The following is a 197,840-nucleotide window of genomic DNA, read 5'->3' as shown; positions in this document are numbered from 1 at the left end:
CCGGGCGGGGGGGGGGGGTGGGCGGCGGCGCGCGGCGGGCGGCCGGGGGGGGCGCGGGGGGCGCCGGGGGGGGGGGGGGGCGGGCGGGGGGGGTGGGGGGCCCGGCCGGCGCCGCACCGCCGGGGCCGATGCCGACGCCGCGGCGTTGATCGAGCGGGAACCGGGACAAGACGTCCGAAAGGAGACGCACGATGAGACGAATGCAGCCAATCGCGGTGCTGGTCCTGGAACTCGCAAGCGAGCAAGCCGTGACCGTGCACGTCGACGTGTCACGCCGGGCTCGCGTGACCAGCGATCTACCCGGGGCGACACGGCATTCGGCGCGCCGCTGGTCGATCAACGGTGGCGGGCCCGAATTGAAGATCGCGGCGGATCGGGGTCATGTCCGGCTCCGCTCGAACTGAGCAGCACTCAGGGCTCGACCCGTTGGAAGCCGTTACCCTTGCTTGCCGAGAGGACGGAGGAGAGTCATGCCTTTCGAGCGATGGTTCTACGCTTGGCGGGTCCGTTTGCGCATGTTCATCGACCGGGACCGCGTCGACCGCGATCTGGACGACGAGCTGCGGCACCACGTCGCCCTCGAGACCGAAGCGCGAACCGCGCAGGGGACCCCGCCGGACGAGGCGCGCCGGCAGGCGCTCGCGACCCTCGGCGGGCTCGAGTCCGCCCGGAACGGGGTGCACGAGGCGCGGTTCGGGGCGGCGCTCGAGCAGATCCTGCAGGACGTGAAGTACGCGTTGCGCAGTCTCTCGAAAGCGCGGGGATTCGCGCTGGTGGGCGTCGTGACCGTGGCCCTTGGCATCGGCGCGTCGACGGCGGTGTTCAGCGTGGTGGATGCCGTGCTGTTGAATCCGTTGCCGTTCCCGCGTGCCGAACGGATCGTGACGGTCTGGCAATTCGACGCCGCTGCAGCCGTGGAGCGCGAGGTCTCGCCCGGCAACTTCCTCGAGTGGCGTGACCGCAGTACCGCATTCGACGGCATCGCCGCGGTCGAACCGTCCGGGGTGGATCTCGTTTCCGAGGGCGAGCCGCAGAACCTTCGCATCTGGCGTGTCTCCGAAGGGTTCTTCGACATCCTCGGCGTGCCCGCGCAGCATGGGCGAACGTTCACCGCCGACGAGCATCAGCCCGGTGCGGACGGCGCCGTCGTCTTGAGCCAGAGGTTCTGGCAGCAGCGTTTCGGCGGCGACCCCGGCGTGGTGGGCCGGACGTTGACCCTCAGCGAAAGACCGTATGTGGTGGTCGGGGTCATGCCGCAGCAATTCGACTATCCGCCGGGACGCGACTTGTGGATGTCGCGTACGTTCACCGAGGACGATCGGCAGAACCGCGGCGGTCTGTTCCTGAACGTAACCGCTCGACTCGCGCCCGGGGTGTCGGTGGAGGTGGCCCGCGCCGAGATGGGGCGGGTGGCCGAGCAGCTCGGCCGCGAATACCCGGCCACCAATCAACGCTTCGGCGCCTCGATCATCCCCTTGCGCGATCGTGTGGTGGGCGATGCGCGGCCCTACCTTTTCCTGTTGTCCGGCGCCGTCGCGTTCGTGCTGTTGATTACGTGTGTGAATACCGCCAATCTGCTGTTGGCCCGGGGCACTGCCCGCACCCCGGAGTTCGCGGTGCGGGCGGCGCTTGGCGCGGGGCGCCGGCGGTTGTGCGCCCAACTGCTCGTCGAGAGCCTCGTCCTGGCCGTCCTGGGAGGCGCGTTGGGCGTGGTCGCGGCGCGTTGGGGTCTGCTGGCGCTCGTCTCGTTGGCCCCCGGCGATATCCCGGGACTCGAGGAGGCCGGGGTCGACCCGACGGTCCTGGCGTTTGCGGCGACGCTCTCCTGTATGACGGCGTTCCTGGTCGGGATTCTCCCCGCGCGACAGTTCTCCAGGGTCAACGGCGGCGCGGCGCTGGCGAGGGCGTCGCGAGAGGGGCGGGCGATCGTGAACGACCGCACGCGCAGGCTGCTCGTCATCGGCGAGGTGGCGCTCGCCCTGATGCTCTTGACCGGCGCCTCGCTGCTCGCCCGCGGCTTCGTCAATCTCCTGCGGGTGGACCCCGGTTTCTCTCAGGAACGTGTCGTGGCGTTGCCGGTGTTCGTGTGGAGGGCGTATCCGGAGGCGCCACGGCGCGCAGCGTTCTTCGAGGAGACGCTCCGCCGGGTGCGCGCGGCTCCGGGGGTCACGTCGGCCGCCGCCGCGACGGTCATTCCGTTCGGTGAGATCATGACCGACACGCGCACGCGTCTGACGATCGAGGGACGCCCGACCGAAGACGACGCGCGGCCTACGATCGGCTTGAACGTCGTGACGCCCAACTACTTTCGGACGCTGGGCATCGCGGTCGTCGAGGGCCGGGGATTCAGTCCGCTGGACCTGGCCGACACCGCGCCGGTCGCGGTCATCAACGAGACCATGGCTCGTCGGTTCTGGCCCGACGACCGCCCTCTCGCCGCTCGCATCAGACTGACGGACGGGCCCGACGTGGTCAGAGAGATCATCGGGATCGTTCGGGACACGAGAAACACCGCTTTGGACGACACGCCGGTGCCCACGGTGTTTCTGCCGCATCAGCAACACCCGACCGGTGCGATGACCTATGTCGTGAAGGCCGGCGGGGATCCGGGAGCCATCGTCAGCGCCGTCCAGGCCGCGGTGTGGACGGTCAACCCCGAATTGCCGTTTCGACCGGTCATAACGCTTCAAGGGCTCGTCGATTCGTCGATTGCCCCGCGCCGATTCGTGCTCGTCCTCATGAGCGTCTTCGGCGTGGTCGGCCTGTTTCTCGCGTCCATCGGGATGTTCGGGCTCATCAAGTATCTCGTCGAGCGGCGAACCCGGGAGCTCGGATTGAGAATGGCCCTCGGCGCGGCGCCGCAACGGCTGGTCCGGGACCTGATCGGCGAAGGCCTTCGACTCGCGGCGACCGGGGTGCTGATCGGCGTGGTGGGGGCACTGGGCTTGACGCGTCTGCTCTCCACCCTGCTGTTCGGTATCCCGCCGACCGATCCGGCCTCGTTCGTGGGCGCCATCGTGGTCGTGCTCATCGTCGCCGGTCTGGCGAGCTACCTGCCCGCGCGCAAGGTCGTGGCCGCAAGTCCGATGGTGGCGTTGCAGAGCCAGTAGGGTGCGGCCGCGCCGGCGGGATGCTCGTTATGCCCTTGTCGTTGTTGCGGTTCGGATTGCATGGCGGTGTTCGCCTGCAACGAAGCTGGCCTCTTCGACCCATGTGTTCTTCAGAACCCGCGGCGCCTTCGGCCGCGCCGCGTACAGGCCGTCCCAGAACGCCTTCACCGCATCCAGCATCGTGACGCCGGCCGCGATGAACGCCTCGTCCTCGAACGACGGCGAGTCGTAGCACGCCCGCAGCTCGTGCCAGACGTGGTCGCGGTGGTTCGCCTCGAGCTTGTCGTGCCACGTGAAGAAGGCGAGCGGCAGGGCGGGGACCTGCTCGGCCTTCACGCGCTCGAGTCCGGCGATCAGCTCCTTCCAGAAGCCGGCCGCGGCCCAGTTCTCGACGGCGAACGACGCTCCCATCGCCTCGTTGTAGTCGTCGCTGCCGTAGAGTCGGAACAGCTCGTCGCAGAAGAACAGCGTGCTCGGGTCGCCGTGGCGGCGCTTGCCCATGTCGCCGAAGCGCAGGCCGAGGGTGGCGCCGAAGCGCAGCAGCCACTCGAAGTGCGCCGCCTGAAAGCGGAACGTGCCGCCCTCGACGGTTCCCGTGGTCGATACCAGGGCCGGATCTCCCTCGCGGTCGGCGTCGACGGTCCGCGCGTCGGGGCACCTGCGTTCCCGGTCGACGTGGATGCGGTCGGCGTTGCCGGGTCGCACGTCGGGGCGAGCGCGCTCCGGGTCGACATAGATGACGCCGAGCTCGTTCATCAGGATCTCCTTGCTCTCGCGCGCCGCCTCGAGCGTGCCGGCGTTGATCGCGCGGTTGAGCGCGGCGAGCAGGAACTGGTTGGAGAACACCGAGAACTGGACGGTGAAGTGCCGGAGGTGGTCGAGAGGAACGTGACCTTCCGCGAACCAGGCGGTGTAGGCGTTGTCCACCACCACGGGGTGGTGCATGAGCTTGCGGTCGACCGTCTCCTTGAACGTCTCGAAGTCCTTGCCCGTCATGGTCGTCCTCCCTCGATGCCACGCGGCGTATCCCCGCGGGCTCCTAGATGCTGCGCAACGTCACCGGCGACCAGCTTCCGGCGTAGCTCTCGTCCTCGAGGGCCGTTGCCTCGGCCGTCAGGCGCAAGGGCCGGAACGTGTCGACCATCACGGCCAGCTCGTCGGTGCGTTGCTTGCCGATGGACGCTTCGTAGGCGCCGGGATGCGGGCCGTGGGGGATCCCGTTGGGGTGCACGGTGAGGGCGGCCGGCTCGATTCCCCGCCGGGACATGAAGTTGCCCTCGACGTAGTAGATGACCTCGTCCGAGTCGACGTTCGAATGGTTGTAGGGGGACGGGATCGCCAGCGGGTGGTAGTCGGCCAGCCGCGGGACGAAGGAGCAGACCACGAATCCCGGTCCCTCGAACGTCTGGTGCACGGGCGGCGGCTGGTGCACGCGGCCGGTGATCGGCTCGAAGTCGTCGACGTTGAACGCGTAGGGCCACAGGTGGCCGTCCCAACCGACGACGTCGAGCGGATGGTGGCCGTAGAAGTAGCGGGTCACCCGGCCGCGCGCCTTGACGCGGACCTCGAACGCGCCCCGCTCGTCGTGCGTCTCCAGCACGTCCGGCGGCCGGATGTCGCGTTCGCCGTAGGGCGCGCTCTCGACGAACTGGCCGTGACGGTTGCGGTAGCGGGCCGGCGGCTCCAGGTGCCCGCCGGCGGACTCCACGACGAGCATCCGCTGGTCGCTCCCGCTATCCGGGAGGATGCGCCAGAGGACGCCGGTGGGGATGACCAGGTAGTCGTGGGGGCGGTAGCGCAGCGATCCGAACTGGCTCTCCAGGACCCCCTCGCCGTAGTGAACGAAGATCAGCTCGTCGCCGTGCGCATAGCGGTACCAGTAGTCCATCGGCTCCACCGGCCGCACGACCGAGACGCGCAGGTCCGCGTTGGCCATCAGCGGCACCCGGCCCCCGACGGCGTCGCCGGACGGCCCGACGCCCGCCGTCCGTATCAGCCGGTGCCGCAGCGCGCCCTGTGGCTCGTAGCGCAGCTCGTCCCCGTCGGAGGAGAGGACGCCTTCGATCTCGGTCGGCGGCCGGACGTGATAGAGCAGCGACTGGATGCCGGCGAAGCCATGGATGCCCATGACCTCCTCGTGGTACAGGGAGCCGTCGGGTTGCCGGAACTGCGTGTGACGCTTGTGCGGCACCTCGCCCCGCCGGACGTAGTAGCTCATGACGCCGCTGCCTCCACGAGGTTGCCGCGGCGCGACTGCTCGCGCTCGATCGCTTCGAAGAGCGACTTGAAGTTTCCCTGGCCGAAGCCCTTGGACCCGCGGCGCTCGATCACCTCGAAGAACACCGTCGGCCGGTCCTGGACGGGTTCGGTGAAGATCTGCAGCAGGTAGCCGTCCTCGTCGCGGTCGGCCAGGATGCCGAGGCCGGCGAGCACGCCGGTATACGGGCCGATCGCCGGGACGCGCGCCGGCAGGTCGTCGTAGTACGCGGCGGGCACGGAGAGAAACGTCATGCCCCGCGCCCGCATGCGCGAGACGGTCTCCACGATGTCGTCGGTGGCGAAAGCGATGTGCTGCACGCCCGGTCCGCCGAAGTAGTCGAGGTACTCCGCCACCTGGGACTTGCGGCGGCCGGTCGCCGGCTCGTTGATCGGGAACTTGATGCGGCCGGTACCGTCCTGCATGACCTTCGACATCAGCGCCGAGTACTCGGTGGAGATCGCTTCGTCGTCGAAGTGCAGCAGCTCGGAGAACCCCATGGTTTCCGTGAAGAACTGCACCCAGCGGTCCATCTGGCCCCGCTCGACGTTGGCCACGACGTGGTCGATGGCGGTGAGTCCCGCGTCCGCGCCGGTCGGCTCGGGGCCCGTGCGCGGCTCGAACCCCGGGGCGAACACGCCGTCGTAGCCGTGCCGCTCCACGAAGCGGATCACGGTGTCGCCGTAGGCGTGGATCGCCGCGGACCGGAAAAGACCCTGCCCGTCGCGTTCCTCGGCCGGCTCGGCGGCGCCGACGGCGCCGTGCCGCTGCGCTTCCGCGAAAGCGTGCGCCGCGTCGGGTACCTCGAGGGCGACCACCGCCACGCCGTCGCCGTGCGCGTGGGCGAAGCGGGCTGCCGCGTTGCCGGGAGCGAGGCCGCTCGTGAGCACGAATCGAATCGTCTCGCACTCGAGGACGTACGACGTCGTCTCGCGGCACCCGGTCTCGAGGCCGCGGTAGGCCGTGACGTGCAAGCCGAAAGCGTGCTGGTAAAACGCGGCCGCCTGCCGCGCGTTGCCGACGTGGAACTCGATGTGGTCGATGCGCCGGATGGGGAAACGATTAGCCATGAGCCAGTCTCCGTTCGAGCAGTCGTCCGAGGCGCGCGACGGCGGTCCGGATCTCGTTCGGGGCGCAGCTTGCGAAGCTCAGCCGCAGGCGGTTCGTCGGCGCCGGTGCGTTCGCCGCGAACGCGGACCCCGGGATGACGGCCACACGGGCCTCGGCGAGCGCCTCCTCGCACAGGCGGTCCCCGTCGATTCGCCGGGGCAGCTCCACCCAGGCGAAGAACCCGCCCGGAGGATGGGTCCACCGGACGTTCCCGGGGAAGTGGTCGCCGAGCGCCGCGAGCAGCGCGTCCCGCCGGCGCCGGTAGCCGGCGCGGATGCGCTCGAGGTGGTCCGCGAATCCCTCCTGCAGCAGGCGGGCCACGGCGCGTTGGGTGAGCGCGGAGCACTCCAGGTCGGCGGCCTCCTTCAGCACGCCGGCCGCGGCGACGAGGCGCGTCGGCAGCACCAGCCAGCCCAGACGCAACGCCGGCGCGATGATCTTCGAGAAGGTCCCGACGTAGATCACCCACTCCGGGTCGAGCGCACGCAGGGCGGGCAGACGGTCCTGGTCGTAGTGCAGGAGCCCGTAGGAATCGTCCTCGACGATCGGGACGCCGAAGCGCCGCGCGAGCGCCGCGAGCCCCGAGCGCTGCTCGCGGCCGAGACGAACCCCGCAGGGATTGTGGGTGTCGGCGATCGCGTAGACGAACGCCGGCCGCGCCCCGCCGGCCAGCAGCGTCCGGGCGCGATCGACGTCCATGCCGGTGTCGAGGTCGGTGGGAACTGTCAGGATGGCAGGCCGGTGCGGCAGGACGGCCTGCCGCATGCCCGTGTACACGTGCTCTTCCATGAGCACCTGGCGGCCCGGCGCCAGCAGCAACTGCGCGACGAGGCTCAGCGCCTGCTGGGCCCCCGAGGTCAGCAGCACCTGCCGGGGCTCGCAACCGACGCCCCGCTCGCGCATCAGCTCGACGATGCGCTCCCGGAGCGGCTCGCTCGGTTGGCCGTACTGCAGGGCGCCGTCGTCGCCGGCCAGGACCTCCCCCAAAGCCGCGGCGTAGGCGCCGCGGGGGATCAGCTCGGGAGCGGGGAGGCCCCCGGCGAGCGACAGCAGCCCGGGTCGCGCCGGAAGCAGCGCCAGCTCCCGCAGGCGGGAGCGGGTGCATCCGGAACGGGCCGCCGCGGCATCCGCCGCGCGTTCCGGTCGTTCCAGCGTGGTCGTGGACATGTACTTTATGATAGTAACACTTCATGCCGTATGGGCACAGAGTATCTCTATTTTTAGTGATGTATAGTGCGTTTTATTAACCATACCGTGCATATTTGCTAAAATATGACTGAAATGGATGAATCGACGACCAGCGGCGCCGAATCGGCGAGGAAACAACGCGCGGCACGGACGCGCAGCGGCGAATGGCCGCCGCGGCTCGACGAGCTGGATCGCCGGCTGCTCGCGCTGCTGCAGCAGGACGGGCGGGCCACGAGCGTGGAGCTGGCCAGGCGGCTCGACCTGTCGCCGCCCGGTCTCCAGCGGCGGTTGCGCCGGTTGGAGGCGGCGGGCGTCATTCGCGGCTACACGACGCTCGTCAACCGCGAGGCGGTGGGCCTGGACCTGCTGTGCTTCGTCGAGGTCAAGCTTGCGCACCATCGCCCCGACTGCGTGGCGCGCTTTCGCGACGAGGTGCAGGCGATTCCCGAGGTCCTCGAATGTCACTACCTGACCGGGGAGTCCGACTACCTCATCAAGATCGTGGTGCCCAACCACAAGGCGCTCGAGACCGTGCTCTTCGAGGGCCTGATGCGCATCGACGGCGTCGACCGCATTCACACGAGCATCGTGGTCAACGAGGTGAAGCTGTCGACCGTCCTGCCGCTCGGGGCGTCCCGCTCGCGGTCGCGCGGCGGGGGCGAACGGTGAACGGCGGCGCACCGGCGGCACATCCGATCGACGAGACGCACGACCCCGCGCTGCGCAGTTGGGTACCCGGCGCCGACGACCCCGCCGGCGACTTCCCCATCCAGAACCTTCCGTTGGGCGTCTTCCATCGCCGCGGGCGTCCCGGGACGCCGCGTATCGGCGTCGCCATCGGCGATCGGGTGCTGGACCTGCGGCGCTGCCGCGAGCTTCGCCTGCTCGACGGCGCGCCGGACATCGCGGCCGTCGCCGGCGAGGCGATCTCGCTCAACCCCCTGCTCGCCCTGGGGCCCGAGGCGCTGCGGAGCCTGCGGCGCGCGGTGAGCGGCATCCTGCGCGCCGACGGATCCCGCGCGGAGCCGGGCGCCCTCGTCCCGTTGTCCGAGGCCGAGCTGCTGCTGCCGGTCGACGTCGGCGACTACACGGACTTCTACGCCTCGATCGTCCATGCGAGGAACGTCGGCCGGCTGTTTCGTCCCGACGATCCGCTGCCGCGCAACTACCGGCATCTGCCGCTGGCCTATCACGGCCGCAGCTCGTCGCTGGTGGTCGGCGGCACGCCGGTGAGGCGCCCGTGCGGCCAAGTCCTTCAGGGAGGCGGAAGCCCGTCGTTCGAGCCGACGCGGCGGCTGGACTACGAGGTGGAGCTGGGAGCCTACGTGGGCGTCGGCAATGAGTCGGGCCGTCCGATCCCGATCGACGATGCCGAGGGCCACCTGGCCGGGCTCAGCCTGGTGAATGACTGGTCGGCCCGGGACCTGCAGGCCTGGGAAGCGCAGCCGCTGGGGCCCTTCCTGTCGAAGAGCTTCGCGACCAGCGTCGCGCCCTGGGTGGTGACGCTGGACGCCCTGGCCCCGTACCGTTGCCGGGCCGCCCGTCCGTCCGCCGATCCGCCGCCGCCGCCCCATCTGGCGTCGGCCGGGAACGACGCCCGCGGCGGCATCGACGTGACGGTGGAGGCCTGGTTGCGCAGCGCCGAGATGCGCCGCCGGGATCTGGAGCCGGTGCGGGTGAGCCGCGCCGCGTTTCGGGACATGTACTGGACCCTTGCGCAGATGCTCGCCCACCACGCGAGCAACGGGTGCCGGCTGCGCACCGGCGACCTGCTCGCCAGCGGCACCATCTCGGGTCCGGGGGACGGCGCGGCGGGTTGCCTGCTGGAACGGGCCGCGACCGCTTCGGGGCCGCTGACGCTGCCGACCGGCGAGCGGCGCGACTTCCTGGCCGACGGCGACGAGGTCACCCTGCGCGCGTACTGCACTCGCGACGGCTTCGCCCGCGTCGGGTTCGGCACCTGCTCGGCCAGGGCGGTGCAGGCTGCGGCCGGCACCGGCGAGTGCGCCTACCGGCGGTGAGGCTCTGGGCGGCGCCTCGATTCGCACCGCCCGGAGCGGCGCTGCCGCGGGGCCCCCGGGCCGGGAGCCCCGCCGATCCGGTCAGCGCGCCGCTTCGGCCGCCTGCCGCTCGAGGTTGCGGTAGACCTCCTGGATGTGCCGGATGTCGTGGTTGCCCTCGTGGCAGGCGTACTCGAACATCGGACCCTCGGTGGTCGTCAGCGGGACCTCGGCGCTCCACGGCTGATCCCAGGTGGCCGGGTCCTCAACCGTGAACGTGAAGTGGATCCGGTCGTCCGCCACGCGGGTGAAGCGTTCCTCCACCTTCAGGCCGCTGCTCGATCCCTGCCACGCGTTCTTGTCGTTGAAGTGGCTGCTCTCGATGATCAGGGTGTCGCCCTCCCAGCGCGCGCGCGAGTCGCCCGGCCACTGGCGGATCTTCTCCGACATGGGCGGCCGTCCGTCGATCGGGATGATCCGCGGCCCGTTGGTGCTCTGCTCGGTGAAGATCACGATGTGCGTCGGCGTCTGGAAGATCTGGTGGATGTCGTTGTACGAGGGCGGCTGCATCGGCGGCGCGTTGTAGCGGTAGTTCAGGCAGCGCTCGCCGTGCGGTCGCAGCTCGTAGCCGTCGAAGGCCCCCCGGTCGCCGCGCGCCGCACGCCGCGCTTCGGCCCGCGCCTCGGCTTGTGCGTTGCGCGGGGGGATCCGGCCGTTCGGCGGATCGATGATCAGCGAGGTGCGCCGGGTCGACAACCCCTTCGGCACCGGGGTGGCGAGCCAGATGGCATTGTCGTAGTGCACGTAGCTCTCGTCGCGGTGCGTCTGGTCGAGCGCCCGCGCACGCTCCTCCGGGTCCTCGATCTCGATGGCGAAGCGCGCCAGCGGGTCGGCTCCGTCGACCGTCAGTTGCGACTGCAGCAGCGCGAACTCCTCCTCGGTGTAGAACGCCTGGTCGCCCAGGTACTCGGGGCGTTCCATCGGCGTGAAGGTCTGGGTGGTCCAGTACCCCTGCAGGTCGGGCTGGCCGTCCGCCAGGCGGGGCATCTCCCAGACCGGATCCGCGGCCGGGGCGCTCCCCGACTGGCTCTGGGCGAACGCCGGCCCGTAGGCCAGCAGAGCGACCGCGAGCACCGTGGCGAACACTCGAAGACAGTTGTTCATCTCAAAACCCCTCCTGGGAGGTTGACGTCGTATTGTCCCGAAGCGCCCATGATGGCGCAGGCCGCCTCCGTTCGCAAGCCCCTTGGACTTCGTCGTCCCGACGCCGGACGGGACCCGGTGCCGGGAGTCGGCGCCGAGAACCGGTGCGGACTCCCGGGCAGGCCGGGTTGGGCGGCGATCGGAGCCACGGTGCGACGGTTTTCGGGCTAGCATGGCAACCATGCAGCGACAGGGAGGATCAATGACGATAGAACGCCCCGTTTCACGCGCGCGTGTCGCGCTGTTGCTCGTCGCCGTGCTGGCCCTCGTCCCGGGCGCGGTCTCTGCGCAGTCTCATCATCCGCCGCCCGAGCCGCCCGCCGAGTGGGGGCCGATCTCGATCAACCTGGAAGGCTTCGAGTATCCGCATCCGGTCGAGTTCATGAACTTCCGGGTCTTCGGCCAGGATGTGCGGATCGCCTACATGGACGTCGCGCCCGCGGGTCCGGCGAACGGCCGCGCCGTCGTCTTCCACCACGGGGGCAGCTACTACGGCTGGTACTGGAAGAGCCAGATCGAGGCGCTCACCGAGGCGGGCTACCGGGTCGTCGTCAAGGACCGGCTCGGCTGGGGCAAGTCGTCCAAGCCGATCCTGCCGTACAGCATGAGCCTGCACGCCTCGAACACGGCCCGCCTCATGGAGCACCTTGGCATCGAGCAGGCGGCCATCGTCGGGCACTCGATCGGCGGGCAGATGGCGACGCGCTTCGCCTTCCTCTACCCGGAGAAGACGACGCACCTGGTCACCATCAACCAGGTCGGCCTGACCGACAGGCGCCCCGGCCGCGGATTCAATCCGTTCGACGGCGGAATCGACGCCGATCCGGATCTGCAGGCCGCCTACGAGGCGGACGTGCGGACCGACACGCGGCGCTACGTGGAGTGGAAACCGGCGTTCCTGGACCACCTCCGGATCCGGCACGGCCAGCGGCTCAGCGGCGACTGGCCGCGGCTCGCCTACGTGCGCCGTCTCGGCGGCAACCTGCGCTCCATGGATACGGTCGTCGACGACTGGCCGCATATCGAGGCGAAGACTCTCATCCTCGGCGGCGAGATCGACGGGCCGGAGTTCCCCGACAACGCGCGGCGGGCCGCCGGGATCCTCCCCAACGGGGAGGTGTTTCTCATCCCGAACGTCGGCCACAACCCCCACGAGGAGGTCCCGGACATCGTCAACGCCGAGCTGATCCGCTTTTTCGCCACCGCGGCGATCGAGGCGGGAGGGGAGGGACGCCAGCAGTAGCCCGACAATCGTCCCCTGCGGCTCCGTTTGCCGCCCAAACGGGGCTTGACCCCCCTGGGGGGCTGCGCCGTTCCCGCGGCGCAGACTCACGGGGCGGAGCAGACGCTCGACCGGCGGCCGGCGGCGAACTGGATCTTCGAGTGCTTGGGAGGAGGACCCGATGCCAGGCGAGCAGACACGAGCCGGATTGGCGCACAGCCGGCGCGGCTTCCTGAAGGCGGCCGCGCTCGGCTCGGCCGCGGCGGTAGTCGCACCGGGGACCGCGGCGGGACAGGGATCGTCCGGCCGGCGGCTCGGGGCCGGCGTGAGCGGCTACGGCGAGCGGTCGAGATTCGAGACGGCGCTGCGCCGCGTGCGCGGGTCGCGCTACGAGCAGGCCGCGGGCAGCCTGACGCCGCTCCAGGATCTCGACGGCGCCATCACCCCGTCGGCGCTGCACTTCGAGCGGCATCACGCCGGGATTCCCGACATCGATCCGTCCGGTCACCGACTGCTGGTCGACGGGCTCGTCGAACGGCCGCTGGTCTTCTCGATGGACGACCTCCGGCGCATGCCGGCGGTCACCCGCGTCCGCTTCGTCGAGTGCTCCGGGAACGGCCGCATCAAGTGGTCGCCGGCCGCGCCGGACACCGACGCGCAGGCGGCGTTCGGCATGACGAGCTGCGGCGAGTGGACGGGGGTGCCGGTGTCGGTGCTGCTCGCCGAGGCGGGGGTGCGGGGCGACGCCGCGTGGCTCGTGGCCGAGGGAGCCGACGCCTGCCGGATGACCCGGAGCGTGCCTCTGGACAAGGCGCTCGACGACACGCTGGTGGCCTACGGGCAGAACGGCGAGGCGTTGCGGCCGGCCCAGGGTTATCCGCTGCGGCTGCTGATCCCGGGCTGGGAGGGCAACATCTCGATCAAGTGGCTGCGCCGGCTGCGAGTCGTCGACCGGTCGTACCTGACCCGCGAAGAGACCGCGAAGTACACCGACCTGATGCCGAACGGCGCGGCGCGGCAGTACACGTTCGTCATGGACGCCAAGTCGGTCATCACCCGGCCCTCCGGCGGGCAGCGGCTCGCCGGTCCCGGCTTCCATCAGATCAGCGGGTTGGCCTGGTCCGGCCGCGGCCGCGTCGCCCGGGTCGAGGTGTCGACCGACGGCGGCCGGTCGTGGGCCGCGGCGCGGCTGCAGGATCCGGTGCTGCCGCTCGCGCATACGCGGTTCCGCTTCGACTGGCGCTGGGACGGCGCGGAGACCGTCCTGGCGTCGCGCTGCATCGACGAGACGGGCGACGTCCAGCCGACCCGCGCGGCGTTGATCGCGGTACGCGGCACGCGGTCCAGTTACCACAACAACGCCATCCAGGGCTGGCGCGTCGCCCGCGACGGCGCCGTGGAGAACGTCGATGTGTAGGGGGGGCGAACCGGGCGCCGCATTCCCCGGACCGACCCGCGCGGCAGTCGGGCTGTTTCTGTGCGCGGTGTTGTGCGTCGCTGGAGCCGGGGCGCAGACACTCGGGCTGGGACGCCCGGCGACGGCGGCGGACATCGCCGGCTGGGGGGCCATCGTGGGACCCGCAGGCGTCGAGCTGCCGCCCGGCGGGGCCACCGCGGCCGCCGGAAGGGCGGTGTACGAGCGCCGTTGCGCCGCGTGTCACGGCCCGACCGGCACGGAGGGGCCGGACGACCGGCTGGCCGGCGGACGGGACTCGCTGGCGACCAACGAGGCGCGCAAGACCGTGGGCAGCTACTGGCCGGCGGCCACGACGCTGTGGGACTACGTGTACCGCGCCATGCCGTTCAACCAGCCCGGATCGCTGACGGCGGACGAAGTGTACGGCGCCGTCGCCTACGTGCTGTTCCTCAACGATCTCGTCGGCGAGGACGATCGGATCGATGCCGCCGCGCTGCCGCGCATCGAGATGCCGAACCGGGACGGGTTCGTGCCCGACCCGCGCCCGGACATCGCCGCCCGGTAGCCGTTGCAGAACACGCCGGGCCCGGCACGCGGCCGGACGGCGAGGAGAGACGTCATGCGTTCGATACAGCGACTATCCCACGGTCTCGCGGTCCTCGCGCCGGCGACGATCGTCCTGCTTGCCGCAGCGCCTCAGCCGGCCGCGGCGCAGACCATCCGCATCGAGCGCCTGCTCGATCGTCCCATCATCGCTCCCGACATGGACGGACGGATGGGGAGCAACATCGCCGGGCCGTCGCTGATTCGCGTGCCCGACTGGGTGGAGAATCCCCTCGGCCGCTACTACCTGTACTTCGCCGATCACCGCGGCATCTACATCCGGCTCGCCTACGCGGACGACCTCGCCGGACCGTGGACGATGCACGAGCCGGGAACGCTGCAGATCGAGCAGTCGCACTTCCCCGCCACCTGCCCGCCCTGCGGCGCCGACTCGCCGAACCCGGCAGGGGCGTACGCGCACATCGCGTCGCCGGACGTGCACGTCGTCGATGAGCGGCAGGAGATCGTGATGTACGTCCACGGGCGGGAGCGCGGCCCCCAGGTCACCCGCGCGGCGGTTTCGAAGGACGGGCTGCACTTCGAAGCGCGTCCGGAGATCCTCGGCCGGCCGTACTTCCGCGCCTTCCCGCACGACGGCTACTGGTATGCGCTGGCCATGCCGGGCGTGATGTACCGCTCGCACGACGGCCTGACCGGCTTCGAGGAGGGACCGAGCCTGTTCAACCCGAACATGCGGCATTCGGCCCTGCTGCAGCGGGGCGACCGGCTGTACGTCTTCTGGACCGAGCGGGGCGACGCGCCGGAGCGGGTGTGGCTGGCGAGCATCGACCTGTCCGGCGACTGGCGGGACTGGAGGGCGACCGGGCGGGTGGAGGTCCTGCGCCCGGAGCGGCCCTGGGAGGGCGCGGACCTGCCGGTGGAGCCGTCCCGCGGCGGCGCCATCAACGTCCCGGTGAACCAGTTGCGCGACCCGGCGATCTTCGAGGAGGACGGCCGCGTCTACTTCCTGTACGCGGTCGCCGGCGAGCGGGGGATCGCGCTCGCCGAAGTGCACCTGGAGCCGTAACCCCTTGCCTGCGGAAGGTCGCCGGCCCCGATGCTCCTGGCCTGGGCCTTCCGCAACGCCGGCTCGATCACCGGATGGCTGTCGGCAATCGTAGCCGATTCGAGGATTGTGGGACGGGCCGCCGACCCCGCTTGACACGCTATGCCTGCCTTTATATAGTTGCTATGTCTGCATTGATATAGCCGCATGAGCCTCGACCACATCCTCCTCGGCCTGCTCCGCGAGCCGGCCACCGGCTACGACCTCAAGAACGCGTTCAGCGAGAGCGTGCGGCACTTCTGGTCCGCCGAGCTGAGCCAGATCTACCCCACCCTCAAGCGCCTGGAGCAGCGGCGGATGCTCCGCAGCCGGCTCGAGCCGTCGCCGAAGGGGCCGAACCGCAAGGTCTACACGCTGACGGAGGAGGGCCGCGCGGAGCTGCTGCGCTGGCTGCGCGGCGGTCCCGCCGTCGGCACGGAGCGGTTCGCCTACCTCGCCCAGCTCTACTTCATGGACGCGGTCGGCGACCTCCACGAGACCCGCGCGTTCATGACGGCGCTCCGCGACCACCTCTCGCGCTGGCTTGCCCAACTGTGGGCGGTGGAGCGGGACGTGATTGCCGCCTACGGCGATGCGCCGGAGCGCTACAGCGACGCGGGGTTCCACCAGTTCGCGGCGCTCCGGATGGGCATTCACTCCATCGGGTCGAAGGTGGCCTGGTGCGACGAGACGCTGGAGGCGATCGACCGCCGCCTGGCAGGTACGCGCGGTGCGGCTTCGGCACCGCACGACGAATCGCTAGAACAGCAGGAGGATCCGGCATGACGACCATCGCGGCCCTGGTGATGAACGCTCTCGTCCTGGCGCACGTCGCCACCGGGTTCGTCGGCCTGGCGGCGTTCTGGATCCCGGTGTTGGCCCGCAAGGGCGGCCGGCTGCACGTGTACGCCGGCAGCGTCTTCACCTACTGCGCCTACGTCGTGACGGTTTCGGCGGTCACCGTGTCGGTGGGGCGGGTCGTCTCCTATCAGGCGCAGGGCATCGCTTTCGCAGACCGGCCCGACCTCTACGGCTTCGCGGTCTTTCTCGGCTATCTCGGGGTGGTGACCTTCGCCACGGTGCGGCACGCGATTCGCGTGGTAGCGACAAGAAAGTCGCCCGAGACGCTCCGAACGCCCTTCCACGAAGCGCTCGCCTGGGCGTCCATCGGCGGCAGCGTCGCCGTCATCGCGTTCGCGCTGGGGGTGTGGTCCGACAGCTCGCCCATCTTGCTGGGGCTGAGCCCCATCGGTCTCTTCACGGGATCGAGCATGCTGCGGCTGATGCGCAACCCGGGGGCGGAGCACATGAGTTGGTTCTACAGCCACCTCGGGTCGATGCTCGGGGGCGGCATTGCCTTCCACACCGCGTTCATCGTCTTCGGGGCGCAGCGCGTGTGGGCTTACGAGCTCGCGGGGCCGCTGGCCATCGTGCCGTGGATCCTGCCGACGGCCGTTGGCATTCCGGCCATAGTCGTCTGGACCCGGTACTACCGGCGGAAGTTCGGGCGTGCGGCGCCGGCCGCGGCCTGACTCTCGAATTTGTCGAGTTCGGCCAAAACTAAAGTTGCCGAACAACCTTTGCGCGGCATCGACGGCACCGGCATGATCGATGGCCGTGCCGGGTGATCTCCGCCGCGCGTTGCGTTCGCTGGCCGGCCGCCGCGCGTTTGCGGCAACCGTCGTGCTGACGCTGGCGCTCGCGTTCAGCATCCCCGCCGTCGTGCTGTCGACGGTGGATCGGCACTTCTGGCGACCGCTCGACCTGGCCGACTCGGAGCGGCTCTTCACGCTGCAGCTGCGGTTCGACGACGGTCGTTTCTCCCCGCTGAGCCATCCCGAGTACCTGCAGTTGCGCGCCGCGGGGGCGCAGGCGTTCTCGCTCGCGACCTTCGGACCGTTCGACTTCACGCTCGTTGCCGGAGGCGCCCCGACCCGGGTGAACGTCGCACTCGTGTCCGGCAACTTCTTCACGGTGCTGGGGGCGGCGCCGGCGCACGGCCGGCTGCTGGCTCCACCCGACGACGACCCGGCCGCCGCCGCGGCCGTGGCCGTCGTGTCCCACCGCGCCTGGACGTCGCAATTCGGCCGGGACCCCGAGCTCGTCGGGCGCACCGTGCGCCTGGGGCCGCAAGCGTTCACGGTCGTCGGCATCGCCGCCAACCCGCTTCCCGGTCCGGCCCACGAGCCGGACTTCTGGGTTCCCGTGTCGGCGTTGTCCCAACTCCTGCCCGACAGCGCCGGCATTCTCCTCGGCCCGGCGGCGCGCTGGCTGCACACGGTGGGAAGGCTGTTCCCGTCCACGTCCCGCGGCGACGCCGCGGTCCTGGCGGCGCTCGCCAAGGCTCGCTTGCCCGCCGACGTGGCCGCCGCCCGGACCGAGGACTGGCGGTTCGTCGCCCGGCCGCTCAATCACGCCCGGCTCGGTCCCGAGTATCACCGGGAGGCCACCCGGTTCCTGACTCTCTTGGTGCTGATCACGGGGATCTTTCTCCTTGCCGCCTGCAGCAACCTGGTCCTGCTGCTGCTGACGCGTGGCGCCGAGCAGGCGCACGAGCTGGCGGTGCGGCGGGCGCTGGGGGCGTCGCGCCTCGCCCTCGTTCGTCCGTTCGCCGCCGAGATGCTGGTACTGGTAGGCGCCGGCGTGCTCGCCGCGTCGATGGCATTGCGATGGGTGGGGCCGGTCGTCTCGACGTTGCCGCAACTGGCGCCGCTGGGGCCGGCCGTATCCCTGGACACGGGCGTTGTGCTCTGGATGCTGGCCGTCGCCGGCGCGGCCTGGGTGATCGTCTGCCTCGGCGTGCTGCTGATGACGGCGGGGCGGCCACCGGCGCTCCCGGCGGCGCCGAATCCCAGGGTGACGGGCCGCGGCGGACGCCAGGCCGCGCTGGTCGCCATGCAGGTCGCGGTGTCCGGTGTCCTGGTGGTCGCCGCGGGGCTTCTGCTGCGCAGCGCCCACGGCGTCGCGTCGACGCCGCCCGGATTCGTCCCGCGGGACATCCTGGTCGCGCAGCTTCACACCGCCGGCTACGCGGCAGCCGAGGGGCATGTCCTCTATCGACGACTCCTCGACGAGTTGCGGACCGGCGGGCTGGTCACCTCGGCGGCGCTCGGGTGGCACACCCCGCTCAGCGTCTTTCAGTTGTCCGTCGCGGTGGAGACCCCGGGGACCTCGATGGAAGTCTCGGGGAACGTGGTCTCCGGGGACTATTTCCGCACGTTGGGCATCGCCGTGCTGGAGGGCCGGGAGTTCACCTCGGAGGATCGTGCCGAGTCCGCGCCCGTCGCGGTGGTCAATCGCACCCTGGCGGAGCGTCTCTGGCCCGGCCGCACGGCAGTCGGGCGCGTGCTCGCGTTTCCGCGGAGCGGCGGGGATCGGACCGTGATCGGCGTGGTGGACGACGTGCGTTACGGCGCGCTGGCGGAACCCGCCCGGCCACTGGCTTACCTCCCGCTCGCGCAGCGGTTCTTCCCGCGCGTGTTCATTCACGCCCGCGCGCCGGCGAATCCGGGCGTCATGCTGCAGCACGTTCGGCGGGTGCTGGCCGACCTCGACCCGGCTGCGCCGTTGAGCGATGTGAGCACCCTGAGCGAGCGCGTCGAGGAATCGCTGGATCGCTGGCGGGCGCCGGCGCTGCTCTCCGGTCTTCTCGCGCTGGTCACGCTGATCCTGGCGATGGCAGGGCTGTACGGCGTCCTGATGTTGGCCGTCGGGCAACGAACCCGCGAGCTGGCGATCCGGGTGGCGCTCGGCGCACGCGAGACCTCCGTACGGCGGATGGTGCTCGGACAGGGGATGCGGCTCGTGGCTGCCGGGGCGCTGGTGGGGCTGGCTGCCGCCGTGCCGCTGATGAGGCTCTTGGCAAGCCAGTTGTACGGGGTCGCACCGCACGACGCCGCGACGCTGGGTGTGAGCCTGGTTGTTCTGCTGGCAGCCGGGGGTCTGGCCTGCGACCTGCCGGCGCGACGAGCGGTGCGTCTCGACACCGCCGCCGCGCTGCGAAACGAGTGACCTGCCGGCGGCCTCCGGACTGGGCACCCGCGGGTCTACAGCTCGTGCCGGCCTGTGCCGCGGGTGCGGTCCGGATCACACGCCGGCGTGTCCGCCGCCGGGCGCGTGCCGCCGCGTGTGGGACACGGGCGCGGCTCTCGCCGGGGACTGCCGCCGCCGCACGCCGTCGATACCGGCGCACCACGGCCGGTCGATCTTCTCCACCGCGACGCGTCGCGTCCAGAACCCGGATGGCGCCCGCCAGTAGACGTAGCACCGCGCCGGTGCGGCCGGCGGATCGGCTGAGGTCAGTATCTTGGACATCGGTAACCTCCCCACGTCCTTCACGGTAGTCCCGGCCGCCAAGTGGTGGGAACTAGGGAAATCCCTAGCAGACCGGGCGGCGTTTGACCGCCGACGGTGCGGGCCGGGATCATTCCGCGGGTGAAGTCCTGGTTCCGGCACACGCCGCGCGCGGCGGCGGTCGCGCTTCTGCTCGCTTCGGCCGTGGCCGGGCCTCGACCTGCGACGGCCGCGGACGAGTTCAGCATCCCGGCCCGGCGCGCCGCACAGCCGCCCGACATCGACGGCCACGTCACCGAGCGCGAATGGCAGGGCGCGGCGCGGGCCGAGCACTTCCTGCAGTTCCAGCCGCAGAGGGGCGCGCCCGCCGAGCTGCCTACGGTGGTCCACGTCCTCTACGACGACGAGTTCCTCTACGCGGGATTTCAGGCCTGGGATCCCGAGCCCCCGCTGTCCCAGATGATCGAACGCGACGACCCGATCTGGAACGACGACTCGGTGCAGATCTTCCTGGATACCTTTCACGACCGGCGGACCGGCTACTACTTCATGGTGAACGGGCTCGGGACGCAGGCCGACGGCCGCATCGCCGAGGACGGCGGCAGCAGCGACGGCGCCTGGGACGCGCCGTGGCGCTCGCGGGCGCAGCGCACCGACTACGGCTGGTCGGCCGAGATCGCGATCCCCCTGACGTCGATCCAGTACCGGGCGGGCGACGACGTGACCTGGGGCATCAACTTCGGCCGCAGCCGGCGCCGATCCCTGGAGCGCACCTTCTGGGCCGGGCCGGTCGACTACTGGGCGCGGCTGTCGATGGCGGGCACGCTGGTCGGACTCGACGTCCCGCGGCAGTCGCGCCGCCACCAGGTGATTCCGTACGCCCTCTCCCGCGCCCAGGAGCGCGAGTCCCCGCTCGGGGCCGTCGGACTGCACGTGCGCTACGCCGTCACGCCGCACCTGTCCGCCTACGGCACGGTCAACCCCGACTTCGCGACGATCGAGGCGGACCAGGAGCTGGTCAACCTGACGCGGTTCGAGGTCTCGCTCGCCGAGAAACGGCAGTTCTTTCTCGAGGGCGGCGAGCTCTTCAACCAGCGCATCCGGACCTTCTACTCGCGCCGCATCGCGGATATAGAGGGCGGCGGCAAGCTCCTCGGCAAGCAGGGTCCGTGGGCCATGCACGTGCTGGCGACGCGGGCCGACCCGTTGGCCGCCGGCAGCAGCGCCGGCTACGCGGTGGCGCGGGTGCAGCGGGACGTGGCGGCGCGATCGAACATCGGCGTCCTGCTATCCAACCGGACGCTGGAGGGCCTGAACCAGGGCTCGGTCGGCGGCGACGCCAGCCTGTACTTCACGGAGAACTGGGGCTTGACCGGCCAGTTCGTCCACAGCTACGGGCAGTACTCCCAGGGGTCCGGCGCGTTCTTCGTCCGCCCTTCCTACGATTCCGCGACCGCCCATTTCCACGTCGGCTACACGCACCTGGGCGACCGCCTCGCCGACAACGTCAACGCGATCGGCTTCATCGTCGACGACGACCGGCGGGAGGTGGACGCGGCCCTCAACAAGACCCTGTGGCTGCCCGCAGGACGGGTCGAACGCATCCAGTACGACTCCGCCTACGACGTCTACTGGGGACAGACGGGAATCCTCCGGAGCTGGCAGATGGACGAGTCGATCTCCGTGGATTTCCGCAACCGCTGGACGACGACGGCGCGGCACACCGAAGAGTTCAAGCGCTTCGAGCGGGACTTCCGCAACCGGCAGGCCGGCGTCGAGATCGGCTACAACACGCGGTCCTACCAGTCCTTCCGCGGCGGCGTGTCGACCGGACGCAACTTCGACGCGGACTTCGTGCTCGCCAGCGCCGTCGCGCAGTACAAGCTCACCGACCGGACCTCGACCGAGTACGAGCTCCAGCGGCTGACGCTCGATCCGGACCCCGGCGGCGGCACCTGGATCCACGTGGTCCGCGCCAGCCGGTTCTTCACGCCCGACCTGTTCCTGCGCGTGTTCCTGCAGACCAACTCGGTCATCGACCGCCGCAACGTGCAGGCGGTCTTCGTCTACCGTTATCGCCCGCCGTTCGGGACCATCCAGGTCGCCTACCAGCGCGGCACGGCGGCGTTCGGCCAGCGCTCCGACCAGGGCCACACGCTGTTCCTGAAGGTCACGACCGTACTCTGATTGGAGGAAGCCATGACCCGAAGCATCCCATCGACCGCATTCTCGACGACGGCGACGAGGTGACGCTAGCGGCCGCGCGTCTTCAACTGGTACCAGACGCGCAGGCCCTGGTCGCGCAGCCGGCCGAACACCTGCTCGCGATCCGCCCACACGCGGCGGCGGGTGACGTCGACGCCGACCCGGTCGACGAAGATCAGGGCGAAGGCGGCGGCGTATTGCGCCGGCAGCATCGGTCCGGCGATGTGCGGCGCCATCTCCGCGTAATCGGCGTCGCCATCGACGATCCAGACGGCGGCCTGTTCCATCACCGGCGTGCGCGGCGGGTAGAGCAAGGGCGAGTTCGAGACGGTGTACGTTCCCGCCTGGATCTCCAGCAGGAGATCCTCGATGACCGGCGCGGTCGACGGCGGCCGGACGGCGAGCCGGTCGCCGGTCCCCGGCGGTTCCAGGCCGCGCTGCCGGCCGACCGCGCGGAGCGTCCACTCGCGCCAGCCGTCGTCGTCGAGCACCACCCAGCCGTCGCGGCGGGCAATCATGTCGCGTGCGTCCTCGGCATCGAAGTAGGTGGCTGCCGGCGACGTGATGACGATGGGATCGTTGCCGGTGCGGCGAATGCGCAGGGTCACGGCTTCCACGCCGGCGCCGCGGGCCTCGACCTCCACGAGACCGGAATCGATGGCGTCGACCAGGTCGTGGTCGGCGAGCACCGCCCCGCCGCCTGCATCGCTTCCGGCAGCGGCACCCGCCGCCGCCCTTCCCGCGGCGGCGACGCCTGCTGCCCCGTTGTCGGCCGCGCGGAAGAAGAACAGGTGCTGGCTCGGCAGGAAGTCGTGCAACGCGACCAGCTCGAAACCGGCCGCTTTCCATTCCAGCAGCACCTGCCGCACCGACATCGCGTGGTCCGCCTTGATCTGGTCGCCGGTCCCGTCCTCCACGCGGTACTCGATCAGCGCGACCCGGCCGCGGGGCGCGAGCGCACGCCGGATACCGGCCAGCATCGGCTCGGGATCGGACATCTCGTGGTAGACGTCGGCGATGATGATCCAGTCGAACGCGCCGGCCGGCAGCCTCAGGTCGGTCGGCGTGCCGAGAACCGCCTCGATGCCGGTCACCCCCTCGTCCGCCGCCCGCTGCCGCATGATGTCGAGCATCTCGGGCTGGATGTCCTGGCAATACACCCTGCCGCCCGGCTGCACCCGCCGTGCCATGCGCCGCGCGTAGTAGCCCGAGCCGCACCCGACATCGGCGACGACATCGCCCGGGGCCAGGCCCATCGTGTCGAGGACGCGCTCGGGCTGCTCCTGCTCGACGCGCTCGGGCCGCTCGAGCCAGTCGGCGCCGAGGTAGCTCATGAACTCGGCCGGCACGCGGTGCCGTGCCGCTCGCTCGTCCTGGGCGAGGGCCGGAGCGGCGAGCCAGCCGGCGGCCAGATACGCAATCACGACGCCGACACGGGCTGTCCACCACGGGGTGCGTCTCGTCAAAATCGGCCTCCAGGTCGCATGGTATCCTGCCTTGCTCATCCGTCGACGGGATTCCACAGCAGGAAAGCTCAAGATGCCAATCCGCCTGCTCGCGGTCGTCGCGTTGCTCTTCGTCCTTCCCGCCACGGCCGGTGCACAGGCCGTGCCGACGCCCGCGCAGTACTTCGGGTTCGAGATCGGCGCCGACAGCGAGCTGGCCCGGTACCCGAAGGTGCTCGAGTACCTGCAGCTCCTGGCGGATCGCACGGACCGGGTGGAGTACGAGCACCGCGGGACGACTACCGACGGCAATCCGTACGTGCTGGCGAGGTTCAGCTCACGCGAGAACCTCGATCGCCTCGACCGGCTGATCGAGATCAACCACCGGCTGGCCGACCCGCGGGGGCTGTCGGAAGGTCGGGCGCGGGCGCTGGCGCGGGAGGGCGTTCCGTTCTATTTCCTGTACGCCATGATTCATTCGACCGAGGTCGGCACCGGGCAGACCGTCATCAACATCGCCCATCGGCTGGCGACCGAGGAGTCGCCGGAGATTCGCGAGATTCTCGACAACACCGTCGTGCTGCTGGTGCCGTCGCAGAACCCGGACGGCCAGATCCTCGTGGAGGACCACTGGTACGCCACCGAGAACACCCGTCTCAACCGGGTCTATCCCGACCTCTACCAGCGCTATACCGGCCACGACGACAACCGCGACTGGTTCATGTTCACGCAGAAGGAGACGCGGCTCGCCATCGACATCCACCGGGACTACAGGCCGCAGATCACGCACGACATGCACCAGATGGGTCCGCGCGGCGCGCGGATGTTCGTTCCGCCGTACAAGGATCCCCACGACCCGAACATCCATCCCCTCCTGCTGGAGGGGCAGGCGCAGATCGGCCGGGCGATGGCGTCGGCGCTGATCGCCGAGGGCAAGAAGGGGATCATCTCCAGCGACCAGTACGACCTGTGGACGCCGGCGCGCCAGTACATGGTCTATCACGGCCAGCCGCGCATTCTGACCGAGATCGCCAGCGCCAACCTCGCCGATCCCTACGTCAACCCGCGGGGCCCCGGCCGGCCGTTGGGCCCGCAGGAGGTGCGGACCAACTTCCCCGTGCCGTACGACTCGCCCGTATGGCGCCTGCGCGACATCGTCGAATACGGCGAGATTGCGACCTTCGCCGCGCTCGAGAACATGGCGACGTACCGCACGCGCTGGATGGAGAACTTCCACCGCGTGCACCGCGACTGGGTCGACCGCGACGAGGCGCCCTACGCGTTCGTCGTGCCGGCGGTCCAGCGGGACCCGTTCGCCGCCTACGAGTTGCTGGACATCCTCCACTTCGGCGAGGTCGAAATCCACCGGGCGCGGTCGGCGTTCAGCGCCGGCGGCAAGGACTACCCGGCCGGGTCGTGGGTGATCCGGCTCGCGCAGCCGTACGGCGCCTTCGCCAAGACGATGCTCGAGAAGCAGGTCTATCCCGATCTGCGCCACTACCCGGGCGGACCGCCCATCCCGCCCTACGACGTCACGGGGCACACGCTCGGCATGCTGATGGGCGTCGACGTCGACCAGGTCGACGAGCCGGTCGCTGCCGACCTGACGTTGCTGGAGACCATCGAGCCGCGGCGGACCCCGCTGCCCGCGCGGCCGGACTGGGGCTATGCCGTCCCGCCCTCGTCGAACGCCGGCTTTCTGGCCGCGGCGCGGCTGCAGGCGGCGGGGATTCCCGTGTACCGGGCTGCCGGCCGGTTCGAGTCGAACGCCCGCGAGCACGCGCCGGGCACGTGGCTGGTACCACCCGCGGACGATGCCGAGCGGATCCTCGAGCAGGTGGCGGAAGAGACCGGCCTCGTCGTGACGGCGGTCGACCGTGCACCCCGCGTGGACGGCCATCGCCTGCGCGAGCCGACGCGCGTCGGACTCTGGCGGGTCGCCAACAACATGCCGGGCGGCTGGATGATGTGGCTGTTCGAGCAGTACGAGCTCGATCACGCGGTGGTCTCGTCCCTGGACTTCGAGGGCGATCTCGCGGACCGGTACGACGTCATCGTGCTTCCCTCCGGCACCAGCCGCACGCGGATCATCCGGGGGTTGAGCCCGGACCGGCACGACGAGTCCTGGCGCTGGGCGTACGGGGTGGGTCAAGCGGGCTGGCGCAAGCTGCGCCGGTGGGTGGAGGAGGACGGCGGAACGCTGATCGCCCTCGGCTCGGCCGTCGCCGCCGCCCGGCGACTGCTGGACCTGCCGATCGAGCCGGTGTTGCCGGCCCGCGGCCTGCCCGCCCGCTACGGCAACCGCGGGGGCCCGACTCGCATTACGCTCGGCGAGGTCGAACGGCGGTTGCGGGATGTCTTCCGCAGTTCCGCGGAGCTCTCCCGGACCCTGCGCAGCCGGGTCGTCGATCCGACGTCGCTCTTCTTCTCGCCCGGCACCCTGCTCAAGCAGGAGTACAACCCGCGGCATCCGGTCGGCTACGGCATGCCGGAAACCTGGCCGGTCTTCTTCCGGTTCGATCAGGCCTACCAGCTCCTGCCCGGCTTCGACATCCCGGCCGAGGTGGTCTCGCGCTATCCCGACGACGACGACATGGTGGCGAGCGGCTGGCTGCTGGGCGACGAGTTCCTGCGCGAGCGGGCGAATGTCGTCGCCTTCGAGGTGGGCCGCGGCACGGCCGTCACGATGGGCAGCCAGATCGCCTTCCGCACCCAGACCCGGGCGACGTTCAAGCTCCTATTCAATGCCATCTTCCATGGCCCTTCCGAGCCGGTGACGGCCGTGGAGCTCGCGACGCTGCAATAGCGCGACCTTGCGGCCGCGGTGCGGCCCTGCGGGTCGCATCGGGAGTCTCGCGGGCACCAAGCCGCCACCGCTCCACGGTCTTGCGCTATAGTGGAATGAGCGGCGGTTCCGTCGCCCCGCTCCCGGAAACCCCCATGCCGCGCACCGGGCGCGCCCTGGCCTCGTTTGTGCCGACGCCGCGCCGTGCGTGAGGTGGAGGGCTGACGATGAACCTGGAAATCCTGTCGGTCGTGTTGACTGGTGCCGCCGTGCTGCTCGGTGTCTGGCGCATCCACGCGAGCTACGAGAGGCGGAACGATGCCGCGCATGCGGAGCTGGGGAAGCGCATCGACACCACGCATGCGGAGTTGGGAAAGCGCATCGACACCACGCGGGCGGAGTTGGGAAAGCGCATCGACACCACGCATGCGGAGCTGGGGAAGCGCATCGACGACACGCGGGAAGAGCTCAATCAGCGTATCGACGCCACGCGGGCGGAGCTCGGCGGCCGCATGGACATGCTGAACCAGCGCATGGACACGTTGCTGCAGTTGCTTGCACGTCCCGGCGCATCCCCGGCCGACCCGTGAGAGTGGTCGCCTGCCGTCACGAGATTGGAGTACGTGCCGCGGCGAGTAGCGCCTCCGTGTCGAGCATCGTGGAGAGATCGGTTGCGATGTCGTCGAGCGCGCGGTCTATCGTGACGTCGTAGCGCCAGGACGTGTCGGTCCCGCTCCCCGCGCGGGCGAGCCATGACCGGCGCCAGGCGTCGTTGGCGAACAGGCCGTGCAGACAGGTTCCCTCCACGCGACCGCTCTCGTCGCGCGCTCCCTCGGCGCCGGTGTCGAGATGCAGCATCGGCCGCGCGAGATCCGGCCCCTCGGCGCGGCCCATGTGGATCTCGTACCCGGACACCGGCTCGCCGCCGAGCGCACAGCGTCCCCGCACCCGGCGTACAATCTTGTCGCCTGCCATCGTGCTCTCGACATCCAGCAGACCGAGGCCGTCGGCCGTGCCGGCCGGACCGTCCACGCCCTCCGGATCCCGAACGCGGCGGCCCAGCATCTGATAGCCGCCGCACACGCCGAGGAGGCGCCCGCCACTGCGGGCATGCGCGATGGTGTCGTGATCCCACCCTTGGGCGCGCAGGAATGCGAGCTCGCCGACCGTCGACTTCGTGCCGAACAACACCACGACGTCCGCGTCGCGTGGTAGGGGAAGGCCGGGCGGCACGAAACGGAAGTCGACGCCGGGGTCGAGACGCAACGGGTCGGCGTCGTCGAAGTTGGCCATGCGCGACAGCTTCGGCGCGACGATGCGCAGGAGCCCGGCGGACGCGTCGCGAGGAACACCCTCGCCAGCACGGGGCGCGCCACGCCGCCGCATGCCGGTTCCTCGACCGTCGGCGGTCTCGCGTAAGGCGTCCAGCGGAACGGACGCGGAATCCTCGGCCGGCAGACTTCCGGCGGCGGGCAGCCAGTGGACCAAGCCGAAGCATCGCCATCCGGTGCGGCGCTCGATGAACGCCAAGCCGTCGGCGAACAGGGCCGGGTCGCCCCGGAACCGGTTCACCACGAATCCCACGATCAGGTCGGCGTCCTCCGGATCCAGCACGGCCTGCGTGCCGACGAGGGAAGCGATCACCCCGCCGCGATCGATGTCGCCAACCAGACAGACCGGCACCCCGGCGGCGCGCGCGAAGCCCATGTTGGCGATATCGTTCGGCCGCAGGTTCACCTCCGCGGGACTGCCTGCCCCTTCGACCAGGATGAGCTCGTAGTCGGCGGTCAGGCGTTGGAAGCTCTCCAGGACGGATGCCCGGAGCCGGGCGCGCACCGCCGGGTATTCCTTCGCGTCCCAGGTGCCCAGGACACGCCCCTGCAACACGACCTGCGCGCCGCGGTCGGTCTGCGGCTTCAGGAGCACGGGGTTGAAGTCGCGCCGCGGTTCCAGTCCGGCGGCTCGGGCCTGGAGGGCCTGCGCGCGCCCGATCTCGCCGCCGTCGACGCAGACCGCCGCGTTGTTGGACATGTTCTGCGGCTTGAACGGCGCGACGCGGATGCCGCGCCGGCGGGCGAGCCGGCACAGTCCCGCGACGAGGAGGGACTTGCCGACGCTGGAGCCGGTGCCCTGGATCATCAGGGCGCGCGCGGTCATGGAGAGAGACTCCCGGCGAGAGCGGATGGGCGTATCCGGAACGCAAGAAGGGCCGGCGCCCCCGAGGAGCACCGGCCCTGGATGTCGCGTCGGACGGGCCTGACTGGAAGTCTACGCCGTTCTGCGGCGCAGACTCCTAGAGGGCGGCGAGCGGGTCGAGCCGCAGCTTGCCGGTGGCGTGGCCGAGCGACTCGACCGGTACGCCCAGCTTGTCGAGCAGCGTGACGTGCAGGTTGGCCAGCGGCGTGTCCGGCGAGTACTTGATGTGACGGCCGCCGGTTCCCGCGCCGCGTCCCGCGAGCAGGATCGGCAGGTTCTGCGAGCCGTGCGTGTTGCTGTCGGCCATGCCGGCGCCGTAGACGATCATCGAGTGGTCGAGCAGCGTCCCGTCGCCGTCCGGAGTCGACTTCAGCCGCTCCAGGAACTGCGAGAAGAGCTGCACGTGGTACTGGTTGATCTTGGTCAGCTTCGCCAGCTTGGCAGGGTCGCGCTGGTGGTGCGAGATCGGGTGGTGCGCGTCGGGCACCCCGATCTCGGCGTACGTCCGGCCGGTGATCTCGCGGCCCATCATGAAAGTGGTCACGCGGGTCAGGTCGGTTTCGAAGGCCAGCGCCTGCAGGTCGAACATCAGCCTGGCGTGCTCGCCCAGGGTCCCCGGGACGCCGGCCGGCTGATCGACCACCGGCAGCTCGCGGTCGCTCTGCGACTCGGCCATCTGGATTCGCCGCTCGACGTCGCGGACGGCGTCGAGATACTGCCCCAGCTTGGCGCGGTCGCCCGGTCCGATCTGCCGCGCGAGATCGCCGGCCCGCTCGGTCACCGAATCGAGGAGGCTGGCGTCCTTGCGGAGCCGCGCCCGGCGGACGGCCGGGTCGGTGCTGCCGGTGTCGCCGAAGAGCCGCTCGAAGATGACTCGCGGGTTGTTCTCCATCGGCAGCGGCGTCGTATCGTTGGCCCACGCGATCGTGTTCGTGTAGGCGCAACTGAAGCCGTCGTCGCAGGATCCGGCGAAGTCGCGGCCGTCGATGGCCAGCTCCAGGGTGGCGAGCTGCGTCTCGCGCCCGAGGACGCGCCCGGCGATCTGGTCCGCCGAGACCGCCGCCAGCAGGTCCGAGCCGTTGTCCGGCTTCGAGGGCACGCCGGTCAGGAACCGCGTCGAGGAGCGGGCGTGGGGGCCCTCGCTGTCGACGCCGTGCATGCCCGACAGGACCTGGACGTAGGAGCGGAACGGCTCCAGCGGCTTCATGACCGTCGGGAACTCGAAACCAAGACCCTCGGTCTTCGGCGTCCAGTGGTTCATCATCATCCCGTTCGGGACGTAGACGACGCCGTAGCGCTTGATCGGGGCCGCCGCGGTGTTGCGCATCGCCGCGGCCGCCGGGACCATGCCGTCGAGCAACGGCAGCGCGAGCGAGGCGCCCAGACCGCGCAGCACGGTACGGCGGGGAATCGCCTTCCTGGTGATGATCATGATTCTGACCTCCGCATGCGGAACGGCGTGCTCTGCACGATTCCGGTGATGATTGACGACCAGCTGTAGTTCTCAGAGGCGGCCGAACGGGTGATGGCGCGTACGGTGGGCCGGTCGTAGTACTCCGGCCCCCGCCCGAGCGCATACGCGAGGAGCTTCTCCGTGAAGGTGCCCATGAACTGCTCGCGCCGCTCGAGGAGCAGCGAGCGCAGGCCGGTCGGGCCCTCGAACGCGGTGCCGTCGGGCAGGTTGCCGGACGCATCGATCGGCAGGTTCGCCTCGCCGGTCTCGCGCCACTTGCCCACCGCGTCGTAGTTCTCCAGGGCCAGCCCGAGCGGGTCCATCGGCGCGTGGCAGACCGAGCAGGCGGGGCTTTCGCGGTGCCGCTGCAAGCGGTCCCGAACGGTGGCGGCGCGGCCGTCCTCGCCCCGGTCGGGCAGATCCGGCACGTCGGCGGGCGGCGCTGGCGGCGGCGTCCCGAGAATGTTCGCCAGCACCCACTTGCCGCGCAGCACCGGCGACGTCCGGTTGGGATACGACGTCACGGTCAGCAGGCTGCCGTGGCCGAAGATGCCGCCGCGGCGCTCGGCCACGTCGGGCGGCAACGTCACGCGCCGGAACTGGCTGCCGTACACGCTCGGGATGCCGTAGTGCTCGGCGAGCCGCTCGTTGACGTAGGTGTAGTCGGCGCCCAGCAGGTCGAGGACGCTGCGGTCCTCGCGGATGAGGCTCTCGAAGAACAGCTCCGTCTCCTGCAGGAAGGCGTCGCGCAGGTTCTCGTCGAACTCGGGGAACACCACCGCGTCCGGCACCACGCCGCGCAGGTTGCGCAGGTAGAGCCACTGCCCGGCGAAGTTGCGAACCAGCTCCTTCGAGCGCGGGTCGGCGAGCATCCGCCGCGCCTGCTGCGCCAGGACCTCCGGGTCGCTGAGCCGGCCCTGCTCGGCGAGGTCGAGCAGCTCGTCGTCCGGTCCGCTGGACCAGAGGAAGTACGACAGCCGCGACGCCAGCGCGGTGTCGTTCAGCGCGTAGGAGGCGCCCGGCCGGATGTCGATCGGATCGCGCTCGACCCGGAAGAGGAAGTCCGGCGAGATGAGCACGCGCTCGAGGGCGAGCTGGATGCCCGAGTCGAAGCTGCCGCCGTCGCGCCCCGCCCGGTAGAAGTCCATCAGGGTCGCGACATCTTCCGCCTCCAGCGTCCGCCGGTAGGCGCGGCGCGCCAGCGACGACAGGATTTCCTGGGCGCAGGCTTCCTCGTCCGCCGTCGCGTCACTGACCGGCCGGCAGGTGAACAGCGCCTGCCGCGCCGGGGTCTCGCCCGGTCCCGTGCTGACGTACGGCCCGCCGACCGCGACGTGCTCGACCGCGGCGTTGCCGTCGCGCATCTCGTTGACGGCGACCGCGAAGATGCTCTGGCGCGGCTGCAGCACCCCTTCCGGCTCCGTGAACCGGCGGACGAACGCCACGCTGACCACGTGCGGCCCCGCCGTCGCCTGGAACCGCGCGCGCATGTTGGCGTCGGCGTAGAGCATGTACTCTTCCCACGCCGGGTCGCCGAACTGGTTCCCGCCGTAGCTGGCCGGCGCCTGGATACCCTCGGGCTCCTCGCCGCCGAACACGAACGAGCGCACGAGCTGGCCGTCCAGCCGGACCTCCAGCTCGTGGCGCGAGCCCATGCCGCGCACGTAGTTCACGTAGTTGCGGTGCAGCCGGATCTCGACGTCGTACTCGCCGTCGACCGGAAAGTAGTGGCGGATGCCGATGCCGCCCCGCGAGCCGAACGGCACGTCGTCGCCCATCCGATCGTCCTGCATCAGGAGAATCGGCACGTCGTAGGTATCGGTGGCCGGTCCGAGCGGCGTCTCACCCACTGCCAGGCGGCCAATCTTGCGCGCCGCCGAGAGATAACGCTCCATCAGCGCGGGCGACACGGTCAGGATGTCCGCCATGTTGTCGAAGCCGTACTCGTCGAAGTCGTCGGCCGGCAGCAGCTCGGCCACGTCGACGTCGAGCGCCAGCAGATCGCGGATGGCGTTGCCGTACTCGGCGCGGTTCAGGCGGTGGAACGCCTCGGTGCGTCCCGGATTCGGCCCCGCGGCGGCCAACCGGTCGATCTCGGTCTCGAGCCAGCCGGCCAGCGTGTCGTAGGTCTCCGCGGCGGGACGCGGCCGGCCGACAGGCGGCATCGTCCGCGTCCGGAGCTTGGTGATGACCTTTTCCCACGTCTCGGCGTGGGCGCCGACCTCCGAGAGGTCGAGGCCGGTCAGGACGAGTCCGGCGGTCTGCAGCCGGTCGTTGTGGCACGTGGCGCAGTACCGGCCGATGGTCTGCTGCAGCAGCGCCTCGCCCTCACCGGCGGGTCCCGCTTGCGCGCCGGCCCCTTCGGCGGACGCCGACAGGGGAAACAGCGCGGCAAACGCGGCCGCGACTACGAACGCAGACAACGACGGCACGCGAGCGTGAGACATCGTCCGTCGGCTCCCTCCGACCGCTGATTGACGTGTACGTCCGTATAGCTTGTCCGATGCCGGATCGCGTGTCAATCTACCTCTACATGACAGGGAATGCGATCCATCGGTTCGTCGCTGCAGCCGCGATGGTGCTGCTGCCGTCGCTGTCGTCCGGACAGTCCGCCGGTGCAATCGACGGCACGGTGGCCGACGCGGCGGGCGGCGCCCTGCCCGGCGTCGTGGTGACGGCAACGGGCGACGCGGGGCAGCGTGAGAGCGTGACCGACGCGACGGGTGGCTTCGTCTTCGCCGCGCTGCCAGCGGGTGAGTACATCGTCACGGCCGCGCTGCCCGGTTTCGCCGCGGCCGAGATCGCGGTCACCGTGCAGGCCGACGCCACCGAGACGGTCTCTCTCGTGCTGGAGATCGAGCGGTTGCTCGAGACGGTCAGCGTCGTCGCCGAGGAGCCCCGCATCTTCGCACGCAACGTCGTCGCCGAGCCGATGATGATGCAACAGTCGAACATCACCGCGGTGACGTCGGTGGTGGACAACCTCCCCGGGGTGTCCGTCCAGGAGGGGGACGCGTACGGGTTCGACGACTGGTCGAGCAACGTCGCCATGCGCGGCTTCCAGGTAACCCTCACCGAAGTGCAGATCGGGACAACCATCGACGGTTTCCCGAACGGCACGTCGGACTACTGGGGCGGCGCCAAGGCGAACCGCTTCATCGACCCGATGAACCTCGGCGGCGTCGAGGTGTCGCAGGGCACGGCCGACATCGCCTCCCGGTCGGTCGAGGCGCTGGGCGGCACGTTCGAGTACCTGACGGACGATCCGGCGGCGGAGCGAAGCTACACCGCGTCGACCACGCTCGGCGAGAACGAGGGGCAGCGATTCGCGATGCGGGTCGACACCGGACCGCTGTTCGGCCGCGACACGCGGGCGTGGATCGCCGCCGTCCGTCAGGAGGCGACCGACTGGGTCGAAGGTTCCGCGCGGAACGAGCGGGAGCACGTCGCGGCGAAGCTCGTGTCGTCGCACGGACGCCTCGACCTCACCAGCTACGTCTCGTACGACAGCATTCACGAGGACGTCTACCAGCGGCTCTACAGCGAGGCCGACTTCCGGGCCAACCCGCGCTGGGACCGCCTGGTCGGCGAGTGGCCCGGCGTGCCGTACCTGAACCAGTTCTACCGGCCGGGCTGGCAGACGCGGCGGAACAACACGTTCGGCTACCTGAAGGCGGACTGGTCGTTCAGCGACGTGACCTCGCTGAGCCTGGGGGGCTATTTTCACCGCAACCGAGGCCGCGGCGACTGGCTGCCTCCCTTCATCGCCGATGTCACCGACGACCACGGCGGCCCGGAATCGGAGTTGATGGGCGGGGCGCCCGTCCAGGGCGGCTCGCAACTCGGGTTGATCCGCTTCGTGAGCCCCGACGGCGCCGCCGTCGGACCGATGGCCGGGTGTACGTCGTCCTACATTTTCAACTACTACGGCTCGGGCGGCCCTGCCGTCGACCCGGCTTGCCACCCGGGCGCCACCGCGGTGCAGTCGTACCGCCACAGCCACTATGGGAAGGACCGCGTCGGGGTGACGCTCGACGAGGAGTGGTTCGCCACCGTCGGGGCCGCGGGCAGCGCCTTGCGCGCAGGCATCTGGTACGAGAACACCCGGCGGGATCTGGGCCGGGACTGGCACCAGATTCTGGACCCGACGCTCAGCTTCAACTGGAACGAGCAGCCCTACTGGCAGCAGTACGACTGGCAGTTCCCGCAGCACGTCTTCAAGTGGTACGTGGAGGAGACGATCTTCGCCGGGCCGTTCGCCCTGAGCGGCGGCGTCAAGCAGTACCTGGTCGGCGTGTCGCGCGAGGATCTGTTCAACGTGGATCCGAGGCTGGAGGTCGATTCGGATTCCGACCTGCTCTTCTCCGGCGGCGTGACGTACGAGACGCCGGTCGAGGGTCTGGACCTGTTCGCGGGCTATGCCGAGAATTTCAAGGCAATCAGCGCCACGCTGCTTGAAGTGCCGGGCCGGAGCCTGGATATGCTCGAGCCCGAGACGGCCTCGAATATCGATGTCGGGCTGCAGTATGCCGCGGATCGGCTCGCACTGGGAGCCACGTGGTACACGATTGATTTCGAGAACCGGATCTTCTACCTCGGCCCGCAGACGGCGGCCGGTCCCAACTACCTCATCCCGGGCGGCGGCGCCTATTTCAACGCGGGTGGCATCGACACGAGCGGGGTCGAGCTGTCGGCGACGGTGCAGATGCCGCGCGGCACCTCGTTCTACACGGCCTACACGTTCAACGACTCGGAGTACCTCGGCAGCGGCGATCCGCTCGTCGACGCGAACCAGGGCATCGTGGCGGGGGCCGACGTCACCGGCGTGCCGGATCGGATGTGGGTCGTCTCGCTCGACCGCAGCGGTCCGCTCGGGGCGGGCCTGACCGCCAAGTACACGTCGCCGCGGCGCGTCAGCCTGCTGGCGGACTGGTACGCGGATGCCTATTGGCTGGTGGATGCCTACATCAGCTTCTCGGGCGAGGCGGTGAGCGATCTGCTCCGGTCGGCGGAGTTCTCGATCGTGGCGAACAACCTGTTCGACAAGGCGTACCTGTCGGCCATCACCGAGAACGCCGCCTGGCTCGGCGCGCCGCGGACGATCTCGATGACCGCGACCGTCTCGTTCTGACGATCCGGCGCCGTGCGCCGCTCCACGGCCGGGCGTCGCACCGCGGTTGGAGGGGACAAGTCCGTCACGCAGTTCGGGAATGCAATGAGGCCCCGACTGCGGTAGCATTCCCCGCATGGCTCACAGATCCTCGACGCAAGGCTTCGTGTCAGCGGTCGCGGCCGCTCTCCTGCTGGCGACAGCGACGTTCGCGCACGCGCTCGCCGAGCCGGACCTGATTGCGGCGGTCCGGACGGGCGACCTCGCCGCCGCGCGCGGTCTGATCGCGGCGGATGCCGACCCCGACGATTCGCAGGGCGACGGGGCGACCGCGCTCCACTGGGCCGCGCACCGCGGCGATGTCGAGGCGGCGGCACTGCTGATAGAGGCGGGCGCGGACGTCAACGCCGCCAACGCGCTCGGCGCCACGCCGCTGTGGCTGGCCGCGGGGCACGGCAGCGCCCCTGTCGTCGGGATACTCCTCGAGGCCGGCGCCAACCCGAACGTCACCTTGCGGATGGGCGAGACCCCGCTGATGAGCGCCGCCCGGAGCGGCAACGTGCGGGTCGTGGAACTGCTCGTCGACCGTGGCGCCGCCGTGAACGCGGTGGAGTACGAACGCCACCAGACGGCGCTGATGTGGGCGGCAGCCCAGCAGCACGCCGATGTCGTGCGCCTGCTGGCCGCGCGGGGTGCGAACGTGCACGCCCGCACGCGGGTCTGGGAGCAGCTCGAGAACACCGCCGGCAACACCAACACGAGCGGCAACTTCCGCAAGAACCACGGCGGCTCGACCGCGCTGCTCTTCGCGGCGCGCAACGGCGACGTCGAGACGGCGCGCGCGCTGGTCGCGGCCGGCGCCGACGTCGACGACGTCGCGGCGGCGGGCACCAGCGCCCTGGTCATCGCCGCTCACAGCGGCCACGGTCCACTCGGCGTCTACCTGCTCGAGCAGGGCGCCGACCCGAACGCGGCGGACGCCGGCTACACGGCGCTGCACGCCGCCACGCTGCGCAGCCAGGCCGAGCTGGCCGCGGCGCTTCTCGAGCACGGCGCGGACGTGGACGCCGTCGTCGAGCGGGGTACCCCGGGCCGCCGGTTCAGCGCCGACTTCAGCATCCGGCACCAGGCCGTCGGCGCCAACGCGTTCTGGCTGGCCGCGCGCTACGGCGAGCTGGAGATCCTCCGCATGCTGGCCGCACGGGGCGCCGATCCGCGGGTGTCGCCGTCCAGCCGCTGGTCCGCGCTGAAGGCGGCCATGGGCGTGCCGCAGATCTCCCAGGAGGACCGGCGCAACCGCGTGGACGCGCCCGACGACCACATGGACCGCATCGACCAGGAGCGGTTGACCCTGGATCTCGCCCGCACCATCCTGGACCTCGGGGTCGACGTGAACCAGGCCGACGATCGGGGCAACACGGCGCTCCACGACGCCGTTCGGACCGGCTTTGCATCGGTCGTCGATCTGCTCGCGGCGCAAGGCGCGGACCTCGACGCGTTCAACGACCGCGGCCAGACGCCGCTGGTCCTGGCCGAGACCAGCCTGCCGGTCATCGGCAGCAACGGCCTGCGGTCGACGCAACCGGAGATCGCGGCGCGGTTGCGCGAGCTCGGCGCCGACGAGTGACGTGACGGCGCCGTCGCCGGCCGCTCGCCCATCGACGCGACCCCGCTCGCTCGCGACGGTGATCGTCCTGCTCGCGAGCGCAACCGCCCTCTTCGCCGCCGGCATGTCCGGCCTGAGCCTGCCTTCCCTCGACGACGCCTTCTACGCCCGCAAGGGTGTCGAGATGGCTCGCGGCGGCGGCTCGTTCACGGTGACGTGGGCGGGGCAGCCCGCGTTTCAGAACCCGCCGCTGCACTTCTGGCTGCTGGCGGTCTCGTTTCGCGTGCTGGGCGAGGGCGACCTCGCGGCGCGCCTGCCGTCGCTGCTCATGGCCGTCGCCACGTTGCTGCTGACCTTCCGGATCGGCCAACGGCTGGTCGACCGGCGGACCGCGCTCTCGGCCGCCGCGCTCCTCGTCATCAGTCCGATCTTCGTGAACGGCGCGCGCGGCTGCATGCTGGACCTGCCCCTGGCGTTCTGGACCTCGTCGGCGCTGTTGTTGTTCATCGAGGGCCGCCGGCGGCCGTGGCTCCATCTGGCGATCGCCCTGCCGCTGGCCGGCGCCATCCTGACCAAGAGCGTGCTGGGACTGCTGGCCGTGCCCATCATGGCCCTGGCATGCCTCCATCCGGAGTGGCGTCCGCGCCGCGCCGGATGGCTCTGCGCCGGCATCGCCCTCGGGATGGGGCTCGGCGCGTCCTGGACGATTCACCAGGGTCTGACCATCGGCCCGCAGGCGGTCTGGGCGCACTACTGGGGCGAGATCGGGTCGCGCGCGGGCGCGGGGTTCGATCCGCTGTCGGCGGTGCTGGGCTATCCGCTGATCCTGCTCCAGCACTACCAGCCGATCGTCATCCCGGGGCTGCTCGGTTGCATCGTCCTCGTCCGGAATCGTCGCCGGTGGACGGCGGAGGAGGCCCTGCTCGTCGCGTGGGCGCTGTTGCCGATCCTGCTGTACAGCCTGTCGGCTGCGAGGTCGCCACGCTACCTTTACCCGATTCTGCCCCCGCTGGCCCTGTGCGCCAGCCTCTGGCTGCAACGCGCGCTCCCGGCTGTCGAGCGCCATCTCGCTACCCGGGTCGTCCCCGCCGTGGCGCTGGCGGCGGCCGCGACGTTCGTCGTGTCGCCGGCGGCCCTCACGCGCGACCTGAACGGGCCGTTCAAGCGGCACGCGGAGCTGATCCAGGAGCGGGTGGCGACCGAGGAACCGCTGCCCTACCTCGGCCGGCGCTTCTGGGAGCATGCCAACCCGCTGCTGTATTACGCGGAGCGCAGGCTGGCAACCCCGGCGCCGGATGCGGACGCGGCGGTAGCGGCCGCGCTGAATCATCCGTCGCGCCTGCTGCTGTGCGACCGGGATCTCCTCGCGGATCTCGCCGCGGCCGGACGATCGGGTCGGACCGTGGTCGAGGGCGCCCGCTGGGTACTGCTGGACTTCTCGCCCCTGTCGGAGGAGCAGTCCACGTGACCGGCGTCACCGCAACGCGGGCCCGCGGCAAGAGCGCTCCGGAACGGAACCGGCTGCGCCCCGAGGACCGCGCCGTTCACGACTGGTACCGCTTCGTCCTCTCTTTCCCGTCGCACCTGGTGCGCGACTACCTCGACACCTTCGGGGTGGATTCCTCGCAACGGGTTCTCGATCCCTTCTGCGGCACCGGCACGACGCTGGTCGAGTGCAAGAAGCTCGGCATCCCGAGCGTCGGCATCGAGCGCAATCCGATGGCCGGTTTCGCGAGCCGGACCAAGGTGGACTGGAGCGTCGACCCAGAGGCGCTTCTCTCGCACGCCGGGGAAGTCGCCGACCGGGCGCTGACGAGGCTCCACGAGGACGGCATCGACGACCTCGGCGTGGCGCCGCTGTTCCAGACGGAAGGGCGGCGGACCGCCGAGCTCCGGACACTGTCCCCCGAACTGCTGAGTCTTCTGCTGAAGAACTCGATCAGCCCGCTGCCGCTCCACAAGACGCTCGTGCTGCTCGACACGCTGGAGCAGCATCGCGACGAGGCTGTCCGCGAGCATGAGAGGCTCGCTCTGGCGACGGCGCTCGTCTCGGGCATCGGCAACCTGTATTTCGGACCGGAGGTGGGCGTCGGAAAGGTGCGGGAGGACGCCCCGGTCACCGGGCCGTGGCTCGAGCGAGTCCGCAAGATGGGCGATGACCTCGCGGCGCTGAAGGCACGGGCGGGGACCGAGGCCACGGTGCACCTGGCGGACTCGCGTGCGGCGGAAGAGCTGCTGGAGCCGTCGTCCATCGACGCGGTGATCACGTCTCCGCCGTATCCCAACGAGAAGGACTACACGCGGACGACCCGGCTGGAGAGCGTGCTGCTTGGTCTAGTCCGGAGCAGGCAGGAGCTGCGCGGCCTGAAGCAGGGCCTCGTGCGGTCGAACACGCGCAGCGTCTACAAGGCGGACACCGACGACGCCCTCGTCGCCGAGCACGAGGGCATACAGCGCATCGCCCGGCGCATCGAGGAGCGCCGGGTCGAGCTGGGCAAGACGTCCGGCTTCGAGCGCCAGTACGCGCGGGTCACGAAGCTGTACTTCGGCGGCATGGTCCGGCACCTGTCCGGCCTGCGGAGTCGTCTGCGTCCCGGCGCGAGACTTGCGTACGTCGTCGGCGACCAGGCCTCGTACCTGCGAGTGATGATTCGGACCGGCCGGATCCTCGGCGAGCTCGCCCAGCGCCTCGGCTACGAGCTGACTGCAATCGACCTGTTCCGGACGCGGATTGCCACGGCCAGCCGTCAGCAACTGCGTGAGGAAGTCGTCCGGCTCCGTTGGCCCGGCTGATGCGCCGTGTCCTGAGTGGCTTTTCCCGCCATGTCCAAATCGAGCGCCTACGCCGCCATCATCGAGGAGATCTTCCTTTCCAAGTTCGAGAAGGGAATGGCGCGGGTCGATTTCGAGAGACCCGATATCGCGGCAGCCGCCGAGCGGCGCGGTGTCCCGGCCCCGAGCAACGTCGGCGACGTCGTCTACAGCGCGCGGTATCGAAGGACGTTGCCCGAGTCCATCCAGGCTACTGCCACCGAGGGCCACGAGTGGATCATCCGAGGTGCAGGACGGGGTCGATACTGCTTCGTCCTGACGCGACCGATTCGGCTCGCCCCGAACGAGCAGATGGCGTTCACGAAGGTGCCGGATGCCACGCCCGGCGTCGTCGCGATGTACGCCCTTGGAGACGAGCAGGCCCTGCTGGCCAGAGTGCGGTACAACCGGCTCATCGACATCTTCCTGGGCATCACGTGCTACTCGCTCCAGAACCATCTGCGGACAACCGTGCCCGACATCGGCCAAGTAGAGACGGACGAGCTGTACGTCGGGGTCGACGCGAGGGGCTGCCATTACGTCATTCCGGTCCAGGCCAAGGGCGGAAGCGACACGCTGAACATCGTGCAGATCGAGCAGGACACGGCGCTTTGTGAATCCAGATTCCCTGCGCTCGTGTGTCGTCCCGTGGCCGCGCAGTTCATGCGCGCCAACGTGATTGCGCTCTTCGCCTTCGAGAAGATCGGGGACGAGGTGAAGATCCTTCGGGAAAGCCACTACAAGCTGGTAGACCCAAGCGAGTTGACGGACGAGGATCTGGCTGCGTACCGGCGGCGCACATGATGTGGACCGCGCTGATCGCAAATGCCGGAATCGGCTGTCTATGGGCCGCCATCGCGTTGCTTAACATCCACGCTGATCGTTACGATGTGGCGTGATGCCCCAGCTCACGTTCATCGTCGCCGTCTTGGTGGTCGACACGCGGCTCCTCGCGATTGGGGACCACCTGGATCAACGCAGCACCGGTCCCCGGAGGCGACGCCGCTGGGGGATTCCGTGCCGGCGAGTGCCGGCGGCGTTTCTGATCGCCGTCTGGCTGGTGTGCAGCTGACGGAGGGGATGAAGGAATTGCAGAGCATGGATACACTGTTCTTGTTCGCAACAGCAGTCGCGACGAGTATTTCGGCATGTATTGCATGGACTAATATCGCGACGAGTATCAACGTCAACATCAGGCAGCGAGATAATGGAGACTATAGTCTGGGGCTCTACCTGGAACAGCATAGCGGTCGGCCAGCTCGCGACGTTGTCGTCCACATTTGGGTGGATGGTAAGGTGTTGCCGCCGTTTGGACATCCATCAATGAAGACTGGTCAGTCAATCCAAATAGGCGTCATACCTACAGCAGGCGGTATCCGATGGTATGACGCTGTTCGGCACGAGGAAATACCGCTAAGAACACTACGTGTTGAGGCCGAGTTTAGTTCATGGTGGCGGCGGAATGGCTACGCCGGTCGGGGTAAGGCGCTATTGGATATGCGGGATGGCGATGCACTGCAGCGATCGCTACGATTGCATTTGTGGGATCCTGAATCACGAAGAGATAGAGCAATCCGTGAGGCGTGCGAGGAACACAGAAAGTGGGCGAGGTATAGGAACGAAGCTGAACGGCGTCGGCTATTCCGATCCATGCAGCAGCAGGAAGAAAATAGCGGTGACTGATGGTGGACGCGGTGTCGCTCGGGCAGGTGCTGGCAGGAACGGGAACGTCGAGGACGCGTTGCAGTCGTACGAACGAGACCGGAGGACCGCGCGCCAGCCTCATGACCGGGCTCGGAGAGCCTACCGGCTGACGTCGGTGGTGTCTCTCTCGTCCGCCGCGGCAACGACTGGTTCCGGGTTCACCGGAGGTAGTATCTCCGCGCTCGAGTTTTGCCGGCGGCCCGTGCCAGTCCGACGCGCACGAGCTCGTTCAGCATCCCGCGGGCGAAAGCGGGTGCCTCGTCCAGCACAGTGGCTGCCTCGGTCGTGGAGAGGCTTCCCCGTCGGCGGATTTCGTCGAGCAGCGATTGCCGCTTCCGGTTCTGCTTCGCCATTCCGGGACTGCCCACCAGACGGACCATCGCGTCCGACAGCACGTAGCGGCTTCCGCCGCGGCGACCGACACGCGTCAACAGTCCTTTCGCAACCGACTGTGCGAGCACCGTATCGACATCGGTTTCCGGCAGCATGCCGCGCAGTTCGCGCGGCGTGACGGCGCCCTCGCGCCGGGCGGCGACCAGCGCGCGGCGCTCGCCGGCTGTCACGTCGTCTCGTCCGAGCTGGTTCAGCCAGACTTGGTCTTCGACATCGACCAGCATGCGGTTCCGCAGCGTCACGGTCACCGAACTCGCGGTGGCCTCGAAGGCCGGGGGCTCCAGCAGTCGAGCCTCCATCTCCCGGTACATGCGATCGATGCCGTCGCCGTACTCTTCCACGAGTCCCAGCGTCTTCAATACCCGCATGATGCGCGGGTTCCGGCTGTAGTGCTCCGCGCGCATGTTGCCGAGGGTGATGTGTCCGGGCAGCGATCCCGGACTGCGCACTTCGATGCGATCGTCCCAGACGGTGATGTCCACCGTCGCGCCGGTCAGGCCGTAGTCGCGATGCGCCAGCGCGTTGACGATCGCCTCGCGCAGCACCGGTTCGGGATACTCGGGCAGCGCTTCGCGCCGCGAGCCGGTAACGGTCTCGAACTGCCGAGTGTGAGCGGCCAGGAAGCCCAGACAACAGTCGACGGTTTCGGCCAGCGGACCGGAGCACTCCTCGCGCGCGGAGGAAGGACCGGGACCGGGTCCGACCCCCGTGCGGCGCACGAGCTGCACCGCCGCTCCGCGGACCTGCGGCTGCGGCTCGGACGCGAAGAGCACCAGTGCGGCCCGCAGGACACGCGATTCCAGCGGCGGTGACGAGGCGACGGCGACGCCGAGGTCGGTCAGCGCCCGCTCGATGCCATCCCGCTTCACTGCCGGCCGTCCATCCGCCGTGAGCGCCTGATTGACGGCTGCGATGTCGAAGGCCGACAGATCGACGACCGCGAGAGGTTCGTCCTCGCCCGCTCGATGTTCGCGCTCGCGAACGAACCGGGCCATCGCGTCCCCGCGCAAGGGTTGCGAGTCGCCGCCCACGCGCCGGAGCAGCCGGCCGTCGGGAGTAGTGACAATCCGGCCGCGCACTTCCGGCACCGCGCAGAGGGTCAGCTCCAAGTCGTCGACGGCAAGCGCCAGGAGCTGTACGTCCACCCCGCACTCGGCCGCGATGCGCGTGATTCGATCCTGGGTGTTCTGCGAGAGCGGACAGCCGACGAGCAGACGCCGATCATCGACCCCGTGAACGATCAATCCACCATGGGTCATGGCCATGGCCGCGATCGTGTCGCGAATATCGGCCGGCACGCCGCGTTTGAAGTCGAGCCCGGCGTGCTCGAGATGCCCGAACAGGTCCCAGAATTCCTTCGGTGAGAGCTGCTGTGGGATGTCTCCAATCCTCGGAACGGAGGCCATGACCGCAAGATTATCAAATCTTTATAGAGAAAGCCCCCTTGTGCGGTCTATTGGATGAAGATTGCAAAATGTTTCCCGACAATCGGCCGCGGCGGATCGTCCGACCTGCCCGCACGTGAAACGCCCGTCAGCCCCCGAAGCGCCAGCTCAGCGCCATCTTGACCCGGCGGCCCTTCGGGTCGTGCGTGAACCCGTCGTAGGACTGCTCGATGTTGGCCCAGGGCGGAATCTGCCCGGTCAGGTTCATCGCGTAGAGGGTCAGGTTCATCCCGCTGCCCGGGAAGCGCCACAGGAAGCTCACGTCCCAGGTGAGGAACGGGTCGATGATCGGCGCGGTCGTGTTGTCCCCCCGGTCCTCGTAGGAGGAGATGTAGCTCAGATAGCTCGCGAGCGTGTAGTTGCTCCAGGCGTAGGAGCCCGACCAGCGGCTCTTCCAGCGCGGCAGCGGCACCGCGATGGGATGGGCGAAGTTCAGGTAGCCGGCGGATTCCCGTTCCGCGTAGAGGACCAGGTCCGCGCCCTCCAGCAGCAGCTCCTTGGTGTTGTAGCCGAGCGTGTAGGTGGAGTCCCAGGTCGCCGAGAACTGCCCCGGCCCCGCGTCGGTCCGGGCCGCGAAGTGGGTGTCGACGCCCGAGGTGGTGAGCCCCGGCCAGTTCACCAGGTCGATCTGGATGCGCTGCAGGTTCTGGGCGATGCACCGATCCGCGGGGGCCAGGTCCGAGGCGCGCCCGCCGGGACAGATGATGAACGGCGACACCGCCGCGCGGGTGGCCGGGTCGTCGCTGGCGTAGAGGCTGGTGATGGCGTCGTAGGGCATCGAGCCGATCACGTTGTCGAAGTCGTAGTGCCAGTAGTCGACGGTGGCCTCGACACCCCCCTCGAGGAACAGCACCGTCCCTGCGTTGTAGGTGAAGGCGCGCTCGGGGAGCAGGTCCGTGCGTCCGAAGCGGTCGACGGCCTGGTAGGCGCCGGTTTCGTTGATCCACTCCAGCGTCGTCAGCGGGCTGGTGTTCAGGTCGTCGAGCGAGGGCGTCCGGAAGGTGGTCTGCACCGAGCCGCGGAACGCCAGCGAGTAGTGCAGGTTTTCCGCCGCCTGGATGCGCCAGCCGACCTTGGGGTCGAAGCTGTTCACGCGGCTCCCGGCCACGTTGTAGAACTCGTAGTTGGCCGCGAGCTGGGTGTCGACGCGGGGGCCGAGGCCCAGGGCCAGCTCGCCGAACAGCCGCTGCACCTGCTGGTCCGCGGCGTAGGGCCGGTGGACGTTGGTGAAAAGGTAGGGCCCGAACCGGACGCCCGCCGGGCAGTCCATGTCGCCCGCCACCGGACACGGGTTCCGGGTGACGTCCCCGGGATCGTTCGGATCGCCGTCCGCGTGCGTCCCGCGGTACTGGTACCCGACGGCGAAGTCCGCCACGTTCTCGACGAGGTTGCCGCTCAGCGTGGCGTCGGCCACGAACAGGTCGGTGGTGCTGACCAGGTCCACTTCCTCGTTGAGCCACAGCCGCAGCGCCTCGGGGTTCGCCAGGGCGGGGACGTAGTCCGGATTGTCCGTGTTCCGGAACGGGGCGCCCGGTTGGTCGGAGCGCTGGATGGCGTTGCTGAACGGGTTGTAGTACATGCAGGGCCCCTGGCCCGCCACCGCGCCGCCGAGCGGCCCCAGCGTCATGCCCGCCGGGGAACTGCGGTCCGCCATCACCCCGACGCCGCAGTCGGGTCCGCCGAAGCCGCGGAACGAGCGGTAGATCCGGTCGGTGTAGACCGCCGGCAGGTTCAGGTTGCCCTGCGCCCGCGAGTAGCTCATGCCGACGTCCCAGTTGGCGTTCCGCCCGCCCATCAGAAAGTCGCCGTCGACCGAGGCGGCGATCCGCGCGGTGCGGGACTCGCGCCGCAGCCGGCGCCCGGGGCCGGAGTTGCCGAACGGGCGGCCGTTCAGGTACCACGGGGCATCGCCCAGGCAGGCGCCCATCGGATCGGCCTTTCCGTCACCCGCGTAGCTCGAGCAGAACTGCTGCCGTCCCGGGTGGTCGGCCGCCACCTCCATGATCGTGGTGCTCGTCAGCGGGAAGGGCGGGTACGACGGCGTCGTGTACCAGTTCGGGATGACGGCGTCGGACCAGAGCCCCTCGATGTGGTAGTTCGTCCGGTCGTTCAGGGGACCGTTGATCTCGGCGAACGCGCGCGTCTGCTCCTGCTCGTCGATCAGGTTGTCGTAGGGCGCGTAGCGGAAGCGGCAGGTCCAGCCCTCGTCCTGGCCGCCGAAGTCCGTGCAGCGGGGATCGAAGACGTCGGCGGTCCACGGCGTCGGCGCCCCGACCGCGAACGTGCCGGGGTTCCCCAGGCTCGACCAGCCGGCGCGGTTGCCGCCGACGTGCGTGCTCAGGCGGTCGAGCGTCCACGGACGGTCCTCCATCTGCAACTCCTGCCGGCCGACCCGTTCCGCGGAGAAGACGGCGCTGGAGTTGCCGATCCGGCCGCCCCAGATGCCGGCGACCGTGGTATCGCCGCCGCTGTCGAAGTAGTCGTGCGCGACGTTGAACTCGAAGCCCCGGAAGTCGCTGCGCGTCACGAAGTTGGCGACGCCGCCGACCGCGTCGGACCCGTACGTCGCCGAGGCTCCCTCTTTCATCACCTCGAGCCGGCCGACGGCGATGGCCGGGATCGTGTTGACGTCGACGAAGCGTCCGCCGATCAGGCGCGCGGGCACCGGCACGTGGCGCCGCCCGTTGATCAGCACGAGCGTTCGCGAGGCGCCCAGGCCGCGCAGGTTGACGTTGGCCACGTTCTCGGTGAGGGTCGACGGCTGATTGGAGTTGTACCAACTGTTCCGCTCGCCGACCACGCCGTGGCTGACGTTCAGGTTGCGGAAGAGATCGACGAGCTGCGTCGCTCCCTGCTGCTCCAGCGTCTCGCGGCTGACCACGGTCACCGCGTGGGGCATGTTGATGGCCGGCGCCTCGATGGCGGTGCCGGTGACCGAGACGGTGACCTCCTCGAAGAGCCCGCCGAGGGCCAGGTCGACGTCTATCGTGGCGGTGACCCCCGCGGCCAGTTCCACCTCCCGCTCCGCCCGCTCGAAGCCGGGCAGGGTGAACGTGACGACGTAGCCGCCGGGGGGCAGCGCCGTGAGGCTGTAGACCCCGTCACCGTCGGTGAAGGCCACACGAGGGCCCGGCAGCGCGGCGCTCGACGCCTCGACGGTCACGCCGGGCAACACGCCGCCGGTGTCGTCGGTCACCGCACCGGAGATGCCGCCGTCCTGCGCCGCGGAGGCGAGCGGCGCCGCCAACAGGGATGCCACCATCAGTGTGATTTTCATCATTCGCTCCCACGTGGGCGGGGCCCCGGACACGTGCCCCGGCTCGGAGATGCCGCGCCGGCGAGGACGAGCATCGGGTGCATTGTACGCGCGTTTCGCTCTCTTGTATTTCGTGCAGGCACGAAATACCGTCCCCGTGTCTCCGCCCTTGCCCGTGCCGGCGGAGCATGCCGGAAACGCGACGCGTGCGTAGAACGGGAATCGTCGTATCAGGACGTCTCCTCCCGAATCGCCCGCCGCGCGTCGAGGATGTCCCGGACGAGCTGCTCGACGTCCTGCTCATCGATGAACGGGGACAGGATGAAGCTCTTCAGGCCGACCATCGGCTCGCCGTAGTCGGTCTCCCGATAGCAGTCGGTCATCGAGATGTGCACGCCCTCGCCGCGCATCGCGCGGTCGTAGAGATACCGGAACAGCCGCCGGTTGTAGTCGTTGTGCCGCAGCAGCTCCTCGCGCGCGCCGGGGTCCGTTCGCTCGCGGTCCTTTACGGTCCACGTGTCCACGCCGTCGGGATAGACCCGGAAGACGGTCACCGTGCCGACGCCGTCGTCGTTGAGCACGGTGGTCGAGTCGTGCCCTTCGAGGTGCTCGCGCAACGCTTCGGCCATCTCGACCAGATGGCCGAGGAGGACGCGGAGGCCGACCTGCCCGAAGAGCTGCAGGTTGGCGTACGCGGCGAGCACGCCGGAAGCGCCCCGCGACGTCTCCAGCGTGAACACCCCGGGGTGGCGCTCGCCGCTCTGGAACAGGTAGGGCATCTGCTCCCGGCCACGGACGAGGAGCTGCATGTCGGCCCGGTCGCGGGCGAGAAACAGGCTGGAGACGTACGGCGTGAAGCCGGTCTTGTGGAAGTCGATGCCGATCGAGTCGGCGCGGTGCAGCTTCGAGATGCGCCTCCGCGCCGCGGCGAGCGCCCGCACCGTGCGGGGGCGGAAGCCGAGCGGATTCTGCTCGAAGTCGTAGTCGTTGAACACGGACCACGCCCAGCCGATGACCGCGTCGGCATGCACGTGCGGCGTGTAGCCGAGACCGTAGTCCTCGACCAGCCGGTCGCGCAGGTCGGCGATGGCCTCGAGGTCGTCGATGCCGAACGCATCGGTCGTGCCCATCGTCGCCACCAGGGCGACGATGCGCCGGCCCTGGTCGAGCGCCTCGCGGGCGGCGGCCTCCAGCCGGTCGATGCGGATGTCGTTCTGCAGGTGGGTCGGCACCTCGACGACGCTCTTCTCGCCGAGACCGAGCCAGCCGGCGACGTTCAGCCGGCAGTAGTGGCTCTGGGACGAAGCGAGGATCACGCCGCCGGCGGGAACGCCGTTGTCCATCGCGTCGGGAAACGCCTTCTCGATGCCCAGCTTCGCGCCGTAGAGCACCGTCCCGGTACCGCCGAAGGTGAAGACGCCGGCGGCCCGCGCCGCGTCGTAGCCGACGAGCCGGGACACCATCGCGGTAGCCGCCGCCTCGGTCAGCATGAGGCCGTACGACGTGTCGTCGGAGACCAGGTTCGGGTTGTAGATGGCCGGCAGCAGCGATCCGATCACGCTCGGGATCGACGGCGGGGGAACGACGTTGATCTGCGTTCGCGGATGCCCCCAGATGGGCATGCCCTCGAGCTGGTCGACCAGCAGGTGCGCCACCTCTTCGACGCTGCGCCCCTCCTCGCCGAGGACGGCCTGCTCCGCCGCCGCGTAGTCCAGCGCGCGCGGCCGGCCGAGGAGCGGGACCTCGGACTTGAGGTCGTCGACCGCATCGAGCGCCCGGAGGATGGAGAAGACGAAGTAGGCGTCGTGCATCCGGTCCGATACGGGCGCCGGGAAGGCGTCCCGCATCCGGGCCAGTCGCGCGTGGTAGGGTCGTTCGGTCACGCCGTATCGTTGAATCGGCCTTCCTTCATTCTACGAGCTTGCGCCGCAGAACGCAGCGCAGCGGAGTTCTGCGGCGCAGGGTCATGGAGCGGAGGGGATGGGCCGAGACGCCGAGCCAGCGAGGCGTTCGGGGCGCTAGCGCCGTAGCGGCACGGCTGCACCACGGGCTCCCCAGCCGCTACAATGCCGGTGGTCTCATGTCCCGCCCGCGCGTCGGTCGATTCGGGTCGCCGGAGGACGTTGCGTCGAGGCGACGGAAGTAGTGGTCGCTCCGACCGTCATCTCCCGCGCCAACCACGCGATCTCGCGGCAGCGGATCGATCCCGACGCGCTGAAGGTCCTGTACCGCCTGCGAAAGTTCAACCACACCGCCTACCTGGTGGGCGGCGGGGTACGCGACCTGCTGCTCGACCGGCGCCCGAAGGACTTCGACATCGGCACGTCGGCCCATCCGCACGAGGTCAAGCGCATCTTCCGGAACTGCTGGATCATCGGCCGGCGCTTCCGGCTGGCGCACGTCAAGTTCGGGAACAAGACGATCGAGGTCGCGACGTTCCGCCGCCAGGTTCCGCCGGACGCGGCGCCCGCCCGCGCTGCCGCGGGCCGCGAGCCGGAGCCGGACGCGCCGTCCTCCGTCACGCGCGGCGGCCGACGCGCGCGACCGCCGATACGGCGCGACAACACCTTCGGGACCCCCGAGGAGGATGCCTTCCGCCGCGACTTCACGATCAACGGGCTCTTCTACGACATCGATACCTTCGCGGTCATCGACTACGTCGGCGGGATGGCGGATCTCCGCCGCCGGCTCATCCGCTGCATCGGCGATCCGGACGAGCGCTTCGTCGAGGATCCGGTCCGGATGCTGCGGGCCGTCGCGTTCGCCGCACGGCTCGATTTCCGGCTCCACGGGCCGGTCCGGGAAGGCATCGCCCGGCAGCGCGCGGAGATAAGGAACGCGTCCCCCGCGCGGCTGGTCGAGGAGATGTACAAGCTGCTGCGGAGCGGCGTCGCGGCCCGCATCTTCAAGCGGCTGTCGCGGACCGGGCTGCTGCGCCACATCGCCCCGGAGGTCAACCGCCCGCGGTCGGCCGCGTTGTGGCGTTCGCTGGAGGCGCTCGACGCCTACCGGGCGCGGTTCGACGCGGCGCCCGATGCGCTCTCGAACGCGATTCTCCTGGGCAGTCTGGTGGCGCCCGTCCAGGAGATCGACCTGACGCCGCCCCGGCGCGATCCGCGCGGCGCCTCGTTGCGCGTTTCGCTGGGCGACCTGCCGGTCGCGCGGCGCGACGTCGAGCACCTGCGACAGGTGCTGTCGCTGCAGCCGCTGCTCAGGGATCCCGGTCTGCCGCCGCGCCGGATACGGGGCATCCTCGCACGGGCCAGCCTGCCCGACGCGCTGACCTGGCTGGAGATCCACGGAGAGGATTCCGAGGCGCTCGCGCGCTGGCGGGATCTCGTCTCCCACGGCGTGCGGGCGCCGCGCCGCCGGCGGCGACGGGGGCGCCGCCGTTCCCGCCGCGCGCCGGTGGCGGAATGAGTGCCGCTTCTCTTACTCGGCGAGCAGAATGCCCGTCACGTTGTAGAACGACAGCGCGATTCCTACCGCGGTGACGGCAATCAGGGCGAGCGCCGCCACCAGGACCCGCGTGCTCTCCCGGTGCTCGTCGCTGAAACCCATCAGGTGCGCCGCGATCCAGCCGCCGGCGAAGCCGCCGCCGTGCGCCCAGTTGTTCACGCTCGGCACGATGAAGCCGAAGATGCCGAGGATGATTGCCCACTGCCAGAGCTGTTGCGTCATCACCGAGCTGCCCCGCTTGCGGCCGTAGACGATCAGCGCCGCGAGCAGCCCGAAGATGGCTCCCGAGGCGCCTATCGTCGGCGCGCCGGACATTTCGTTCGACAGCAGGAACCCCGAGGCGGCGGCGACGTTGAACAGCACGAACGTCCGGGCGGGGCCGTAGACCTCGGCCGCCGCCGGCCCGAGGTTGCGGATCCACATCACGTTGAAGGCGATGTGCAGCAGGCCGCCGTGCAGGTAGGTGGCGGTCAGCAGCGTCCACCACCAGCCGAGCTCCCACGCGACGCCGCCGGTCATGCCGAGCTGGTAGAGGGCGCGGCCCCCGGGCGAGAGAATCGAGAGAAAGCCCGTTGACGCGAAGATCGCTTCCGGCTGCAGCAGAAGCGCGAGGGCGTAGAGCGTCAGGCAGGCGCCGGTGATGAGGACGATCAGATCGAGCCGGGCGCCGACCAGCGAGCGCAGGAACGGGGCCCACCCGAAGAGGCCGGGGCGCCACGCGCCGCAGTACGGGCAGCGTTCCTCGTTGATGCCGACGAGCCGGCCGCACTCGGCGCAGACGATGGAGCCTTCGACCTGCCGCACGGACTAAGCGTACCAGGAACCGCGGGGCATGGTGACCTGAACTGCGTCCATCGCCTGCGCCGGCAACCCTGCTCGCCGTCCCATGCGCGAGCCGGGTCGCCGAGGGCAACGGCGCGGGATCAGTCTACCGCCACCCCCGGTACCTTGTTGCCCGCGATCCAGACCGACTCGATCGTGCGGCTGTTGCGGATGTCCTCGGCCGGGTTCGCGGTGTAGACGACGAAGTCGGCGAAGTTGCCGGCCTCGAGCGTCCCGACCCGTTCCAGGTCGAGGCAGGCAGCGGCGTCGCGGGTCGAGGCGATGATCGCCTGCATCGGCGTCAGCCCGGATTCGACCATCAGGTCGAGCTCCCCGTGCTCGAAGTAGCCCTGGAAGCGGGCGGCCGGACCCGTGTCGGTGCCCATCGCAATCCGCACCCCGGCGTCGTGGAGCGCCTTGACGTTGCGCATCGCGGTCGGGAGCTGCGCCTTGTAGGTCTGTGCGCTGCGGCTGTTGCGGGTTCTCTCCTGCCGCTCCGGGTCCTCGAGCGCCGCAATCACCTGCGGGTCGACATCCCTCAGGAAGAACTCTTCGTCGAACCAGTCCGGCCGCTCCTCGTAGACGTAGGTCGAGACCTCGCGCATCAGCGTCGGGCAATAGCACACGCCGCTGGCGGTCAGCAGGTCGATCAGCTCCTGGTCGACGTCGACGTCGCGGACGCTGTGGGCGAGGAAGTCCGCCCCGGCCTTCATCAGTCCCTTGGCGTCGTCGAGGTAGTACATGTGCGCGGTGAGCATGAGGTCGCGCTCGTGCGCCGTGTCGATGACCGCCTGATAGACCTCGGGGGTCATCTTCCGCGTGGCGCCGAGGTTGTCATCGACGCGGATCTTGATGAAATCGACGTTCATGTCGGCCGCCGCGTTTACCTGCTCGGCCGCCTGCTCCGGCGTGTCGGCGACGACGATCGGACCGGCGACGCGGATGCGCGCGTGCTTCAGGTCGGGTCCCTCGCGGTCGCGCACGGTGATGGCTTCCGGTCCGTCGCCGCCGAGGCTGGCGACCGTGGTGACGCCGTAGCGCGCATAGAGCGCGAGCTGGTTCACGACGTGTTCCTCGGTGTAGAACGACGGGTCGGCTTCGAGGCCGACGACGTCGTTGACGTGCCCGTGGGCGTTGACCAGCCCCGGCGTCACCGTCCTGCCGCTCAGATCCACCGCGGAGGCGCCCTCGGGCACCGAGATCGCGTCGCTTGCCCCGATCGCTTCGATGACGCCGTCCCGGGCCACGATCGTGCCGCTCTCGATGGTCTCGCCGTCGCCGATGATCAGCCGCGCGCCGGTGAAGGCGGTCAGCCCGGGCGTCGGCTCGACCTGTTCCGGCTCGCCGCCGCACGCCGCCGGAACGGCGAGGGCGCCGACGGCCAGAATGATTGGCATGGTGCGATGCAGGCTCTTCATGTCGTGTTTCCCCCCTGCGAATGCGCCTCCGAACGGATAGCAACAGTAGATGCGGACGGACCCGTCCCGCCGTCATTCTGCGGCACGGGTGGGACTCTCGCTCAGTTCTCGCTCTCGGCCCGCAGCTCCTCGAGCACCTCGCCGAGCTGCTCGAGCTCGCGGCCGTACAGCGCCCAGTCGCCGCTGCGCTGGGCCCGGATCGCGCGCGTGTAGTGATCCTGCGCCTGGCTGGCCAGCGATCCGTTCCGGGGTGCTGCCGGAGCCGCCGTCGATCCCGACACGTCCGCGACCAGCGTCGTCGGAGGCGCCGCGGCCGGCAGCCCCGGCTCGCCGAACAGCCGCGCCAGCGCGGCGTCCAGCGTTTCCTCCATGACGATCTGGTTCTGGTAGGCGACGACCACACGCGTCAGCTCGGGGATGCGGCCGCCCGACGCCCGCAGGTACAGCGGCCGGATGTAGAGCAGCGCCTCCTCGATCGGAATGACGAGCAGCGTACCCTGGATCACCTCCGAGCCCTGCTGGTTCCAGAGCGTGATCTGCGGCGAGATCTCCTGGTCCTGGTTGATGCGCGCGACGATCTGCGACGGCCCGAACACCAGCTTCTGCTTGGGGAACTGGAAGACGAGCATCTTGCCGTAGTTCTCGCCGTCGCTGCGCGCCACCATCCAGGCGGCCAGGTTGTTCCTGCCGCGCGGCGTGAACGGCAGCATCTGGATGAACTCGGCCCGCTCCTCGCCCGGCAGCCGCATGATGGTGTAGTAGGGCTCCATCTGCTCGTTGTCGATGACCGGCACCTCCCACTGGTCCTCGCGGTTGTAGAAGACCGAGGGGTTGGTCATGTGGAACGTGGAGTACATCGACGTCTGCAGCGAGAAGATCCCTTCCGGATAGCGGATGTGGCTCCGCAACGCCTCCGGCATCTCGTCGAGCGGCTGCAGCAGGTCCGGGAAGATCTTCCCGAGCGTGACGCCGAGCGGATCGTCCGGTTCGGCCAGATAGAAGATCGTGTCGCCGTTGTAGGCGTCGATGACGATCTTCACCGAGTTGCGGATGTAGTTGATGCCGTTGCCGACCGGCGTCGAGTACGGATAGTTGCCGGAGACCGTGTAGGCGTCGCGCATCCAGTAGAGCCGCCCGTCCGCGATCACCAGGTACGGGTCGGCGTCGTAGCGCAGGAACGGCGCGATGGTGGCCACCCGGTCCGAGATGTTGCGGTGGAAGATGACGCGGCTGTCGGGGTTGAGCTGGCCGCTGACGAGGATCTCGTAGGACTGGAAGCGGAGGCTGAGCAGCAGCCGGCGCAGCACACCGCCGATCTCCACCCCGCCGGCGCCGTCGTAACGGGTGGAGACGTTGTCGTCGCCCTGCGGGTAGTGGAACTCGTCGGTGTTCGTGTTGACGAGCACGTAGTCGTTGGACAGCTCGCCGAAGTAGATGCTCGGTTGATCGACGGCGAGGTCGGTCTGCGAGGTGGGCGGCAGGTCCTGGATGAACAGGACCGGCAGGCCCTCCTCCGTAACCTGGTTGACGGGGCCGAGCGCGACGCCGAAACCGTGCGTGTACTGCAGGCGCTCGTTCACCCACGACCGGTTCGGCAGGCTGTCCGAGTTGATCTCGCGGCTCGACAGCATGGTCTGGCGGTACTCGCCGTCGACGACGTAGCGGTCGTTGTCGACCGACGCGAACTCGTAGTACGTGCGGATCTCCTGGATCTGCCCGAACGTGTCGAGCAGCGGCTGGTGATCCCAGAGCCGGACGTTGTTGATCGTCTCGGCGTTGTTCTCGATGTCGTTCATGGTCAGGAGAGCGTCGCCCGACACCTGCCGCTCCTCGACCACGTCGAGGTCGAAAGCGGTGCGCGTCGCCGCGATGTTGTGGGCGATGTACGGCGCCTCCTTCTGCTGTTCGTCCGGCGTGACCACGAGACGCTGCAGCGCCGTCGCGGTTCCGCCGCCGCCGATCCACACGAACAGATACACACCGGTCACGGCAGCCACCGGCCAGGTGCTGCCCGCGAACGCCCCGTAGACGCAGGCGCCCGCCGCGAACACCGACACCGCCATGAGGATGCGCAATACCGGCAGGCGCACCGCCACGTCGACGTACGACGCGCCATGCACGATGCCGGCCGGCGTCGTCAGCAGACGCGGCATGTCCAGGTACGCGGCCCAGGCGAACAGCAGGAAGACGGCCGCGCCGAGCATCAGCAGATGCCGCCGTGCCTGCTCGCCCACCTGGATTCCGTCCGGCTGGACGGCAATCTCTCCGGAGACCACGTAGGCCGCAGCCCCGCCGACCGCCGCCAACACGACGACCGCGAACAGGCCGAGCCGGACGAAGTCGAGGAACGGCAGCGTGAAGATGTAGAACGCGGCGTCGCGTCCGATCAGCGGATCGGCCTGGCCGAACGGCGTCGCCTCCAGGTACTGCAGCACCAGCAGCCACTGGCTGGAAGCCACTCCGCCGATGAAGAGCGCGGCCAGTCCCGAGGCGCCCAGGGCCAGCCAGGCCAGATGCCGGCGCTCGAGCACGATCGGCTGCAGGTCCCCGCCGCCGGCGAACACCACGTAGGGGCGCCGGGCGCGCTTCACGGCCAGGCGCAGGTTCCCGTACAGCACGAGGAACGCCAGCACGAAGGCGGCCGCCCCGAGCAGCCACCGCATCGCCAGGCTCTTGAGGAAGACGCTCTGGTACTCGACCTCGCCGAACCAGAGCCATTCGGTGTACAGCTCGGCCAGCGCCGGCAGCGCGACGAAGAGAACCAGCGCCGCCAGCGCGACCGCGAGTCTCGTCGGCATGAGTGGATCGTCCTTCCGGGATATCAGGTGCGGCAGCCCGTTCGGCCGCTACGGGTACGTCTACCCGAAGATTAAGTGACCGGCCCGTTCCTTGCAACCCCGCGGGCCTGCAGCGACCTCGTGGTCATGCTGGGAGGAGTCTACGCCGTCTCTACGGCGCAGACGCCTAGCGGTGCAGGAACCCGTACGCGAGAGCGGCGTGCAGGCGAGCCTGGCCGAGAGGCGCGAACGTCCGCACGCGGCGGAAGTCCACGCCGAGACGCAGCAGGAGCCGGCGCGAGTAGGTCGACGTCAGGGGGATGTCGCCGCCGCCCCCGATCTGCCAGGCCCAGCGGGTCTCGTCGAACACGCCGAGGGTGTCGAAGGGGTAGCTCGCGGACGCCGCGTAGTCGATGCGCGACCCGCCGAAGAGCGCCTGCGCGAACGGCCGCAGGCGTCCGCCGCCGAAGGTGAAGCGTGCGCCCGCCATGAGCTGGTGGAAGTCGGCGGTGAGGTGCAGCAGGTCCGTGTCTCCCCGGAGGCGGTTGCTGCCCGCTTCCATGACCATCGCCAGCCGCGCCGTCGCGCGCCAGCCGGCGCCGAACATCCAGCCCGCGCCGTGGCCGTCGACGACCGCATCCCCGTCGATGGAGCTGAGACCGCCGGAAATCTCGAGCCGGGGCCGAGGCTCCACGGCGGTCTGCGCCATGCCCGCGGGCGGCAGCGCCAGGCTGCACGCCGCCACGAGCAACCCGCGCCGGAGGGCTTCTACGCGCCGCCCCGTCGGGCCGCTCCGCGTCGACCGGGCGGCGAAGATCCGAGGCGGAAGCGACGTGGCGTCCGGGGCGCCGCCGGCGCCCCGGGAGATCATGCGCCGGCCTGCAGAACCTGCGCCACGAGGTCGGCCTCGGGCACGGCGCCCATGATCTCCGCCCCGTCGCCGACGATCGTCTTCGGAACGCCGGTCACCAGGTAGCGTTGGGCGAGATCCGGGAACGACGTCGCATCGATCACCGAGGCCGTCACGTGCGGGCTCGCCGCCGCAAGACGCCAGGCCAGGCTGACCGCCTGGGGACAGAACCGTCAGGTCGGCGTGACGAAGACCCGCAGATGCACGTCCCGGTCGAGGGCGTCGAGCGCGTCGAGGGTCTCGTCGCTCAGGGGGGGACCGCCGCCGCCGGCGATCTCGATGGCGTCCACCAGCGACACGATCTCGTAGCCGTCGGGTACGCCGTAGTAGCGTATGCCCACGTCCTGCGTTCCGGCGATCGCCAGCGCCGGCGCCCACTCGACGCCGTACTCCGCGACCTGCTCGCGGTCGAGCACGAGGTTGTGCTCCTCGACCGTGACCCGCTCCGAGAGCGCGGCAATCCGGTCGGCCGCCTGCCGTGCGGGCAGGCACGTGTCGCACCCGAAGGTCTGCGTGAAGAAGACCAGCCTCACCGGCGAGGACAAGGCTTCGAGACGCCGCTGAAGGTCGGTGGCTGCGCCGGGGGAGTACATCTTCGGTATGCGGGCCGGATTCGGCCGGGTGGCGGCAGGTCTACTTGAACAGGTCGTCGAACGCCTGCCGCGCGCTCGCCGCGGCGGGGCTGGGCGGTCGTCTTGCCGCCGGCGCGGCCGACGGCGGCGCCGCCACGCTCGAATGGGTCTCGCGCTCCACCGTCACCCGCGCCTCGAAGAAGGTGCAACTGTTGCGGGCGTCCTTCGGGGAAACCCGCTTCGGAATCGGCTGCGCGCATTCCCGCGTCCGACTCGTGTCGAACCAGGTGCACTGCGCGCAGCTATGGAGATCGGCCGCGCACTTGGCGCACTGCGTGTCGAAGCGAATCGACGAGGACAGCGACGCGCCGCAACGGGCGCACTTCAGCACCTCCCGAAAGGCCGGCATGTTCACCACCCGCGGCTCGCGCGGACCGTATCCGCGCCGCGGGCGTCCGTCACCCTTCGGCTTGCGCTCGCCAGTGCGCTCCGGGCGCTGGCGCTCGTCGTCCTGGTACCCTTGCTGACGGTATTTCCTCGACATGGAGTCGGAGGGGATTACCGATGATCTACCCTACCCGGCCGTGGTTTGTCCAGGGTTCTTGTCGACCGGCAGGGTAATCTACACCAGACGGGAGTCTCGATGCACGTGCGGTCCGCTGCGGAAGGACCGCCGCGGGGAACCTGACGGCCTCCCCGCCCGTCGAAACGACCGCGGGCGTCCGGCGGCGCCACGCTTGTCATCGAGGGCGCTTCCGGCGCGTATCATCAGGGCAGAGCCACTACAGATCGCGAGCATCCATGGCAGCGTCACTCGACGAACTGAAGATCGACCGGTCGCGGGGCGGCCGATCCTGGGTGGGCCGAATCGTCTCGCTGGTGCTGCTTCTCGTCGTCATGGGGGCCGGCGCCGCCGCGGGCTGGCGCTGGTGGGAAGAGGCCCGGATTCCCGTCGTGAGCACGGCGGCGGTGCGCCGGACCGTGGCCGCCGACGGCCAGCCGACGGTGCTGAACGCTTCCGGCTACGTGACCGCGCGCCTGCAGTCGACCGTCTCGTCCAAGGTCACCGGGCGCATCGTCGAAGTACTCGTCGAGGAGGGGATGGCCGTCGCCGAGGGGCAGGTCCTGGCCCGGCTCGACGACACCACGGAGCGGTCCTACCTCGCGCTGGCCGAGGCGCAGCTCGGCGCGGCGCGGGGTGCGCTGGCCGAGCTGGAGGTGCGGTACGAAGAGGCGCGGCTCGACCTCGACCGCCAGCGCCGTCTTCTGGAACAGCGCCTGATCGGGCAGGCCGACCTCGACGCGGCGCAGGCCGAGGTCGACTTTCTCCGGGCGCGCATCGGCAACCAGCGCGAGCAGGTCGTGGTCGCCGAGCGCGAGATCGACGTGCGGCGGACGGCGCTGGAGGACACCGTCATCCGGGCGCCCTTCAGCGGCGTCGCCATCTCCAAGGACGCCCAGCCGGGCGAGATGATCTCGCCGGTGAGCGCAGGCGGCGGCTTCACGCGCACCGGCGTCTGCACCATCGTCGACATGTCGTCTCTGGAGATCGAGGTCGACGTCAACGAGAGCTACATCAACCGCGTCTCTCCGGAACAGCGCGTGGTGGCCACCCTCGACGCCTACCCCGATTGGGAGATCCCGGCCAGTGTCATCACGACGATTCCCGCCGCCGACCGCCAGCGCGCGACGGTCCTGGTGCGGATCGCGTTCGACGAGCTGGGCGATCCCCGGATCCTGCCGGACATGGGCATCAACGTGGCGTTTCTCGAGGCCGGGCCGCCGCCGGAGGTGGCCGTCACCGATGCCCCGCCGCGATTGTGGGTACCGGCGGAGGCGCTGCGCAACGACGGGGGGACGCAGGTGGTCTTCGTCACCCGCGGGGACACGGTCGAGCGGCGCGCCGTCGCCACCGGCCTCGAGGACGGCGGCGACGTCGAGGTGCTGGCCGGGGTCGCGGCCGGCGAGCGGGTGGTGACCGAGGGGCCGGCGGAGCTCGCCGACGGCGACCGCGTGGCCGCCGACTGACCGTCGGACCCGGCGACCCGTCGCCCGGGGACGGAGCACGGGCCTGTAACGAATCGCACGCTCGACGCGTATTGCAGATTGAAGCCGCGACCGACACCCTCGACGCCGGAGGCGCACGGCATGCGTGAGAACCATGAGTGAGAACGGAGCGTTGGTACAGGTCCGGAACCTCCACAAGGTGTTCCGGCGCGGGTCGGAGCGGATCGACGTCCTGCAGGGCGTCACCCTCGACCTGCCGGCGGGAGACTTCCTGGCCCTGATGGGACCCTCCGGGTCCGGCAAGACGACCCTGCTGAATCTGCTCGGCGGGCTCGACACCCCGTCCGAGGGCGAGGTCGTGGTCGGCGGCGACCGGATCGACCGCATGGCGGGCGGGAAGCTGGCCGGCTGGCGGGCCCGGCACGTCGGGTTCGTGTTCCAGTTCTACAACCTGCTGCCGGTCCTGACGGCCGAGAAGAACGTGGAGCTGCCGCTGTTGCTGACGCCGCTGTCCCGCAGCGAGCGGCGCCGGCACGTGGCCACGGCGCTGGAGGTGGTCGGGCTCTCGGATCGCGCCAGGCACTATCCGCGTCAGCTCTCCGGCGGTCAGGAGCAGCGGGTCGGCATTGCCCGGGCCATCGTCACCGACCCGACGCTGCTGCTGTGCGACGAGCCGACCGGCGACCTCGACCGCAAGTCGGGCGACGAGATCCTCGACCTGCTGCAGGCGCTCAACGCCGAGCACGGCAAGACCATCGTCATGGTCACGCACGACGCGCACGCCGCCGCCCGCGCCCGGCGGACGCTGCATCTCAACAAGGGCGTGCTCGCCACGGAGCCGGAGTCATGAAGTTCCTGCCGCTCGTCTGGAAGAACCTGTTCCGCCGCAGGGCGCGGACGCTGTTCACGGTGCTGTCGATCGTCGTGGCGTTCGTCCTGTTCGCCTACCTGGCCGCCATCCGCCTGGCGTTCGGCACCGGCGTCTCGGTGGCCGGCGCGGACCGCATGCTGGTGATCCACAAGGTGTCGCTCATCCAGCCGCTGCCGGAGAGCTACCTGGGCCGCATCACCGCCGTCGACGGGGTGGCCGACATCAGCCACATGTCCTGGTTCGGCGGCATCTACCAGGACCCGCGCAACTTCTTCGCACAGTTCGCGGTCGACGCCGAGAGCTACCTGCGCCTGTATCCCGAGATCGTGCTGAGCGACGCGGAGCGCGATGCGTGGCTGCGCAACCGCACCGGCGCCATCGTGGGGCGGGTGACGGCGGACCGCTTCGGCTGGGAGGTGGGCGACCGGATCCCGATCGAGGGAACGATCTTCCGCACGCGGAGCGGACCGACCTGGGAGTTCACCATCGACGGCATCTACGAGGCGGGCACGGAGGGCTACGACACGTCGACGATGCTCTTCCACCACGAGTACCTGATGGAGGCGAACGACCAGGGCGCGCGGTTCGTGGGCCAGTACGTGATCCGCGTCGACGATCCCGCGCGGTCCGCGGAGGTGGCCGCAGCCATCGACACCCGCTTCGCCAATTCCCCGGCCGAGACGAGGACCTCCACCGAGCAGGCGTTCCTGCAGGGCTTCGCCGATCAGATCGGCAACATCGGCGCCATCGTGACCGCGATCCTGGCCGCCGTCTTCTTCACGATCCTGGTCATCACCGCCAACACCATGGCGCAGTCGATCCGCGAGCGGACGAACGAGCTGGCGGTCCTGAAGACGCTCGGCTTCACCGACCGGCGCGTGCTGATGCTGGTGCTGATCGAGTCGCTTGCGCTGGCCGTCGCCGGCGGGACGGTAGGACTGGGGGTCGGTTGGCTGCTGATCGGTCTGGGCGACCCGACGGGCGGCTTCCTGGCGGTGTTCCTGTTTCCCACCCGCGATCTGGTGATCGGCGGCGTGATGGTCGTTCTGCTCGGGTTCGCGGCCGGCGCGGTGCCGGCGCTGCTGGCGACGCGGCTGCGCATCGTCGACGCGCTGCGGAAGGTGTAACGATGCGGTTCTTCTCCCAGGTGTTCACGGTCACCGCGCTCACCCTGCGCACCCTGCCCCAGCGGGCCGGCTCGTCGGTCGTCGCCGTCATCGGCGTGACGGGGGTGGTCATCGTCTTCGTGGCGGTGCTCTCCATCGCCGAGGGGTTCCGGGCCGCGCTCACCGGCGCCGGCTCGCCCGACACGGCGATCGTCATGCGTGGCGGGAGCGACTCCGAGCTGAGCAGCGGCATCACGCTCGCCACCACCCGCATCGTCAAGGACGCGCCCGGCGTGCAGCGGGGCGACGGCGGTCCGGTCGCCTCGGCCGAGCTGTTCGTGGTGGTGGACGTGCCCAAGCGGAGCACCGGGTCCCCGGCCAACGTGCCGCTGCGCGGCGTGGAGCCGGCCGCGTTCCGGGTCCGCGACGAGATCCGCATCGTCGAGGGCCGCATCTTCCGGCCCGGCACCAACGAGATCATCGTCGGCCGCAGCGCGGCCAACCAGTTCGCGGGCATCGATCTCGGCTCGACCCAGCGCTGGGGCGAGAGCACGTGGGAGGTGGTCGGCATCTTCGAGGCGGACGGCACCATCGCCGAGTCGGAGATCTGGTGCGACGCCCGCGTGCTGCAGCCCGCCTACCGCCGCGGCGACACGTTCCAGTCGGTCTACGCGAAGCTCGACTCGGCCGGCGACTTCGACGCGTTCAAGGACGCGCTGACGACCGACCCGCGGCTGGATGTGATGGTCGAGCGCGAGGACGACTACTACTCGGGACAGTCCGAGGCCATCACCGGCATCATCACCGGCATCGGCACGGTGATCGCGCTCCTGATGGGCATCGGCGCGGTGTTCGGCGGCATCAACACGATGTACACGGCCGTCGCGGCGCGGACGCGCGAGATCGCGACGCTTCGCGCGCTCGGCTTCGGCGGCCTGCCGGTGGTCATCTCGGTGATGGTCGAGTCGGTGGCGCTGTGCGTGACCGGCGGCGTCATCGGCGGGGTGCTCGCCTACGCCGGCTTCAACGGCTACCAGACCGCCACCATCAACTGGCAGACCTTCAGCCAGGTGGCGTTCGCCTTCGCGGTCACTCCCGCGCTGCTCGTCCAGGGCATCGCGTGGGCCGTCGTGATGGGCTTCTTCGGGGGCCTCTTCCCCGCCATCCGGGCGGCGCGGCTGCCCGTGGCGACGGCTCTGCGGGAGCTGTGAGGCGCTCCCGCCACGACCGCCCGGTCCTTCCGCTGCTATCCTGACCGGAGAGGCGATGGCAATCGAGACACGGGATCCGGTGTGCGGCATGACCGTAAATCCGGACAAGGCGCGGTTCACGCACGAACACGGGGGCACGACCTACCTGTTCTGCTGCGGCGGGTGTCAGGCGGCGTTTCAGACCGATCCCGAAGCGTTCCTGCGTACACGCGACGAGTCCGCGGATAACCCCGCCGCCCGCCATGGGCACGCGCCGGACGGCCGCGACGGTTCGCGCCCCGGCTGCGGAGCAGACGGCGAGGGCGCGGCCTGCGGACATGCCGGACACGGCCATGGGCCGGCCGGCCACGAAGCCGGGCATGCAGGCGCCCGGACACGACCGCCCGCCGCAGGAGCGCCGGGGACGACGGTTGCGGCGTACGTCTGCCCGATGTGCCCGGGGGTACGGGAGACCGAGCCGGTCCCCTGCCCGCACTGCGGCATGGCGCTCGAGCCGGAGTTCGTCGCGGCGCCGCCGGCGGCGGTCGAGTACGTCTGCCCGATGTGCCCGGGGGTACGGGAGACCGAGCCGGTCCCCTGTCCGAACTGCGGCATGGCGCTCGAGCCGCGGGCGGTGACGCAGGAGGAAGCGCCGAACCCGGAGCTGGCCGACATGACGCGCCGGTTCCGGATCGCCGCGGCGATCGGGCTGCCGGTGTTCGGCATAGCAATGACCGAGATGGTGGCCGGCGCGTCGGCGCTGCCCTTGAGCCGGACCGTCTCGAACTGGATCCAGCTCGCCTGCGCCGCGCCGGTCGTGCTGTGGGCCGGGCGCCCCTTCTTCGAGCGGGGCTGGGCGTCGATCGTCAATCGCAGCCCGAACATGTTCACGCTGATCGCGCTCGGCGTCGGCGCGGCATTTCTCTACAGCGCGGCGGCGACGGTAGCCCCCGGCAGCTTTCCGGCCGGTTTCCGGATGGAGGGCGGGGTCGAGCCGTACTTCGACACGGCGGTGGTCATCATCGTGCTGGTGCTCCTCGGGCAGGTGCTGGAGCTGCGGGCGCGGCATCGAACCGGCGCCGCGCTCCGGTCGCTGCTCGGTCTGGCGCCGGCGGTCGCGCATCGGATCGAAGGCGGCGACACCGGGGCAGGGACGCCGGACAAGGCGGGTGCCGGCGGTGCGCCCGACCGGGACGTGCCGCTGGCCGAGGTTCGCGTCGGAGAGCTGCTGCGCGTGCGTCCGGGCGAGCGCGTCCCGGTGGACGGGGTGGTCGTCGACGGGCGCAGTGCGGTCGACGAGTCGATGGTCAGTGGCGAGCCGATCCCGGTCGAGAAGGGACCCGGGGATGCGGTGATCGGCGCCACCGTGAACGGGACCGGAAGCCTGACGATGCGCGCCGAGCGGGTCGGTGCGGAGACCATGCTCGCCCAGATCGTGCGGATGGTGAGCGAGGCGCAGCGCAGCCGCGCGCCGATTCAGCGGGTGGCGGACCGGCTGGCCGGCTGGTTCGTGCCGGCGGTCGTCACCGTTGCGGTCGCGGCGTTCGCCGGCTGGGCGCTCTGGGGCCCCGAGCCGCGGCTGGCGCTGGCGCTGGTCAGCGCCGTCGCCGTGCTCATCATCGCCTGCCCATGCGCCTTGGGGCTGGCGACGCCGATGGCCATCATGGTCGGAACCGGGCGCGGAGCGACAGCCGGCGTGCTCATCCGCGATGCCGAAGCGCTGGAGACCCTCGAGAAGGTCGACACGCTCATCGTGGACAAGACCGGCACGCTGACCGAAGGAAACCCGCGCGTTCGAACCGTGGCGGCCGCATCTGGCGGCGACGTCGACGAGGACGAGCTTCTGCGGCTGGCGGCCGGGGTCGAGCGGGCCAGCGAGCATCCTCTCGCGGGAGCGGTCATCGCCGAGGCCGACGCCCGCGGCCTGGCGCCGGTTGTTGCGAACGACTTCCTGTCGGAAACCGGCGGCGGCGTGGCCGGGCGCGTAGACGGCCGGCAGGTGGTAATCGGGACCGCGGCGTTTCTGGAGACGCAGGGGATCGACGCCCACGGTCTGACGGCTCTTGCCGACGCCGGGCGCGGTCGCGGCGAGACCGTGATTCTCGTCGCCGTGGACGGGACTCTTCGAGGCGTGATCGGCGTCGTCGATCCGATCAAGGCGTCCACTCCGAAGGCGATCGACCTTCTGCGCCGCGAAGGCTTGCGCATCGTGATGGCGACCGGCGACAGCCGCGCGACCGCCGAGGCGGTGGCCGCCGAGGTGGGCATCGACCCCGCGGACGTGGTGGCCGGTGTGCTGCCGGCCGACAAGCGCCGTCTCGTGGCGAACGAGCAGGCCCGTGGACGAACGGTGGCGATGGCGGGCGACGGCATCAACGACGCGCCGGCCCTGGCCGAGGCGGCCGTCGGCATCGCCATGGGCACGGGCACGGACGTTGCCATGGAGAGCGCCGGGATCACCCTGGTCCGGGGCGACCTGCGGGCCATCGCCAGGGCGCGGCGGCTCAGCCGCGCGACGATGCGCAACGTCCGCCAGAATCTGGTCCTGGCGTTCGTCTACAACGGAGTCGGCGTCCCTGTTGCGGCCGGGTTGCTCTATCCGTTCATCGGCCTGCTGATCAGTCCCATGTGGGCGAGCGCTGCGATGACCCTGAGTTCGCTGTCGGTGGTCGGCAACGCGCTCCGCCTGCGGCGCGTCGAGTTGTAGACCGCCCCGGGCGGGTTCGCGTCAGTCCCGGCGGGCCGTCACGTCGATCACGTCGATCCGGGTACGTGACGGCGGCTGCTGGAAGCCGCCGATGAACATCGATACCAGCCCGACCAGCGCCGCGCCGAGAATCGCCCACCCCAACGACCGGACCTCGAAGCCCGGCACGATCCAGGCGGCCAGGGCGAAGGCGACGCCGTTGACGATGAGGTAGAAGACGCCGAGCGTCATCACGGTCAGCGGCAGCGTCAGCACGACGAGCACCGGCTTGACGATCGTGTTGACCACGCCCAGCACTACCGCCGCCACCGCGAGGGCGGGCAGCGAGGCGATCGTCACCCCGGGCAGGATCCAGGCGACGGCGCCGAGCGCCACGCCGTTGGTCAGCCAGTTGACGAGAAACCGGCCCATCGGGTTCCTTCCCCGTTCCATCACGCCATCCCGTCCGCGGCGGCCGGGAAGAGGACACCCGGCGCCAGCTTGCCGTGCGGGTCGAGCGCGGCCTTCACGGCGCGCATCTGCGCGACGCCCTCCGCACCGTACAGCTCCCGGAGCAGCGACTGCTTGACCGGGTTGCGGCCGACGCCGTGCTCGGCGAGCGGGCAGCCGCCGAGGCTGATGATCTCCCGCCCGCACTCCAGGATGGCCTGCCTGCCGCGCATCACGTCCTCCATCGTAGCGGGAATCACGTTGGGGTGAACGTTGCCGTCCGAGATATGGCCCCAGATGGCGTAGTCGAGACTGCGTGCATGGAACGACCGGTGGAAGAACGCCAGGCTCTCGTCGAACCGTGCGAACGGCACGATCATGTCCGCCGCGGTCTTCTCGATGGCGGCGTTCCCGCGCTTCGCCTCGCCGACGCGGCGGTTGACGCCCTCCGGCACCGCCTCGCGCATCGCGGTCAGGTGCGCCTGCCGCCGGTCGCCGGGCAGCGCGATTTCCGCGTCGTCGAGCACACCGGCATCCGCGAGCAGCCGGCAGAGTCGCACGAGCGGCGTATCCGGCGCGTCGCCGGCGAGGGCGCCGCCGATCTCGTCATAGGCCGCACCGGGCGTCGGCGCGGCTCCCGGCGGCAGCTCGACCTGCGCGAGCAGGGCCGCCTGCGCATCGTCCGGCGCCGCCACCTGGTGCCGCCGCGCCACCCCGTCCTCCCGCACGATCGCGAGGCTGCGCGCATCCAGGTGCTCGATGGCGGCCACGTCGACGCCGCGCGCCGCGCCATGGCGCCGGGCATCCCGCGCCGCAGTTCGCAGCCTCCGCGTCAGATCGGTCGCCGCCCCTCCGCTCGGCAGGGTGATCCATACCATCGCCACCCGCGGCGCCGGTGCGACCACCGCGAACGTCGCCTCGGTGACGACCCCGAGCGTTCCCTCGGAACCGACGAAGAGGTCGACCAGGTCCATGCCGGCCGCCGCGAAGTAGCCGGCCGAGCACTTCGGAACATCCGGCATGCGGTAGGTGGGCACGGGCACGCGGATCGCCCCTTCTCCGGTGACCACCTCGAAGTAGCCGTCCGGATGGGCGGTCGTCTCGCCGCGGGTCAGATCGAGGACGTCGCCGGTCGCCAGCACCACGGTGAGCCCCCGCACCCAGTCGCGCGTCGTCCCGTACTTGAACGTGGCTGCTCCGGCCGCGTTCGTGGCGACCACGCCGCCCGCGCACGCGCCGTCGAAGGTGGGCGCCGGTGGATAGAACCGGCCGTCCCGCGCGAGCGCCGCCTGCAGCACGCCGATCGGCACACCGGGCTGGACCACGACCTCGTCCGCGCCGATGGAAACGATACGGTCGAATCGCTGCAGGTCGAGCACGACATCGCCCATCGGCGTCGCGCCGCCGGTCAGCGACGACTGGGCGCCGATCGGCAGCACGCGGGAGGCGCCCGCGATCAGCGCGGCGACGTCCGCCTCGGTGGCCGGCCGGGCCACCCCGGCCGCGTGTCCGCCCGGAACGTGCGCCGCGTCCTCCAGGATCGCCGAGATGGTCTCTGCGTCCGTGCGGACGTCCGTTTCCACCGCCTGGCCGCGGGGGGCGCGCGCCGCGATCCGGTGCGAGGGCATCGGGGCGGCATTATACGGAGGTGCGCCGGCCGGGCGTCGCGGAACGGTGGTACAGTGCACTCCTTATGTCTTCAAGAACGACTTGGCTATCGGCGGCGATTGTCGGCCTGTTTCTGGCGGCGGCGCCCGCCGCGGCCCAGCAGCGGGACGATACGGTGGTGGCCCGCATCGGCGACGCCGCGGTGACGTTCGCCGAACTCGAGGATGCGTGGCGGCGCAACGACGCGTCGTCGCGGCTCCGGATGCTCCAGGAGCTGTACGACACCCGGCGGCGCGCCCTCGACGTGCTCGTGGGCGAGCGGCTCGTGGAGCGGGAGGCGGCCGCGCGCGGCATGACGCGCAACGAGCTGCTGGAAGCGGAACTGCCGGACCGGATGATCGAGGTGACCGACGCGGAGATCGATCTGATCTACGAGCGGAACCGGGACCGCTTCCCGGGACGCACCCTGGAGCAGATGCGGCCCGAGATCCGCGCCGTGCTCGATCAGCAGCGGCCGTTGCAGGCGCTGCATGCCTACATGAGCGAGCTGCGGGCGCTGGCCGGCGACGTGTCGGTGATGCTCGAGGCGCCGCGGTACGGCGTCGAGGCGCTGGCCGAGGATCCGGCGCGCGGACCCGACACCGCGCCGATAGAGCTCATCGAGTTCTCCGACTTCGACTGCCCCTACTGCAGGCGGGCCACCGAGACGGTGGAGCGGTTGATGGAGCAGTTCGAGGGTCAGATCCGGTTCGTCTACAAGGACTACCCGCTGCCGAGCCATCCGAACGCGTTCAAGGCGGCCGAGGCCGGCAACTGCGCCCACGAGCAGGGCCGATTCTGGGAGCTGCACGATACGATGTTCGCCAGTCAGGGCTCGCTCGACGTCGACGCGCTGAAGGGCTACGCCGTCGACCTGGGGCTCGATCCGGGCGCGTTCAACGAGTGCCTCGACAGCGGCCGGCACGCTGCGACGGTGGATCGGGACATGCGCATCGGCATGAGCCACGGGGTGTCGTCGACGCCGACGCTGTTCCTCAACGGACGGGTGGTCCTGGGCGCGGCGTCCTACGCGACGTTCGTCGAGATCATCCGCGAGGAGTTGGCCGCCGCCGGGCGCTAGTCAGGCCTGGTTGGGCGGCAATCGGAAGCCGCGGCGCGACCGTAGCGGTCGCGTTCGGCGACGCTCGACGGGCCGGGCGGGTGAAAGCAGCGAGGGAGCGATCCGTGGAGGAGACGCCGGCGCGGGCCATGAGTCACGGCGCAAACGTTGCGCGATACGGGGCGCGCCGCGCGCTGCTGGCGGGCCTGGTGGTCGTCGCGGCAGCGTTCTGCGCCGGCGTTGCCGCCTGCGGCCGGGCCGAGGCTCCGGCCGGCGGGGGCGACCCGGTCGCCGGGACCGGCGATGCGGCGCCGCGGGTTGCGGAACCCGAGGCCGCCAACCCGTCCGCCGGCGTCCCGCCGCCGGGCGATCCCTCGGGCGCCGCCGCGCCGGGCGATGCCGTTCCGGCTCCGGAATCTCCGACCCCGCGGCCTCCCGCCCTGCCGGTCGAGCTCAGCTCCCCCGAGCACCAGCGTTACCAGCAGCTTCGCCTCGAGACCCTGCGGGCGATGATCGACGCGGCGAAGCTCGCGCTGCCCATAGGACCGTTCCAGCAGCGGATAGACGCGGCGGCGGGAATCGCGTTGGAGGACGTATCCGAGGCGGGCGATCTGATGGAGCGGATCGTCGCCGATCTCCGGGAGGCGATTGCCGCCGCCGGCGGTTGATGCCGGACTCTGCCGGGATAGCGACGCAGTCCTCTACGCGCCTGCGGCGTTCGCAAGGCACGGCGCGCTTCGTGGGCCGCCTTGCTGGAAGACTTCCTGGGGTGCTCGGGTTCCTAGTTGCCGGTGAGGAAGGACGCCTCCTCCTCCAGCCAGGCGTCGTACTCGTCCTGCTCCATGATCGTCACGAAGCCGCGCATCCGGTAGTGGCCGAGACCGCAGAGCTGCGAGCAGTTGACCTCGAACTGACCGAGCACGTTCGGTACCCACCAGACCGGAATCTGCAAACCCGGTACGGCGTCCTGCTTGACGCGCATCTCCGCGATGCCGAAGCTGTGGATGACGTCCTGCGACGACAGGTTGATGATTACCGGCTTGTTGATCGGCAGGTTCAACTGGTTGATCGACACGATGTCGTCGGCGCCGTTCGGGTCGCTGCGGTCGAGACCGATGTTGTTGGTCGGCGTGATGAGGCTGATGTCGCGCCGCCCCCACCGGCCGTCGGGGCCCGGATAGTGCGAGATCCACTCGAACTGCTTGCCGATCACGTTGACGACGGTCGCCTCTTCCTCCGGCGGGATGTCGTTCACCCGGTGCGCCCAGGCGGGGACGGCGAAACCGATCAGCAGCACCGCCTCGATGACCGCCACGCCGATCTCCAGGTAGCTCGACGTGTGGCTCGTGACGCCGGTGTAGTCCGCCTTCGGATTGGCGCTCGCCCGGAACCGGATCAGGGTATAGACGTAGAAGGTCCCCCAGCCGACGAACAGCACCGCCATCAGCCAGTGGATCAGAACGATCATCTCGTCGATCTCGGGCGCGTGCTCCGACGCCTGGATCGGCAATCCCAGTAGTTCACCCATCTACGATTCCCCTCCGGGCTGGCCGCGCCGCACCGCGGCCTCGAACGCCGCATCGTTTCCCAGCGCCTGCCGGGAACGCTTCAACAGATGAAAAAAGAAGCCGACGAAGCCGCTCAGCACCCCGCCGGTGACCCCGAGCAGCGTGAAGACGGCCCAGTTCACGCTGCGGCCGGTCGCCGAGTCGGGATCCGCCCCGAAGCAGATCGGGCATGCCCACGCGACCGCGGGCGCGAGAACGAACAGCGTCGCCGCCAGCGCAACGACCCGCGCGGCTTTCGCTCCGGTTCCTGTCATCGGCCTGCTCCCTTTCCCTCGAGCGCCCGATCAGTGCATCCCGATCTCGCGGGTCTTCCGAACGAACTTCACCGCGTAGATCCCCATCGCCACGACCGCGCAGAACGATCCCGCCGCGAACGCCAGATGCCAGGCCACGCCGCGCTCGGTCATGAACATCGCCACGCCCCAGATGACCATGAACGCCGCCAGCAGGATCGACGCGGCGATGAACACGAGGTGAATGGCTCGGAGCGACATGGCGCGGCTCCCGTCTTCGCGATCCGGCTAGTGGCCCGCCGCCGGCGCCGCGGCCGGCGCGTTGGCGTTCGGCAGCGTGTAGTACTCGCCGTGCCTGTCCGCGTGCCCCAGGAGCGGCAGGAAGATCAGGACGATGAAGAAGAACACGGTGAGCACGAGCGTCGCCAGGATCATCTTCTTCTCCTCGATGAGGTGCATGAAGAAGCTGACCACCAGCGAGCCCTTGGTCCCCGCGATGACGAGCGCCACGAACACCGCGAACGGCACGCCCCAGAAATCGATGTACGACACCGCCACGGTGATCACTGTCAGCACGGCCAGCGCGCCGCCGACCTTCAAGTACGTCTTGATGTGCGCCTGAACGTCTTCGCTCATGATGCTCTCGATGTTGTGCGTTCTCGCGTCCGTCCCACCCTACAGCAGGTAGAGCACCGGGAACAGGAAGATCCACACCAGGTCGACGAAGTGCCAGTAGAGGCCGGCCGCCTCTATCCGGTTCGTGAACTGCGCCTTGTTCGTCTTCCACATCTTCGAGCCCGGCAGAAGGAGATACGTGTTCACGACGACGCCGCCGATGATGTGCAGCGCGTGCAGGCCGGTCATCGTGTAGTAGATCGCGAGGTAGGTGCTCGTCCACGGGAAGTTGCCGATCTCGAACTCGTGGTTGTACTCGAATCCCTTGATGACCATGAAGACCAGCGACAGGACGATGGTGAACGCCAGCCAGAACCTGAAGCGGCCGAAGTCGTCCATCTTGAGCGACGCGTAGGCCATGACCATCGTGACGCTCGACCCGATCAGCACGGCGGTGTTGACCGTGCCGAGCGGAACGTTGAGCACGTCCACGCCGAACGGCCACTCGGTCGCCATCAGGCGCAGCAGCACGTAGGACGAGAAGAGCGCGCCGAAGAGCATGACCTCGGACGCCAGGAAGAGCCAGATGCCGAGCTTGACGTTGTTGAGCCCGGTGTCGGACCGTTCTTCGACGATGTACGGAATCTCCATGACGTTCGCTACACCTTGGCCTGCTCGGCCGCCGCCGTATCGGGTTCACCCTGCATCAGGAAGTCGCGGGCCGCGCCCGGCACGCTGTACTCGTAAGGCCCGCGGTACGCCATCGGCGGCGCCGAGAAGTTGCCGTGCGGCGGCGGCGACGGCGCCTGCCACTCGATGGTCGTGGCCTGCCACGGGTTGTCGTCCACCTTCTCGCCGTGCTTGATGCTGCGGAAGAAGTTGTAGATGAACGGGAGCTGGAACAGGCCGAGCACCCACGCGCCGATGCTGATCACCTCGTTCAGCCACAGCACGTCCGCGTTCATCATGTACTGCTCGCCGCCGTCGTACATCCGGCGGTTCATCCCCGCCAGCCCCTGGTAGAGCATCGGCATGAAGACGACGTTGATGGAGACGAACGAGCCCCAGAAGTGGACCCGCCCGAGGAAGTCGTTCATCTTCCGGCCGGTCGCCTTCGGGAACCAGTAGTAGATGCCGCCGAAGAGCGCCATCAGCGTGCCCGGCGCGACCACGTAGTGGAAGTGGCCGATGACGTAGTAGGTGTCGTGCAGGTGGATGTCGGGCGCCGACAGGCCCAGCGGCAGCCCGGTCAGCCCGCCGATGCCGAACATCGGCAGGAACGCCAGCGCGAACAGCATCGGCACCGTGAAGCGGATCGACCCGCCGTAGAGCGTGATGAACAGCGCCGACAGGATGACGACCGACGGGATCGAGATGATCATCGTCGTCGTCTGGAAGAACGAGCTCATCGTCGTCCCCATGCCGGTCAGGAACATGTGGTGCGCCCAGACGACGAACGACATGAAGCCGAGGAACACGACCGAGTAGACCAGCACGCGGTAGCCCCACACCGGCTTGCGCGTGTTGTTGGCGATGATCTCGCCGACGATGCCCAGCGCCGGCAGGATCAGGACGTAGACCTCGGGATGCGCGAGGAACCAGAACAGGTGCTGCCACAGCAGCACGCTGCCGCCCCCGGTCGCCTCCCACGGCGCGTCGGCGTAGACCAGGCCGGCCGGCAGGAAGAAGCTGGTGCCCGCCACGCGGTCCATCAACTGCATGACGCCGGCCGCCTCGAGGGGCGGAAAGGCCAGCAGCAGGAGGAACGCGGTGACGAGCTGCGCCCAGACGAAGAACGGCAGGCGCATGAAGCTCAGGCCCGGGACGCGCAACTGAATCGTGGTGACGATGAAGTTGACCGAGCCGAGCAGCGACGACGTGATCAGGAAGATCATCCCGATCAGCCACATGGTCTGGCCGGTGGTCGCGAAGACCGACAGCGGCGCGTAGGATGTCCAGCCCGAGTTCGCCGCGCCGCCGGGCACGAAGAAGCTGGCGAACATCACCACGCCGCCGACGAAGAACGACCAGTAGCTGGCCATGTTCAGCTTCGGGAACGCCATGTCCGGCGCGCCGATCTGCAGCGGCAGCACGAAGTTGCCGAACCCGCCGACGGCCAGCGGCACGACCCCGAGGAACACCATGATGGTGCCGTGCATGGCCCCGAGCTGGTTGTAGAACTCCGGCAGCATGATGCCGCCGGGCGCCCGCTCGTCGCCCAGCCACTCGCCGATCAGGGGAATCGGCTCCCCGGGGTAGGCGATCTGCCAGCGCATCAGCATCATCAGCAGGAAGCCGAACAGCAGGAAGAGCAGCCCCGTCACGGCGTACTGGATGCCGATCACCTTGTGATCGACGGAGAACACGTACGTCTGCCAGAAGCCGAGGTCGTGGTGGCCGTGGTCGTCGTGGGCGTGTTCGTCGTGCCCGTGCGCATCCGCCGCCGGGGCGGCGTGCTCGGTGGTCGTCACGTCAGCCAACGTCGTGACTCCTTTCGTGCAGCGTCACGCTGTCTCTGACCCGCTCCGTTCCGTGGGGAATGCGTGCGGGGCGATTCGAATCGTGTTCCCGTGTCCTGCGCGGGCGACACGACCCCTCACGTCGGGGATCGCCCGCGCCGGCAGAATTCTATGTCGGCGGGTCCGGCCGGCGCAACCTGCGACTCGCGGGCAACGGTGCGGCCCCGCGGTGACCCGCTGAATCGCCCGTTTCCGCGGACACGTGATAAAACGAATGTGTGCCAGCGGAGATTCGTGTTATCACGATTCCCGGTTCGCGGCGGGCGTTCGGCACCGACCTCGACGCCGGTTCCCGAGGGGGGCTCCATGCTTCGCTACGCATTGACTTCTGCGGTCGTCTTCGGTCTGGTCATCGCCGCGCCGGCGCCCGGCGCCGCGCAGGAGGGGCAGCTCACCGGCACGGTCGTCGACGCGACCGGCGCCGTGCTGCCCGGTGCGGCCGTCACGCTGCTCGGCGGCCCGGAGGGTTCGCGTTCCACGGTGACCGATGCCGCGGGCCGCTTCACGTTCGCCGCTCCTTCCCCAGGTGTCTACACGGTGACCGTCTTCCTGAGCGGCTTCGGCGAGGTGACGGTGGACGGGGTCGAGGTCGCTGCCGATCCGGTGGAGCTGCCGGGCATCACCCTCCGACTGGCGGCGTTCGACGAGGCGGTGGTCGTCTCCGCGACCCGCATCGAGGAGCCGCTGCAGCAGGTGCCGATGAGCATCTCGGCGGTGACCGGCGCGGACATCGAGCGGCGGGCGATCGACAACCTGACGGAGCTGTCGCGCTGGACTCCCGGTCTCACGGTCGTCGATCAGGGTGCGCGGGGCAGCAACGTCGTCATCGTGCGCGGCCTGCATACCGACGCGCTGAACGGGTCGGAGGCGGCGGGCAACAACTACAACAACGGGGTCGCCACCTACCTCGGCGACATCCCGCTGGCGGTCGACCTCCGGCTGCACGACATCGAGCGGGTGGAGGTGCTGCTCGGACCGCAGGGGACGCTGTACGGCGCCGGCACGCTGGCCGGTGCGGTGCGCTATCTACCGCGCCGCCCGGACACCGAACGCCGCACGCTGGAGGTCCGCGGCGACCTGTTCGCACTGGCCCACGGCGGGGCGCCCGGCTCGGACGCCGGCCTCACGTTCAACCTGCCGTTGGTCGAGCGCCGGCTGGCGCTGCGCGGTTCCGTCGACCGCTTCGCCGATCCGGGGTTCATCGACTACGACTACCTGCTCCGCACGCCCGGCGTATCCGAGCCGGAGCCGGACCTGGCGGATCCGCAGGCGGTGGCCGCGAACCTGCGGTCGGAGCCGGACGCCAACACCGAGGACACGCTCGCAGCGCGGCTCTCCCTCTTATGGAACGCGACCGCGGACCTGTCCGCGCTCTTCGCCTACCACCTGCAGGACCAGCGGGTGGGCGCGCGGCAGGTCAACCACGCGCGGTCTTTCGACACCGGGCGCTACGTCTCCGCGCACCGTTACCTGGAGCCCAACGACCGGAAAAACGAGCTGCTGAGCCTCGAGGTGACCTGGGCGCCGGGGGCGGTGGAGCTGACCTCGGCGGCCGGCTACTCCCGATTCTCGGCGCAGGGGCAGCGCGACCAGACCGACCTGCTGATCCAGGCGTTCGGCATAGGGGGGCTGCTGCCCGGCACGTTCCCCGCGCTGGCGCGGGCGCAGGCCCTCGACCCCGGCATCTCGGTCGCGGACCTGACGTCGCAGTTTCGCTCGTTCTCCGCCTACACGCGGGAGGATTCGCGCGAGGAGCGGCTCAACTGGGAGACCCGCCTGGTTTCCACCGGCGACGGTCCATGGCGCTGGGTCGGCGGCGTTTTCTTCAATCGGTACGACAGCAGCGGGACGAGCTTCGAGTACGCGCCCGGGCTGTCCGCGTTCTCCGGCGTCACGCCGATCCTGTCCGGCAGCCCCGTAGCCGAGCCGGTCGAGTACTACAGCCTCGGCACGCAGGCGGTGGACGAACGCGCGTTGTTCGGCGAGATCTCGCGCAACCTCGGCGAGCGGTGGCGGGTGACGGGGGGCGGCCGCTGGTTCGGCTACGGCGTCGCGACCGGCAACCTCACCGAGTTCCCGTACACGCCGATGTACAACTCGCCGTTCACCGACTACGCGTCCGATGACAGCGGCGTCCTGTTCAAGGGCAGCCTCAGCTACCGGCTCGACGACGAGACGAACGTCTATTTCACGCGGTCCGAGGGCTATCGCATCGGCGGCGGCAACAACTTCCGGGTCTGCACCGACGAGGAGCTGGCGCTGCTGACGGACGCCGACCCTGCCAACGACCCGCCGCAGTCGGGTTGCATCTACGCCGACCAGGCGTTGATCCGGCCGGACACCACCACCAACTACGAAGCGGGGCTGCGGCGCTCGTGGGCCGACGAACGGGTCACCTTCAGCGGCACGCTGTTCCACGTCGACTGGACCGACATCCAGGTGGCCGGCCTCACCCCCTTCAGCGCCGAGCCGATTACGCTGAACGGCGGCGGCGCCGTCAGCCGCGGGGTGGAGGTGGCGTCGGCCGCGAGCGTAAGCGACGCTCTGCGGCTCCGGGGTTCGTGGTCGTACACGCGTGCGGAGTTGAGCGTGGACTCGCCCGGCCTGCTCGACGGCGGCGCCGACGCCTTCGCGGGCGACCGGCTCTCGGGCGCGCCGCGGCAGCAGGGGAGCCTGCTCGCCTCCTACGCCACGCTGCTCGGCGACGACATGGCGTTCGACGTGCAGTACGGCTACAGCTACGTCGGCGACGTCCTCACGCGGATCGGGATGCGGGCGGGTGGCGAGACGCTGCCGGCCTACGACCTGCACAACCTGTCGGCATCGATCTCCAGGGACGCCTGGACCCTGACGTTCTATGCGGACAATCTGCTCGACGAGTACGCGGTCACGGGCGTGCGCCAGACTCCCGATCTGATTGGCGTCACCGAGGACGGCTTCCGGTCGCGCCGCTATTTCGCCAACGTGCTGGCTCCGCGGCGGGCGGGCGTGCGTCTTCGGTACGCCTTCCGGTAGTTGTGCAATCGGAATCGCTGGGGACGATTGCCGGGCCAGGTCGGCACCGGGAGACTCAGCCGGCCGCGGGCTCGGTCTCGCCGGTCGCTTCCCTGATGGCGCGCCGCGCTGTGCGCGTGACGATGGTCGTCACGGCTATGGTTGCGAGCAGGCCCAGAGCGACGACGGCGTAGTAGCCGGGGCCCCGGTCGGGACCGGTCTCGCTGGTCAGGCGCACGATGTCGCCGGCCACGAAGCCGGAGTAGGTGTAGAGGAGCGAGCCGGGCAGCATCCCGATGGAGGCCGCCACGTAGTCGACGAAACGCACGTTCGTCAGCCCCAGGCCGTAGTTCAGCATGTTGAACGGGAAGACCGGCGAGAGGCGGAGCAGAAGGACGATCTTGAACCCCTCGCGTCCGACGGCGCGGTCGATCGCGGCGAACCGCGGGTTCCCGGCCACCCGCTGAGCAATCGCCTCGCGGGCGACGAAGCGGGCGAGGAGGAACGCGAGCGAGGCGCCGGTCGTGGCGCCGATCATGACGTAGACGACCCCCTGCCCGAGCCCGAAGATCGCGCCGGCGGCCAGTGTGAGCACGGACCCCGGGATGAACGCCACCGTGGCGGCGACGTAGCCCAGCATGAAGACGATCGGTCCGAGCGCCCCGAGACCGTCGACCCAATCGACGAACCGGTCGAGAAAGACGCCGAACTGCCGGCCGAGCGCGGCCAGGGCGATGACGGCGACGACGCCCACGAGGACGCGGGCGACCGGCAGGCTCTTCGGGGCTGCGGATTCGTTGCTCATCTGTGCCGGATCGTACCACCGCGGCAGGTCGGTGAGAACCCGGTTCGACCCGACGACCGGGCGCGGGGCGCCTGCCCGGTGGCGCTGTCGCGCCCCAGGGCGAGGTGGGCTCGGCTTGCTCGATGGCCGCGGCCGGCTTCACCGAGGTCTTCGGCGGCACGCCGGCGCAGGCGGAGAACGCGGCCGAGATCGCCATGGAGCACAATCTCGGCCTCACCTGCGACCCGATCGGCGGACTGGTGCAGATCCCCTGCATCGAGCGCAACGCCATGGCCGCGGTCAAGGCGATCAACGCGGCGCGCCTGGCGCTGCGCGGCAGCGGCGAGCACGTGGTGTCGCTGGACAAGGTGATCCGGACGATGCGCGACACCGGCCGCGACATGCAGGAGAAGTACAAGGAGACCTCTCGCGGCGGCCTCGCGGTGCACGTGGTGCACGTGCCGGTCAACGTCATCGAGTGCTGACCTCGCTCCAGCCCGGTGCTGTGCGAGTCTCGGCCACAGACGCTGCGCGCGTAGTGCGTGGCGCGGGCCGTTCCTTGCGTGGCAGCATGAGCACGGCTGGAAGGGGTGGCGAATAAAATGCGAACATCCGTGCTATCATCTGCGGACGGCGGTCGTGCACGGAGGGACGATGCAATTCGGCGGAGCGTGGACAGAAGAAAAGCTGGGAATCCTCGAGCGCTATCTCGATGCCTACACGACGGCGCTGAAGAGCACGCCGTTCAAGCTGGTGTACATCGATGCCTTCGCCGGCACCGGCCTAATCGACCTGCAAGAGGATCGTGACGCTGTGGGCTTCCGTGGCGGCTCGACCCGACGCGCCATTCAAATCCGCGACAAGCCGTTCGACGAGTTGGTCTTCATCGAGAAGGATCCCGCACGGTGTGCGCACCTGGAGAAGCTCCGGGACGAGTACCCCGGCAGGAGAATCACGGTCGAAAACTCCGAGGCGAACAGCTCTCTTTGCGATCTTCGCAAGGACTGGCGTACGTGGCGAGGCGTGTTGTTTCTCGATCCGTTCGCCACCGAGGTCGAATGGTCCACCATCAAGGCGATAGCGGACTTCCAGGCGCTGGATACATGGATCCTGTTCCCCGTTTCTGCGATTGTTCGCATGCTACCCAGGTCGCGGAAACCGGATGACATCTCGCCCGGGTGGGTGAGTCGCCTGACCCGAGTCTTCGGCGATCAGAGTTGGCGTGAATTGTATACGCAAAGCCCACAGCGGAATCTCTTTGGAGATTCTGGATCGGAGCGCCAGAGCGGCGTCGACGGCCTGGTGAGCATCTACAAGAAAAACCTCGAGCGCCTGTTCGGCCAGCGTTTCCTGTCGACTTCCAGACGTCTCAAGACCTCCACTGGATCGCCGCTGTTCGAGTTCATGTTCTGTGTCGGGAACCCACGGGGAATCGGACCTGCGACGCGCATCGCAGGTCACATCCTGGATCGCATGTAGTCATGTCCACGCGCTCAGGCATTGAGTGGACCGAGACCACGTGGAACCCCGTTACCGGGTGCTCGAAGATCAGCCCGGGGTGCGCGCATTGCTACGCCGAGCGAATGGCGAGGCGGCTACAGGCCATGGGCGTCGGCAAGTACCGGCGCGGATTCGACGTCGCGGTGCACGAGAACGCGTTGGCCGAGCCGCTTCGCTGGAGGCGGCCGCGACTGGTGTTCGTCAACTCGATGTCGGATCTCTTCCATAGCTCGGTGCCGGCGCCGTTCATTGAGGCAGTGTTCGACGTCATGAACCGAGCCGGTCAGCACGCCTTTCAGGTGCTGACCAAGCGGCCGGACCGCGTCAAGCTATTCGAGAAGCGGTTGCATTGGACGCCGAACATCTGGCTCGGTACGAGTATCGAATCGGAGAGATGGCTCGGTCGTCGGGCGCTGCTCGTGGGATCCGGCGCCCGAACGAAATTCCTGTCGCTGGAGCCTCTGTTGGGTCCGCTGCCCGGTCTGGATTTGAGCGGTATCGACTGGGTGATTGTCGGGGGCGAATCGGGTCCCGGCGCCCGACCGATGCAGGCCGAGTGGGTCAGAGCGATCCGGGACGGGTGCGTGCGACGCAACGTGCCGTTCTTCTTCAAACAGTGGGGAGGCGTGTTCAAGAAGCGCGCAGGCCGCACGCTGGACGGCCGGACCTGGGATCAGATGCCAGTTGTCGCGGCAACTGTGAGATGATCCGTCACCGCTTGAAGCGCGTCCGGCAGGGCTCGTCGTCGCACGCCCGGACGTCCGGCCGGCTTCGCCGCCATGGATCCTGACCATCGCATCCGCGCCGCGGCCTTCGCCGCGATGTCGCAGCTGACGCCAACCACCGGGGACGTCAACCCCCGCCGCCTGTCCACGGGTTCAGGACCTCGACGTCGAAGGGGGCGAAGTCGCCGGTGTCGCGGGTCGCCACGACGAGTTCGTTGGCGGCGGCGGTGCCGGCGATCAGCGCGTCGGCAGTCTGTCCGGGCCTTCCGGCGCGACGTGCCCGTGCGCGCAGCATCGCCGCCCGTTGGGCAGCCTCGCGACTCAGCGGCAGGATGCGGTTCTCGTAGTTCGTGACCATCCCGGCGATCAGGGTCGCAACCGCGAGGCGGCGCCGTCCCCGCGGGAGCAAGTGGACCCCGTATTCCATCTCGTACAGCACAACGACGGAGAGCCAGACACGGTCGTGCCGGTCGCGCAGAAACTCGGTCACGCGGGGGTCCGGTTCCGGTTTGATCGCTTCGGAAACGACGTTGGTGTCGAGGAGGAATCCGGTCACTCGCCGGTCTCCCGGTCGCGGTGCTCCTGTTCGAGGGCCTTCCAGTCGTCCTCCGTCCAGTCCTCGAACGCGCCGGGACGCTCCTCTCCTTCATCGCGTGGCGGGAGCTCGAGCGCTCCGATGCGAGGGGCGTGCGCGATCAGCCACTGTCCCAGCGACGGTCCCGGTTCGTTCCTCTCGTCCCAGACGCTGGCCGGGACGACGACGAACTCCTTGCGGGTGCCGATTCGTTGCGGCCCCTCGTCCTCCGCCCGGCGCAGCACCTCGGACAGTCGGGCCTTCGCCTCGGCGACGGTCCAGGCGCGCGGAGACTTGCGTTCAGAGGTGACCATTCGGCGCTCCCGGTGGCTAATGCCGTCGCAATAAATATACACTAGTCTAGACTAGACCATATTGGCGGTCAAGCGGTCAGGACGAGACGGCGGTGGGCCGCCGCCGTTCCCCGGCTATACTCGCCCTGTGACCCGCATCTACGTCGCGGTCGTCGTCGTCGAGGTCCTGGTGCTCGTGGCGCTGTGGCTCCTCTCCCGGTACTTCGCCGCGTGAACACCGCTCCCGAGCCTGTCCGATGCACCTCCTCGACTGGACGATCATCGTCGCCTACCTCGCCTGGGTCCTCTACGACGGCGTGAAGCGCGCGCGAGGCACCGGCGCGGTCGACGGCTACTTCCTGGCGTCGCGCTCGCTGCCGTGGTGGGCGGTCGGGCTGTCGGTGATGGCGACCCAGATGAGCGCGATCACCCTGGTCGGCACCACCGGGCAGGGCTACGACGACGGCATCCGCTTCGTGCAGTTCTACTTCGGGCTGCCGCTGGCGATGATCATCCTGTCGGTGACCCTGGTGCCGTTCTTCCACCGGGCGCGGGTGTTCACCGCCTACGAGTACCTGGAGCGGCGCTTCGACGCGCGGACGCGGGCGCTGACGAGCCTGCTGTTCCTGCTCTCGCGCGGCCTCGGGGCGGGGGTGGTCATCGCGGCGCCGGCCGTCATCCTCTCCATCGTGCTCGGGTGGAGCCTGCCGCTCACGATCCTGGCCATCGGGATTCCGACGACCCTGTACACGATGCTGGGCGGGGTGCAGGCCGTCACCTGGGCCGACGTCAAGCAGATGGTGGTGATCATGATCGGCGTCACCGCCGCGGTGACCGCCCTCATCGTCGGCCTGCCGGACGACGTGAGCCTCGAGCCGGTGCTCCATGTCGCCGGCGCCACCGGGCGGTTGCAGGCGATCGACTTCACCTTCGACCTGAACGAGACCTACACCTTCTGGTCGGGCCTCATCGGCGGGCTGTTCCTGGCGCTGGGCTACTTCGGCTGCGACCAGAGCCAGGTACAGCGCTACCTGACCGCGAAGTCGGTGGACGCGGGGCGGCAGTCGCTGCTGATGAGCGCGTTCGCGAAGATTCCGCTGCAGGTGCTCATCCTGACGATGGGCGTGCTCGTCTTCTGCTTCTACCTGTTCACCGAGCCGCCGATGCTCTTCAACGCGTCGCACGAGGCGGCGGTCGAGGCGAGCGGCCGGGCGGGCGAGTACCGCGCGCTCGACGACGAGTTCCGGGCCGCCCATGCCGACCGGCGCGCCGACGCGGCGGCGGTGGTGGCGGCGCGGCAGGCGGGCGACGACGGGGCGGCGCAGTCCGCCACGGCGGCTTTCGTGGAGAGCGACGGACGGGTCAACGACGTCAGGGCGCGTGCGCGAGACCTGGTGCGCGACGTGACGGGGGACGCCGCCTACAGCGACGTCAACTACGTCTTCCCGACCTTCATCACCACCCAGCTTCCCATCGGTCTCGTCGGGCTGCTGATCGCCGCCATCTTCGCGGCGGCCATGTCGAGCATCGCGGCCGAGCTCAACGCGTTGTCGGCGGCCAGCACCATCGACTTCTACCGCCGCCACTTCCGGCCGGGCGCGTCCGACGCGCACTATCTCCTGGTGTCGAAGCTGGCCACCGGCTTCTGGGGCATCTTCGCCGCGATTATCGCGCTCTACGCCGCCAACCTCGGCTCGCTGATCGAGGTGGTCAACCGCTTCGGGTCATTCTTCTACGGCTCGCTGCTCGGGGTCTTCGTCCTCGCGGTTGGCATGCCCCGCTCCACCGCCGCCGGCGCCTTTTGGGGCCTGATCGGCGGCATGGCGTCGGTGGCCGTGGTCGCCACTCTCACCGACGTGTCGTTCATGTGGCACAACCTGGTCGGGGTCGCCGCCGTCTGCGTGATCGGCTGGATCAGCACGCTCGGCCGGCCGGCGGCATAGCGGCGTTACCACAACGCCCTGCATCGGGTGTCGGCGGAACCCGTGGTCCGGCCTACAGCAACCCCACCAGCGGCCCGATCACGATCAGCAGCGCCGTCATCAGCACGACCCATACCGCGCTGATCACGAGGCCTGGCGGCAGCATGTCGAACATCCGGTAGTAGCCCCGGCTGTAGGTGACCAGGGGCACGGCGTCGAGCGGCAGCAGGAAGGCGCACGACGCGGTGAAGATGACCGGCAGCGCGTAGAGGGCCGGGTTCACGCCGGCCGCCGCGCCGAGCACCATGATCGGCGGGATCATCACGGCGTTGATGACCGGCGCGATCGGCAGCATCAGGTGGATGACCACCGTGAAGGCGCTGATCGCGGCGATGAGGGCGACGGCGTTCCAGTCGGCGAGGCCGCCCAGGGCCGACTCGGCGAGCCACGCCGCCAGACCGGTCCGCGACGACGCCTGGCCCAGCGACGTCACGCCGCCGATCACCATCAGCGTGTCCCAGCCGGTGACCTGCTGGACCTCCTTCCAGGTGAAGAGGCCGATGCCGGGCAGGAACATCGCCACAGCGCCGACGACGGCGACCAGGAAGGTGTCGAACACCGGCAGCCACGTGCTGGCGATCCAGAGGGTGAGCATCGCCCCCATGATGGCGATCACCTTCCACTCGGCGGTGCTGACCGGCCCGATCCGGCGCCGCTCGTCGTGAATCTCCTCCAGGTCGCCGATGGAGGCGATCTCCGGTGGAAAGAACTTCACCAGCACCCAGGCCGCCACCGGCAGCAGGACGGCTACCATCGGGATGCCGATCGCCATCCAGTGCAGGAACGGGACGCGCTCGCCGCCGGCCTGCTCGATCATGACCAGGCCGAGCAGGTTGATCGAGCTGCCCGCCGGCGTGCCGACGCCGCCGATCAGCGCCGCGATCGGGATGCCGATCATCACCGCCCGGCCGAAGCGGGAGCCGGGCCGCAGCCCCAGCTTGTCGAGGATGCCGACGGCGATGGCCATGAAGATGGCGGCGGCGGGCACGTCGGAAACGACCATCGAGATCAGGCCGGTGCCGATCATGAACACGTACACGGCCCGCGTGGCGTCGGTGCCCGCCCGCGCGATCAGCCACAGCGCGAAGCGGCGGGCCAGGCCGGTCTTCACCCACGCGTAGGCGATGGCGAACATCACGAGCACGAAGAAGAAGACGCTGCTCATGAAGTTGGCGGCGGCCGCCCCGAAGATGGCGCCGGGGGTGGGCGGCCGCCCGCTGACCAGCGAGGTGAGGCCGAAGAGCGGCTGCAGGGCCAGGGCCAGCAGGGAGGTCACCGCGATCGGCAGCGCCTCGGTGGACCACAGCACCAGCACGCCGGCGAACAGCGCGGCCAGCCGATGCGCCTCCGGCGGGAGCCCTTCCGGCGTCGGCAGGATCAGGATGAAGCCGGTCAGGGCCGCCGCGCCCAGCAGCCCGGCAGTGGTGACGTTCGAGCCGCTTGTGCCCTGGGCGCCCGACCCCGGTGCGGCGGGGCTCGCGGCGCCGGCGGCCGGGCCGGCATCCCCCGCGGTCATGAGCCGTCCCCGATCTCGTCGAGGACCTGCCGAGCGACGTTGATGGCCGTCAGCGCCGCCGGCGCCCCGCAGTAGATCGCCTGCTGGAGCACGATCTCGTTGATGTCGTCCATGGAGAACCCGCCCTCGGCGAGCGCCGCCCGCACGTGTATCCGGTACTGGTCCCACTGCCGGAGCGCGATCTGCGTGCCGATCACCAGCACGCGGCGCGTGCGGTGGTCGAGGCCCGGCCGCGTCCAGACTTCTCCCCACGCGTAGCGCGTGATCAGGTCCTGGATCTCCGTGGTGGCGTCGGTCGTATCGGCGACCGTCCGGTTGACGTAGGCGTCGCCCAGAATCTCCCGCCGTATCGCCATTCCCGCCGCGTGCCGTTCGCTGTCGTCCATTGCAGCCTCGGTGTGTCAGGAGCTCGACGGCCGTCCTGCTCCGGCCCCGGTGATCGAGAACGAGAGCCGGCGGCCGTCAGCGTCGACGTGCATCGTCTCCGCCGGGAGCGTCCAGCCGCTCCAGGACCCGGTCGATGTAGGTGCGGGTGGCGCCCAGGTAGTCGTCCGCCGAGAGCAGCCGCGCGATGGCCGCGGAATCGAGATGTCGCGCCACCAGCGGGTCGTCGGCCAGCACGTCGGCCAGGGGACGTCGCTCGGCCTCGGCTCGCCTGCACGCCCCCGCGATGCAGGCGTGCGCCTCGTGCTTGCCGATCGACCCGGCGAGCGCCATGGCGACGGATTCGGCCAGGAGGATGCCGCCGGAGGCGTCGGCGTTGGCGCGCATGCGACCGGTGTCGACGGCCAGTCCGTCCAGCGCGTCGGTTGCCGCCCGCGCCCCGCCCGCCGCAATCACCACCAGATCGGGCAGCGTATCCCATTCGACCTGCCAGCCGCCGAGGCCGCGCTCGTGCTCCTGCACCAGGGCGCCGAGCATCGTCGCCACCAGTCCGGGCGCGCGGCCGGCGGCGGCCAGCGCGATGGACGCCGCGACCGGATTCTGCTTCTGCGGCATCGTCGACGACCCGCCGCGTCCCTGCCCCGGCCGCTCGCTGACTTCGCCGACCTCGGTCTGCGCCAGCAGGGCGACGTCGCGCCCGATCTTGCCGGCCGTGCCGGCCGCGATGCCGAGGGCGCAGGCGAGCTGCGCGAACCGGTCGCGGTGCGCGTGCCAGGGGACGTCCGGGGCCGGCAGGCCGAGGCGGGCGGCCAGCGCCTCGGTGACGGCCGGGCCCTGCGGCCCGAGCGACGCCAGGGTGCCCGAAGCGCCGCCGAGCTGCAGCACGAGCGCGCCGTCGAGCGCGGCCCGCAGCCGGCCCCGCACGCGGTCCAGCGCGTCCGCCCAGCCTGCCGCCTTGAGCCCGAAGGTCACCGGTGTCGCCTGCTGTAACCAGGTGCGGCCGGCCATGGTCGCCCCGGCGTGGCGGCGCGCGTGGGCCGCGGCGGCCAGAACGCCTCGATCCAGGTGGTCGATCACGGTGGGAACCGCGGTGCGGAGTTGCAGCACCAGACCGGTGTCCAGGACGTCCTGGCTGGTCGCGCCCCAGTGGACGAAGCGCGCCGCCTCGGCGTCCGACTCCTCCACCCGGGCGGTCAAATGCCGCACCACCGGGATCACGGGATTGCCCGTTTCGGTCGCCTCGACGGCGATGCGCACCCGGTCGTACAGCTCGGCCCGCGCGGCGGCCCGGATGGGGGCGACGCAACCCGGGGGAATCACTCCGACCTGCGCCTCCGCCGCCGCGAGCGCGGCCTCGACGTCCAGCATCGCCTGAAGCTGCGCCCGGCCGGAAAAGTGCGCTGCGACGTCCGCGTCGCCCAGCACCCGGGCGTGCAGGCGCGCGCCGTGGGTCATCGCCGATCCGACCCGTCAGACATCGAAGAACACCGTTTCGCCCCGCCCCTGGAGCACGATGGCGTGACCGTACCGTCCGGCGCCTCGGTGTGCCGCGACGAGCGTGTGCCGGCGGTCCGGCGCGACGTGGGCCAGGATCGGATCCAGGGCGTTCCAGGGCTCGTCTTCGAAGTAGATGCGCGTGACGAGCCGCGTCAGCAGCCCGCGGGCGAAGAGCCCGACCATCAGATGCGGCGCCTGGGGCCGGCCCCTGGGTCCGGGTACCGATCCCGGCTTGATGGTTTCGATGTGGAAGCGGCCCTTGACGTCGGCATGCACCCGGCCGAACCCGTCGAACGTGTGGTCGCGCCCCTTGGTGCGCGGGTCCTCGGGGTGATTGCAGCGTCCGGCGGCGTTCGCCTGCCAGATCTCGATGAGGGCATCCGGCACCGGTTGGCCGATGCCGTCGCGGACCACGCCCTCGATGACGATGCGCTCCCCCGGCGTCTCGTCCGTCACGAGCGCCAGGTGGCCCCGTTCCGGCACGAGCACTGCAAAGAAGGGGCCTACGGTCTGGGCAGGTGTGAGCGGCAGCATGGCGGGCGCCTAGCCTTGCAGCGGGGTGGCGTCGCGCCCGCGCAGGACGATGTCGAAGCGGTATCCGAGCGCCCGTCCGGGCTCCGTCACATCGAGGTCGAACGCAGCCACCAGCCGCTCGCGCCCCGCGGCGTCGGGCACCGCGTTGAATATCGGATCGAGGGCCAGCAGCGGATCGCCGGGAAAGTACATCTGCGTCATCAGCCGGGTCAGGAAGCTGCGCCCGAAGACCGAGAAGTGCACGTGCGCCGGGCGCCAGGCGTTGTCGTGATTGGCCCAGGGATACGCCCCCGGCCTGATGGTCGTGAACCGGAACCGGCCCGCGGCGTCGGTGAGCATGCGGCCCGCCCCGCTGAAGTTCGGATCGAGCGGCGCGTCATGGGTGTCTCCCGCGTGGGCGTAGCGGCCGGCGGCGTTCGCCTGCCAGATCTCGACCAGCGTTTCGGGGACCGGTCGTTCATCCTCGTCCAGCACTCTCCCGGCGATGACGATGCGCTCGCCGACGGGTGCGCCGTCGTGCTGCCGCGTCAGGTTGCCGTCGAGCGGTCCCACCGGTCCGTAGCCGTGGACGGGACCGGTGATCTCGGACAGCGTCTGCGGAATCACCACCAGCGGTTGCGCGGGATGGCGCAGCGCGGTGGACCGGTACCCCGGCACGTCGTTCGGTGGATCGTGGCCGGCCGGCGGACGGCGATAGGGGTGAATCTGGGACGCCACGGCGCCCGACAATCGTAGCGGACTTCACCCGGACCCGCACGTTTCCGGCCTCCGCGCACGCTCCGGCGGAGGGCGCTAATATTGCGTATCGACAGAGCACGTGGGGGACGCGTCCTTGCCGGGCCGCAGTGGAGAGGGAGTAGAGCCAATGCTGAATGCGGGTCGACGTGGTTCGGTTCTCGGAGTCGCTGTCGCGTTGATCGTGCTGGCGGGGCTGCTGCTCGGTCCGGTCGCGGACGTCCAGGCCCAGTCGTCGACGACCAACCCGTACCGGGCGACCTTCGGGTGGGAGAAGATGCCCGAGGGCCGCGTGATGGGCACGGTGAGCGGGGTCTTTCCCGATCCCGACGGCGAGCACCTCTGGATCCTCGACCGCTGCGGCGCGAACCAGTGCGCCGGCTCCGACCTGGACCCGATCATGAAGTTCGACCTCGAGGGGAACCTGGTCGACAGCTTCGGCGCCGGGCTCTTCGGCTTCCCGCACGGGTTCTTTCTCGACCACGAGGGATTTCTGTGGGTGACCGAGGGCGGGTCGCACGGCGACTCGCGGGCCACGCCGGGAGAGCGAATCGGCATCGGGCACCAGGTGCTGAAGCTGAACCAGCGTGGCGAGGTCGTGATGCGCCTGGGCGAGGCCGCCGTCTGGGGCGACGACGAGCATCACTTCAACGGCCCTTCCGGGGTCGTCGTCGCGCCCAACGGCGACATCTGGGTGTCGGACGGCCACCGCGGCGGCAACAACCGGATCGTGAAGTTCTCGAGTGACGGCACCTTTCTGCTGGCGGTGGGCGGCGGGGTCGGCTCGGAGAGCAAGGAGGCCGCCGGCTTCAGCGATCCGCACGACATCAAGATGGACTCCCAGGGGCGCGTCTACGTCGCCGACCGGGGCAACAGCCGGATCCAGGTGTTCGATTCCGAGGGCGACCTCCTGTACATCTGGACGCACTACGGCAAGCCGAGCGGCCTTTTCATCGACCACAACGACATCCTCTACGCCGGCGACGGCCTGTCCGGGATGGTGCGCCAGGGACCTCCCGACAACTGGCGCAGCAACCTCGGCTGGGACAAGGGCGTGCGGATCGGCGATCTGAAGACCGACCAGGCGTGGGTGACGCACTTCATTCCCCAGCACGACGAGGATGTCGGCGCGGGCATCGAGTTTCTCGGCGTCGACTTCGACGGCAACATCTATGCCGGGGAGGTCAGCCGGCGGCGGCTCGTGCGCTACGTGCTGCATCGGCCGTCGGAGCTGCTCGTGCGCTGACGGGCTTCGCGCCGGAGGCGGGGGCCTGCCGTCGGGCGCCACCGGCGGACTCCTTCTCGACGTTTTTGCGAACGACAGGATGCAGACGCCGGCCGAGCACTCGCTCCGGAGCAAGATCAGATGAGTGCGAGAACGTTGTTCCTGGCTTGGCAGGACAATCGGAGCCGGCAGTGGTTCCCGGTGGGCCGGCTCGACGCGGACCCGGAGCACTCGAAGTTTCGGTTTCGCTATACCGGCGGCGCCGAGCGCGCGCAGCGGGACGTGGGTTTTCCCCTGGCGGCCGATTTTCCGTCGCTGCGGGAGGATTATCGGTCGCCGGAGCTGTTTCCGTTCTTCAGGAATCGCATCACGACGCTCGGGCGGCCGGACTTCGTCACCTACGTGAGGAACCTCGATCTGTCGGTGCAGGCGGATCCGATCGAGATTCTGGCGGTGGACGGCGGGGCCTCCGGCACCGACGCCTTCGAGGTGTTTCCGCAGATCACCAAGGGCGACGACGGCGGGTTCCGGTGCCGGTTCTTCCTGCATGGCTGGCGCTACGTGAACCGCACCGCGCAAGCGCGGCTCGACCGCGTGGTGGCTGACGATCGGCTCCACGTGACGCTGGAGTTGTCCAACCCGGTCGCCCGGGTGGCGGTGCAGCTCCAGACCCTCGACTATCACGTCATCGGCTGGGCGCCGCGGTATCTGGTGAAGGACCTCTTGATGGCGATGGCGGAGAGTCCGGGGACCTGCGTGGCCCACGTGGTACGGGTCAATCCGCTGCCGGCGCCGTCGAAGCAGCGCCTGCTGATCGAGCTGGCCGGCAACTGGGGCGGCCACGAGCCCATGACCGACCGCGACTTCCTGCCGCTGGTCGGATAGAGACGGTCGGGTGTTTCCTCGTCAGCGTCGGTCGCCGCGGTAGGTGAACTCGAGCAGCGCCCCCGGATGCTCCAGCGCACGCGTCCGCTCTCCGGCCGCGTTGCGCGTGGGGCCGGTGTTGTCGGTGACGACATAGATGGCTCTTCCGTCGGGACGTACCGCGATGTCGCGGTAGCGGTTGGTCGACTTCAACTCCATCACCGGCATGCCGGCCGCGCGCGTGTGGTCGGCGCCGAGCGGTATCCGGTAGATTGCGCCGCGGGTGAGGCTGGCCAGCAGCAGCGAGTCCGACCAGCCGGGCACGCCCGCCGCGTGCAGATAGATATCCAGTCCGGAAGCGGCCACGGTGGCCGCGCCGTTGGCGATGAAGTCGTAGTCGTTGCCGACGGTGAAGAACGTCGCCAGCGGCGGCTCGAAGCGGGGATGGCTCCACTCGGTTTCCGCCTGGCTCGGCACGGAGGGGGGAGGTTGGCGGACGTTGGGCAGGTTCCGGCACGGCGTCGGCGACGACGCCGACCAGTTGGCGTAGACGTACGCCCGGTCGTCGCGCCGGCCGGCGATCTCGGGCCAACCGTAGCTGGCCCCGGCGACGATCCGGTTGACCTCGTCGTCGGTGCTCGGGCCGTGCTCGGCGGCGAACAGCCGGCCCTCCGCGTCGAACACCAGTCCCTGCGGGTTGCGGTGCCCGTAGCTGTAGACGTGGCTCCGGACCCCGTCGAGCACGGGGTTGTCGTCCGGGATCGAGCCGTCGAGGTCGAGGCGCAGGATCTTGCCCGGGTAGCTCGACCAGTCTCCGGCGGCGATCTGTTCCGTGGAAGGGAGCACCTGCGAGAGGATGGGGTTGCAGCGGTTCCGCTGCCAGTTGCCGCCCTGATCGCCGATGGAGAGGTACAGCTTGCGGTCCGGTCCCAGGATCAAACGCCCGCCCAGATGATCGTCGTGCGCCGGCAGATCCGTGATGAGGTCGACCGGGGCGGTGAGCGTCTCGCTGGCCGAATCGTAGGTATAGCGCTGAATCCGGGTCCGCGCGCCAATCGGGCCGCCGGCGCCGGAATCGTAGTTCCAGGCGACGTAGACGAAATCGTTGCCGGTCCCCGCGAGCAGCTCGGGATGCAGCGCCATGCCGAGCACCCCGTCCTGCAGCACCGCCTGGTAGGCGGCGGGGAGTTCCAGGGCGACGGTCCGCGCGCCGTCGGCCGGGCGCACGCGGACGATGCGTTTCCCGGCGCGCTCGGTCACCCACAGGTGATCGTCGGGACCCCAGGTCACCTCCCAGGGGAAGTCCAGGTCCGCTGCCACGACGCGGAAGTCGAACGCTGCCGGCGGCGCGTCGGCCGCTTCCTGCGCGGCCGCCGGCGCGTTCACGCAGACCATGACCAGGGCGATCCCGTGGACGACGCGTCGAAACATCGGTCCTCCTCCAGCCACGCGGCGTGTCACCACGGGCTCCCGGTCGCGGGCGACAGGCCCGACCGGTGGCAAGTGCTCCGGGGCCGGACGCGCCGCCCCCCGGTGATCGTAGCGGACCACTGCCGCCCCTGTTCGTTCTATCGTTATAAGGGATGGATGTTTCGGCGTACGGGCGACGGCTGCTGGGCGACTCCGGCACGCGGTCGCTGATGGACGACCTCGGCGCAATCGCGGCGGCCGGCGGCGCGATCATGAATCTGGGCGGGGGCAGTCCGAGCCTGATACCAGCCGCGGAAGCGACGTTCCGCCGCCACATGGAGTCGCTGTTGCGGCGCGAAGGGGCGTTCGAGCGGGCCATCGGACTGTACGGCGGACCGGAGGGTGATCGAGATTTCGCCGGGGCCCTGGCCGGACTACTTCGGCGCGAGGTCGGCTGGAAGGTCACCGCGCGCAACATCGCCCTGACCAACGGCAGCCAGTCCGCCTTCCTCCCGCTGTTCAATCTGCTGGCGGGGCCTATGGGCGACGGCCGGCCGGCGCGCCGCATCCTGCTGCCGCTCTCGCCCGAGTACATCGGCTATGCGGACCTCGGCTTCACGCCCGGCCTGTTCACCGCGCGCCGTTCGACCATCCACGAGCTCGACGACAAGCTCTTCAAGTACGGTGTGGACTTCGACGGCCTGGACGAGGTGGAGGACATCGGTGCGATCTGCGTATCGCGGCCCACCAACCCGACCGGCAACGTGATCACAGACGAGGAGGTCGCGCGGCTCGGCGCCGTCGCCCGGGCCCGCGGCGTGCCCCTCATCCTGGATACCGCGTACGGCGCGCCGTTTCCCGGCATCGTATTCGGCGAGTCGACACCCGTGTGGGACGAGCACACGGTCGTCTGCATGAGCCTGTCCAAGCTGGGACTTCCCGGATTCCGCACCGGCATCGTGATCGCGAACGAGGAGATCATCGAGTCGCTGTCGGCCGCCACCGCGATCTACTGCCTGTCGCCGGGCAGGCTCGGCCCCGCGCTCGCCACCGAGCTCATCGAGAGCGGGGAGCTGCTGCCACTCGCGCGCGACGTCATCCGACCCCACTACGCCGATCGCGCGGCCCGCGCGGTCGACCGGCTCCGCGCCGGACTGCGCGACTATCCCATCAGAATTCACAAGCCGGAGGGGGCCTTCTTCCTGTGGCTATGGATGCCGGGGCTCCCGACAGGCAACGCGGCGCTCTACGAGCGGCTCAAGCAGCGCGACGTCATCGTCGTCTCCGGCCACTACTTCTTTCCGGGGCGCGAGGACGACGACTGGCCGCACAAGCGGGAGTGCATCCGCATCAGCTACGCCGACGACTGGGAGCGGACGGAACGCGGGCTGGACATCATCGCGGAGGAGGTGGGGCGGGCGTACGACGGCGCCGCCGGCCGCCGCACCGCTTGACCCTGTCGTCCGCGTCGGCACCGCCGGGTCGTAACCCTCCGGTGGACCGTTTCGCCGCGAGTGCGGCAAACTCTGGCCCATGAACAAGCTGAAGCTCTTCGTAGACGGTCGATTCATAGAAAGCAGCGCCGGCGGCATCGACGTGACCGATCCCGCCACCCAGGAGGTGCTCTGCGAGGTGCCCTTCGCCACCGCGGACGAGGTGGACCGGGCGGTCCAGGGGGCGAAGGCGACCTTCCGGACCTGGCGCGAGGTGCCGACGCCCGAGCGCGCGCGGCTGCTTTTCGCCTACCAGGACATCCTGAAGAAGAACCAGGACGACATCGCCCGGCTGCTGTGCCGGGACACCGGCAAGACCTGGGAGGACGCGCGGGGCGAGGTCTGGCGCGGCATCGAGGTGGCGGAGCACGCCTGCGGCATCGCGTCGCTGATGATGGGCGAGACGGTGGAGAACGTCGCCCGGGGCATCGACACCTACAGCCTCGTCCAGCCCGTCGGGGTGTGCGCCGGCATCACGCCGTTCAACTTCCCGGCCATGGTGCCGTTGTGGATGTTCCCGCTGGCCGTCGCCTGCGGCAACACCTTCGTGCTGAAGCCGTCGGAGCAGGATCCGACGGTCCCCAACCGGTTGATGGAGCTGCTTGCCGAGGCCGGCGCCCCGGACGGGCTGGTGCAGGTGATCCACGGCGGCAAGGAGCAGGTGGAGGCGCTGCTGACGCACCCCGACGTGCGCGCGGTCAGCTTCGTCGGCTCGGCGCCGGTCGCCAGGATCATCTATTCCACGGCTGCCGCCCACGGGAAGCGGGTGCAGGCCCTGGCCGGCGCCAAGAACCACCTGGTGATCCTGCCCGACGCCGACAAGGAGCAGGCCATCGCGAGCCTGGTCGGCGCCACCTGCGGCGCCGCGGGCCAGCGCTGCATGGCGATCAGCGCCGCGGTGCTGGTCGGCGCGGCGGCCGACTGGGTGGACGACCTGAAGGAAGCCATGGCGGCGGTGCGGCCGGGACCCTGGGACGACAAGAACGCGAGCTACGGTCCGCAGATCACCCGCGCCGCGCGGGAGCGGATACTCGGCTACATCGAGCGGGGCAAGGCCGAGGGCGCGCAGTGTCTCCTGGACGGCAGCGGCTGCGCGGTGGACGGCTACCCCGACGGCAACTGGGTCGGACCGACGCTGTTCGCCGGCGTCAGGCCGGAGATGTCGATCTACAGGGACGAGATCTTCGGCCCGGTGCTCGTCACCTCCGAGGTGCAGACTCTCGACGACGCCATCGAGTTGATCAACGCCAACCCCTTCGGCAACGGCGTCTCCCTCTTCACGGCGTCCGGCGGCGCCGCGCGCCGGTTCCAGCGCGAGATACGGGTAGGGCAGGTGGGCATCAACATCCCCATCCCGGTGCCGCTGCCGTTCTTCTCGTTCACCGGCTGGAAGGATTCGTTCTTCGGCGATCAGCACGTCTACGGCAAGGAGGCGGTGCGCTTCTACACCGAGACCAAGACCGTCACGGCGCGCTGGTTCGATTCCGCGCCGGTGGCAGGTCCCAACATGACGATCCGGCTTGGGTAGGTTTGGAGAGGTCGCTCTGGCGAGGACGTCCGCTTGATGATGTCGTCAGGTGGCGGGCTGTTTCAATGAGATCGAGCGCTTGCACGCTGCAGACTCCGCTCCAGCCGTGGCCACTCGGATTTGCCCACGAATGACGGGCTGGGAAACTGTTCTACGCCTGCTTCAATCAGCTTCGGGCGAATGCGTCTGATCAGCCCCGACGTCCAGCGCGGATCGAGTGCCTTCTGGTCGCCGTCGAAGACGATCATGATGCGAAGGTACGGCTCGCCGTCGCCGTCGCCGAATTCATCGACGGCCGGGATGACCTCGATGGGATCGAACACGAACTCGCCGGCGAAACGTTCGGCGAGGGTCTCCCTGACAATATTGGCGACCTTGTCGCGAAGTTCCTGGTCCAGCAATGTGACGCTCCCGTAGTCTTGCACCGAGACTACCAACACCATTCTACCTGTGTAGGAGCGCTTCATGCGAGCGGCGCTCACTCCGGAGCTCAGCAAGATTTCCGCTGTAAGTGATTGAATACCGATAGGTTTACAGGAACGCGTTGAGGCAGCGTCCCACGGCGTACCCCACAACGTCGGGAAGGCCCGGCCCGCGTCTGGGTGAGGGCAGGCCGGCAGGCCACCCTCCGGTGAGGTCCCGAGCGCCGGTTCAGGTCTTGAGGATCTGCGGGTCGCACGCACGTCGAAGACCGCGGCGAGCCGGGTGGCGATCATGTAGTCCATGGTACGCCGAGTCCCACGGGCGCGAGTCGCGGGAGTCAATCCAGGGTGTAGGTCGACCAGGATGAACAACGCAAGCTTGGCCGGCTGGCGCGGCGGTCTCGCGGCGGCGCGCGCCGCGGACGGTGCCGTGCAGCAGGCTGACGGTGTCGAGCGTGTGTTGAGTGATGGCCCGGGTCCTTTCCGAGGTGTCAACGGTCACCGCGTTCTGCAGGTGCGCGCGTTGGCAGGGCAACCTGGAGAAACGACCGAAGCTGGCCATCGAGGTGATCCTCGGCCTGCGCTGGACAAGGAGCGCAACATCATCGATTTCCGAAGGGGGGCGGGGTAAGCTCATGCGTCGGCGAATCGATGCCGGGGAGGAGTTGAGGTGCGACAGCGGAAATCGACGCGGGCGTTGCGGTTAGTGGGCGTGGTGCTCGGGCTCCTCGTGTATGCGGCTCCAGCTGCGGGTCAGGAGATCTTGGCTGACGGAATGACTCTCGCAGGCTCGCTGCCCGCGGTCGAAGTACGGGTGAGGGTGAAGGACGACAACGAGTGCCGGATAGACCGGCTGGTGGTGGAAGCGGAGGCGGAGCGGGCGTTGCGTCGGGACGAGATTGCGGTCACAGACGATCCGGAGACGGGGGCCTCGGTGTTGCGGGTCTCGGTGGCCGTTCTCGATTCGAAGCTGATCGGCAGTGACCGAGTGATCGGGTGCGCGTCGACGGTCAATACGCTGCTGGTGGTGCCGGTGCAGCGTGTGGTAGTCGTGGCGGCCGTAAGCGATGTCCTTCAGGTCGCATCGCGCGGAAATCACGTCGACTGGATACGCAGCGAGATCGAAGAAACCGTCTCCGTAATCGCGAACGCCCTACGGCGTGAACGCGATAACTGGTTGGGCGCAAACCGCGACAGCCGGTGAGGGCTTCGGATCTCGCCTGTGGGCTGCCGCTCTACATCCGGGGCGGATACCATCTGGATATCAAGCTCTTGGTCCGCGTCCGTCCAAACAGCCCCCGATCGCTCCCCCAATCTCGTTGAGGCGCGCCTAGTCAACCGGTGTCCACCCGAGAGAACGGACGATGCGCCGGCGGTAGACCGTGTCGACCGGCGCTTTGCACACGTACTCCTGGGCGTTGTCAGCCTTGCCTTCGCCAGCGAGCCTCTGGAGATACGCAACAGCCTCTTCCGCGGACGGTGCACGACCATCCTCGCCTTGAAACTTCGCTCCCAGTGCTGTCCAGATCACATGGTCGACGCCTTGTTTCGCAGCCCAGGATCCGAGGTCGGAGATGTTAGGCGGATCAGCCTTACCGGCCGACCAACGGCCGATGTTCTTGTCAACGCTTCCGGTAATTCGCTCCCGCGCCGCTAGTGCCCGCACGGCAGCGGCCAAGCGATTCTCGGTCATGCGTGCCCACAGACTGGGCACGGCATTGGCGGCGCCGTCCAGTGCCCGCGTGAGTCGATCGCCACTCGATTGACGCACGAACTCCACGTTTACGGCCGGACCCTCGCGATGCCATTCCCCAACTGGAAGCTCGCGAGGATCCCAGATGAGCGATCCCCAGCCTAGACACACGATCATGTCGAGATTCTACTCGGCAGTGTCTCAAGTAGTTGGTCGAGCGTGCGCGTCAGCGCGTGCTGGCGCACCAGCCTTGTGTTAGGTAGTGGTCAAGTTTGGTTCTGCGCCGGATCTTCGCTTCCCGCCGGGATGTCGCTAGGGGGTACGGTCGTCTGCATGAGCGATCAACCAGTCGGCAGACCATCGGCCGGCGCGACGTGAACGCGGATCCACCGGACGGTCCGCATGAGCCCCGGCGATGGCGTCCGGCGTGGCCGCGCATGAGCCGAGCTGTCGACGAGGAGGAGTTGGACCGCCCCCTTTGCGGAGACCTACCGGCTGCCGGAGGGTCGGAACCTGGATCGTGTGGACCGACGACGGGCCCAGGCTCCGGGGTGCCTGCTTCGGGTGCGACGATCTGGAGTCCGTGCTCGGCACCCTCGGCGTTCGCCGCAGCGCCGTTCGCTTCGAAGGCGGGGCGCGGAACGCGCGGGTCATCGCCGATATCGTCACGCGTGAGGGCGCTTCCCGTGAGGAGCTCCTCGGCGAGCTGCCTCGCGTGCTCGAGGAACGGCTCGACCTCGATGTTGGCCTTCGCAGCGTCTCCGAGGTGTCGAGGACGCTCGTCCTGCGGGGCTCGGTCGGTGCGGTGCCGCCGGACGGCGAACGCGACGGACAACGCGTGTTGCATGTATTCACCGACCGCAGGGATCCCGGGACCGGTGCCGGCGGCGGTCCGTTCTCCGATGCCGGCGACCTGGTCGAGCTCCTGTCGAATCACCTCGGCATGCCCGTCGTCGACCGGACGACCGGCACTCCCGACCATCCCTTTCACCTGCGACTCCACCCGTCGGCAGAGCGGACGCGACGGCTGGACCTGTTGATTCGGAACCTGGAGTCGCAGACCGATCTCGACATCGAGATCGTCGAACGCTCCGACCGGATCGTGCTGGTCAGTCCGTCGTAGCCGGTCGCGCAAGGGCGCGGCCCGTCCTGCCGAAGCTGCGGATGGCGCGGCGGCCTGCACGCTTGCCTGGCGCGGCTCGCGACCAAAGCCCTGCGGATCGACGAAGTGAGAGTCGGTACCGTAGCATTCGATACCGAGCCCAATACTTGACTCAGTCCAGAATCAGTGATTGACTTGAGTTGGTGAACGAGGATGCCGAACGGCTCCTGAGGCGGCACGGGCTGCAGGTCACCGCGCAGCGGCTCGCGGTGCTGCGAGCGATATCGAATCGCCCGCACGCCACGGCCGACGAGCTGGCCGACGACGTGCGGGGGAGCATCGGGTCGATCTCGCGGCAGGCGGTGTACGACACCCTGGGGACGCTGGTCAACAAGGGCCTGGCCCGCAGGATTCAGCCCGCGGGGTCGCCGGCGCGGTACGAGGATCGGGTCGGCGACAATCACCATCATCTCGTCTGCCGCGCCTGCGGCGTCATGGTCGACGTCGACTGCGCCGTCGGCGAGGCGCCTTGTCTCACCGCCGAGGACGATCACGGCTTCGCGATAGACCAAGCCGAGGTCATCTACTGGGGGTACTGCCCCGGCTGCCGCGATCGGTCCGCGGGCAGGAACGCAACGGGAAAGAACGGAAAGGGTTGAAGGACATGCACGACACGGCTGAGGACAAGACGGCGGGCGCGGGCAAGTGCCCGGTAATGGGTCACGGGCAGACGGCGGCCGCCGCCGCGGCGAATCTGCGCTGGTGGCCGAATCAACTGAACCTGAAGGTGCTGCACCAGAACTCGGCGCTGTCCGATCCCATGGGTGAGGCGTTCGACTACGCCGAGGAGTTCCAGACGCTCGACCTCGATGCCGTGAAGCAGGACATCGAGGCGGTGATGACGACGTCGCAGGACTGGTGGCCGGCCGACTACGGCCACTACGGGCCGCTGTTCATCCGGATGGCGTGGCACAGCGCGGGCACCTACCGCATCCACGACGGCCGCGGCGGCGGCGCCTCGGGCACGCAGCGATTCGCGCCCCTCAACTCCTGGCCCGACAACGCGAACCTCGACAAGGCGCGCCGCCTGCTGTGGCCGATCAAGCAGAAGTACGGCCGGAAGATCTCGTGGGCCGACCTCATGATCCTCGCGGGCAACTGCGCCCTGGAATCGATGGGGCTCAAGACGTTCGGTTTCGCCGGCGGGCGCGAGGATATCTGGGAGCCGGAGGAGGACATCAACTGGGGCCCGGAGACCGAGTGGCTCGGCGACGAGCGCTACAGCGGCGACCGGGAGCTCGCGAACCCGCTCGGCGCTGTCCAGATGGGCCTGATCTACGTGAATCCCGAGGGGCCCAACGGCAACCCGGATCCGGTTGCCGCCGGCCGGGACATTCGCGAGACGTTCGGTCGGATGGCGATGAACGACGAGGAGACGGTCGCCCTCATCGCGGGAGGGCACACGTTCGGCAAGACGCACGGCGCCGGCGACGCGGACCGGCACGTGGGTCCCGAGCCGGAAGGCGCGGCCATCGCGGAGCAGGGCCTCGGCTGGAAGAGCACCTTCGGCAGCGGCAAGGCCGGCGACGCGATCACCAGCGGGCTGGAGGGCGCCTGGACGCCCACCCCGATCGCCTGGGACAACAGCTTCTTCGAGATCCTGTTCGGCTACGAGTGGGAGCTGACCAAGAGCCCCGCGGGGGCGAATCAGTGGATTCCGAAGGGTGGCGCGGGCGCCGGCAGCGTGCCGGATGCCCACGATTCCTCGACGCGGCACACGCCGGTCATGCTGACGACCGACCTCGCGCTGCGGATGGACCCGATCTACGAGCCCATATCGAGGCGCTTCCACCAGAACCCGGACGCGTTCGCGGACGCCTTCGCCAGGGCGTGGTTCAAGCTGACGCACCGCGACATGGGGCCGGTCTCGCGCTACCTCGGCCCGGAGGTTCCCGGCGAGCAGCTCCTGTGGCAGGACCCCGTGCCCGCCGTCGATCACGAGCTGATCGACGCGCCGGACGTCGCCGCGCTCAAGAGCCGGATCCTCGCATCGGGACTGTCCGTTTCCCAACTGGTCTCGACCGCCTGGGCGTCCGCCTCGACGTTCCGCGGCAGCGACAAGCGCGGCGGCGCCAACGGGGCGCGCATTCGCCTCGCCCCGCAGAAGGACTGGGAAGTGAACCAGCCGGCCGGGTTGGCCGCCGTGCTGGGCGTCCTCGAGGGAATCCAGCGGGACTTCAACGGCGCACAGTCCGGCGGAAGGCGGGTCTCGCTCGCCGACGTGATCGTGCTGGGCGGTTGCGCTGCCGTCGAGCAGGCCGCGAAGAACGCCGGGCACGACGTCGAGGTTCCCTTCTCGCCGGGGCGCGCCGACGCGGTGCAGGAGCAGACGGACGTCGAGTCGTTCGCCGTGCTGGCGCCGGCCGCGGACGGGTTCCGCAACTACGTCGGAAACGGACACCGCCGCGCCGCCGAGGAGCTGCTGGTGGACCGGGCGCAGTTGCTGACCCTGACCGCTCCCGAGATGACCGTGCTCGTCGGCGGCCTGCGCGTACTGAACGCCAACGTGGCGCAGTCCGAGCGCGGCGTCTTCACGAAGCGCCCCGGCACGTTGACCAACGACTTCTTCGTCAACCTGCTCGACATGAACACGTCCTGGGAGGCGTCCGCCGCGTCCGGCGAGGTGTTCGAGGGGCGCGATCGCGGGACGGGCGAGGTCAGGTGGACCGGCACCGCCGTCGATCTCGTCTTCGGTTCGAACTCGCAGCTCCGCGCCATCGCGGAGGTCTACGCCTGCGACGACTCGCAGCAGGCCTTCGTGCGGGACTTCGTGGCGGCGTGGGACAAGGTGATGAATCTCGACCGTTTCGACCTGTCCTGATCGCTGCCGGCGGTGGCCGTGTGGCGGGTGCCGTCGACGACGATGTCGACGGCGCCCGCCAGCACGACTACATGGCATCCGGGCGACCGGTGCCCCTACTGTTGCTCTTCCGTTGCCTTGGCCGCCGCCTGCCTCTCCAGGTTCCGGTAGATCTCCAGGATGTGCCGGATGTCGTGGTTCCCCTCGTGGCAGGCGTACTCGTAGAGCGGGCCCTCGGTCGCCACCATCGGGACCTCGGCGCTCCACGGGCGCATCCAGGTGTTCGGATCCTCGACCGTGAACTCGTAGTGGATGCGGTCGTCGGCGACGCGCGTGTAGCGCTCCACGACGGTCATCTCCTCGGTGGCCCCCCGGTAGCGCCGCTTCTCGTTGAAGTTGCGGGTCTCGACGACCAGGGTGTCGCCCTCCCAGCGGCCTATCGAATCGCCGGCCCACTGCCCGATCCGGCGGGAGACGTACGGCCGCCCGTCGATCGGGATGATGCGCGGCGGATTGGTGGTCAACTCCGTGAACACCACCACGTAGGCCGGGGTCTGGAAGATCTGGTGGATGTCGTTGTAGGCCGGCGGCAGGTTGGGCGGGCCCTCGTGCGACCAGACGATGCAGCGCTCGGGCAGCGGCCGGTGCAGGTGGCTGTCGAAGACGTTGGGCAGCCGGCGCGCGGCGGCCTCGGCGGCCAGCTTGTCCGCTGCCTCCGGCGTCAGGGCCGGCATTCTCCCGTTGGGCGGATCCGTGATCAGCGAGGTGCGCTGGGTCGACAGGCCCTTCGGCACCGGCGTGCGCAACCAGATCTCGTTGTCGTAATGGACGTAGGAGGGATCGCGGTTGACCTGGTACAGCCGCCGCTCCCGTTCCTCCGGATCCTCGATCTCGACGGCGTTGCGCGCCGATGGATCGACCCCCTCGGCCGTCAACTGCGCGTTCAGCTCGGCCACTTCCTCTGCGGTGAAGAACTCCTTCTCGCCCAGGTACTCCGGCCGTTCGAGGGGCGTGAAGGTCTGGGTCGTCCAGTAGCCCTGCAGATCCGGCTGGCCGTCGGGCAGGCGCGGCATGGTCCACGTCGAAGCCGTGTCCGCCGCGTCCTCGATCTGGCTCTGCCCGGCCGCGGAAGCCGGCGCCAGACAACCGAGCGCGATCACGATCACCCACGCCGCGAGACTGCGATGGCTCATCGTCTTCTCCTTGCATTCGCGCCCGGCGACATCCGTGGGCGCCGGTGCAGGGCGCCGGATTCGCCGGAGCGCACCATCATGAGCCGTAGTGTTGCACAGTCGGCCGCCGCCGCCAATCGGTTGTCGCCACGCCCGTCGTTGCCGGGTGCGCCGGGGCGAACAGGCTCGTCGCAACCCCGGCCCGGCGAAATGGCATTGCGGCGGGACGCCGGGCTATCGCTTCTCGGCGACGATCCCGATCATCGGCGGCGCCGACAGGAACGCGCCGGGGTCCTGCTCGCGCTCGCGCCATTCCGCCTCGAACGACTCGCGCTCGGCTTCCGTCAGCAAGCCGGCTTCCACCAGCTTCGGCACGTAGCCGAAGAAGAAGCCCGTGGGCCACTGCCACAGCGCCGTGCCGGGCCGGGCGAACCGAGACAACGGGACGAGCTCCAGAACGCGGCAGCCGGCGCCCGCGATGAGTCCCGGGAGCCGCTCGCCGACGTTCAGGTCGCCCCCGGTGCGCCGCCAGCTCTCGTCCACCGCCGCGAGCACGCGTTCGAACGCCCGGCTCCGGGGATACAGCGCGGTCGCCCTGTAGTTCAGGTAGTCCCAGACCACGAGCCGGCCCCCCGGCCGCAGCCCCGACACAACTCGTTCGATGATGGGCAGAGGGTCGGGGAGAAAGCAGAACAGCCAGCGCGCGAAGGCGCCGTCCAGGGAATCGGGTGGCAGCCTGAGCGCCTCCACGCGCTCTACCCGCGCCTCGAGCCGGGTGAGTCCCCTTCGGTCTGCTTCGTCGGCAAGCGACCCGACGAAGCGGGCGGACTCGTCCACGGCGAGCACCTGGCCCCGAGCGCCCACGCGCTCCGCCAGCTCCAGAGCGGCGAATCCCGGACCGCAGCCCAGATCGAGCAGGCGATCGCCCGGCCCGAAGCCGGCCCGGTCCCAGAGGTCGTGCGCCCACTCGGCCCAGAGCCGGTGCTGCGTCTCCAGCCGCCGCTTTTCCTCGGCGTCGGTTCCGAGCAGGTATGGCTCTTCGCGCGTGTCCGGCGCGGAATCGGGTCTCATCCCGTGAACTCGTTCGGTTGGAGGGCGTTTCCGGTCGCGCCCGGGAGAAGCACCCGGTCGTCACTGACCGCGGTCGGGGTCGTAGAACGGCGCGTCGCCCTGGATGGTGACGCGGTAACCGTGGCGGGTCTCGGGGTAGTAGTCCCAGATTGCCAGATGCTGGGTGCAGCGGTTGTCCCAGAAGGCGACCGAGTTCTCCCGCCACCGGAACCGGACGTGATAGTCGGGCTGCGCGCAATGCTTGAACAGGAACGCCAGCACGGCGTCGCTCTCGGCGAGCGGCAGGTCCTTGATGCGCGTGGTGAATCCCTGGTTCACGTAGAGCGCGGGCTTGCCGGTGACCGGGTGGGTGCGGATGACCGGGTGCTCGGCCGAGGGGTAGTCTTCGTCCCGGAGGGTGCCCGCACCGTAGCGGCCCCGATAGTACTGCTCGCCGTCGTGAATGGCGGTCAGTCCGGTGAGGAACCGCTGCATGCGGTCCGAGAGTCCCTCGTAGGCGGCATACATGCTGGAGAAGAGCGTGTCGCCGCCACCGGACGGGGGAATCTGCACGATCCGGAGCATGCTGGCCATCGGGGGCTCGACGTCGCACGAGACGTCGGAGTGCCACAGGCTTCCCGCCACGAACTCCACCTTGTCGTCGCCGTGGACGACCAGGATCTCCGGGTGCTCGGCATCCTTCGGCGCCGCCGGGTGGATGTGCAGTTCGCCGAAGCGGCGGCCGACCGCCTTGTGCTGATCGAACGTCAGCTCCTGGTCGCGGAAGAAGAGGACCAGGTGCCGCGCCCAGGCTTCCTTCAGCTCGGCCAGCGTCGCCTCGTCGAGCGGCCGGGCGAGGTCGATGCCCGTGATCTCGGCCCCGATGGTCGGCGTGAGCGGCTCGACCCGCAACGCTGCGGAGGGCGCGGAAGACGGGGACGGAGTCGGCATCGCCATCACCTGATTATAGACGCCGGCACGAACCGCGCACCGACCGCCGCTTCGAGCCGCGGCGCCGGGCGGTCCGCGTGTACGGAGAATCGGGAAGCGCGCTACGATACAGCCGCACCATGCCCGAGTCCCGCGTCGTTTCCGTGTTGCTCGCCATCCTGCTGTGCCTCGCCTCCGGCTGTGGGCCATCGGCGGCGCAACCCGAGCAGGAACCTCCCGCGCGTGCGGATCAGCGGCATCTGCTGGTCGTCCTCGACGGGTTGCGGCCCGACTACGTCACCCCGGAGGTGATGCCGAACCTGCATGCGCTGGGTCAGCGCGGCGTCGTCTTCACCGACCACCATGCGGTGTATCCGACCGTGACGCGCGTGAACGCCGCCTCCATCTCGACCGGCGCCTATCCCGAGACGCACGGGCTGATGGGCAACGCGGTCTTCTTTCCGGCGGTCGACCCGACGCAGTTCCTGAACACCGGCCAGCGGGACAACCTGCTGCGGATCGAGGAGGCGGAAGGCGGACGGTTGCTGACCGCGCCGACTCTGGGCGAGCGCCTGCAGGGCGCCGGGCGGCGGATGCTCGTGGCCAGCGCGGGCTCCAGCGGATCGTCGTACCTGCTGAACCACACCGTAGCCGGCGGCGGCATCATCCACTACGAGTACGCGCTGCCGGAGGCGCTCGGCGACGCGGTGCGGGAACGGCTCGGCCCGCCGCCTTCCCTCGCGACGCCCAGCCACGAGCGCAACCGCTACATCGTCGACGCGCTCCTGGAGGTCGGCCTCGAGCAGGTCGATCCGGCGGTTACCGTCCTGTGGCTGACCGATCCCGACACGACGGCCCATGCCAACGGCATCGGGCACCCGGCCTCGGTGGCGTCCCTGCGCGCCGTGGACGAGGAGATCCGGCGCCTGCAGGACGGCCTGCGCGCGGCGGACCTCCTCGAATCGTTGAACATCTGGGTGACCTCCGACCACGGCTTCTCGACATACACCGGCGCGGCCGACCTCGACGCCCTGCTCGCGCCGTTCTCCGGCGCCCTGCCGGACGGATCGCCGCGGATCGTGGCGGGTAGCGGTGCGATCTACGTGCGGGACGGGGATGCCGGTCCAGTGGGCGGAATCGTCGAGGCGCTGCAGGGCTCGGAGCGGGTGGGAGCCATCTTCACGAGAGACGCGCAGGCGCCCGGCACGTTGGCGTTCGACGCCGCGCGGTGGGACCATGCCCGTTCCGCCGACGTCCTCTATTCGGCGGCGTGGACCGACGAAGAGAACGAGTACGGCTACCGCGGCACGAGCGCATCGAACGGTACGGCGGGCCACGGCAGCACGAGCCCCTGGGACATCCACAACACGCTGATCGCGGTGGGTCCGGCCCTGCGTTCGGGGATCGAGGTCACGCTGCCGACGTCCAACGTCGACTTCGCTCCGACGTTCCTCTACCTGCTCGGGTTGAGCGCCGCGCCCACGATGGCCGGACGGCCGCTGACCGAGGCCTTTCGGGACGGGCCCGACCTGCCGGCCGAGCCCCGGTCGGCGGAGATCGCCAGGGAGACGCCGGACGGCCGCTACCGCGCGGTGGCCCGGTCTACGGTCGTTCTCGGCCGGCGCTATCTCGATTCCGCGACCGCGGAGCGTCCATAAGGGCGAACCAATCGGCATACGAAGGTACAGACGCTCGCGAGCTGACCGGGGGATCAAGCTTTGGTGTATATTATCTTAATTACTCGAAATGCATAAATCTAAGAATATGTATATAATTGAGTGATCTCGCGAGCTCGCCCATGGATCCCATCCGCAATCCCTATGCACCGGGCGCCGGCACTCCTCCTCCTGAGTTGGCGGGCCGGGATGAGCTGCGCGAAACGGTCCGTGTCGCCTTGGCGCGGGTCCGAATCGGTCGTCCGACCAAGAGTCTCTTGATGGTGGGCCTGCGTGGGGTCGGCAAGACCGTTCTGCTCGACCGCATGCGGGAAGAGGCGGAGGGAACAGACCTTCACGCCTTGTTCGTCGAGGCTCCCGAGGGGCGGTCGCTACCCGCGCTTCTGGCGCCCCGGCTCCGGCAGGTGCTACTGAGGCTGTCGCGACATGCCAAGGCGCGGGATCTGGCTCAGCGGGCGCTGAGGGGGCTGGCCGGTTTCGCCAAGGCTCTCAAGGTGAAGTACCAGGACATCGAAGTCGGGCTCGATCTGGCTCCGGAGCCCGGACTGGCTGACAACGGCGATCTCTCGCAGGACTTGTCGGAGTTGCTGTTGGCGGCCGGAACGGCCGCGAAGGAAGCAGGCACGGTTCTTGCGGTTTTCATGGACGAGCTTCAGTACGTGGATGAGGGGGAGCTTGCGGCGCTCATCACTGCCCTGCACCGTGTCACGCAGCGTCAATCGCCGGTCGTGCTGGTCGGCGCCGGACTGCCGCAGTTGCGCGCCCGCACGGGACGTGCGAGATCGTACGCGGAGCGGCTGTTCGACTTCCCCGAGGTTGGACCTCTCGGCCAGGAAGCGGCGCGAGAAGCCATCGAAAAGCCTGCACAGGCGGAGGGTGTGACGGTCGACGAGGCAGCCTTGCGACACATCGTCGAGACTACTCGCGGCTATCCGTACTTTCTGCAGGAATGGGGCAAGCATGCCTGGGATGCCGCCGATACGTCGCCCATCGACCTGGCCGACGTCGAACGAGCCACTCAGGCGGCCACTGCCGCGCTCGACGACAGCTTCTTTCGCGTGCGATTCGACCGATTGACACCTTCCGAGCGGCGATACCTGAGGGCGATGGCCGAACTGGGTACGGGACCTCATCGGTCGGGCGACATCGCAGACGTTCTGGGCAAGCCTGTGACGTCGCTCGGCCCGACGAGAAGCCAGTTGATCACCAAGGGCATGGTCTGGAGCCCCGGCCACGGCGATACCGACTTTACCGTGCCGCTGTTCGACCAGTTCATGCGACGCATCATGCCGGACGCCGACTGGCGTTAGCGGCGCAGACTCCTCTAGTACCCCGCCAGCACCGGGAACCGCTCGTCGTCCGGCAGCGGCTGCACGCCGAGCGCGTTGAGGACCATCGACACCTTCCGGTAGCGGGCGGCGGTGGCGACGATGCTCATCATCTGGTGCTCGGTGTAGCGCTCGGCCAGCGCTGCCCAGGTCTCGTCCGAGACGGTCGTGTCGCGGTACATCTCGTTGGCGGCGTCGATGAGCAGTCGTTCGTTCTCGTTCCAGCCCGCCGCGTCGTGGCCCTGCGCGATCCAGTGCGGATCGAGGCCGTGGTCGCGCGCCCGGCCGACGCTGCCCACGTGCTTGGCCCACTCGTAGACGGACTGCGCGTTCCACCCGGTGCGCAGGATCAGCAGCTCCCGGTCGTGCGGCGTCAGACCGGACCGCTCCGGGTTCATCACGTAGCCGGGGTTCGTGTACCAGGCGTCGGCCAGCGCCGCGTGGCGGCGGAGGGTGCGCGAGACCCGCAGGCCGTCTCCCTCCACCGGCTCGACGCGCGGCGCCGCCAGCGGCGGCTCGCGGGCCGGCACGACGACCCGGTAGGCGACGTCGTCCACCGGCAATTCGGCCTGGGCGCCGTCGTCGGTCTGGACGCCGAGCGCGTTGAACAGGATGGACACCGTGGTGGTGTCCGCCACGGTCGCCACCGCGTCCATGAGGTTGTGCAGGTCGTATTCCTCCAGCAGGAGGCCCCAGGTCTCGTCGCTGATCGACGAGTTGCCGAACAACTGGTCGGGGAGGCCGACGAGCACGTTCTCGAAGGGCTCCCAGCGTTCCTGCGAAGGCCCTTCGGCGACGGAGAATACTTCCTCCGGCGTCAGCCCGGCGTCCGCGGCGCGGGCGGCATGCTCGGCCCACAGGTAGGCGTTCTGGGCGAGCCACGCCGTGCGCAGGATCAGGATCGCGCGGTGCCGCGGCGACAGCGTCGATTCGTTCGCCACGTAGTGCATGAACGGAAAGATGCGATCGGCCAGCGCCGGCACGCGCGCCAGCGTCCGTAACGCGTTGCCCGGCTCGCCGTCCGGCGCGTAGCGTTCCACCAGCGCCCGCTGCTCGTCCGTCCACCCGGCGGCCGGCAACGGCGCGATGCGCGGCTCGCGCAGGCGCCGGTGCGGCTGCACGCTTCCCGGCAGCCCGGTGAAGGCCCGGGCCGGCTCGATGCGCAACAACGCCGCGTTGTCCTCCTCCGTCAGCACGTAGAGGTACCCGTCCGGTCCCTGCCGGACGTCGCGGATCCGCTGCTTCAGCTCGGCCAGCAGCCACTCGCGCCCCATCTCCTCGCCCCGCCGGTTGAACACGATCCGTTCGAGGTGGCCGGTCCGTTGCATCCGGCCGACGGTCATCGAGCCCACGAACAGGTTGCCGCGCCAAGCAGGGAAGTGCTCGCCGTCGTAGAAGGTCAGGCCCGAGGGCGCGATCGACGGCCACCACAGGATCTCCGGCCGCTCGAACTCCGCTAGCCAGGGCGTGTCCGACACCCGCACGCCCGTGTACTCCCGGCCGTCGGAGGCGAGCGGCCAGCCGTAGTTGCGGCCGGGGAGGATGACGTTGACCTCGTCGCCCCCCTGCGGGGCGTTCTCGCTGGCCCACAGCGTTCCATCCTCGGGGTGGAAGGTCAGACCGAGTTGATTGCGGTGGCCCATCGAGTAGATCTCGGGCAGGTAGCCGGGCTCGCCGACGAAGGGATTGTCGGCTGGCGCGCTGCCGTCGTCGTTCAGGCGCACCACCTTGCCGACGTGCTCGCCCGGGTCCTGGGCGCGCAGCCCGGTGGTCCGCGAGCGGATGGCGCCGCCGATCGTCATGTAGACCTTGCCGTCCGGCCCGAACGTGACGCGCGACGCCGCGACCCCGCGGCCGAATCCCTCGGATACGAAGATGTCGCGAACCTCGGTCAGCGCGCCCGCGTCCAGCCGCCCGCGCGCCAGCGCGATCACCGCGCCGCGCCGGCCGTCCTGCTCCGCCGGCCTCGAGTAGGTCAGATAGACGATGCGATCGTCGTCCGGGTGCAGGGCGATATCCATCAGGCCGGCCAGCCGGGTCCCCTTGTAGACCTCCGGGACGCCGGGAACGGGCCGCGGGTCGAGCACGCCGTCGCGGATCAGCCGCAGGGTGCCCGCGTTGCGCTCGGTGACGAGAATGTCGCCGTTGCGGCGGAACGCGAGGCCCCATGGATGGGAGAGCCCCGTCACGATCGGCACGACCCGGATCCGGGGCACGTCGTTGCTGTACAGCACCACCGGCTGGGACGGAGGTTCCAGGGCGGGAATGCCGCTGATGGAGGTCGTGCGCTGCCGGGCTTGGCCGGAGGCAGTGGCGACCGCGAGGAGGAGGCATCCGCAGGCGAGCAGCCCAATCCCGGAGAGACGGCGAACAGGAAACGGTTGCACGGTGGCACCTCCCTGCCCCTGCGCGGGGGCGGATTCCGTCGCGTTCGGCATCTTCTCACATGTGGATGCTGGTTGCACCGGCGTCAGACCAGGGCCAACTGCGGAAGGTGGTCGAAATGCCTGTCCCGCGCGTGCAGTACCAGGTTGTGCTGCACAACGAGCGCCGCCAGCCACATGTCGTTCGTGGGAATCGGCGTGCCCTGTTTCCGGAGCTGACAGTAGACGGCGGCGTAGTGCCGCGTCGTCTGATCGTCCGCGTACAGGACGCGCACCCCGTCCTTCATGAGAAAGCGCCGGAGGAGTCGCTCGTTCTCGGCGGTGCGCCTACCGTGCGCGAATCCGGCCCGCAACTCGCCCAGCACCACGAACGGCAGCAGAATCTCCACGGCCGCCTCCAGCAGCGCGACCGTTTCCGTCAGCCCCTTGCTGAGATCGACGTAGCGGTTGGTGTCGAGCGCGACTCTCATCGCCAGAGATCCGGATCGGGTTCGTCCTGCGCGGCGAGGGCGGCTTCGACCGCCGCGTCGGCGTCCCACGTACCGGCCACGTCGGTCAGATCCCGCCTCCTGCGCGGCGCCCGGGTCACTCCCGCACCCTCCGCCAGCGCGTCGATGACGACCTCGTTCAGGCTCTTGCCGGTCTCGCGTGCACGCATGCGCAAGGCGTCGTCCACGACCGCCGGGACGCCGCGAATCGTGTATTGCATGCGCTGACAGTAGGCGATGCAGGCACGAGTAGCAAGCACCCGGCGCCTCAAGGACGATCGGAGTGGCCTTTGCAACGGCCGCACTTACTGGCTGGTCGGCGGTTGAACGAGGACCTGCAGGATGGCGCGCAGTCGTCGAGCCGCTGGTTGGTCGCATCCATCCGCTGGGCAAGATCGGTGCGGAGGTCATCGATTCGCTTGTCGGTCGCGTCCATCCGCTGGGCAAGATCGGTGCGGAGGTCATCGACTCGCCTGTCGGTCGCGTCAATGCGTTTGCCGAGGTCGTGGCGGGTGTCGTCAATCCGTACGCCGATCAATGCGTGCGCCTGACTGTTCTGGCGCATGAGCAATCCAATGAGCCCGCCGAGGGTACCAATGATCGCGACCACGCCGACGACGAACATCCAGGTCTCCATTCAGCCATCGTGAGCCGCATCGGGAACGGGGTCAAGGGACTTGTGGCGGCACGAACGGGCTCCGCCGGTGGCATGCACGACTCCGGGTGGACCACAATGAGCCGGGCGGTTGATGTGGCGCACGTCCCCCTGGACCGGCGGCCGGTATCTGGCAGCTCGTGGCGAGAGGCGCCCTGCCTTCACCCGGCGACGCAACGCCTCGACACTGCGTTGCACTACCAATTGGCGCCAGGTCGGCGTCATCCACGGCGGCGCTACGTCCTGCGGCGCAGACTCCTGGCTGTCTGTAGTGTCGCCATCGTCGCCGTCGGTGTTCCGGCCGCCGCCTACGGCCAGTCAACTCCCGCGACGCAGCAGACCGCGGACAGGGCGGTGGACGCCGGCGTGCTGACCGGCCGCCCCGTCGTGCGCCCCCCGCGGCTGGCCGAGCCGCCGGTGATCGACGGCCGCCTCGACGAACCGCTGTGGCGCGACGCCGCCCACATCACCCAGCTCGTGCAACGCCGGCCGTTCGACGGGATCCCGGCGAGCGAGCCGAGCGACATCTACCTTGCCTACGACAGCGCCAACATCTACGTCGGCCTGTACGCGCACTATTCCAATCCCGGCATGATCCGCGCGAACCGGCGGGACCGCGACGAGTCGATCGACGACGACCTGTTTCTGATCTACTTCGACCCGTTCCTCGACCAGCAGCGGGCGTACGTGTTCACGGTGAACGGCTACGGCGTGCAGGGGGACGCGATCCTGCAGGCGGGCGCGCTCGGGGGCGGCCGCTTCGGCGTGCCGCGCGGCGACGCCTCCTGGGACGTGCTGTTCGACTCGGCGGCCGAGCTGGTCGACGACGGCTTCGTCGCCGAGCTGGCGATTCCCTTCAAGAGCCTGCGCTATCCGCGCCGGGAGGCCGGGGCGCCCCACCGCTGGGGGCTGCAGATCGCACGCATCATCGGCGGCCGGGACGAGGCGGACGTCTGGTCGCCCACCTCGCGCGACATCGCGGGCTTCCTGCCGCAGATGGGCGTACTGGAGGGGATGACGGACCTGTCGCGCAGCCACAACCTGGAGCTGCTGCCGACCTTCACGACGATCCGCTTCGGGTCGCTCGACCGCGCCACCGGCCGCTTCCGGGACCGGGACCCGTCCCCCGAGGGCGGCCTGAACCTGAAGTACGGGGTGACGTCCAACCTCACCGCGGACGTCACGTTCAACCCCGACTTCTCGCAGGTCGAGTCGGACCTGCCGCAGATCGAGGTCAACCAGCGCTTCGCGCTCTTCTACCCCGAGTTGCGGCCGTTCTTCCTGGAGGGCGCCGAAATCTTCGCCGTCCGGGCGCCGATCACGGCGGTCCACACCCGGCGCATCGTCGATCCCGCGTTCGGCGCCAAGCTGACCGGCAAGGTCGGACGGACCAGCGTGGGCGTGCTGTACGCCAGCGACGCGGAGCCCGGCAACCTGGACGATGCGACGGATCCCGCGTTCGGGTCATCGGCCGACACCTTCGTCGGCCGGGCGCGCTACGACCTGTACGCCGAATCGCACGTCGGCACGATCTTCACCAACCGGGAGCTGCTCGGCGGGCACAGCCGGCTCGCCGGCATGGACTCGAACTTCCGCCTGGGCGACACCCACTCGGTCGCGTTCCGCGCGATGGGGACCGATCACCAGGACCAACAGGGGGCGAAGACGAGCGGCTACCTGGTCGACGCGGTATTCAACAAGCGCGGCCGGAATCTGCGCTACTCGCTGTCCTCGTATGCGCTGTCGCCCGACTTCCGGACCGACGTCGGGTTCGTCCGGCGCACCGACCAGCGCTACACGTCCGTGACCGGCGGCTACCGCTGGTGGCCGGAGAACTGGCTCCGCAACTGGGGGCCGGAGTTCGTCTACGGGCGCAACTACGACTTCGCGGGCGTGCTGCAGGACGAGGTCGCCGACGCCGGCATCAACTTCGCGCTGTTCAGGAACATGTTCGCCGCCAGCAACGTACGGCGCGAGCTGGAGCGCTTCGGTGGAATCGACTTCGTCAAGACGCGCGCCCGGGTCTTCGGCCGGGTCGATACGAGCCGGCGCGTCGGCGTGTCGCTGGAATACCGCCGGGGCGAGCAGATTCTCTTCCACACGCGGACCCCCTACCTGGGCCGCGAGCAGGGCATCACGGCGCGCGTCATCCTGCGGCCCGTCCCGCGCCTGCAGTCCGCCGTCAACGTCACCACGAACCGGTTCACCGACCCGCGCCGCGGCAGCGAGGAGGTGTTCGACGTCCGGATCTTCCGCGCGCTGACGACGTATCAGTTCAGCAACCGGCTGCTCTTCCGCAACATCAGCGAGTACAACACCCTGGTCGGAACGCTCGACCTCAACTTCCTGCTCACCTACCGTGTCAACGCCGGCACGGTGCTCTACGCCGGATACGACGACCACTACCAGCAGGCCGACCTGATCGACGGCGACCTGTCGGATTGGCACGACGTCGGCGGCCGCGAGCTGCGGGTGCTCGGGCGCCAGCGGACGAACCGGGCGGTGTTCGTGAAGTTCCAGTACCTGTTCCGGTACTGACCCGACGAGTCGAAGAATCTCCCAGTCGCGCCGTCGACCTCCACGCTCGCTCCGGTACGCCAGGTGAACAGCTTGAGATCTTGGATACGCTACGATGACAAGTCAGTGTCCGGCTGCCCCTTGGGGGTGGATCCGTCGGCATTCCTTCGTCGTGGATTTCACGCCGTTCGTTGTCGGAGGATCATTTCGCGTCATGCCGGATGCCGCTCCCAACACGCTGGTGCTGGTCCCCACCGAGATCGAGCGCCGTCACCTGGCCCGGCAGCGAGGTTTCGGCGTGGATGCGCCGTGCGAGCTGTGCGGCTTCGGGCCGGTGGCGGCGGCGGCGCGGGCCCGGGACGCCATCGCGGCCCACGAGCCCGAGCGGGTCGTTCTCGTCGGCATCGCCGGCACGTTCGACCCTGACGGGCTTCCGGTCGGCACGGCGGCCGTCTTCCCGTCGGTCCTGATGCACGGCGTCGGCGTCGGCGTGGCCTCCTTCGTGCCGGCCCCGGCCCTCGGGTTCCGCCACTGGCCGCGGAGCGGCGGGGGAGAGGCGGACGGGCCGGAGGCGCTCGCGCTCGCCCATCCCGTGCCGCCAGCGGCCGGCCCGCTCCTGACGGTGTGCACCGCCTCGGCGACCGATGCCGAGGCCCGCGAGCGCCGGGCGCTGTTTCCCGGCGCGGCGGCCGAGGACATGGAGGGCTTCGCGGTGGCGCTGGCCTGCCGTCTCGCGGAGGTGCCCGTGGCCATCGTCCGCGGCATCTCGAACGCGGTCGGCGACCGCCGGTTCGAGCGCTGGCAGATTCCGGAAGCGCTCGACGCCGCCTGGCTCGTCGCGGCCGACCTGCTGCAGCGGCCCGCCTGGAGCGACACGGCGTGACTCCGATTCATCTGGGCATCTCGACCTGCCCGAACGACACGTTCGCCTTCCACGGCATTCTGGCAGGGAGGGTGGACCCGCGCGGCCTCGACTTCCGCGTCGAGCTGCTCGATGTCGAGGAGCTGAACCGGAGGCTGTTCGCCGGCGACTTCGACGTCGCGAAGGCGAGCTTTCACGCGGCCCTCCTTCTGCGCGGCACGCTGGGCGTGCTGCCGGTCGGCTCGGCCCTCGGTTTCGGCGTAGGGCCGCTGCTGCTCGCCGCGCGCCCCGGCACCCATCCCCGCGAACCGGTCCCGCGACCGGGCGGCGACCCGCGACCCGCGCGCGTGCTGTGTCCGGGCGCCCACACCACCGCCACCCTGCTCTACGAGCTCTTCCACACGGGCGAGGGCGCCGTGGAGCAGGTGGTGTTCTCCGACATCATGCCCGCGCTCGAGGCCGGCGCCGCCGACTTCGGCGTCTGCATCCACGAGGGCCGCTTCACCTGGCGCGCGCACGGCCTCGCTTGCGTCGAGGACCTCGGCGCGGTCTGGGAGGAGGCCACCGCGGCGCCGCTGCCCCTCGGCGGCATCCTTGCGCGGCACGCCCTCGGCCCCGAGACGATTCGGACCGTGAGCGCCGTCATCCGCGATTCACTCGCGCATGCCCGGGCCCATCGCGCCGAGACCGTTCCCACCATGCGCCGCTACGCCCAGGAGCTGACCGACGAGGTGATGTTCCAGCACGTCGATCTGTACGTGAACGATTGGACCTCGGACCTCGGCGAGACCGGTCGGGCGGCGCTGGAGATCCTCGACCGCCACGCCAGGCGGGCCGCCGTCGCCGCCTCCGGCGCGCCGCTCCGCGTGTATTGAGACGGCCTGACCGTACCCGTGCAGCATCTCGGTTCGAGCGCCGCGCGACCGCCGGGCCTTCCGGGCTTCCGTCACACGACTGGCCGGCTGTAGAATTCGTGCGTACAAAATTCGGGACAGCACTTTCGACGAAGCGGCGTCGAGGCAACGACGTTCAGGAGAATCCCCTTGCGGCACACGGCTCGAATCGGCGGCAGGACGGCAATTGCGTTGGTAGCGGGAATCGTGCTCGCCGCGGTAGTTCCGGCGGCCGCGCAGCCTCTCACGTCGAGAGTGGAGGGGACGGTACAGGACGAAACCGGGTCCGTCATTCCAGGGGCGTTCGTGCTCATGACGCAGGTCGACACGGGCATCGTGTGGGAGACCATCACGGACGAGCGCGGACTCTATCTGTTCCCCCGGATGCCCCCGGGGACCTTTCGGGTGGCGGCGGGCGCCGCGGGCTTCGCGACGACCGTGGTCGAGGACGTCCGGGTGGCCCTGAACGCGCCCACGTCCATCGATATCGTCGTCGAGGTGGGGGCGGTGGCCGAGACCGTGGTCGTGGCGGCGGCCGGGCCGCAGTCGCTGCTGAACACGGCCAACGCGGAGCTGAACACCAACCTCAGCCGGGAGCAGGTCCGGGACCTGCCCCTGAACGGCCGGGGCGTCACGCAGCTCGCACTCACCCAGGCGGGGGTGACCGGCCCGGCCGGCGCGCGCACCGCGTCCATCAACGGCACGCGAGGGACCTTCAACAATTACACGCTGGACGGGGTCAACAATCAGGACACGTTCATTCGGACCGACGCCATGTTCGGTGACTTGCCCGTCAGGGAGAGCTTTATCGAGGAGATCAGCATCACGACCGGGAATGCGGATGTCGACGACGGCCTGGGTGCCTCGCAGACCCATTTCGTCACCCGCTCGGGAAGCAACTCGCTCGGCACCGAGGTCTTCTACTATCACCGGAACGAGGCGTTCAACGCCACCAACTTCTTCAACAAGGCCGCCGGCATCGACAAAGAGCGGCAGCGGGTACACGATTTCGGCTTCAACGTCGGCGGTCCCATCGTGAGGAACAAGGCGTTCTTCTTCCTCAACTACGAAGAACAGCGAGTGCCGAGCTCCGCGTCCGTGGTACGCACGGTCCTGACGGACCCCGCGCGGCGCGGCGACTTCAGCTACGTCAGGCAGGATAACGGCCAGGTGGCCTCGGTGAACCTGTTCAACCTGGCGGGCATCGCCCCCGATCCGGCCATGCAGTCACTGGTCGCTTCGACGCCGGGGCACAACGACGCCAGCGTGGGCGACGGACGGAACACGGCCGGGTACCGATTCAACAGCCCCGACAGCTCCAACGGCCGGCTGTTGGTGTTTCGCGGAGACTACGTGGTGAACCCGACCCAGTCGCTGAAGGGGACGTTTCATCGGTACAGCTTGGACACGCCGAACTCCGTGTTCAACAACATCGGTTCCGTGTTTCCGGGGCGGCCCGGGGCGGGCCAGGGTTCGTGGCGGATGCTCGGCTCGTTCGGCCTGACGAGCGCGCTCGGCCAGAACGCCGTGAACGAAGCGCTCATCGGTTACAAGGCCTCCAGCGTCTGGTTCGCCAACAACGAGACCTTTCCCGACGGCTATCGCCTGAGCTTCCCGGTACTCTCGAATCCCGTCCGGAGTTTCCTGGATCAGGGTCGCGATGACCGCAATCTGGAGCTCAGCAACAACCTGACCTGGGTCGCGGGAGCGCACACCATCAAGGTGGGCGGGGGCGCACGGTGGACGCAAGTCAACGCCTACAACGACGCGGGACTGCTGCCGACCTACTCGCTCGGCTTCGGCCCTGGAAGGCCGGACCCGCTCGTGCCCGGGTTGTTCCCCGGCGGGATCTCTTCCGACGAGCTGGACACGGCCTCGGGGTTGCTGGCGACGCTCGGCGGAGTCGTCGACGAAGCGGATCGGACCTTCAACGTCGTCTCGACGACCTCGGGGTACGTGGACGGAGCAACGAGGAGACGCATTCTTAGCCAGAATTTCATGCATTTTTATGCGGGAGACACTTGGCGAATCACCCCGGAGACCAGCCTGACTTTCGGCCTCAGGTGGGAGCTCCACACCGTCCCGGAGGAGACGCAAGGCCTGGCCCTGTTGCCGGTGGGTGGCGTCGAGGCGGTGCTCGACCCGAACGCTGTCGTCGACTTCGCCGGATCGGCGAATGGAAGGCCTTTCTTCAACAGCGACAGGAACAACTTCGCTCCGAATATAGGCGTGGCCCGGCAACTGACCGACAAGCTGGTCGTGCGGGCCGGGTACTCGCTGAACTACGTGCTCGACAACAACATGACGACCGTATCGAATGCGCTCGGCGCCAATGCCGGCCTGAGCCAGACCGTCGTGCTGCCGGGGGTCGGCGGCACGGTGAGCGGCGCGGGGCTGGTTCCCGTCGAGGCGCCCGAGTTCAACATTCCCCGGACCGCGCGCGATGGAATCCTGGCCGATTCCACGGCCGCCCTGTTTACGTTCGATCCCGACCTGCGCACCCCGTCCGTCCAGCAATGGAACGTCGGGCTGCAGTATCAACTCCTGCCGGATACCGCGGTCGAGGTGCGCTATGTCGGAAACCGCGGCAACGACCTGCTCCGCGCCGTCGACCTGAACCAGGTCCTGTTGCCGGACGCCTTCGTGGAGGACTTCAGGCGGGCGCAGCGGAACCTCGCCGCGAACGGCGACCCCGGGATCGGCGAAGCGCTGCGGGTCTTCCCGCGGCTGGGGTTCGGCGGCTTCCTGCAGTCGGGGGCCGTTCAGAACTGGATCAGAAACGGCGAGATCGGACAGTACATCGGGGGCTTCCTGGCCCCCAACCGGATCTTCTTCTTCAACGGGGAAGGCGGGGAGCGGTTCGGCGCAACGCTGCCGATAGGCTACTTCTATACCAATCCGAATACCTTCGTCGGCGACGTCGTCGGCAACCACGCGTTTTCCGAGTACGACGCGCTCCAGCTAGAGGTCCGCAGGGCCTGGCGCTCGGGACTCACCGCGCAGTTCAACTACACGTGGGGCCAGGTAACGACGGATTTCGCCGGCAGCCAGTCGAATTTCCGCGCGCTCTTCGACAACGCCCAGCCCGAGCTGGAGGTCATGCGTCCCTGGTACGACATCACGCACACCCTGAACGCCAATTGGGTGTGGGAGATCCCCGTCGGCGAAGGGCGGCGCTGGATGAACAACCGCGGCGCGCTGAGCGCGGTCGTCGGTGGCTGGGACTTGAGCGGATTCGTCCGAATGCATTCGGGCGAGGCGATCAACATCGTCTCCGGACGGGGCACCATCAACCGCGGCGGCAGCAGAGCGATGACCAACACGGTGCATCTCACCGGCATCGACGTCGACGAGCTGCAGCGTCAGACCGGCGTCTACCATCTCGAGGACGGCGGGGTGAGTCTGTTCGATCCCGGCCTGCTGGCCGAGGGGGGCGGGCTCGATCCCGATCTCTTTCGGAATCCGGAAATGCTCGAGGCCGGGACGCTGCCGATGTCGCCCATCAGCGGGCCGTGGTACGCGACGCTGGATGTCGGGCTCCGCAAGAACGTTCCTCTCGGGTTCTCACCGTCGGCGCGGGCGCAGTTGCGCATCGATTTCTTCAACGTCCTCAATCGCACCAACTTCAACGTCGGCAGCATTTCCGGTGTCGGCGGACTGGGCGTCGCCAATCGCCACGATCCGAACGACACGGAGTTCGGCTTGATCGACTCGGCGTTCTCGGCCCGCGAGATTCAGGTCGGCATGAGGCTCACGTTCTAGTAGCTTCCGCCGCAGAATGGGCGGGCGGCGTTTTGACGTTCCGAAACGATTTGTGCCATGTTCTCGCCATGTCCAAAACGCTTTCCGGTCGGCGTGCGGTGATCCGTTGGGCGGCGATCGCGGCCGTCGCGTGTGTGGGAACCGTTGGCGTGAGCGCGCAGGACGGCGCCGCCAGCGGCGAATGGCGTGTGTTCGGGGCGGACGCGGGCGCCACCCGCTACTCGCCGCTCGACGAGATTCATGCCGGCAACGTCGGCGATCTGGAGGTGGCCTGGCGCTGGAGCGCGCGCGACCAGGGAACGCCCCCGCCATCCGGCCGGACGCAGATCAGTCCGATCGTGGTCAACGGGGTCCTGTATACGACCATCGGCAACCAGCGCAGCGTGATTGCCCTCGATGCCGCCAGCGGCGAGCCCATCTGGAACTGGCACCCGGGCGACAACGAGCGCCGGTGGGGCGACATCATCGAGCCGGTGGCGCGCAGCGCCGGGCGCGGCGTGTCCTACTGGACCGACGGGGCGGGGGACGAGCGCATCTTCGTGGTGACGCCGAGCTTCCAGTTGGCGGCCCTCGACGCCCGGACGGGGAATCTCGTGACGGATTTCGGCACGGCCGGCGTCGTGGACATGATGGACGACCTGCGCTGGAGCGAGCGCCCGGCCGCGGAGCGGGCGGGCCGCGTGGCCAATACGTCGCCGCCCGCGATTCTCGGCAACGCGCTCGTGGCCTCGATCTCGCTGCATACCGGCAGCATTCCCACCCGGGCCTCTCCCAACGAGGTCTGGCCCATGAACATGCCCGGCGACGTGGTGGCCTACGACACCCGCACGGGCCGGACGCTCTGGCGTTTCAACACCGTCCCCAGGGAAGGTGAGTTCGGCGTCGAGACCTGGCTGGCGGCGGACGAGTCTCTGTGGAACGTGCCCACCGGCACCCACGATTGGGTGCGGGAGCGTCCGGAACTGCTCGATGCCTCCTGGAAGTACACGGGCAACGTCGGGCATTGGGCGCCGGTGACGGCGGACCCCGAGCTCGGCCTGTTCTACGTGGCCACCGAGACGCCCACGAACGACTACTACGGCGGCTATCGGCCGGGCGACAACCTCTTCGGCAACTCCGTGCTGGCGCTCGACGCCGAGACCGGCGAGCGGGCGTGGCACTTCCAGCTCACCCATCACGAGCTCTGGGACTACGACATCCCTGCCGCTCCCATCCTCGCGGACATCGAGGTCGATGGGGTCCCGATCAAGGCGTTGGTGCAGCTCTCGAAGCAGGGGTTCGCCTATGTCCTCGACCGCGAGACGGGCGAACCCGTGTGGCCGATCGAGGAGCGGGCGGTGCCGCCGTCGGATATGCCGGGCGAACGGGCGTCTCCTACCCAGCCTTTTCCCACCAGGCCGCCCGCGTTCGAACGCCAGGGCGTCACCGAGGCCGACCTGATCGACTTCACGCCCGAGCTGCGTGCCGAGGCGTTGCGGATCGTGGAGCAATACCGGCTCGGGCCCCTCTACACCCCGCCGTCCCTGATCGAGCCGGGCGTCAATCTCGGGACCATCGGGCTCCCCGGCGCGGGCGGCGGCGTCAACTGGCCGAGCGGTGCGGTGGACGTCGAGGCGGGTCTGCTTTTCGTGCCGTCGCAGACCCGGCCGACGGTGTTCGGGTTGACGGACGGTACCGAAGGAACCGGCGTGCGCTACCACATTTCGTTCGCCCGCGGCGTGCCGACCGTCCGCGACCTGCCTCTGCTGAAGCCTCCCTACGGCCGGATCACCGCGATCGACCTGACCGCGGGAGAGATGCTGTGGCAGATCCCGCACGGCGAGACGCCGGAGTACATCCGGCAGCATCCGGACCTGCAGGGTGTGGACGTGCCGCAGACGGGGATTCTCACGCAGAGCTCCGGGCTGCTTGCGACGTCCACCCTGCTGTTTGCGGGCGAGGGACAACGCGGGGGGCCGGTGCTCCGCGCCTACGACAAGCGAACGGGTGCGGTCGTCCACGAGATTCCTTTGCCGGGTGGACCGACCACCGGATTCCCGATCACCTACATGGCGGGCGGGCGGCAATACCTGGTCGTGGCGGCGCTGGACGAGGAGAGAATCGCGGAGCTGGTCGCCTTCTCGTTGCAGTGACCGCGGGAAGGCGTGTTCGAGGATTCCGGAACGTCGCGTCGGTGCGGCGCCGGCAGTTCAGCCCTCGAGGTCGGCGGCGAGCCCGGCGCGCCGAATGGCCCGGTTCACGAGCGCCCGCACACGGTCGTCGCGGCCGCGCTCCCGCAGGAGACCGGCGGCCTCCTCGAGCGCATCCGCGGCGAGGGTGCGTGCGTGGAGGGCGGCGACGTTCCTGTCGCCGGCCGTGCCGCGCAGAGCCGCGGCCACCAGCCGGTACCTGGTTCGGAAGTCGGCCGACAGGCCAGGGTGCTCCATGCTACCGGATATCCGCCACCGTCATGCCGCACTCCCGCATGACGGTCCGGTACTTCTCGTGAACCTGCCCGCGGACCCGCTCCGGCTGCAATCCCGCCGCGACGCGCACCGCGCCGGCCGCGCGCAACGCGACGGGTAGCACGTCGCATCCGCCGTGGCACGGTCATCGCGTCCCGTCTCGCGCCCGTCGATCCACATGTGCTGAAACCGGAAGCGTGATCGTAGCAGGATTTCAGTGATGTAATCATGATATCGTGCATACAGTGCGCGATAGAAAAGAGATAATTGCGGAAACGGAGCCGTAGGCAACGATAGTCGGGCCGGTGAGGTGAACCAGTGAAGGACAGTTCCGCCGCACTGCGGCGACAGATACAGTCGCTCGAGGAACGCGTCTCCCGGCTGAGCGCCGCCGTCCTGCGCATCAGTTCGAGCCTCGACCTCGACACCGTTCTGCAGGAGGTCGTCGACAGCGCCTGCGCCCTGGCCGGCGCCCGTTACGGGGTTATCACGACCGTTGACGACGCAGGGAACGTCCAGGAGTTCGTCACCTCCGGCTTCACCCCGGCCGAGAAGCAGCAGATGGTCGACTGGTCCGAAGGGCCGCGGCTGCTCAAGCACTTTTGCGACCTCAAGGCCCCGTTGCGGCTGTCGGACCTGCCCGTCTATGTCCGCGCGCTCGGCTTTTCCTCCGATCTGATGCGGTCGAAGACGATGCTGGGCACGCCGATGCGGCATCGCGACGACCACGTCGGCATCTTCTTTCTCGCCGAGAAGGAGGGCGCGCGAGAGTTCACCGACGCCGACGAGGAGGTCCTGATGCTGTTCGCCTCCCAGGCTGCGACCGCCATCGCCAACGCTCGCGCACACCGCGACGAGCGGCGGGTGCGGGCCGACCTGGAGACCCTGATCGAGACCTCGCCGGTGGGCGTCGTGGTCTTCGGCGGGGCTGGCGAGCCGGTGTCGTTCAACCGCGAGGCGCGGCGGATCGTCGAGGGCTTGAACATGCCGGGGCGCCCTCCCGAAGAGCTGCTGGAGCTGGTCACCTGCCGGCGAGCCGACGGGCGCGAGGTCTCCCTGGCGGCGTTTCCGATGGCGCAGCAGTTGAACAGCGCCGAGACGGTGCGCGCCGAGGAGATGACGCTCTCGCTTCCCGACGGCCGCAGCGTCACCACCCTGGTCAACGCCACGCCGATCCGTACGGCGGACGGGGCGGTGGAATCGATGGTGGTCACCTTGCAGGACCTGGCGCCGCTGGAGGAGTTGGAGCGGGTGCGCGCCGAGTTCCTGAGCATCGTGAGCCACGAGCTGCGGACGCCGCTGATATCGATCAAGGGCTCGGCGACCACCGTGCTGGACGCCTCGCCGCCACCCGAGCCGGCCGAGATGCTGCAGTTCTTTCGGGTCATCAACGAGCAGGCGGATCGGATGCGCGGCCTCATAGGCGACCTGCTCGACCATGGACGCGTCGTGACGGGCACGCTGTCGGTGTCGCCCGAGCCGGCCGAGGTCGCCGCGCTGGTGGACCAGGCGCGCAATGCCTTCCTGAGCGGCGCCGCCACGCGGGTCGTGAGCATCGACCTGCCGGAGGACCTGCCGCGGGTAATGGCCGACCGGACGCGGATCGTCCAGGTTCTCAACAATCTCCTGTCGAACGCGGCGAGGCACTCCCCCGAGTCGTTGCCCATCCGGGTCGCTGCCGAGCGCGACGGCGTGCATGTGGCGATCTCGGTGGCGGACAAGGGCCGCGGCGTCCCGGCCGAGGAGTTGCCGCGCCTGTTCCGCAAGCACGCTGCGGCGCCCGGCGAGTGGGCGCGCGGGGCCGGTCTGGGCCTGGCCATCTGCAAGGGGCTGGTCGAGGCGCACGGGGGCCGCATCTGGGCCGCGAGCGGCGGCCTGGGGCGTGGCACGCAGTTCACCTTCACGGTGCCGGTGGCCGAGGAGGCAGACGCCGCGGCTGCCGGCCCGGCGCGGCCCCGGTTGCGATCCCCGCGGCAGGGGCAGGAGCCGAAGTGCATCCTGGTGCTCGACGACGACCCGCAAATGCTGCGCTACGTTCGGGAGGCGCTGACCAGGGCGGGGTACTCCCCGGTCGTAACCGGCGACTCGGCGGAGCTGGCCGACCTGATCAGGACGCACAGACCCGCGCTGCTGCTGCTGGACTTGCTGCTCCCCGAAACGGACGGCATCGAGCTGCTGGAGCGCGTCCCCGAGGTGGGCGACCTGCCGGTGATCTTCATCTCGGCCTACGGTAGGGACGAGACGATTGTCAGGGCGCTCGATGCGGGCGCCGCCGACTATATCGTCAAGCCGTTCTCCCCGTCGGAGTTGACCGCGCGGGTGCGGGCCGCCCTTCGCCGACGGGCCGAACCCGAGCCGTTCGTGCTTGGGGAACTGACCATCCACTACGACGAACGCCGGGTCGCCGTGGCCAATCGGCCGGTGGAGCTGACGGCCACCGAGTTCGAGCTGCTCCGCGTGCTCTCGGTCAACGCGGGGCGGGTACTGACATACGACGCGTTGCTGCGCCAGGCATGGGGCAAGCGGGGTCGAGGGGCCAGCGACCCGAAGCTCGTGCGCGCGGTCGTGAAACGGCTCCGCCGCAAGCTGGGCGACAGCGCGGCCAGCCCCGCTTATATTCGCAACGAGCGCGGGGTCGGCTACCGCATGCCCGAATCGGGCGGCCTCTGAGCTCGCACGCCGTCGCCGGGCGCGCCGCGTCAGGCGTCGGAAGCAGGACGGGACATGCGTGGCGCGGCTCCGAGCGATGCCGACACCAACCGCGGCAGGCGCTGCAGGTCGTCGAGGATCGCGTACGCGATCGGCACCAGAAACAGCGTAATGACGGTGGCGAACAGTACGCCGAAGGCCAGCGAGACCGCCATCGGGATCAGGAACGCCGCCTGCATGCTGCGGTCGGCCATCATCGGCGCCAGGCCGGCGAAGGTGGTCAGGGACGTGAGGACGATGGGACGGAACCGCTGGCCGCCGGCTTGCCGGATGGCGTGCTCGAGACCGGCCGGGGCGGATTGCGGCGCAGAGGGCGGGCGGCTTTCCGGGGCACCGGTTCCGGCGGGGAGGTTCCGCTCCCGGTTGATGAAGTCGACCATGATCAGACTGTCGTTGACCACGACGCCGGTCAGGGCGACGAAGCCGAGCACCGACGTGACCGTGACGTCGAGCCCCATCACCAGATGGCCCCACAGCGCGCCGACGAGGCCGAACGGGATGGCGCCCATGATGATGAGCGGCTGCGCGTACGACCGCAACGGGATCGCGAGCAGCCCGAAGATCAGGATCAGCGCCAGCACGAACCCCACCTGCAGGCCGCTCACGACTTCCTCCTGCGCTTCCTGATTGCCCCTGAACGTGTAGAACACGGCGGGGAATTCGGCGAGCACCTCGGGGAGGATACGCTCCCGAAGATCGGCGATGAGGTCCGAGGTCGACGCGACCTGCGGGTCGACCGACGCGGTCACGTTCACGGCGCGGCTGCGGTCGATGCGCCGGATCGAGGCAATGCCGCGCCCCGGCTCTACCAGCGCCACCTGGCTGAAGGGGACCTCGCCACCCTCCGGCGTGCGGACGCGCATGTTCTCCAGGTTGCCGAGCGAGCGCCGCTGCTCGCGGGGGTAGCGCACCATGACGCGGACGTCGTCCCGCCCGCGCTGAATGCGCTGCGCTTCCTCGCCGTAGAACGCCTGCCGGACCTGGCGTCCCAGGTCCTGCAGCGTCAACCCGAGCGTCTCGGCGGCGGGACGGATAGCCAGCCGCATCTCCGCCTTGCCGGTGCGCATCGAATCGGCGATCGCATAGACGCCCGCATACTCGGCCAACCGCCCCTTGAGCGCGTCGGCGGCCTCCCGCAAACGTTCGAGGTCCCGCCCGGACAGTTCCACGTCGACGTCCTCCCCGGAGCTCAGCAGCGACGTGTGGAAATCGACCGCGACCGCTTCCGCGACCCTGCCGGTCTCCTCGCGCCACAGGATGCCGAGCTGCTCGCTGGTGTGCGAGCGTGTCTCCGTGGGGGCCAGCTCGATGGTGATCTCGCCGACGTGGGAGGCGGCCACGAGGTCGGCGTCTATCCGTCCCAGGCCACCACCGCCGCTCGCCTGCACCGGCTGGTCGCCGATGGTCGTCGCCACGTGCCGGAAGTAGTCGACGCCGGTCTCCGCTTCCAACCTCGCGCGGAGCCGTGCGGCTCCCGCCTCGAATCTCGCGACCGCCGCCGAGGTGGCCGCGGCCGGCGTGCCCAGCGGCATCGTGATCGAGGCGGTCATGAATTCGTTCTCGACCGACGGGGCGAACTGGAAGCTGGTCCAGCCGCCGAGCGCGACGCCGCCGCTGAGGATCAGCGTGGACAACCCGATGGCCGCCGTGACGTAGCGCCAGCGGAGCGCGGCGTCCAGGGCCGGTTCGTAGCCCCTGCGGACGATCCACCCGAGTACGCCGGCGATGTGCTGCTGAAACCGGCGCCACGGGCCGGCCCGGTCGCGGCGCCGGCCGTGCGCCAGGTGGGCCGGCAGGATGCCGAGCGACTCGAGCAGGGAGAAGAGCAGGCAGGGAAGAACGACCAGCGGAACGACCTGGAACAGCGCCCCGAAAACGCCCGGTACGAACAACAGCGGCAGGAACGCCGCCGCCGTCGTCAGGACGGCGTAGACCACCGGCTTGCCGATCTCGCGTGCTCCCTCGATGGCGCCGCGCAGGCTGTCTGCATGCCGCTGCTGGTGGCGGTGGATGTTCTCGCCGACGATGATGGCGTCGTCGACCACGATCCCGATGACCAGGATGAAGGCGAAGCACGAGACCATGTTGAGGCTCACGCCCAGGTTCGGCATCAGGGCGAGGGCGCCGAGAAAGCAGATCGGGATCCCGAGGCTGACCCAGAAGGCGAGGCGAATGTCCAGAAACAGCGTCAGGACGACGAACACGAGGACGAAACCGGCGGCGCCGTTGCCCAGCATGATCGCCAGACGGTCGGTCAGCACCTCGGACTGGTCCTGCCAGATCGTCAGCGTTATCCCTGCGGGCAACCAGGCATCCGCCCGCCGGACGTAGCTGCGCACCCCGGCCGCGACGTCGAGCGCGCTCTGCTCGCCCGAGCGGTAGACCGACACCGTGACGGCGGGGACGTCGTCGAAGCGGGAGCGCTGATCGGTCTCCGCGAAGCCGTCGACCACGGTGGCCACGTCGCCCAGCAGCAGGCGGCTGCCGTCCGGACGGGTCCAGAGCACCAGGCTCTCGTAGTCTTCGCCGCGGTAGGCCTGCCCGACGGTGCGCAGCAGGATCTCGCCGCGTGCGCTGCGTACCGAGCCGCCGGGCAGATCCAGCGAGGAGCGTCGCACCGCGTCCGCCACCTGGTCGAACGTGATCCGGTGCCGGCGCAGCGCCACCTCCGAGACCTCGATGGAGATCTCGTACGGTGGAACGCTCACGATCTCGACCTGACCGACCTCGGGCAGGGCGAACAACCCGTCACGCACGCGCTCGGCAATCGACTTCAGCGTGGCGACGTCGGTGGCGCCGGCGATGGCGATGTCCGTCACCTGGTTGCGGGAGATCAGCTCGCGGATGATCGGCTTCTCCGTCTCGACAGGAAATGTCGTAATGGCTTGGACGTTGTTCGTCACCTCGTCGAGCACGCGCTGCGAGTCGGCGCCGGACTCGAGCTCCACGATCACCGACGCGCCGCCCTCGGACGCGGTCGACACGATCTGCCGCACGCCGTCGATGTTCTGGACGGCTTCCTCGATGCGAACGACGACCCCGGACTCGACTTCCTCCGGCGCCGCCCCGAGATAGGGCACCCGGATTCCGATGCGCCGGAGATCGATCTCCGGCATCACCTCTTCGGTGACCGCCGCGGCGCCGGTGAAGCCGCTCACGACGATCAGCATCATCAAGAGGTTCGCGGCAACCGGGTTGCGGGCCAGCCAGCCGATCGCGCGATTCATGACGCCTCTCGCCGACCGCGGCTGCTCGCCACCATGACCGGTTCGTTCCGCCTGCGCGGGCACGTTCCCGAGTCGATTCCCGGCCGGCATGGAGAGTCGGTCACGTTGACGCTCACGTGCGTCTATGCTATTCGCTCGGCAGGAAAAACCTGAACTCGTCACCGCAGGCGGCCATGAGCACTACACGCACCGAACCGACGCCTCAGCCGGAGGCTGCCGCGAAGACCGGTCCGATCGGCTACTTCGCTGAGAATCCCGTCGCCGCCAATCTGATGATGCTGGTCTTCATCGCGGGGGGGCTTGCATCGGGGCTCCTGCTCCCGGTTCAGAACTTCCCCGCCATGGATCTGCGGACCGTCACCGTCACCGTACCGTCGCCGGGCTCATCGCCGCGGGAGGTGGAGGAGGACATCGTTCGCCGCGTGGAAGAGAGCGTGGTCGGTCTGGCCGGTGTAGAGCGGGTCGTGGCCACCGCCACCGAAGGCGTGGGCTTCGCCAGGATCGAGATCGCGACCTTCGCCGATGCGGACAGCGTACTGCACACGGTGCGGAATGCGGTGGACGCCATCGAGAACTTCCCGCCGCAGAACGCGGAACGGCCGCAGATAGAGCTGGCGCGGCTGTCCGTCGAGGCGATGACGCTCGCCGTCTCGTCGTCGATCGTGAGCGAGAACGAGTTGCGACTGGCGGCCGAAGACGTACGCAGCGAACTGCTGGAGCTGCCGTCCATCTCGCTGGTGACGCTCCGTGGCACGCGTGACCGGGAGATAGCAATCGAGCTCAGCGAGGAAGAGCTGCGGCGCAACGACCTGTCGACCGCCCAGGTGTCCGCCGCGGTGCAACGCGCATCCCTCAACCTGACGTTCGGGGAGCTGCGCACCGAGTCCGGGGGCGTGGTGCTGCACACCGTCGCCAAGCGCAGCATCGGCGAGGAGTTCGAGGACATTCCGCTCATCACGCGGCTCGACGGGACCATCGTGACGGTGGGCGACGTGGCCCGGATCCGCGACGGGTTCGTCGACGACGACATCGTCTCCGAGGTGAATGGCGCGCCGGCCGTGTTCGTGCGCGTCGACGCGACCGACCGGCAGTCGATCATCGACATCGCCGACGACATCCGGGGCTGGCTCGCAGGCTACGAGCCGCCGCCCGATGTCGCACTCAGCGTCTGGGACGACCGGGCGCAGCCGGCCGTCGACCGGATGTCGGCGGTTGCGAGAAACGCGTTGGCCGGCGCGATCCTGGTCTTCGTCCTGCTCCTGCTCGTGTTCGACCTGCGCGCCGCAACCTGGATTGCGGTCGGCATCCCGTTCTCCTTCATCGGCTCCCTGCTGTTCTTCGGTCCGGCCGGCCTGACCCTGAACCTCGGGACGCTGATTGGCTTCTTCCTGATGGTCGGCCTCGTCGTGGACGACGCCGTGGTGGTAGGCGAGAGCATCATCACCGAACGCGACAAGGGCAGGCGTGGGGCGGCGGCGGCCGCCGCGGGCGCCAGGGCGGTAATGGGTCCGATAACCATCGGCGTATGCACCACGCTCCTCGCGTTCGTACCGTTTCTGTTCGTGACCACGCCCGTGATCCAGTTGGTCTACGTATTCACGTATGTCGCGTTCATCGTGCTCTCCGTGTCTCTCATCGAGGCGTTCTTCATCCTGCCGGCCCATCTTTCGCACGACGAGCGCTGGAGTCTGGAGCCGTTGCGTACGCTTCAGGACCGTGTATGCGCCGGGATAGACGCGATGCGCGATCGTACCGTGGCGCCGGCCGTGTCTTGGTCCGTGCGCCACGTCTCGTCGACGCTCGCCGGCGGGGCCGCGCTGGTGCTGTTCGCCCTGCTGCTGCTCGGCAGCGAGACGGTTCGCGTGATCGTCTTCGATGCGGAGACGAACCCCACCGAGAACGTGCAGGTGGACCTGCGTCTGCCGGTCGGCACGCCGTTCGGGACGACCCGCGCTGCGGCCGAGCAGGTCGTGGATGCCGCGTACGCGATGAACGAGCAGCTTCCGGGAGTGTCGTTCGATTCGCTCGGCATGCTCGTCGGCAACGTCGTGTCGTCGGGAACGTCGACGGTGACGGACCCGGAGGATCCCAACGGCAGCCACCTTGCGAGCGTGCAGGTCAAGCTCAACGAGCGGCCGGTCCGTCAGGCGTCGCCCGCGCAGATGGAACGGGCGTGGCGCCGGAACATGGGTGCGCTCCCGCAGGTGGAGAGGATGGAGATCCGGACCACGGGCGTTCGTCCCAGGCCCACCGTCGCGTATGCGCTCCAGCACGACGACGCGGAGACGCTGGGGAAGGCCGCCGCCGAGTTGCAGGCCTTTCTGGCGACGATTCCGGGCGTCTACGAGATCGCGGACAGCCTGTCGCTCGGCAAGCGCCACATCGAGATCGAGCTCACCCCGGCCGGCGAGGCGGCGGGACTGACGCCGGCCGCGATAGGCATGCAGTTGCGCGCCAACTTCCACGGCATGGAGGTCCAGCGGATTCAGCGCGGCCATGAAGAACTGCGGGTCATGGTGCGGTACCCGCACGAGCGGCGCCGCAGTCTGCGGGAGCTGGCCGACGAGCGCGTCCGCCGGGCGGGCGGCGGCGAGATGCCACTGTCCATGGCGGCGAATCTGACCGAGAGTCGCGAGCTCGCGGCGTTGATGCGCATCAACGGCATCCGGACCGCAACGGTGGAAGCGCGAACGGACGCGGCCGTGATCACCCCCGACCAGGCGCGTCGCAGGGTAGTGCAGGAGATCGTCCCGGAGTTGCGCGCGAAGTACCCCGGCCTGACCGTGGGGCCGGAAGGCGGGGAGCGTGACGAGCGCGCCATGGTGGAGACGTTGGGATTGCTGGTCCCCGTCGTGCTCATCGCGATGTACGCGCTGATGGCGGCGTTTCTCCGGAGCTACTGGAAGCCGCTGGTTGCCGTCGCCGGTTTCCCGATGTCGTTCGCCGGCGCCGTCCTCGCGCACTGGGTGCTCGGGTGGGATCTCGGCGCCATGTCGTTCCTCGGGCTGATCGCCGTCTTCGGGGTCGTTGTCAACGATGCCCTGGTGCTGCTGGATCGCTACAACACGATTCGCCTGGAGAACGCGATGCTCCCGGCCATCGCGGCGGCGTCCGCGGCGGCGCGCATCCGCTTCCGGGCCGTGCTCCTGACGACCGCGACCACCGTCCTGGGGCTGTCTCCCCTGCTCTACGAACGCAGCGACGACCTCATATTCGTCGTCCCGTTCGTCGTGAGCATGATCGGCGGCCTGATCCTGTCGGGAGCCTTCACTCTCCTCGTCCTGCCCGCGCTCGTGATGATTGCCGAGGGAGCCAGCGAATAGACGGCTGGGTGGTCTGCCGCAGCCCGTTCCAGGATGACGGATGTTCCGACCTCACGCACGCGAAAGCCGGATGGCCGGCGGACGGCGCGGCGAACAGTCGCATCTCGCACGCTCGACATCAGCCGGCCGACGGTGTTGAACTGGCGCGCGCGCTTCTCACCGATGGACTCGATTCGGTTGGGGAGGTACGTTCTGGCCGCGGACGCAAGCCCGAGATCACAGCCCACCAGGTCCTGCCATCGTGCATGCCACCTTGCACGAGACGCCGCCGGGCGCCACGCATTGGAGTTTTCGCTCGATGGCCAAGGCAGCCGGGGTGAGCCGCTCGACCGTCCAGCGCATCTGGGACGCGCACAGCCTGCAGGCGCACCGCATCACGACGTTCAAGTTGTCGAAAGACCCGGCCTTCGTCGAGAAGCTGACCGACGTCGTCGGGCTCTACCTGAACCCGCCGAACAAGGCCGTGGCGCTGTGCGTGGACGAGAAGCACAAGAAGTTTCGCAAGTGGCTGGCCGCTCGCCCGCGCTTCAAACTGCACTTCACGCCCACCAGCGGTTCGTGGCTCAACCTCGTCGAGAACTGGTTCAGCAAGCTGACGCAGCAACGCCTTCGCCGCGATGTTCTCTGCAGCGTGCAGGAATTGGCGGGGCACACGAAGAGGAAGCGTTGTTGACAGAACGAGCTGGCGCGTGCGGCCGCCATCGCGTGCGCGGAGCGGGTGAACCTGGCGGTGGCAGTTGATCACTATAGAATCAGGAACATGCGACCCAACTTGCTCACTCAGGACATGCCGCGCTTGCTTCTCGGGCTCGCGATTGTCGTCGCAGCGTGCGACGGTTCCAGTCCCGCAGCGCCGTCACCGTACCCCGATGTCGCCGGTGCCTACTCGGGGACCGTAGTGCTCGTGGTGGACGAGCTTGGTCAGGAGCCGATCAACGGCACCATGCGGATCGATGTCACCCAGTCCGGTTCGCAGGTGACGGTGAGCGGCTCGATGTCGTTGTTCGGCGAGACTGAGGAGATCGGGACGGTCACCGGAACGATCAACGAGGCCGGAGAGTTCATGTTCCCCGGCGACAGCTTTGTCAGCGAGGCGGCGAATGACCCCGACTGCGGCGAGCACGGCGTCACCATGTCACTCGTGTTCTCGGACGGGACGGCAACGTTCGGCCAGGTGGTAGAGACCGCCGAGTGTGGGCAGTTCCGCCTCAACGCGACGCTGACGAAGGAATGATGAGTCTTGAGACGCTTGGTCAGCGGCCCGGCTGTATCCAGGCAGGTCGGAACAGCATCTGGCATCGTCCTCGCCGCGAACGACACTGACGGCCCCGACGCCGAGCCTCACTCTGAGGCGATCCACCTCTCCAGAAAGGCGATCGCGCCAGAAGTTATCCCCGCCTCGCCTGACCTCGGTCAGTTCTTCCCGCAGCTCGTCAAGACACAGCTCATGGTGCTTGGCCATTACCCTCACAGACCGGTTGCCGCAAGCCGGAACGGCCGGAACCCGGAACACCGGAACCTGACGTGGGACCTCAGCTCGGTGGTCCTGACATCGTGGTAACGTACGTGGCAAATGTCGTTTCTGTATTTCAGTAACTGGTTTGTAAATAAACAGGTTACAGAAATATCAGTTCTGTAGCGCGAAGACGAACAGGTTGTTGCCGTTGCTCGGGCGCAGCTCGGGCGTCAACTGCAGGAAGCTCGCCGTGGTCGCGGCCGGTCCCGTGCCCACCGCGATGTACTGCCGGCCGTCGACGGCATAGCTGATCGGGAAGCCGGAGACGGGAGACCCGAGGTTGATCTCCCACAGTACCTCGCCGGTCTCCTGATCGAAGGCGCGGAAGCGGCCGTTCGCGTCCCCGCCGAAGACGAGGCCGCCGCCGGTGGCGACGAGCGACAGGGTCGCGGCCCGCTGCTGGTGCAGCCACTTCGTTTCGCCGGTCTCCGCGGAGATGGCGTAGACGGTGCCGAGCTGCTCGGTGCCGGGCGCCAGCTCGTGGCGGACGGCCAGGGCGTAGATGCGGTGCGAGGCGTCGGGCGAGGTCGTTGCCAGGAGCCGCTGGCACATGTTGCGCAGCGGCATGTACATGGTGTTGGTCAGCGGGCTGTAGGCGCCCGCCTCCCAGTCCTTGCCGCCGTGCATGTTGGGGCAGGCGAGGACCTGCTGTCCCTCGGCGGTGAAGATCACCTCGGCGTTCTCGGTCACCGCCCCGGTCGCGCCGTCGATGTGGCTGATCACGTTCTGGGCGATCGTCGGGGTGGCCCAGAGGAACTCGCCCGTCTCGCGGTCGAGGGTGTAGACCAGGCCGGTCTTGCCGGGGATGCCGGTCATCACCTTGCGGACCTCGCCCGGCCGGATGCGCGGGTTGATCCAGCTCACTGCGTCCGGGTCGGGCGCGACCGCGGTGTCGAGCAGGATGCGCTCGAAGGGGTGGTCGAGGTCCCAATGGTCGTTCATGTGCTGGTAGTACCAGCGGATCTCGCCCGTGTCGACGTCGAGGGCCAGCGTGGAGTTGTGGTACAGGTGCGTGTTCTCGACGCCGCCGAGCATGAACTTGGGGGCCGGCGAGGTGACCGACGTGCCCTGGTAGATGAGGCGCAGCTCGGGGTCGTAGCTGGCCGGCATCCAGGTGCCGACATGGACCCGTTGCTCGTAGGGCACGCCGCCCCAGGTCTCGTCGCCCGGCTCGCCGGGCGCCGGCACGGTCCGGCGGCGCCACAGCTCCTCGCCGGTGAGCGCGTCGTGCGCGACGATCACGCACGATTCCGGGCCCCCGGCGGGGCGGCAGCTCCGCCCGGAGATCACCTTGCCGTCGGCGATGATCGGCCCCGAGCTGTGCCCGGCAGGGGTCTCCCGGTAGTCGAAGATCTGCGTTTCCCAGGCGATCTCGCCGGTCGCGGCGTCGAGTCCGAACGCATAGCTGTCGTCGCTGGTGTTGATGATGAACCGATCGTAGATCGCGATGTTGCGGTTGTTGCGCGAGTTGCCGCCGACGTACTGGTACACGTCCTCGGGCAGGTCGCGGCGGTGCGCCCAGATCAGGTCACCGGTCGCCGCGTCGATCGCCTCGATGACGTCGCTCGCCTGCGGCATGTAGAGGACGCCGTCATACGCCAGCGGCGTGCCCTCCTGGCGCCCCGGCGCGAGCGCGCGCGTCCAGACCATGCGCAGATCGCCGACGTTCTCGCGGTCGATCCGGTCCAGCGGGCTGTAGGCCCAGCCGTCCAGCGTCCGGCGCCAGGTCAGCCAGTCGCCGGCGGCCGGGTCCTGGAGCATCGCGTCGGTCACCGGCACGAACTCGTCCGCGGCATCGGCCTGGGCGGCCACCGTTGTCGGCGCGAGGAGGGCGGCGGCGACGGCCAGAAGCATCGTCGGGACGAGCGGCCGGCGGGCGATTGTCGAGCGGATCGGTGTGGCGTTCGGCATGGTGGGGCAACCGTAGCACGATCCCGGCACGGAACGCCGACTGCCGTCTCCCCCGTCCCGGTGGCCGCGTTCGTTCCCGTACGGAAGTGCGGACGATCTCGGGGATCGGCCCGGCATTCTATTTGACATTCTAACGGAACGTGCGATACTTTCATTGGGATGCCTAATAGAGAGTCGTTGCGGGCGGAGGTCCTTCACGGCACCCTCAACCAGGTGGCTTCACGATGACCGTCCTTCGTGAGTGCCTGCGTCGTCTGTGGGGCGCTCTCCGGCGCAACCCGGCCGATCACGATCTCGAGCGCGAGCTGCGCTTCCATCTCGAACAGGCGGCGGAGGAGCTTCGCGCGAAGGGCTACTCCCATGCAGAGGCTGCACGGATGGCGCGGGTGCGCCTGGGCGGCCTTCCCCAGGCGATGGAGGCGCTGCGCGACCAGCGGGGCTGGCCGTGGCTCGACGACCTGCGGACCGATGTGAGAACAGGGGTGCGCGGTCTGTTGCGCCGCGCCGGGTTCACGGCGGCGGCGGCGCTGACGTTGTCGATCGGCATCGGCGCCACCGCCGCGGTCGCCACCGTCACGAGAGCCTTGCTCTTCCAGCCCCTGCCGGTGCCCGACCCCGACGAGCTCGTGGTCGTGGCGCAGCTCGACGAGCACACCTCGGAGTTCCCGCACGCACTGTCGTATCCCGAATACCTCGACTACCGGGAGCGCAACGACGTCTTCGAGGGTCTGGCGGCCCACACCCTGGCCGAAGAGCTGCTGTCGACAGACGGCCGCGCGGCGGAGCAGATCTGGATCGAATACGTCAGCGACAACTACTTCGACGTTCTGGGGTTGAGCGCCGTGCGCGGCCGCACGTTCCTTCCCGGAGAAGGACGCCGTCCCGGCGACGCGCCGTTCGTCGTGTTGGCCCATCACGCGTGGCAGTCGCGGTTCGGCGGGGACCCCGCGGTCATCGGACAGGTTGTGCGCCTCGGGCCCGCGAACATGACCGTCATCGGGATCGCGCCGGAGGACTTCATCGGGACCAACGGCCTGGTGCCCACCGAGCTGTTCGTCCCTGCCACCGAGGGCGCGCTGGTCGAGCCGGGATGGTCGGAGCTGCTGACCAACCGGCTTCCGGAGTCGTTCATCCTGACCGGACGCCTGCGGTCCGGCGTCACGGTCGCCGAAGCAGCCGCCCAGCTCGACGTGCTCGCCGGCGCGCTGGCCGCCGAGTACCCGGACGCGAGCCGCTACAGCGAGCTCTACGTCGTGTCCGAGCGCGACGCGAGACCGATCCCCGGCGCGTCGCGCCACACGGCGCCCCTCATGGCCGTCGTGATGGCCCTCGCCTCGCTCGTACTGCTCATCGCCATCGCCAACGTCGGCACCCTTCTGGTGGGGCGCGGCGTCGCGCGGCGGCAGGAGATGGCCCTGCGCGCGGGCCTGGGTGCGACCCGGCGGCGGCTCGTGCGGCAGTTGGTCACCGAGAGCGTACTGCTGGCGCTGGCAGGCGGAGTCGGCGGTGGAGTCGCCGCGCTATGGACCGCCGATCTGGTCATGGCCGGCGCCGCGATGGGCGCCGGCATCGAGCAATTGCGCTTCGAAGCGTCCCTGGATTGGCGGGTCTTCGGATTCACGGCGACGATCGCGATCGCCGCCGGACTGCTCGCCGGCCTCGCGCCGGCGTTGCGCGCGACGCGGATGGATCTCGCGCGCGCCATCGGCTCGGGTGGCCGCGGTTCCGGCGGGGCCGCCCCGGGCCGGCGCCTTACGAACGGGCTCGTCGTGGTCCAGGTCGCCGTCTCCATGGTGCTCCTGGTCTGCGCCGGGCTCTTCGTGCAGAGCAGCCGGAACGCCCGTGCGATCGACTTCGGTTTTCGAACCGACGATCTCCTGGTGCTGTCGGTCGATCCGCTCGCCCAGGGATACGACCCGGAGCAGGCCCGTGCGCTCTACCGGGAGATCGTCGACGACGTCGCCGCCCTGCCCGGCGTCAGGTCGGCGAGCTGGGCGCGCAGGGCGCCGGTGTCGCCGGGCCGGAGCTCGGGGAGCGTGTTCACCCTGGACGGCGGCACCGCGGCCGAGCCCGACGCGGCCATCGTCGCCGTGAACAGCGTCGACCCGGGCTTCTTCGCCACCGTCGGCATTCCGGTGCTCCGCGGACGCGGGTTTCGTGAGGAAGACGGCGAGAGCGACCGGCGGGTGGCTGTCGTCAGCGAGAGCGCGGCGCGGCGGTTCTGGCCCGGACAGGACGCGGTCGGCCGCCGGATCGTCAACGCCGACACGGGGGACGCGCCATTCGAGGTGATAGGGGTGGCGCGTGACGCGCACATGTCGCAGTCGCCGTTCGACCGGCCGCCGTTCGTCCTCTATCCGTTCGGGCCCCGGCTGATGGGGGCGGCCACGCTGCACGTGCACACGGACGGACCGGTCAGCGCCGCAATCTCGATGGTCTCCGAGACGGTTCGCCGGCACGATCCGACCCTGGCGATCCTCGATGCCGGCGCCATGGACGGCGTGGTGCGCTCGATGGCGATGCTGGTCAGCGTGCGCGTCGGGGCCGCGGTCATCGGGGCTTTCGGTATGCTCGGCCTGCTTCTCGCGACGGTAGGACTCTACGGCGTCGTGTCGCACGCGGTGGTCCAGCGGAAGCAGGAGTTCGGCATCCGCACCGCCCTGGGGGCCACCTCTGCAGCCATCGTCGGGCTCGCGCTCGGTCGAGGCGTCGCGCTCACGACGCTCGGGCTGGCGCTCGGCGCTGCCGCCGCTGCCGGCGCCGCGCGACTCACCGCCGGTTTTCTCGTCGACGTCAGTCCGACCGACCCCGTCGTGTATGCCTTCACGGGCGGTCTACTGGCGGGCGTGGCGCTGTTGGCCTGTTTCGTGCCGTCACGGCGGGCCGCGAAGGCCGATCCGCTCGCGACGCTGCGGGCCGACTAGCGCGCGACACCGGCTGGCGCCTACCGCCGGGCGCGCGGTGTCGGAAGCCTCGCTGTCACCCTTCGTCGCCCGTCGGTCAGAAACCAGGCGGCGCCTCGTCGGCCGACGGCCCGTAGATCGACGGCACGGGGATGTCGTTGAGCCGCAGGTACACCCCGAGTTGCGCGCGGTGGTGGATCAGGTGGTTCATGACGAAGCTGCGCAGCACCGCCACCTTCGGCAGGGTCATCAGCGTCTGGCCGTTGCTCAGCAGTGTCCACGGCTTCATCAGGTCCGCGTCGCCGGCGGCGGCGATCGCGGCCCGAGCCTCGGCCGCATGCCGGTCGAACGTCGCTACGAGCTCCGCGGTGTCGGCGGGCGGCGGCGGCGGGTCCATCTGCTTGCCTCCGGGCGCCAGATCCAGCTCGTCCTGGTTGATGGTCAGCGGCGCCCACGAGGGGAGGTTGGCGAGGTGGCCGGCCAGCCAGACCATCGTGCCCGACTTGGGGTGCGGCCGCCAGTCGAACTTGTCTGCGGGCACGCGCTCGAGCGTCCTGCGGGCGCCCGCGATCTCCTGATCGAATTCCGGCAGCAGACTGTCGCTGATGGCCATTTCGTCCTTCCGTTCCGGGGTGCGATTCTCGTGCGGCGCACAACTCCGACGGCCGTGCCGTGGGGCCGCTCAGTGTCTGAGTCTAGCAGTCGGCACGGTCGCTGACGGCTGGGCGCTCCAAGGCTTGCGGGCAGGCGCGCGTGGCGCTGCGCCGGGTGCATTGCAGGTTTCGGCGCTCCTGCCGATTTTCGCGGCCCGGTACGATGCCGTTGCGCGGCGGACACAGCGACCCCGTACACTGCAAATCCATGGAGGTCTACCTGAGATGAATCGTCGTACGCAGTGGATTGCAGGAACAACTCTGGTCGCGGCCCTGCTCGGGTCGGCAGCCGTCGGCGGGGCGCAGAACGCCACGACCGGCATGATCGGGGGCGTCGTGCGCGACGCGCAGCAGGGCGTGCTGCCGGGGGCCGGGGTGGTCGCGGTGCACGCCCCGACCGGCACGAGATACGAGGCCTTCACGCGGGCCGACGGACGCTTCGACCTGCTCAACGTGCAGGTCGGGCCCTACGACCTCGAGGTCGCGATGAGCGGCTTCGGGACGCGGTCGCTCTCCGGCGTCGTCGTGGCCCTCGGCGAGGCCACGGAGGTGCCGGTCACGCTGCAGCTCGCCACGCTGACCGAGACGGTGGAGGTGGTCGCGGCGGCGAGCGAGGTGTTCTCGCCGTCGCGCTCGGGGACGACCGCGGGGGTCGCCACCGGGGTCATCGAGACCCTGCCGACCCTCGAGCGCAGCCTGCAGGACTTCGCGCGCGTGAACCCGTTCTTCGTGAAGACGAGCCGCAACGCCGACTCCGAGAGCTTCCTCAGCGTCGCGGGCCGGAGCGGCCGCTACAACAACATTCAGATCGACGGCGCGGTGAACAACGACCTGTTCGGCCTCGCGCGGCAGGGGACGCCGGGCGGGCAGGCGAACACGCAGCCGATCAGCCTCGACGCGGTCAGCGAGCTGCAGCTCGTGGTGGCGCCCTACGACGTGCGGCAGAGCGGCTTCTCCGGCGGCGGCATCAACGTCATCACGCGCAGCGGCTCGAACGCCTTCAGCGGGACCGGCTACTTCTACAGCCGCAACGAGGGCCTGGTCGGCAGCGGCGTCGACGACGTGCCCATCGCCACCTTCTTCGACCGCCAGCAGGGCGCCAGCGTCGGTGGCCCGCTGGCCCGCAACCGCGCCTTCTTCTTCGCCAATTTCGAGAGCCAGCGGCGCGAGACCCCGGTGGGCTACTCGCTCGACGGATCGTCGGGCGTCGACTTCGGCCGCCTGGCCGCCGCGCAGCGCATCGTGCAGATCGCCAACAGCCGCTACGGCTACGACGTCCCCGGCGGGTTCGGAGAGATCATCCGCGGGAACCCCAACGACAAGCTCTTCGTCCGCACCGACGTCAACCTGGCGCCGGGGCAGCGCCTCTCGCTGCGCCACAACTACGTGAACGGCGCCGCCGACGTCGGGTCGCAGTCGAACTTCCGCTACCGCTTCACCGACAACTTCTACCTGTTCGAGAGCGCGACCAACTCGACGGTCGGCCAGCTCGACAGCACGTTCGGCAGCGCGGTGAACCAGGCGCGCATCAGCTTCCAGCGGATACGCGACCGCCGGGGCCCGCGGACCGCGCCGTTCCCGCAGGTCACCATCGACCTCGACGGGGGCGAGGAGATCCGCTTCGGCACCGAGCAGTTCTCGACGGCGAACGCGCTCGACCAGGACATCATCGAGATCCACAACGACCTGACCTGGGTGCGCGGCCGGCACCAGTTCACCATCGGCACCCACAACGAGCTCTTCAAGTTCCGGAACCTGTTCATCCGCGACAACTTCGGGGTCTACGAGTTCGCCAGTCCGGAGCTCTTCGCGCAGGAGCTCGCCCAGTCCTACAGCTACAGCTTCTCGCGCACGAGCGACCCGCGGCAGGCGGCCGAGTTCTGGGTCTACCAGCTCGGGTTCTACGCGGGCGACCAGTGGCGGGTCCGGGACGACCTCTCGCTGACCTACGGGCTGCGCCTGGACGCACCGATCTTCCCGGACACGCCTACCGCCAACCCGCTTGTGGAGCAGTTGTACGGGCGGGGCACCGACGTGGTGCCGGCCACCCGCAACTGGTCGCCGCGCATCGGGTTCAACTACGACCTGAGCCCCGGCCGGGCGGCGCGGCAGCAGGTACGCGGCGGCCTCGGGCTGTTCCACGGGCGCACCCCGTACGTCTGGCTGTCCAACCAGTACTCGAACAGCGGCAACGAGTTCCAGCGCATCCGCGTGTTCTTCGATCCCGACAACCGGATTCCCTTCTCGGCCGATCCGAACGGCCAGCCGATCGACATCGGCTCGGCGTCCACCAACGAGATCAACCTGGTCGATCCCGACTACCGCTTCCCGCAACTCCTGCGCGGCAACCTGGCCTACGACCGGGACCTGGGATTCCTCAACCTGATCGGCAGCGTCGAGCTGCTCTTCTCGAAGACGCTGCAGGACATCGACTACCGCAACCTGAACCTCGTCGAGAGCGGCACGGCGCCGGACGGGCGGCCGACCTTCGGGCGGCTGCACCGGGACTTCAGCAACGTCGTCCTGCTGACCAACACCCACGAGGGGAGCAGTTGGACGATCGCCACGAAGCTCGACAAGCGGTTCAGCGACAACTGGTTCCTGAGCGGCTCGTATCTCTACGGCGAATCGCGCTCGGTCAACGACGGCGGGTCGAGCCAGGCCACCTCGAACTGGCGCTACAACTACAACGCGGGCAACCCCAACGCGGTTCCGTTGGGCATCTCGAACTTCTCGCCGGGGCACCGGTTCAACCTGTCCGGCTCCTATCGCATTCCGGCCGGGCCGGCCGGCATCACGCTGGCCGCCTATTACAACGTCCAGCAGGGCCGGCCCTTCAGCTATCTGGACGGGAGCGACAGCAACGGCGACGGGACACGGGGCAACGACCTGCTCTACGTGCCGCGCGACGCCGGCGAGGTGATCGTCACCGACGGGTCCTTCGACGACCTGATGCGGTTCCTGACCGACGGCTGCGACGTCACCGCGGGCGCGATCGTGCCGCGCAACGCGTGCCGCGGCCCCTGGACTCACGCGCTCGACTTCCACGTCGGCGTAGACGTGCCGGTGGGCCGCAACGAGGTCGAGGTCTTTCTCGATGTCCAGAACCTGGTGAACGCCTTCAGCAGCGCGAGCGGGCTGGTGGAGTTCGCCTTCTTCCAGAACCTGCAGCCGGTGCGATCGAGCGTCGATCCCGAGACCGGCCGCTACGTCTACAGCCTGAATACGCCGGCGCGGGCGGGATTCGCCGGGGACCGCTTCACGCGCGACGACCTGCGGAGCCGCTGGCAGGCGCAGCTCGGTTTGCGTTATTCGTTCGGGCGCTAATCCATTCCCGCCGGCCCGCGCACGGACGTGCGCGGGCTATACTCCCGGCGTTTTCATGCGTGAACGCGTCACGGAGCACAAGCGCGGGGGCCTGCGGGAGCTGCCCGCCACCGCGATCTGCGGGAACGACATCACCTCGTCCTGCCTCTACGTCTCGGCGCTGGCCATCATCTACGCCGGCAAATGGGCCTGGGTCTCGCTGCTGGTGGTGGCCGGCGTCCTGTTCCTGTATCGGCGCATCTATGCCGAGGTGGTCGGCGCGCTGCCGCTGAACGGGGGCGCCTACAACGCGCTGCTCAACACGACGAGCAAGTTGCTGGCCTCTATGGCCGCGTGCCTGACCATCCTGTCGTACACCGCCACCGCCGTGATCTCGGCCAACGAAGCGATGCACTACGGCCACGGCATCTGGCCGGCGCTGCCGGTCATTCCGGCCACGGTCGCGCTCCTGGCCGCGTTCATGCTCCTGACCATCGTCGGCATCACCGAGTCGTCGAAGGTCGCGGTGGGCATCTTCCTCTTCCACCTCGCCACGCTGGCGGTGCTGCTGCTGGCGGGCGGGCTCTATCTGCTGACCAACGGGTTGACGGTTCTCTCGTCCAACTTCGCCCTGCCGTCGGAGCAGGGTCTGATGGCCGCGCTCTTCTTCGGCTTCGCCGCCTCGATGCTCGGCATCTCCGGGTTCGAGAGCTCCGCGAACTTCGTGGAGGAGCAGGCCGAGGGCGTCTTTCCCCGGACGCTGCGCAACATGTGGGTCGCGGTGGGCGTCCTCAACCCGACGCTCGCCCTGCTGGCCCTGGCGCTGGTGCCGATTCCGGACGTGGCGTCGCACGAGGAGGCGCTGCTGGCGCACATGGGAGGCATCGCGGCCGGTGAATGGCTCGCCTGGCTGATCTCGGTCGACGCGATTCTCGTGCTGAGCGGAGCCGTTCTGACCTCCTACGTGGGAGTGACCGGGTTGGTGCGGCGGATGACCCTGGACCGCTGCCTGCCGCAGTTCCTGCTGAAGAGCAGTCCGCGCGGCACCTATCACCGCATCATCGTCCTGTTCTTCTGCGTCTGCGTGTCGATACTGTTCATCACGGAGGGCGAGCTCGAAGCGCTGGCCGGGGTCTACACGCTCTCGTTCCTGTCGGTGATGGCGTTGTTCGGGGTCGGGAACATTCTCTTGAAGGTCAAGCGCGCCGGCCTTCCCCGCCCCGAGCGCGCCGCCTGGCCGGCCGTGATTCTCGCCATTGCACTCACGATGCTGGGGCTGGCGGGCAACGTCCTCATGAACCCCGACTACGTGTGGGTGCTGGTGGAGTACCTGGTTCCGACGCTGCTGGTCGTGGCGATCATGCTGGGACGCATCGGCCTGCTGAAGGCCTGCCTCTTCGTCGTGCAGGCGGTCAGCGAGAAGATCAGAAGGATTACCGGCGGGTTGTCCGAATCGCTGCAGGAGCGCATCCGCGCCATCAACAGCCAGCAGTTCGTCTTCTTCAGCCGCGGCGACAACCTCCACAACCTGAACCGGGTGGTGCTGTACGTGTTGAAGAACGAACACACCAGCCGAATCAAGGTCGTCACCGTGGTCGGCGACGGCGACGACCCTGCACCCAGGCTGGAACGGGACATCGGGTTTCTCGACGAGGCCTATCCGGAGGTCGACATCGAGCTGGTCGTGATCAGGGGACGCTTCGGGCCCGAGCTGATCCAACGGCTTTCGCAGGAATGGAAGGTGCCGGCCAATTTCATGTTCATCGGCTCCCCCGGCGATCACTTCGTCTACGGGCTGGCCGAGCTCGGCGGCGTGCGGCTGATCATATGACACGGTGATCGGGCACGCGTCCGGTACCATGACGAGTCGTGATTGCGCACCGTGTCAACCGGGAGGCCGTCGTCGTGCTCGGGTGGGGGCGCGCGATTCTGATGCAACTGGCGCATCCCCTGGTCGCGGCCGGGGTCGGCGGACACAGCCGGTTCGACGCCGGGCCGGTGGCGTACGTCGAGCGCATGCGCCGCACCATCGGGGCGATGCTCTCGCTCACCTTCGGAACCGAGGAGCAGCTCCGGGAGACGACGGGTCGCATCAACGCGATTCACCGGCGGGTGCACGGCCGCCTGGGGCGGAGCGTCGGCCGCTACCCGGCCGGCACCCCCTACGATGCAACCGACCCGGCGTTGCTCACGTGGGTCCACTCCACCCTCATCGACAGTCAGCTTCGAACGTATGCCCTGTTCGTCGGGCCGCAGACGACCGATGAAAGGGATCGTTACTGCGCCGAGGCGGCGCAGTTGGGTCCGCGGCTGGGGATACCGGCAGGAACGCTGCCGGAAACGACGGCCGGGCTCGAGCGCTATCTGGACGAGATGGAGCAGGACGGCAGGCTTGCGGTCGGGGAGCAGGCGCGGAGCCTGGCGGCGGCCCTGCTGGCGCCGCCGGGCGGGTTACTGGCCGCGCCGGCGCGGTGGCTGGGTCGGCTGACGACCGTCGGTCTGCTGCCGGCGCCGATGCGGGACCGTTACGGGTTCGTGTGGAGTGAACCCGACGAGCGCCGGTTGCGGTCGGTTGCCGCGGCGTTGCGGGCCGGGCGGCGGATCGTCCCGCCGCTGCTGCGGGAATGGCCGGTCGCGCGGCGCGCGTGACGCCGGCGGCTCAGCGCCGGGGCAACGGCAGGCCGCGGTTAGGCGTAACGCCCGAAAAAGGTCGCAATTCCTGCACTGTGCTGATAGAATCTATGGGTTTAACTGAAACTGTGAACCCCCCGTCGGCGTCCTACCCTCAAGAGGGCGGCGTACGCGGGAGGGGCTGCGCCGGGGTTGCGACTGCGGCGACGGTCCATATCTTACAGGAATCTGAAGGAGAGCTATCAGCTTGTTGATACAGGAACGTCAGGAAATCGTAACCGCACTCGTGACGCTTGGCCAGGAACGCGGCTTCCTCACGCTCGACCAGGTGCTCGACCACGCACCGCCGGATCTCGACGTCGAGGAGGTGAGCGTGCTCCTGCAGGAGCTCGAGGGACAGGGTATCGAGGTAGAGGGCGCCGAGCAGGTGCAACCGGACGTCAAGCGCCGGACGGCGACGCGGGTCACTCAGGTTCCGGCCGCCGAGCAGGCGCTGCCGGTGCACGAAGAGGATCAGGGGCAGGATCTGGTCCGGACGTACCTGCGCCAGATGAGTCGCGTGCCGTTGCTGACGCGCGAGGGCGAGGTGGCGATCGCGAAGCGCATCGAGCGGGGCGAGTTGCGCATCACGAAGGCGATGTCGCGCAGTCTGCTCGTCGCGCACTTCGTCGGGGTCATCGCCCGGGAGGTCGAGGCGGGCGAGCGCACGCTCCGCGACACCGTGACGTTGCCCGACACCGAGTTGACCGAGCGTCACCTGGCGAGCCGCACGAAGCGGTTCGTCACGGACGCGGATCAGGTCGCCGCCGCGCTGAAGGAGCTCGGCAAGCGGGAGCGGCGGGGGGACGCGATCCGCAAGAGCGGCAAGCGCGTGCAGGCGAGGACCCTGTGGCGCATCGGCCGCGCCCGCATCGACGTCTCGCGCGCCATCCGCCGGCTGCCGTTCACCGCCGCCGTGCGGCGGGAGCTCATCGAGAAGGTCGAGCGGGCGGCCGCGTCGTTGAAGGAGGCCGAACGCCGCGTCGAGCGCCTGCGCAAGCGGCAGGCCCAGACGGCGCTGCGTACTTCGGCGCCGGTGTCGAACGCCGCCATCGAGGATGCACAGCAGGAGCTGGTCGCGCTGCGCGAGGGCATCACCGAGTCGACCGAGAACCTGAAGGCCGTGCAGAAGGCGTTTCGCCGGGGGGTCATCGAAGGCGATCAGGCGCGCAAGGAGCTGACCGAGGCGAACCTGCGGCTGGTCGTCTCGGTGGCCAAGAAGTACGTGAACCGCGGGCTGGCGTTCCTCGACCTCATCCAGGAGGGGAACATCGGCCTGATGCGCGCGGTCGACAAGTTCGACTACCGCCGCGGGTTCAAGTTCTCGACCTACGCCACCTGGTGGATCCGGCAGGCCATCACCCGCGCGATCGCCGATCAGGCGCGCACCATCCGGATCCCGGTGCACATGATCGAGACGCTCAACAAGCTCAATCGCGCGATGCAGACGCTGACCCGCGACCTGGGCCGCGAGCCCACGCCGCAGGAGCTGGCCGAGCGGGCGGACCTGCCGCTGTCGGTCGTGCGCAAGGCGCGCAAGATCGCCCAGACCGTCGTCTCGCTGGATGCTCCCATCGGCGACAGCGACGAGAGCCAGTTCGGCGACTTCATCGAGGATCGCCAGGCGGTCAATCCGGCCGAGGCCACCGTGGCTTTCGACCTGCGGCGCCAGACCGAGTCCGTGCTCGAGACGCTGAGCCCGAAGGAGCGCGAGGTGATCCGGATGCGCTTCGGCCTCAACGACGGCGCCGAGCCGACGCTGGCCGAGCTCGGCGAGAAGTTCTCGCTCACGCGGGAGCGGATCCGCCAGATCGAGGCGGCGGCGCTGCGCAAGCTCCGTGACCCGCAGCTCAGCCACCGGCTCAGCTCGTTCGTCGAGCCGCGACAGCCACGCGGCACCCGGCGCGGTCGATCCGCCGCGGTGGCCGAAGAGCAGGGCGTCGCCTAGCGCCCCGAAACGCCTCGCTGGCTCCGCGTTTCGGCCCATCCCCCCGCTCCACGACCCTGCGTCGCAGAACTTCGCGCCGTTGCGTTCTGCGGCGCAGGCTCCTAGCCGCCTGCGCCCGAAGACGGACGGGCGACCGGGGCCCTCCGCCGCGCGGCTGCGGCGCGGTCGTGCCAGAATGGCGGCGTGAACGTCTTTCTGGTCGACGGGACCTACGAGCTGTTCCGGCACTTCTACGCCGTCCCGCGTACGACGAGCGCCGACGGGATCGAGATCGGGGCGGTGCGCGGCGTGATCGGATCGCTGCTGGGGATGCTGGAGGAGGGCGTCACCCATATCGGGGTCGCGACGGACCACGTCGTCGAATCGTTCCGCAACGAACTCTGGCCGGGCTACAAGTCCAGCGAGGGCCTCGACCCGGACATCCTGAATCAGTTCCAGCCCCTGGAGGATGCGCTCGAGGCGCTGGGAGTCGTCGTCTGGAAGACCGTGCGGTACGAGGCTGATGACGCCCTCGCCTCCGCTGCGGTCCGCGCCGCCGGCGATCGGCGGGTGGAGCAGGTCTTCGTCTGCACCCCCGACAAGGACCTCGCGCAGGTGGTCGACGGCGGCCGCATCGTGCAGTTCGACCGGCGGTCCGGCTCCGTCCGCGACGCGGACGGCGTGCGCGAGAAGTTCGGCGTCGGCCCGCGGTCGATTCCGGACTACCTGGCGCTGATGGGCGACTCGGCGGACGGGTTTCCCGGGGTGAAGGGTTGGGGCGCCAAGTCCGCCGCGACCGTCCTGGCCCGCTACGCGCACCTGGAGGACATCCCCGACGCCGCCGGGACGTGGGAGGTGCAGGTGCGCGGCGCGGCCAGACTCGCCGGTACGCTCGCGGCTGCGCGAGAGGAAGCGGCGCTGTTCCGCGACCTGGCGACGTTGCGCACCACGCTCCCCGTCTTCGAGGACGTCGAAGAGCTGTGCTGGACGGGGCCCCAGCCGCGATTCTTCGACCTCTGCGCCCGAATCAACGCCCCCGGTTACTTCCGGCGAGCGCAGGCGGTCGTTTCGTCGCGATCGTGAGCGCCGGCAGGCGACCGGCGGCTCCGCCGCGGCCGCGGGGTCTCAGGCGGCGGCTTCGACGGCCAGGCGTCCGTCGAACAGGTGGATCTCCCGCATGGCGTGCTCGGCGTAGCGCGGGTCGTGGGTCACCATGCAGATGGTCGAGCCCTCGTCGTGCAGCGTCCGCAGTAGCCCCATCACGGCTTCGCCGTTCTTCGAGTCGAGATTCCCCGTCGGCTCGTCCGCCAGCAGGATGGACGGCTGGCCGGCGACGGCCCGCGCCACCGCCACGCGCTGTTGTTGGCCGCCGGAGAGCTGGCTGGGCAGGTGCTTCGCCCGGTGGGCCATCTCCACCTTCTCGAGCGCCTCGGTCACCCGCTCGCGCCGCTCCGCCGGCTTCATCCCGCGGTAGGTGAGCGGCAGCTCGACGTTCTCGTAGACCGTCAGGTCGCCGATCAGGTTGAAGCTCTGGAAGATGAAGCCGATCTCGCGGTTGCGGGTCCGCGCCCGGTCGGCCTGGCTGAGCTGGGCCACGGGCCGGCCGTTCAACGTGTAGTCGCCCGCGGTCGGCGAATCGAGCAGTCCCAGGATCGACAGCAGGGTCGATTTGCCGCAACCGGACGGGCCGGAGATGGCGACGTACTCGCCCGGATAGATGTCGAGGGTGACTTCGTCGAGGGCATGCGTCTCGACCTCGTCCGTATAGAAGACCTTCGAGACGTTCTCCAGGTGAATCAGGGCCGGCGCTTCGCTCATCTCGACACGCTCCGTTCAGACGTGATGCTCTTCATCCCCGGCCGGTTCCCGCACGCTCGGGTCGCTCGGGAGAACTGGCCCTATTCGATACGCACGCGATCGAACTGATCCCAGGTCGACATGTCGGACAGCACCACGCGGTCTCCCGGCTGCAGGCCCTCGATCACCTCGATGGTGTTGACCGAGGCCCGGCCGAGGCTCACGCGTGCGCGGGCGGCGTGAGTCCCGTCGGCTTCCACCTTGAACAGGCTGACGACGCTCTCCTCCTGCCCGAACACCGGCCGGCCGACGAAGAGGATGTCGTCCATCCTCTCGAGCTCGATGGTGCCGTCCACCGTCAGGTCCGGGCGGGCTCCCCGCGGCAGGTCGCCGGCGAGGGCCACGTCGACGGTTACGGTTCCGTTCTCGACCGCGGGGTCGATGCGCGTGACATGGCCCGGGATGACGCCGTTGCGCGTGTCGACGGCCGCCGGCTGGCCGATCTGGATGTCCTTGGCCTGCGTCTCGGCGATGCGCAGCTCGGCCTTCAGCACGGTCGGGTCGCCGACCCGCGCCAGGTTGGTGCCCGTCGTGACGCGTTGCCCCTCGTCGAGCGGCACCTGTTGCAGGACGCCGGGCATCCCGGCCCGCACGTGCAGGTCGGCCACCTGCTGCTCCCGCAGCTCGTGCAGCGTCCGCAGCCGGTCCACCTCGGCCTGCTCGACCGCGAGCTGCGCCTCCACGGTGTCGGTGGCCATCTGCAGCCGTTCCTGCTCGATGCGGAACCGGGTGTCGTACTCCTGCACGGCCGCCTGCGACTTCTGGAGCTCCAACGACGAGACCAGGCCCTGCGCGAAGAGCTGCTCGTCGGCGTCCGCCTGCAGCCGCGCCGTCTTGAGCTGCGCCTCCACGGTGGCGAGCGCCGACTGCTGGTTCAGGATGTCGCGCTCCACCTCGACCTGCCGGTTGCTGTAGCGCGCCTCGGCCGCGTCGAGGTTGAGCCGGGCTTCGAGCGCGGTCTGCTCCACCTCCGGATTGCTCAGCTCGACGATGACGGTGTCGGGGCTCACGAGGGCGCCGGGTCGGATCACGATCCGCTCGACCGTGCCGTCGGTGGTCGCCGGGATCCAGCGGATCTGCTCCGGGACCAGCGTGCCGGTGCCGCGCACCTGCCGGACCATCGGCCCGCGCTGCACGGTGTCGAGGTAGATGGTGTCGCGGTCGACGCGCGGCGCCGCGGGCTCGAGGCGCGAGACGCCCACCGTGATCAGTACGACCACGATCACCGAGACCACGGCATACAGCGACTGCCGGAGCTTCTTCTTGCGTGCCAGGTCGGGTCGGGCGATGTCCATGTTTCCTGCCAGTGACAACCAGAGAGACGGATCTCGGCGTCGAAAGTTCGCCTCCCGCTACCCTCGTTAGACGTTTCCCGCGTGCATTCGGCCCGCTACGTTTCCGCCAGCACGCGCGCGATGGCCGTCGACATGCGTGTCCAGTGCGCGGTCTCGGCGTCGAGCTGGCGGCGCCCGGCGCGGGTCAGCTCGTAGAACTTCGCCTGCCGGTTGTTGTCCGAGCTGCCCCACGTGGCGGCGAGCAGGCCCTGCTGCTCCAGCCGGTGCAGCGCCGGATAGAGGGAGCCCTGGTTGACCTGCAGCACCTCGTCCGAGATCTGCTGGAGCCGTTGGGCGATGCCCCACCCGTGAAGCGGACGCAGGGCCAGCGTCTTCAGGATGAGCAGGTCGAGCGTGCCTTGCAACAGGTCGGTCTTCGATCGCACGGCATCTCCTGTCGTCAATCTACAAATGCATTAGAAGCCAACCGGGCCGGCGCTGTCAAGCCCGACGGCCTCACGTCCGTTCGTACGCCGCACGGACTACTGGTCGGTCGTCTCGTGCCGCGCCTCGCCGGCCATCAGCGCCGCCTTGATGGCCGACGCCCAGATCCGCGTGCCCTTCTCGTTCAGGTGCAGGCCGTCCGCGATGAAGATGTCGTCCATCACCTTGCCGTCCGCGCGGAGAAACGGCGTGGCGACGTCGATGTAGGACACCAGGTCGTTGTCGGCGGCCAGACGCCGGTAGAGGGCGTTCGTTTCCTGGGCCTTGTCCCACACCGCCACGCGCGCCAGGCTCGGCTTGACGGACATCACGTAGACCCGCGTCGAGGGGAGCGCGGCGTGGATTCGCCCGACGATGGCCTCGAGACGGCCCGCGATCTCCGCGGGCGGGACGCGGAACCGGCCGGTGTCGTTGTCGCCCTCGTAGATCACGACGGCGCGCGGCTCATAGGGGAGGACGATGCGGTCGAGGAAGTGCTCCACGTCCTGCATCGTGCTGCCGCCGAAACCGCGCGGGATGACCGTGAGCGGCGCCAGGTCCTGCTTCAGGGTGGGATGCCAGCGCCGGATGCTCGAGCTGCCCGTGACGACGATGGCGCCCGCGGGCGGCATCATGGCGCGGTCCTCCGCCTCGAAGGCCTGGATGGCCTCTTCGAAGCGGGTCGGATCGATGGTCTCGGTCTGCGCGAGGGCCAACGTCGCGAAGCCGAGGACGAGCAGCAGCGAGAACAGGACGCGTGCGTGGCGGATCTTCATGTCTACCTCCTGGCGTGACGTCATGGAGCCAGATTGCGGTGGCTGGTCACGTGCGCATCATAGTGGGTTGCGGCCGACGCATGCGCCGGGTCGGCCGCGGGTCCCGCGCGCCGCGCGGGCTTGTCCACGTGCGTGACACGGGCTGCAACCGCTCCAGCCGGTCAGCGGCTCGGGGCCGGTCGCCACGCGTCGGCAAGCCGGCGGCTCTCGATCACGTCGTCGCCGGTCATCTGCGCGGCCAGCTCTTCGCGCTGCCCGGCGTAGAGCCGCTTCGTGAAGTCGTTGTCGGCGCCCCGCCAGGCCAGCTCGATCCACATGTAGGCCAGCACCTGGTCTTCCTCGACGCCGGCGCCGTAGATGTGGAGATAGCCCAGGCCCGCCTGGGCCGGCGCATAGCCCTGCTCGGCCGCGGCCCGGTACCACCGCGCTGCCTCCGCGTCGTTGCCGGCGACGCCGCGGTTCCGGAAGTGGAGCAGCCCCAGGTTGTACTGCGCGGGCGCGTAGCCTTGTGCCGCGGCGAGCCGGATCCAGCGTGCGGCCTCTGTATCGTCCCGCTCCACGCCGCGCCCGGCATAGTAGCGGCTGCCGAGCTCGTTCTGCGCCACCGCGTCGCCCTGCTCGGCGCGGTCGAGCAGGCCCGGCGGCAGTTGACCGGCGCGCGCCGGTGCCGCCCACAGAACGACCGCAACGGCGCTGACGACGAGCAGCCGTCCAGGTCTCATCGGTAGTCGGCTTCGTCGAGCGAGACCCGGACGACCTCCTCGTCGTTGCGCAGCACGACGTGGCGGTTGGCGAACGCCGGGTGCGCCCAGACCACGAGCCTGTCGCTCTGGCCGTGCCGGTACCGCGATCGGGTGCCGGCCCGCGACCCGCCGTAGCCCGAGCGCGACGTCGGGTTCAGCAGGTGGGTGCGGTCGAGCTCGACGTAGCCCTCCGGGTTGAACCGGACGATGATGAGCTCGCCGTTCTCGTTGTAGACGAAGTAGCGGTCCTCGTGCTGCACGAAGTAGGCCGAACCCCAGCGGTTCCGGTTCGTCAACCCCCCGGCTTCCCAGATCCGCTCGCCGGTGTCGGCCCGCAGGCCGCGCACCTGCCCGTGGCTGCCGATGCCGTAGATGTAGTCGCCGACCACCAGCGGCGTGGTCATGACCGAGTGCAGCCCGGTCTCCTCGGCGACCTCGATGCCGTTCTCGAGCACGCGGTTCGTGCCGTCCTTCCAGAGCGCCGTCGCCGCCGGCCGGTCGAGATCGAGCCGCATCATCATCGAGCCGGTGTAGAAGCCGGACACGAACAGGTACGAGCCGCTGCGGACCGCGTCGGCCACCGTCATGTTGGCGCGGCCCTCGAACGGTTCCTCCCAGTAGACCTCGCCCGTCTCGGGATCGAGCGACGAAAGCCCGCGCGGGTGCCAGACGATCAACTGCCGGGCGCCCCCCGCCTCGATGATCCGCGGCTGGTTGTAGCCCATCTCGGTGCGGGTCTCCAGCGCGCGCCAGACCTCTTCGCCGGTGTGCTTGTCGAAGGCCATGACCAGCGCGTCCGGCTCGCCGCCGACCAGGAAGATGGCGCGGTCGCCGTCGATCAGCGGCGCGCTCGACGTCCCCCAGATGGGGATGCTCGTGTCGTACTCGGCGACCGTGTCCTTCTCCCAGATCACCGCGCCGGTGGCGGCGTCGAGGCAGAGGATGCGTCCCGTCGCGCCGGTCACGTAGACCCGGTCGCCGTCGACGGTAGGCGTGGCGCGCGGGCCGGTCGCGTAGGTGAACATCAGCATCCGATAGGTGGTGGTCCACTCGTGTGTCCAGAGCACCTCGCCCGTCTCTTCGTCGAGGGCCAGGATGCGCTCGGTACCGTCCATCGTGCGCGGCTCGGTCTCCACGTAGTCGAGGACGAACACCCGGCCGTCGGCCACCGCCGGACCGGCGTAGCCGCCGTTGACCGGCGCCCGCCACTTCACGGTGAGGCCCTCGTCGGGAAACTCGCGCAGGATGCCGGTCTCGGTCCAGATGCCGAGCCGCTCGGCGCCGCGCCACTGGGGCCAATCCTCGGCGGACAGGGTCGGCCCGGCAGCTACGGCGGCCAGGAGGCCGGCGGCGCCGGCGAGACAGGCCAGACGCACCGTGCGGGATGTCTTTCCGTGGTCGCGCGCTCGGATTCGAAGCATCGTGGACTCCCTGCTCGGACGGCGATCGGCGGTTGCGCGTTCTCCGCGGATCGTGCTGCGCGCCGCGGAGGCCGGTCGCGGCCGCACGAACAGCGTAGCACTCTCCGCCTGCAGACGGTCCGGTTTCGCAATCGAGGTGGTGTGCGCTGTCCCCTTGACATTCTACCTGTCGCTGCTACTCTAGTAGATCATCTACCTGTGGAGAGCGCCGTGGCACCACCACCCCTCGACGACGACCAGCTCGGACTGCTGCAAGGCACGCTGGACATGCTGATCCTGCAGACGCTCCGGCCGGGTCCGGCGCACGGACACCAGATCGCGGTCACCATCGAGCGGGCGTCCGACGATGTGTTGCAGGTGGACCACGGGTCGCTCTATCCGGCGCTGCATCGGTTGCTCAAGCGAGGCTGGATAACCGGAACGTGGGGCGTCTCCACGAACAACCGGCGGGCGAAGTTCTACGCCCTCACCGAACGGGGTCGCCGGCAACTCGTGCAGGAAGCGACCAGGTGGGAGCGGATGGTCGAGGCGGTCGGACGTGTCATGCGCCCCGCGGAGGTCGAGGAGTGAGCGGGGTGTTGCGGTGAAGTGGCCGGTGTGGCTCTACCGGCTGGTGCCGTACCTCGGCCGCCGCCAGGCCGAGGCGGACCTGCAGGAGGAATTGCGGTTGCACCTGGAGCTGGAAGGGGAACGACAGCGCGACGCCGGCCTCTCCGGGAGCGACGCCTCGCGAGCCGCGCGTCGCCGGCTGGGCAACGCGACTTTGATCCGCGAACGGACCCGCGACGTCTGGAGCTGGCGCTGGCTCGACGAACTGGGGCGGGATGCGCGCCACGCCGTCCGAGGACTGGCGCGTAGTCCTGGCTTCACGGCCGCGGTGGTGCTCGTGCTGGCGCTGGGGATCGGCGCCAACACGGCGATGTTCGGCATCGTCTATGGCATGCTGATACGCCCGCTGCCGTACCCGGACGCCGGCGCAATCGTGCGCATCGGCGAGTCGTCCGGGCTGAGGGGCGTGTCCGACATGCGGCTGTCGAACCGCTCGATGCCCCTGCTCGAGGAGAGCGCCGAGTCGTTCGAGCAACTCGCCGCCTACCAGGAACGCTCCGCGGAGTTGGCGAGCCTGGACGGCGCCACGCTGTCCGGCGCCCGGGTCTCGCCTTCGCTGTTCCCGCTGCTGAGAGCGGCGCCGCACCTCGGACGGCTCTTCACGGAGGAGGAGGCGCGCGTCGGGGCGGACGGCGTCGTCTTGCTCAGCCACGGCGCCTGGGCGAGGCACTTCGCGTCGGATCCGGACATCGTCGGGACCCTGATCGACCTCGACGGCGACCCGCACGCCGTCGTCGGCGTGCTCGCCGAGGGCATCCGGTTCCCGAATCCGGACAGCGAGTTCTGGACGCCCTACGTCATCCCGCCATTCACGCCGCCGAGCATGGAAGGTCCGGCGGAGCAGCGGCTGGTCCTCCTGGCGTCGTTCAACGCACTCGGGAGGCTCCGTCCCGGCGTGTCGCCGGCGCAGGCCGCCACGGAGGCTCGCACCATCCTGCAGCGGAGCAGCGACGACCTTATCGCACGGGTGAGACGGAACCAGCCGGCGGGAGAGACTCCCGAGATCGACGTCCGCGTGGTTCCGTTGCTGGAGGAGATGGTCGGCGAGTATCGGCCCGCGCTGCTGGCGCTGGCTGCGGCGACGGCGCTGGTCTTGTTGATCGCCTGCATCAATGTCGCGGGGCTGCTTCTCGCGCGCGGGGTGACCCGTTGGCGGACGCTGGCCGTCTGTGCGGCGCTCGGCGCCGGCAGGGGTCGGCTGGCGCGGCAGCTCCTGACCGAGAGCATGGCGCTGAGCCTGAGCGGGGGCGTGCTCGGCCTGGCTGCGGCGGCCATCGTCCTGCGCGCGGCCCCTGCGATTGTTCCGGTCGAAGTCGCCCGGCTCGACGAAGTGGAAATCGACACGGTGGTGCTCTGGTTCACCGCGGGCCTGTCGGTCGTCGTCGGGCTGCTGTTCGGTGCGGCGCCGGTGTTCCAATGGTCGCGAGTCCGTCTGGTGCCCGCGTTGAACGAGGGAGGCGCGCAGTCGGCGGGCGGCTTCAGCTTGCTGCGGTCGAACCGGGCGCGGGCGGGGCTGGCCACCGCGCAGGTGGCGCTCACGCTCGTGCTGCTGATCGGCGCGGGGCTGCTGCTACGCAGCTTCGTGCAGCTCGTCACGTTCGACCGCGGCTACGACCCGGCCAACGTGGTCAGCACGGACGTCCGCAACCCGATGCCGAGCCGGCCTTCCACCACGCCGGAAGCGTTCTCGGAACTACGGGCATCGCATCACGGATTCCAGGTACGGCTTCTCGACGAGATGACCACGCGTCTGGAGCCCCTCCCGGATGTCGAGGCGTTCGGGTTGTCGTGGAGCCTGCCCTTCGAGAGGAACCGGCCAAGCGTCGGGCCGCTCCGCCCGGCCGGTACTCCCATGCTGAGCGATTCGAACGAGATGGTGCGAACGGAGCTTCAGGTCGCAAGTCCCGGCTACTTCGAGGCGATGGGATTCCGCCTCCGCGCCGGTCGCACCTTCACCCGTCTGGATGGACCGGGGAGCCCCCGCGTTCTGGTGGCCAACGAGACGCTGGCCCGCGAGCTCTTCGGTGGCGAGCCGGCAGTTGGTCAGCGCGTGTCGATCGCGGATCGCGACGAGCCCTGGGAGGTAATCGGCATCGTGGAGGACATCGTGTACGGGGGGCTCGAGCTCGCGGCGGAACCTCGGGCCGAAGCGTTCTTCCCGCTGGCTCAGGTCGGTGGCCAGAGGTTCTTCGGCTTCAGCTCACGGGTGTTTGCCACTATCCGGACGACCGGCGATTCATTGGCAGTGATTCCGTTTCTCCGCGAAGCCGCAACGGTAACGAACCCGCAAGTGACGCTCGGCCCGGTGACGACGATGGAGGCACGGCTGTCGACCGCTGTCGCGCAACCGCGCTTCCAAGCGGTGTTCGTCGGGTCGTTCGCCGGACTCGCCCTGCTCCTCGTCGCATTCGGCATCTATGGCCTGCTCAGCTACACGGTGGCGCAACGCCGGGGCGAGATCGGAATCCGCATGGCGCTGGGGGCTCGCCGCGGCGACATCCTCGGACTGGTGGTCCGGCAGGGCGCGGCCCTCGTCGTGGCCGGCGGCGTGCTCGGGATGTTTGCCGCCGCCGCGTCGAGTCGCGTCCTGGAGCGCCTGCTGTACGGCGTCACCGCTAGCGACCTGCCGACGTTCCTCGGGGCACCGCTGGTGCTCGTTGCCGTGGCGCTGGTCGCCTGCTGGCTCCCGGCGCGGCGGGCGGCCCGCGTCGATCCGATGCGTGCGCTCCGCTTCGATTAGGCCACCGTCCTTCGACGGCGGGCCGGCGGTCGGTCGCCACATGGCCCTCGGCGCGCAGACCGATAGGGCGACGCGGCCGCGCCCCCTATAATCGGGCATGCACGCGGCGTACGACCGGTTGCTTGTCGATCTGCTGGTGGCCTGCAGGGGCCACTACGGGGGTAGTCTGGTTTCCGTCGCGGTATACGGATCGGTCGGCCGAGGCATGCCGCGGCCGGACTCGGACGTCGATCTGCTCGTCGTTGCGAAAGGCCTGGCGGATCGGCACGCTCTCCGAGTACGCGATTTCCGCGCCGTCGAAGAGGTCCTGGCCGACCGCCTCGCCGCCGCCGCGGCCGCCGGTCTGCTCCCCGAGCTGTCGCCCGTCCTGATGACCCCCTCGGAACTCGAGCGCGGCTCGATGCTGCTGCTCGACATGACCGAGGACGCCCGCATCCTGTTCGATCCGACCGGCTGTCTCGACTGCGCGCTCGACCGTCTCCCCGTCCGCTATGCGGGAGCTGGGCTCCAGACGCATCTGGGTGGGCAACGCCTGGTACTGGGATCTGAAGCCCGACTACAAGCCCGGCGACGTCTTCGACCTGTTCGCGTCATGACGAACACGTCGCTCGCCGAGAGCTACCTGATCAAGACCAGGGTCCGCCTCGAGGTGCTCCAGGTTTACCTGGACAAGGAGGCATACTCCGACGTCGTGCGCGAAGCGCAGGAGAACGTCGAACTCGCCCTCAAGGGGATCGCACCCGGATAGGGCGGCCCCGCTGCTCCGGGAGGACCACCGGCCGCGTTGCTGGAGTGACCTCCCCAGTGGACGGTTCGTACGTCCCCGGCGCAGCAAGTCGCGCGGGGGCCGCGGGGAACCCCGTTGTTTCCCGGCTGTGAGCGTCTGGCGTGACTCTTGCTTCCAGGTGAGGTGGTGCGTGCAGCCCGAGTCCCGAGGCAACACGCGCAGAAAGGACACTTCGCATGGACACGCCGTCGAATGCGCGCCGAATCGTTCCACCACTCCCGGCACCCGCCGTGCCCGGAGGATCGCGGAGAACCGAGATGAAGCTGCTGGGAGTGGTCGTCATCGTCGCCGCCCTTGCCTCCATCAACTGCAACGGCGGGCCAACGGAGCCAAGCGAAGTGCATGGACCCGAAGGGCAAGGGGGCGAGTCGGGCGAATCCGGTACGCAGTATGCGACATCGGAGACGGCCACGGAGGTTCGCGCCGGGGTCAGGTTGGTCATCGGCTACAACAGCACGCAGCAGATGTTCACCGGCACGGTCGAGAACACGACGACTGCGACAGTCGCACAGGTTCGTGTCGAAGTCCATTTGTCGAACGGTGTCGAACTCGGTCCCACGCCCCGAGCGGATATGGCGCCGGGAGAGACGAGACCGGTCGAGCTGGACGCTCGGGGGCAGAGCTTCACCCACTACAGCGTCCACGTGGAGATCGGGTCCGGCGCGTCGTAGGCCCAGGCGGACCGGGAAGCCCGGGCCTGCCCGCCCCGCAAGGACGTGTGGAGTAGCATTGTCCCGTATATACGGGACAACACGAACAGTGATTCTGCATCCTCCACTCGACAGTCGACGGCGGGTACGGGCGCTCGCCGCCGCGGTGCTCGCCCTCGCGCTTGCCGCCCCCGCGACGACCGCCGGGCAGTCGCTCGCGTCGGTGCAGGGCTTCGTGAGCGACGGCACGGGCGCGAGCCTGCCGGGAGTGACCATCGAGCTCGTGGACCTCGAGCGCGGCCAGCGCCGCACGGCGGTCACGAGCCAGGGGGGCTTCTTCGCCCTCCGCGCGGTTCCCAGCGGGGAGTACGACCTCGTGGCGTCGCTGGCCGGTTTCCGCACCATCCGGCGCGAGGGCGTCCGCCTGCTCGTCGGGCAGAGCCTCGACGTGGACCTGCAGCTCGGCCTGGCCGCGGTCGAAGAGACCGTGGTGGTTACCGGGCAGGCGCCGCTGCTGGAGGTGGGCCGGACCGGGGTCGCCGGCTACGTGACCGAGGGCGAGATCGCCAACCTGCCGATCTCGGGCCGCGACTTCGTGCGGTTCGCCCTCCTGAAACCTACCGTTCAGGTGGACGCCAGGGGAAGGATCTCGCTGAGCGGACAGCGCGCCGTGAACTCGGGACTCACCATCGACGGTGCGGACGCGAAGAGCGCCTTCTTCGGCTTCGGGCGGGGCGGACTGGCGCGGGAGGGCGGGGGCGCCCTGGTGGCGCAGGAATCCGTGCAGGAGTTCCAGGTGGTTACCAGCGGCTACTCCGCCGAGGCCGGCCGCTCGGGCGGGGGCGCCATGAACGTGATCACCAAGAGCGGCACCAACGAGCTGTCCGGCTCCGGCGTCCTCTTCCTGCGCGACGATCAGTTGGCGGCCCGGTTGCCGCGGTCGCCGCTCGACGCCGCGCGCGGCGTGCCCGCGGACGACTCCCGCTACGAGGTGGACGAGTTCCGCCGCTACAACTGGGGCGCGTCCCTCGGCGGTCCGATCCGGCGCGACCGAACCCACTTCTTCTTGTCCTACGACCAGACCGCCCAGAACCAGCCCTTCCTTCGGGACATCCGCGGGCGCGGGCAGTACGACGCGGTTCTAGCCGCCTTTCCCGAGCTGGTGGCCGGCTACCTGCCCAACGCCGACGGGATCCCCGCCGCCGACCCCGCACGCGGCCGCACCGCGAGCGGGCGTTTCCTCCGGGAAACCGACAACCTCATCCTGTTCGGCAAGCTGAACCACCGCGCGACCGAGCGGCACGCGCTCGCGCTGCGCTACAACTACACGGACTACGCGCGGGTGTCGGATTTCGTCGGGGAAGAATCGCGGCGGTTCGTGAAGAGCCACTCCACGGTAGGCTCGGTCGTCTCGGTCGTCGGCGAGAACGGGGTCAACGAGCTCCGCATCCAGTATGCCTACGACGACTTCGACCGGCGTTCGCACCTGCCCGGCAGCGCGCTGCAGGCCCATTTCGCGATCTACAACCCGTCGTTCGGCTCCTTCGGCAAGCCCTGGTGGCTGCCGGTCACCAACGACGAGCGGAAGGTCGAGATCCAGGAGCGGTTCTCGTTCGTCTCGGGGAACCACGAGCTTCGCACCGGCTTCTCGCTGAGCCACGACGCCCTGAGCGAGTTCTTCGTGGGCAATGCCGACGGGGCCTACGACTTCGATACGCTGCAGGACTTCGCCGCCGGCAACCCCGCCCGCGCCGTCATCTTCTTCGGGAGCATGGAGAACCCCAACTTCGTGGTCTCCCAGCAGATTCTCGGCGCCTACGTCCAGGACTCGTGGAGCCCGAACCGGCGTCTCACCCTGCAGGTCGGCGCACGCTGGGACGGCACGGTAAACCCCGGCGTGATCGAGCACGTGCTCCCGCAGGGGCGGCGCATCCCCAACGACCTCGACAACTTCTCGCCCCGCGCCGGGCTGGTCTGGTCGCCCGACCCGGGGAGCGTCGTCCGGGCCGCGGGCGGGGTCTTCTACGCCCGCACGCCGACACTGCTGTTCTCAACCGCCCACAGCGACACCGGCATCTATCCGCGCTACGGGAACGCCATCGTGTCGCCGGGAGAGACGGGCTTCGTGCCGCTGGGCGCTCCCATCGACAACGACAGCCCGCCGCGCGGCCTGATCCCCGCGCTCAGCCACTTCGATCCTGGCTTCGAGGATCCCCGGACCATCCGCGTCAACCTGGGGTACGAGCGGGAGATCCGCGGCGACCTCGCCGCCTCGCTCGATCTGCTGCATGCCCGGAGCGACGCGCTCGCCTCGAACTTCGACGCCAACGTCCCGGCACCGACGCGCGACGCTTTCGGACGCCCGGTGTATTCCGGCCAGCGGATCAACCCGGCCTACGGGCCCATCCTGGTGCGCGCGTCGCCGGCCCGGTCCGACTACCTGGCGCTCACCGCCGCGCTGCGCCGGCGCTTCCGCGACGGCGTGCAGTTCCAGGCGCACTACACCTGGTCGCGCGACCGCTCGAACGACGACAACGAGCGCTCGGGCAGCCTGACCCTGACCGACCCCACGGACCCGGACTACGACTGGGGACTCTCGATCCGCGACGTCCCCCACCGTTTCGTGGCGAGCGGCGTCTTCTCCCTGCCCTTCGACATCACCGCGAGCGGCATCTTCACGGCGCAGTCGGGCTCGCCCTTCACCGCGCTCGATCCGGCGGTGGGATTCCACAACCACCCCGGCTTCGCCGTCGGTCCGCACGGCGCCCAGACCCGGGCCGTGGTGGACGGCGCGCTCGCGCCGGTGAACGGCGAGCGGAATGCCCCCTGGACCAACCTCGATCTGCGGGTGACCCGACGCTTCCAGATCGGCGGGGCGCGCGTCGAGGGGCTCTTCGAGGTCTTCAACCTCCTGAACACGGGCGCGTTCCGGGTCGAGCATGCCGACCAGCAGGAGGTCTTCGAGCACGACGGCATGACACCGAACCCGGAGTTCGGCCTCGCCAGCGCGCTCGTGGGGGCTTCGCGGCAGGCCCAGCTCGGGCTGCGCATCGTGTTCTAGTCGGTCATCGACGGGTGCGGTTCTGTGCTTGCTCGCAACTCTCAGGAACGTCCGGCAATTGCAGTGTCCCCGTTTCCGGGTCGGCACCCCCGGCTATCGCATGGAAGGTGAGGAGAGACTGATCATGCAGAAGATCCTCGCTCACTTCGCCGCCATCGTCGGTCTCTACCTCGCGTTCTCGTTCGCCTTGTTCCTGGGACTGCAAGTGAATCCTACCCTCGGCAATGTCGGACTCGTCGTGGTCGCCGTTCTGGTCGCGTCCTACGTCTACCTGGGCTTCATCAGGAAACCACCGCCGGTTGCGCCCCGTTCGGAGTGATGGGTCTCAAGGCAGGGCGAACACGAACAGCGTGTTGCTCCCGGTCGACGTCGTCAACTCCGGCGTGATCCGCAGGAAGCTGGCTCCCTGCGTGATCCCCCCGGCCGGGATGGCGACGTACTGGCGGCCGTTCACGCTGTAGCTCATCGGGCGGCCGCTCACCGGGCCGTTCAGGATGGTCTGCCAGAGGATGTCGCCCGTTTCGGCGTGGAAGGCGCGGAACCGGCGGATGGTGTCGCCGGAGAAGACCAGGTTACCGCCGGTGGCGAGGACCGAACCGTAGATCGGCGCGCGCTGCTCGTACTGCCAGAGCGTGCGGCCGGTCGAGGCCGAAATGGCCTGCAGCCGGCCGACCGGCGTCGTGTCGGCGTCCAGCTCCGGGTGGTGGCGCACGACGGCGCGGACGTCGTAGCCGTCGCTCGGGCCCGCCACCTCTACCGACATCGACAGATCCATGCACGAGTTGTTCATCGGCATGTACATCGCGCCGGTGTCGGGGCTGTAGGCCCCCGACGGCTGGTTCTTGCCGCCGAGCAGGTGCGGGCAGGCGAGCACCGGGTCGGTGACCGACCAGGGGGTGGTGCTCTCGTCGATGATCGGCCGGCCGGTCCGCACGTCGAGGCCGGTCATGATGTTCTGGTAGACGGTCGGCCGCGCCCAGAGGAACTCCCCGGTCGCCGCGTCGAGCGTCCAGACCAGGCCGGTCTTTCCCGGAATGCCGGTGATCACCTTGCGGGTCTCGCCGGGCACCAGGTCCGGATGGATCCAGGGCACCTCGGACGGGTCGGGCGACACCTCGGTCTCGACGATGAACCGCTCGAAGACATGGTCGAGGTCCCAGTTGTCGCGCGGCAGGTGCTGGAAGTACCAGACCAGCTCGCCGGTCTGCGGATCGAGGGCGAGCGTCGAGTTGGTGTAGAGCAGGTCGGCCTTGCCCGATCCGCGCAGCGGCTCCGGCAGCGGCGACGGCGGTCCGGTGCCCCAGAAGACGAGGCCGAGGTCGGGGTCGTAGCTCCCCTGCATCCACGCGGAGGTGTGGCGGCGGGCCGAGCGCGCGAGGCCGCCCCACGTGTCGCCGCCCGCCTGATCGGGCGTCGCCGCGGTGTTCACCCGCCAGCGCTCCTCGCCGGTCTGCGGATCGTGGCCAGTGATGAAGCAGCCGCCCGGCCGCGGGCTCGACGGGTTGCAGCGCGAGCCGGTCACCACCATGCCGTCGACGATGATCGGCCCGGTGGTCTGCGCCACCTGCTCGCGCCAGTTCGCGCGCTGCGATTCCCAGACCAGCGCGCCGGTCCGTGCGTCGAGCGCCACGAGGAACGCGTCGTTGGTGGCGACATAGATCTTGTCGTCGTAGATCGAGACGTTGCGGTAGCGCGCGCGCGTACCGGTGGTGTTCCACGGCTCGTCGGGCGTGAAGCGCCGGTACTCCCAGAGCAGGTCGCCGGTGGTCGCGTCGACCGCCTCCACGCGGTCCTCGACGTGCGGGAAGTACATCACGCCGTCGTAGACGATCGGCTCCACCTCCTGGTAGCCCTCGGTCATCGAGCGCGACCAGGCCAGTTGCAGGCCGCCGACCGTATCCGCGTCGATCTGATCGAGCGGGCTGTAACCCCAGAGGCTGTAGCCGCCGCGGAAGGTGAGCCAGTTCTCGGGACGCGGATCGCGCAGCATCTCGTCGGTCACCGGGACGTAGTCCTGCAGCAGCGCGGGGACGTCGTCCTGCGCGAGGGCCGGCGTCCAGGCGCCCGTCGCCGCGAGGCCGATCAGTAAAGCCGCCGAGAGAAACAGGGCCGGCAGGGATCGCGTGGTCATGATCGCACCTCGCTCGGACGGGTTTGCCGTGGGTCGGCATTATAGAGACAATCCGCCGGCCGGTCGATCCATCTTCTACAATCGAGCCGGCGGGCTGCGCCGTCGAACGGCGTAGACTTCTGGACAGGCTTGGCTGGGCGCAAAGCGGAGCGTCAGGCGAGGATTTTCGGGCTATGGCGACACAGGCCGGCACCAACACGACGCGGTTTCACGATCTCGACGCGCTGCGGGGCTTCGCCATGCTGCTGGGGATCCTGCTGCACGCGGGAGTCTTTCTCGTGCCGGTCGAGTACTGGCCGGTGCACGAGGCGTGGGCCTGGGAGACCGCGCCGGAAGCCAACGTCTATGCCTGGATCCTGTCCTTGATTCACGGCTTCCGGATGCCGCTGTTCTTCCTGCTCAGCGGCTTCTTCACGGCGATGCTGTGGCAGTCGCGCGGGCTGCAGCGCCTGTGGCGGCATCGTCTGAATCGCCTCGGCCTCCCGCTGGTGGCCGGCATGTTCACCGTCGTCCCGGCCATCGTCTGGCTGGAAGCCGGCGCCGACTTTGGGCCGCTCGACTGGCTGCTGGCGTGGGCGGGCGGGCTGCACCATCTCTGGTTCCTGTGGTACCTGCTGTTGTTTGCGGCCACGTTCACCGTCGCCGTCAGGCTGGGGCTGACGTTCCGCCATCCGGCGTGGTGGCTGCTGGTGCCGCTGACCGTCGTACCGCAATACGTGATGCACGAGCTGGCGTTCGGTCCCGACACGGAAGACGGCCTGCTCCCCGCCGGCCGCGTGTTCGCATACTACGCCGCGTTCTTCGCGTTCGGCGTGTTCTTCCGCCAGCGGGACATCGCGGTGCGGCGCTGGTGGGCCGTCGCCATCGTGCCCTCCCTGTTGCTGCTGCTTCCCGCCGGCGTGGCCCTCCTTTACGACGAGGGGTTCGAGTACACGGGCGCGCCTTGGGTCTGGGCCGTGGCCGCGGTGGTGCAGGTCGCCTTCGCGTGGCTGATGTGCTTCGGATCGATGGGGCTTTTTCGCTGGATCTTCGCGCGGGAACGATTCTGGGTGCGCTATCTGTCGGATGCCTCCTACTGGCTCTACCTGACCCATCTGCCGCTCGTGATCGCCGCGCAGATGCTGGTCGTGACCTGGCCGATCAACATCCACGCGAAGTTCCTGCTGATCAGCGCGACGATCGTCGCCGGTCTGCTGGTCGTCTACCAGGTGGGCGTGCGCTACACCGTGATCGGGACGGTGATGAACGGGCCGCGCACCCGGCGCGCGGCGCCAGCCGCCCGCCCCATGGTGCCCCGCCCGGAAGCCGGGGGATGAGGCACTCTCTTACTGGTAAGATACCGGCATGGGCATGAAGGACGTGACCACGACGAGACTGTCCTCGAAGGGGCAGGTCGTCATTCCAGAGGCGATCCGGCGGCAGTTGGGGCTCGATCCTGGCGCCGAGTTCGTCGTCCTCGGCGATGTCGACACGATTGTGCTCCAACGGGTCCGTGCGCCGGCCATGCGAGATTTCGACGCGATCGTCACACGCGCACGTGAGGCCGCACGCCGCGCCGGCATGCGTCGGTCGGATGTTGCGGCAGCAATCGAGGCCGTGCGCTCGACGTGAGAGTCGTCGTCGACACGAACGTCTTCGTGTCGGGGGTGTTCTTCGGCGGTGCTCCAAGAAACGTCCTGTCCGCTTGGCGCGACGGCGTGATCGACGTTCTTGTCTCTCGAGAAATCGTTGCGGAATACGTCCGGGTCGGTGACCGGCTGTCTCGGCAGTTTCCGGACGTAGAGCTTGGGCCGGCACTGGAGCTGGTTGCCGCCGCGGCGAGGCTGGTTGTGGCGCCGCCTCTTCCGGAAGCAGTCTGCCGGGACGCGGACGACGACAAGTTTCTCGCCTGTGCAGTGGCGGGGAAGGCCAAGTATGTCGTGAGCGGCGATCTCGACTTTCTCGCTGTCTCCTCGTGGCGAGGCGTTACGGTCGTGCGTCCTCGCGACCTCGTAAACAGACTGCGGCGCGATTGAGGGTGGGTGGGATCACGTTCGGCGGGTGGAACGGCGCAGCCGCGGAATCCACCTGGGCACCTTGCGGCAGTAGGCATCGAATTGCGCTCCGAAGACGCGCCGCAGGTCCGGTTCCTCCTTCAGGCACGCGGCCGACCACACGTAGAGGTAGATGCCGAAGACCGCCAGCGCCGCTCCCAGCCAACGAAGTTGCCCGACGTCCGCCGCGAGTTGAGGGATCCGCTGGGCACGCTGGAGGATCAGCGCCGGGAGGCCGACCGTGAACACGCCGTGGAGGGCGACCGCCGTGAGGATGGTTCTCACCAGGGCCGCCCGTGGCGATCTCAACAGGTCCTCGAGGCCGGGACGGCGGCGACCGGCAGCGACTCGAGCCCGCGCAGCACGACCCCTCGGCGGAATGTGGGGCGGTCCGTGAGCAGCCGCAGCGACGAATAGCGCTCCAGGAGCATCTCCAGGGCGATGCGTCCCTCCAGGCGGGCCAGGGGCGCGCCGATGCAGTGGTGGACGCCGCGTCCGAACGAGATGTTGCTGCCCTGGGAACGCAGGACGTCGAGCCGCTCCGGGTCGTCGAACACCTCCGGGTCGCGGTTGGCCGCGCCGATGGCGAGGATGGCGCCGTCGCCGCGCCGCAGCGCAACGCCGTGCATCTCGCAGTCTTCCAGCACGGCCCGGATATCGAGCTGCACCGGGGTGTCGAAACGCAGCAACTCTTCGACTGCCGCCGGTATCCGGCTCGGGTCCTCCCGCAGAAGCGCGAGTTGCTCCGGGTGCCGCAGCAGCGCCAGCACGCCGTTGCCGATCAGGTTCGTGGTGGTCTCGTTACCGGCAATCAGCAGGAGGCGCAGCATCAGCAACATCTCGCGCTCGGTGAGGGAATCTCCCTCTTCCTCCGCCTGGGCGAGGGCGCTGACGATGTCGTCTCTGGGCTCACGGCGCCGGGCCTGGATGATGGGCATGAAGTAGGCGTCCAGCGACTCGCCGGCGGCCGCGGCCCGCTCTCTCTCGTGGGCGGTGATCGTCGGTTCGAGCAGTCGCGCGCGCGCATCCGACCAGTGCTTGAAGCGGGCTCGGTCTTCGGGCGGCACCCCCAGCATCTCGGCGATCACGATCACCGGCAGGGGGTTGGCCACCGCCGTCATCAGGTCGAATCTCGCGGGGTCCTCCATGTCGTCGAGCAGCTCCCCCATGATCGTCCGGATATGCGGTTCCAGGGCAGCCACAGCCCGCGGCGTGAACGCCTGGTTGACCAGCGCTCGCAGGCGGGTATGTTCGGGCGGGTCGAAGAACAGCATGGTCCAGTCCGCCCGCGGCGGCACGGCCATCTGTCGCCGCCGCGGCGCCCTGCGGTTGGAGGGCATGTTCGAGAACCGCTTGTAGTCGCGAAGGATGGCCTCCACGTCGGCGTAGCGGGTGAACACCCAGGCTTCCAGCAGCCGGCTGCGGTGCACCGGGGAGTGCGCACGCAACCGCGCGTAGATGGGATACGGATCCTGGATCGCCCTGGCGGACAGCGGATTGTAGACGACCCCACTGCGCCAGTACTCCGGCAACGCCACGGCGCCGGCGGCCAGAGACTGTAGCGTCGACCGCAGTTCGGCCAGCATCGCGGAATCGGGTGGACGGCGTTACGGCCGGCGCGCCATGGTCGTGTCCAGCATCCGAATGCGGCGGTGGTCTCCGTGTCAGTACGCCAGCGCGTAGCAGTCGCGCCGCGGGTCGCCGGCGGCCAGGCGGTTGCCGGTCGCGGGATCGATGAGCACCGCGGTGGCGCAGCCGGACATCCCGAAGGGCCGGACCTCGTTGACGTGGTGTCCCCGGCGGCGCAGCTCGTTCGCCACCTCCGACGAGATGTCCCCTTCGAGGTCCATCCGGTTGAAGCCGGCCGCGTGCGGCCAGAACGACCCGTGCAGGTGCTGCGTCCGGACCCGCGGCCACGCGATCGCGTCGTGCAGGTTGGGGTACCAGTCTTCCCAGAACTCGACGACGTTCAGGAACGCCTGCAGGATGGTCTGATCCTGGTTGTCGCCGCCCGGCGTGCCGATCGCCATCAGCGGTTCGCCGTCCTTGAACACGATGCTCGGGGTCAGCGTGTAGCGCGGGCGGGCGCGCGGGCGGATCTGGTTGGCGCGGTCCGGATCGAGCCAGAACTGCTCGCCGCGGGTGCTGAGCCCGATGCCCGTGTCGCCGAGGATGACCCCGCCGCCGGTCCAGCCGCCGCTCGGCGTGGCGTCGAAGATGTTGCCGTCCTCGTCGATGACCGCGATGTGCGTGGTGTCCTTGAGGCCGCCCGCCGACGGCACGAACGATCCGTCGGCGTCGCTGGCCGCCACCCCGTCCGGAATGTCGGCGACCCAGAACGGCCAGTCGTTCACGTTCGGGTCGTGCGGCAGCGGGTCGCCGGCCCGGAACGCACGCGACGCCACGGCCGGGTCGATCTGAGCCGCGCGCTCCTGTGCGTAGGAAGTGGAGAGCAGGCCCTCGGCCGGCACGTCGACGAAATCCGTGTCCGCGTAGTAGGTGTCGCGGTCCGCGTAGGCCAGCTTCATCGCCTCTACGACGGTGTGGATGTAGTCGGGGCTGTTGTGGCCCATCGCCTGCAGGTCGAACTCCTCCAGGATGTTCAGCGCCTGCAGCAGGACCGGACCCTGGCTGTTGAAGCCGTGCTTGTAGATGGTGTAGCCGCGGTAGTCGGTGCTGGTCGGTTCCTCCACGCGGGAGTAGAACTCGGCGAAGTCGCTCAGCTCGAACGGCGCGTCGTGCTCCTGCAGGAAGGCGACCATCTCCTCGGCGATGTCGCCCTTGTAGAAGCGATCACGCGCCGCGGCGATGCCCTGCTCGCGGCCGAGATGCGCGTTGGCCCGCTCCGCCTCCACCATCTTCGTCAGCGTGGCGGCCAGGGTGGGGAACTTGATGGTCTCGCCCGCCGCGTAGAGCGAGCCGTCGGGCTTCAGCCAGAACCGCTGGTTGTCCGGCCACGCCTCCATGAACTCGAGGTTCGCCTCGATGGCGCGGGCGGTGAGCGGGCGCAGCGGGAACCCGTGCTCCGCGTACTCGATGGCGCGGGCCGAGACCTGCTCGAAGCTCATCGTGCCCCAGCGCTCGAGCACCGTGAGCACGCCGTGGAGCGCGCCGGGGACGACGGCCGGGTCGAGGCCCTCGCCGAAGAGATCGCGTTCCCGCGATTCGTACCACTCGATGCTGGCTCCCTTGGGCGCCCAGCCCTGGGCGACGACGGAGGTGACCCTGCCCTCGGCGGCGGGGTATACCAGCACCAGCGACTCGCCGCCGAGCCCGTACAGGTCCTGCTCGATGACGCCGCCCACGAGCATCGCCGTCACGCCCGCGTCGAACGCGTTGCCGCCCTGGATCAGGATCTCGAACGCGGCGGCCGAGGTCAGCGGATGTCCCGTCGACAGCCCGGCGCGCGGCCCGGACACGGCGGGACGCTGGGCCTGCAGCATCGTCGTAGCCAGGGCCAGCAGCAGTCCGGCCAGAACGAGGTGGAATACGGTTCTGCGCTGCATCATGATGTCCACTCCCGATTCAGGACCGCGGTTGTCCGGGGTCCACGTCCGCCGCCGCACCGGCCTCGGTCCAACGACGAACCACTCGACTATCCGACCGAGTCCGCTTCATTCGCTGACGACGAAGTCCGCCGACCACTCGTGCGGGCCCCAGTGCACGACCACTCGCCCCCCGTCGGGACCGGTCGGAACCAGCGTGGCCCCGAGCGGACGGAACGAGCCCGCCGTGCGCGTGTAATCGACCGCGATCTCGGCCACATCGAACGCCGAATCGTACTGGGTGCCCCAGGAGTCCGCCTCGTGGTTGAACACGAACCGCCACCCGTCGTCCGCCTTCCGCAGCCAGATGCCGTAGAAGCCGGCGAAGCCGGGGGCGAGGTTGCCGGTCGGAATATCGGTCTTGCCGAAACGTAGCGAGACGTCGCTCTTGAGGCGCAGCACGGGCGCGCGAATCATCTCGATGATGTCGCCGTCCCGCGCCGCCGCCACGTTCGGGTAGTCCTCGTCCTCGACGTCGATGCTCTTCCAGTACACGAGGGTGATGCCCGCACCGTTCGGCAACACGAGAGCGGTCTCGTTCCGTTCGGAGAGCAGATTGCCGCGCGCGATCGCTTCGTTCGAGTCCACCGCCTCACGAGCGGTGCCGCGGCCCGACACGCGCGCCTGGCGCGGCGTCTCGGGGAGCTCCTCGAACCGGAAGTCGGCGCTCCAGTCGTGGCGCCCCCAGCGCAGCGCGAGCCGGCCCGTCTCGGCTCCCGTTGCGTGAAGCGACGCGCTGAACGTCGGTGCCGCGGTTGCGGTTTCGCGATGGCTCAACGGGACGCTGCGGACGTCTCCACCGTCGGTCGGATGGATCTCCAGTTGCCAGCCCGACGCGTCGCGCACGAGCCAGAGGTCGGGGTCGGCCGGCGCCATCTCCTCGTCGGACTCGTCCGCTTCCTCGGCGTCCTCGTCTGATTCCGCTGCCTCGCCGGCCTCGGCCTCCGCCTGCCGCGCGGCGACGATGGCCGCGATCTCCGCCTCGATCGCTTCGATGTCCGGCTGCAGCGCACCGAGACGCAGGGCGCGATGCACGTCCAGCGTGCCGACTCTCACCCGGGAGCCGACCGTTCCGGAGAGTAGCCACTGATAGGCATGGTGTTCCGCCCGCAGCTCGGGTGGAAACGCCACGGCGATTCCCTGGGTCTCCAGGGTGAGCGACGCGTGCACGAGGCCGTCCGCCTCGTTGCTGGGCTCCGGCGTCTGCGCGCCGGCGACCGTAGCTGTCAGGCACCAGACCGCACCTGCGGCAATCAATACGCGCCCAACGCTTCCGATGCCGCCCCGCGGGTGGGCGGCGCCGCCTCCGTCACTGGCTCCGAGCATGCGATATCCCATGGAGAAAACAACAAGGGCGGGGCCAAAGCAGCCCCGCCCTCTGGAGAATGTCGAACCGCCGTGGCGGGTTCGTCAGTTGTTGTTGGTCGTGGCCGGCATCGCCTCGGTCTCTTCGATCTCGGCGTAGCCGATGAACCCGAGCGACATCTCGTCGTCGGTCCGCGGCCCGTGGCCCACGAAGCGGTTCGGGTTGAAGCCTTGCCGCGAAGCGCGCTCCGGCGAGTTGTCGTACCAGAAGTCGACGTCGATGCGGGTGCCCTTCGGCAGCAGCTTCGGCTCCTTGTACTTGTAGGTCACCTGCCAGCCCTGGTCGTAGTGCGGTACGTCGAGCAGCAGCTCCTCGGTGCCGTCAGGATAGATCGCGGTGTAGCGCGACGCGGTCGCTCGCAGGTGCGCGTGCGGCCAGTAGGTCAGCACCAGCGTGTCCTTGTCGAGCACGCGCGACGACCCGATCCGGTAGTTCGGGTGGTTCGGCGGAATCTCGAACCCGCGGTTGGACAGCGAGTCGTTGATGACCTTGTACTTGACCGGCTCGTCGGCGACGAAGAACGCGATCTGCGGATTGCTCCACACGGCCGAGCCCTCGGCCGGCTCCTTGTGATAGTGCAGGTTGAAGGAGATGCTCGACCCCGTCTTCAACAGGACGCCGAAGCCCTCCGGCAGCATGTCCGCCTCGCCGCCCTCGGCGACGCAGCTCAGCAACTGGCTGTCGGCGACGTCGGCGCCTTCCTCCTCGGCGGGGCCCTCGGGTATGAAGGCGCCCGGCTCGATGACGGAGGAGCACATGTGGTGCGTGATCTCATTGTCGCCGACGCGGAACTCCCAGCCCTTGACCCAGGTGTCCTCCGGCAGGATGTCCTCGGTCAGCTTCGTGTAGAAGGTGATGTTCAGGTCGTAGATGTCGTCCTCGACCAGGTACGGCTCCGGCATCTTCACCACGAAGTCGGGGGTGCCCAGCGACCAGCCGTCGTTGGCGTCCTCGGCCCACTGCGCCGCGGGAGGCGCATCGGCCCTGTCGCCCGCGGGAGCGCCGGCGTCGACCCACTGCAGGATGGTGTCGATCTCGGCGTCGGTCAGGCCGCGCTCGTTCTCGAACACGCCCTGCGGCGCGGAGGCGAACCACGGCGGCATCTCGCGCGACTCGACCTTGCGGGCGATGGAGCGCGCCCAGGGCCGGGTCTCCCGGTAGTCCATGAAGGACATCGGCGCGATCAGGCCGCTGATGTTGTAGCCGGACGGCCGATGGCAGGTCTGGCAGTTCTCCTGCATGATCGGCAGGACGTCCTTGTAATAGGTCACCTCGGCGTCGTGCTGCGCGTAGCCGGGAGCGGCGGCTGCGACCGTGCCGAGCACGAACAGGGCGACGAGCGTGCGCTGCAAGTTCATCGATATCTCCTTGGCACCGAAACCAACGCGTGCACGTACAGAGAGATTGCGTGAAAGAGGATTTGTACCACAGCGCCCGGCGAGCCGCAAGGGAAACCTGCTCCAGGTGGCGCGCCGGCCGCCGGGGGCGTCGCGCACGTGCTCGGGCCTGCGCCGGATTCCTGTCCGGGAACGTCAGGGAATCGGGACGAGCTCGGCGAGCTCCGTGAACCAGTTGCCGACGTAGGCGAGCTCTGCGGCTCCCAGGCGCGGATCGCTCCCCGTCGGGTCCTCGTCCGTCTCCCGGAGCATGACGAAGCGCTCGCCGTCCGGCGCGACGTCCCACTCCCGGTAGGGGGTACCGATCCGGATGCCGCTCGGCAACGCGAACAGCCGTTCCGGACGTGACGGCGTGAAGGTCGGATCGCCGGCGTACCCGACCGCCATCATCTCCCTCCCGTTCGGGCCGGCCGCCACGTAGAAAAGCTCCCCGCCGTCCGGCGACCAGACCGGCGAGAAGCCGGTGCCCTGCGACACCTGCCACTTGCCGTCGTCGACATTCGGGAACGGCCGCACGTAGATGGCCCAGCGGCCGGATTCGTTGGACTGGTAGGCGATCCAGCGGCCGTCCGGCGAGATTCCCGGCGAGGTCTCCACGACCGGGGTCGCAATCAGCGGTTGCGAGGCGCGGCCGCCGTCGAGCGGCAGCAGGTGGATGTCGGCGTTCGTCATGCCGGCGGCGTGCGTGACGACCAGCGTATCCGGGCCGCCTGCCCAGTCGGAGACCATCCGCACCACGGGCTGGCTCCCGGTCAGTCGTTCCGCCTGTCCGGTGCCGTCCGCCGCCTTGCGGAACAGCCCGAAGCCGTTGTCTTCCACGGAGGTGAACACGACGCGGCGGCCGTCCGGCGACCAGAGCGGATTGATGTTCCATCCCTCGAAGGTCAGACGGTTCGAGACCTCGCGGCCGACATCGTAGACGACGATGTCGGCGTTGCCGCCGTCGTCGATGACGTCCAGCGCGATGCGATCGCCGGTGGGCGAGATGCGCGGGGTGCTGTACCCGCGCGGTGGGATCGGGACCGGGTCCTCGCGCCCGTCCCGGTCGATCCACACCAGCCTCCGGCGGCTTTCCGAGGCGTCGTCGTCCGTATCCGCCGTGTAGAGGAGCGTGCCGTCGGCCGACCAGGCGCTCGAGCCGGCGTCCGGAACGACGGGTACCGGCGCACGGGTCAGCTCCAGGCGTTCGGCGTCGAACGGCGCCGCCAGCAGCGTCGTGGTCCGGGACCCGGGCCGTCCGGCTACCGGCCGGGTCGACCGCTGGAGCAGCAGGTGGCCCGTCGGCGTGTAGGTCGCTCCCGCCACGTCGGACGCCACGATCCGCGACTCCGCGTCGGCCAGCGATACGGCTTTCAGTTGCGAGCCTCCGTCGGTCGAGAGCTCGGCGTACAGCAGCACGCGCGAACCGGGCAGCACATGGGGCGCCGAGCAGACAGTCACTTCAGGCACCGCGCCGTCCGGCAGCACCGCCTCGGGCGTCCCCCCGGCGGCAGGCACGCGCAGCAGGCCGCCCAGCGCGCCGAGCACGATGCGGTCGTCGTCGCCCCAGCTTCCGCGCAGCGCGGGGACGTTGTCGGCGAGCGTCACGGCCGCGCCGCCGCGAATCGGCACTCTCTTGAGCGTCCAGCGATACTGGATCCGGTCCGACCCTCCAGGTGGGCCGGAGCCGGCGAAGAAACCAATCCAGGTCCCGTCCGGCGAGAAGAACGGATCGAGCGCGCCTTCCGTGCCGTCCAGCTCCCAGGCATCGCCCTCGTTCAGGTGCCGGACCATCAACTGTCGCGTCCGGCCGCCGGCAGTGCGACCGACGTAGGCCAGCGTCGAGCCGTCGGGCGAGAGGGTGAACCCGGAGCCGCGCGCCATCGGAGACGGCAGGTTGAGGGTGAGGCGCCGGACCGCGGGCGGCTCGGGCGCGGGCGCGAGGGTCCAGAACGTGGCTGCGGCCGCGAGGCAACCGAGCACCAGACCGCCGATCGCCCAGGCGGTCCGCGCTCGCCATCCGCGTAGCGGGGACGGCGATGCGGCAGCGCCGTCCGCCGTTTCCGGCAGCGCCGCGGAAGGGGAAGCCGCGGCTTCCAGGTCGCTGATCGCTTCGCCCGCGTCCCGCATCCGCCGCCGCGGGTCGCGCTCGAGGCAGCGGCCGAGCAGCCGCCGTACGGGTCGCGGCGTCGATGGCGGCACGACCGACAGGTCGAGATCCCGGTCGATCACGCGGGCCAGCACCTGCGCCACCGTCTCGCCGGAGAAGAGACGCTCGCGGGTGAGCATCTCGTAGAGCACGACGCCCAACGACCAGAGGTCGCCGCGCGTGTCGGTCGGTTGACCTTCCGCCTGCTCGGGCGACATGTAGGCCGGTGTCCCCAGGATCAGGCCGCCGCCCATCCGGGTCACCGAGGCAGTGAGGGTCGGCGACTGCAACGGGTCCGCGTCGGGGGGCGGCGCCGGCGCCGTGTCCAACGCCTTGGCGAGGCCGAAGTCCAGGACCTTGACGGTCCCGTCCTCGCGCACCTTGACGTTGGCCGGCTTCAGATCCCGGTGGATCACGCCCGCTTCGTGCGCGGCCTGCAGCGCCAGGGCGATCTGCCGCGCGATGGACAGCACTTCGTCCAGCGGGATCGGTCCCTGCTCGAGGCGATCAGCCAGAGTCGGGCCCTCGACCAGCTCCAGGACCAGCGCGCGCGTGCCGCCGGTCTCCTCGAAGCCGTGGATCTGGGCGATGTTCGGGTGGTTCAGCGAGGCGAGGACGCGGGCCTCCCGCTCGAAGCGCGCCAGCCGGTCCGGATCGGCGGTGAACGCCTCGGGCAGCACCTTCAGCGCCACGTCGCGGTCGAGCCGCGTGTCGCGGGCCCGGTACACCTCGCCCATGCCGCCGGCCCCGAGCGGGCCGGTGACGTCGTAGGCGCCGATCCGTGTCCCGGGTGTCAGCGGCATGGGGCTCTGCAAATGGTAATGCGGACCCGGTTCGAGTCGGCGATCTTCCCGGGTACTCCTAGAATAGCATTCAAATGTATGTTATTGTCTGACCCCCGCGCAGGGCTGGCTCGGACCCGTGCGCGTCGGGAGACGAGGAGGCGCGATGGGAAGGACACCGGCGGGCGAGACGCGCGAGAAGGTCTTCGCCTTCGTGCGGGATCGGCTGCTGGCGGGGCAACCGCCGACGGTGCGCGAGGTGCAGGATGCCTTCGGCTTCCGGGCGGTGCGGACGGCGCAGCAGCATCTGGAGCGGCTCGTCGAGGACGGCCGGCTGGTCGCCGGCCGGCACCGGGCGCGGGGCTACCGGCTGACCGGATCGACCCCGGGGGCGCGCACCGTGCTCGCTCCGGTGCTCGGCCGCGTCCCGGCCGGTGCGCTCGACGAGGCCATAGAGGACCCGGACGGCTACCTGCCGGTCGATGGCCGGGGCGCGGCGGCCGGCGACCTGTTCGCGCTGCGGGTGCGCGGCGAGAGCATGACCGGGGCGGGCATTCTGCCGGGCGATCTGGTGATCGTGCGGCGGCAGCCGACCGCCGCGAACGGCGACGTCGTCGTGGCGCGGGTCGGGGACGAGGCCACGGTCAAGACCTTCAGGCCGCGCGGGCGGCGGGTGGAGCTGCGTCCCGAGAATCCCGCGTTCGAGCCGATCGTGCTCGACGCCGGGGCGGTCGTGATTCTCGGGAAGGTGATCGAGGTCCGGCGGATCCTGGACGCCCGCGGCGTCACGGGCTGACGGCCACGGGCTGAGAGGGAGCCGAGAGGAACGGAGGGGAACAGTGGCGGCGACGATGGCGAACGCGGCGCCGGACATGAACGCACTCGTCTCCGCGTCCCGGAGCTGGGTGCGGCGCAGTCTGACGCAGCCGCCGTCGGCCGCCTGGACCCTGGCCGCGCTCGGCGGCTGCCTGGCGGAGCTGTCGGGCGCCGGTCCCGCGCCGGCGCTCACCCTGGCGTTCGGCCTGGTGCGCGAGGCGCAGCGGCGGGGCGAGCCGGTCGCCTGGATCAGCCGGACCGAGAGCACCTTCTTCCCGCCGGATGCGGCCGCGGGGGGCGTCGACCTGGCGGCGCTGCCGGTGATCCTGCTCGACGACGTGCGCCACCGCCTGCGGGCCGCCGACCGGCTGGCTCGCTCCGGCGCGTTCGGGCTGCTGGTGGTCGACCTCGGCGACCGCCTCGATCTGCCGCTCGCCGTGCAGACCCGCCTGGCCGAGCAGGCGCTCGCGCACGGCACGCTCGTCCTCTGCCTGACGGAGAAGACCGAGCGCCAGCCGTCGCTCGGATCGCTCGTCGCGGTCCGCGGCCAGGCGCGGTGCATCCGTGACGGACCCGATCGCTTCGCCTGCCGGGTGCACGCGCTCAAGGACAAGCGCCGCGGTCCGGGCTGGACCGACCAGGAGTGGTGTCGTGGACCGGATGGCGTGCGTTGAGCTGCCGGCGTTTCCGCTCCAGCTCCTGCTGCAGCGGCACCCCGACTGGGCCGGCCGGCCGGTGGCGGTGGTTGACCGCGACAAGCCGCAGGGCGTGATCCTCTGGGTCAACGAGCACGCCCGCGCGTGCCGCATCCGCACCGGTATGCGCTACGGCGCGGGGCTGTCGTTGGCGCGCACGCTGCACGCCGGGGAGGTGCCGCCCGCCGAGGTCGACCGGGGCGTCGCGGCGCTCGCCGACCGGTTGCGGCGCTTCAGCCCCGACATCGAGCCCAGCCGCGACGAGCCGGGGATCTTCTGGCTGAACGCCTCCGGGCTGTCGCATCTGTATGCGTCGCCCCGCCGGTGGGCGGACGCGGTCGTCGACGCTGTTCAAGCGGGCGGGTTTCGGGCATCGGTCGCCGTCGGCTTCACCCGGTTCGGCACGTACGCCATCGCCAGGACCGCGACCGCCGCGAGCGGCCGACCCGTGACGGTGCTCCGGGATGCGGCCGCCGAGCGGGTGCTGGCGGGGGAGGCGCCGCTGGAGGGGCTGGGTCTCGACCCGGCGCTGCGCGACAGCCTGCAGAAGCTCGGCATCGAGACGTTGCGGGCCTTTCTGCGGCTGCCGCCCGCGGGGGTCCGCCGGCGTTTCGGTCCGGGTGCGGAACGCCTGCACCGGCTGGCCGCGGGCGACCTGTGGGTGCCGCTGCAGCCGCTGCGGGTCCGGGACCCGCTCGTCGCGCGCCACGACTTCGACGACCCGGAGACCGACGTTTCGCGCCTGATCTTCGCGGTCGAGCGGTTGCTGAACCGGCTGCTGGCCCTGCTCGCCGCGCGCCACGAGATGCTGGGGGCGCTGACTTTGCACCTGCGGCTCGACCGGGCCGGCACGAGGAGCGAGCAGATCCGTCCCGCCGCCCCGACGCTGGACGCTGCCCAACTGCTGGGCCTGACACGGCTCCGGCTGGAGGCGTTGGCTCTCGACTCCGGGGTCGTCGAGCTGCGCGTCACCGCCCGCGCGGTCCGGACCGCCGCCGCGCAGCAGGGATTGTTCGTCGAGCGGCCGCCGCGCGACCTGGCGGCGGCGAACCGCGCACTCGCGCGCGTTCGCGCCGAGTTCGGCGACGGCGTGGTGGTGCGGGCGCGTCTCGCCGAGGCGCATCTGCCGGAAGCGCAGTTCGCCTGGGAGCCGCTGGAATCGGCGCCGCGTCCTGCGCCGACGCCGCGGCTTGCCCTTGCATCACGGTCCGCGTCGGCGCCGCGTCCTGTGGCAGCGCCGCGTTCCGCGGCGGGCGACGTCGACTGCCGGCCGCTGGTGCGCCGGATCCACGCGCGCCCGATCCCGCTTCCCCCGCGCCCGCGCCATGAGCCGGACGGTTGGCTGCTGCGCGGCGGCGTGACCGGGCACGTCGAGGATCTCGCCGGGCCGTACCTGGTGTCCGGCGGATGGTGGCGGTCGGCGGTGCACCGCGAGTACTACTTCGCCCGGATGCGCGACGGCGACCTGCTCTGGATCTACTACGACCGGCTGCGCCGGCGGTGGTGGTGGCAGGGGCGGGTGGAGTAGGGAGCGCAGAGGCGTACCCGGATCGAGCGGCGGCCAGCGGCGGTATCGGCGGTTGAGGCTGCGGAGCAGGGGGAGCGACAGAGGCGCCCCGGTCGAGCGGCCGGCACGGCGACGGGCGCAGGTGGAATCAGAGGCAGGGTTGCAATGTCGTACGTTCCGCTCTGGTGCCGGAGCAACTTCTCGTTTCTCGACGGGGCGAGCCACCCCGACGAGCTGGTCGAGCAGGCGCATGCGCTCGGGATCGAGGCGCTCGCCCTGACCGACCGCGATGGCGTGCACGGCATGGTGCGGGCGCACGTGAAGGCGAAGGAGCTGGGTGTGCGCCTGATCGTGGGCGCCGAGGTGACCGTCGACGATGCGGCGGACGTCCCGGCTGCTTCGGAGAGTCATGACGCGGCAGACGCCATGGCTGCCTCGGCGCCCGATGATGCAGCAGATGCATCGGCCGCCCCGACAGCCGATGGTGCGGCGCAGCCTTCCACTCTGGTGCTGCTCGCCGTGAACCGGGCCGGCTACGCCAATCTCTGCCGGTTGATCACCGCCGGCCGGCTGCGGCGGCCGAAGGGGGAGTCGCGCGTCACCTGGCCGGAGGTGTGCGAACGGGCCGAGGGGCTCATCGCGCTGTGGGGCGGCGAGCGGAGCCTGCTGGTCCGGGACGCGGCGCCGCGCGCGGTCGCCGGGCCGCTGCGCGAGGCGTTCGGCGACCGGCTGTACGCGCTGGCGGCCCGGCACCGGCGCGCCGAGGAGGCGCGCCGGGAAGCCTGCCTGCGCCGGCATGCCGGACGCATCGGCCTGCCTCTGGTCGCCGCCGCCGAGGTGCTGTATCACACGCCGGCGCGCCGCGACCTGCAGGACGTCCTGACCTGCATCCGCCACGGTGTCACGCTCGCCGCGGCCGGCCGGCTGATCCGGCCCAACGCCGAGCACGATCTGAAGTCGCCGCAGAGGATGGCGCAGTTGTTCGCCGACGAGCCGGTGCTCGTCGAGCGGACCCGCGAGGTGGCGTCGCGCTGCGCCTTCAACCTGTCCGAGATCCGCTACCGCTATCCCGCCGAGCGGTTGCCCGACGGCAGGACGTCGTCCGCGTGGCTCCGCGAGCTCACGCTCCGCGGCGCGCGCGAGCGCTTCGGCGGCGACGTGCCCCCGGCCATCCGCGAGCAGATCGACCGGGAGCTGGCGCTGATCGACGAGCTCGACTACGGCGGCTACTTCCTGACGATGTGGGAGATCGTCCGCTACTGCCGGCAGGAGGGCATCCTCTGCCAGGGGCGCGGCTCGGCCGCCAACTCGGTGGTCTGCTACTGCCTGGGGATCACGGCGGTCGATCCGACGCGGGTCGAGCTGCTGTTCGAGCGGTTCCTGTCGCGCGAGCGGCACGAGCCGCCGGACATCGACCTCGACATCATGCACGCCCGCCGCGAGGAGGTGATCCAGCACGTCTATCGCAAGTACGGCCGCGACCGCGCCGCCATGGTGGCCAACGTCGTGCGCTACCGCGGGCGCTCGGCGGTGCGGGAGGTGGGCAAGGCGCTCGGGCTGTCCGAGACGGCGATCGACCGGCTCGCCCGGCTCCTCTCGCACTACGGCCCGCTCGACGCGGCGGGGCTGACGCACGCCGGGCTCGATCCGGACTCGCCGATCCACGGGCACCTCTTCAGGTTGTGCGAGCAGATCCAGGACTGTCCCCGCCACCTGTCGATCCACCCGGGCGGCTTCCTGCTGGGCCACGAGCCGGTCCACGACTTGGTGCCGATAGAGAACGCCACGATGCCCGACCGGACGGTGATCCAGTGGGACAAGGACGACCTGGAGGATCTCGGCCTGTTCAAGGTCGATCTGCTGGGGCTCGGCGCGCTGACCCAGCTCGACCTGGGCTTCCGGCTGCTGGACCGGCACTACGGCCGCGCGCTGTCGCTCGACCGGATCCCGCCCGACGATCCGCGGACCTACGACCTGATCTGCCGCGCCGACACGGTCGGCGTCTTCCAGATCGAGAGCCGCGCCCAGATGGCGATGCTGCCGCGGCTCCGGCCGCGGAAGTACTACGACCTGGTCGTCGAGGTGAGCATCGTGCGGCCCGGTCCGATCACCGGCGGCATGGTCCATCCCTACCTGCGGCGGCGCAACGGCGAGGAAGAGATCGTCTATCCGCACCCGTGTCTCGAGCCGGTGCTGAAGAAGACGCTCGGCGTGCCGCTCTTCCAGGAGCAGGTGATGAAGCTGGCGATGGTGGCGGCCGACTACACGCCGGGCGAGGCGGACCAGTTGCGCCGCGACATGGCGGCATGGCGCCGCAGCGGGCGCATCGAGCGGCACCGCGACAGGCTGGTGAGCCGCATGCTGGCGAAGGGGATCGCCCGCGAGTTCGCCGAGCGGGTCTTCGACCAGATCCGCGGGTTCGGGGAGTACGGCTTTCCCGAGAGCCACGCGGCGAGCTTCGCCCTGATCGCCTACGCCACGTCCTGGCTGCGCTGCCACTACCCGGACGTGTTCACCTGCTCGTTGCTCGACGCGCAGCCGATGGGGTTCTACACGCCGGCGACGATCGTCGACGACGCGATCCGCCACGGCGTCGAGGTGCGCCCGGTCGACGTGACGGCCAGCGACTGGGACTGCACGCTCGAGCCCGCGTCAGTCCGTGACCGAGAGGAAGCACGTACTGAACCGGGAGGGGCGAGGCGCCCGCGCAGCAAGGCGCGACGAGGGAGCGGACAGGCAGTCCGTGACCGAGGAGCAACGCCGTTGCGCGGGATGCATCGCCCCTCCCGATTCGCCGTGCGGATGGGGCTGCGGTATGTCAAGAGCCTCTCGGAGGAGCGCGACTGGCGGCGGATAGAGGCGGCGCGGGCGAAGCGGCCGTTCGCGTCGCTGGCGGACTTCAGCCGGCGCACCCGGCTCGACGACCGCGTGCTGCGGCGGCTGGCCGAGGCGGGCGCGTTCGCGCCGTTCGAAGGACGGCGCCGCGCCGCGTTGTGGCAGGCGCAGGGTCTGGGACCGGCATCGGAGGCGCCCCTGCCGGTCGCGCCGGACGAGCCGCTGCCCGACTTCGACCCGCTGGACGACTTCCAGGCGATCGACTGGGACTACCGGTTCAGCGCCCACAGCACCCGCGGCCATCCGCTCGCCCCGCTGCGCGAGGCGCTGGCGGCGCAGAACCTGCCGGACGCCCGCACCGTCGCCGGGATGCCCGACGGCGGCCGGGTGCGCTACGCCGGCCTCGTCATCTGCCGGCAACGGCCCGGCACCGCCTCGGGCGTGACCTTCATGACGCTGGAGGACGAAACCGGGTTCGTGAACATCGTGATCTGGAAGCAGGTGTTCGACGACCACGCCGTGCTCGCCCGGACCGCATCTTTTCTGGGAGTGAGCGGGAAGCTGCAGTCCGAGTCCGGGGTCGTCCACGTCGTGGCCGACGCCCTCTGGGCGCCGGAGATCCCGGCCCGCCCGCCGACCGCCGGCAGCCGGGACTTTCATTGAAGCGCCGGAACGGGCGGTATGGCCCCGCTACGCCCCGCTACGCCGCGAGCGGCTGAAGATGTTGGATGCCTGGTGATGGGTAGCTGCAAGAGCATAAGCGGCTTATGATTGATCGGCAGATGGACACGCCGGACCCGTTGAAGGCGTATCTCGCACGCATCGGTCGAAAGGGCGGATCGAGGAGCCGCCGCGTCCTGTCGTCCGCGGACGCCCGGGACATGGTGCGCGTGCGCGAGGCGCGGCGCGCGTTCCGCGAGTTCCACGCCCAGTGCTTCTGGTACCTTCGCCCGGACTTGCAGGTTTCCCTGGACGATGTTCCCGAGATCGTGCGCGGGCTGCGCCGGAACGGCGGACGGAAAGGGTTCCTGGTTGCGGCCCGGCTATGCCGTTGAGCACCATTCAGATGGACGTCCTGCGGCTCATAGCCGCCAACCGAAGCCCCGACAGCTACGTCGCGGGGGCGACGGTGCTGCATCGGATGGAGGACACCCCGCGGTACTCCGCGGATCTCGATCTGTTTCACGATCTGGAAGACAGTATCGCCCGGAGCGCGGAGGCGGACGCGGAGACGCTCGGTACCGCGGGGTACGAGCTCTCGTGGCTGCTGCGCACGCCCACCTTCCATCGCGCCGTGGTACGTGCGAAGGAACGGGCCATGAAGATCGAATGGGCCCAGGACAGCGCCTTCCGCTTCTACCCGGTACAGGACGACGATCGGTTCGGGTACCGCCTCCACGACGCCGACGCCGCGACCAACAAGGTGTTGGCCCTGGCGGGACGAAGCGAGATCCGCGACTTCGTCGACGTGCTCCATCTCGACGACAGCTATCTCCCGCTCGGCGCCCTGGCCTGGGCGGCGTGCGGCAAGGATCCGGGCTTCACCCCGGAATTCCTGCTGGACCACGCGGCGCGGCATGTCGCCTATACGCAGGTAGACCTCGACCGGCTCTCACTGCGGGAACCGCTCGATCTCGGCGTCCTGAAGCGGCGCTGGATCGCCGCGCTGGAACGGGCCCGGTCGCTCGTGGCCGGGCTGCCGCCGGATGAGGTCGGATGTCTGTACGTAAATGCCGACCGGCACCCGGCGGAGCCGGATCCGACATCCGGTGACTTCCGAGCGCTGACCCGGCACCGGGGATGTGTGCGGGGCGCGTGGCCGACAGTTTCGCCCTATCGGCATCCGTAGCGAGGCATAATGACTCACGGATCCGGAGCTCGAACAATGATGGTCCCAAGTCGAGTCATGACGGCGGAAGAGTTGATTCGCCTGCCCGACGACAACTGTCGTTACGCCCTCGTCGGAGGGGAGTTGCAGCGAATGAACCCGTCGGGATTCGAACATGGCGCCGTCATCGTCAACCTGACCGTTCCTCTGGGACAGCATGTGAAGGCGCACCGCCTCGGCGTGGTCTGCGGCGCGGAGACCGGCTTCGTCCTGGCCAGGGATCCCGACACGGTGCTCGCGCCCGACATCGCGTTCGTCCGTCGCGACCGCGTGCCGGCGACCGGCCGCCCGACGTTCTTCTGGGAGGGCGCGCCGGATCTGGCGGTGGAAGTGACCTCGCCGGGGGATTCGCGCCCCGAGGTCGCCAGGAAGGTCGAGGTCTGGCTGTCGGCCGGAACCCTGGTTGTCTGGGTCGTGAATCCGAAGCACGCCTCGGTGGCGATCCACGAGCCCGGCCGGGCGGTCCGCCGCCTTGGCGAATCGGAGACGTTGGACGGCGCCCCGTTGCTGCCGGGCTTCAGCCTTCCGGTGCGCGAGATCTTCGCCCTGTAGAACGGGGGCTGGCCCGCGCCCGGCGTGGTCGCGCCCGGTGTCCCGCCGCGCTATTCGTCCACCTCGTCGAGGAGCTCGAAGTCCCGCCACTGCCGGAACTCCGCGCGGCGCGTGCGGCGGAAGACGACGCGCACGTCGCTGTAGGACTCGAACTGGATCCGCGCCCAGACGTCGCCGAGCACGGGGCCCCGGTCGAGCGAGCCCCGGGCCTGCTGGATCGAGCCGAGCATGCCCCACCAGAGGCGGACCCTGTCGATCAGCTCGAACTCGACGCGCGCCGGTTCGTGCGTTGCCCGGTCGATCCAGACGCGCCCCTTCGCCTTGTTGAGCGCGTAGTCGATGCGGCGCCGCACGGGGAGGCGGCCGGGCCGGGGCTCGAACGCGATCCGGTGGCTCGGGCGGTTGCGGAACGGTTCCTCGCCCTCGAGCGTGAAGACGTAGCGCGCGACGAGCTCTTCGTCGAAGACGATGGCGTCCTCGTCCTCCTCGGGCTCGTCGTCCCGCTCGCGCCGCCGCAGCTCTTCACGGAACTCCGCTTCCCGTTCGGCCACCCAGCCGCGCTCCACGGCGTTCAACGGCCGGTCGTCGATCGTCAGCCGCCGCTCGAACGGCACCCCGTCGATCGGGACCACCTCGTAGTCGCCGACGTCCCTGGTGCGCACGTCGCCGCTGCCATCGAACCGCCGGACCTCCTTCGTCATCCGGGACCGGTAGCGCGCGACGACGTTGTGCTCCTCGTACCAGACGGCGCGTTCGAGCGCCTTGAAGATGATTGCGCGGGCGGCATCGTCCCCGCCGACCGGCGGCTGAGCGACCGGACTCCCGCTTCCGAAAAGAACGGCGGCGAGCACCGGCAGGAAGGCCGGCAGCCCCCTGAAAGAGCTCCGCTGCGCTCGACCCGCGCGCACTCCCGCCCACCACCGGCGCATCGGATCATTCTGACCGATGTTGCACACCGCCGTCAGCGCAGTGGACGCGGGGTCGGACGGAGATGCTCGGCCGTCGGGTCAGCGCACCCTCCGGAAGGCGACCTTCCAGGCGCGGGACGTGCTCATCGTGAACCCCTCGACGTTCCCGCCGGCGTCGCGGTGAAAGGTGAAGTACCACCCGCCGCCGTAGAAGCCTTCCTCGAACGTGGAGAAGAGTCGAATGCGACCCAGCTTGCGGTGCGAGAGTACCAGGCGGCGGTTCTCCTCCCGGAACAAGTACCGCACGTCGAGGTCGTCGCTGTAGTACGACCCCGCGTACTCGGCCAGGCGCCCGATGGGGAGTCGAACCACCGGCGCGGCATGCGTGTAGACGCCGCGCAGGGATCCGCTGAGACGCAGCGTCGGTCCGTCCCCTGCTCCGCCGGGTTCGAACGTTGCCTCGGCGGCCGTGCCGGCGATACGGAATCTTCCCTCCGCGGTCGGACGTTCGTCCGCGAGCGGCTGGAGCGGTCGGCCGGCGCCGCCCTCGACAAGCAGCAGATCGTCGCCGCGGGCCACGATCTGCAGCGGGATGTCGTTCTCCGGGCTCCGGTAGTAGCCCGCCAGGGCGGCGAGCGCCCCGCGGTCGGGGGCGGCCCGCGAGGCAACCGCGCCGGCGGGTCGATCCGCCGGCGGGCCCGGCCGGTTTCTCGCGCGCCGGCCGTTTGCCGTTGGCGGCGCCGGCGGCAGGAAGACGTCGGCCGCGTCCCGCGCCAGACGACCCGGATCGGCCGTCCGTACATTGCACAGCACCGCCACGCCGAGGTCCTCGTCGGGAAAGCGCAGGAACTCGCTGCGGTACCCCGCGTCGGTGCCGCCGTGCCCGATGGTCGGCCGGCCGCGGTGCGTCCCGTGCACCAGCCCGAACCCGTAGGAGAGGCGCGCGCCGCCGGCCAGGGCGCCCTGCTCCTGGAGTTGCCGGAGAACGCCGCGGCCGCCGACCTCGCCGGTCCGGAAGTTCCGGTTCCAGCGTGCGAGGTCCTGCACCGTGGTGAAGAGGCTGGAGGCCCCGACCACGGCGAAGTCCGGGATGCTGAGGCGATAGCCGCCCGTGCGGCCGGACTCGTAGGCGTAGGCGCGGTTCCTGACGATCATCGTGTGATCGTCGCGGAACGTGGTCTGCGTCATGCCGAGCGGCTCGAACAGACGCGCGGTAGTGAACTCGCGGAGCGTCCGACCCGACACGCGCTCGACGACGACCGCGAGCAACGTGTACCCGGAGTTGCTGTAGAGGTAGCGGCTGCCCGGCGGGAAGTGCACGGCCGTCTGCCGCGAGAGCAGGTCGAGCACGTCTCCCTGGGTGATGACGTCCCCTTCCCAGCGCCACCCCGCCATCTGCAGCAGGCTCCACTGATCGCGAATCCCGCTCGTGTGGTGCGCGAGGTGGCGGAGCGTGACGGGCTCGCCGAAATCGGGAAGCTCCGGCACGTAGCGCCGGATGTCGTCGTCCCACGAGACCCGGCCGTCGGCGACGAGCAGCGCCACCGCCAGCGCCGTGAACTGCTTGGAAACGGATGCGACGTGGAAGACCGACGCCGGGGTGATCGGAACGTCGTACTCCAGGTTGGCTTCGCCGTAGCCCTTCGCGAACAGGATGTCGCCGCCCCGCATCACGGACACGGCGCAGCCGGGGGCGCCGCGCACGGACCACGGCTCGAAGATCAGATCGAGGCGGTTTTCCGGGTCGGCGCGCTGTCCGCCCGGCGCAACGACCGCCAGCGCGATCAGGAGGCAGACCGCAGCCGTCACGCTGGCTGCGAAGCGCGACCGCCGGCGCGCGGCTGGCATCGGCCCAGTGTAGTCGACGCGCGCTTCCACGGGGGCGCTGGAGGCTTCGGACGCCATGGAGGCGCCCGCCCCGGTTTCGCGGCGGGCGCCTGTCGCGGTCCCGTACGCCCTCCGGGGTTCATTGCCGCAAATCGCCGATGGCCGGCGGGACGCGCGGCTCCGGCGGATCGATGACCAGCAGGGCGCCGCGCACGACCACCTCGCGGCGTCCGGAGGCGCTGATCAGCTCGCCCACCACGTCGTACTCGCCGGCTGGGAATCCGTGCCACTCGAAGGTATGGAGCCGTTGGGAATCCGCGCCGGTCAGCCCGATGGTGGTGCTGCGGTAGAACGTCCCCGAGTCGGCGACGACTCTCAGCTCGTCGGTCTGGGCGGTCGGTCGGATCATTATCTCGATCTCGATTGTTCCGGGCGACTCGACGACGAGCCGCGCGGGCGCCGCCGCGGGGCGCGGAATCTGGCCGGCGCTGGTGGCGGCTCCGGCCCCCGTCGCCGGTGCGGCGAGCGACAGGGAGAGCAGACCGACCGAGAGAACGCGGTGCGTTGCCTGCATGGTTCACCTCCTCGTGCAGGGTCGACACGGATCGCCGGCCGGGACCGGGCCCGGCCCCGACCGGCGCACCAGCCCAATGTTAATGCCATGTAAATTACTTGTTAACCAGGAATTAACATCCCGGCGGTCGTCGGAGCGCCCTCCGGGTTCCGGATGCCGATCTTGAAGGCCGCGCGGACGATTCGCTATCCTGTTGGACTGAACAAGCCATGACTGCCGAGCCAATGCCGGTGATGATCGAGGCGACGGGGCTCTCCAAGTACTACGGAGCCTTCGTCGCGGTTCACGACATCTCGTTCTCCATTCCCCAGGGTCAGGTCGTCGCCTTCCTCGGGCCGAACGGCGCCGGGAAGACCACGATGATGCGGATGCTGACCGGGTACCTGGCGCCGAGTGCGGGCGAGGCGGCCATCGCGGGGCACGACGTCCGGCGGGATCGGATCGCGGCGTCCCGACGTCTCGGCTACCTGCCCGAGAACGGCCCGATGTACCCCGACATGACGCCGCTCGAGCTGCTGCGCTTTTTCGGGGAGGCGCGACGGATGGCTCCCGCGCTCCTGAAGGAGCGGGTGGACGCGGTCGTCGACCTGTGCGCCCTCGAGCTGGTGACCGGCAAGCCCATCGGCAAGCTGTCGCGGGGGTACCGCCAGCGCGTCGGCATGGCGCAGGCGTTGCTGCACGATCCGGACGTGCTCATCATGGACGAGCCGACCGCGGGGCTCGATCCGAACCAGATCCGCCAGTTCCGGGAGAACATCCAGCGGCTGGGGCGGACCAAGACGTTGCTGATCTCGACGCACATCCTGCACGAGGCCGACGCGGTTGCGGATCGCGTGCTCTTGGTCAACAGCGGCCGCCTCGTGTTCGACGGTCCGGTCGAGGAGCTGAAGGAGGACGGTTCTCTGGAGCAGCCCTTCTACCGGCTCACCACCGGCGGCGCGCCGCCGGCGAGCAACGGCGGTGAGCCGGACGCCCAGGCGGGGAGCGCCGGCGGCGAGTCCGGGGAAGCCGCGGCCGGCACCGACTCCGCGGCGGGAACCGACTCCGCCGAGAAGACGGACGGCGACGCGGGCGCCGCCGCGACGGAGGCTGCCGATTCGGAAGCGCGGGGGACCGCGGCGGACGCCGGCGAGACCGGCGTCGTCGAGCCGCAGGCCGGAAGCTCGTCGGAGGCGTGAGGTAGCGATGGGAGGCACAGTCAGCACGGCGGTCGTCAGCGCACTCGCGCGCCGGGATCTGCGGATGTACTTCAGCAGTCCCAGCGGCTACGTATTCATCACCCTGTTCATCTTTCTGAGCGCCGCGGCGGCGTTCTGGCAGGATCGCTTCTTCCTGCAGAACCTGGCCAACCTCGATCAGTTGAACGGGGTGTTTCCCTACCTGCTTCTGTTCTTCATCCCCGCTCTCACGATGGGGGTCTGGTCGGAGGAGAAGAAGCTCGGAACGGACGAGTTGCTGCTCACGCTCCCGGGCACCGATCTGGAGGTCGTGCTCGGCAAGTACCTCGCCGTGCTGGGCATCTACACGGCGTCGCTGGTCCTGTCGCTCAGCTATGTCGGGGTGCTCTTCTATCTGGGCGCGCCCGATCTCGGGCTGATGGCGAGCAACTACCTGGGGTACTGGCTGGTCGGCGCCGCGCTGATCGCGGTCGGCATGCTCGCGTCGCTGCTGACCCGCAACGCCACCGTCGCGTTCATCGCGGCCGGCTTGTTCTGTGCGGTGCTGGTAGCTGCCGGCCCGGCCACTGCGGCCGTCGCGCCGGGACTGGGGCGTGCGGTCGAGGCGCTCGGCATGTTCCTGCACTTCGACGACTTCGCGAAGGGGATCATCAGCCTGAGCGCGATCGTCTACTTCGTGTCGGTCGGGGCCTTCTTCCTCTACCTGAACGTCCTGGTCCTGAGCCGGCGGCACTGGCCGCGCAGCGCCGGCGGCTATCCGATGGCCCTGCACCACGCGGTGCGCGGGATCGCCGTCGCCGCCGCCCTGGTCAGCGCGGGCGTGCTGGTGACCAACCGGAGCATCCGCGTCGACGCCACGGCGGAGCAGTTGCATTCGCTCAGCGGCGAGACGCGGCGGCTGCTCGACGAGCTGCCCGCCGACCGGCCGGTCTTCATCCAGGCGTTCGTCAGTCCGGACGTGCCGGAGCCGTTCGTGCAGACGCGCTCGAACCTCATCAGCATCCTCGAGGAGATCGACGTCATCGCCGGCCCGCGGGTGGAGGTGCTCATCCAGGACACCGAGCCCTTCACGGACGCGGCGCGCGAGGCGCGCGAGACCTTCGGCATCCAGCCGCGGCCGGTCCGCAACGTCAGCACGGCGCGGTCGGAGGTGGAGGAGGTGTTTCTCGGGGTGGCGTTCACCTGCGGCGCCGAGGAGCAGGTGATCGGCTTCTTCGACGTGGGGCTGCCGGCCGAGTACGAGCTCATGCGGAGCATCCGCGTGGTCGCCGGGACCGAGCGCAAGCGGGTCGGCGTCGTCGCGACGATGGCCAACCTGTTCGGCGGGACCAACTTCCAGCGCAACCAGTTCACGCCGCAGTGGTCCGTGGTCACCGAGCTGCGCAAGCAGTACGACGTGGTCGAGATCAGCCCGGAGATGGCGATCGGGCAGGACGTCGACGCGCTGCTCGTGCCGCTGCCCTCGTCGCTGCAGACCGACGAGCAGGGCTTCGTCGCCGACTACATCCGTTCCGGCAAGCCGGCGCTGATCCTGGTCGACCCGCTGCCGGCCGTGAACCCGACGCTGTCGCCCTCGGAGTGGGTCGGCGACGGGAACCCCTTCACCTATCCGCCGGGGCAGCCCCGGCCCGGGCCGCGCGGCAACGTGCGCGAGTGGATCCGGAACCTGGGGGTCGACTGGGAGCCGACGCGGATCGTCTGGGACGCCTACAACCCGCACCCCGAGCTCGCCCACATGCCGGAGGACGTCGTCTTCCTCGGGGCGGGCAACGAGAACCCGGCGACCTTCGACGCCGGCGACCCGATGACGGCCCGGCTCCAGGAGCTGGTCCTGCTCTTCCCGGGGACCCTGCAGGCGGTCGCAGATCCACGCTTCGAGTTCCAACCGCTGCTGCGCTCCGGCATGGTGTCGGGCGCCAACGGCTACTTCTCGCTGGTGCGCGGCACGCCGTTCGGACCGCAGGTGAACCCCAGCCCGCCGCGCCGGCAGGACGACGACGACTACATCGTCGCGGCCCGGATCCGGTCGGTGGGCGGCGGAGCGGCGGACGAGGCTGTCGCCGAGCCGGAGCCGGAGCCGGAGACCGGGGCCGCCGCGTCCCCGGAGGCAGCCGAGCCGGACGCCGAAGCCGTAGCGTCGGTCGTCGGCGCGGAGCCGGCCGCGGAGCCCGAGTCGGACACGGAGGCGTCGCCCGAGTCGGATGAAGCCGCCGAGGGCGCCGCCGGGGTGGAGTCCGGAACCCCGGAGGCGGCGGCCGAGGCGCCTGAACCGGAGGCGGCCGCGGAAGACACCCCGGAGGCAGCCGAGGCGCCTGCGGACGAGGCGGAGGCCGACGGTCCGCGCGAAGCGGAAACGGACGAGACGGCCGAAGCCGCCGGCGGGGTCGGAGCCGAAGAGGCGGAGTCGGAACCCGCCGCATCCGCGGAAGCCGCGGCCGAGGCTTCGACCGCGGAGACCGCGGCGTCCTCCGCGAGCCAGACCGCCGAGTCGGCCGAGCAGCAGGAGTCTCAGCCCGAGCCCGTCGAATCCGCCGGGACGCCCGCAGAGGCGCAGGCGCCCTCGGCTGCGCAGCCTCCCGTCGCGGAGTCGGAGGAGGAGCAGAGTGCCGGGCCGGCTGGCGCGGCCGACACCGCGGAGTCGGAGGATGAGCAGGCCGCCGGGCCGGCTGGCGCGGCCGACACGGCGGAGCCCGCCGGCGCGGCCGACGAGACGGATCCCGCCGCGGAGTCCGAGCAGGCTGCGGCCGCCGAGCAGGCTGCGGTCGCCGAGCCGGAAGCGCCCGCCGCCGAGCTGGAGGCGCCCGCCGCCGAGCCGGAAGCGGCGGCCGAATCGGAAGCGGCCGCCGAGCCGGAATCCGACGTTGCCGCCGAGGGCGACCCCGAGCCGGAGGCAGCCGGCGACATCGATATCATCGTCGTCGCCGACCTCGACTTCATCAGCGAGCAGTTCTTCCAGATCCGCGAGCAGGCGCCGGGCGGGCTGAACTTCGACAACATCACGTTCTTCCTGAACGCGATGGACACCCTGCTCGGCGAGGACGCGTTCATCGATCTCCGCAGCCGGCGCGCCCGGCACCGGACCCTGGAGCGGGTCGAAGCGCAGACGGCCGAGTTCATCGAGCAGCGGACGGCCGACGAGCAGCAGGCCGAGGCGGACGCCGAGGCGGCCCTCACCGAGGCGCAGCAGCGCCTGAACGACCGCGTGGCCGAGCTGCAGGCGCGCAACGATATCGACGCGCAGACCCGGCAGATCATGGTGCGCAACCTCGAAGAGGTGGAGAACCGGCGGCTCGAGGTGCTGTCGGCCAACATCGAGACCGAGAAGGACACGCGCATCCAGGCCAGCCGCGAGAACATGGAGGCCCAGATCCGCCGGATCCAGACCTCCATCAAGACGTTCGCGATCCTGCTGCCGCCGGTGCCGGTGGTCTTGCTGGGCATCGCGATCTTCGTCCGGCGGAGCCGGCGCGAGCGCGAGGGCGCGGCGGCCGCGCACCGCCTGCGGGAATAGCGGGACAGAGAGGATCGAACCGCACGTGGGACAGACGCTGCTTCAAAAAGCCTGGGATCTGCATACCGTCCGGCGGCTCCCGTCGGGGCAGACGCAGCTCTTCATCGGCCTGCACCTGATCCACGAGGTGACGACGCCGCAGGCGTTCGACATGCTGCGCCAGCGCGGCATCGGGGTCGCGTTTCCCGAGCGGACCTACGCGACGGTCGATCACATCGTGCCGACGCTGGATCAGACCCGGCCGTTCGCCGACGAGCTCGCCGAGCAGATGATGGCGGCGCTCGAGCGCAACTGCCGCGAGTTCGGGATCCGTTTCTCGGACCTGAACACCGACCGGCAGGGCATCGTCCACGTCATCGGCCCCGAGCTGGGCCTGACCCAGCCGGGCCTGACCATCGCCTGCGGCGACAGCCACACCTCGACCCACGGCGCGTTCGGGGCGGTGGCGTTCGGCATCGGGACCTCGCAGGTGCGCGACGTGCTGGCGTCGCAGTGCCTCGCCATCGATCCGCTCCAGGTCCGCCGGATCTCGGTTTCGGGCGCGCTCGGACCGGGCGTCTACGCCAAGGACGTCATTCTCGAGATCATCGCGCGGCTCGGCGTGCGGGGCGGCGTGGGCTTCGCCTACGAGTACGGCGGCGCGGCGGTCGAGCGGATGACGATGGACGAGCGGATGACGATGTGCAACATGTCGATCGAGGGCGGTGCCCGGATCGGCTACGTCAATCCGGACGAGACGACCTTCGCGTACCTGGAGGGACGGCCGTTCGCACCCGCCGGCGATGCTTTCGAGCGCGCGAAGGAATGGTGGCGGTCGATGGCCTCGGACCCGGACGCGGCCTACGACGACGTCGTTCAGCTCGACGGCGCGGCCATCGAGCCGCGGGTGACCTGGGGCATCAATCCGGGCCAATCGGTCGGGGTCTCGGAGCGGATTCCTGACCCGGCGTCCGCCCCGGCCGACGCGGGCGCCGTCTCCGAGGCGCTCGACTTCATGGGCTTCACCGCCGGATCGCCCATCTCCGGGACCCGCGTCGACGTGGCGTTCGTGGGCTCGTGCACCAACTCCCGGTTGTCGGACCTGCGGGAAGCGGCGCGGGTCGTGAAGGGGCACCGGGTCGCGTCTCACGTCAGGGCGCTCGTCGTGCCCGGATCGAAGAACGTCCGTCGCGCGGCGGAGGCGGAGGGCCTGCACGAGATCTTCCGGGAGGCGGGCTTCGAGTGGCGCGGCGCGGGCTGCTCGATGTGCCTGGCGATGAATCCCGACCGCCTCGACGGGCGGGAGGTGTGCGCCTCGTCGTCCAACCGCAACTTCAAGGGGCGGCAGGGCAGCCCGACCGGCCGCACGCTCCTGATGAGCCCGGCGATGGTCGCCGCGGCCGCGGTCGGGGGCGAGGTGACGGACGTGAGGACCCTGCTGTGAGCGAGCTGAGACCCATCGACCGCATCGCCGGAACCGCCATTCCCCTGCGCGGCAACAACATCGACACCGATCGGATCATCCCGGCCCGCTATCTGAAGGCGATCACCTTCGACGGTCTCGGCGCGCACGCCTTCGAGGACGACCGGGCGTCGATGCCCAACCACCCGTTCGCGAACCCGGCCTACGCCGGCGCGTCCATCCTGGTCGTCAACGAGAACTTCGGCTCCGGGTCGTCGCGGGAGCACGCGCCGCAGGCGCTCAAGCGCTGGGGAATCCACGCCTGCGTCGGCCAGTCGTTCTCGGAGATCTTCCTCGGCAACGCGACGACCATCGGCCTGCCGTGCGCGACGGCCGCACCCGAGGACGTCGAGACGCTGATGGCGACCGCCGAGCGGGCGCCGGCTACGCCGATGGTCCTGAGCGTCGACACCCAATCCATCGAGACGGCGGGGCGGACCGTGCCGCTCGGCATGCCCGCCGCCGTTCGCGATTCGCTGCTCACGGGGCAGTGGGACGCGACGGGCCTTCTGCTCGCCGACTTCGACGACGTCCGCCGCGTCGCGGACGGCCTGCCGTACGTCAGCGGTTTCTGAGTCCGCTGATCTCGCCTCTGATGCGGAAGCTCGTCGTCAATCCGGAGAGTCCGGACACCCCTGCTCCGGTCCGGATGTAGCGCCGCCAGGACCGCGCCGGGACGGATTGCTACGCAACCACGGTTGACGGAATCGCCGGGACGAACGTTACGCGGCGGCGACGGCCCGCGCCGCGTCCAGGAAGGCCGCGGCGGCATGTGACCTCTCCCCTGCGCGACGGTACACCAGACGCACCTGGCGGGGGAGCCGGAGCTGGGCGACCTGAACCGCGGCCAGTTGTCCACGGGCGATCTCGGCCAGCGCGCAGCGCTTCGGCAGCAGGGCCACCCCGAGCCCCATCTCCACCGCGCGCTTGATCCCGTCCAGGCTTGGCAGCCCGATCTGGATGTTGATCGACGTGTGCCGCTGCTCGTAGAGCCGGAGTACCCGCTCGCGGGCGGGCGACGCCTCGTTGTGCGCGATCACCGTCTGGCGGCCGAATTCCTCCATGGTGACGCGCGACCGCCTCGCCAGCGGATGGCGGGGATCGATGAGCATTACGAGCTCGTCCTCCCCCAGAGACAGCGACTGCAGGCCCCGCTCGCGCGGCGGGAAGGTCAGCACGCCGAAGTCGAGCGAGCGGCTGAGCACCTCCCTGGCCACCTGCCGGGCCGAGACGCGCCGTACCTCCACTTGCGCGTGCGGGTGATCCGCACGGAAGCGCTCGACGATCGGCAGCAGGACGTGCACGGCCCCTTCGTTGGCGCCAATCAGGACCCGGCCGCGCCGCAGGTCCTGCAACTCGCGCACGGCGCTCTCGGCTTCCGCCTTGAGCGCGGTGAGGCGCTGCGCGTAGTCGAGCAGCAGCTCGCCCGCCTCGGTCAACTGGCCGCCCTTCGAGGAACGGTCGAACAGCCGCTCGTCGAGCTCGTCCTCGAGCCGCCTGATGGCCTGGCTGACCGCCGGCTGTGTCCGATGCAGCCGTTCGGCCGCGCGCGAGAAGCTGCGCTCGTTGGCGACGGCGAGGAAGACCTGCAGCTCCGCTAGGTCCATGGCCGGTAACTACTATACGCCCGACCTTATGAAAGCGGCGCGTCGATAAGTTCAGTCGACGACGTAGCTGAACAGCTTGAACTCGCCGTCGCGCTCGAGGATCGAGCCGAACAGCGCGAGGGCGAGGTCATTGCCATCCTCGTCGCGCAGGTCGAGAACGGTCTCGCGATGCACACGGTAGGTCCGGTACGGGGTGGTCTCGCCGGTGAACCGCACGGCGACGAGCTGGAACCGCTCTCCCCCGTGGCGCGCCATCAGCCGCCGCAGCGCGTTGCGGCTCTTCTGATGCAGGTCGCCCCAGGCATAGTCGAAGGGCACGCCGCGCTCCGGGCGGCTCGACGGCAGGTCGGGCCATACCGCGGTCCGGAACTCGATCTCGGAGAGCGCCAGGCTCTCGAGCTCGTCGGCGTCCCGCGCCGCGAGGGCGGTCAACATCGCATCGCTCAGCGCTTCCGGCGAGGAGAAGGTGCGGTGAAGTGGTGGCGAGAGGGCGTGGTCGGCGCTGGCGCCGCAGCCCACCGCCATCCACGCGGCGACGAGCACCGCAAACGGCAGGCAGGCGACGAAGGGAACCCTGGGCCGCTGCAGCCGACGACCTCCGTTTCCGTTCACGCGCCGCCGCGCTAGTTGTGAGAGAAGTCGGTCCATCCTTCGAACCAGTTCTCCTGTCCCGAGCCGGCCGGCCCGACCGCGCCGATGAAGTTCGCGACCTCGAAGAACCCATCGTTCGGCGGCACCGCGGGACGGACCATGCCGGAGATGGCCGGCGACAGGTCGCGCGGTGCGAAGTTGCGGGTCGGATTCACCAGGTCGTACGGACAGAACGCGCACAGGTGGGACGGTTCGCCGATCTCCGGGTCGATGAAGTGGACGTCGGACGATTCTTCGACGATGTTCTTCGTCGGCTTCGTCGCTTGCCCGTCGTCGCTGTCCGGCTTGAACTGCCCGTCGCAACCGTCGACGAGGCAGTTGCCGTAGATGATGCCGCTCTGCAACGTCAGCTCGCCCGCGGTTACCTGATCGAAGGTAGCGGAGTGATCGATGTCGATGGACGCTTCCTTGAACCCGCTGATGATGAAGTTGCGGATCGTGGCGGCCGTGCCTTCGCGGAGCAGCATGCCGATGTCGCTCTCCTCGCCGGGAAAGTCGTAGGGGTCCCCGAGCAGCGTCACGTTGTAGATGGTCGGGTCGGAGCGGGGCGTCAGGTTGTTGTTGTCGCCGTTGTTGTCGGACTCGAAGCCATTGTCGGCGTCGTCGCCGATCTGCTGGGCAATCAGGAACTGGGCCTTGCCCTGCCAGCCGTCCGTCCAGTCGATGCTGTCGTCGGCGATCGCGAAGCAGATCACGTGCTTCACCTCGACCGTGCCGCCGAAGAACTCGAGGCCGTCGTCCTTGTTGAACTTCACCATGACGTGGTCGACCTCGGTTCCCCGTCCGACGCCCTGGAACGCGATGCCATTCAGCTCGTTGTCGGGACTGAACTCGCTGCCGGCGAACTCGACCCGCACGTAGTAGAGGTGCCCGCTGTCGTCGTCCGGGTCGGTGCCGCCGTACACGCCGGTATCGCCTTCGCCCTCCGCCTCTCCGCCCGGCACGTTGAGCGGCGCCCGCCCGTTGATGATCAGGCCGCCCCAGTCCCCGCGCGCGCGGTCGCCGATTTTCTGGTCGCTGGTCATGACGATGGGGGCGTCGGCCGTGCCGTTCGCCAGAATCTGCGCGCCCCGCGCGATGATGAGCGTGCCGTTGGTCGAGGACCGGCCGAAGACCTCGGTGCCCGCCTCGATGGTCAGGCGCGCCGGCTCCTCGACGAACACGGCCCCGTCGAGCAGCCAGAGGGAGTCCGCCGTGAACGTCGTGTCGGCGGTGATCCGCCCGCTGACGACGCAGAGCTGATCGTCCTCGTGCGGCGTGCAATCGATGTTCGCCTGAGCGGATGGGGATGGACCGCTCCACGCGGCGGCCGCGGCCAGCGCTCCCGCCGCGAGCACGCGGCGAGCGGCTCGCGACATGGTCGGCATGCGGGTCCTCGTTCGATTCACCTCTGTCCCTCGCGAATTCCAGGTCATTGCTGATGTCGTCTCCGTGCGGCCAGCGTTCGGGCTGGCGGGAACCGCTGCTGGTGTTACGGGTGATACGTGACGCCGAAGCTCAAGGACCTTCCCAGGTGGAAGATGCGCTGCGTGGGTCCGTCGCCGCCCTGCGTGAACTCGAACGGCTGGTCGGTGAGGTTCGTGAACGCCATCCTCACGCTGGCCCGCTCGAAGCGTTTCGACAGCACGAAGTCGAGCGAGTGCCGGCCCTTCTCGACGATGTCGGGCAGTCCCAGCGATCCGACGTCGCTGATCCGATCGTCGAAGTAGTTGAACAGGAGGCGCCCCGAGTAGCCCATGCCGCGCACTTCGAACAGCGCGTTGAACAGGTTCGCCGACGTGCCCGCGAGCGGCCGCACCAGCGATGTCTGCACCTGCCGCGCGGCCGGCGACAGCGTCACCTCGGAATCGACATAGGTGTAGTTCGCGCCGACCAGCAGGTGGGGGCCGATCAGCGAGCGGGCCTCCAGCTCGAGGCCGGCGTTGTCGGCGGTCTCGGCATTGGTGAACGACGTCCGCAGCTGCGCGGTCGGCTCCACGGTCCGCTCGATGGGGTCGTCGAACCGCTTGTAGAAGAAGCTGGCCGCCAGCACCTCCTCGGCGCCCGGGAACCACTCCCACCGCAGATCCAGGTTCTGGATCAGCGACTGGTTCAGGTCGGGATTTCCCACGATGGCCCGCCCGCCGACCACGTCGGTGAACTCGAACGGAGAGACCTCGCGGAACTCGGGCCGGTTGACCGTCTGGCTGTAGCCGAGCCGGATGTTCTGCTCGGGGCGTACCGCGTAGACGAAGTTGACGGCGGGGAAGAGATCGGTCTCGTCGAGCGTCGCGCGCCGCACGTCGCCCGTCTGCTGGTCGATGGTGCCGGCGAAGGGGTCGAGCGTCTCCACGTCCTGTCGGAACTGTTCGATGCGGGCGCCGGTCACGAGGCGGGTCGATGCCGACAGGGGCAGGTCGACCATCCCGTAGAACGACGTGACCGTCTGCGCCGCGTCGTAGCGGTCGGTCCCGCGAGTTTCCTCCTTGAGCTCGAACGCCTCGCCGATGTTGCCGGTCGTGAAGAGCTGCTCGGCCGGCAGCGAGAGGTCGACGCGTGCGGTGTCCGGACGTGCGTGGCCGAGCCGGTGGCTGAGGTCGCGACCGCTCGCCCCGGCGAAGATCCCGCCGAGGGTGCGCGGCACGAAGCGAAGCCGGCGCGCCTGGAAATCGCGGCTCCGGTCGATGTGATTGCCGCCCAGCTTCACCTGCGAGGCGAGACCGTCCCACTGTTCGAACAGCGTGCTCCAGTTGGCGCTTCCTTCGAAGCTGTCGTCGGTCAGGTCGTTGAACTGCCGGAGGCCGCTCTGCGACTCGTCGGCGAGCACGAACGCCTGCCGCGCCGGGTCGGACTCGTAGAGGACCTCACGCAGATCCGGTTCGTCGCGGTCGGCGCGCGACAGGGCGAGCTTCCAGTCCAGCCGGCTGTTCGACAGGGTCGGAAACACGTGCTCGCCACCGAGGTGATGGCTCGCGATCTGTTCCTCGACCCACCAGAGCCGCTGGTTCCGGATGTCGTGGCCGGCGTCGTCGTTGTAGCCCTGGAAGCGGCGGGTCTCGTTGGTGCCGACGTGCGTGTAGAAGTTGTCGAACGACAACCGCTGGTTGGGCGAGAACTGGTAGGCGATGTTGCCGACGCCGCCGACGGTGCCCGACCGCTCGGTGGTTTCGAAATCGTACGGGCCGTTGAACGGCTCGATGGCGCCGCCGCCGCCGACCTTGTAGAAGGTGCGTTCTTCCCGGGTGAACTGCGAGCTCTGGGCGTGCCGCAACGTGGCGACGATGCCGAGATTGCCGAACCGGCCGCCGAACAGCGCGTTGTACGACTGGTCTGCCGGGAGCGACCGCGTTTGCGGATCCCAGATGTTGCTGAACTGCTCGCCCATCCGCTCGAGTTCGTCGCGCGAGAAGCCGAGCGTGCCCGAGAAACGTCCGCCGCGGGTCACCTTGCGGTCGGGGAACCCGGCCGGCAGGGAGCGTGTGCCGTCGTCGAACCCCAGCCAGTCGCGCCCGCCGCCCGGATACCCGAGCCCCATCGCACCCGTGGTCAGGCTGTTCCAGCCCCCGCCGGCGGAGAGCTCGAACGAGGTGGCGTCGGGCAGCTTCATGGGCACGATCTCGACGAGCCCGCCGGCGAACTGCGACGGCTTGTCGGGGGTGTAGGTCTTGCTGACCTGCACGCTGTCGATGAGGCCGGTGGGGAACAGGTCCAGCGGCACCACGCGGCGATCCGGCTCGGTGGTGGGCAGGGTGGCCCCGGCCAGGGTCGTGTTGCTGTAGCGCTCGCCCAATCCTCGGACGAAGACCGACTGACCCTCGACGACGGAGACGCCGGTGACGCGCTGCATGGCGTCGGCGGCGCTGGAGTCGTTGTTGGCCGACATCTCGACCGCGCCGATGTTGTCCTGCACCGCCGGGGCGCGCATGCGCATCATCATCTGGGCGGCCGCGGTCGACGAATCGGCCTCCAGCGTCGGCGCGGTGACGACCAGCTCCTCGGCGAAGACGTTCGAGCCGAGGGCCACCTGGACCGCCGCCAACCGGCCCGCCTGCACCTCGACGGTCACGCTCGTCTCGGCGTAGCCGGCCATGACGATCCGGATCTCGTGTGTCCCGACGGGCAACTCGAGCCGGTACCGACCGTCGAGATCGGTGTAGGCGACCTGGCCGGTGCCGACCGCTTCGACGGGCACTCCCGGGAGCGTGATGGCAAGGTTCTGGTCGATGACCTCGCCCGCGACCCAGCCGACTTCCTGGGCGTGGGCTGGCGCCGCGGCGATGACCGTCGACACCAGGATCGACCCAATCATTCTGCGCATGTGGTTCCGTTCTCCAACTTCGTGGTGTCTGTGCCCGACGACCTTGAAGTGCTCGTCATCAGCAAGTCGAGAAGACGATAGCCAAGGGGTGTAACCGGCCCATGACCGGGCGGTTAAATCAGCGTAAAACGTGTTGCGGAGGAAGTTCGACGGGTCCGGCGGCGGTGGTCCGGACACGTCCACGGCGAGTCGGCGGTCCGGGAAGCCTTGCCCGACGGCGCCCGGCGGCGGCTTGGCAGAATAAACACTCTTGATTTTTATGTAAGAATTATAACTTTGACTTGCAGCGGGCAGGCCGGGATAGAGTAAAGACATCACATCCATTCAGGCGGGAGCACCATGGCCAAGGACAGATTGATCATCTTCGACACCACCCTGCGCGACGGCGAGCAGTCGCCCGGATTCTCGATGAACACGGACGAGAAGATACGGCTCGCGCGCCAGATCGAGGCGCTCGGCGCCGACATCATCGAGGCGGGCTTTCCGATTGCGTCCGACGACGACGCGCACGCCGTGGAGCTCATCGCGCAGGAGATACGGCGCCCGGTGATCGCGGCCCTCGCGCGCTGCAATCCGGCCGACATCGAGCGGGCCGGCGAGTCGCTCCGTCCGGCGGAGCGCTCGCGCATCCACACCTTCATCGCCACCTCGGACCTGCACCTGGAGCGCAAGCTGCGGATCGGCCGGGACGAGTGCCTGCGGGCGGTGACCGACGGCGTGACCCAGGCGCGGGGCTATACGGACGACGTCGAGTTCTCGGCCGAGGACGCGACCCGCAGCGACATGGACTTCCTGTGCAGGGTGGTCGAGACGGCCATGGCCGCCGGGGCGACGACCATCAACCTGCCCGACACCGTCGGCTATTGCACGCCTGAGGAGATCGAGGAGTTCTTCGCCGAGGTGCGCGGCCGGGTGCGCGGCGCCGACGGCGTCGTCTTCAGCGCCCACTGTCACGACGACCTCGGCCTGGCCGTGGCCAACTCGCTGGCCGCGATGCGGGCCGGCGTGCGCCAGGTGGAGTGCACCATCAACGGCATCGGGGAGCGCGCGGGCAACGCTTCGCTGGAAGAGATCGTCATGGCGACGCGGGTCAAGCCCGACCGCCTGCCCTACGCGACCGCAATCGATACCACCCAGCTCGTGCAGACGAGCCGGCTGCTGGCCGAGCTGACGCAGGAGCCGGTGCAGGCTAACAAGGCCATCGTCGGCCGCAACGCGTTCGCGCACGAGGCGGGGATTCACCAGGACGGCGTGATCAAGGACCGCCGCACCTACGAGATCATGACCCCCGCGGACGTCGGCGTCGAGTCGACGCTCGTCCTCGGCAAGCACTCCGGGCGGCACGCGGTGAAGAAGCGCTGCCAGGATCTCGGACACGAGCTGAGCCGGTTCGAGCTCGATCGGGTCTACCGGGAGGTCATCGCCCTGGCCGACCGCCAGAAGTCGGTCAGCGACGACGACGTGACGGCGATCGTGGCGCGTCTGCAGGCCGCCGCACCGGTTGCCGCGACCGGCCGGGGCGTGGCCTGAGCCTCGCATGCACGCCAACATCGCGCTGCTGCCCGGGGACGGGATCGGTCCCGAAGTCGTGGACGCCGCGGCGGACGTCCTGCAGGCGGTCGCCGCGGGTCGCGGCCACGACTTCGCCCTGACCCGCTCGCGCTTCGGGGCCGCCGCCCTGCGCGCCGGCGATCCGCCCCTGCCGCCCGCCACGCTCGATACCTGCCTGGCGGCGGACGCGGTGCTGCTCGGCGCGGTAGGCGATCCGGCTTTCAGCGAGGGACCGCGGGAGCGCCGCCCGGAGACGGGATTGCTGGAGCTGCGCAAGGCGCTCGGTGTCTACGCCAACCTGCGCCCGGCGCGGGTCTGGCCGGGGCTCGAGGACGGGGGCTCGCTGCGGCCGGACACCCTGCACGGCGTCGACTTGCTCATCGTCCGGGAGCTGATCGGCGGCATCTATTTCGGCGAGCCGCGCGGCCGGACGGACGACCGGCGGGAGGCCTTCGACACGATGCGCTACGCCGCGCACGAGATCGAGCGCATCGCGGTCGTCGCGTTCGAGAGCGCCCGCGGCCGGCGGAAGCTGGTCACGTCGGTGGACAAGGCGAACGTGCTCGAGTCCTCGCGGTTGTGGCGGGAAGTGGTCACCGAGGTGGCCGCGCGCTATCCGGACGTGGACCTCGAGCACCAGCTCGTCGATTCGTGCGCCATGCGGCTGGTCTCGGCCCCGGGATCGTTCGACGTCATGCTGGCCGGTAACCTCTTCGGCGACATCCTCTCCGACGAGGCCGGCGCGGTGGTCGGCTCGCTGGGGCTCCTGCCGTCGGCCAGCGTCGGGGGCGGGGGCGGCCTGTTCGAGCCGGTGCACGGCTCCGCGCCCGACATCGCCGGCAAGAACGCCGCGAACCCGGTCGGCGCCATCGCCTCGGCCGCCATGCTGCTGCGCCACGCACTCGGCCTGGGCGACGAGGCCGATGCCGTCGAGACGGCGATCGGCGGCGCGCTCGACGCCGGCTGCCGGACGGCCGACCTGGCGCGGGAGGGGGAGTCGTCGCTGCGCTGCACGGAGATGACGCGCGCGATCATCGACCGGCTCGCTTCCGGATAGGAGTTTCGCGCCAGCGAAACTCCCAACGCGACCAGAGGTCGCGCGCCGACGGCTCGCAACGGCTCCGGAACCGGTAAACGCATACCGGCGGTCGGGCGTCTTGAAGGAAGGCAGGTCGAAGGGGGGACTACTTGCCGAACCACGCCGTGAGAATCACTGCCCGGCACGCGGCGCCGTGGGCGCTGGCAGGCTTGGTCGCATTGCCCGTCGCGGCGATTCCGGCCGCGTCGCTCGCGCAACCGGCGCCGGACCCCGCGGCGCTGGCGCAGGCTTCGCCGCGGCACGGCGCCCTTGCCGTCGCCCCCTTCTTCAACATTTCCGCGGAGGCGGCCGACGACTGGATCGGGACCGGCATCGCCGAGACGGTGTCGGCCGATCTCGAACGGCTCGACGAGGTGTCCGTCGTCGGGCGTGAAGCACTGCTGGACGAGATCTCGGCGGCGGGCGTCGATCCCGGGTGGACGGGGACCGCTGATGCGGAACGGGTCGTGCGCGAGGCGAGCCGTCGGCTCGGCGCCGCGTGGCTCGTTGCCGGCGGCTACCAGCGGATGGGCGATCGGATGCGGATAACCGCGCGTCTGGTCGACACCGGGAGCGGCGCCGTGGCGGCCGGCGTAAAGGTCGACGGTGCGTTCGAGGATCTGTTCGCTCTACAGGACCAGGTCGTTCAGGAGCTCGACGCGGCGTTCGATGCGGCGGCCAACGGCGGCATGTATCCGGCCGGGAACGGCAACGGGAACGGCTTCGCGGGCGGCGCATTCGACGGTGCTCCGCGGATCGGACCCGGCGCGCCGCCGTCGGGTCGCGGCGGATCGTTTCGCGCGCCCGGTCGGCTCTCGGACCTCCCGCCGCGGGCCGGGCCTGCGGGCAGACCGGGCGAGCCTGCGGGCGGGGGCGGGGGGCCCCCCCCCGCCCCCCCGCCGGCGGCCCCCCCGGCGCCCCCCCCCCGCCCCCGCCGCCGGGGGGGGGGGGGG

General features: G+C 69.6%; 148 protein-coding genes and 4 pseudogenes. 81 read left to right on the top strand and 71 right to left on the bottom strand.

Annotated elements, in window-relative coordinates; genetic code table 11:
- A pseudogene (locus F4X11_11180) lies at positions 1-100 on the bottom strand (DUF2497 domain-containing protein).
- Positions 101-191: 91 nt separating this feature from the next.
- Here F4X11_11180 and F4X11_11175 point away from each other — a divergent pair.
- Positions 192-404 (top strand): hypothetical protein, encoded by a 213-nt coding sequence (locus tag F4X11_11175; GenBank protein ID MYN65576.1) that lies wholly within the window; start codon positions 192-194, stop codon positions 402-404.
- A gap of 66 nt (positions 405-470) precedes the next feature.
- Entirely contained in the window at positions 471-3,110 is a 2,640-nt protein-coding gene (locus tag F4X11_11170; protein MYN65575.1) for an ABC transporter permease, read from the top strand.
- A gap of 27 nt (positions 3,111-3,137) precedes the next feature.
- Here the strand turns inward: F4X11_11170 and F4X11_11165 are convergent, their stop codons facing one another.
- From F4X11_11165 to F4X11_11150, 4 genes are read right to left on the bottom strand one after another with little or no spacing between them, the layout of a single operon-like run.
- Positions 3,138-4,106: a hypothetical protein gene (locus tag F4X11_11165; GenBank protein ID MYN65574.1), complete on the bottom strand. Its 969-nt coding sequence runs from the start codon at positions 4,104-4,106 to the stop codon at positions 3,138-3,140.
- A 43-nt stretch (positions 4,107-4,149) separates the two neighbouring features.
- On the bottom strand, positions 4,150-5,328 hold the full coding sequence (locus tag F4X11_11160) for a homogentisate 1,2-dioxygenase (GenBank protein MYN65573.1): 1,179 nt from the start codon (positions 5,326-5,328) through the stop codon (positions 4,150-4,152).
- Entirely contained in the window at positions 5,325-6,437 is a 1,113-nt protein-coding gene (hppD, locus tag F4X11_11155; protein MYN65572.1) for a 4-hydroxyphenylpyruvate dioxygenase, read from the bottom strand. Before hppD ends, F4X11_11160 begins: the two co-directional genes overlap by 4 nt.
- Positions 6,430-7,644, bottom strand: coding sequence for a PLP-dependent aminotransferase family protein (locus F4X11_11150; GenBank protein ID MYN65571.1), 1,215 nt, complete (start codon positions 7,642-7,644; stop codon positions 6,430-6,432). Before F4X11_11150 ends, hppD begins: the two co-directional genes overlap by 8 nt.
- Before the next feature lie 114 nt (positions 7,645-7,758).
- Between F4X11_11150 and F4X11_11145 the strand changes: the two genes are divergently transcribed.
- On the top strand, positions 7,759-8,334 hold the full coding sequence (locus tag F4X11_11145) for an Lrp/AsnC family transcriptional regulator (protein ID MYN65570.1): 576 nt from the start codon (positions 7,759-7,761) through the stop codon (positions 8,332-8,334).
- A 26-nt stretch (positions 8,335-8,360) separates the two neighbouring features.
- A complete protein-coding gene (gene fahA / locus F4X11_11140) occupies positions 8,361-9,686 on the top strand; it encodes a fumarylacetoacetase (GenBank protein MYN65569.1) in 1,326 nt (441 codons plus the stop codon).
- An 81-nt stretch (positions 9,687-9,767) separates the two neighbouring features.
- Here fahA and F4X11_11135 read toward each other — a convergent pair whose 3' ends face one another.
- A complete protein-coding gene (locus F4X11_11135) occupies positions 9,768-10,829 on the bottom strand; it encodes a hypothetical protein (GenBank protein ID MYN65568.1) in 1,062 nt (353 codons plus the stop codon).
- 211 nt (positions 10,830-11,040) lie between these two features.
- Here F4X11_11135 and F4X11_11130 point away from each other — a divergent pair, with 211 nt between their 5' ends.
- The 7 genes from F4X11_11130 (at position 11,041) to F4X11_11100 (ending at position 19,166) form a co-directional block, all read left to right on the top strand.
- Positions 11,041-12,111, top strand: a complete 1,071-nt coding sequence (locus tag F4X11_11130) for an alpha/beta hydrolase (protein MYN65567.1) — start codon at positions 11,041-11,043, stop codon at positions 12,109-12,111.
- A 160-nt stretch (positions 12,112-12,271) separates the two neighbouring features.
- On the top strand, positions 12,272-13,507 hold the full coding sequence (gene soxC, locus F4X11_11125; protein ID MYN65566.1) for a sulfite dehydrogenase: 1,236 nt from the start codon (positions 12,272-12,274) through the stop codon (positions 13,505-13,507).
- Positions 13,500-14,072, top strand: a complete 573-nt coding sequence (locus F4X11_11120; protein ID MYN65565.1) for a cytochrome c — start codon at positions 13,500-13,502, stop codon at positions 14,070-14,072. The genes soxC and F4X11_11120 overlap by 8 nt, the downstream gene beginning before the upstream one ends.
- A 153-nt stretch (positions 14,073-14,225) precedes the next feature.
- A complete protein-coding gene (locus tag F4X11_11115) occupies positions 14,226-15,137 on the top strand; it encodes an arabinan endo-1,5-alpha-L-arabinosidase (protein ID MYN65564.1) in 912 nt (303 codons plus the stop codon).
- 186 nt (positions 15,138-15,323) lie between these two features.
- Positions 15,324-15,941, top strand: coding sequence for a PadR family transcriptional regulator (locus tag F4X11_11110; protein MYN65563.1), 618 nt, complete (start codon positions 15,324-15,326; stop codon positions 15,939-15,941).
- Positions 15,938-16,687 (top strand): hypothetical protein, encoded by a 750-nt coding sequence (locus F4X11_11105; GenBank protein MYN65562.1) that lies wholly within the window; start codon positions 15,938-15,940, stop codon positions 16,685-16,687. Before F4X11_11110 ends, F4X11_11105 begins: the two co-directional genes overlap by 4 nt.
- A gap of 79 nt (positions 16,688-16,766) precedes the next feature.
- Positions 16,767-19,166, top strand: a complete 2,400-nt coding sequence (locus F4X11_11100; GenBank protein ID MYN65561.1) for an FtsX-like permease family protein — start codon at positions 16,767-16,769, stop codon at positions 19,164-19,166.
- A gap of 75 nt (positions 19,167-19,241) precedes the next feature.
- Here F4X11_11100 and F4X11_11095 read toward each other — a convergent pair whose 3' ends face one another.
- Positions 19,242-19,469 carry a hypothetical protein gene (locus F4X11_11095; GenBank protein ID MYN65560.1) on the bottom strand — a complete coding sequence of 76 codons (228 nt, stop codon included), beginning with the start codon at positions 19,467-19,469 and terminating at the stop codon, positions 19,242-19,244.
- Between the two features lie 96 nt (positions 19,470-19,565).
- Here F4X11_11095 and F4X11_11090 point away from each other — a divergent pair, with 96 nt between their 5' ends.
- Positions 19,566-21,635, top strand: coding sequence for a carbohydrate binding family 9 domain-containing protein (locus F4X11_11090; protein ID MYN65559.1), 2,070 nt, complete (start codon positions 19,566-19,568; stop codon positions 21,633-21,635).
- Between the two features lie 65 nt (positions 21,636-21,700).
- On the opposite strand, the gene F4X11_11085 is transcribed toward F4X11_11090, so the two are convergent.
- Positions 21,701-23,158 (bottom strand): methyltransferase domain-containing protein, encoded by a 1,458-nt coding sequence (locus tag F4X11_11085; protein MYN65558.1) that lies wholly within the window; start codon positions 23,156-23,158, stop codon positions 21,701-21,703.
- On the opposite strand from F4X11_11085, the gene F4X11_11080 reads away from it, so the two are divergent.
- Both F4X11_11080 and F4X11_11075 read left to right on the top strand, forming a co-directional pair.
- Positions 22,986-25,904 carry a hypothetical protein gene (locus F4X11_11080; protein ID MYN65557.1) on the top strand — a complete coding sequence of 973 codons (2,919 nt, stop codon included), beginning with the start codon at positions 22,986-22,988 and terminating at the stop codon, positions 25,902-25,904. The two genes, F4X11_11085 and F4X11_11080, sit on opposite strands and share 173 nt — an antisense overlap.
- 206 nt (positions 25,905-26,110) lie before the next feature.
- Positions 26,111-26,473, top strand: a complete 363-nt coding sequence (locus tag F4X11_11075) for a hypothetical protein (protein ID MYN65556.1) — start codon at positions 26,111-26,113, stop codon at positions 26,471-26,473.
- Positions 26,474-26,489: 16 nt separating this feature from the next.
- On the opposite strand, the gene F4X11_11070 is transcribed toward F4X11_11075, so the two are convergent.
- The 3 genes from F4X11_11070 to F4X11_11060 form a co-directional block, all read right to left on the bottom strand.
- Entirely contained in the window at positions 26,490-28,040 is a 1,551-nt protein-coding gene (locus tag F4X11_11070) for a cobyric acid synthase (GenBank protein ID MYN65555.1), read from the bottom strand.
- A 136-nt stretch (positions 28,041-28,176) separates the two neighbouring features.
- Entirely contained in the window at positions 28,177-29,511 is a 1,335-nt protein-coding gene (locus F4X11_11065) for a DUF1552 domain-containing protein (GenBank protein MYN65554.1), read from the bottom strand.
- Positions 29,508-31,979, bottom strand: a complete 2,472-nt coding sequence (locus F4X11_11060; GenBank protein MYN65553.1) for a DUF1592 domain-containing protein — start codon at positions 31,977-31,979, stop codon at positions 29,508-29,510. The genes F4X11_11065 and F4X11_11060 overlap by 4 nt, the downstream gene beginning before the upstream one ends.
- A 56-nt stretch (positions 31,980-32,035) precedes the next feature.
- On the opposite strand from F4X11_11060, the gene F4X11_11055 reads away from it, so the two are divergent.
- The 5 genes from F4X11_11055 to F4X11_11035 all read left to right on the top strand — a co-directional run bounded on the left by F4X11_11055 (position 32,036) and on the right by F4X11_11035 (position 39,863).
- Entirely contained in the window at positions 32,036-34,663 is a 2,628-nt protein-coding gene (locus F4X11_11055; GenBank protein MYN65552.1) for a TonB-dependent receptor, read from the top strand.
- Between the two features lie 115 nt (positions 34,664-34,778).
- Positions 34,779-36,269, top strand: coding sequence for a hypothetical protein (locus F4X11_11050; protein MYN65551.1), 1,491 nt, complete (start codon positions 34,779-34,781; stop codon positions 36,267-36,269).
- Positions 36,270-36,327: 58 nt separating this feature from the next.
- Positions 36,328-37,716: a phospholipid carrier-dependent glycosyltransferase gene (locus F4X11_11045; GenBank protein ID MYN65550.1), complete on the top strand. Its 1,389-nt coding sequence runs from the start codon at positions 36,328-36,330 to the stop codon at positions 37,714-37,716.
- The gene (locus F4X11_11040; GenBank protein MYN65549.1) at positions 36,903-39,041 is read left to right on the top strand and encodes a hypothetical protein; all 2,139 of its coding nucleotides are present in this window, start codon (positions 36,903-36,905) and stop codon (positions 39,039-39,041) included. Before F4X11_11045 ends, F4X11_11040 begins: the two co-directional genes overlap by 814 nt.
- Positions 39,042-39,071: 30 nt before the next feature.
- Positions 39,072-39,863, top strand: a complete 792-nt coding sequence (locus F4X11_11035; protein ID MYN65548.1) for an endonuclease — start codon at positions 39,072-39,074, stop codon at positions 39,861-39,863.
- 1,058 nt (positions 39,864-40,921) lie between these two features.
- Here F4X11_11035 and F4X11_11030 read toward each other — a convergent pair.
- The 3 genes from F4X11_11030 to F4X11_11020 form a co-directional block, all read right to left on the bottom strand.
- Complete coding sequence (locus F4X11_11030) at positions 40,922-42,562, bottom strand: hypothetical protein (GenBank protein MYN65547.1); 1,641 nt, start codon at positions 42,560-42,562, stop codon at positions 40,922-40,924.
- A 127-nt stretch (positions 42,563-42,689) separates the two neighbouring features.
- Complete coding sequence (locus F4X11_11025; GenBank protein ID MYN65546.1) at positions 42,690-45,881, bottom strand: TonB-dependent receptor plug domain-containing protein; 3,192 nt, start codon at positions 45,879-45,881, stop codon at positions 42,690-42,692.
- 206 nt (positions 45,882-46,087) lie between these two features.
- Entirely contained in the window at positions 46,088-47,704 is a 1,617-nt protein-coding gene (locus tag F4X11_11020; GenBank protein MYN65545.1) for an aspartate aminotransferase family protein, read from the bottom strand.
- 256 nt (positions 47,705-47,960) lie between these two features.
- On the opposite strand from F4X11_11020, the gene pcnB reads away from it, so the two are divergent.
- Positions 47,961-49,277: a polynucleotide adenylyltransferase PcnB gene (gene pcnB / locus F4X11_11015; protein MYN65544.1), complete on the top strand. Its 1,317-nt coding sequence runs from the start codon at positions 47,961-47,963 to the stop codon at positions 49,275-49,277.
- A 12-nt stretch (positions 49,278-49,289) separates the two neighbouring features.
- On the opposite strand, the gene F4X11_11010 is transcribed toward pcnB, so the two are convergent.
- The 7 genes from F4X11_11010 to F4X11_10980 all read right to left on the bottom strand — a co-directional run bounded on the left by F4X11_11010 (position 49,290) and on the right by F4X11_10980 (position 56,359).
- On the bottom strand, positions 49,290-50,120 hold the full coding sequence (locus tag F4X11_11010; protein MYN65543.1) for a rhomboid family intramembrane serine protease: 831 nt from the start codon (positions 50,118-50,120) through the stop codon (positions 49,290-49,292).
- A 119-nt stretch (positions 50,121-50,239) separates the two neighbouring features.
- The gene (locus F4X11_11005) at positions 50,240-51,556 is read right to left on the bottom strand and encodes an amidohydrolase family protein (protein MYN65542.1); all 1,317 of its coding nucleotides are present in this window, start codon (positions 51,554-51,556) and stop codon (positions 50,240-50,242) included.
- Between the two features lie 101 nt (positions 51,557-51,657).
- Complete coding sequence (locus tag F4X11_11000; protein ID MYN65541.1) at positions 51,658-54,354, bottom strand: UPF0182 family protein; 2,697 nt, start codon at positions 54,352-54,354, stop codon at positions 51,658-51,660.
- A gap of 166 nt (positions 54,355-54,520) precedes the next feature.
- Entirely contained in the window at positions 54,521-55,204 is a 684-nt protein-coding gene (locus F4X11_10995; protein MYN65540.1) for a porin family protein, read from the bottom strand.
- Complete coding sequence (locus F4X11_10990; protein MYN65539.1) at positions 55,201-55,392, bottom strand: hypothetical protein; 192 nt, start codon at positions 55,390-55,392, stop codon at positions 55,201-55,203. The genes F4X11_10995 and F4X11_10990 overlap by 4 nt, the downstream gene beginning before the upstream one ends.
- Before the next feature lie 24 nt (positions 55,393-55,416).
- On the bottom strand, positions 55,417-55,836 hold the full coding sequence (locus F4X11_10985) for a hypothetical protein (protein MYN65538.1): 420 nt from the start codon (positions 55,834-55,836) through the stop codon (positions 55,417-55,419).
- 40 nt (positions 55,837-55,876) lie between these two features.
- Entirely contained in the window at positions 55,877-56,359 is a 483-nt protein-coding gene (locus tag F4X11_10980; GenBank protein ID MYN65537.1) for a hypothetical protein, read from the bottom strand.
- Between the two features lie 257 nt (positions 56,360-56,616).
- Between F4X11_10980 and F4X11_10975 the strand changes: the two genes are divergently transcribed.
- The 5 genes from F4X11_10975 to F4X11_10955 all read left to right on the top strand — a co-directional run bounded on the left by F4X11_10975 (position 56,617) and on the right by F4X11_10955 (position 63,696).
- On the top strand, positions 56,617-57,843 hold the full coding sequence (locus F4X11_10975) for an efflux RND transporter periplasmic adaptor subunit (GenBank protein MYN65536.1): 1,227 nt from the start codon (positions 56,617-56,619) through the stop codon (positions 57,841-57,843).
- A 133-nt stretch (positions 57,844-57,976) separates the two neighbouring features.
- Positions 57,977-58,672 carry an ABC transporter ATP-binding protein gene (locus F4X11_10970; protein ID MYN65535.1) on the top strand — a complete coding sequence of 232 codons (696 nt, stop codon included), beginning with the start codon at positions 57,977-57,979 and terminating at the stop codon, positions 58,670-58,672.
- Positions 58,669-59,820 carry an FtsX-like permease family protein gene (locus tag F4X11_10965; GenBank protein MYN65534.1) on the top strand — a complete coding sequence of 384 codons (1,152 nt, stop codon included), beginning with the start codon at positions 58,669-58,671 and terminating at the stop codon, positions 59,818-59,820. The genes F4X11_10970 and F4X11_10965 overlap by 4 nt, the downstream gene beginning before the upstream one ends.
- A 2-nt stretch (positions 59,821-59,822) precedes the next feature.
- Positions 59,823-61,010 (top strand): ABC transporter permease, encoded by a 1,188-nt coding sequence (locus tag F4X11_10960; protein ID MYN65533.1) that lies wholly within the window; start codon positions 59,823-59,825, stop codon positions 61,008-61,010.
- Between the two features lie 55 nt (positions 61,011-61,065).
- Positions 61,066-63,696: a heavy metal translocating P-type ATPase gene (locus tag F4X11_10955; protein MYN65532.1), complete on the top strand. Its 2,631-nt coding sequence runs from the start codon at positions 61,066-61,068 to the stop codon at positions 63,694-63,696.
- 21 nt (positions 63,697-63,717) lie between these two features.
- On the opposite strand, the gene F4X11_10950 is transcribed toward F4X11_10955, so the two are convergent.
- Both F4X11_10950 and F4X11_10945 read right to left on the bottom strand, forming a co-directional pair.
- Positions 63,718-64,107, bottom strand: a complete 390-nt coding sequence (locus tag F4X11_10950; GenBank protein ID MYN65531.1) for a phage holin family protein — start codon at positions 64,105-64,107, stop codon at positions 63,718-63,720.
- Between the two features lie 20 nt (positions 64,108-64,127).
- Positions 64,128-65,753 carry an FAD-binding oxidoreductase gene (locus F4X11_10945; GenBank protein MYN65530.1) on the bottom strand — a complete coding sequence of 542 codons (1,626 nt, stop codon included), beginning with the start codon at positions 65,751-65,753 and terminating at the stop codon, positions 64,128-64,130.
- 65 nt (positions 65,754-65,818) lie between these two features.
- Between F4X11_10945 and F4X11_10940 the strand changes: the two genes are divergently transcribed.
- Together F4X11_10940 and F4X11_10935 are read left to right on the top strand one after the other, a co-directional pair.
- Positions 65,819-66,853 (top strand): thioredoxin domain-containing protein, encoded by a 1,035-nt coding sequence (locus F4X11_10940; GenBank protein ID MYN65529.1) that lies wholly within the window; start codon positions 65,819-65,821, stop codon positions 66,851-66,853.
- A gap of 128 nt (positions 66,854-66,981) precedes the next feature.
- On the top strand, positions 66,982-67,500 hold the full coding sequence (locus F4X11_10935) for a hypothetical protein (GenBank protein MYN65528.1): 519 nt from the start codon (positions 66,982-66,984) through the stop codon (positions 67,498-67,500).
- A gap of 113 nt (positions 67,501-67,613) precedes the next feature.
- Here the strand turns inward: F4X11_10935 and F4X11_10930 are convergent, their stop codons facing one another.
- The 6 genes from F4X11_10930 to F4X11_10905 are packed head-to-tail and all read right to left on the bottom strand — an operon-like array spanning position 67,614 to position 71,719.
- Positions 67,614-68,360, bottom strand: a complete 747-nt coding sequence (locus F4X11_10930) for a cytochrome c oxidase subunit II (protein ID MYN65527.1) — start codon at positions 68,358-68,360, stop codon at positions 67,614-67,616.
- On the bottom strand, positions 68,361-68,654 hold the full coding sequence (locus tag F4X11_10925) for a hypothetical protein (protein ID MYN65526.1): 294 nt from the start codon (positions 68,652-68,654) through the stop codon (positions 68,361-68,363).
- 30 nt (positions 68,655-68,684) lie between these two features.
- A complete protein-coding gene (locus F4X11_10920; GenBank protein ID MYN65525.1) occupies positions 68,685-68,894 on the bottom strand; it encodes a hypothetical protein in 210 nt (69 codons plus the stop codon).
- A 27-nt stretch (positions 68,895-68,921) separates the two neighbouring features.
- A complete protein-coding gene (locus F4X11_10915) occupies positions 68,922-69,269 on the bottom strand; it encodes a hypothetical protein (protein ID MYN65524.1) in 348 nt (115 codons plus the stop codon).
- A 39-nt stretch (positions 69,270-69,308) separates the two neighbouring features.
- A complete protein-coding gene (locus tag F4X11_10910) occupies positions 69,309-69,899 on the bottom strand; it encodes a heme-copper oxidase subunit III (GenBank protein ID MYN65523.1) in 591 nt (196 codons plus the stop codon).
- A gap of 8 nt (positions 69,900-69,907) precedes the next feature.
- Positions 69,908-71,719: a cytochrome C oxidase subunit I gene (locus tag F4X11_10905; protein MYN65522.1), complete on the bottom strand. Its 1,812-nt coding sequence runs from the start codon at positions 71,717-71,719 to the stop codon at positions 69,908-69,910.
- A gap of 159 nt (positions 71,720-71,878) precedes the next feature.
- On the opposite strand from F4X11_10905, the gene F4X11_10900 reads away from it, so the two are divergent.
- Positions 71,879-74,782 carry a TonB-dependent receptor gene (locus tag F4X11_10900; protein MYN65521.1) on the top strand — a complete coding sequence of 968 codons (2,904 nt, stop codon included), beginning with the start codon at positions 71,879-71,881 and terminating at the stop codon, positions 74,780-74,782.
- A 55-nt stretch (positions 74,783-74,837) separates the two neighbouring features.
- On the opposite strand, the gene F4X11_10895 is transcribed toward F4X11_10900, so the two are convergent.
- Positions 74,838-75,566: a TVP38/TMEM64 family protein gene (locus tag F4X11_10895; GenBank protein MYN65520.1), complete on the bottom strand. Its 729-nt coding sequence runs from the start codon at positions 75,564-75,566 to the stop codon at positions 74,838-74,840.
- Between the two features lie 95 nt (positions 75,567-75,661).
- Between F4X11_10895 and F4X11_10890 the strand changes: the two are divergent.
- From F4X11_10890 to F4X11_10880, 3 genes and pseudogenes are all read left to right on the top strand, one after another.
- Positions 75,662-76,030, top strand: a pseudogene (locus F4X11_10890) (L-serine ammonia-lyase).
- Positions 76,031-76,199: 169 nt separating this feature from the next.
- The gene (gene tcmP, locus F4X11_10885; GenBank protein MYN65519.1) at positions 76,200-77,024 is read left to right on the top strand and encodes a three-Cys-motif partner protein TcmP; all 825 of its coding nucleotides are present in this window, start codon (positions 76,200-76,202) and stop codon (positions 77,022-77,024) included.
- A 2-nt stretch (positions 77,025-77,026) separates the two neighbouring features.
- A complete protein-coding gene (locus tag F4X11_10880; GenBank protein ID MYN65518.1) occupies positions 77,027-77,752 on the top strand; it encodes a phage Gp37/Gp68 family protein in 726 nt (241 codons plus the stop codon).
- Positions 77,753-77,897: 145 nt separating this feature from the next.
- Here F4X11_10880 and F4X11_10875 read toward each other — a convergent pair whose 3' ends face one another.
- On the bottom strand, positions 77,898-78,386 hold the full coding sequence (locus F4X11_10875) for a type II toxin-antitoxin system VapC family toxin (GenBank protein ID MYN65517.1): 489 nt from the start codon (positions 78,384-78,386) through the stop codon (positions 77,898-77,900).
- Positions 78,323-78,658, bottom strand: a complete 336-nt coding sequence (locus F4X11_10870) for a type II toxin-antitoxin system prevent-host-death family antitoxin (protein MYN65516.1) — start codon at positions 78,656-78,658, stop codon at positions 78,323-78,325. The genes F4X11_10875 and F4X11_10870 overlap by 64 nt, the downstream gene beginning before the upstream one ends.
- Before the next feature lie 236 nt (positions 78,659-78,894).
- On the opposite strand from F4X11_10870, the gene F4X11_10865 reads away from it, so the two are divergent.
- Entirely contained in the window at positions 78,895-80,580 is a 1,686-nt protein-coding gene (locus tag F4X11_10865; protein MYN65515.1) for a sodium:solute symporter, read from the top strand.
- A 52-nt stretch (positions 80,581-80,632) separates the two neighbouring features.
- On the opposite strand, the gene F4X11_10860 is transcribed toward F4X11_10865, so the two are convergent.
- The 5 genes from F4X11_10860 to pcaH form a co-directional block, all read right to left on the bottom strand.
- The gene (locus F4X11_10860; protein ID MYN65514.1) at positions 80,633-82,135 is read right to left on the bottom strand and encodes a DASS family sodium-coupled anion symporter; all 1,503 of its coding nucleotides are present in this window, start codon (positions 82,133-82,135) and stop codon (positions 80,633-80,635) included.
- Positions 82,132-82,521: a gamma-carboxymuconolactone decarboxylase gene (locus F4X11_10855; protein MYN65513.1), complete on the bottom strand. Its 390-nt coding sequence runs from the start codon at positions 82,519-82,521 to the stop codon at positions 82,132-82,134. The genes F4X11_10860 and F4X11_10855 overlap by 4 nt, the downstream gene beginning before the upstream one ends.
- Before the next feature lie 76 nt (positions 82,522-82,597).
- The gene (gene pcaB / locus F4X11_10850) at positions 82,598-83,974 is read right to left on the bottom strand and encodes a 3-carboxy-cis,cis-muconate cycloisomerase (protein MYN65512.1); all 1,377 of its coding nucleotides are present in this window, start codon (positions 83,972-83,974) and stop codon (positions 82,598-82,600) included.
- 15 nt (positions 83,975-83,989) lie between these two features.
- Positions 83,990-84,550, bottom strand: a complete 561-nt coding sequence (pcaG, locus tag F4X11_10845) for a protocatechuate 3,4-dioxygenase subunit alpha (GenBank protein ID MYN65511.1) — start codon at positions 84,548-84,550, stop codon at positions 83,990-83,992.
- A 9-nt stretch (positions 84,551-84,559) separates the two neighbouring features.
- Positions 84,560-85,255, bottom strand: a complete 696-nt coding sequence (gene pcaH, locus F4X11_10840) for a protocatechuate 3,4-dioxygenase subunit beta (GenBank protein ID MYN65510.1) — start codon at positions 85,253-85,255, stop codon at positions 84,560-84,562.
- A 160-nt stretch (positions 85,256-85,415) separates the two neighbouring features.
- Here pcaH and F4X11_10835 point away from each other — a divergent pair, with 160 nt between their 5' ends.
- Together F4X11_10835 and F4X11_10830 are read left to right on the top strand one after the other, a co-directional pair.
- A complete protein-coding gene (locus F4X11_10835) occupies positions 85,416-86,531 on the top strand; it encodes a hypothetical protein (protein MYN65509.1) in 1,116 nt (371 codons plus the stop codon).
- 120 nt (positions 86,532-86,651) lie between these two features.
- Positions 86,652-87,395 carry a DNA-binding protein gene (locus F4X11_10830; protein ID MYN65508.1) on the top strand — a complete coding sequence of 248 codons (744 nt, stop codon included), beginning with the start codon at positions 86,652-86,654 and terminating at the stop codon, positions 87,393-87,395.
- Between the two features lie 21 nt (positions 87,396-87,416).
- Here F4X11_10830 and F4X11_10825 read toward each other — a convergent pair whose 3' ends face one another.
- A complete protein-coding gene (locus F4X11_10825; protein MYN65507.1) occupies positions 87,417-88,769 on the bottom strand; it encodes a quinoprotein glucose dehydrogenase in 1,353 nt (450 codons plus the stop codon).
- Between the two features lie 188 nt (positions 88,770-88,957).
- On the opposite strand from F4X11_10825, the gene F4X11_10820 reads away from it, so the two are divergent.
- Together F4X11_10820 and F4X11_10815 are read left to right on the top strand one after the other, a co-directional pair.
- A complete protein-coding gene (locus tag F4X11_10820) occupies positions 88,958-90,238 on the top strand; it encodes a valine--pyruvate transaminase (GenBank protein ID MYN65506.1) in 1,281 nt (426 codons plus the stop codon).
- Positions 90,239-90,317: 79 nt separating this feature from the next.
- Positions 90,318-91,805 (top strand): CoA-acylating methylmalonate-semialdehyde dehydrogenase, encoded by a 1,488-nt coding sequence (locus tag F4X11_10815; GenBank protein MYN65505.1) that lies wholly within the window; start codon positions 90,318-90,320, stop codon positions 91,803-91,805.
- Between the two features lie 62 nt (positions 91,806-91,867).
- On the opposite strand, the gene F4X11_10810 is transcribed toward F4X11_10815, so the two are convergent.
- The gene (locus F4X11_10810) at positions 91,868-92,206 is read right to left on the bottom strand and encodes a hypothetical protein (GenBank protein MYN65504.1); all 339 of its coding nucleotides are present in this window, start codon (positions 92,204-92,206) and stop codon (positions 91,868-91,870) included.
- Positions 92,207-92,897: 691 nt separating this feature from the next.
- Here F4X11_10810 and F4X11_10805 point away from each other — a divergent pair.
- On the top strand, positions 92,898-93,431 hold the full coding sequence (locus tag F4X11_10805) for a hypothetical protein (protein ID MYN65503.1): 534 nt from the start codon (positions 92,898-92,900) through the stop codon (positions 93,429-93,431).
- Positions 93,432-93,557: 126 nt separating this feature from the next.
- Here F4X11_10805 and F4X11_10800 read toward each other — a convergent pair whose 3' ends face one another.
- The gene (locus F4X11_10800) at positions 93,558-94,097 is read right to left on the bottom strand and encodes a hypothetical protein (GenBank protein MYN65502.1); all 540 of its coding nucleotides are present in this window, start codon (positions 94,095-94,097) and stop codon (positions 93,558-93,560) included.
- Positions 94,098-94,440: 343 nt separating this feature from the next.
- Here F4X11_10800 and F4X11_10795 point away from each other — a divergent pair, with 343 nt between their 5' ends.
- The 3 genes from F4X11_10795 (at position 94,441) to katG (ending at position 97,903) form a co-directional block, all read left to right on the top strand.
- On the top strand, positions 94,441-95,043 hold the full coding sequence (locus F4X11_10795) for a hypothetical protein (protein MYN65501.1): 603 nt from the start codon (positions 94,441-94,443) through the stop codon (positions 95,041-95,043).
- A gap of 182 nt (positions 95,044-95,225) precedes the next feature.
- Positions 95,226-95,681 (top strand): transcriptional repressor, encoded by a 456-nt coding sequence (locus F4X11_10790; GenBank protein ID MYN65500.1) that lies wholly within the window; start codon positions 95,226-95,228, stop codon positions 95,679-95,681.
- Positions 95,682-95,737: 56 nt separating this feature from the next.
- Positions 95,738-97,903, top strand: a complete 2,166-nt coding sequence (katG, locus tag F4X11_10785) for a catalase/peroxidase HPI (protein ID MYN65499.1) — start codon at positions 95,738-95,740, stop codon at positions 97,901-97,903.
- Between the two features lie 95 nt (positions 97,904-97,998).
- On the opposite strand, the gene F4X11_10780 is transcribed toward katG, so the two are convergent.
- From F4X11_10780 to F4X11_10770, 3 genes are all read right to left on the bottom strand, one after another.
- Positions 97,999-99,075, bottom strand: a complete 1,077-nt coding sequence (locus tag F4X11_10780; GenBank protein MYN65498.1) for a hypothetical protein — start codon at positions 99,073-99,075, stop codon at positions 97,999-98,001.
- Positions 99,076-99,288: 213 nt separating this feature from the next.
- Positions 99,289-100,125 carry a methyltransferase domain-containing protein gene (locus F4X11_10775; protein MYN65497.1) on the bottom strand — a complete coding sequence of 279 codons (837 nt, stop codon included), beginning with the start codon at positions 100,123-100,125 and terminating at the stop codon, positions 99,289-99,291.
- Positions 100,126-100,185: 60 nt separating this feature from the next.
- Positions 100,186-101,055 (bottom strand): taurine dioxygenase, encoded by an 870-nt coding sequence (locus F4X11_10770; GenBank protein ID MYN65496.1) that lies wholly within the window; start codon positions 101,053-101,055, stop codon positions 100,186-100,188.
- A gap of 119 nt (positions 101,056-101,174) precedes the next feature.
- On the opposite strand from F4X11_10770, the gene F4X11_10765 reads away from it, so the two are divergent.
- The gene (locus F4X11_10765) at positions 101,175-102,692 is read left to right on the top strand and encodes an alkaline phosphatase family protein (GenBank protein ID MYN65495.1); all 1,518 of its coding nucleotides are present in this window, start codon (positions 101,175-101,177) and stop codon (positions 102,690-102,692) included.
- A gap of 140 nt (positions 102,693-102,832) precedes the next feature.
- Complete coding sequence (locus F4X11_10760; protein ID MYN65494.1) at positions 102,833-104,020, top strand: ATP-binding protein; 1,188 nt, start codon at positions 102,833-102,835, stop codon at positions 104,018-104,020.
- Between the two features lie 14 nt (positions 104,021-104,034).
- Here the strand turns inward: F4X11_10760 and F4X11_10755 are convergent, their stop codons facing one another.
- Genes F4X11_10755 through F4X11_10740 form a run of 4 tightly spaced genes read right to left on the bottom strand, consistent with a single transcriptional unit; the run spans position 104,035 to position 107,547 of the window.
- Complete coding sequence (locus F4X11_10755; GenBank protein ID MYN65493.1) at positions 104,035-106,476, bottom strand: hypothetical protein; 2,442 nt, start codon at positions 106,474-106,476, stop codon at positions 104,035-104,037.
- A 32-nt stretch (positions 106,477-106,508) separates the two neighbouring features.
- On the bottom strand, positions 106,509-106,892 hold the full coding sequence (locus F4X11_10750) for a type II toxin-antitoxin system VapC family toxin (GenBank protein ID MYN65492.1): 384 nt from the start codon (positions 106,890-106,892) through the stop codon (positions 106,509-106,511).
- The gene (locus tag F4X11_10745; protein ID MYN65491.1) at positions 106,889-107,170 is read right to left on the bottom strand and encodes a hypothetical protein; all 282 of its coding nucleotides are present in this window, start codon (positions 107,168-107,170) and stop codon (positions 106,889-106,891) included. The genes F4X11_10750 and F4X11_10745 overlap by 4 nt, the downstream gene beginning before the upstream one ends.
- A gap of 8 nt (positions 107,171-107,178) precedes the next feature.
- On the bottom strand, positions 107,179-107,547 hold the full coding sequence (locus tag F4X11_10740; protein ID MYN65490.1) for a hypothetical protein: 369 nt from the start codon (positions 107,545-107,547) through the stop codon (positions 107,179-107,181).
- A 372-nt stretch (positions 107,548-107,919) separates the two neighbouring features.
- Here F4X11_10740 and F4X11_10735 point away from each other — a divergent pair, with 372 nt between their 5' ends.
- The 5 genes from F4X11_10735 to F4X11_10715 all read left to right on the top strand — a co-directional run bounded on the left by F4X11_10735 (position 107,920) and on the right by F4X11_10715 (position 117,731).
- Positions 107,920-110,103: a carbohydrate binding family 9 domain-containing protein gene (locus F4X11_10735; protein ID MYN65489.1), complete on the top strand. Its 2,184-nt coding sequence runs from the start codon at positions 107,920-107,922 to the stop codon at positions 110,101-110,103.
- A gap of 94 nt (positions 110,104-110,197) precedes the next feature.
- Entirely contained in the window at positions 110,198-110,965 is a 768-nt protein-coding gene (gene mqnB, locus F4X11_10730; protein MYN65488.1) for a futalosine hydrolase, read from the top strand.
- Positions 110,947-111,819 (top strand): 1,4-dihydroxy-6-naphthoate synthase, encoded by an 873-nt coding sequence (locus tag F4X11_10725; protein MYN65487.1) that lies wholly within the window; start codon positions 110,947-110,949, stop codon positions 111,817-111,819. The genes mqnB and F4X11_10725 overlap by 19 nt, the downstream gene beginning before the upstream one ends.
- Positions 111,820-111,981: 162 nt before the next feature.
- Positions 111,982-115,599, top strand: a complete 3,618-nt coding sequence (locus F4X11_10720) for a carboxypeptidase regulatory-like domain-containing protein (protein MYN65486.1) — start codon at positions 111,982-111,984, stop codon at positions 115,597-115,599.
- Positions 114,354-117,731 (top strand): PQQ-binding-like beta-propeller repeat protein, encoded by a 3,378-nt coding sequence (locus F4X11_10715; GenBank protein MYN65485.1) that lies wholly within the window; start codon positions 114,354-114,356, stop codon positions 117,729-117,731. Before F4X11_10720 ends, F4X11_10715 begins: the two co-directional genes overlap by 1,246 nt.
- 57 nt (positions 117,732-117,788) lie before the next feature.
- Here F4X11_10715 and F4X11_10710 read toward each other — a convergent pair whose 3' ends face one another.
- Complete coding sequence (locus F4X11_10710) at positions 117,789-118,025, bottom strand: hypothetical protein (protein ID MYN65484.1); 237 nt, start codon at positions 118,023-118,025, stop codon at positions 117,789-117,791.
- Positions 118,026-118,361: 336 nt separating this feature from the next.
- On the opposite strand from F4X11_10710, the gene F4X11_10705 reads away from it, so the two are divergent.
- Positions 118,362-120,713 carry a response regulator gene (locus F4X11_10705; GenBank protein ID MYN65483.1) on the top strand — a complete coding sequence of 784 codons (2,352 nt, stop codon included), beginning with the start codon at positions 118,362-118,364 and terminating at the stop codon, positions 120,711-120,713.
- A 29-nt stretch (positions 120,714-120,742) separates the two neighbouring features.
- Here F4X11_10705 and F4X11_10700 read toward each other — a convergent pair whose 3' ends face one another.
- Entirely contained in the window at positions 120,743-124,069 is a 3,327-nt protein-coding gene (locus F4X11_10700) for an efflux RND transporter permease subunit (GenBank protein ID MYN65482.1), read from the bottom strand.
- Between the two features lie 83 nt (positions 124,070-124,152).
- Between F4X11_10700 and F4X11_10695 the strand changes: the two genes are divergently transcribed.
- The 3 genes from F4X11_10695 (at position 124,153) to F4X11_10685 (ending at position 128,536) form a co-directional block, all read left to right on the top strand.
- Entirely contained in the window at positions 124,153-127,302 is a 3,150-nt protein-coding gene (locus F4X11_10695; GenBank protein ID MYN65481.1) for an efflux RND transporter permease subunit, read from the top strand.
- Between the two features lie 241 nt (positions 127,303-127,543).
- The gene (locus F4X11_10690) at positions 127,544-127,975 is read left to right on the top strand and encodes a hypothetical protein (protein MYN65480.1); all 432 of its coding nucleotides are present in this window, start codon (positions 127,544-127,546) and stop codon (positions 127,973-127,975) included.
- 87 nt (positions 127,976-128,062) lie between these two features.
- Positions 128,063-128,536, top strand: coding sequence for a hypothetical protein (locus F4X11_10685; protein MYN65479.1), 474 nt, complete (start codon positions 128,063-128,065; stop codon positions 128,534-128,536).
- Between the two features lie 393 nt (positions 128,537-128,929).
- On the opposite strand, the gene F4X11_10680 is transcribed toward F4X11_10685, so the two are convergent.
- Complete coding sequence (locus F4X11_10680; protein ID MYN65478.1) at positions 128,930-130,729, bottom strand: PQQ-binding-like beta-propeller repeat protein; 1,800 nt, start codon at positions 130,727-130,729, stop codon at positions 128,930-128,932.
- Between the two features lie 224 nt (positions 130,730-130,953).
- On the opposite strand from F4X11_10680, the gene F4X11_10675 reads away from it, so the two are divergent.
- Positions 130,954-133,653: an ABC transporter permease gene (locus F4X11_10675; GenBank protein MYN65477.1), complete on the top strand. Its 2,700-nt coding sequence runs from the start codon at positions 130,954-130,956 to the stop codon at positions 133,651-133,653.
- Positions 133,654-133,729: 76 nt separating this feature from the next.
- Here the strand turns inward: F4X11_10675 and F4X11_10670 are convergent, their stop codons facing one another.
- Positions 133,730-134,245: a DUF664 domain-containing protein gene (locus F4X11_10670; GenBank protein ID MYN65476.1), complete on the bottom strand. Its 516-nt coding sequence runs from the start codon at positions 134,243-134,245 to the stop codon at positions 133,730-133,732.
- Between F4X11_10670 and F4X11_10665 the strand changes: the two genes are divergently transcribed.
- From F4X11_10665 to F4X11_10645, 5 genes are all read left to right on the top strand, one after another.
- Positions 134,238-137,612, top strand: a complete 3,375-nt coding sequence (locus tag F4X11_10665; protein MYN65475.1) for a TonB-dependent receptor — start codon at positions 134,238-134,240, stop codon at positions 137,610-137,612. The genes F4X11_10670 and F4X11_10665 overlap by 8 nt on opposite strands.
- 55 nt (positions 137,613-137,667) lie before the next feature.
- Complete coding sequence (locus F4X11_10660) at positions 137,668-139,422, top strand: APC family permease (GenBank protein ID MYN65474.1); 1,755 nt, start codon at positions 137,668-137,670, stop codon at positions 139,420-139,422.
- Positions 139,423-139,460: 38 nt separating this feature from the next.
- The gene (locus F4X11_10655; GenBank protein ID MYN65473.1) at positions 139,461-140,240 is read left to right on the top strand and encodes a DUF2236 domain-containing protein; all 780 of its coding nucleotides are present in this window, start codon (positions 139,461-139,463) and stop codon (positions 140,238-140,240) included.
- Between the two features lie 229 nt (positions 140,241-140,469).
- Complete coding sequence (rpoD, locus tag F4X11_10650; protein ID MYN65472.1) at positions 140,470-142,209, top strand: RNA polymerase sigma factor RpoD; 1,740 nt, start codon at positions 140,470-140,472, stop codon at positions 142,207-142,209.
- Between the two features lie 183 nt (positions 142,210-142,392).
- Positions 142,393-143,271 (top strand): flap endonuclease, encoded by an 879-nt coding sequence (locus tag F4X11_10645; GenBank protein MYN65471.1) that lies wholly within the window; start codon positions 142,393-142,395, stop codon positions 143,269-143,271.
- A gap of 42 nt (positions 143,272-143,313) precedes the next feature.
- On the opposite strand, the gene F4X11_10640 is transcribed toward F4X11_10645, so the two are convergent.
- The 6 genes from F4X11_10640 to F4X11_10615 all read right to left on the bottom strand — a co-directional run bounded on the left by F4X11_10640 (position 143,314) and on the right by F4X11_10615 (position 148,742).
- Positions 143,314-144,006, bottom strand: coding sequence for an ABC transporter ATP-binding protein (locus F4X11_10640; GenBank protein ID MYN65470.1), 693 nt, complete (start codon positions 144,004-144,006; stop codon positions 143,314-143,316).
- An 80-nt stretch (positions 144,007-144,086) separates the two neighbouring features.
- Positions 144,087-145,340 carry an HlyD family efflux transporter periplasmic adaptor subunit gene (locus tag F4X11_10635; protein MYN65469.1) on the bottom strand — a complete coding sequence of 418 codons (1,254 nt, stop codon included), beginning with the start codon at positions 145,338-145,340 and terminating at the stop codon, positions 144,087-144,089.
- A 95-nt stretch (positions 145,341-145,435) separates the two neighbouring features.
- Positions 145,436-145,765, bottom strand: coding sequence for a PadR family transcriptional regulator (locus tag F4X11_10630; GenBank protein MYN65468.1), 330 nt, complete (start codon positions 145,763-145,765; stop codon positions 145,436-145,438).
- A 96-nt stretch (positions 145,766-145,861) separates the two neighbouring features.
- Positions 145,862-146,602, bottom strand: a complete 741-nt coding sequence (locus F4X11_10625; GenBank protein MYN65467.1) for a hypothetical protein — start codon at positions 146,600-146,602, stop codon at positions 145,862-145,864.
- A 137-nt stretch (positions 146,603-146,739) separates the two neighbouring features.
- Entirely contained in the window at positions 146,740-147,300 is a 561-nt protein-coding gene (locus tag F4X11_10620; GenBank protein ID MYN65466.1) for a sel1 repeat family protein, read from the bottom strand.
- Positions 147,297-148,742: a PQQ-binding-like beta-propeller repeat protein gene (locus tag F4X11_10615; protein MYN65465.1), complete on the bottom strand. Its 1,446-nt coding sequence runs from the start codon at positions 148,740-148,742 to the stop codon at positions 147,297-147,299. The genes F4X11_10620 and F4X11_10615 overlap by 4 nt, the downstream gene beginning before the upstream one ends.
- A gap of 267 nt (positions 148,743-149,009) precedes the next feature.
- On the opposite strand from F4X11_10615, the gene F4X11_10610 reads away from it, so the two are divergent.
- The 7 genes and pseudogenes from F4X11_10610 to F4X11_10580 all read left to right on the top strand — a co-directional run bounded on the left by F4X11_10610 (position 149,010) and on the right by F4X11_10580 (position 156,908).
- A complete protein-coding gene (locus F4X11_10610) occupies positions 149,010-149,312 on the top strand; it encodes a PadR family transcriptional regulator (GenBank protein ID MYN65464.1) in 303 nt (100 codons plus the stop codon).
- Between the two features lie 13 nt (positions 149,313-149,325).
- A complete protein-coding gene (locus F4X11_10605; protein ID MYN65463.1) occupies positions 149,326-152,091 on the top strand; it encodes an ABC transporter permease in 2,766 nt (921 codons plus the stop codon).
- A gap of 97 nt (positions 152,092-152,188) precedes the next feature.
- A pseudogene (locus F4X11_10600) lies at positions 152,189-152,687 on the top strand (nucleotidyltransferase domain-containing protein).
- Positions 152,684-152,827: pseudogene (locus F4X11_10595) on the top strand (DNA-binding protein). Before F4X11_10600 ends, F4X11_10595 begins: the two co-directional pseudogenes overlap by 4 nt.
- Before the next feature lie 308 nt (positions 152,828-153,135).
- Entirely contained in the window at positions 153,136-153,549 is a 414-nt protein-coding gene (locus F4X11_10590) for a hypothetical protein (GenBank protein MYN65462.1), read from the top strand.
- A complete protein-coding gene (locus tag F4X11_10585) occupies positions 153,419-156,589 on the top strand; it encodes a TonB-dependent receptor (GenBank protein MYN65461.1) in 3,171 nt (1,056 codons plus the stop codon). Before F4X11_10590 ends, F4X11_10585 begins: the two co-directional genes overlap by 131 nt.
- A 124-nt stretch (positions 156,590-156,713) precedes the next feature.
- Positions 156,714-156,908, top strand: a complete 195-nt coding sequence (locus tag F4X11_10580) for a hypothetical protein (protein MYN65460.1) — start codon at positions 156,714-156,716, stop codon at positions 156,906-156,908.
- Positions 156,909-156,914: 6 nt separating this feature from the next.
- On the opposite strand, the gene F4X11_10575 is transcribed toward F4X11_10580, so the two are convergent.
- Complete coding sequence (locus F4X11_10575) at positions 156,915-158,720, bottom strand: PQQ-binding-like beta-propeller repeat protein (protein ID MYN65459.1); 1,806 nt, start codon at positions 158,718-158,720, stop codon at positions 156,915-156,917.
- 173 nt (positions 158,721-158,893) lie between these two features.
- On the opposite strand from F4X11_10575, the gene F4X11_10570 reads away from it, so the two are divergent.
- From F4X11_10570 to F4X11_10560, 3 genes are read left to right on the top strand one after another with little or no spacing between them, the layout of a single operon-like run.
- On the top strand, positions 158,894-160,036 hold the full coding sequence (locus F4X11_10570) for an acyltransferase family protein (GenBank protein MYN65458.1): 1,143 nt from the start codon (positions 158,894-158,896) through the stop codon (positions 160,034-160,036).
- Between the two features lie 28 nt (positions 160,037-160,064).
- Positions 160,065-160,331, top strand: coding sequence for an AbrB/MazE/SpoVT family DNA-binding domain-containing protein (locus F4X11_10565; GenBank protein ID MYN65457.1), 267 nt, complete (start codon positions 160,065-160,067; stop codon positions 160,329-160,331).
- Entirely contained in the window at positions 160,328-160,735 is a 408-nt protein-coding gene (locus F4X11_10560; protein MYN65456.1) for a putative toxin-antitoxin system toxin component, PIN family, read from the top strand. The genes F4X11_10565 and F4X11_10560 overlap by 4 nt, the downstream gene beginning before the upstream one ends.
- Before the next feature lie 12 nt (positions 160,736-160,747).
- On the opposite strand, the gene F4X11_10555 is transcribed toward F4X11_10560, so the two are convergent.
- The 6 genes from F4X11_10555 to F4X11_10530 form a co-directional block, all read right to left on the bottom strand.
- Positions 160,748-161,038 carry a hypothetical protein gene (locus tag F4X11_10555; protein ID MYN65455.1) on the bottom strand — a complete coding sequence of 97 codons (291 nt, stop codon included), beginning with the start codon at positions 161,036-161,038 and terminating at the stop codon, positions 160,748-160,750.
- A gap of 20 nt (positions 161,039-161,058) precedes the next feature.
- Positions 161,059-162,339 (bottom strand): cytochrome P450, encoded by a 1,281-nt coding sequence (locus F4X11_10550; GenBank protein ID MYN65454.1) that lies wholly within the window; start codon positions 162,337-162,339, stop codon positions 161,059-161,061.
- 78 nt (positions 162,340-162,417) lie between these two features.
- On the bottom strand, positions 162,418-164,262 hold the full coding sequence (locus F4X11_10545) for a gamma-glutamyltransferase family protein (protein MYN65453.1): 1,845 nt from the start codon (positions 164,260-164,262) through the stop codon (positions 162,418-162,420).
- Positions 164,263-164,367: 105 nt separating this feature from the next.
- A complete protein-coding gene (locus F4X11_10540; GenBank protein ID MYN65452.1) occupies positions 164,368-165,624 on the bottom strand; it encodes a DUF2911 domain-containing protein in 1,257 nt (418 codons plus the stop codon).
- An 84-nt stretch (positions 165,625-165,708) separates the two neighbouring features.
- Positions 165,709-167,022: a hypothetical protein gene (locus tag F4X11_10535; protein ID MYN65451.1), complete on the bottom strand. Its 1,314-nt coding sequence runs from the start codon at positions 167,020-167,022 to the stop codon at positions 165,709-165,711.
- Between the two features lie 174 nt (positions 167,023-167,196).
- On the bottom strand, positions 167,197-169,992 hold the full coding sequence (locus F4X11_10530) for a protein kinase (protein MYN65450.1): 2,796 nt from the start codon (positions 169,990-169,992) through the stop codon (positions 167,197-167,199).
- Between the two features lie 145 nt (positions 169,993-170,137).
- Here F4X11_10530 and lexA point away from each other — a divergent pair, with 145 nt between their 5' ends.
- The 7 genes from lexA to F4X11_10495 all read left to right on the top strand — a co-directional run bounded on the left by lexA (position 170,138) and on the right by F4X11_10495 (position 178,264).
- Positions 170,138-170,767, top strand: coding sequence for a repressor LexA (lexA, locus tag F4X11_10525; GenBank protein MYN65449.1), 630 nt, complete (start codon positions 170,138-170,140; stop codon positions 170,765-170,767).
- Positions 170,768-170,843: 76 nt separating this feature from the next.
- Complete coding sequence (locus F4X11_10520) at positions 170,844-171,461, top strand: recombinase A (protein MYN65448.1); 618 nt, start codon at positions 170,844-170,846, stop codon at positions 171,459-171,461.
- Complete coding sequence (locus tag F4X11_10515; GenBank protein ID MYN65447.1) at positions 171,439-173,010, top strand: DNA polymerase Y family protein; 1,572 nt, start codon at positions 171,439-171,441, stop codon at positions 173,008-173,010. The genes F4X11_10520 and F4X11_10515 overlap by 23 nt, the downstream gene beginning before the upstream one ends.
- 144 nt (positions 173,011-173,154) lie before the next feature.
- Positions 173,155-176,487 (top strand): DNA polymerase III subunit alpha, encoded by a 3,333-nt coding sequence (gene dnaE, locus F4X11_10510; GenBank protein MYN65446.1) that lies wholly within the window; start codon positions 173,155-173,157, stop codon positions 176,485-176,487.
- A gap of 104 nt (positions 176,488-176,591) precedes the next feature.
- Positions 176,592-176,879, top strand: a complete 288-nt coding sequence (locus F4X11_10505; protein ID MYN65445.1) for a hypothetical protein — start codon at positions 176,592-176,594, stop codon at positions 176,877-176,879.
- Entirely contained in the window at positions 176,870-177,673 is an 804-nt protein-coding gene (locus F4X11_10500; GenBank protein MYN65444.1) for a hypothetical protein, read from the top strand. Before F4X11_10505 ends, F4X11_10500 begins: the two co-directional genes overlap by 10 nt.
- A 39-nt stretch (positions 177,674-177,712) precedes the next feature.
- Entirely contained in the window at positions 177,713-178,264 is a 552-nt protein-coding gene (locus F4X11_10495) for a Uma2 family endonuclease (protein MYN65443.1), read from the top strand.
- A 50-nt stretch (positions 178,265-178,314) separates the two neighbouring features.
- Here F4X11_10495 and F4X11_10490 read toward each other — a convergent pair whose 3' ends face one another.
- From F4X11_10490 to F4X11_10480, 3 genes are all read right to left on the bottom strand, one after another.
- Positions 178,315-179,193, bottom strand: coding sequence for a hypothetical protein (locus F4X11_10490; GenBank protein ID MYN65442.1), 879 nt, complete (start codon positions 179,191-179,193; stop codon positions 178,315-178,317).
- Positions 179,194-179,271: 78 nt separating this feature from the next.
- Positions 179,272-181,077: a beta-lactamase family protein gene (locus F4X11_10485; protein ID MYN65441.1), complete on the bottom strand. Its 1,806-nt coding sequence runs from the start codon at positions 181,075-181,077 to the stop codon at positions 179,272-179,274.
- A 61-nt stretch (positions 181,078-181,138) separates the two neighbouring features.
- Positions 181,139-181,573 carry a hypothetical protein gene (locus F4X11_10480; protein MYN65440.1) on the bottom strand — a complete coding sequence of 145 codons (435 nt, stop codon included), beginning with the start codon at positions 181,571-181,573 and terminating at the stop codon, positions 181,139-181,141.
- 233 nt (positions 181,574-181,806) lie between these two features.
- Between F4X11_10480 and F4X11_10475 the strand changes: the two genes are divergently transcribed.
- The 4 genes from F4X11_10475 to F4X11_10460 are packed head-to-tail and all read left to right on the top strand — an operon-like array spanning position 181,807 to position 188,278.
- A complete protein-coding gene (locus F4X11_10475) occupies positions 181,807-182,751 on the top strand; it encodes an ABC transporter ATP-binding protein (GenBank protein ID MYN65439.1) in 945 nt (314 codons plus the stop codon).
- A gap of 7 nt (positions 182,752-182,758) precedes the next feature.
- On the top strand, positions 182,759-186,262 hold the full coding sequence (locus tag F4X11_10470) for a hypothetical protein (protein MYN65438.1): 3,504 nt from the start codon (positions 182,759-182,761) through the stop codon (positions 186,260-186,262).
- A 25-nt stretch (positions 186,263-186,287) separates the two neighbouring features.
- A complete protein-coding gene (gene leuC / locus F4X11_10465; protein ID MYN65437.1) occupies positions 186,288-187,685 on the top strand; it encodes a 3-isopropylmalate dehydratase large subunit in 1,398 nt (465 codons plus the stop codon).
- Positions 187,686-187,690: 5 nt separating this feature from the next.
- Positions 187,691-188,278 (top strand): 3-isopropylmalate dehydratase small subunit, encoded by a 588-nt coding sequence (locus tag F4X11_10460; GenBank protein ID MYN65436.1) that lies wholly within the window; start codon positions 187,691-187,693, stop codon positions 188,276-188,278.
- A 147-nt stretch (positions 188,279-188,425) separates the two neighbouring features.
- Here F4X11_10460 and F4X11_10455 read toward each other — a convergent pair whose 3' ends face one another.
- From F4X11_10455 to F4X11_10440, 4 genes are all read right to left on the bottom strand, one after another.
- Entirely contained in the window at positions 188,426-189,310 is an 885-nt protein-coding gene (locus tag F4X11_10455) for a LysR family transcriptional regulator (GenBank protein MYN65435.1), read from the bottom strand.
- 51 nt (positions 189,311-189,361) lie between these two features.
- Entirely contained in the window at positions 189,362-189,922 is a 561-nt protein-coding gene (locus tag F4X11_10450) for a hypothetical protein (GenBank protein ID MYN65434.1), read from the bottom strand.
- A gap of 11 nt (positions 189,923-189,933) precedes the next feature.
- Positions 189,934-191,328 carry a hypothetical protein gene (locus F4X11_10445; protein MYN65433.1) on the bottom strand — a complete coding sequence of 465 codons (1,395 nt, stop codon included), beginning with the start codon at positions 191,326-191,328 and terminating at the stop codon, positions 189,934-189,936.
- A 104-nt stretch (positions 191,329-191,432) separates the two neighbouring features.
- On the bottom strand, positions 191,433-194,582 hold the full coding sequence (locus F4X11_10440; protein ID MYN65432.1) for an outer membrane beta-barrel protein: 3,150 nt from the start codon (positions 194,580-194,582) through the stop codon (positions 191,433-191,435).
- Between the two features lie 15 nt (positions 194,583-194,597).
- Between F4X11_10440 and F4X11_10435 the strand changes: the two genes are divergently transcribed.
- The 3 genes from F4X11_10435 to F4X11_10425 all read left to right on the top strand — a co-directional run.
- Positions 194,598-195,788, top strand: a complete 1,191-nt coding sequence (locus tag F4X11_10435) for a 2-isopropylmalate synthase (protein MYN65431.1) — start codon at positions 194,598-194,600, stop codon at positions 195,786-195,788.
- 7 nt (positions 195,789-195,795) lie between these two features.
- Complete coding sequence (gene leuB, locus F4X11_10430) at positions 195,796-196,866, top strand: 3-isopropylmalate dehydrogenase (protein ID MYN65430.1); 1,071 nt, start codon at positions 195,796-195,798, stop codon at positions 196,864-196,866.
- Positions 196,867-197,012: 146 nt separating this feature from the next.
- The coding region (locus F4X11_10425) for a hypothetical protein (GenBank protein ID MYN65429.1) at positions 197,013-197,840 on the top strand (828 nt) is incomplete at its 3' end.

This window comes from Acidobacteriota bacterium (genome assembly GCA_009861545.1).
Classification (GTDB): Bacteria; Acidobacteriota; Vicinamibacteria; order Vicinamibacterales; family UBA8438; genus WTFV01.
The sequence above is the reverse complement of the archived record's forward strand: the minus strand, read 5'-3'. Positions and strand labels throughout refer to the sequence as shown.

Excerpts from the sequence above, each read along its gene's own strand:
- F4X11_10775 (MYN65497.1), bottom strand. The coding sequence starts at position 100,125 with ATGAGACCCGATTCCGCGCCGGACACGCGCGAAGAGCCATACCTGCTC.
- F4X11_11020 (MYN65545.1), bottom strand. The coding sequence starts at position 47,704 with ATGCGGGACGCCTTCCCGGCGCCCGTATCGGACCGGATGCACGACGCC.
- F4X11_10505 (MYN65445.1), top strand. The coding sequence starts at position 176,592 with ATGATTGATCGGCAGATGGACACGCCGGACCCGTTGAAGGCGTATCTC.
- F4X11_11100 (MYN65561.1), top strand. The coding sequence starts at position 16,767 with ATGGCCGTGCCGGGTGATCTCCGCCGCGCGTTGCGTTCGCTGGCCGGC.
- F4X11_11030 (MYN65547.1), bottom strand. The coding sequence starts at position 42,562 with ATGGCCTCCGTTCCGAGGATTGGAGACATCCCACAGCAGCTCTCACCG.
- F4X11_10765 (MYN65495.1), top strand. The coding sequence starts at position 101,175 with ATGCCCGAGTCCCGCGTCGTTTCCGTGTTGCTCGCCATCCTGCTGTGC.
- pcaB (MYN65512.1), bottom strand. The coding sequence starts at position 83,974 with ATGACCCACGGCGCGCGCCTGCACGCCCGGGTGCTGGGCGACGCGGAC.
- F4X11_10925 (MYN65526.1), bottom strand. The coding sequence starts at position 68,654 with ATGACAGGAACCGGAGCGAAAGCCGCGCGGGTCGTTGCGCTGGCGGCG.
- F4X11_11150 (MYN65571.1), bottom strand. The coding sequence starts at position 7,644 with ATGTCCACGACCACGCTGGAACGACCGGAACGCGCGGCGGATGCCGCG.
- F4X11_11085 (MYN65558.1), bottom strand. The coding sequence starts at position 23,158 with ATGAGCAAGGCAGGATACCATGCGACCTGGAGGCCGATTTTGACGAGA.
- F4X11_10610 (MYN65464.1), top strand. The coding sequence starts at position 149,010 with ATGCTGATCCTGCAGACGCTCCGGCCGGGTCCGGCGCACGGACACCAG.
- F4X11_10865 (MYN65515.1), top strand. The coding sequence starts at position 78,895 with ATGCACCTCCTCGACTGGACGATCATCGTCGCCTACCTCGCCTGGGTC.
- lexA (MYN65449.1), top strand. The coding sequence starts at position 170,138 with ATGGGAAGGACACCGGCGGGCGAGACGCGCGAGAAGGTCTTCGCCTTC.
- F4X11_11000 (MYN65541.1), bottom strand. The coding sequence starts at position 54,354 with ATGCCGACGAGACTCGCGGTCGCGCTGGCGGCGCTGGTTCTCTTCGTC.
- F4X11_11070 (MYN65555.1), bottom strand. The coding sequence starts at position 28,040 with ATGACCGCGCGCGCCCTGATGATCCAGGGCACCGGCTCCAGCGTCGGC.
- F4X11_11105 (MYN65562.1), top strand. The coding sequence starts at position 15,938 with ATGACGACCATCGCGGCCCTGGTGATGAACGCTCTCGTCCTGGCGCAC.
- F4X11_10440 (MYN65432.1), bottom strand. The coding sequence starts at position 194,582 with ATGGATGTGATGTCTTTACTCTATCCCGGCCTGCCCGCTGCAAGTCAA.
- F4X11_10955 (MYN65532.1), top strand. The coding sequence starts at position 61,066 with ATGGCAATCGAGACACGGGATCCGGTGTGCGGCATGACCGTAAATCCG.
- F4X11_10590 (MYN65462.1), top strand. The coding sequence starts at position 153,136 with ATGAAGCTGCTGGGAGTGGTCGTCATCGTCGCCGCCCTTGCCTCCATC.
- F4X11_10995 (MYN65540.1), bottom strand. The coding sequence starts at position 55,204 with ATGATCTCCCGGGGCGCCGGCGGCGCCCCGGACGCCACGTCGCTTCCG.
- F4X11_10895 (MYN65520.1), bottom strand. The coding sequence starts at position 75,566 with ATGAGCAACGAATCCGCAGCCCCGAAGAGCCTGCCGGTCGCCCGCGTC.
- F4X11_10825 (MYN65507.1), bottom strand. The coding sequence starts at position 88,769 with ATGGTCTGCGTGAACGCGCCGGCGGCCGCGCAGGAAGCGGCCGACGCG.
- F4X11_11145 (MYN65570.1), top strand. The coding sequence starts at position 7,759 with ATGGATGAATCGACGACCAGCGGCGCCGAATCGGCGAGGAAACAACGC.
- F4X11_10530 (MYN65450.1), bottom strand. The coding sequence starts at position 169,992 with ATGCCGCTGACACCCGGGACACGGATCGGCGCCTACGACGTCACCGGC.
- F4X11_11120 (MYN65565.1), top strand. The coding sequence starts at position 13,500 with ATGTGTAGGGGGGGCGAACCGGGCGCCGCATTCCCCGGACCGACCCGC.
- F4X11_10475 (MYN65439.1), top strand. The coding sequence starts at position 181,807 with ATGATCGAGGCGACGGGGCTCTCCAAGTACTACGGAGCCTTCGTCGCG.
- F4X11_10660 (MYN65474.1), top strand. The coding sequence starts at position 137,668 with ATGCGTGAACGCGTCACGGAGCACAAGCGCGGGGGCCTGCGGGAGCTG.
- F4X11_10445 (MYN65433.1), bottom strand. The coding sequence starts at position 191,328 with ATGCCGACCATGTCGCGAGCCGCTCGCCGCGTGCTCGCGGCGGGAGCG.
- F4X11_10550 (MYN65454.1), bottom strand. The coding sequence starts at position 162,339 with ATGCTGGCCGAACTGCGGTCGACGCTACAGTCTCTGGCCGCCGGCGCC.
- F4X11_10520 (MYN65448.1), top strand. The coding sequence starts at position 170,844 with ATGAACGCACTCGTCTCCGCGTCCCGGAGCTGGGTGCGGCGCAGTCTG.
- F4X11_10700 (MYN65482.1), bottom strand. The coding sequence starts at position 124,069 with ATGCCGGCCGGGAATCGACTCGGGAACGTGCCCGCGCAGGCGGAACGA.
- F4X11_10575 (MYN65459.1), bottom strand. The coding sequence starts at position 158,720 with ATGACCACGCGATCCCTGCCGGCCCTGTTTCTCTCGGCGGCTTTACTG.
- F4X11_11050 (MYN65551.1), top strand. The coding sequence starts at position 34,779 with ATGGCTCACAGATCCTCGACGCAAGGCTTCGTGTCAGCGGTCGCGGCC.
- F4X11_11160 (MYN65573.1), bottom strand. The coding sequence starts at position 5,328 with ATGAGCTACTACGTCCGGCGGGGCGAGGTGCCGCACAAGCGTCACACG.
- F4X11_11175 (MYN65576.1), top strand. The coding sequence starts at position 192 with ATGAGACGAATGCAGCCAATCGCGGTGCTGGTCCTGGAACTCGCAAGC.
- F4X11_11135 (MYN65568.1), bottom strand. The coding sequence starts at position 10,829 with ATGAACAACTGTCTTCGAGTGTTCGCCACGGTGCTCGCGGTCGCTCTG.
- F4X11_10800 (MYN65502.1), bottom strand. The coding sequence starts at position 94,097 with ATGATCGTGTGTCTAGGCTGGGGATCGCTCATCTGGGATCCTCGCGAG.
- F4X11_10960 (MYN65533.1), top strand. The coding sequence starts at position 59,823 with ATGCGGTTCTTCTCCCAGGTGTTCACGGTCACCGCGCTCACCCTGCGC.
- F4X11_11055 (MYN65552.1), top strand. The coding sequence starts at position 32,036 with ATGCCGGATCGCGTGTCAATCTACCTCTACATGACAGGGAATGCGATC.
- F4X11_10940 (MYN65529.1), top strand. The coding sequence starts at position 65,819 with ATGTCTTCAAGAACGACTTGGCTATCGGCGGCGATTGTCGGCCTGTTT.
- F4X11_11170 (MYN65575.1), top strand. The coding sequence starts at position 471 with ATGCCTTTCGAGCGATGGTTCTACGCTTGGCGGGTCCGTTTGCGCATG.
- F4X11_10770 (MYN65496.1), bottom strand. The coding sequence starts at position 101,055 with ATGCCGACTCCGTCCCCGTCTTCCGCGCCCTCCGCAGCGTTGCGGGTC.
- F4X11_10565 (MYN65457.1), top strand. The coding sequence starts at position 160,065 with ATGGGCATGAAGGACGTGACCACGACGAGACTGTCCTCGAAGGGGCAG.
- F4X11_11065 (MYN65554.1), bottom strand. The coding sequence starts at position 29,511 with ATGATCATCACCAGGAAGGCGATTCCCCGCCGTACCGTGCTGCGCGGT.
- F4X11_10755 (MYN65493.1), bottom strand. The coding sequence starts at position 106,476 with ATGCCGAACGCGACGGAATCCGCCCCCGCGCAGGGGCAGGGAGGTGCC.
- F4X11_10625 (MYN65467.1), bottom strand. The coding sequence starts at position 146,602 with ATGACGTCACGCCAGGAGGTAGACATGAAGATCCGCCACGCACGCGTC.
- pcaG (MYN65511.1), bottom strand. The coding sequence starts at position 84,550 with ATGCTGCCGCTCACACCTGCCCAGACCGTAGGCCCCTTCTTTGCAGTG.
- F4X11_10835 (MYN65509.1), top strand. The coding sequence starts at position 85,416 with ATGCTGAATGCGGGTCGACGTGGTTCGGTTCTCGGAGTCGCTGTCGCG.
- F4X11_10540 (MYN65452.1), bottom strand. The coding sequence starts at position 165,624 with ATGCTCGGAGCCAGTGACGGAGGCGGCGCCGCCCACCCGCGGGGCGGC.
- F4X11_10900 (MYN65521.1), top strand. The coding sequence starts at position 71,879 with ATGTCGGCGGGTCCGGCCGGCGCAACCTGCGACTCGCGGGCAACGGTG.
- F4X11_10485 (MYN65441.1), bottom strand. The coding sequence starts at position 181,077 with ATGGCGTCCGAAGCCTCCAGCGCCCCCGTGGAAGCGCGCGTCGACTAC.
- F4X11_10915 (MYN65524.1), bottom strand. The coding sequence starts at position 69,269 with ATGAGCGAAGACGTTCAGGCGCACATCAAGACGTACTTGAAGGTCGGC.
- F4X11_10860 (MYN65514.1), bottom strand. The coding sequence starts at position 82,135 with ATGACCGCGGGGGATGCCGGCCCGGCCGCCGGCGCCGCGAGCCCCGCC.
- F4X11_10480 (MYN65440.1), bottom strand. The coding sequence starts at position 181,573 with ATGCAGGCAACGCACCGCGTTCTCTCGGTCGGTCTGCTCTCCCTGTCG.
- F4X11_10675 (MYN65477.1), top strand. The coding sequence starts at position 130,954 with ATGACCGTCCTTCGTGAGTGCCTGCGTCGTCTGTGGGGCGCTCTCCGG.
- F4X11_10710 (MYN65484.1), bottom strand. The coding sequence starts at position 118,025 with ATGGAGCACCCTGGCCTGTCGGCCGACTTCCGAACCAGGTACCGGCTG.
- F4X11_10500 (MYN65444.1), top strand. The coding sequence starts at position 176,870 with ATGCCGTTGAGCACCATTCAGATGGACGTCCTGCGGCTCATAGCCGCC.
- F4X11_10680 (MYN65478.1), bottom strand. The coding sequence starts at position 130,729 with ATGCCGAACGCCACACCGATCCGCTCGACAATCGCCCGCCGGCCGCTC.
- F4X11_10980 (MYN65537.1), bottom strand. The coding sequence starts at position 56,359 with ATGTCGAGGAAATACCGTCAGCAAGGGTACCAGGACGACGAGCGCCAG.
- soxC (MYN65566.1), top strand. The coding sequence starts at position 12,272 with ATGCCAGGCGAGCAGACACGAGCCGGATTGGCGCACAGCCGGCGCGGC.
- F4X11_10740 (MYN65490.1), bottom strand. The coding sequence starts at position 107,547 with ATGGAGACCTGGATGTTCGTCGTCGGCGTGGTCGCGATCATTGGTACC.
- F4X11_10435 (MYN65431.1), top strand. The coding sequence starts at position 194,598 with ATGGCCAAGGACAGATTGATCATCTTCGACACCACCCTGCGCGACGGC.
- F4X11_10910 (MYN65523.1), bottom strand. The coding sequence starts at position 69,899 with ATGGAGATTCCGTACATCGTCGAAGAACGGTCCGACACCGGGCTCAAC.
- F4X11_11110 (MYN65563.1), top strand. The coding sequence starts at position 15,324 with ATGAGCCTCGACCACATCCTCCTCGGCCTGCTCCGCGAGCCGGCCACC.
- F4X11_10950 (MYN65531.1), bottom strand. The coding sequence starts at position 64,107 with ATGGGCCGGTTTCTCGTCAACTGGCTGACCAACGGCGTGGCGCTCGGC.
- F4X11_10535 (MYN65451.1), bottom strand. The coding sequence starts at position 167,022 with ATGAACTTGCAGCGCACGCTCGTCGCCCTGTTCGTGCTCGGCACGGTC.
- F4X11_10870 (MYN65516.1), bottom strand. The coding sequence starts at position 78,658 with ATGGTCACCTCTGAACGCAAGTCTCCGCGCGCCTGGACCGTCGCCGAG.
- F4X11_10495 (MYN65443.1), top strand. The coding sequence starts at position 177,713 with ATGGTCCCAAGTCGAGTCATGACGGCGGAAGAGTTGATTCGCCTGCCC.
- F4X11_10670 (MYN65476.1), bottom strand. The coding sequence starts at position 134,245 with ATGGCCATCAGCGACAGTCTGCTGCCGGAATTCGATCAGGAGATCGCG.
- F4X11_10615 (MYN65465.1), bottom strand. The coding sequence starts at position 148,742 with ATGCTTCGAATCCGAGCGCGCGACCACGGAAAGACATCCCGCACGGTG.
- F4X11_10930 (MYN65527.1), bottom strand. The coding sequence starts at position 68,360 with ATGGGTGAACTACTGGGATTGCCGATCCAGGCGTCGGAGCACGCGCCC.
- F4X11_11060 (MYN65553.1), bottom strand. The coding sequence starts at position 31,979 with ATGTCTCACGCTCGCGTGCCGTCGTTGTCTGCGTTCGTAGTCGCGGCC.
- F4X11_10855 (MYN65513.1), bottom strand. The coding sequence starts at position 82,521 with ATGGACGACAGCGAACGGCACGCGGCGGGAATGGCGATACGGCGGGAG.
- F4X11_11005 (MYN65542.1), bottom strand. The coding sequence starts at position 51,556 with ATGAAGAGCCTGCATCGCACCATGCCAATCATTCTGGCCGTCGGCGCC.
- F4X11_10920 (MYN65525.1), bottom strand. The coding sequence starts at position 68,894 with ATGTCGCTCCGAGCCATTCACCTCGTGTTCATCGCCGCGTCGATCCTG.
- F4X11_10820 (MYN65506.1), top strand. The coding sequence starts at position 88,958 with ATGGATGTTTCGGCGTACGGGCGACGGCTGCTGGGCGACTCCGGCACG.
- mqnB (MYN65488.1), top strand. The coding sequence starts at position 110,198 with ATGACAAGTCAGTGTCCGGCTGCCCCTTGGGGGTGGATCCGTCGGCAT.
- F4X11_10455 (MYN65435.1), bottom strand. The coding sequence starts at position 189,310 with ATGGACCTAGCGGAGCTGCAGGTCTTCCTCGCCGTCGCCAACGAGCGC.
- F4X11_10780 (MYN65498.1), bottom strand. The coding sequence starts at position 99,075 with ATGAGCCATCGCAGTCTCGCGGCGTGGGTGATCGTGATCGCGCTCGGT.
- F4X11_10570 (MYN65458.1), top strand. The coding sequence starts at position 158,894 with ATGGCGACACAGGCCGGCACCAACACGACGCGGTTTCACGATCTCGAC.
- F4X11_10750 (MYN65492.1), bottom strand. The coding sequence starts at position 106,892 with ATGAGAGTCGCGCTCGACACCAACCGCTACGTCGATCTCAGCAAGGGG.
- F4X11_10715 (MYN65485.1), top strand. The coding sequence starts at position 114,354 with ATGGAACGTCGGGCTGCAGTATCAACTCCTGCCGGATACCGCGGTCGA.
- F4X11_10695 (MYN65481.1), top strand. The coding sequence starts at position 124,153 with ATGAGCACTACACGCACCGAACCGACGCCTCAGCCGGAGGCTGCCGCG.
- F4X11_10545 (MYN65453.1), bottom strand. The coding sequence starts at position 164,262 with ATGATGCAGCGCAGAACCGTATTCCACCTCGTTCTGGCCGGACTGCTG.
- leuB (MYN65430.1), top strand. The coding sequence starts at position 195,796 with ATGCACGCCAACATCGCGCTGCTGCCCGGGGACGGGATCGGTCCCGAA.
- F4X11_10490 (MYN65442.1), bottom strand. The coding sequence starts at position 179,193 with ATGCGCCGGTGGTGGGCGGGAGTGCGCGCGGGTCGAGCGCAGCGGAGC.
- F4X11_10580 (MYN65460.1), top strand. The coding sequence starts at position 156,714 with ATGCAGAAGATCCTCGCTCACTTCGCCGCCATCGTCGGTCTCTACCTC.
- F4X11_10975 (MYN65536.1), top strand. The coding sequence starts at position 56,617 with ATGGCAGCGTCACTCGACGAACTGAAGATCGACCGGTCGCGGGGCGGC.
- F4X11_10620 (MYN65466.1), bottom strand. The coding sequence starts at position 147,300 with ATGAGACCTGGACGGCTGCTCGTCGTCAGCGCCGTTGCGGTCGTTCTG.
- F4X11_11080 (MYN65557.1), top strand. The coding sequence starts at position 22,986 with ATGAACTCGGCCGGCACGCGGTGCCGTGCCGCTCGCTCGTCCTGGGCG.
- F4X11_11130 (MYN65567.1), top strand. The coding sequence starts at position 11,041 with ATGGCAACCATGCAGCGACAGGGAGGATCAATGACGATAGAACGCCCC.
- F4X11_10830 (MYN65508.1), top strand. The coding sequence starts at position 86,652 with ATGAGTGCGAGAACGTTGTTCCTGGCTTGGCAGGACAATCGGAGCCGG.
- F4X11_10760 (MYN65494.1), top strand. The coding sequence starts at position 102,833 with ATGGATCCCATCCGCAATCCCTATGCACCGGGCGCCGGCACTCCTCCT.
- F4X11_10685 (MYN65479.1), top strand. The coding sequence starts at position 128,063 with ATGCGACCCAACTTGCTCACTCAGGACATGCCGCGCTTGCTTCTCGGG.
- F4X11_10945 (MYN65530.1), bottom strand. The coding sequence starts at position 65,753 with ATGCCCTCGCACCGGATCGCGGCGCGCGCCCCCCGCGGCCAGGCGGTG.
- F4X11_10470 (MYN65438.1), top strand. The coding sequence starts at position 182,759 with ATGGGAGGCACAGTCAGCACGGCGGTCGTCAGCGCACTCGCGCGCCGG.
- F4X11_10935 (MYN65528.1), top strand. The coding sequence starts at position 66,982 with ATGAGTCACGGCGCAAACGTTGCGCGATACGGGGCGCGCCGCGCGCTG.
- F4X11_10815 (MYN65505.1), top strand. The coding sequence starts at position 90,318 with ATGAACAAGCTGAAGCTCTTCGTAGACGGTCGATTCATAGAAAGCAGC.
- katG (MYN65499.1), top strand. The coding sequence starts at position 95,738 with ATGGGTCACGGGCAGACGGCGGCCGCCGCCGCGGCGAATCTGCGCTGG.
- F4X11_11035 (MYN65548.1), top strand. The coding sequence starts at position 39,072 with ATGTCCAAATCGAGCGCCTACGCCGCCATCATCGAGGAGATCTTCCTT.
- F4X11_11165 (MYN65574.1), bottom strand. The coding sequence starts at position 4,106 with ATGACGGGCAAGGACTTCGAGACGTTCAAGGAGACGGTCGACCGCAAG.
- F4X11_11075 (MYN65556.1), top strand. The coding sequence starts at position 26,111 with ATGAACCTGGAAATCCTGTCGGTCGTGTTGACTGGTGCCGCCGTGCTG.
- F4X11_10880 (MYN65518.1), top strand. The coding sequence starts at position 77,027 with ATGTCCACGCGCTCAGGCATTGAGTGGACCGAGACCACGTGGAACCCC.
- F4X11_10665 (MYN65475.1), top strand. The coding sequence starts at position 134,238 with ATGGCCATTTCGTCCTTCCGTTCCGGGGTGCGATTCTCGTGCGGCGCA.
- F4X11_10635 (MYN65469.1), bottom strand. The coding sequence starts at position 145,340 with ATGGACATCGCCCGACCCGACCTGGCACGCAAGAAGAAGCTCCGGCAG.
- F4X11_10985 (MYN65538.1), bottom strand. The coding sequence starts at position 55,836 with ATGTACTCCCCCGGCGCAGCCACCGACCTTCAGCGGCGTCTCGAAGCC.
- F4X11_10640 (MYN65470.1), bottom strand. The coding sequence starts at position 144,006 with ATGAGCGAAGCGCCGGCCCTGATTCACCTGGAGAACGTCTCGAAGGTC.
- F4X11_11095 (MYN65560.1), bottom strand. The coding sequence starts at position 19,469 with ATGTCCAAGATACTGACCTCAGCCGATCCGCCGGCCGCACCGGCGCGG.
- F4X11_11040 (MYN65549.1), top strand. The coding sequence starts at position 36,903 with ATGGCTCTGCGCCGGCATCGCCCTCGGGATGGGGCTCGGCGCGTCCTG.
- dnaE (MYN65446.1), top strand. The coding sequence starts at position 173,155 with ATGTCGTACGTTCCGCTCTGGTGCCGGAGCAACTTCTCGTTTCTCGAC.
- tcmP (MYN65519.1), top strand. The coding sequence starts at position 76,200 with ATGCAATTCGGCGGAGCGTGGACAGAAGAAAAGCTGGGAATCCTCGAG.
- hppD (MYN65572.1), bottom strand. The coding sequence starts at position 6,437 with ATGGCTAATCGTTTCCCCATCCGGCGCATCGACCACATCGAGTTCCAC.
- F4X11_11025 (MYN65546.1), bottom strand. The coding sequence starts at position 45,881 with ATGATGAAAATCACACTGATGGTGGCATCCCTGTTGGCGGCGCCGCTC.
- F4X11_10965 (MYN65534.1), top strand. The coding sequence starts at position 58,669 with ATGAAGTTCCTGCCGCTCGTCTGGAAGAACCTGTTCCGCCGCAGGGCG.
- F4X11_10970 (MYN65535.1), top strand. The coding sequence starts at position 57,977 with ATGAGTGAGAACGGAGCGTTGGTACAGGTCCGGAACCTCCACAAGGTG.